Source organism: Bradyrhizobium sp. BR14999, assembly GCF_056106085.1.
Genome location: NZ_CM148536.1, coordinates 1,016,310 through 1,240,846 on the forward strand (window position 1 = coordinate 1,016,310; position 224,537 = coordinate 1,240,846).

A 224,537-nucleotide genomic window follows, 5' to 3' on the forward strand; every position below is an offset into this window, starting at 1 on the left:
TCGATGCCGGTAACCTCGTGAGAGGTGAGAAGCCGCCAGTGCAGCGGCTCTACCCCGGTTTCGGCATTGATCTCGCGCACATCGACCACCGCCAATGGCAAGCTTTCCGGCAGATGGCGCAGGAACTTACTCTGTGGGCGGGCGAGCTCGATTGCGCCAAAGCGAAGTTCGAGGTGAGCCAGGCGGGCGGGCCGCGCGGCGCGCGCAGGCAATTGGATCGCACGCCGATCCACCGCGGCCATGGCATCGCTGACCTCATACAAGCCGCTGCGGTCGGCAAGCTTGCGATCATGCATGCTGCGCGCGATGACGTGGAAGTGTTGCTCGGCCGAGCTGGCATAAAGGGCAAAAATATCGCTCTCGCGGTCACCCAGCACCGTCACCGCTGTGGCCTTGGTGAGGAGCGGCTTGGCCGCCATGGCAGTGGATATCCAGCGCTGCGATTCCTTGTCCGATAACTCCCGATCGTCGTGCGAGGTCGTGCGGCGACCTGTGCGCGTCCATATCTGCCCGCTCAAAAGTCCAAGACAGTTGCCGTCATCGGCATCCACAGCCAGCAGCGGATGCAGCAGCACGCCGTGGTTATTGCCTTTGCCGATTTCTCCGAGCCCGCGCCGGCGTTGCGGTGTGGTGTTGAAGTGGATCTCGCTGGTGTCCTGGATGGCCAGCACGTGGCGGCCCTCTACCGCAGCGACCGTGCTTTCGCTCCAGCTTTCGATGATCCGCTCCACCGTCACCTTGTCATGGCCAAGAAAGCGGTTGAACCGCACTTCCAGCGCGCGGTTCCCCCTGGAGAGCTGCCGAAGGCAGACAGTTTTGCCCACAACCATGCGTTCGACGAACGCCGCCCCCCTTTATCGAGACGACGATCCCCGAACCGGCCCAGCGTCCAGTCAATCCGTGACAACATCGCGGCACCCCGTCCAAATCATGGAGTGCCGCAATACGAATCACACAGAACTCTGATTCTGGAATCCTCCCAGGCCGATCCGAGTCAATCCGCCGCACCAGATATGTGCATGCCCTAGGGCCTTCGCCGGGACGACAGTGGAGGAGATGTGGTGTTTCTCTTTCCGCGTCATTGCGAGCGCAGCGAAGCAATCCAGACTGTCACCGCGTCGACAGTCTGGATTGCTTCGTCGCAAGGGCTCCTCGCAATGACGGTGAGAGCCTACCGCTCCGCCCGTCCGATCACCGCCATCAGCTCCGCGATCTTCTCGCGCTGATCGGCCTTGTCGCCGCTGGCGATGGCGTGCTCGACGCAATGGGCGACGTGATCCTTCAGGATCTCCTCCTCGACCCGGCGCAGCGCGGCGCGCACCGCCGAGATCTGCGTGACGATGTCGATGCAGTAGCGGTCTTCCTCTACCATTTTCGAGAGGCCGCGAACCTGGCCCTCGATCCGGCCGAGACGTTTTCCGACAGATGCCTTGATGTCCTTGCGCATGCGGCCTATATACCCCTACCGGGTATAGGTTGCAAGGCCGGAGCATGGAAATGAATAACAGCGAACACGAGCATCATCACGACGCCACAGATGGACATCCGGGATGCGGTTGTTCCGCCAAGGCCACGCCCGCAGCGGCCAATCCGGCGTCCTCCTGCTGCGGCGGACACGGCGATCAGGCCGGCCACGCCCATCATCACACGCATGACCATGGCGATGCCGCGACGAAGGTTCTTGATCCCGTCTGCGGCATGACGGTCGATCCCGCGACGTCGAAGCACCACCTCACACATCACGGCGAGACCTTCCATTTCTGCTCGGCCGGCTGCCGCACCAAATTCGCCGCCGACCCCGCCAAGTATCTCGCCAAGGACAAGGCACCCGAGCCCGAGATGCCCGCGGGCACGATCTACACCTGCCCAATGCACCCCGAGATCCGCCAGGTCGGCCCCGGCACCTGCCCGATCTGCGGCATGGCGCTGGAGCCGGAAGTCGCGAGCCTCGAGACCGGGCCCAATCCGGAGCTTGCCGACATGACGCGGCGGTTCTGGATCGGCGGCGCGCTGGCGCTGCCGGCCGTGGTGCTGGAGATGGGCGGCCACCTCGCGGGCCCGCACAACTGGATCGACCAGACATTGTCGAACTGGATCCAGCTCGTCTTCGCCACGCCCGTGGTGCTGTGGGCCGGCTGGCCGTTCTTCGTCCGCGGCTGGCAGTCGCTGCTGACGCGCAACCTCAACATGTTCACGCTGATCGCGATGGGCACCGGCGTCGCCTATGTCTACAGCATCATCGGCACCGTCGCGCCGCAGATGTTCCCTGCCACCTTCCGTGGCCATGAGGGGGCGGTCGCCGTCTATTTCGAGGCGGCTGCCGTCATCACCGTGCTGGTTCTGCTCGGCCAGGTGCTGGAGCTGCGCGCCCGCGATGCGACCTCGGGCGCAATCAAGACGCTGCTCCAGCTCGCCCCGAAGACCGCGCGCCGCGTCGATGCCGATGGCAGCGAGCATGAAGTCGAGATCGATACGCTGCATGCCGGCGACCGCTTGCGCGTTCGTCCCGGCGAGAAGGTGCCGGTCGACGGCGTGATCCTCGAAGGCCGTTCCTCGCTCGATGAATCGCTGGTCACGGGCGAATCCATGCCGGTCACCAAGGAGAGCGGAGCCAAGGTGATCGCCGGCACGCTCAACCAGTCCGGCAGCTTCATCATGCGCGCCGACAAGGTGGGACGCGAGACGCTGCTGTCGCAGATCGTGCAGATGGTCGCCGACGCGCAGCGCTCGCGCGCGCCGATCCAGCGGCTGGCCGATCAGGTCGCCGGCTGGTTCGTGCCGGCGGTGATCGTCGTCGCCATCGCCGCCTTTGCGGCCTGGTCGTGGTTCGGACCGGAGCCGCGGCTCGCCTTCGGCCTCGTCGCTGCGGTCAGCGTACTGATCATCGCCTGCCCCTGTGCGCTCGGACTTGCGACCCCGATGTCGATCATGGTCGGTGTCGGCCGCGGCGCACAAGCGGGCGTGCTGATCAAGAACGCCGAGGCGCTGGAACGGATGGAGAAGATCGACACGCTGGTGGTCGACAAGACCGGCACGCTGACCGAGGGCAAGCCCAAGGTGGTGGCGATCGTGCCGGCTGCCGGCTTTGCCGAGGATGACGTCCTTCGCCTCGCCGCCAGCGTCGAGCGTGCCAGCGAGCATCCCCTGGCCGATGCGATCGTGCGCGCGGCAAAGGAGAAGCAGCTCACTCTTGGCCAAGTCGAGCATTTTGACTCGCCGACCGGCAAGGGCGCGACCGGCAAGGTCGACGGCAAGACCATCGTACTCGGCAATGCCAGATATCTGACGTCGATCGGCATCGACACCAAGCTGCTCGACGCCGAAGCCGAGCGGCTGCGCGGCGACGGCGCCACCGTGATCAACATGGCCGTGGACGGCCGGCTTGCCGGCCTGTTCGCGATCGCCGATCCGGTCAAGGCCTCGACCCCGGAGGCGCTGAAGGCCCTCGCGGCCGAAGGCATCAAAGTCATCATGCTGACCGGCGACAACCGCACGACGGCGCAAGCGGTGGCGCGCCGGCTCGGCATCGCCGAAGTCGAGGCCGAGGTGTTGCCGGACCAGAAGAGCGCGGTGGTGACCAGGCTGCAAAAGGCCGGCCGCAGCGTCGCGATGGCCGGCGACGGCGTCAACGACGCGCCGGCGCTGGCGGCGGCCGAAGTCGGCATCGCCATGGGCACGGGCACCGATGTGGCGATGGAGAGCGCCGGCGTGACCCTGCTCAAGGGCGATCTCGTCGGCATCGTGCGGGCGCGAAAGCTGTCCCAGGCGACGATGAGCAATATCCGCCAAAACCTGTTCTTCGCCTTCATCTACAACGCCGCCGGCATCCCGATCGCGGCCGGCATCCTCTACCCGGCCTTCGGCGTGCTGCTGTCGCCGATCATCGCCGCGGCGGCGATGGCGCTGTCCTCGGTGAGCGTGGTCGGCAACGCGTTGCGCTTGCGCGCGACGCGACTGTGATGGTGTACTCCCTCTCCCCGTTCTTACGGGGAGAGGGTTGGGGTGAGGGGCATCTCCACACAGGCGGTAACAACTGCATTCGCGGAATGCTCCCCCTCACCCGTAATTCAAGCTACGCTTGAATTACGACCTCTCCCCGCAGGCGGGGCGAGGTAAGAAGGCGCCGCGCGAGGGAGCATCTGATGCAGCGAATTACGATCACGATCGAGGATGATCTGCTGGCGGAGATCGACGCGGCGGCGGAAGCGCGCGGCTATCAGAACCGCAGCGAGATCATCCGCGATCTCGCCCGCGCCGGCCTGCAACAGAGCAGCGAGGACACAGCGCAGACCGGCCCCTGCGTCGCCGGCCTCGTCTATGTCTACGACCACGCCGCGCGCGATCTCTCAAAACGCCTGGTGCAGGAATTCCACGGCCATCACGACCTCGCGCTCGCGACCCTGCACGTCCATCTCGACGACAACAATTGCATGGAGATGACCGCGCTGCGCGGCGCGGCCTCCGAGGTCAAGCATTTCGCCGATCACATCATCGCCGAACGCGGCGTGCGCTACGGCCGCGTGGTGATGATTCCGACCGGCGAGGGCAAGCACGTGAAGGCGCGGAAGCACGGGCACCGGCACGAGTAGGAAATCAAGCTGCGCAGGTGGTGCGGATCCCTCTCCCCTTGTGGGAGAGGGTGGCTCGCCGCAAAAGCGGCGAGACGGGTGAGGGGTCTCTCTCCGCGCGTCCAACTCTCATTTGAGATTTCGGAGACAACCCCTCATCCGGCGCTTCGCGCCACCTTCTCCCACAAGGGGAGAAGGCAAAGAAGCCGCCCTTGCCGAAGCCGCATCGGGTGTCTACCTCTCGCGGGTGGTTTCGGGAGAGGGTGCCCCATGCTGGATGCCGCCGTGAAGGCGTTGTCGCAAATGATCTCGCCGCCGATGCGCTCGATCCTGTGGCGATCGATCGGGCTGGCGCTGGTGCTGATCACCGTGCTGGCGATCGGCCTGCAGCGGCTCCTCAGCTGGTTTGCAACCTCTGGCGAGGTCTGGCTGGAGGGCCTGCTCGGGCCGGGCTGGCACTCATCGCTCGAGGTCCTCTCGTGGATCGTCTCGATCGCGGCCGGCCTCGGCGTCGTGTTCGGCGGCATCTTCCTGATGCCCGCCATCACCTCGCTGGTGGCGAGCCTGTTCGTCGACGACGTCGCCGACATCGTCGAGCGTGAGCACTATCCCGCCGAACGGCCCGGTGTCGCGCTGCCGTTCAGCCAGGCAATCCTCGAGGGCGTCAAGACCGCATTGCTGACGATCCTGGTCTATCTCGCCGCTCTGCCGCTGGTGCTATTCGCCGGCGCCGGCTTCCTGATCTTCTTCATCGCCGCCGCCTGGCTGCTCGGCCGGGAATATTTCGAGCTCGCGGCCATGCGCTTCCGCCCGCCAGAGGAAGCCAAGGCAATGCGGCGCGACAACGCCGCGATCATCTTCACTGCCGGCCTCTTCATCGCCGCCTTCGTCTCGATTCCGATCGTGAATCTGGCGACGCCGATCTTCGGCATGGCCTTCATGGTCCACATGCACAAGCGGCTGTCCGGCTCGCGGCCCGAGCTGATCGAGCCGGCGCGGCAGATGCGGTGACGCGCCCGACGCGGCACTGTCTCAGACCGTCTTCTCCGGCCATCGGCAGAGATCATTGATCAGGCAGACCTCGCAGCGCGGCTTGCGCGCGAGGCAAGTATAGCGGCCGTGCAGGATCAGCCAGTGATGGGCGTGCCGCATGAACTCGGCCGGGATCACCTTTTCGAGACCGAGCTCGACCTCGAGCGGTGTCTTGCCCGGCGCAAGCCCGGTGCGGTTGCCAACGCGGAAGACATGCGTGTCGACCGCCATGGTGTGCTCGCCAAAGGCCATGTTGAGCACGACGTTCGCAGTCTTGCGCCCGGCGCCGGGCAGCGACTCGATCCCGGCGCGCGTGCGCGGCACCTCGCCGCCGAACTCGCTGAGCACTTTTGCCGATAGCGCAATGACGTTCTTGGCCTTGGTGCGATAGAGGCCGATGCTCTTGATGTACTCGCGCAGGCGCTCCTCGCCGAGATCGAGCATCTTCTGCGGGGTGTCGGCCACCTCGAACAATGCGCGCGTCGCCTTGTTGACGCCGGCGTCGGTCGCCTGCGCCGACAGCACCACGGCGACCAGCAGCGTGAACGGATTGATGTGCTCAAGCTCGCCCTTCGGCTCCGGATTGGCCTTGCGGAAACGGCTGAAGGCCTCGTGAATTTCGGCGGGCGTCCAGGGTTTTGCGGCTTTGCGCGACTTTTTCGCGGGCGGTTTCGACTTTGCCGCGGCCGGTTTTGCCTTCTTCTTCACGGCCGCTTTGCGCGGAGCCGGCTTGCGGGTGATTTTCGCCATGATCGGGATATACTGAGGGACGATGAGCACAGGCAACGAAATTGAGCACAAGGACTCCGAAGATCAGCGCGAAGTGCAGATCTTCTCCGCGCTGCTGACGCCACACCGTTCGCTGAACCGCACCGGCTTCCTCGCCGTGATGCTGTTCCTGAGCGTTGTCAGCTTCGTCACGGGCCTTGCCTTCCTGATGATGGGGGCCTGGCCGGTATTGGGCTTCTTCGGGCTCGACGTTCTCGTGATCTGGTGGGCCTTCAAGGCCAATTTCCGCGCCGCACGGGCCAGCGAGGAGATCGTGGTCACTCCTTCCGAATTGCGCGTGCGCCGCGTCAGTGATCGCGGCCAGGTCGTCGAATGGACGTTCAATCCGCTCTGGGTCCGGCTCGACATGGAAATCGACGAGGATTTTGGCATCGAGCATCTCTATCTGATCTCGCGCGGGCACCAGATCCAGATCGCCCGCTTCCTGGGACCGGACGAAAAATCAAGCTTTTACAAAGGCTTGGTTGAGGCGCTGAACGCCGCCAAGCGCGGCCCGACCTACAATCCGATCACCTGATTTCAGATCAGAAATCGGGTGGTTTCATACCCTTCCCTCTCCTACATTTCCGGTCATGATGACACTCGCCATACATGACCAGCGCCTGGCCAAGCCGGGCCCCCAGAACGCCGCGCTGCGCGACTATGATTCCGTGCGCCGGGCGATCGCGTTCATCTCGGAAAACTGGCGCGCGCAGCCAACCATCGAGGCGATGGCGGATGCGGCCGGCGTCACGCCCGATGAGCTGCACCATCTGTTCCGCCGCTGGGCCTCGATCACACCGAAGGCTTTCATGCAGGCGCTCACCCTCGACCACGCCAAGGGGCTGCTCAGGGACTCCGCGAGCATCCTCGATGCGGCGCTCGACTCCGGTCTGTCGGGCCCCGGCCGGCTGCACGATCTCTTCGTCACCCATGAAGCGATGTCGCCGGGCGAATGGAAGAATGGCGGCGCGGGATTGACGCTGCGCTACGGCTTCCATCCCTCGCCGTTCGGCACCGCGATCGTGATCGCGACCGACCGCGGCCTGTCGGGCCTCGCCTTCGCCGATCACGGTGAGGAGAAGGTCGCGCTCGCCGACATGACGCGGCGCTGGCCGAAGGCCACTTATGTGGAAGATCACGACGGCACCGCGCCGCTCGCAGCGCGCATCTTCGACCCCAAGCTGTGGCGGCCGGATCAGCCGCTGCGCGTGGTCCTGATCGGCACCGATTTCGAGGTGCGGGTATGGGAGACGCTGCTGAAGATCCCGATGGGCCGCGCGGTGTCCTATTCCGACATCGCCTGCAACATCAACAGCCCGAAGGCCTCGCGCGCCGTCGGCGCTGCGGTCGGCAAGAACCCGGTCTCGTTCGTGGTCCCCTGCCACCGCGCCCTCGGCAAGAGCGGCACGCTCACCGGCTACCACTGGGGCATCACCCGCAAGCAGGCGATGCTGGGCTGGGAAGCGGGGCGGGTGGGGATGCAGTAGATCGCCGTCCCGGCGAAGCTGCCGTAGGGTGGACAAAGCGAAGCGTGCCCACCATGCATCAGCGATTGCGGAAGAATGGTGGGCACGGCGCTGTGCGCCTTTGCCCACCCTACGGGATCGTCATTACCCGGCCAGATCCAACTTCGAGGCCACGGTCGAATCCGCATTGAGGCGATAGATGATCGGCACACCGGTCGCCAGCTCGCGTTTCAAGATGCCTTCGGGCGAGAGCTTTTCCAGCACCATGATGAGCGCGCGCAAGGAGTTGCCGTGGGCGGCGACCAGCGTGCGCTTGCCGTTGAGGACGGCGGGCAGGATCTCCTGCACGTAGTAGGGCAGCGCCCGTGCCAGCGTATCCTTCAGGCTTTCGCCACCGGGCGGCGGCACGTCGTAGGAGCGGCGCCAGATCAGCACCTGGTCCTCGCCCCACTTCTTGCGGGCGTCGTCCTTGTTGAGGCCGGAGAGATCGCCATAGTCGCGCTCGTTCAGCGCGAGGTTCTTCGCGGTCGGCAGGCCTTCCTGCCCGAGCTCGCCGAGGATGAGATCCAGCGTGTGCTGCGCGCGCGTCAAGACCGAGGTGTAGGCGACGTCGAACACGAGACCCTGTGCCTTCAGCTTGCGGCCGGCTTCCTTGGCTTCGCTCACGCCGAGCTCGGTGAGGTCAGGATCCTTCCACCCCGTGAACAGGTTCTTCAGATTCCATTCGCTCTGGCCATGCCGCACGAGCACGAGAAGACGTTCGCTCATCAACTGCTTTCCATCTAGTTTATTGCTCTGAGCATGACCTTGTCGGAAAACCGCTTCGCACTTTGCGCTAACGCGGCCCTTCGGGTCCGGATCATGCTCTGGTTCAGATGTCGGACAGGCCGAGCACGTCGGCCATGGAGTAATGCCCCGGCGCTTTGCCGTGCGCCCACAGCGCCGCCTTGAGCGCGCCATGGGCGAACAGCATGCGGTCCTCGGCGTGATGCGACAGCGTCAGGCGTTCGAACTGGCCGAGGAAGCTGACACTGTGATCGCCGGCCACGGTGCCGCCGCGCAAGGAGGCAAAGCCGATGTCGCCGGGCCGGCGTGCGCCGGTGATGCCGTCGCGGCCGCGCGCGGAGTGTTCGTCGAGCTGAATGCCGCGCCCGCTAGCTGCTGCCTGGCCCAGCATCAGCGCGGTGCCCGAGGGCGCGTCGACCTTCATGCGATGATGGGTCTCGACGATCTCGATATCAAAACTCTGGTCGAGCGCCTTGGCGACGCGCTTGACCACGGCGGCAAGCAGGTTGACGCCCAGACTCATATTGCCGGATTGCACCACGACGGCCCGGTTGGTCACGCTCTTGATCACGGCGTTATCGGAGGCCGACAGCCCGGTGGTGCCGATGACATGGACGAGGCCGCGCTGGGCGGCGATCGCGACATTGGCGATAGTCGCCGCCGGCACGGTGAAATCGAGGATGCCATCGGCATCCTTGGACATCGCCCAGAGGTCGGCGGAGAGCGTGATGCCGTTGGCCGGCAGGCCTGCGAGCACGCCGGCATCCTTGCCGAGCAAGTCCGAGCCCGGCGCCTCCAGCGCGCCGGCCAGCACCGCGCCTTTGCTCTCGGCAATCGCCCGCGTCAGCGCACGGCCCATCCGGCCGCCAGCCCCAGCAACAATCAAGCGCATGTCGGACATGGTGTGATCCTCTCTGGGGCCGTTGTAGCGGGGGGAGGCAGTTCCGGCAACCGAGGCCACGAGCGCGCGGCGTGCTCCCACCCTCCCCTGGAGGGGCAGGGTCGGCACGCGATCGAGCAAAGCGAGATTGCGTGACGGGGGGGTGACGGTCTCTCCGCAACCAACCGTGCCCGAGCGGAGAGATCACCCCACCCCGCTGCGCCAGCCGCTTCGCGACATGCTCAGCGACCCTCCCCCTCCAGGGGAGGGTAAGACGAGATCGTGCCTCAGCCGTCCGACGGCTGCGGGCCGTCATAGCCCTCGATGATGATGAGCTCGGCGATGGAGTGCGGCTGGCGCACCTTGATGTTGGCCTGGTATTCCGGCGAGTTGTAGCAGGCGAGCGCGGTCTCGTAGTCTGGGAATTCGATCACGACGTTGCGGTTGCGGCTGGCGCCTTCGACGGTGGTGAACTTGCCACCGCGAACGACGAAGCGACCAGCCCATTTCTTGAAGATTGGACCGTTGGCGACGGCATAGGGCTTGTAGCCCTCGTCATTGCTCACATCGACGCGCCCGATCCAGTAGCCTTTTGCCATTGTTCTTCTCTCCCTGGTTGTTGCTCAGCCGAGCGCCTGCGCGATCTCGGCCTGGATGGCGTCGGCCGCGGCCCTGGGGTCGGCGGCTTCGAGGATCGGACGTCCGACGACGAGATAGTCGGCACCTGCGGCGATCGCACGCCCCGGCGTCATGATCCGCTTCTGGTCGCCACTCGGCGCGCCCGCCGGCCGGATGCCTGGCGTGACGAGGCTCATCTGGTGACCGACGATCTTTCGCAGGGCGCCCACTTCCTCGGGCGAGGACACGAGACCATCGACACCGAGCACCTGCGCCTGTTGGGCGCGGGCCTCGACCAGCTCGGAGACGCCGAGCCGATATCCGGCCGCGTGCAGATCGTCGTCGTTGTAGGAGGTCAGCACGGTGACCGCGAGAATCTTCAAGCCCGAGCCGCCACGTCCCTCGACGGCCGCCATCATGGTCTGCGGATAAGCGTGGACGGTGAGGAAAGTCGCCCCCAACTTGGCGACACTCTCGACACCGCGCATCACCGTGTTGCCGATGTCGTGCATCTTGAGATCGGCAAATACCTTCTTGCCCTTGTCGGCGAGCTTGCCGATCAGCGGGAGGCCGCCGGCATAGGCGAGTTGGTAGCCGATCTTGTAGAAGGTGACGCTGTCGCCAAGCTTTGCGACCATCGCCTCGGCAGCCTCCGGGCTCGACAGGTCGAGCGGGACGATCAGGCGGTCTTTCGGGGCGATCTCGGCTGGCGTCATGTCACCTCACATCATGCGTTGGGAAATGTCGATCAACTGCCGCACCAACTCCTTCAACGCGGCGATATCGCCCTCGTTCTTCAGCCTGTCCATATCGTCATAGGCCTGATCGGCAAAGGCAAGCGTGAGCTGGCTGGCAATCACATGGGCGTGGCAGGAGGTCAGGATCAGCCGCAACGCCTGCAGCGCACGGGCCGCGCCCAGCCGGCTCTGCGAGGCGCCGGCGAGCGCGAAGACGCGGTTGCGGAACACGTCGCCGCGCGCCTCGTGCAGATCGTGCACGAGGCTGACCCAGTCGATCGCGTTCTTCAGTAGCGGCGGCACCGATGCATTGTATTCGGGCGTGACGATCAGCACGCCGTGATGCGCGCCGATCATGCGCTTGAGATTGATAGCGTGCTTGGGCACGCCGGATTTGGCCTGGAGATCGCCGTCATAGATCGGCAGCGGAAAATCAGCGAGCGAGATGCGGGTGACGTCGACGCCGGCCTGGTCGAATTCATAGGCTGCGAGCGCCGCCAGCTTCGCATTATGCGAGCCGGTGCGCAGCGAGCCGGGAATGACCAGGATCTTGGGAGCTGACATCCGGGCGGCGAACTCCGTTCACCTCTCCCGCTTGCGGGGGAGGTCGACGCGCGAAGCGCGGCGGGAGGGGGCTTTCTCGACTGGGGGATCCCACCGTAGAGACACCCCCACCCCAGCCCTCCCCCGCAAGCGGGAGAGGGAGCGCACCGCGTTTGTGGCGACAGGTTAGTCCTTGCGATACACCCAGACGCGGGCCGGCGGAAGGTTCATCCAGATCCGTTCCGAGGCCTCTGTGGACACGCCGGGCAGCGATTTCGGGATCGGCGGCACCACCGCATAGGTGAACTGGATGAACGGCGCGCCGGGCGCCAGCGCCGTGAAGGCATCGCGGATGAGCCGCAGCCGCGTCAGCATCGGTTTTGTGACGAGCGGCAGGCCGGAGACGACCGCGGAAGCCGGCGCGCTCAAGACATTCCAGAGCGTGTCGCGCAGGCGATAGGCATCACCCTGCACCACCTTGGCTTGCGGGTAGCGGTCGCGCAGCAGGGCGCAGAAGCCGGGATTGTATTCCACAAGGACGAGACGCTTCTGGTCGATGCCACGCTCGATCAGAGCCGAGGTGATGGCGCCGGTGCCGGGCCCGAGCTCGACCACCGGAGCGTCGGAATCGATATCGACGTAATGGGCCATGGTCCGGGCCAGCAGCTTGCCCGACGGCATCACCGCGCCCATGTGCAGCGGCTTTTCGATCCAAGATCTGAGAAAGCGCACCTCGTCATCAAGACGAGGCTTCTTCAACGCACGCGCGGACGATGGCAATGGCATGTCAGGACCGGACGGGACCGCGGGACGCGGCGTGTCAGAAAATGGTCATAAAGACGTATAGGCCGAAGGCGGCACGGTCAAGACACGTCAACTCGCCCGGTTGCCGAAGAAATCCTTGACCTTGGCGAAGAATCCCTCGGATTCCGGCTGGGTGTTGCCGGAGGAGAGCTTTTCGAACTCGGCCAGCAATTCCTGCTGCTTCTTGGTGAGGTTCTGCGGGGTCTCGACCACGACCTGGACGTACATGTCGCCCATCTGACGCGAGCGCAGCACCGGCATGCCCTTTGATGCAATGCGGAACCGGCGGCCCGACTGGGTTCCGGCGGGCACCTTCACCTTGGCCTTGCTCTTCTCGATCGTCGGCACCTCGAATTCGCCGCCGAGGGCGGCCGTCACCATCGAGATCGGCACGCGGCAATGCAGATCGGCGCCGTCGCGCTGGAAGAACTGGTGCTGGGCCAGCGACAGGAAGATGTAAAGGTCGCCGGGCGGGCCGCCGCGGACCCCGGCCTCGCCCTCGCCGGCGAGCCTGATCCTCGTGCCGTCCTCGACCCCTTGCGGAATGTTGACTGACAACGTGCGCTCGCGGGTGACCCGGCCCTGGCCCGAGCAGGACGGGCAGGCATCCTCGATCATCTGGCCGCGGCCCTGACAGCCGGGACAGGTGCGCTCGAGCGTGAAGAAGCCCTGCGACTGCCGCACGCGGCCGGCGCCGCCGCAGGCCGAGCAGGTCTTCGGCTTGGTGCCGGCCTTGGCGCCGATGCCCGAGCAGGCCTCGCAGGTGACCGAGACCGGAATCTCGATCTGCGCGGTCTTGCCGCCAAAGGCTTCCTCGAGCGTGATCTCCATGTTGTAGCGCAGGTCGGCGCCACGTTCGCGGCCGCCGCGGCTGCGCTGTCCGGCCATGCCGAACAGGTCTTCGAAAATGTCGGAGAAGGAGGAGGCGAAGCCCGCGCCGAAACCGGCACCGCCGCCGCCGAAGCCGCCGCCCTGCTCGAACGCGGCGTGGCCGTAACGGTCGTAGGCGGCGCGCTTGTCCTTGTCCTTGAGGATCTCGTAGGCCTCGTTGATTTCCTTGAACTTGACCTCGCTGGTTTCATCCCCGGGATTGCGGTCGGGATGGAATTTCATCGCCAGCTTGCGGAACGACGATTTCAGCTTGGATTCGTCGGCGTCGCGTTCGACTTCGAGGGTCTCGTAGTAGCAGCGCTTGGTGGACGTGGACATGTCGGACTCGGTCTATCCAATCGCGAATCAAGTCGGGGCGAAACGACGCCGCTGCGCAACGACATAGGCAGCCTTGATATAGGCGGCCTTGCGCGTCGCGGCAGAGGGCAGCGTAGCAACATTGAGCATAACGGCTGGGAATTGATTGATCGTAACGGGCATCTGTCTCGCCCGTCCCGACACGTTGGCCTCCCCCGCGAGGGAGGAGGCCTTTAGCGCGTCTGGGGTCCAAGCCGTCCGCATCGTCACCCTCTTGGGGTTTAAGCGGACTTCTTGTTGTTCTTGTCGTCGTCGACCTCGGTGAATTCCGCGTCGACGACGTCGTCCTTGGCCGCATCCTTCTTGGCGTCGGCCTCGGCCTGCTGCTTGTACATGGCCTCGCCGAGCTTCATCGACGCCTGGGCCAGCGTTTGGGTCTTGGCCTTGATCGCCTCGGCATCGTCGCCCTTCAGCGCTTCCTTGAGGTCGCTGACGGCATCCTCGATGGCGCGGCGCTCGCTCTCGGCGACCTTCGAACCGTGCTCGGCCAGCGCCTTCTCGGTCGAATGCACCAGGCCATCCGCCTCGTTCTTGGCGGTCACGGCCTCGCGGCGCTTCTTGTCCGCCTCGGCATTGGCCTCGGCGTCCTTGACCATCTTCTCGATGTCGGCTTCCGACAGGCCGCCCGAGGCCTGGATGCGGATCTGCTGCTCCTTACCGGTGGCCTTGTCCTTGGCCGAGACGTTGACGATGCCGTTGGCGTCGATGTCGAAGGTCACCTCGATCTGCGGCATGCCGCGCGGGGCCGGCGGAATGCCCATCAGGTCGAACTGGCCGAGCATCTTGTTGTCGGCCGCCATTTCACGCTCGCCCTGGAAGACGCGAATGGTGACGGCGTTCTGGTTGTCCTCGGCGGTCGAGAACACCTGGCTCTTCTTGGTCGGGATCGTGGTGTTGCGGTCGATGATGCGGGTGAACACGCCACCCAGCGTCTCGATGCCCAGCGACAGCGGGGTCACGTCGAGCAGCAGCACGTCCTTGACGTCGCCCTGGAGCACGCCGGCCTGGATCGCGGCGCCGATCGCCACGACTTCGTCCGGGTTGACGCCCTTGTGCGGCTCCTTGCCGAACAGCTGCTTCACGACTTCCTGGACCTTCGGCATGCGCGACATGCCGCCGACCAGCACGACTTCGCCGATCTCACCGGCGGTGACGCCGGCATCCTTCAGCGCCTTGCGGCAGGGTTCGACCGTTTTCTGGATGAGGTCGTCGACCAGCGCCTCGAACTTGGCGCGGGTGAGCTTCATCGTCAGATGCTTCGGCCCGGTCTGGTCCGCGGTGATGAAGGGCAGGTTGATCTCGGTCTGCGTCGTCGAGGACAGCTCGATCTTGGCCTTTTCAGCGGCTTCCTTCAGGCGCTGCAAGGCGAGCTTGTCGTTGCGCAGGTTGATGCCCTGCTCCTTCTGGAACTCGTCGGCGAGATAGCCGACCAGGCGCATGTCGAAATCTTCGCCGCCGAGGAAGGTGTCGCCGTTGGTCGACTTCACCTCGAACACGCCGTCGCCGATTTCGAGAATGGAGATATCGAAGGTGCCGCCGCCGAGGTCGTACACCGCGATGGTGCCGGCCTTGGTCTTGTCGAGGCCATAGGCAAGCGCGGCCGCGGTCGGCTCGTTGATGATGCGCAGCACTTCGAGGCCCGCGATCTTGCCGGCGTCCTTGGTCGCTTGGCGCTGGGCGTCGTTGAAGTAGGCGGGAACGGTGATGACGGCCTGGTCGACCTTCTGGCCGAGATGGGCTTCCGCGGTCTCCTTCATCTTCTGCAAGATGAACGCCGAGACCTGCGAGGGCGAGTAGGTCTGGCCGTCGGCCTCGACCCAGGCGTCGCCGTTGGAAGCCTTCACGATCTTGTACGGAACGAGCTTCTTGTCCTTCTCGACCATCGGGTCGTCGTAGCGGCGGCCAATGAGGCGCTTCACTGCGAAGAAGGTGCGCTCGGGATTGGTGACGGCCTGGCGCTTGGCCGGCTGGCCGACGAGGCGCTCGCCGTCATCCGTGACGGCGACGATCGAAGGCGTCGTCCGCATGCCTTCGGAATTCTCGATGACTTTGGCGTTCTTGCCATCCATTACGGCGACGCACGAGTTCGTGGTGCCGAGGTCGATCCCAATGACCTTTCCCATGGTCCTGATATCCTTCTTTTTGCGGCAGGTTGGCTGGGCCCAGAAGGCACCCGACCGAAACCCCCTAAGATCAAACATCCGCGATATTGCGATGATTGAGGCTCATATAGGAGGGGGGGAGGGGCCCGCAAGGACCGAACGCAAGTTTCGGCCGCGAAAACATCGGGTTTTGGAAGATCATATCCGGGCTCAACCACCCTTGCGGGTGAGGAAATATTAACAGGTTCAGGCCTCGGCAAGCCCCCGCTATGGCAGTCCGCCCCACCCTGTTGCGGCAAGGCCAAACCCGCTAAAAGGCGGTCCGGCCGGCAACCGCAGCGCAGCTGCTCCGCGCGACAAAGCGGCCCAATGGCCGACCATCGAACGGCCTCAATGTGAACCAATCAGAGTGCCCATGAAGCTGATCCGCCCCCTCGTCGCGCTCATCCTCCTCGTCGCCTCGGCGCTTCCGACCCTTGCTGCCGACGCCGTTTACCCGCCTGGCCTGCGCCTCGGCATGGTGCCGCTGATCGGGCTGAGCACGGCCAAGTCCTTTCCGGGCTTCGAGAGCGAGGACGGCAGCGTCAAGGTGCTGATTACCGAGCTGCCGCCTGCGGCCTATGGCGAGGTCGTGAGCGCCTTCAATTCCAATCCGGCCGGTGCGAACGGCGTCAAGCAGGACAAGATCGAGACCCCCGCGGGCCTTGCCTATTTCACCACCGAAAGCGGCAAGGCCGGCGACACTCCGGTGAGGCGTTATTCGATGATCGTGCCGGGCGCAGGCTTCTCCGGCTATGTCGCGGTGCAGATCCCGGAGAATGCGACCAAGATCTACACCGATGAAGCGGTGCGCCAGATGTTTGCGAGCGCCACCACCCGCAAGCAGGTCTCGGCCGAAGAGCAGATCGCGCTGATGCCGTTCAAGATCACCGAGCTCGCCGACTTCAAGGACATCCGCACGCTGGCGCCGGGCTCGAGCATCATCCTGGCCGACGGCAACGAGAGCGCAGGCTATGAGTCGAAGCCGTTCATGATCCTCGGCCTGATCGGCGCCACCCCGCAGCAGGCCGACGACCGCGCCCGCTTTGCGCAGGAGGCGGCGCTCCAGATTCCCGGCGTGCGCGAGTCGCGCGTCACCATGTCCGAGCCGATCCGCATCAACGGCCAGCAGGGTTTCGAGACCCGGATCGACGGCGTCAGCGGCAAGGACAAGACGCCGGTGACCGTGGTGCAGTGGATCCGCTTCTCGACCGGCGGCGCCTCGCTGCGCATCATCGCCAGCGCCCCGCGCGACCAGTGGCAAGCCGCCTTCACCCGCTTCCGCGCCGTGCGCGACGGCATCCAGCCGAAGGGTTAGTCGCATCCACAAACTGGATGCGCTCCCTCCCCCGCTCGCGGGGGAGGGTTGGGGAGAGGGTATCTCCGCAAGGGGACATTCCCGACGTGGAGAGAGCCCTCACCCGCCGCGCTCTGTGAGCGCAGCGACCTCTCCCGCAAGCGGGAGGGGTTAAGCGAACCCGCCGACCAAGCCCAACCACTCACCAATGTCGGCTGCATTTTCGGGCTTCTGTTCGTATGCGAACGGAACTAGGCTTTCTTCCCGTGGATCATCCTGGAGGGGAGACGAACGATGCTGGATCGGCGACACATGTTGGCGACGCTTGCGACCACGGCGCTCGCGGGCCTCGCTCCAACCGCGCTGTTTGCGGCCGCGTCAATCAAGCCGGACGAGGCCTCCGCGCTGCTCGTGATCGACGTGCAGAACTGCTTCCTGCCCGGCGGCAGCCTTGCGGTGAAGGAAGGCGAGCAGGTGGTGCCTGTCATCAACAAGATCGCGAAAGCGTTTGCGAACGTGGTGATGACGCAGGACTGGCATACGCCCGGCCACATCTCGTTCGCGTCGGTGCATTCCGGCAAGAAGCCGTTCGAGACCGTCGATCTTCGCTACGGCAAGCAGGTGCTGTGGCCGGACCATTGCGTGCAGGGCACCGAAGGTGCCGCGCTGTCGAAGGACCTTGCGATCCCGCACGCCGAACTCATCATCCGCAAGGGTTTTCACAGGGACGTCGACAGCTATTCGGCCTTCCTCGAAGCCGACGGCAAGACCTCGACGGGCCTTGCCGGCTATCTGAAGGGCCGCAAGATCAAGCGCGTCTTCGTCGCTGGCCTCGCGACCGATTTCTGCGTCGCCTGGACGGCGCTCGATGCGCGCAAGGCGGGCTTCGAGGTCTATGTGGTGGAGGACGCCTGCCGCGGCATCGACACGCAGGGCTCGCTGGCAAAGGCCTGGGCCGATATGGCCAAGGCCGGCGTGAAGCGGATTCAATCTGCGGATATCGCGGTGAGTGCGTAAGAGTTTCGCACCGTCATTCCGGGGCGATGCGAAGCGTCGAACCCGGAATGACGGCGAAGCCGTGAGACTCAGTTCGCCGCGCCGCTCGACTCATTGTTGTTGTTGGCCGCGGGCGCAGCCTTCGCGCCGCCCTTGGCGACACCGACCAGGGCGGGACGCAGCACACGCTCGCCGATGGTGTAGCCGGCCTGCACGACTTGCACCACGGTGCCCGACGGCACCGACGCATCCGGGACCTCGAACATCGCCTGCTGGAAATTCGGGTCGAACTTCTGGCCCTGCGGATCGAACTTCTTCACGCCATGCTTTTCCAGCGCGTTGAGCAGCGAGCGCTCGGTGAGCTCGACGCCCTCGATCAGCGAGGTCAGGCCGGGATCGGCCGCCGCACGGGCCTCGGCCGGAACGGCATCGAGCGCGCGCTGGAGGTTGTCGGCGATCTCCAGCACGTCGCGGGCAAAGCCGGTGATGCCGTAGAGGCGGGCGTCGGCGACCTCCTTGGTGGTGCGCTTGCGCAAGTTCTCCATCTCGGCCAGCGTCCGCAGCATGCGGTCGCGCGCCTCGGCGGATTCCTTCTGCAACGTCTCGACCGAGCCCGGCTCGGGATCGTCGGGCATGATGTAGGGCTTCGAGACCACGGGCTCGCCGGTGGGCGCGGTCGTGTCTTCGGGTTGCCGGTCTTGATCGGTCATCGGCTCTATTCTCGAACTCGTCTCAGGGGATTGTTGGCCCGGATATCGTGCCTAAGCTTACGAAAATCAAGCGCCTGTGATCGGAGGAAACGCCGGTCAGCCCCCCAAAAGGCGACTGACGATGCGGGCGGCGTAGTCCACGGTCGGGATCACGCGGGCATAATTCAGTCGCGTCGGGCCGATCACGCCGAGCACGCCGACAATATGGCCGGCGGCATCCCGATAGGGCGAGATGATGGTGGAGGAACCCGACAGTGAGAACAGCTTGTTCTCGCTTCCGATGAAAATTCGCACGCCTTCGGCGGTCTCGGCCCGGCCGAGCAGGTCGATGACGCCACGCTTGGTCTCGAGATCGTCGAACAACAGGCGCACCCGCTCCAAATCCTCCAGCGCGTGCAGATCTTCCAGCAGATTGGCGTGACCGCGGACGATGAGCTGGCGGTCCTCGTTCTCCCCGCCGGACCAGCTTGCGATGCCAGCCGAGATCACCTTTTGCGTCAGCTGATCGAGCTCGGCGCGGGCCTCGCCGAGTGCGGTCTCCAGCTCGAGCCGCGCCTCGGCCAGCGTGCGGCCGCGGATCCGCGCATTGAGGAAATTACCGGCTTCGGTGAGCGCCGAGGAGGGAACTCCGGGCGGCAGCGTCAGGACGCGGTTTTCGACTTGGCCATCCTCGCCGACCAGGATCACCAGCGCCTTCTCCGGTTCCAGGCGGACGAATTCGATGTGCTTGAGCCGCGCATTGGATTTCGGCGTCAGCACGACTGCGGCGGCACGGGTCAGCCCCGACAGCCGCATCAAGGCCTGGTCCAGCGCCGCCTCGACCGATTGCGCCTCGCCGACGGAAGAGAGCTGGCTCTGAATGGATTGCCGTTCGGCCTCGTTGAGGTCGCCGACCTGCATCAAGGCATCGACGAAGAAGCGCAGACCGAGTTCCGTCGGCAGCCGGCCAGCGGAGGTATGGGGCGCATAGATCAGGCCGAGCTGTTCCAGATCGGCCATGACGTTGCGCACGGAGGCCGGCGACAGCGGCATCGCGATCAGGCGCGAGATGTTGCGCGAGCCCACCGGCTCGCCGGTCGCGAGGTAGCTTTCGACAATTTGACGAAAGATGTCGCGGGAACGCTCGTTGAGCTGGGCGAGGCCTGCGCGCGGCGCGATCAGATGGATCGGATCGTGATGGGCCACAGACGGTAACTCCTCTCAGATACTCATAATTTGTCCATCCCGGGCGCTTCTGACAAGCGTGGCGTTTACAGGCTCGAAATCAGGGGGTGAAAAAACCTTGCCGCCCACCCTCGCCCCTCCTACAAGCACCGCGAACAGCCTTTTCCCGTGAGTTTTGGAGGATTTCCCATGCGGCCAAGCCGCCGTGCGCCCGACGAATTGCGCCCCGTGACGCTGGAGCGCGGCGTGGTCAAATATGCGGAAGGCTCGTGCCTGGTGAAATTCGGCGACACCCATGTGCTGGTCACCGCCACGCTGGAAGACCGCCTGCCGCCGTGGCTGAAGGGCCAGGGCCGCGGCTGGGTCACCGCCGAATACGGGATGCTGCCGCGCGCAACCTCCGAACGCACCCGCCGCGAGGCCTCCGCCGGCAAGCAGAGCGGCCGCACCGTCGAGATCCAGCGCCTGATCGGCCGCTCGCTTCGCACCATCGTCGACCTCGAAGCGCTCGGTGAGCGCCAGATCACGGTCGATTGCGACGTGCTCCAGGCCGACGGCGGCACCCGCACGGCCTCGATCACCGGCGCTTGGGTCGCGCTCGCCGATTGCATCAACTGGATGAAGGCGCGCAACATGATCAAGACCAACGTGCTGCGCGACAACGTCGCCGCGATCTCCTGCGGCATCTACAATAGCACGCCGGTGCTCGATCTCGACTACGCCGAGGATTCGGAAGCCGAGACCGACGCCAATTTCGTCATGACCGGCGATGGCCGCCTCATCGAAGTGCAGGGCACCGCGGAACGCGAGCCGTTCACCGAAACCGAGTTCCTGGCGCTGATGGCGCTGGCGCGCAAGGGCGTCGCGCGTCTGGTAGACTTGCAGAAACTGGCTGTGGCGTAGTCAATAGGCCATGCACCGCCGAATCACGGACAAGCTCGTCATCGCCACCCACAATCCCGGCAAGCTCGCCGAGATGCGGGAGCTGCTTGCACCGTACGGCATCGAGGCGGTGTCGGCCGGTGAGCTCGACCTGGGCGAGCCCGAAGAGACCGGCAACGATTTCCGCAGCAATGCCGCGATCAAGGCGATCGCGGCGGCGCGGGCGTCCAAGCTCCCGTCCTTCGCCGATGATTCCGGCATCGTGGTCGACGCGCTCGACGGCGCGCCCGGCATTTTCTCCGCGCGCTGGGCCGGGCCAAACAAAGACTTCGCAGTGGCGATGGCGCAGATCGAGCGCCTGCTCCAGGAGCGCGGCGCGACGATTCCGGCGAAGCGCACCGCGCATTTCGTCTCCGCGCTCTGCGTCGCCTGGCCCGACGATCATCTCGAAGAGGTCGAGGCGCGGGTCGACGGCACGCTGGTCTGGCCGCCGCGCGGTACTGCCGGCTTCGGCTACGATCCGATGTTCCTGCCCGATGGCCACAGCCGCACCTTCGGCGAGATGGAGAGTATCGAGAAGCACGGCCTGCCGCCGCTCGGCCTCGGCCTCTCGCACCGCGCCCGCGCCTTCGTGAAACTGGCGGAGATCTGCCTTGAGCCGCGCTAAGGAAGCCTTCGGCGTCTACGTGCACTGGCCGTTCTGCCTGTCGAAATGCCCCTATTGCGACTTCAACAGCCATGTCCGCCACGCACCAATCGACGAAGCGCGCTTCGCCTCGGCCTTCGCCCGCGAGATCGCAGCGACCGCCGAGCGCGCGCCCGGCCGCGAGGTCACCTCGATCTTCCTCGGCGGCGGCACGCCGTCATTGATGCAGCCCGCAACCGTCGGCGCAGTGCTCGATGCGATCGGCAAGCACTGGCATGTTGCTGACGATGTCGAGGTGACGCTGGAGGCAAACCCGACCAGCGTCGAGGCCACACGCTTCGCCGGCTATCGCGCCGCCGGCGTCAACCGCGTCTCGCTCGGCGTGCAGGCGCTCGACGATGCCTCGTTGAAGGCACTCGGCCGCATGCACAGTGCGCGCGAGGCCCTCGATGCCGTCGCCATCGCGCGCCGCTCGTTCGACCGTTATTCGTTCGACCTGATCTACGCCCGTCCTGACCAGACGCCGGCGATGTGGGCCGAGGAGCTGCGTCTCGCGATCGATGAAGCGGCCGAGCATCTGTCGCTCTATCAATTGACGATCGAGCAAGGCACGCCGTTCTTTGGCCTGCACCAGGCCGGCAAATTGAAGACGCCGGACGAAGCCGTCGCGCGTGCGCTTTACGACGTCACGCAGGAAACCTGCGACAAGCTCGGCCTGCCCGCCTACGAGATCTCCAACCACGCGCGGCGCGGCGCCGAGTGCCGGCACAATCTGGTCTATTGGCGCGGCGAGGAATATGCCGGCATCGGCCCCGGCGCCCATGGCCGGCTCGACATCGACGGCGTGCGCCATGCCACCGCCACCGAGAAGCGCCCCGAAGCCTGGCTGATGCGGGTCGAGACCAACGGCGACGGTGTCGTCACCGACGAGCTCCTCAACAGCGAGGAACGCGCCGACGAATTCTTGCTGATGGGATTGCGTCTCGCCGAAGGCATCGACCCCGAGCGTTACAGAGCACTCTCCGGCCGCCCGCTCGACCCCGGCCGCATTGCGCTGCTCCGCGAGGAAGGCGCGATCACGGTCGACGCGACGGGCCGCCTGCGCGTGACCAGCAGCGGTTTTCCGGTGCTGGATGCTGTGGTCGCGGATTTGGCGGCGTAACGAGATGCCGTAGGGTGGGCAAAGCGAAGCGTGCCCACCACACTCATGCGATCTTGCGGAGAGATGGTGGGCACGGCGCGAAGCGCGCCTTTGCCCACCCTACGGCATCTCGTTACGCCCCAAAACTCTTCGGCGAGCCCGCGACCGCAACGCCGCCTCCCTGCGTCACCTTCATCACCGCAAGCCCGCGCTCGTTGGTGCCATCCGCGCGGAAGCGGAACAGGCCGTCGATGCCGGCAAAGCCCGAGGGGTTGGTGAGCACATCAGGTGAGAAGCGCGTGGTGCCTTGCGTGCGCGCGAGCGCGGCGACGAGGGCGACGGCATCGTAGGCGAGCGTCGCGGTGCGTATCGGGTCGGCGCCGTATTTGGTGCGGTAGCGGCCGGAGAAGGCGCGGAAGCCGGCCGGGTCCGGCGCGGCATAGAGGCCGCCTTGCAACGCAGCGCTGGTATAGACGCGCGGATTGTCCCACAGGCCGGTGCCGAGCAGCTGGATGTTACGCAAATTGGCGCCCGCCGCAGTCATCGCATCCGCGACTGAGACGACGGCATCGCCGTCATCGGCAATGAACAGCGCGTCCGCGCTGCCGAGTTGCTGCGCCACGGTCCGCGCCGGGGTGGCGCGATCGGCGCCGTATTTCTCGAAGGCGACGATGCGCCCGCCGCGCCGCGGCACCGCCGCCTTCACGGCGGCTTCGACGACGTTGCCATAGGCATTGTCGGGCACGAGCACGGCGACCGAGCGCTTTCCGATGCTGGCGGAATATTCGACGATGCGGTTGACGTCGGACTCCGGCAGGAAGCTGAGCAGATAGACGCCGCGGCCGGCGATGCTGGAATCGGTCGAGAACGCGATCACCGAAATGCCGCGCGTGCGCGCGACCTGCGCCACCGCAGGCACCGACTGCGCGAACAGCGGTCCCAGGATGATCTCGGCGCCCTCATCGACCGCCTGCTGAGCACCCGCTTGCGCGCCTTGCGGGCTGCCATTGTCGTCCTTGATCAGGAGCTGGATGTTCGGGTTCTGGAACTCGGCCAGCGCCATCTCCGCGGCGTTGCGCATGGATTGCGCCGCGAGGCCCGCATTGCCGGCGGCCGAAAGCGGTAGGATCACGGCGACCTTCACCCCGCCGGTGCCCGCGGTCGCGGCCTGTTGCGGCGGGCCAGCCGGCTGAGCCGGGGGCGCCGAGCTGGAAAACGGGTTGGAGAACTGGCTGAGACTTTGCTGCACGCCGGCACAGGCCGACAGCAAGGGCGCGCCGAGCAGAAGGCCGAGCGCACTCCGCCGGGTCGCCGCCGACGATCGGGGCCCGGGAGCGGAAAGACTCCTCCAAAGAGGAAGATCTGGGATGACGCGGGCCCACCATGGCAACTTCTCTTCCGACCGGCCGTCGGCAGCCGGTCACTCTTTCCACGACACAAGCCGGGGATTCAGGCATATTGTCGACGAATAGTTAACCAAAACAAAAGGATAATAGCCACTTCACCCGGCCGCCTTCCCGTCCTGGCCAACTGCTCACGCACTCACGCAGCATCAAGGCGGCGTTTCGGTCGCGAATATGGCGCGAGGACCCTCACTCCCTCGCAACGCGATCCCGGATCGATCACATTCCCGTCCGCCCTCACCTCGGCACGATCTTTTTCGAAGAGCCGGTTCCCAGCCCTGCGGATCGTGCCTAAGTTGACTTCATTATGCGCGCAAAGCCGGCCCCGATAAATACGCCTGAAGCTCAAGATGCCGCCTCGCGCGGCTTCTCCATCGACGCCCATCGGCTTACGGCGCCGAAGGCGGCGCCGGGCCTTCATCTGGTGGCGACGCCCATCGGTAATCTCGGCGACATCACGCTGCGGGCGCTTCAGACACTCGCCGGCGTCGACGTCATCGCCTGCGAGGACACCCGCATCACCCGGCGCCTGACCGAGCGCTACGCCATCGCCGCACAACTCAAGCCCTACCACGAGCACAACGCGGAAGCCGCACGCCCAAAAATCCTGGAGGCGCTTGCGGCAGGCGGCTCGGTCGCGCTGGTCTCCGACGCCGGCACGCCGCTGATCTCCGATCCCGGCTTCAAGCTGGTGCGCGAGGTCTGCGCCGCCGGTCATGCGGTGTATGCGCTGCCCGGCCCGTCGTCGGTGCTGGCGGCGCTGTCCGTCGCCGCGCTTCCGACCGACCGCTTCTTCTTCGAAGGCTTTTTGCCGGCGAAATCGGCCGCGCGGCGGTCGCGCCTTGCCGAGCTCGCCCGCATCGACGCGACACTGGTGATGTTCGAATCGGGCAATCGGATGCAGGCCACATTGACCGATCTCGCCGAGATCATGGGTGAGCGAGAGGCCGCGGTCTGCCGCGAGCTGACGAAGTTGCACGAGGAGGTCAGGCGCGCGCCCCTCGCCGAGTTCGCGCGGCAAGCCGACGCGCCGGAGACGCGCGGTGAATTCGTTCTGGTGATCGGTCCGCCTGCAGCAAACGCCGACGTGCTGGCACCGGATGCGCTCGACGGTCTCTTGCGCGAGCAGCTGGCCGCGCACAGCGTCAAGGATGCCGTGGCGCATGCGGTCGCACTCTCGGGCCGGCCGCGCCGCGAGGTCTATGCCCGCGCGCTCGAGCTCGCAAAAGACTTGCACAAGGATTTGCGGGGCGGCGATGGCGAAGACTGAGGTCCCGGCGGAACCGAAAGTCCCCTCGCCCGAGCGCATCGCCGCGTTCCGCACCGGCATCTCGGCCGAGAGCCGCGCCGCCGCCTTTCTCATGGCCAAGGGCTACCGCATCCTCGCCAAGCGTTATCGCACCCCGCACGGCGAGATCGACATCGTGGCGCGCCGCCGCAATCTGATCGCCTTCGTCGAGGTCAAGGCGCGGGCGACGCTGGATGATGCCGCCTTCGCGGTGACGCCGCGCCAGCAGCAGCGCATCATCGATGCCGCACAAGGCTGGCTCGTGGCGCATCCCGAGCATGCCGAATTCGAATTGCGATTCGACGCCATGCTGATTGCGCCGCGATCACTTCCGCGCCATGTGTTGGCGGCATTCGACGCCTCGACCTGAAAGGCAGACCATGAAACTGAACGTCGCCGTCCAGATGGACCCCATCGCCCGCATCAACATCAAGGGCGATTCCACCTTTGCACTGCTCCTGGAGGCGCAGAAGCGCGGCCACGGCCTGTCCTATTACACGCCGGACAAGCTCTCGATGGTCGGCGACGAGCTCGTCGCTCCGGTTCAGCTCCTCACCGTGCGCGACGAGCCCGGCGACCATTTCACCCTCGGGGAGCCGAAGCGCGAGGCGCTCAACGGCTTTGACGTGGTGCTGCTGCGCCAGGACCCGCCGTTCGACCTCGCCTACATCACTTCGACGCATTTCCTGGAGCGGATCCATCCGAAGACGCTGGTCGTCAACGATCCCGCCTCGGTGCGGAACGCGCCGGAAAAGCTGTTCGTGATGAACTTTCCGCAGCTGATGCCGCCGACCCTGATCTCGCGCGACCTCGACGAGATCAACGCCTTTCGCGACAAGCATGGTGCCGTCGTCATGAAGCCGCTGCACGGCCATGGCGGCGCCGCGGTGTTCCGCGTGATGCCGCAGGACATGAATTTCGGCTCGCTGTTCGACATGTTCTCGGTGACGTTCAAAGAGGCGTGGGTGATCCAGCAGTTCATCCCCGAGGTGAAGCACGGCGACAAGCGCATCATCCTCGTCAACGGCGAGTTCGCCGGTGCGGTGAACCGCGTGCCGGCCGCGGACGACCTCCGCTCCAACATGGTGCGCGGCGGCGCGGCGCAGGAGACCGAGCTGACCCCGCGCGAGCGCGAGATCTGCGCCACCGTCGGCCCGGCGCTGCGCGAGCGCGGCCTTCTGTTCGTCGGCCTCGACGTCATCAACGGCAACCTCACCGAGATCAACGTCACCTCGCCGACCGGCATCCGCGCCATTACGCGGCTCGGCGGCCCTGATGTTGCGGCGAAGATCTGGGACGCGATCGAGCAGAAGCGGAAGAAGTAGCATTCTGCAATGATTTGGCTGGGGAGTGCGCGATCTCTCCTCAACGTCGTCCCGGCGAAGGCCCTAGGGCATGCACATATCTCTGAGGCTCCATCCTGCTGCGACGGCGTGGAAGTATTCGAGGCCGTTCTTGAAGGTGATCGGGCCCGGCGGCTTGGACGATGGGTAGCCGTCCCAGCCGCCGAGGCGACCAATGATCCAGGCGGCCCAAGCGAGGCTATCGGGCGGATGTGGGTTCTTTAATCGCTTGCTCCCGGCTTCGAGTTGACGGTTGAGGGCGGTGAGCACGTTAATTTGGCCGTTGTCGAAGGCAGCGAGAATGGGTTGGCGACTGCCATTGCGGGCCTGCAGAAGTTGGATTGTGATGACGGCCGCCTTAGCGGCAATCGCGACCAGCTTGAGAAGGCGATCGGCGGTTCCGATCTGGCTGTCTTCGAGCTTGAAGCCTTGTGTCTTCAGGATGCGGAAGAACTGCTCGATGATCCAGCGTTGCTTGTACCATTGGACGATGCGCCAGGCGTCCTCGATGCCGGTAACCTCGTGAGAGGTGAGAAGCCGCCAGTGCAGCGGCTCTACCCCGGTTTCGGCATTGATCTCGCGCACATCGACCACCGCCAATGGCAAGCTTTCCGGCAGATGGCGCAGGAACTTACTCTGTGGGCGGGCGAGCTCGATTGCGCCAAAGCGAAGTTCGAGGTGAGCCAGGCGGGCGGGCCGCGCGGCGCGCGCAGGCAATTGGATCGCACGCCGATCCACCGCGGCCATGGCATCGCTGACCTCATACAAGCCGCTGCGGTCGGCAAGCTTGCGATCATGCATGCTGCGCGCGATGACGTGGAAGTGTTGCTCGGCCGAGCTGGCATAAAGGGCAAAAATATCGCTCTCGCGGTCACCCAGCACCGTCACCGCTGTGGCCTTGGTGAGGAGCGGCTTGGCCGCCATGGCAGTGGATATCCAGCGCTGCGATTCCTTGTCCGATAACTCCCGATCGTCGTGCGAGGTCGTGCGGCGACCTGTGCGCGTCCATATCTGCCCGCTCAAAAGTCCAAGACAGTTGCCGTCATCGGCATCCACAGCCAGCAGCGGATGCAGCAGCACGCCGTGGTTATTGCCTTTGCCGATTTCTCCGAGCCCGCGCCGGCGTTGCGGTGTGGTGTTGAAGTGGATCTCGCTGGTGTCCTGGATGGCCAGCACGTGGCGGCCCTCTACCGCAGCGACCGTGCTTTCGCTCCAGCTTTCGATGATCCGCTCCACCGTCACCTTGTCATGGCCAAGAAAGCGGTTGAACCGCACTTCCAGCGCGCGGTTCCCCCTGGAGAGCTGCCGAAGGCAGACAGTTTTGCCCACAACCATGCGTTCGACGAACGCCGCCCCCCTTTATCGAGACGACGATCCCCGAACCGGCCCAGCGTCCAGTCAATCCGTGACAACATCGCGGCACCCCGTCCAAATCATGGAGTGCCGCAATACGAATCACACAGAACTCTGATTCTGGAATCCTCCCAGGCCGATCCGAGTCAATCCGCCGCACCAGATATGTGCATGCCCTAGGGCGAAGGCCGGGACCCATACCGCGGAATCTATCTGTGGAGTTGGATGGTAGTACCGGCCACCATTTCCTCGCCAAACTCCTCCCTGGGAGTATGGGTCCCGGCCTTCGCCGGGACGACACCTTTGGTGTTGCGCGGTGCTTCCATCTCATTGGCAGGCCGCTCTGACCCCGCCCATCACTAACCACCCATTCACCATGACGCCGCGCGCTGCATCTGCACGCGTCTCACGCGCTACGTGAATCTACGGGGCCGCTGGCCGACCGAATAACGCTGCGTTCACCATCTGCCGAAAACCCGCAGCGTGATCGGCCATCACGTTCGACCTCGCAACACCCCTTATACTTTTACTCCCTACTCATCGACGCGGGGGAACCCGCCACGTGCGGTTCGAGTGCCCCGCGTAAGAGTAGAAGCGTATGAATACCGCACGCATTGTCGTTCTCGTCATCGCACTGGGCGCCGGCGGCGTCGCTGCGTATCTGGCGAGCAGCTATCAGAGTGCGCCCGCGCCCGTTCTGCCCGTCGCCGAGAAGCTGCCGACGGTCGAGGTTCTGGTCGCGAAGAACGACATTGGGCTCGGCCAGGCCGTGAAGCCCGAGGACCTGCTATGGCAAGCCTGGCCGGCGGCGACCGCGAGCAACGCCTTCATCCGCCGCGACAGTAGGCCCGAGGCGCAGACCCAGATCGCCGGCTCGATCGCGCGCGTGCCGTTGATGCAGGGCGAGCCGATCCGCGAGCAGAACTGGTCAGGGCCGAAGGCTCCGGCTTCATGGCTGCGATCCTGCCCTCCGGCATGCGGGCCGTCTCCACCGAAATTTCAGCCGAGACCGGCGCCGGCGGCTTCATCCTGCCGAACGACCGCGTCGACATCGTGCTGACCCGCCGCCTGAAGAATCCCGAGACCAACGGACCGACCGGCGGCAATGACCTGATCGTGTCCGAGGTCATCCTGACCAACATCCGCGTGCTCGCGATCGACCAGGCGCCGAAGGAAAAGGACGGCCAGACCGCCGTGATCGGCAAGACCGTCACGCTCGAGCTCAAGCCTGACCAGGTCGCCACGCTGTCGGCTGCGCGCCAGGGCGGCACGCTCCAGCTCGCGCTGCGGAGCATCGTCGATGCCAACGCAGTCGATGGCACGCCCGAGGACCAGGCGGTCAAGCGCCCCGCCGGCGTGAATGTAATTCGTTACGGCGTGCAGGCGCGGCAACTGACGTCACAGAAGTGATGATGGGGATAGCATGAACTACGGGGATGATCGGACGGGCGTGCGCATTCGGGGGAAGCGCGCGCGCTCGTTCTTGGCGGGGACGATGCTGATGCTGGGGCTGCTCGCAGCCCCCGACCGGCTCAGTGCCGCGGACGCGCCGGTCGGCGACCAGACACCGATGCAAGCGCCTGATCTCGGTGTGTCGCCAGTCGCGACGATCGCGCCGGCACGGACACGCTTCCTGTCACTCGGCGTCGGCAAGTCCGTCGTCATCGACCTGCCGCGCGAGGTCAAGGACGTGCTGGTGGCCGATCCCAAGATCGCCAACGCGGTGATCCGCTCGGCGCAGCGCGCCTATATCATCGGCGGCCAGGTCGGCCAGACCAACGTGGTGTTCTTCACCGCCGACGGCCAGCAGGTCGCCTCCTACGACATCGCGGTGAAGCGCGACCTCAACGGCATGCGCGCCGCGCTGCGCCAGTCGCTGCCGGGCGTGCAGATCGAAGGCGTCGGCGACAGCGTGATGCTGACCGGCTCGGTCTCGAGCCCGGTCGAGGCCCAGCAGGCCGGCGACGTCGCCGCCAAGCTCGTCGGCGGCAGCGACAAGGTCGTCAACAACATCGTCGTGCGCGGCCGCGACCAGGTGATGCTCAAGGTCGTCGTCGGCGAAGTCCGCCGCGATATCGTCAAGCAGCTGGGCGTCGATCTCAGCGCCAGCCTGAACGCCGGCACCGCGGTGGTGAACTTCAACAACTCCAATCCGTTCTCGGTCTCTGGTGGACCGATCGTCGCCAACAACGGGCTCGGCGTCGCCGGCCTCGCCAAGGGCGTCGCCACCGTCAGCGCCACGATGCGCGCAATGGAAAGCGCTGGCGTCATGCGCACCCTGGCCGAGCCGAGCCTGACCGCGATCTCGGGCGAATCTGCAACCTTCATCGCCGGCGGCGAATTCCCGATTCCGGCGGGCTATTCCTGCGATCCGGTCACCCACGTCTGTACCACCCAGGTCACCTACAAGAAGTTCGGCATCTCCTTGAATTTCACCCCGGTCGTGCTCAGCGAAGGCCGCATCAGCCTGCGCGTCATGACCGAGGTCTCGGAGCTGTCGAATACGAACGCGATCACGCTGACGCAGGCGGTGTCCTCGACCTCGAGCAACTCCATCACGATCCCCTCGGTTCAGACCCGCCGCGCCGAAACGACGCTGGAAATTCCCTCGGGCGGCTCGATGGCGATGGCCGGCCTGATCCAGCAGCACACCAAGCAGGCGATCAACGGCCTGCCCGGCGTCGACCAGGTGCCGATCATCGGCGCGCTGTTCCGCAGCCAGGACTTCGTCAACAACGAGACCGAGCTGATGGTGATCGTGACGCCCTATGTGGTGCGCGCCGTCGCCCAGAAGGAATTGTCGCGGCCCGACGACGGTTTCGCGCCGGCCTCCGACGCGCAGACGGCGCTGCTCGGCCGCATGAACCGCCTTTATGGCATCGCGCGCCGCGTCGATCCGATCAACGGCACGCCCGGCGATTTCGGTTTCATCATCGACTGACGACGAGCGGACGGCCTGGGGAACGGGGCAAGAAACTGGGCAGGAAACGGGGCAAGAGGGGATCAAGCGATGGCGATGACGAGGACGATAGCCGACCGACGCCGCCACTTCAGCGTCGCGCTGGCGCTGACGGGACTGTCCGTCATGCTGGGCGCGTGCAACACCACCGGTGAAATCGTCACTCAGACAGTGCCGACCGACTATCGCCAGCGCCACCCGATCGCGGTGCAGGAGGGCAAGCGCTCGATCGTGATCTTCGTCGGCAAGGCGCGCGGCGGCCTCTCGGCCGCGCAGCACGCGGATGTCGCCGGCATTGCCCGGGACTGGGTGCGCGAAGGCACCGGCTCCGTCGTCGTCGACGTGCCCACCGACACCGCGAATTCGCGCGCGGCGGCGGCGACCTATCAGGAAATCCGCTCCGTGCTCACATCCGGCGGCGTGCCCTCGCGCGCCATCGTCCAGCATCCCTATCGTCCCGAGGATCCTGGCCTCTTGCCGACGATCCGGCTGAGCTATTCCAAAATCAGCGCGGTGGCCGGACCTTGCGGATTGTGGCCGGAAGACGTTGGTCCGAACATCCTCGACCCCGGCTACAACGAGAACCGGCCGTATTTCAATCTGGGCTGCGCCAGCCAGCGCAACCTCGCCGCCATGATCGACAACCCCGCCGACCTCGAACAGCCGCGCGCCGAGACGCCCGCCTACACCGCTCGGCGCGACATCGCCTTCGACCGCTATCGCAAGGGCTCGCCCACTGCGACCGCCTATCCCGAGGCCGACAAGGCCAAACTCAGCGACACCGGCAAATGATTGGCATCCACGACGAAGACGCGGACGATCCGCGGCACCCCGACGAACACATTGCGCCGGTTCCCCGCATCTCGGTGCAGGCCTTTTGCGAGACCGAGCAGACGCTCGCCGCGGTGACAGCGGCGGGGGAGGATCGCCGGCTCGCCAAGGCGCATCTCACTGCCAGGGACGGTGGCCTTGCTGCGGCGATCGAAGTCTATGAATCGATGCCGACGCCGAACGTGATCGTGATCGAATCCGATGGCACGCGCGACATCCTGGAGGGGCTCGACGACCTCGCCGGCGTCTGCGATCCCGGCACCCGCGTCGTCGTGATCGGCAATCCCAACGACACTGCGCCCTATCGCGAGCTGGTCCGTCGCGGCGTCAACGATTACGTGGTCGGACCGGTCGAAACCCTCGACGTGGTCCGCTCGATCTGCAGCCTGTTCTCGGCGTCGGAAGCCATCATCACCGGCCGTGTCATCGCGGTGGTCGGCGCCAAGGGCGGCGTCGGCGCGTCCACCGTCGCGCACAACGTGGCCTGGACCATCGCCCGCGATCTCGCGCTCGATTCCGTCGTGATCGATCTCGACCTCGCCTTCGGCACCGCGAGCCTCGACTACAATCAGGATCCGGTGCAGGGCATTGCCAACGCGGTGCTGTCGCAGGACCGGCCGGACACGGCGCTGATGGAGCGCCTGCTCGCCAAATGCACCGAGCGCCTCAGCCTGCTGGCCGCGCCCGCGACGCTCGACCGGGTCTATGATTTCGGCGCCGAAGCCTTCGACGCGGTGTTCGACACGCTGCGCATGACCACGCCCTGCATCGTGCTCGATGTTCCCCACCAATGGTCGGGCTGGACCCGGCGCGCGCTGGTCAACGCCGACGACATCGTGATCGTGGCCGAGCCCGATCTCGCCAATCTGCGCAACACCAAGAACATGCTGAGCGTGCTCAAGGCGGCGCGGCCGAACGACCGGCCGCCGCTGTACTGCCTCAACCAGGTCGGCATGCACAAGCGCGCGGAGATCGAGGTCAAAGCCTTCGCCAAGACCATGGAGAGCCAGCCGCTCGCCGTGATCCCGTTCGATTCGAAGCTGTTCTCGACCGCCGCCAACAACGGCCAGATGATCGCGGAGGTCTCCAAGAGTCATCGCACCACCCTTCTGTTCCAGAGCATGGCGAACCGCCTTGCCGGCCGCGGCGAGGTGAAGAAGCCAAAGCGTTCGCTGCTCGGGCCGCTGCTGAAAAAGCTGAAGGGCAGGTCGGGCCGCGGATCCGCCCCGCATCGCAAGGCGTCGTAAGGCTAGAAGCGTCTTCGAGCGAACTGGCTACCGGTTCGCGTCAAGACAACGCGTCAAAACGAGAATCTACCAAGAGCGCGGGCTATCTGTCCGCCCGCTGCTGCTTCTTCGCCAGCAATTGCCGCAGCGCCGTGACCTTTGCCGCCGCCTGATCCGGCGGCAGATCGGCCTTCACGATGGCCTCGGCCTCGGCCTGCTTTCCTTCCAGCCCCAGCACGAGCGCGAGATTGGCGCGCACGCGCGGGTCAGTGGGATTGCGCTCGTGCGCGCGGCGCATCGTTTCCTCCGCCCGCGGCAGATTGTTCTGGAGCATGTAGGACAGGCCGAGATTGGACAAAACCTGCGGCTCGTCGGGCACGATCTTCAAGGCGGTCGCGTAATATTGCTGCGCCTCCTCATTGCGGCCGAGCTGATCGAGTGCCGCGCCCTGCGCCGACAGGATGCGCCAGTCCGGATCCTCGGGCGTATGCGCACGGCCGAGAACGTCGAAGGCCTGCTGGAAATTACCGTTGTCGGCGAGCGCGCGGCCATAGCCGGCGAGCAATGCCTTGTTGCTGGGATGGGCGAGCACGGCCTGCTCCATCACCGCGACGGCCTGCGCCCGCTGGCCGCTCTCGCGCAACGCCTTGCCGTAGGCGAGCGCAACGCTGGGATCGCCGGGCTTGGCGCGATAGCGCTCACGCAAGGCGTCGATGTCCGGCTTGGCGTCGACATTGACGGCGGCTTCAGATCTGACGCCGAGCGCGCCGGTCACATCCTCGATGCCATTGGTCTGGCAGCCGCCGAGGACGAGCACCATGAACGCGGGAAGCAGGAATTTCGCCGAAGGAAAGGCGGCGGACGGACGCTTGGGCATACTCTGATCACTCGGCGACTGATCAGAGATGCTTACCCATTAACGCTAAAGCCCCGTTAAGGAGGCGCGTCCATTGAGGCCTAATCGACGAACTCCGCGCCGAACTCGCAGCCGATGCGCCAGCGCAGGCGGCATTGGCGGGAATAATCGGGCGCGAAGATGATGGTGAATTGCGGCGGCACTTCGAGGAATTCCGCCACCACTTTCACGCCACCATCCGAAATATCCGTGATCGTGCAGTCGCGCGGCAGCGAGCCCGCGCCAAAATGGATCTTGGCCAGCCGGCTGCACACCCGGCGTTCGCTTCTCCGGCGATTTGCAAGCATTTGAATTCTTCACCCGTTAGATCACGGCCCATCCCGCAGCCCCAGGAGTAGCGGACATTCGTTGGAATGTGCTGAGAAGAGCCGCTCGCATTCGAGGCGTAGTGTCCGCGTCACGTTTATGATTGGTTAGGGCTGGCGTGGCTCTCGGGCGTGTTCCCGTATTGTTCTTGCGAAAGGCGCCAGGCTCTGCTACCCCTAATTGCGCGAGAGGCAGGCTGGTTCGAGCATGGTTCAGCGGGTTTCTACCGTCGCCTTTGAGGGGATCGAGGCCCGTGCGGTCGACGTGCAGGTGCAGGTCGCCCCGGGCCTGCCGGCCTTCGCAATGGTATGGACTATTAACCTACATTGGATCAGTGGGGCTGATGTGCTCGGATATTGGTGCCTTCTGCGGTAGGTGCCGGACGTCGCGCAAGGTAGCGTCCAAGCTCGTGGATCCGAACTTGCGGCGGGTACCTAACCTAGATCGCAGTCCCAGCACATCAGGTCCAAGAAGGGGATGGAGCCCTAGCCCCATCCCCAAATTTTGACCGTGGCGTTTGCCTACTCCTCGTCGAGTTCGTCTGGTCCTGCTGCCTTCCCAATCAAGTAGACCAGATCGAGACCAGGCTCCCGAACCTCGCAAACGGCAAGCTCGTTCGAAATGCTGGCAAAAGCGTCTCGAGCCACTCTGTCGATCGAATCTATGGGCAGGTGCAACGGAGCCTCGAGCAATATTGAGTAGCTTTGCATTAGGTTCGGCTGTGGCTCAAGCCGGACACCACTTCGTCATCGGCTTCAAGGCAGCGGCCGCTACCCTCTTGTTCTTCCATGCGGCAGAAAGTCGCAGGCTCTTCGTCTGGGACTCCTCGTGTGCCCTGCTCATGATCACGAGGGACATGATTAGGTCACCCAGATCAGTCTTCCCAGCTCGGTAGACCCGATTATCCGCGAGGGTAACGAGGTTGATCCCGGCCTGAATGATGCTGAGGAAGAGCGACTGTGCGGCGAGGACCTGCTCCCTGCTCAGGCGGTCGAGAGATTCGACGATCAGGTACGAACCCGGCTGAACGCGTCGGGACCGAACCGCCTCAAGAAACTGACCGAGAGCACCTTCCCGAACGTTTGCTCCCTTGAATGCGGAGACGCCGATGTCCTCAAGCTCACCGCCTTCGGCAAACTCAAGTCCGTTCGCCTCGGCATATGCCCGGGACGCTTCCAGCTGCCTCTTACGACCGTGCCCCTTTAGTTGCAGGTCAGTCGAGATTCTCAGGTACGAATAAGCTAATGGTTTCAATGTCTTGGTCGTTGTCAAAAAATTCGGCAACGACGGTCGATATCAGACTTGGGTTAATAGTCAACACCTTTGCCATCGTCGGCCTGCCGGACAAGGCGGTGTCGGAGGCGCGCGAGCGGGTCCGTTCGGCCCTGATCGCCTCGGGGCTGGCGCTGCCGGCGCGGCGGATTATCGTCAATCTGGCGCCGGCCGACCTCCCCAAGGAGGGCAGCCATTACGATCTGCCGATCGCGCTCGGGCTGATGGCGGCGATCGGCGCGATCCCGCCGGATGCGCTGACGGGTTTCACGGTTCTGGGCGAGCTCGGCCTCGACGGGTCGATCGCGCCGGTCGCAGGCGTCCTGCCCGCCGCGATCGGCGCCAATGGACGCGAGGAGGGCCTGATCTGCCCCGCCGCCTGCGGCTCGGAGGCGGCCTGGGCGAGCCCGGACATCCAGATCATCGCCGCACAATCGCTCATTCAGATCGCCAACCATTTCAAGGGCACGCAGGTGCTGTCGCGGCCCTCACCGAAGGTGCATGAAGCCGCCGCCTCGTCCCTCGACCTGCGCGATATCAAAGGCCAGGAGAGCGCCAAGCGGGCTCTGGAGATCGCGGCCGCCGGCGGACATCACCTCTTAAAATGATGGCCTTTTGATCCGACAATTGCTGCAAGTCGCGTTGATGGGACAGGCAGAATTGTAAGATGTTCAGAGACTTACGTAGTAGTAAAAGTCAGGTATGGGATAACTGGTATAACTTTTACTATTCCCGCCATCTTTTACTGGTGGCCTGGGTCCGATTGACGAAGGGGCATGATCGGCCGATGGCTTCTTGCAACCTGATGGCGTCGTGGCGGGGTGATGCCAATATTTCGAGTTCGTTAAATCCCGGAAACCGCCCCTTAAGGCTCGCCACGACTTTCCGGACCGCCTTGGTTGGTGGCGTCGTATTCCTCGTGAACGGTGCGTTGGCCTTGGCCGCGTTCGTGACGTCACTGACTTTGACCGGTTCGCCAACAGCAAGAAAGCCTGTCTCGCTCAGCGCCGCCGCAAATTCCTTGGCTGTCATGTCCTGATAAGCAGCGAAACCTGCCAAGCCCCTGTTGAATGCTCGGCACACGTCGCGTTTTAGCCGCCTGATGTCGCCGTTCTGGCTCTTCATGTACCGCTGCAAGCCAGGGGTAAGCGACGAGACCATGTCAAAGAAATCGGCGAATTCGGTGAAATCGCCGGTCGTTTTCAGACAGATCTTGTTCTTCAGGTAGAAATCGTTCCACACCGACCTCACCTGCTTGAATTCTGAGACGGATTGCCAAGGTTCCGTGCTGAAGACCAAATGCGGCTTTGGGCCAGTCGACATTGGCTTCACGCCATCGACCTCAGTCATCCCTGTTGCATACGGCTTCCGCTTGAAATCATACTCCATGCTGATGTGCTTCTTAGACCCCTTCTTCACGAGATCCGCGTTGAAGAGAAGCATTTCGCGGATGCTGGTGAAATACTCCAACTCGATCTTGTGCTCAGCACTACGACGAAAGAATAGCTCGGTGATGTAGTCGTTCTGCTCGTGAGTTTCCGTGCAATGGACTGGCGCCTTTATGCCCGCTTTGGCCAGCACGTATCGTTTGTCGGGATCAACCGACTCATCACCCGGCTTGATCGTCGCTTGGCCGCGCGTCCGCCAACCCAACACTTGGCGAATACTATGCTTGTCGGAAAGAACCTCCGGATCGCCTTTGATGGCATCGCGCGCTTCCGAGAATCGCTTAGAGATAGGACCGCTCTTGGCGATCTCCATCTCCTCCTCACTCGCATTCGTGATAAAGCCGTCGGTCGTTACGCTAAACACCATTTTATCAGCTGGAATTCGGTTCATGATCTCTCCTACGACAGCTCGAACGAATGACGTGATGTACGCCGCATAAAATGGATTGCTGATCGCGCTCTCGCCAATCCGTTCGCCGCGTCGCTTGCGTAAACTGAAGACGCGTTTATCCCGCAACCCCTGGGCCGTCTTGCCGTAGCAAGAATTGGTCAGCTCCTTCCAGAAGGCGTTCTCGATCCTTGTCGGCGCCTCGTCGCGCTTTCGAATTGTTTCCCTCACAAAATCAAAGAAGACTTTGTCCGTCTGATCTTCAGGTACCGCAACGCCGTGCTTCAACGTCAATTCGCAACCAAGTTGGCCTGCCAACTCGATCTCTGGACGTGCACAATAACTGCGACCAGTTAGTGGAAAGATGATTCCGTTCTGGCTTCGAACCGGCAATGTCGGATAGCGCGTACCATCAGGAAACTTGAAATCTACGCAAACGAAGGCGGTGTCGTTGTCGCGAAGATCGCTGAGCGAAGCCAACGGACGGATTGCCCGCCAGTCAAGCCGACCGATCGTAGCCATCGCCGTGGGGTATGCGCCTGTCAGGTCGTAGTCACGCCAATCGTCCTCGAAGCTCGGCCCAAACCAGAGCTGCTCGTTACGCCCGCCGTGATAGCACTCCGTCGCAAAATCGACGAACCAGCTCAGTTCCTCAAGATAGGGCCTGTGTTTCCATTTCCTGAATTCCTGCTTCTTCTCGTCCCAAACTACCTCTTCGATCCTCTCCTTGCCGACCATTTCGTCCGGATTGATCGGCCGTTCGCGCTCCTGCCACCCTTTGACGAGCAGCTTCATTCCGATATTTGACAGCGCGCTTGGTACGAAGGTTTCCCCCGTGACATCCTGGTATAGCTTAGTCAGTCGCAGGAGGTATTTTGCGCTGATCTCGGCATCGATGAGCGCATACTCGCGGAAAAGCTCCCAATCCGTATTGCGAAGCACCTTCATGTTCTTCTTAAGCGCGAGCTCTTCATCATCGTCGTCGGAGAGGCGTGTTTTCTCGCGTTCGATCAGCCGTCCGATCTCCGCCAAGCTCTTGCGACCTGCTGGAGCCAGGAGGATCGTGTCGCGCACATACACGCTGACTTCGGCAACATCTTCGTCCTTGTCACCGAAGGAAATCTTCAATCGGATCGGCGCCGACGCTGAGATTAAGGAATTTCGAACGTTCTCGAACCGCCAAAGGAGTTTTGGGCGATCCTGAAACGCTGGGAGGTCGGCCCTGTTATAATGCGCGACCATGACGATCGTCTTTGGAATTCGTTGACCCCTGTGCGCACCGAGGGCCATTGCATAGATGATGAAGTCCGTGAATGCTATTCGTTCGCCATCGTCGGGGATCGCGATGCCATTCCATTCGAATCCGTTGCTGTTGATCGCGTGAAATTGGTACGAGAGGAGTTCATACTTCGCCGTCCCAGCCTCGATTTCATCCTGGGTGAACGTCTCTTTCGGCGACTGGTATTCCGTATCAAATCCGAGAACCAGGAATTCCTCTGATCGCTTCACGTCCTCTTTGATGTACGAGCGGGCGAAAGAATATTCGAGCTTCCTGCCTCTTGGCTTGTTGCGAAGCTTCACGACGTTTCGTGCCTCAAGATAGGCTTCGCGGTTGAATGTCGTTTTCTCCGCCTCGACCTCTACCGGCTCGATCTCCTCCTGCTCAAGCTCGATAAAGTCTTCGTTGTCCATAGCACCCGCCCACAATTTCCGGCGAGTGTAGGGATTCCGTCGCCTGCTTGCCTCTGCTAAACGATGCTACCCACAGAGGAGTTATGCATGTCGTTCGAGGAGCGCTTCAAGAAGGATGTTCTGGCGAGACTGGATCGTGCGGAGGCTATGATTCCAGGCTACGAGTTCACCGCCATGCGCGACCTAATCGAAAAGCAAGGTGCAGTGATCACGGCGAAGCGAGTCCTCGACATCAATCATGTCGAGCAGCTTCAATCCGGTTTGGAGAAGCTGGCGCAGCACGACTTGTTGGACTGCTCGATTGAACAAGCCGCTATTGACCATGAATCGACTGGAGCGTTTACGTTAGAAGAAATTGACGTTGCGAAGACTCGGCTCATGATCATGCGTCGAAAGACGAAGAAGAAGAACTAGGTGGCGCAGCAGCTAGTTGACACTTTAGTCCGTCGCTGTTCAGAAAGAATAGAGGGTAAACTTCGTCATCGCTGAATGCTGCCGCCGTAGCGGTTGACCGAAGCAAGCTCCAGTATCAAGATTGATGCGGTTGGCTCGCGCATCCGGTGCTCCGGTGGCTGTCGGCGTGTGTCCATGCACGACGAGAGCACCATGCCAAGCGTCTGAAGACAAGAAGGGCTCGCGAATCCAAACCATGTCGTGTTCGGATTGAGCCTCAAGTGGCACGGCGGGTCGCACGCCAGCATGAACGAAGAACCTACCGCTTTCTTGCACACAGAATGGCAACGATCCGAGCCATTTTAGGTGATCCGGTGGTAAGTCCGAAGGATCTCTCACCCCGTAAGCGTCCAGAGTCGCCTCTCCGCCGTTCGCCCACCACTGCATCAACTCGGTATCGGAGCGCATGCGATCTGCCGCCAGCAAAAGCATGTCGTCGTGGTTTCCGCGCAGGCAACGAAGCCTTAACTGCCCCCTGCTCTGTTCACGCATGAGGTATTCAATCACTTCGTGGGAAGCAGGTCCTCGATCGACATAGTCGCCCAGGAGAATGAATTCGCTCTCAACCTTCTCCGCGCTTCTCCGGCAAAGGCCAATGAGAATCCTGAGCTCGTCAAAGCAACCGTGGATGTCGCCTATCGCGAAAGTGAGACGTCTTAGCATTCTGCCCTCCGATCGTCTCTGCAAGTGGGCATGACCGGGCTAACCCGCCAGATCAAAATATTTCTTCGGAATATTCCATAACGTGTAAATTTCTCGGGCCCTGAATTGAATATAGAAGATTGGACAGCGAGGTTTGAGCAGGAATGAGATTGCGAATTCATCGGGGCACCCGCGAAATTGGTGGCACATGCGTCGAACTTGAGTACGAGCAAAAACGCATCCTGTTGGACCTCGGTCTGCCGCTGAGCGTGCCAGACCTCGAAGGGGCGAAGCTTCCCGAAGTAGATGGACTGGAAACCGGCTCCGCTGACCTTCTGGCGATAGTGCTATCCCACGGCCACCGCGATCATTGGGGTCTTGTGCCGAAGGCTCACCGCGGTGTTCCGCTCGTTATGGGCGCTGCTACTGAGGCCGTGATGAGCGCTGCCGCCAAATTCGTGCCAGATGGCGTCGCCTTGAAGGCCTCGTACCATCTTGTTTCGGGCCAGCCTTTGGAGATCGGCCCATTCAAGATTGTGCCTCATCTTGTGGACCATTCGGGCTTTGACGCATACGCCCTTGATGTCGAGGCTGGCGGGAAACGATTATTCTATTCGGGCGACCTTCGCGCGCACGGGCGCAAAGGAGCTCTGTTCGAGCGTCTGGTCCAAAACCCACCCAGGGCAATCGACGTGATGCTGATGGAGGGCTCAAGCCTCGGCAGGCTTGCAAACGATCAGCGATTTCCGAACGAAGAGGACCTTGAGCAGCAATTTCTCGATCGATTCAACCAGACTAGCGGCATAGCTCTGGTCGCTTGCTCCGCTCAAAATATCGATCGAGTGGTGACGGTCTATCGGGCAGCAAAGCGAGCAGGCCGCACGTTACTGATTGATGCTTACGCTGCCGAAGTCCTGGCAGCGACCGGCTATACCACCATTCCGAAAGCCGAAAGAGGCTGGTCGAACATCGCCGTTTACATACCGCAGGCACAACGGATCCATCTCGTCAGGAACGGCGTGGCTACTTTGGTCGACAAGTATCGGAACTTCCGTTTGTGGCCCGAGCATCTTAAGGATCGTGCGGCTCAAATGGTGATGCTGTTTCGCGGCTGGATGATGCGGGACCTTGAGCGTGCTGACGCACTTTCCGGTGCACGAGTGATCTGGTCGCAGTGGGAGGGCTATTTGGCTGACGGTGCTGGAGCAAAGCTGAAGGATGAGTGCGGAAAGCGCGGAATTCCTTTCGAGACTATCCACACTTCGGGTCATGCGAGTGTGCCGGACCTAAAGAGACTAGCCGCGTCGGTCGGGCCAAGCCGGCTGATTCCAATCCATACTTTTGGACGGGACGCTTTTCCAACTTTGTTTGATAACGTTGTACTTGCCGATGACGGTGAGTGGATCGATCTCTGAAGAATGGAAGCAAAAAAGCTGATGAGCGTTTTGACCGTCCAACTTGAAACGCTTCTCGAGAATGCGAAGCGTGCTAAATCTGAAGAATTCCAAAATGCGATCCATGATTACCAAGACGTGTTCGATCGGCACTCCTTTCGATTACGACCGTCCGTTAGTTCGATAAGCCTTGTTAGCTGCGCGAACTGGACACCTCAGCTCGGATTTTCGAACATGACAAGCGGCTCTGCACTGCGGACCACGCTCGCTGCTTTGAAGGATGGGTCGGTGAGGATGAAGGCTCCTGATCGTCCTACACCAGAGAAGTCCGTGCAGTCATGGCTGATAGCACAGGCTATGAACAACGGAGGGCGGGTTCCCTCGATCGAACGAGCTACAGATGATGGTCACTCCTATTGGTTCGTTTCAGACGAGATTGCACTCACTACCTCCGAGGGCAATGAAGACTGTAAGCCAAAGAGAGTGGTCGCCGATTTGCTCATGATCCGCACTGACGATAACGGCACCAGTGAGCTTGTTAATGTCGAACTGAAGTCCCAACGAACCACCGAGACTCACGACCAAACTCAAACGTTCTGGCAATTCATGGGGCCAGGCCAGATGACGCTGTGGCGAGAATTGGTTGACGTTATGCTTGGAGGTCCCGATCGAACTTGGAAGACCGACGGCGAGAGCAGGGGAATAGTAATATGGCCGGCTGCAGCCAATCCCTCAAAGGCCACCGCTCAACTCACCGCTAGATACAAGGCCGACCGCATCGACACGATCTGCTACTCGGGTCCGTACTATGATTTTGGTCCGGAGCCGCTGAGTTAGTCCACCCAAGCAGAAAAAGAATTGCAGACGGTGATAAGATCACGACAATTCTGTCACTTCTTCTCGGGAAATTCCCTTGTGAAGGTCGCCGAACCGAGATTTGAGTTGTTGGGCCCAAATGCCGTGACAGTGATTTGATACGAATGGCTGCCGCTCGGAGGACTTGGCGGCGAATAGTTGTTCAGCGCTCCACAAGCGACCGTAGCCTGCCCCTTGTACGGCACCGTTCCGCCACCATGATTGTAGCTGGGGACCTGAAGATCGACCATATGGATTTGTAGTGTGGCCGTCCCTTTTGGTACACCGCTCAACGTGAACACCGGAGAGCTGAGACCGCACCATCGAAAGCTCATCGAGAATGCCGATGCATTCGCAGTACTCAGAGCCAAGATGGCCATTGCATAGACAATCAGGCGAACACGCATCCCACTATTCCTCGACCTTTTACGGGATCATCAGAATTGATTCGCCGCCTGCGTGCAACTACGCAACTCATGGCCTCAGCGCTGGTGCCCGAGACCGATTCCGAGCGAAAGTGCCTTCTGCCTCAACGATCCTTCGCTACGCTTCATCAACTTAGAGAGCTTTGATACCGGCGTACGGGATTTGGAATGCGCTTTGAGCAGTTTGATATCCGCCGCGAATAAGCTTTTCGAGATATCTTTACGCTCTTTGCCTTCTTAGCCATTTGCGGCCTCCATTATTATGAAGGCGTTTCGTTAGCATCGTTGGATTTTATTTCAAGCTCAGCGGCTATCAACTCTCGCTAACTCATGGTTGGCTCGACTTAACGATCAGCTTGCTGTCTGCGACTTCGCCTTCGGCACTCTGCGCATTTGCTTCCATTGGAGTACAGTTAGCTATTAAAGCGCCTCCACATGAGACGCTCTTTGCACTTCAGCGAACGATCGGTTGCCTGAGAGGAGACTTCACTCAGCAATCAATTGGCAATTGGTCCAATCTATAGAATCGAACAGCGACCGCTTCTGGCGCCGCTTGAGGAGGTAATCTGTCCAGCCTTCGTCCGGCTGGTCTTGGATATCGACCTGGCGATACCCGAAGTCTGTCTTCGTCCATTCGTCACGCACGACGGCATCAAACTGGCTGAATGAACAGTGGTAAGGACGGTCTATGATACAGTGATAGTGCAGCCGGTGATCGGCGCTCGTTTCCAGCACTACGATCATCAGCAGGTACTTGCCATACCGCTTGGCCGCACTCCCGAGTAACGAGTGCTCAAGTCTGTTGCGGAAATGCCTGAAATTCTCCGATGCGACTATGTCATCTACCGGACGTGCGCCATGTCGCTTCTTCATCGTAAGCGTCACTGCGGCGGGCGCTACAAACGGCATCGCATTTATTAGTCGAGCCAATTGCTCTCGACATGCCTGCTCGGGTGGCATCATCGATATCGGATCGGTTGCCAACGACGAGCCCTGCGAAGCCGACACAGCGTGCGAAGAAGGAAGTGGCGAGCCTTGTCACTAAGGATCAGGACAGCACTGGCTGGGCCGGTTAACAACATTTTCTGCTCGCCAACCGATGTGAGGCCAGCAAGTCTGATCCGATACTTGCCCTTCGTGCGACGCGCATAGAGAGACTTGCGCAGGTCCATCAGCTCGGCGAAATCGGCTGGCTCGTTCTGCTTCAACCATTCGAGAACGTCGGTTGGAAAGCCATTCCGGTATCGATCGCGATATTCTGGCTTGCGCTTGAAAGTCGCCTCGGAGGCGGAAGATGAAGAATTGGAAAGGGGCTCTGAGTCCCAGAGAGGTGGCGCTATTGTCATGAAGGAAATATCTCCGTTTTCGTTGTGAATAGGGATTGCAGACCGACAATCGATGTCAGTCCCAACGGAGATATTTACAGTTCGAGCAGTACTGGGCGCGAAGGTCTGGGAGAAATAAACTCGATCTCGTCGGATCGCCAATCAGAGCCTAGCTTTGAAGCTCGCCGATAAGCCTTAGCATCTTGAGCAAAGTCTGCTTGGAATCACCGAGCTTCTTGGCAAGGATCAGATCGCTTCGCCCAGACATCCGCAATACGGCCTCGAGAACTTCGTCCGAAGTACGAACGAGATCCACGAGATGCCGGCCGGTCGGACCGTTCTTGGCCGAAAACCAATTCTTGACGGCCCGCTCGTTGGCTTTAGTGAGCGCCACCACGGTCTTAACGGCGGCGTGGGTATCGCCGAATTCTTTGTGAAGAGCTTGCGCTATAGCCCGCGTAAACTCGGCGCTGCCGATCTCGTTCACTTGGAGCGGATAAGAGTTTACTGGAACAGGCTGAATCTTTCGGTCCTTTTTTGGAGGCGACATTCCAGCTCTCCCTTGGGTACGCTTTAGTATCCCGATGCTCAACCTGAATTTGGGTTGATCAATGACCGAGTAGTTCTTCCGTGCGACGTGCAAGACAAGCAAACGCCGAAGAGCCAGCCAACGACCCGACACGGGCTGCGCAATACGTGCGCATGTCCACGGACCATCAGAAGTATTCGACCGAGAACCAGAAAGATGCGATTGCGGCCTATGCCTCACGCCACAATCTCACAATCGTTCGAACCTACGAGGATGCGGGACGGAGCGGACTGCGCATCGAAGGTCGCGATGCTCTCAAGCAACTTATTGACGACGTTAGGCAACGTCGGGCGGACTACAGCGTCGTAATCGTCTACGACGTGAGCCGCTGGGGACGATTCCCGGACGCGGACGAGAGCGCTTACTACGAGTACACATGCAAGGAGGCAGGCATCAGGGTTCAGTATTGCGCCGAGCAGTTCGAAAATGACGGAAGCCTGTCGTCCACCATCATCAAGAGCATGAAGCGGGCCATGGCGGGCGAGTATAGCCGTGAGCTCTCGGCCAAGGTTTTCGCCGGCCAATGCCGTCTAATCGGTCTCGGCTTTAGGCAAGGCGGCTCCCCGGGTTACGGGCTACGGCGTCAGTTGATCGACGAACATCGCGTTCCCAAAGCCGATCTTTCGCGCGGCGAATACAAGAGCCTGCAGACCGATCGGGTCATCTTGAAACCCGGCCCGCCCCACGAAGTAAGTGTGGTGCAACGCGTATACCGCTGCTTCGTCCTTCAGCTTAAAACGGAAACCGAGATTGCGGCCATGCTGAATGCGGAAGGCATCGCCAATGAGTTCGGTCGTCCCTGGACGCGAGGAACGATCCACCAGTTACTCACGAACGAGAAATACGTTGGAAACAACGTCTACAATCGGGTTTCATTTAAGCTGAAACAGAAGCGGGTCATAAACCCGCCAGAGATGTGGATTCGCGCCGATCGCGTCTTCAATGCGGTGATCGATATCGACTTCTTCCTTGCCGCCAAACGAATTATCGAGGAGCGCAGCAAGCGGCTGACCGATGAAGAAATGTTGGAGCGGCTGACGGCGCTGCTGAGACAGGAAGGACACCTTTCAGGCCTCGTGATCGACGAGGTCGACGAGATGCCCTCAAGCTCCGTGTATCGAACGCGATTTGGAAGCCTCGTTCGAGCCTATCAGCTTGTCGGCTACGATCCCGGCCGCGATTACCGGTATATCGAGACGAACCGGGCGCTGCGAACGATGTTTCCGGGAGTGCTTGAGAAAACACTAGCTGGGATAAGGGAAGGCGGCGGGACTGTCGAATTCGATGAACTGACGGATATTTTGACGATCAATGGCGAGTTTACGGCTTCGATTGTCATCGCGCGTTGCCTGCATACTCAGGCTGGGTTTCTACGCTGGAAGCTGAGGCTCGATACTAGCCTGCGCCCTGATATCACGATTGCCATCCGCATGGATGGACAGAACACCGGAATTCTCGACTACTACCTTCTCCCCAGTATCGACATTTCAAAGGATCGGCTGAGGCTCGCTGAAGAGAACGGAATCTATCTGGATGCGTATCGTTTCGACGATCTCGATATGTTTTTCGGCCTCAGCGCACGAAACGAGCTAGGGGTTGCCGCATGACTGACGAAACCGCTCCCGAAATCGTTAAGGTTCCTGTTGCCGACATTAAGGTCATCAATCCGCGATCTCGCAACAAGCGGATATTCGGTGAGCTTGTGACAAGTATTGCTCATCTTGGTCTCAAAAAGCCCATCACCGTCAGTCGCCGCAACGGTCATGGATATGACCTTGTCTGCGGTCAGGGGCGATTGGAAGCTTTTATCGCGCTCGGCCAAAAGGAAATACCGGCGATTGTTGTCGAGGCCTCCGTAGAGGACTGCTTCGTTATGAGCTTAGTAGAGAACCTCGCGCGGCGGCATCATTCTTCGCTGGAGCTGGTCTCGGAGATTGGAAATCTCAAGAAGCGCGGCTATTCGAACGCGCAGATCGCTCTCAAAGTCGATTTCAGCACCGAATATGTCTATGCGATCTGCTGTCTGTTGGACAACGGAGAACAACGGCTATTGGCCGCGGTGGATAAGGGACTTATTCCTCACACAATCGCTATGGAGATTGCGAAAGCAAAGGACGGCGACGTTCAAAAAGCCCTGGCGGAGGCGTATGAAGCCAACGCCATTCCAGGCAATCAGGTACTAGCGATCCGGAAAATAATCGAACAGCGCAACCTGCTCGGCAAGGCGAAACACCCGACAGGTCCACGGCAGCAAGCGAAACGCGTAACATCAGGCGCGCTTGTGCGAGCTTTCAGGAAAGAGGCCGATCGGCAGAGATTACTCGTTAAGAAGGCCGGTCTTGCTCAAGGCCGCCTGCTGTTCGTCGTCAATGCCCTGCGAATGTTGATGGGAGAGGTCCCGTTCCTCCAGTTGCTGCGGGCGGAGGAGCTGCATACACTTCCCCGTCCCATCGCTGAGCGGCTCCATAGCACGGGAGGCTAGAGCCATGGAAAATGCCGAGGTTAAGATCGCTTTTGAGGAAGACATTGTCGTCGTCCCGTTTGAATCGATTTTGCCGCTCAAGCAGGTATCCGACGAGGCGAAGAAGCTTGTCCGATATAAGCGGGTCGCCCAGTCAATTGCCGAGATTGGATTGATAGAGCCCTTGGTTGTCTCACAACAACCCGACCAGAATGGAAAATACCTGCTGCTGGACGGTCATTGGCGTCGTGCGGCGCTTCTAGATCGCGGCGAAACGAGCGCCCGCTGCATCTTGGCCCATGACGATGAAACGTTCACCTACAACAAGCGCGTCAACCATCTTGCGACGATCCAGGAATATTTCATGATCGTGCGTGCGCTCGCGCGTGGCGTGTCGGAAGAGAAGCTTGCGAAGGCGCTGGACGTCAATATCGGTCACATCAAGCGGCGGCGAACCATGCTTGACGGTATAAGCCCGGAGGCGGTCGAAATGCTAAAAGACAAGATGGTCAGCACAGTGACTTTCGACGTGCTCCGCAGGATGGGTTCGATGCGTCAGGTCGAGGTCGCCGAGTTGATGCTGTCGGCCTCGAATTTCACTGTTGGGTATGCGCGAGCTCTTTTAGCTGCGACCAAACAGAGCGATTTGGCTAAGCCTGAACGAGTAAAAAAGATCGATGGTATGACGACCGAGCAGATTGCCCGCATGGAGCGCGAAATGAGCGTGCTTCAACAGGACTTTAAGGCGGTCGAAAGCTCATACGGTGAGGACGTTCTGCATCTTGTGATTGCCTGCGGATACATCTCCAAGCTACTCGGCAACAAGAAGGTGGAGCGCTATCTCGACCAAAACCATCCGGAGATTCTTGAGGAGTTTAGGTCAATCGTGTCTGTAACCTCGCTGGAAAAGCCGGTACCGGATGCCATGGCTGGTTAAGGACCGCAATTCATGAAAAGCTGCGCTCCTGCGGGCCATGCAGTCTCGGGCAAGTCTTGAGGGGTAAAGTTCGACGGAGAGAACGTGACAACTGGACAGGTCCGCCACTCGCGACGTTAACAACGAAAGCCACCACTGCACGAGGATGCAAACATCCATCAAGCGTAAGAGCGGCTCTAATGTAGATGGAGCCCGGCGTCGTTGCGACACTCGTACAAGATGCCAAGGGCTCGCCGCGCAGATCTCCCGATCTGGAACACACCGCTAATCTCTCATTCTAAAAGCTAAGGAGCGCCCAAGCACGCGTTTGCTCATATTTTTGGCTTAAAGCTGGTTTGCCCGTTGCCCAAGTGCCGAATTCAGAGGACGGCGGCTCCATCGACAACGAGGAGCCCATCATGGCACGAGCGACTATCTCTCTGGTTTCCGTACAGAAGCCGACCGCTAACACTCCGGTCCTTCAACGGCGCAACAAGCTTACGTCCAGCATCGATCAGCAGATCACGAAGATCGGGCTCTTTCGCGAGGGAAAGCGGATCTCTCGGGAGCAGTTCTGGGTCGACGCGAATGGCGGAATCTTCTTCCAGCTTCGTTACGGAAAGCAGCCTTTGGAGCTGGAGAAGGGGAAGAGTACCCTCAAGGCCGTCGGCACCGCAAATGCTGCATGGGATGATTTGGTCGAACAGTTGGAGCAGATCAAAACGCTCGCGGTTGCCGGCGGCCTGGACGACGCCTTGTCCTCCTGCGCAAGCGCGGTCAAGGCCAACTTCAGGGCGAAGGATAAGAAGGCGGGCAAGAATTAGCGCCGCTGTTGGCCATCTTCGGATTTTGGTCAGACCCTCCTTCGGTTAATTCCGAGGAGGGTTTACCACGCGGCGGTCTGGACTAGAAACGATCTCGCCTGAACGTCGACAACCGCCCTTAGACCCTCTTAGCGCCCCTACGGGGCGGACGCTCAAGGAAGTCGGCTGGCTCGGCCTGGAGCACCTTTGAGATCTTCACGAGAACCTCCAGGCCTACCCAGGTGGACCCCTTCTCCAGCTTGCTGATGTAGGTTCGGTTGACGTCGGCCTCATAGGCAAGCGTCTCCTGCGAGAAGCCTCGCTCTCGTCGAATCCTCCGCAGGTTAACTGCAACCACTTGGCGCCAGTCCATGGGCCAAAATGATCAGTCTGTCGCTTATTGACCCACCGCTTTAAATCGACAAAATGGAAGCTTTAAACGAGGAATTGTCGGATGGTTCGAGGGGTCTGGAGGCGCGAGAACAAACCGGGTGTTGAGTTCGACCAGGCATGGAAGTGGCTTTTGCTTCCCGGCGTCGTCGCTCAGTGGTTTCTCTACACGTTTCCCACTGGCAACTTTTCAAAGGTCGTTACGGACACGCGCGTCGCCCGAAGCCCCCTGATGACCTACGTCATCAGCGGCATCTTCTACCTTCTTACGCTGCCACTTTTCGTCTTGTTTCTTTTGGCCAAAGTATTTGCCCGGTGACGCATGGCCAAGAAGCCGCCACAGGAGCCGCTGGGCTGTACGATCGCTACCATCGTTGTGGTGGGCCTCGCATACTCACTGCCGTACCTTTTCACCCTCAGCGTCTACGCTTTCCCGCTCTTTCTTGGATTTCTCTTGTTGTTTGCGCGCTGGAGCGGACCGCCAGCCCCGGAGCATATAGACGAGGCGCAAATCGGCGCTGCCTTGCGCGATCTTGAAATCACGAGGAAATCGCTGCTCGATGAAATAACTTGGTTAAGAGATCGAGGCGTCAGGGAAGGTGTGCGATACCTCAAAGTAGAGGATCGCTTTGAGATGAGATCTCGCAGAGGGCAGGAATTAAACCAAGCGCTGGCGAACGCGACGGCAGCTCTGGCCGATGTCGTTACTCGAATTGAGGTGGCGCAACATCCTCAACGTCGAACCGATCATGCTTGGCGGTTGTCGATGCGATCTTGGAGACGGGGAAGAGCGTATCGTCTCTCGTTTATCGCTGCGCTATTGAGCGTTGCTTCCTCCGCTGTGTTCCTTGAAATCTACGTCTATCAAGGCCTTGGCGCTGACTTGCTTGTATGGAATCCGCTTCCCAATTTTATTGGTCGTTCCGTCGAAATGGCGACTGTTTTCGGATGGGTGCTTGGCTTGGCGACGTTCTCGGCCACTCGACGTAGCAACCGACTGGCCGCTGAGCGTGAAAACGGTGCTTCGGAACGTCACGCTGACGTGTTGGATGATACTATCGGACCACAATCAGGCGATGGCGGTGAGAGTAATGAAGAGATCGACGACCCCTATTTGATCTTGAACGTCTCGCCGCAGGCGACGATACCTGAGATAAAAGCGGCCTATCGGCTCGCAATCGTCAAGTGCCATCCCGACACAGTGGCAGACCGCAGCAAATCAATCCGCGAGGCTGCTGAGGCAGAGGCTCAACGCGTGAACGCAGCATACGACGCTATCCGGAACGAACAGGGCTTCAATTAGTGCGTTGTGGCTAGGGAACGTTGTCTCGCGCTCCTCCAATGCTGTGTGGCCAATTGAGCGCCAACCCTCTCGCGTAGCCAAGTGGCGGAGGGCACGGTTTGGCAACACTAACGGGTGGACGAACAGGCTTTAGACAATGGGTGGACGATCAGAATGATCGAGTTAGGGGCCAGCGCTGCTGACACATATTTGCAGCGGACTACAAGCTGACGCCATTGTTGGGGCAGGTGAGTAGAGCCGATCCGGGGAACGTAAAGAATCCGGGGCGCCTAGTCGAGCCTCGATCGAGCCTCGAACGGACCGTAAGCCCTTCTCTTCCAAACTTAGCTAAAGCGTGGTTCAATCGCGATACAACCGTATCGCGGGAATAAGCCATGGCTCGCGCTCTTTCAGTCAGTCTAATGGTTGTCGGCTTTGTCTTAGTCTGGTTGAAGCCGGCGCCGGCAGCCGAGTACGTTGGACGCATTGGGGACATGCGCGTGCAAGTATCCGCTGTTTCAACTAACAGCAAGCTTTCCGGATATTTGTGTCTTGAAACCGAATTGCTGTCCTTACGAAAACGCGTACTAAAATTGGAAGGCGAAACTTCCGCTAATTCAATGCGGGCCGTTCTGTCGAGCGAATCCAAGAAAATCGGTGAGATACGCGGACGAATCGAGCGCGACGGTTGGTCTGGAACCGCTGTGATAGACGGCAAGACGCGCCGGCTGAGCATTTCGAGCACGGAGGGTCACGGTATCGAAGAAAGTACGCACGAGTTCGAAGAGACCGATATCTATTCTGGGCTAATACGCGCTCGAGCATTTGCAGATCGATATGAAGAAGCCATCGGTTTGCTTAAGAGCCTTCACAGCATATCAGATATCAGGATTGATTCTACGGCCAAGCAGGACGTTGCATTCTTGTACGACACGTTCATCGACGAATGCACCCGACGCACAAAGGAATTCATTCCATTGGAATTGGCGGTAGATCAAGCTTCGGTACGAGATGTCTACGACGCTCTAACATCATCTCCTTTTTTCCGAGGGGTGCAAACCGTGCCTGCACCACAGGGACAACTAACCATTCCATTGGCGCTCCTTGGCGATAGGCAGATGTCAGAGTCTGAGACCGCGAAGGTCGCCCCGTTGCTTGTTCATGCCTATTTCAAGAAATTCTTGCCGTCTGGCACTTGCCCATTGCACAAGACCGAAAATATCCTTGCAGAACTGGCCGCAATTCCCGATTCGAACGACCACGTAACCATTCACGAGTCCTCGACAGGTCGGCAATATTGGCAACGATTCACAGTTAGCGGACGAAGTCGTTACTTGCTTCTTCATCAGACGGATCACTGGGAGCGGTATCAACTCGATGTCATGGTGCGTCCGTCCGACAGAAAAGGATCGGGCTATGAAGTTCACTTGTCTGTTCAAGGCTCGGAAATCGCCCCGCATGACGGAATCGATGAACCACCATCGGCCCTGTTTCGTGTCATTGAAGGCACGCAAGCTCGCGACGAAGACAAGCCAGGAGAAATCGAACGTAGCATTGCGGGTTGCTTAGCCAAGTTTGTTTCAGGGGCCTGTCCCGAGGAACGTTTAGCTTGGAAGAGTAGTAGATATTGCGAATATGCGAGCGCTTACACAGAACGCGGTATCGAGAAAAGGTATCATAACGATTCCAAGGGGGCGATTGCCGACTTTAGCGAGGCGATACGGTTAGAGCCAAACTACGTACAGGCATACTCCAATCGTGCAGAACTATGGCAGGAGATGGGTAAGGATGATCTGGCGCTTGCCGACTACAACACATCGATCAAGATCAATCCGAAGGATGCCTCAAGCTACAAGATGCGCGGGACCATTCTTGGCTCAAGAGGTGACACAATTGGAGCGACTGCAGATTTCACCGAAATGCTCAGACTCGATCCAGCAAATGACGAAGCCTATCGATTGCGCGCCGGTGCAAAAGCTGCAGCTGGCGATTTTGATGGAAGCATAGCCGATTACAACGAAGCTCTTCGGATTCGACCTGATTCCCCTTGGACTCTGACTTCTCGTGGACTTGTGGAGTTTGCTAAAGGCGACCAAGACCAATCCTTGAAGACCTTCTCTGAAGCCATAAAGCTATTTAACCGGATCAAGTCATTAACTGGTACTTCCGCTTATCTTGCGCGGGGCAGACTCTATTTCTATCGGGAGGCATTTTCGAACGCACTGGCGGACTTTGAACAAGCAGGCAAGCTCGCGCCTTCCAATGCCTATATTGCGCTTTGGTCAGAAATCGTAAGAAGACGCATCAAGAGTCCGAGCCGCCTCTTGGATTACAAGAAAAGGTTGAACATGGCGGCGTGGCCAGCTCCAGTTGTTCAAATGTTTATGGGCGAACTGACTTCAGACTCTCTATTCGCCGCGGCAGACGATCCTGATCCCTCGAAGAAAGCCGAGCAGCTTTGCGAAGCCAATTTCTACAGCGGGGAACTAGCGTTTGTCGGAGGCCGACAGGCAGATGCGGAACGCTATTGGCAAAGTGCCGTCTACTCATGTCCAAAGGACTTGGTCGCATTCGAAGCCGCTAAAATGGAGCTCAAGGCTCACGGGGTAGCTCGATAGTTCGTTCATTCCGATGTTTGAGGGGACAATGACGTTCGTTCCTAACTCCGCCGCCTTGAGCGGCTTCGCTTTGAGTTTATTCCTGTTCGTCTCCTCGATGCAGGTGCGGGCCGCGGAGTTTTCCGGCACGCTGGGAAGTACTCCGGTCGAGGCACGCTTAACGTGGGTAAAAGATCGAGTGTCCGGCTTCTTGTGCGTGGGTTCGCGATCTTCGCTACCCATTGTTCTATACAAAGTGCAAGGCGGGGGCCCCGATTCTGGCCTTCGTGCTGATCTTATGTCTGGCGACGATACCGTCGGCACGCTTTCGGCTACGGTCCAGGAAGACGGAACGAAACGAGTCTTACACGGCAGCGCCTCGATTCGACAGCAGACCAATGTAATCGAACTGACCAATGATAAGGACGACAGCACGAGGTATCACGGAAACACCTTCAATACGGGTGGCGATGCTGGAATAGAGCCCGATACACTGAAGGTCGCAATCGCTGTAGGAGATTTCGAAAAAGCGATTCAGTTCATAAATCAGCTGAAGACGGTATCGAAGATCTACACGAACCCAAATTTGTTTCTCTATGACAATAAGCTCGACGAATGCGCACGGCACGTTAAGGAATTCGTTGAGGTTTGGCTTACTGTGGACGAGTTCAAGCTTAAAGAGACATATGAAAGACTGACAAAGTCAAAGCTATTTTCTGCCGTGTCCACCGAAGGCCGCCCCGCAGGGCCGGATTCAGTAGAAGTTCCTGTCCCGCGCACCATCTTCGGAAAAGAAGGGCCGACGGATGTCCGCATCGCTAATTTTCTCGATATGATCGTCGAAAGATACTTTCGACATTTGCGGGACACTCCTAATGCTTGCAAAAGAAGCGATGGCAAGAACGTGTTCGCTGCATTTCAATCACTGAAGGCCAGTACGCCTGATAACGTGGTAATAAGCCCACTCGAGACGAACAAATTCTATGTCCGTCGCTTTAGTATAAGCGGTTTGAGCCGCAACCTTGTATTTGGCCTCGCTGATCATTGGGAGCGCTACAAGATCGAATTAAAGTTATATCCTGCCTATCTGGACCCGAATACTTTCAATCTTGAGGTGACCCTAAACACAGGGGAAATGGCTCCATTCCAAGAATCAGCCAATCCTCCATCAGAGCGATACAAGCCGATCGACGATGCTCGTCTATCTGAGTTTGTACAGAAGTTTACGGCTTGCCTCTCAAGATACGTCACGGGATCATGTCCCGATTTGGGAGGAATGTGGGACGTCAATCCATATTGCGGAGGCGACAATCGATGACAGGTGTTCGTCAAAGCCTAGTTCGTGCCACTGCAGGCTGGATGTTACTGCTAACTCATTTGATTGCAATTTCTCTCGCACCCTTTTTGCTGATCGACTTTTCTGATGCAATGGACGTAATTCTCATTATGTGTCCCCTGACCGGAGCGTTCGTCCTGATCGTGGTTCAGCACTACGCGGAGCAGTTTGAAGTCTCTTCTGCAAAAGCGACGTTTCTGAATACTAACGCAGCAGTCATGACCGTTTTCTTGTGCGTCGTATTAGGGTTGGCGGTGATCGGTGTTCAGTATCTTTATTGGGCCGGAAGAATCCCTAGCATTGAGACGCTGAAGCGAGCTGTTGGCCTAATCGATACCGTTATTGGTGGTTACACAGCGATACTAATCAAGCGTCTATTTGGCGGAGCAGTAGAAAAATAGTTTTCACCATCAAGCACCGTCAAACATAATCGCTGGTTTATGTTTTAAGCCCGTGCTTCTCCGCCCGTCCAAGCCTGCTCTGCCGACCGCGCGCCGCGAGATGGAGCGAGTCGTCGGCAGGCAAGTTCATGATAGGCAGTCTTTTGTAATCAGCCCCTTCATTCCTTTTTCCGTCGGCGGAATACCTGGGCCGACGATCGATTTGCCATCTGACTCCGCGGCCGCCAGGTTCTGGTTGAGTTCGAGTAACGTGCTTAGCACGTCGGCCTTTTTCGTCATCCCATAGGCGGCTCGCACCGCTTCATCGAGCTTTGCCTGGGCATTCTTGAGCGGATGAGAGCCCGGTCCTTCGAGAGCGCGGTAAAGCTCTCGCAGTGAGACCTTGTGTTCTTTCTTGAGCTTGGTTCGTAGGGCTCGCAACTCCACCGCTCGCTTGGCAACGAGTTTTACATCCCCGAGCTTCGGCTTTTGAGGCCACGGAAAACTGTCGTAAACAGTGTCGGACGTGTATCGGAAGTCTGCCTTGAGGGTCGAGCAGCGATTAACGAACCATTCCCAATGAACGCTCGATTGAAGAATGCCAAACGAGTAGTCATCTTCCAACGCAAAAACGTTCAGAGCGGCGTTCGGGTGAATAGTCGTGGATATGAACTCAAAAATTGGGCGGTGAGTCACCTGCGAGCAAACGATGTAGCGAGATAGGGGAGCTATCGCCTTCATCAGCTCCTCCCTTGGATACGACATCAACCACCACTTTTTCAAAAAGTTAGCGTGGTGCCGATTGACCTTCGCTTCCGGATTGGCCTCTCTCGCCTCTTCGTTTCGCTCCTCTTCTTCCTTTGCCGCTTTTTGGCGATCAGGCAGCACGGTCTTCTTTACGCGATCAAACGGCTCTTTGTATTGTTGCGCCTTGAGTAGATCGCGTGGGTGAAAGTCAATCACATATCGATACTTTAGTTTCCCAACCGCACCAAGAAGGTCGTCGGCTATTAAGAAGGGGAAGATCACCTCTTTGTTGATCTTCCGCTTGCTGAGCATCTCGACTGCCTGTTCCGGGTCGAGCAGGAATCCCTTGTGTCCGTGCGTTTGCCCCTGATAGCACCCGCCGCGTTCAGCGTTCGCCTTCAGTCGCTCTGCCTGACTTACATCCGTAGAGAAAGAGAGCGCCGTGTTGATCGTGTCCAGGTCCTTATGGTCCCATCCCCCATCCGGATCGTTCCCCTCCTGGATATAGAGACGTTTCTTTCCCGACTTTGTGCCTTTGATCCAATTCACCACCGACACATGGACAACGGCGTCTCCAGACCATGGCATCGTGGAAACGGCTTCAGTAATCGTACCGCCGGTTTTCGCGATGTAATCTAGCCCGCTGATCCTGGAGTAATTTTGGCGGATTGTATTGGTGCCGACCAAACCTGCTCGCTGGCCAGGCTCCAGCAACTCGTGCGCCTTGCGGAACCAATAAACGCAATAGTCAGAGCGTCCATCGACTCCCGGAAAACGGGCCCGGATGTCATTGAGATAGGCCCGTCCGAACTCTTGCTGCGCCTTGTTTTTGCTTTGATAAGGAGGATTGCCGACGATGGCGTCGACCTTTGGCCATGGCGACGTGAGAGCGTCCCTACACAAGATATTGTCGTCGAGATTGTCGAGTGGAAGCGCGTCCTCATCCGCGAGCGGTAGATCAATCTGATCGCGCTCAAGTACTTCCGCTGCTTCATCAACAGCGAGTTTTTTCGCCAACATCAGTGTGACCTTGGCAAGCTCCACGCCAAACGAATCTCGGTCAATGCCGTAGAACTGCTTGGGGCTGATAAGCGACGTCGCTTGTGAATTCTTCTGGACCTTCTTCCAGCTGAACTCTTTATCGAGCCTCGCCATCAGGCGAATCTCTAGGCGAACCAGTTCTCGGTATGCCATGTAGAGGAAGTTACCGCTGCCGCACGCTGGGTCGAGCACTTTGAACGCCAAAAGTGCCTTCCGCAGATCAAGAAGCTCGGTCATTGTTTTGGCGGCGTCGATGCGTTCGCGCCACGGTCTCTCAATCGTTGGCCCAATGATCCGCTGAATATCCGCCTCATGCGTGTAGTGAGCGCCCCAAGCGTGGCGTTCATCCTTGTCCATGCTTTGTTGGAAGATCGTTCCGAAGATGGCCGGGTTTATCTTCGCCCAGTTTTGCCAGGCCGCGCCTTTCTCCTCTTCTCCCAACAGCTCAAGCTCCCCTTTGGTGAGCTCAATGGGAGCAATAGTCGCGAAGAGACCACCGTTAAAGTAAGGGACGCCTTTGTAGCGTCCGCCTGCGGCCGGCTTGGGATTGTTCATTTGCTGGAACAGGCCACTAAACACGTCGTAGGAGTTCTGGTGATGATGCAGGCAGTCATTCACCAGACGCAGCACAGTTCCTGATGGCATCATGTCGATGTCCTCCGCAAACATCGCCACGACGGATTGCAAAACGAAGCGCTGAGCTGCTTCTCGCGGAACGCCGCGCCCAGTAAGCGACCGAAACAGCTGCGCTACTCTGGCTGCCGCGGCTCGAGACACGACTTCACGATCGTTGCCGAACAGGGGCGCAGGGTTGCTCGGCAGCAGGAAGTTGAGGGCGGTGTAGCGCGTCGGAAGCTCGGCGAGCCCTACGACATCGACAGGCTCGTTGAGCTGCTTGTCGAAGTCATAGACCCAAAACTCTTGAAAATTGCAGAGAACGACGTAACGGGGCCGATTAGGAACCGCATTTTCCCAATAATTGAACGCCTGCTTATAGTGGAAGTGGAGCTTCTCGCCGGCCCGCTTCATTTCCAGCAAAAGGCGCGGCTTCCATACGAGGTCGGCGAAGTTGACCCCTTTGCCCGAGGCCTTCTTGATACGTTCCTCCAGGGTAGCTCCTGCCTCCTTGTACCCCTCGTGCCCGAACGCTTTGAACAACCGGTCGCAGAAGACCTGGGCTTCGCCCTTTTCATCACCCGCGAGGGTGTTGGCATAAGCCACAAACTTTTCGAGTTCTTTGACAAGATCGCTCAAGTACACCCCCTTCAATCCTCACATCGATTGCAAAATCAGGGGTTGCAGACAAGATAGGAATGTCGAAATCTGCACAATTCCTTGGCCTTATCTCCAGGTAGCGCGGGCTTATTCCGACGCCGAGACCCAAACACCGTCCCTCTCGTTCACCGCGCCCCCAAAGATCCTAAGCACCCGATGCTGTCCGGACCGCCTCCTTAGGACGAGGATCAACGGTGAGCGAATCCGTAACAGTAATGCTACTGGCTGTTGTCTTGATCGTGCGTTTCGTTGATGGCGCCGCCCACCGTCTTTGTTTTGGGCACCTCGTGACGAAATTCATTGCATACTTCCGAGTTTCCACTGAACGGCAGGGAAAGTCAGGCCTCGGTCTGGCTGCTCAGCATCGCAAGATTTCCGACTTCGTTGCGGGAGCAGGAACGTTGATCGCGGACTTCTGCGACGTCCAGTCAGGCAAAGACGATTCACGGGCCGAGTTGCAAAAGGCTATTCAGCTGGCAAAGCGCGAGAACGCCAAGATCGTCATCGCACGTCTCGACCGCTTCTCCCGTCGCGTCAGCTTCATCGCGAGCATCCTTGAGCAGGGCATCGGCTTGGTCTGCGCTGAGATGCCCAACGCTACGGATTTTCAGCTTCACATCTTTGCTGCGCTTGCGCAAGAAGAGCGCCGGCTGATCTCCGAACGAACGAGGGCGGCTTTGGCTGAGGCGAAACGTCGAGGCAAAATTCTCGGATCAAATGGAAGGAATTTGGCCGCAAAGAATCGCAAGGCCGCTGACGAATTTGCATCCCAACTCAGGGAGAAACTGGATGCGGATCTATTGCGGCGATCATACAGCGAGATTGCACGGCACCTGAACGATGCGGGAATCACGACGACGACCGGGCGAAGATTCTTCCCACAAACTGTCAAGAACTACCTACTTCGCCCTTAGGTTTCTGAGCCACGGTCCAGGGCTTATCCTTCCTTCCCGACAACCGGACCTGCTCCCGAGCGACCATCCCCGCAGCCACTCTTGCCACCATCACTGATGTTTTAGCAGCTTGATCCTAAGAAAACGGCCCGTGCGTGATTCTGGCATTAACGGCAGGACACCACTTCGCAAAAGCAGCCGCCATAATCTCTTTGACTCTACCCACATTCGCGTTTGTATCTTCATCGGTCTTGAACTGCATGAGTACTGCGTCATGCATGGGTAGGAGAATGGCGTCAGGACCGAAGGTTGATGCCAAATTGATGAGGGCCGTTTTGAATATCAAAGATGCGGTCCCCTGTACCCGTTGGCTAGTGGCCCAACGGCGCTCGCGGGAGTTTAATGCCGACCCCGAACTGCTCCGCTTGCGTCGATTTCCCATTGGAGTCGAAATGCGGCCATCCTTCAACAAGAGTAGTTCGAGCGCAGACTTAAATTCGTTCAAGCGCTTAAATCGACTGAAGAATGTAGTCACCTTGAACTCTATCGCTAATCTATCCGCAGCGCTTGAGTCGTCACCTGCTAGCAACTTGGCAATGCCGTGCTCATTCATGCCGTAGCTGAAAGCGAGAAAGATCTTCTTGCATTGATCCCTATGATCGGCATTGCCGTACAATGCCATGCTGAACGCGGCATAGATATCGCCGTCGTTGTACATTTGGATAAGCTCATCATCGTTGGCTAATGATGCCATTATTCCGGGCTCAAACTGTGAATAATCGAAGTACACTAGATGGCGTCCCTGATCGGCGGAGAACACCTTCCGATATCGTCTTCGCAATTCCTGCAAGTAGGGATCAGACACCAAAATTCGGGAGCTTATAGTCCCAAACGAATGGAAAGTAGGAAACGTCCGGCCATGCGAATTTGTTAATCGGGTGAGAATGTCTACGTCCCGAGACGCATCCATGAGATTTGTAAAAGCCTTCGCAAATTTGGAAACATCCGCCGAAATTCTTAGCTGATCTCGAAGTGCGTATCCTTTGACGACTTCTTGAAGCACGCTCGATTCTGCTAGTGGCAAATGGCGTGAAACATTCCAATAATTTAGCCCTGTCGGGCTAATCCCCAGCTGGTCAGCAACATCTCGATAAGCTTCATACTTTTCGTTTGACGCACTCTTTAGGCTTCCCTCCACTGCGCTCGCATCAATGCTCACTCCCTTAAACTGACGGGCATGGAAAATTCTGGCGACGGGAATCTCTACCTGAAAAAATCTGTCTGATTCATTCGCTTCCTCAAGTTCAGTCTTCAACTGAGACCATAGGCTCGCTGTTGCATTAGCGAATGCAGAAAAGAGCTCAAATTCGTTTGGAGATTCTGGAATTTCACGCGACTCGTGCATCGCACGTATGGCTAGCCAGTTGCTTTCGTCATTAAAGGCCGTTCTGATGCGCCGCCAGAAATTCCATTTTGGCTCTCCGCCGTCCGCACGAGACAATCCGGTAAGAAGACGGATTGCCTCGCTCATGTCGATCATCTTGGGCGGAAGCTGAGCGCCGTTCCTTCGCAGATCGTCAATTAACGTTGCTGCTTCATAAGTTATGATTTCGTCCTGAATGTTGCCTACCTGTTCCGCGCGAATATAATCGGCACCTTCCGCGCTGGCCCGGAAATAACGCGAGCCCCCAACACCAAACGGATCAGGCTTGTACAAAAGAAAGACGTCACCCATCGTAGTCACGCTCCAAGTCAACAAATCGAGCTATGGAAAGCGGCTCCAATTGCGATACGTAAAGCCCGGCTCGATTAAGTGCACGATACGCTCCCTTCAAATCCGTGCGGAGATGGGGTCTGACATGAGTGTCGATACTGGGACCACCAGCCGAGGTCGGACGAAAGTGAAGCTCTTGCACTGCGATTACAGCACTTCGTTGACCTAGGAACGTATTCAAATTCTTAAAGTGCTCCGCTATGCGGGCTCTGTCGGAAGTATCCCCTAGGGCGCCTAGGTAAATTGTTGCCCCGGCCCTCGTCGGATCATCTTCTCGTTCTGAAACTAGCAGCCGAGCGTAATCAAGCGCGGCGACTGTTTTAAAACCCTTCTGCGTCAGAAGAATCCACAGGAGGTAGTTCTTCCAATTGTAAAACGACCGAGAGCTGTCAGTTAAATGGTTGAAGACGGTCTGAAGGTCAGCTTGGCTCAAATCTACAGCGCGTAAATATTTGCAAATCTGGTCCGTTGCGACCGGCGCATCATCTAGGCCCGCTAGCACAAGTGGGGTGAGGTCCTCGAAATACTTTGCCGGAACATGAAATTCGCTGCAACGAGCCAATGTTTCGAGCCGATTGATGCAAAAGCGAAATTCTCTACTGTCATAGCCACCTGATTTCAGAACGCTGAGAGCTAACTCCTTCAAGGGAACGAACGAGCGTGAAATTTCCTTAAGCGACTTAGATTGCCACGCCGCATTTATCCTTTTCATTTCCACATTTCCCGACGCCAGACATTTTTGGATTCCCTCTTCGTCGGCTGAATAGACAAAATGCGTTTTACCGGAATTGACTACCTGACCAATCGGTCGCAGCGCTAAAATAAGGTCTTTCAAAGCCCGCCGAGCTGATGGAATGTCGCCACAGACGATTTTGATGTCGTCCATGTATCGGAAATAGTCATACCCCTTCTCAATCATAATGCGATCAACGCTACACATGTAGACGTTCGCCAAGAACGATGAAGCATCTCGGTTTTGGGGTAAGCCCTTATCTTTGGAGAAAGTCCACGCAGACAGATAGTTGAATAGATGACTGACATGCGCGCGGACTTTGGCCTTCTCGTCTCCCGAAATCTTCAGTTCAGGAATCAGACTGAGCATCACCTCTTTTAGCTTCGGGACATTGATATTCTCGAAGTAATTCGCCAGGTCGGTCGACAGCAGAACAGTTTGCGGCTTCAATGCAGATTTCACGCAGCCCAAAAAGTCATTCCAGGCAGAAATACCGTTGCGAAACGTATATCTTTTGGAGTCTCGAGTGTCATCGTCATTCGCGGTGCTCGTGCTGGTTCGGTGACTGAAAACTCGCCAAGACAGAATGTCATCATAGACCGGGAGTAGGTACGACGCGAGCGCGTGATACACGGTTCGGTCCGACATACTCGTCTCTAGTGCGTACCGCAGCGTAAAATTGGCCTTGGGTATGTTTAGCAACAACGCCTGCGACGGAACGTAGGCGCCGTGATTTCTATCAAAGTTCTCTGTGATAATCTTGGATAGTAGTCCCTCTTCAATGAAATCGGTAAAGCCAATCGGATCGGGAAACCAATCATCGCGAAAGTCGTTTTTCAGCTTCCGAACGACGATCTCCTCATCAAATGAAATTTCACCCAGAGAAATGACCATGTAAGCCTGAGGCGAATTTGCTGAGTTGCAGTCAATCTATCCTGCTACCCGACTCAGTTGGAGGTCAAGCCCCTACAAATGAGCCCGTCGGACTAAGATCGTGTCGGACGAGGCTCCCACCGAATCCGCTGAAGTTGCTGCGGCGCATGTCCATTTGACTGGACCATCTTTGGGCCGAGTGTGATCGTCTCAGCAGATTCAGAAACTCAAGGACATTGTCGGTCAGACCAAGACGGACTTTATCCGAACCCGATAGCGGGACTTTTCCGTTGGGGGAATGTAAGTTCTCTCAGTGACCTGTTTGGAAATCTTTATTTCCCAGGCGTGGATTGCCCAGCTTGCGATCGAACGCCCCCATCAGCCGGAACCTCTCTAAGGCTCCGAGCGTCTAAAGAGGTCAACGAGTTTCTACGAAGCAACGTGCGAGCTTCTCCATCATCTCGTTGGTTTGGTTCAAGGGAATACGCAGTTTTACCGAGCCACGCTCGGTTAGTTTCAGCGACGGGCTCTCCAAAAATGCGCGCGACAATGCAGCATCAAAAGGGGCGACAACGCCGGGGGATCCTCGATATCCGTAGGGACTTAGCTCGCCCCTCCTCCAGTTTCCGAGAACAAGCTCCACATCTTGAACGGAAGGTTCGGCGTCCAGACTTCCATCAAATAGCCGTCTTGCAGCTTCAACAACGATAGACAGCTGGTCCGCTTTCGTACCACCGATGAAAATGCTGGAGGCGTCTTCATAATTGTACACCGCGACGCACCCCACGCCATATCGAGCGGTAAGAATCTTCCAAACTCCGGCTGCGTCGAACGGCCGATCGGGCTCGACGAGTGCTCGCTTAACCGTGGGAGGGTTGCTGGTGGCCGAACTCGTCGAATTGGTTGGGCCAGCGGATTTCGTCTGCTGCTCTTTGGGCTCCGAAGCGCATCGCGTGAACTGTGAGCTTGGATACCTACCTTCCCTCATCTCGATCGTATCGGGCCCAAGCACCCGAAGCTTGTATGATCGACGCTTTAACCTCGGTCGGCCGCCTTCTTCACCATCATCATAGTAGCTATCAACCACTTGGAATTCATCTTGTCCAAGTTTTCGCAAGGATAGGTTGTTGACCGTCTCCTCTTGGAGATAACCCCCATTAAACTCGGTCTTTTTCGAGCCCCCAAAGACAATAATATTGCCTCTCGGTGCTTTAGGGTTCTTGACGTACGACGCGCACGATGCAGTTACATCAATCGCCGAAGGATCGTGAGCGTTAGCCCACACTCCAGAAATTGGGTAATCGGCTGCTTGGAGGTTGGATGCTGATCCCAACGCAAAAATTGCTATCAAAAGCCCTTTCGCCCGCATTCACCGCCCCGCTGAATCACACATATTGTGTTAGCTATACCACTCTGACTGATTGCATGAAGGTCCGATTGAATATCGCTATCAGATCCGAGCCTGCTCCTCTACTTTCCGTCCAGAGCTGGTTCGTCGGCCGGTAATTGGACGAGGACGCCATCAGCGGAAAGCACGTCGAAAACCGGTGCCTTCCCGCTGACCTTCTGGACGAGCTTTGCCGGGGCTTCAGGATCGACGAACAGTGTCATGCCTTGACCATCTCGGAAGACCACCTCAAAGCGCTGAGTGTCAGGGTCCACGGTCAGGCGCAGCTCGCTGATCAAAGATTGCAGCCTCGATGCAATCTGAGCCGCTTTCGTCCATAAAAGACTTGCAAAAGCCGGCTAGGACCTGAGCACGAAATGAAGCATCGACGTTGCGGGCCGGCGTTACAAGTGCCGCTCGATGGCGAACACGGTTTGACTCGCCTGAATTGAATCTCTGTTAGAGACTACACAGAGAGACGCTAGGTCATTCGTCACTCTACTCAAAAAATGACGATGTATCGACCTGCACATCTTCGATCGTCACTTTGTTAGCAGTTCGGTCAAATGATCCGATAATGCGCACTGGAAAGGAGTCAGGCATCGAAGCCGCATCTCGCTTGCCGCCATAATTCAGGGTGACATAGGCAGTTCCTACGGCCTCAAATTTTCCAGCGGGAGTGTTGAAAATTCCATCCGGGTTTGCTTCCAAACCTTCGAGTACTGTTTGCGAGGACAGTTCATCGAGAGCATCCCACCAAGGTGAGGACGCCAGATCAAACTTCTCGATGGCGCCGAGAATTGCGCTTGCTTCGCGAGGGTCCTCAATCGGCTGAAGATTCGTGGGAAAAACCTTCGGATTCTTCATCTAACTGCACCCAGACCAATGCCGGCGGCGTACTGCCAGGCGAGCCGTGACCCTACTCCATCCAAGCCACTCATAATCCTTTGCGGCTCGATACCCAGATAGAAAAGGCGCTGCTGGAAGTACCTCCGCAAGTCGCCCGGCACATCAAAGATATGCTTTGTCGGTTGCAGGGGTTCCTCCCAAGCTATCGATGGAGTTGGGTGGCAACTGAAGAGGCCCCCTTGAGTAACTATGCGAGTGGCTACAGACCGCGGCAGAACAAATCCAACCTCCTGACGGGCGAATGGATCTTCATCGGTTGCCGGATTCACGATAGCGCTCGACCGAACCCTGAACGCGACAATCCGGGCGCTTACTGATTCAAGCGAGGGAACTGCCTTGAACGGCTTTGCTCTGGAGCCTGCTTTTCTGACATCCAATGCCATTGGATTCGATGTGGTGGCAAAATAAGCAGCCACAAGCGGGTTAGTTGACCAATCCAGGAGCCGCGTGGGGAGTCCATGATGCTGAGCGAGCGCCATTTTGTCCCATGCACTCATCTGCGTAAGGTCGAGGAATTCCGTCGCTCTCCGTTCGAAAATCTCCAGGATTGTTCGCTCTTTCGCCAAATCGTAGTGCCCACGTCCAATACCAGGCATCAAACCGAAGCGGGTGTCGCCTAGGCCACGGAAGACCCAGCTAGAGTCCGCATGGATGTCTAGCCAGGCAAGAAATCTCTTCCAATGACGTGCTCGCCTCGTTGCTCGGGCACGGACGGCCTCCTGCGACGATTTCCCGCCGGACGTCTTTTTTGATCGGAGTTGCAGAGTACTTCCCCCATGCCGACTACTCAAACAGAGTCCTATATTACCTCAAGATTGCGATCAGACGAAATCGCAGAGTATTGGCTCGTTTGATTGGCGTGCGCCGTGGCTTCTGTCGGGCCATTCCCCTAGCCCCTGCAGGACAATTTTCGATGGGCGAACTTAAGATCTCTGAGTGACCTTTTTGGGAATCTTTATTTCCCATCCAGGGCTGGTTCGTCGGCCGGCAGTGGAATGACTGTGCCATCGTCGGAAATCAGCTCAAAAACTGGCGCTGTCCCACTGACCTTCTGAACGAACTTTGTCGGATTCTCTGGATCGACAAACAGCGTCATCGCATGCCCATCGTGGAATGCGACCTCAAAGCGCTGATTGTCCGAGAACACCGTCAGACGAAGCTCCTTGATCAAGGATTGGAGCTTCGAAGCAATCTGCGCTCGGAGTTTGTAGACGTCGCCGCCCCTGTTCGTTCGCACACGTTCGATTAACCGTGCGACTTGGTCAGGATGCTTGTAGTACGTCAATTCGGTCTGTTCGAGGACTGCGATTTGATTGCGAAGCTGCTTCACGAGTGCCTTCGCTTCAGCCAGCTCCTGTTCGCGCTTTTTGATCCTATCAGCCAGAAGCTCGCTGTCGAAATCGACCATCTTCTGGACAAGATCAAGCAAACGGCGAAGCTCCTCCTCAAGAAGCTTGATCCTCCCTTCCGTCGCATCAAGCTGCGAAGCTAATTCGGTCTTCTTGCTGGCGTGCTCAGTTGACGAGATCAATGAAGCCAAGTCGAGCTTCTCCACGAAGCGCAAGAACATTGTCTCGAACTGGTCGTACCGCCAACGGCCCGTCATTTCGCAGCCGAGATTTCGGACGGCATTCGAGCACACGAGGTAAGCCTGTCCCTTGGGAGGTTGGCCCTTGTTTTGATAGTGCATCGGCGACTTGCAGTAGTCACAAACCGCCAGTTTCGAGAATAGATTGGTGAAGTGCTTGCCCTTCGGTCCGCCGCTACCCTTCTTTCCGTTGTCGGGCTTGGTCTTGCGCGTAAGTCGATCGCGCTGCGCGGTATCAAAGAGTTGCTGTGAAATTACACGGGGGAAGTAGTTCCGGATTGGCTCGCCGTCGGGCGTCCGCTTGCCTCCTTCCATACGATTGGGCTGGAACGTCCCAATTGCCGCGGTGCCGCTCAAAATCTTGTTGACCGTCGAGTTTTGCCAACCCCCTCTGCCGGTAAAGGTCGGGACACCTTCTTCGTTCAAGCGGCGAACGATCGTGAACGTACCCATGCCGGATGCAGCCTCATCGAAAATCCGGCGGACCACGGCTGCACGGTCCTCGACCACCTCAAAGCCCATCCGGTCCGGGGTAAGGCGCAGCCAGCTCGGACACCGTGCCGTCAGCTTCTTTTGACCGATGACAGCCCGTTTTGCCTTCCAGGCCTGGGACAAACGATCGCTCTTGCGGGCCAATTCCTCATTCGCTCGGCTCATCTTGGCAATCGAGATAATCAGGTCTTCGAAGCTGATTTTGCCCTTGAAGACGCGTTCATCATCGAGGGTGACCAAGATCAAGCCTGCTTCAACGATCTCCATGAACGGTTTCAGAGCGACCATCGGCTCTTGGCGGCTCATGCGGTCGAATGATTCGACGAGCAAGTATGAGCCCTTGGCTATCTTCCCTCCGCGAACTGCCTCCAGGAATCGGCCGAACGCTCCGGACGCGAGATTTTTGCCCTTGTAGGCGGATACCCCGATGTCATGGAGATCGACGTCCTCGACCAGCTCAAGGGCGTGAATTTCGGCGTACTTCCGAGAGACCTCACGCTGACGGCGAAGACTGTCGCCCTTCAGCTGGAGGTCTGTGGACATTCTGACGTATGAGAAGGCCTTCGGCCGGTCCGGTGGCGGGGTTATAACCATCCATTTTCATTAACATTTCTTCATTTAATTGTCCACCACATCCTTAAGTGATGTCCTTTTGATCTCAAATTAATTGGCCACCTGGTCTTGATGATCGGCGCGCCCGGCGCGGGCAAATCGATGCTGGCGGCGCGCCTGCCCTCGATCCTGCCGCCGTTGTCGCCGAGCGAATTGCTCGAAGTCTCCATGATCGCGTCCGTCGCCGGCGAGATCGAGGGCGGCGCGCTGACCGCGCGGCGGCCGTTCCGCTCGCCGCATCATTCCGCCAGCATGGCCGCGCTCACCGGTGGCGGTATGCGCGCCAAGCCCGGCGAGATCTCGCTGGCGCATCAGGGCGTGCTGTTCCTCGACGAGCTGCCGGAGTTCGATCCGCGCGTGCTGGATTCGCTGCGCCAGCCCTTGGAGAATGGCGAGGTCGCGGTGTCGCGCGCCAATCACCGCGTCACCTACCCTGCCCGCTTCATGCTGGTGGCCGCAATGAATCCCTGCCGCTGCGGCAATGCGTTCGAGCCCGGCTATGCCTGCAAGCGCGGTCGCATCGACCGCTGCACCGGCGACTACCAGGCGCGCATCTCCGGTCCCCTGATGGATCGCATCGATCTGCGCATCGAGGTGCCGGCGGTGACGGCCGCCGATCTGATCCTGCCGCCGCCGGCGGAAGGCTCCGCCGAGGTCGCCGCGCGCGTCGCAGCCGCACGCGACATCCAGCTCGCGCGTTATGCGGAGGCCGGCCTGCCCCACGTCCGCACCAATGCCGAGGCGCCGGCCTCGGTCCTGGAAGAGATCGCAAAGCCCGACGCGCAAGGCCAGAAGCTATTGCGCGACGCCGCCGAGACCATGCGGCTGTCGGCGCGCGGCTATCATCGCGTGCTGCGGGTCGCGCGCACGCTGGCCGATCTCGACAACGCCGACAAGATCGGCCGCTTGCACCTCGCCGAGGCCCTGTCCTACCGCGCACTCGCGGAGGATGTGCGGCAGTTGGCCTGATCATTCCGCGCATCAACCCGGCGGTAACGAGTTTCCTTTACGCTCTGCAAACCATAAGGCCCAACGAGTTCTCCAAAGGGCCCGGCGAGTAGAGTGTCATGTTGCGTTTCAAGATCCTGGCCTCGGTTGTCCCCCTGTTGGCAGCGGCGGTGTTCGCCCGCGCCGAGATCGGATCGGTCTCGCATCCCTGCATCGCCCTGGGCGAGACCTCGGTCGAGCTCACAACTCTATTCTGGACCGCCGGCGTGCACGTCGCCTTCACCGAGGATCCCGCGCAGGCCACGGTGCGGGTTCAGGTCACCGACGATGCGGACGCCGCCGATTTCGCGGTCGTGGACGACGGCCTCGGTTCGGAATCGGAAACCTGCCAGGCCACTCCGTCGACGCGTCTGGTCTCGATCGCAGCGCAGCCCGTCGATGGCGCTCAGGTGATCTATCTCTCTACCGAAGGGCCGGCCGATTACCGCATCTATGTGCGCTCGAAGACGTTCTCGCAGCGCGAGGCAGCGGCACTGATCGTCGGCGCCCGCGGCGGCCACCGCCAGCTCCAGGCCGCCTCGCTCTAAAGCGCGATGATATCAGGATCGCGCTTTAGCCTTTTGTTTGAGCATGATCTTTTCGGAAAACCGCTACACACTTTTCCGGATCATGCTCTGAAGCATTAACGCCTCGTCAACCCTGTTTGGAGGCGGCGCCGAAGCCTCAAACTGTTCGCAAGGTCGAGGCGACATCGTCGCACACGGCGAGCGCGGGGTTTCGGACAAGAGTCGGGGTCGGTGGTGATGGGTCGGACGTTCCGGATCAAGGTGCATATGCGCCGCTTCAGGCGACAGCATCCCCGTATCACTTTCGCGATCCGCTCCTTCATGATCTTCTCGGCGACGTTCGGTGCCGCCTATGGTTTCGTCTCCGGCAGCCGATCCGAGAATTCCGGCTACGATCCGAATGCGTTCGCGATCGGCGCGAGCTTCCTGTTCGCCCTCGCCTGTCTCGGCCTTGCGACGCTGAGCATGCGGCTGCGCTTCGTCAACAAGCGACTGCGTACGCTCGCCGCCCACAACGAGGCGCTGATCGACCGCAATTGGGAGCTGAAGGAAGCCGAAGAGCGCGCCCGCAGCCTGTTCGAACAGCAGGGCGACCTGATCGTGCTGCGCGACACAAACGGCCGCATCACCTTTGCCAATGACGCCTATTGCGCGCTGGCCGGACAGACGCGGAGCGCGCTGGTCGGCACCCGCTTCGATTTCGACGTGCTGGAGCAGGGCGACAGCGCGCGCGAGAGCAGCGGCACACGCGTTCACGACCAGAAGATCGCAACCCCGCTCGGCGCGCGCTGGATCGCCTGGCGCGAGGGCTATGTCCGCCGCGATGCCGGACAGCCCGCCGAATTGCAGAGCGTCGGACGTGACGTCACCGACCGCACCGAGACCGAACGCGCTTTGTCCGACGCGCGCGACCAGGCCGATGCCGCCAACCGCGCGAAATCGCGCTTCCTCGCGATGGCCTCGCACGAGATCCGCACGCCCCTCAACGGCATCATCGGCATGGGCGGCCTTCTGCTCGATACCACGCTGACGCCGGAGCAGGCGACTTATGCCAAGGCGGTGAAAACCTCCGGCGAAGCCTTGATGACGCTGATCGAGGAGCTGCTCGATTATTCCAAGATCGAAGCCGGCAAGCTCGATCTCGAGCAACGTCCCTTCGCCTTGTCCACGCTGATCGAGGAGATCACCGAGCTTCTGGCGCCGCGGGCACAGGCAAAAACTCTCGAGATCGCATCCTATGTCGACGAGCGCCTGCCGCTCGAGGTGGTGGGCGACGCCGCGCGGCTGCGTCAGGTGCTGCTCAATCTTGCGGGCAACGCCATCAAGTTCACCGCGAGCGGAGGCGTCGCGCTGATCGTCGAGCCCGGCATCTGGCCGCACGAGATCAGCTTCCTGGTCCGCGACACCGGCATTGGCATCGCGCCGGAAGCGCAGTCGCGCATCTTTCGGGAGTTCGAGCAGGCGGACGAGCGCGTCGCGCGCACCTATGGCGGCACCGGGCTCGGCCTTTCCATCAGCGAGCGCATCGTCAAGCGCATGGGCGGCCGGATCACGCTCACGAGCGAGCCGGGCAAGGGCTCGACCTTCGAGGTCGCGGTGCCGCTTGCCCCGTCACAAGCCGGCGCCGGACAGACGGCATTCCCCAGCCCCGATCTCGCCGGCAAGTCGCTACTCCTCGTCGCCGAGGGCATCGAGGCTTCGCTGATCGCGCGGCGCCTGGAACGCTGGGGCGGCCAGACCTGCATGGTTGCGGATGCGGCGGTCGCCGAGGCGCTGCTGCCGGAGCGTTCATGGCACGCCATGCTGGTCGATCGCGCGATCGGTCCTGCCGCTGCCGACCATCTCGGCGAAGCGGCGCGGGCGCATGCGATGCAGCGGCTCGTGCTGCTGACGTCGAGCTCGCGCCACGAGAAATTCTCCCCGGCCCTCACCGGATTCCTGGTGAAGCCGCTGCGCGCGGCCTCGCTCGCCGCACGCCTCGCGCTGACGCCGGAGGTCGCCTCGCCCGATCTCGCGCCGGAGCCGGTGGCAGAATCCACCAGCGCAACGCAGGCGAGGGGCTTCTCGATTCTCGTTGCCGAGGACAACGAGATCAACGCATTGTTGATGCGCTCGCTGCTCACGAAACTCGGCCATCGCGTCGTCATCGCCGTCCATGGCGAGGCGGCGCTGGAATCCTGGCTCGCCGCTTCATCGGCCGGCACGCCCTATGACCTCGTGCTGATGGACATCCAGATGCCGCAGCTCGACGGCATCGAGACGACAAAACGTATCCGCGCACATGAGGCAGCCACGGGTCGCCAGCACACGCCGATCCTGGCACTCACCGCCAATACGCTGGTCGAGGACCGCTACGCCTGTTTCGAGGCAGGCATGAACGGATTCCTGATCAAGCCGCTCGACCGGGAGAAGCTGGACGAGGCGCTGGCCGGGCTGGCCGCGTCCCGGCACCTGGCAGTCTGATCGCGAATCTCATGGGAACCTGAGCCCGGCCGGCGCCAGCTATGGTGCGGGACAGGTCGGGAGCCGAGCATGCCCCGTGCCGTCCGGCGAGACGATCGTTCCTTCATGAGCAGTAAAACGCGGCGCAGCGAGCTTATCAGGCGGCGTTTGGGTGCCTTTGAATATGGTGTCCGTCTTTATCGCGCGCTTACAATGTGGGCACACGAAGAGATGCGCGATGATCGGGGTCGGCTCGTCCGCGAGCAGTTCGGAGCGGAACCACTTCATCTCGATATGACAGTCCGGGCAGATCGGCGCTTCAAGCTGCTCTGCTGCGCTTCTGAGACGATCAACCATGCTGCCTCCCAGCCGTTTTTGAAGGCATAGCGGAATACCGATTGTCGGTCAGCAACAAAAGACACTCAGCCCGGACCAGCCAGGGACCCATGTTCACCGGCGCGATTACAGCCGTCTGAGCGCCACGCTCTCCACCGTGTGGTCGGCGCCCTTTTTCAGGATCAGCGTCGCGCGGGGGCGGGTCGGCAAAATGTTGTCCTCGAGATTGGCAAGGTTGGTGCGTTCCCAGATCGCGATCGCAGTGGCGGTCGCTTCCTCGTCCGACAACAGGGCGTAGCGGTTGAAGTAGGATTTTGGATTGGTGAAGGCGGTGTCGCGCAGCGCCAGGAAGCGCTTGATGTACCATTGCCGCAGCGCCGCCTCGTCGGCGTCGATATAGACCGAGAAGTCGAAGAAGTCGGAGACCACAGGCACCGCCTTGCCGTCACGCGGCAGCTTTCCGGTCTGCAGCACGTTGACGCCTTCGACGATCAGAATGTCGGGCCGATCGATCTCGGCCCACTCGTTTGGCACAATGTCGTAGGTCAAATGCGAATAGACCGGCGCGCGGACGTGACGACGGCCGGACTTGATGTCGGAGAGGAAGCTGAGCAGCAGCGGCAGGTCATAGCTGTCCGGAAAACCCTTCTTCTGCATGATGCCCTGCCGCTCGAGCACCGCGTTGGGATACAGAAATCCGTCGGTCGTGATCAGTTCGACCTTCGGCCGCGGCGACCAGCGCGCCAACAGCGCCTGAAGCACGCGGGCCGTGGTGGATTTTCCGACGGCGACCGAGCCGGCGACGCCGATGATGTAGGGCACTTTTCGGTCGCGGATATTGAGGAACTGGCGCTCGGCGTAATACAGGCGCTGCATGGCGTCGACATAGATCGACAACAGGCGCGACAGCGGCAGGTAGATGTCCTCGACCTCCTGCAAGTCCAGGCGATCGTGCAGCGAGCGCAGCCGGTCGAACTCGCCCGGCTCCAGCGTCATCGGCGTGTCGTCGCGCAGCCTGGACCACTGCTCACGCGTATAGACGCGGTACGGATTATACTGCTGCTCGGGTGCGCGGATATCCATGACGCGATCTTTCCACCTCGGCTAGTTGCCGCTCTTGCGCGACGCCTTTTCTTCCAACCCTGACATCGACGTCCGCTTGTCCAGCGCGGCCTCGACCTCCTCCAGCTTTACGCCGCGAGCCTTGAGCAGCACAAGGAAATGGTAGAGCAGGTCGGCGCTTTCGGCGATCAGATGCGCGCGATCGTTTTCGACTGCTGCGATTACGGTTTCGACTGCTTCCTCGCCGAACTTCTTGGCGCAATGCTCGGCGCCCTTGTCCAGAAGTTTGCGGGTATAGGAGGCCTCGCCACCGGATGCCGCGCGGGCATCGATGGTCTCGGCCAGATCGTGGATCGTGAAACGCGGCATGCAGACTACTCGGAAAACGCGATCCGGCCGAACGAGCCGGTCTCTACCGGCTCGTGTACCACTTTTATGAACGGGAGTCGTCAGGCATCGAGGCGCATGGGCAGTCCGCAGCGGGCCATGTGCTCCTTGGCTTCGCGGATGGTGAATTCCCCGAAGTGGAAGATCGAGGCGGCCAGCACGGCGGTTGCGTGCCCGTCGCGGATACCGTCGACGAGGTGGTCGAGATTGCCGACGCCGCCGGAGGCGATCACCGGGACGGAGACGCTGTCGGCGATCGCCCGGGTCAGCGGAATGTCAAAACCCTGCCGGGTGCCGTCGCGGTCCATCGAGGTGAGCAGGATTTCACCGGCGCCGAGCGAGACCACTTCCTGGGCATATTCGATGGCGTCGATGCCGGTCGAATTGCGTCCGCCATGGGTGAAGATCTCCCAGCGGTCGCCGCCCGGACGCTTGACGCGTTTGGCGTCGATCGCCACCACCACACACTGCTCGCCGAACTTTTCGGCGGCTTCCTTGACGAACTCGCGCCGCGACACCGCGGCGCTGTTGATCGAGACCTTGTCGGCGCCGGCGCGCAGCAGCGTCTTGATGTCGTTGACCTCACGCACGCCGCCGCCGACGGTGACGGGCATGAAGCAGGCTTCCGCCGTGCGCCGGACCACGTCAAGCATGATGCCGCGGTTCTCATGGGTCGCGGTGATGTCGAGGAAGGTGAGCTCGTCGGCCCCGGCGGCATCATAGGCGATCGCGGCTTCGACAGGGTCGCCGGCATCGCGCAAATCGACGAAGTTGACGCCCTTGACGACCCTTCCGTCCTTGACGTCGAGGCAGGGGATCACGCGCACCTTGAACATTGGATGTCTCCTAGTACGCGTTGCGGATCAGGGTGAGGGCGGCGGCGGGATCGAGCCGGCCGTCGTAGAGCGCGCGGCCGGCGATCGCGCCAGCGAGCTTCTTGGCGCGCGGCGTCAGCATCGCCTTGACGTCCTCGATCGAGGCGAGGCCGCCTGAGGCGATCACGGGAATGGAGATCGCGTCCGCCAGCGCAATGGTCGCGTCTAAGTTCAGGCCCTTGAGCAGCCCGTCGCGCGCGATGTCGGTGAAGATGATGGCGGCAACGCCGGCATCCTCGAAACGCTTTGCGATCTCCAGCACCGTGACCTGCGAGGTCTCGGCCCAGCCTTCGACCGCGACCTTGCCGTCGCGGGCATCGAGACCGACCGCGACGCGGCCGGGGAATTTCTTCGCCGCAGCCTTCACCAGCTGGGGATCGCGCACCGCGGCGGTGCCGATGATGACGCGGGTGATGCCCTTGTCGAGCCAGGCTTCGACGGTCGCGAGATCGCGAATGCCGCCGCCGAGCTGCACCGGGATCCTGATCGTCTTCAGCATCGCCTCGACGGCCTCGGCATTCACCGGCTTGCCGGCAAAGGCACCGTCGAGGTCGACGACATGGAGATACTCAAAACCCTGCTCGGCAAAGCTCTGCGCTTGCGCCGCGGGATCGAGGTTGAACACGGTCGCGCGCGCCATGTCGCCTTGCTCGAGGCGCACGCATTGGCCGTTCTTGAGGTCGATCGCGGGGAAGAGGATCACGGTTTCCATCGCAAAAAGTTCGAGATCAGGGCCAGGCCGAAACGCTGGCTCTTCTCGGGGTGAAATTGCGTGCCGATCGCGGTGTCCTTCGCGACGATCGCGGTGACAGGGCCGCCGTAATCGGCGCGCGCCAGCACGTCCGCCTCGTTGGCGGGATTAAGGTGATAGGAGTGCACGAAATAGGCGTGCTGGCCCTTAGGGCCAAGCGGCAGCTTGTTCAGCACCGGATGCTCGCGCAAAACCTCCAGCGTATTCCAGCCCATGTGCGGGATCTTCAGGTTCTCGTCGCGCGGCGTGATCTTCTCGACATCGCCGCCGATCCAATTCAGGCCGTCCGTCGTGACATGCTCCTTGCCGCGGCTTGCCATCAACTGCATGCCGACGCAGATGCCGAAGAAGGGCCGCGCCTTGACGCGCACCGCTTCGGTGATCGCCTCGACCATGCCGTTGACGGCATCAAGTCCGCGCCGGCAATCGGCAAAGGCGCCGACGCCCGGCAGCACCAGACGGTCGGCGCTGTAGGCCTGGTCCGGATCGCTGGTAACGAACACCTTTTGAGGGTTGTCCAGGCTGCGCGCGGCGCGCTCGAAGGCTTTCGCGGCGGAATGCAGGTTGCCGGAACCGTAATCGATGATGGCGACGCTCATCTTGACCCTCCCGGTTCTGGAAACAACCCAATGATGCCGCCCGCCGGCAATGGCGGCGGGTTCGAGAATTGCTGACCCGGTACGCTGCGGGTCGGCGGCGGGCCGCCGCGATCGACGGCCCATTGATCGTTGACGATGCCGTGCTGCTTCTGGCTCCAGCGCTCGAAGAAGCGGTGCTCGGCGGTGTCCTCTTTGTCGGCAATCACGACGTCGAGCTGCCGCCACCTGCCGCGTGAAAGAGTCCAGCGGCGCAGGCTCGAGGCCTCAAAGCCCATCAGCAGGGCGACAATGAGATTCGCGTAGAAGATCGACGAGCGCCCGAGACCGAGGCTGGACAGCCCCGCATTGAACGCGGCCATAAAGATCAGCCAGCCGATCAGCGCCAGCCACAGCCGATTCCACAGCAGCCAGACCGGGCCGAAGATCATCGCCCAGAAGTGGAAGCCGTCGCGCACGAAGACGAACTTGTCGGTGGCACGCAGATCGGCTCCGGCAGGAGAGGGAGCATGAACCGTGTAGACAGGCATGGTGATGCCCCGTTCTCTGAATTCAGTGATACCGGAGGCGGCGCCCGCCGCCGGACCGAGACGTCAGCCGCCGAGCGAGCCCTTGGTGGACGGGATTTCGCCCACAGCCTTCGGATCGATCGCGACCGCAGTGCGCAGCGCCCGCGCCAGACCCTTGAAGCAGGACTCGGCGATATGGTGGCTGTTATCGCCATATAGGGTCTCGACGTGAAGAGTCACGCCGGCGTTGATGGCGAAGGCCTGGAACCACTCGCGCACCAGCTCGGTGTCGAACTCGCCGATCTTGTCGCGGGGGAAGTCGGCCTTGAACACCAGGAACGGGCGACCCGAGATGTCGATGACCACGCGCGACAGCGTCTCGTCCATGGGCATGTGCACGCCGGCGTAGCGGGTGATGCCCGCCATGTTACCGAGCGCCTGCTTGACCGCCTGGCCGAGCGCAATGCCGGTGTCTTCGGTGGTATGGTGATGATCAATGTGCAGGTCGCCCACCGCCTTGACCGTGAGGTCGATGCGGGAATGGCGGGCGAGGAGATCGAGCATATGGTCGAAAAAGCCGATGCCGGTCGCGATATTGGCCACGCCGGTGCCATCGAGGTTCACAGTGACCTCGATGTCGGTCTCCTTGGTCTTGCGCTTGATCGTCGCGGTGCGCATCAAAACTAGCTTTCATCCTAGTTCGGGGCCGAAAACGCCGGTCTTTTAACAGCCAAATGACGCCTTCGCTACTGCGGGAACGGGTAGCCGGGCCTCTACTTCTGCCTATGGTGAGCGAATTAGGCCCGGAGCGGCCCGTTGTGCGCCGGTTGTCCGCCTGTTGTCCGCTGGTTGTCCCTTCGGCCCCGACCGCCTAAATCAGGCCCGACAACGAGGGTCATTCATGCAGGTTTCCCAGAACAGCTCGCCGGGCTGGCACGGCACCACGATTTTGACGGTCCGCAAGGGCGGCAAGGTGGTCGTCGGCGGCGACGGCCAGGTCTCGATCGGCCAGACCGTGATCAAGTCCAACGCCAAGAAGGTCCGCAAGCTCGGCAAGGGCGACGTCATCGGCGGCTTTGCCGGCGCCACCGCCGACGCCTTCACGCTCTTTGAGCGGCTGGAGAGCAAGCTCGAGCAATATCCGGGGCAGCTGACCCGCGCAGCGGTCGAACTGGCCAAGGACTGGCGCACCGACCGCTATCTGCGGCGGCTGGAGGCCATGATGATCGTGGCCGACAAGGACGTCTCGCTGGTCCTGACCGGCACCGGGGACGTGCTTGAGCCCGAGGCCGGCGTGATGGCGATCGGCTCCGGCGGCAATTATGCGCTCGCCGCGGCCCGCGCCCTGCTCGATACCGACAAGGACGCCGAGACCATCGTCCGCCGCTCCCTCGACATCGCCGCCGACATCTGCGTCTACACCAACCGGAATGTGACCATCGAGAGCCTGGCGACAGGGTAGGGCCTGCGGCTGAGCTCCGGACTGGCTGCAACCTCTCCCGCTTGCGGGAGAGGTCGCGCCGAGGGCGCGGGTGAGGGCTCTCTCCTCGTCGGGACTATCCCATTGCGGAAACACCCTCTCCCCAACCCTCTCTCGCAAGCGGGAGAGGGGGCGCAGCATCGCCGCGGCCAGCTAATGGCCATAACCTACATCTTCCGCCCGATGACCGCGGCCGATTTGCCGCTGATCCGGCGGTGGCTGGCCGAGACCCATGTGCGGGAATGGTGGGGCGATCCCGATGAGCAGCTTGCGCTGGTCAGCGGCGACCTCGCTGAACCCGCAATGGACCAGTTCATCGTGTTGGCCGGCAACAGGCCCTTCGGCTATCTTCAATGCTACCGCCTGACCGCCTGGAATACGGGATCCGGGCCGCAACCGGAGGGCACGCGTGGAATCGACCAGTTCATCGGCGAAAGCGACATGATCGCGTGCGGCCATGGCTCGGCGTTCATTCGCCAGTTCGTCGAGGCGCAGCTGCGGAACGGGGTGCCGCGGATCGTCACCGATCCTGATCCGCTCAACGCGCGCGCGATACGCGCCTACGAGAAGGCGGGCTTCGTCCGCGACCGCATGGTCGAGACGCCGGATGGACCGGCGGTGTTGATGGTGCGTGAATCGTGACGCTGACGAGCACGCAGCAGAGCAAGGTCGCGGTACCGCCGCTCGCCTGGGTCGGCATCGCGCTGCTGCTGCTGGCGCTGCAGGCCTCGATCCTGTTCGCGATGGGACGCGTGCCGATCTGCACCTGCGGCACGATCAAGCTGTGGCATGGCGTGGTGAACAGCTCGGAGAATTCCCAGCAGATCGCCGACTGGTACAGCTTCTCGCACGTCCTGCACGGCTTTCTGTTCTACGGTTTGAGCTGGCTGCTGTTCGCGCGACTGCCCGCGCTGCCTTTGTCATGGCCGGCGCGGCTGATCATCGCCATGCTGATCGAAGGCACCTGGGAGATCGTCGAGAACTCGCCGTTCATCATCGAACGCTACCGCGCCGGTACGATCTCGCTGGACTATTACGGCGACAGCATCGTCAACTCGGTCTCGGACACGGTCTTCATGGTGCTGGGGTTCCTCGTTGCCCGTGTGCTGCCGGTGTCAGTAACCATTCTGGTCGGGCTCGCCTTCGAAATCATGCTGGCGCTCCACATTCGCGACAATCTGACACTCAATATCCTGATGCTGATCCATCCGGTGGACGCCGTGAAGCAATGGCAATCCGGTCCGCCGATCATCTGATGGCCGAAAAAAGCGGCTTGTCCCAGGGCGCATCTGACCCTAGCTAAGGTGCCATGACAGACTTCTCCCCCCGCGAAATCGTTTCCGAACTCGACCGTTTCATCGTCGGCCAGGCCGATGCCAAGCGCGCCGTCTCGATCGCGCTGCGCAACCGCTGGCGGCGGCAGCAGCTCGAAGGCTCCTTGCGCGAGGAGGTGCTGCCGAAAAACATCCTGATGATCGGCCCCACCGGCGTCGGCAAGACCGAGATCGCGCGACGGCTCGCCAAGCTCGCAAATGCACCGTTCCTGAAGGTGGAAGCCACCAAGTTCACCGAGGTCGGCTATGTCGGCCGCGATGTCGAGCAGATCGTGCGCGATCTCGTCGAGGTCGCGATCGTCCAGGTGCGTGAACGCAAGCGCAAGGACGTGCAGGCGCGGGCGCAGCTAGCGGCCGAGGAGCGTGTGCTCGATGCGCTGGTCGGCGCCAATGCCTCTTCCGCAACCCGCGAATCCTTCCGCAAGAAGCTGCGCGCCGGCGAGCTCAACGACAAGGAAATCGAGATCGAGACGCAGTCGTCCGGCGGTGGCATGCCGATGTTCGAGATCCCGGGCATGCCGGGCGCGCAGATGGGTGCGATCTCGATCGGCGACATCTTCGGCAAGCTGGGCGGCCGCAGCAAGACGCGGCGGCTGACCGTCGAGGGCTCGCACGAGATCCTCGTCAACGAGGAATCCGACAAGCTCTTGGACACCGAGCAGCTCACGCTGGAGGCGATCAGCGCGGTCGAGAACAACGGCATCGTGTTCCTGGACGAGATCGACAAGATCTGTGCCCGCGACGGCCGCGTCGGCGGCGATGTCTCGCGCGAGGGCGTGCAGCGCGATCTCTTGCCGCTGATCGAGGGCACCTCGGTCTCGACCAAGCACGGCGCGGTCAAGACCGACCACATCCTGTTCATCGCCTCCGGCGCCTTCCACGTCGCAAAGCCGTCCGACCTGCTGCCGGAATTGCAGGGGCGCCTGCCGATCCGCGTCGAATTGCAGGCACTGACCCGCGACGACATGCGCCGCATCCTGACCGAGCCCGAAGCCTCGCTGATCAAGCAATATGTCGCCTTGATGCAGACTGAGGGCGTGACGCTCGACATCACCGATGGCGCGGTCGATGCGCTGGCAGACGTCGCCGTGGCCGTCAATTCCGCCGTCGAGAACATCGGCGCGCGGCGGCTCCAGACCGTGATGGAGCGGGTGCTGGACGAGATCTCCTTCACCGCCCCCGACCGCAATGGCGAGACGGTCCGGGTCGATGCCGACTACGTGCAGAAGCACGTTGGCGACCTCGCCAAGAATGCCGATCTGAGCCGGTTTATTTTGTAATTTTGCCCCGGCGCTGTATCTATTCCGCCGTCGTCCTGGCGAAAGCCAGGACCCATTACCCCCGGCGGTCCTTGTTGAAACAGATGGCGACTCCGATCTCGGCTCAAACGACCTTCTGTGGTTATGGGTCCCGGATCAGCGCTCGCTATGCTCGCTTGTCCGGGACGACGGCTGAGTTGGCCGCCAATGCGCAGGTGCGGCGTGCCCGCTAGCCTCCGGCAAAACCCCTGGCGCCTGCTGCTCGCGATCAACGCCGCCGTCCTCGTCGGTGTCTTCGTCCACAAGATTCAGCTGCCGCCTTACGTCCCCTATATCCATCTCATCGTCGACTACCATTTCGGCTTCATCAAGCGCGCGCTGATCGGGGCGGTCGTCGCGCTGTTCACGGCGAAGGTGCCGGTATGGCTGGTGTTCGCGCTCGGCGGCGTGACGTGGCTGGCGACGCTGGGGCTGTACGCAAGGCTGTTCCAGAAGACGTTCGGCTTCACCGCGAAGACGCTGCCACTGTTCGTCTTCACCGCGGGCTCGCCGTTCTTCCTCAAGAACTTCATGCATACGCTCGGCCATTTCGACATCTATGGCTGCGCGCTGGCGATCGTCCTCTTGCTGATGCCGGCGGGCTCGCTGCTCTTCGTGGCGACGGCTGCGTCGTTCTCGATCGTGCTCGTGTTGATCCATCACATCCATCTCTTGATGTATGTGCCGACGATCATCACCATCGTCGTGATCAGGCATTACCTGGCTTGCGGCTGCAATCGCACCAACATCACGTTCGGTGTCGCCGCTTTTGCCATCGTCTCCGCGCTGTTCTTCGCGGCGCAGTTTCTGGGAACGATGCCGATCCCGGAAGCGGATTTCGTCGCGTATCTCAAGAGCCGGATGGCCGATCCATCCCGCACCGATCTGCTGCAGTTCAGCTACATCTGGTATCAGCCGCTGGCGAAGGAGGTTGCCGACACCTGGGGCCGGCTGCCGCACAACATCCTCGGCGTGCCCGTGTTTGCGCTACTGATCTGGCTGCACACGCCGTTGTGGCGCTATCTTGCGAGCCTGATCGACGCGCTTGCGAAGGATATGCACCGGCGCCTCGTCCTCACGGCGTTGATCGGCATCAGCCTCGCCTATCTCGTGATGTTCGCGATGGTGTTCGACTATTCGCGCTGGATCTCGAACTGGGCGGTCTGCATGTTCCTGATCCTGCATGCGGTGAAGATGCTTCCCGCCACACACGAGACGCCGCCGATTCCGGCCGAGGATCGGAAGACGAACACCTTCGGCCTGATCATCACGCTGATCCCGCGCGTCGGAATCATCCGGCCGTTTTAGGCAGTGTGCTCCCTCTCCCGCTTGCGGGAGAGGTTGCAGCGAGTCCGCGGTTAATGCCTCGCCCGCCGAATCCGCACATATAGCGCACCTTCGCCGCCGTGCCCGATATGGGCCTCCTCGAAGCCGACGACGAAGGCGCGGAATTCCGGCAGGCTGAGCCATTCCGGAACCTGGCGGCGCAGCACGCCGCTTTCGCCGCCGCTGCGGCCCTTGCCCGTGATGACCAGGACGAAGGTCAGGCCGTCGTGCTGGGCGCGGTGCAGGAAGCCGGTCAACGCACGATGGGCGCGCGTCTGGGTCATGCCATGCAGGTCGAGCCGCGCTTCGATCTCGCTGCGCCCGCGCGACAGCTTTGCGCGCTCGCGCTTGCCGATCGGCGCCAATGGCGGGACGGACGGTTTTGCGACGCGCGGCACCGGCGCAGCGGCGACCGGCCTTGCGGTCGGCGCGGGTCTTGCGGACGGGATCGTCGGTGATGGCTCACCGCGCGGCGCGGCCGGCGCCTTCGTCACGCGAGACTTCCTCAGCGGCTTGACCTGTTTCGCAACATTGTCCCACAGTGCGCGCTCCTCCTCGCTCAGCGCACGGCGGCGCGGTGAAGTACGCGGCTCCAGCACGGGCGGACGGGATGATCGCTTCATTGCTGCGGGTGGGGACGACGATTCACGCGCTTGCGCTGTTCGCGGTCGGGCTTGATGTTGGGACGCGGCTCCGGCAGCGGCACCGGGCTCGCCACCGCAACGGTGGCGTCCTTGGCTTGTGGCACGGCAGGCGAGGGCGCGCCAGCCTTGGTTGATTCAGCAGCTTGCGCCGACGACGCCGCGTTCTTCGGATCCTTCGCCGGGTCGGTCTGCGGAAACAGCTTTGCGATCTTCTCCGAGGGACGCGGGTCCGGCACCGGTAGCCTCGCGCCGCGCGCGCTGGGATCGAGGCCCTTCGGCACCAGCATCACGAAATGCATGGGATGGCGCAGCCGCCCGGAGACGCGGCCGGCGTCCGCGCCCGCGCCGAAATAAAGATCGGCGCGCGCAGGTCCGATGATGGCCGAGCCGGTGTCCTGCGCGATCATCAGCCGGTGGAACGGTGTCTTGGCGCGTTCGGAATCGATCGGCAACTCGCCCTCGATGAAGAATGGCGTGCCGTAGACGTGCAGCGACTTGTCGACCGCGATCGAGCGGCCGGCCGTCAGCGGAATGCCCTGCGCGCCCACCGCCTCCTCCTTGTCGGAGAGATTGACCTCGCGGAAGAAGATGTAGGCGCGGTTCTGGCGGCGCAGCTCCTTGGCGCCGTCGGGATTCTGCGTCATCCATTCCCTGATCTTCTGCATCGACATCTCTTCCTTCGGAATGATGCCGCGCTCGATCAGAATGCGACCTACCGCCGTGTAGGGATAGCCGTTATAGGCGTCGTAATTGAGCCGGACCGTGCCGCCGTCGTCGAACTTGATCCGCGCCGAGCCCTGGATCTGCGCGAACAAGAGATCGGTGGGGTCCTTGAGCCAGGCGATCTCCAGCCCGCGGCCGGCGATCTTGCCGTCCTCGATCTCGCCGCGATCGTAATAGGGCACCAGCTTGCGGCGGCCGATCTTGCGATAGACCGGGCCCTTGTTGGGCAGGCTGACCGAGTCCTGCTTGTAGCCGCGCACGAACAGGTTGGACGGCCGGCGATAGACCGGAACGTTGTAGACGTCGGTCTGGGTCCGCGATCCCTCGAGCACCGGCTCGTAATAGCCGGTGACGAAGCCGTCGGGCTCGCCGAGGCGCGAGATGCGCAAGGGCGCAAAATTCTGCTCGAAGAAGGTTTTGGCTTTGGCGTCGTCGGTGAGCGCGAGCGATTTGGCGGCCCGGCAGGGCTCGCTCAGCGAGGCGCCAAGTGCTTTGGACTCAGCTTTGGATTCGGCCTTCGGCTCGGATACGCCGGTCTGCGCGTTGATCGACCGGCAGCTCGCACGGAACGTCTTGTAGGCGGCGAGATGATTGTCCTCGCTCCAGCCCTTCACGTCCGCCCAGGCCAGCGGCAGATATTGCGCGCCGGAAATCTCGAACGGCAGGGGAAGCTGCGGATAGGGCAAGGCCCGCGGCGGGGCGGCAGGCAATGTCGGAGGATGATGGTGGTGGCTGCGGTAGTGGCGCCGCGCCGCCTCAGCGCCGAGCGAAAACGACGACAGCACGACGACACCTGCGCAAAGCGCCGTCGCGCTGTTCTTCAAGAATATCTTAATTCGCGCTTCCGGTGCCAACCAGCTTCCAGTTCGGATCGCGAGAGGAGGTGTCGCGGGCGAAAGTCCAGATGTCGGTGATGTCGGCGACCGTGTCGGCGCTGCCGTCGACGATGTTGCCGGCCTTGTCGCGGGTGACCGAGATCATCTGCGAGACGAAGCGCACGGTGAGCTGAGCGGTGCGGTCGCGCAGCTCGGCGCCGACGAGCTCAGCCTTGTCGATCGAGACGAAACGCGTCTCGGTCTTCTGCTCGTTCTTCTCGCGCTCCTTGATTGCGGCATCGAAGCTCTCATAGACCTCCGACGACAACAGGTCGCGCAGCGCGCGGCGGTCGCCATTGGCGAAGGCCAGCACGATCATCTCATAGGCGCCACGGGCACCCGAGATGAAATGGCGCGGGTCGAAAGTGGAATCCTTGTCGACGATGGCGTCGAGACCTTGCGCGAGCGGGGTGCCCGGCTCGGCCAGGCCCTTCCAGCGGTCGGCGGGCGGGGCCGGCTCGGCCGTCGGCGCCAGCGGGGCCTGGTCGATCACCTTGCCCGGCATGGTCACGACGTTCTTGTCCTGGGCACCCTGGAGCGCATTGCGGTCGAACGGCGGCCGTTCGCTGCCGGTGCGCTGTCCCAGCACGCTGCGCAGCCGCAGAAAGATAAAGACCGCCAGCGCCAGGAAAATGATAGTGTAGATGTCCACGTCGTATTCGCTTTCTGGTCTTTGCTTTGGGTCTTCGATTTGAGGTCGTCGCCGGGAAAATCAATCCGGCCAGTAGACCGTTCCATACCGAAACGGCAAGTCTACATCACCATTTAGGTCCGCGCGTCTGGTCCCTGGGATGTAGGCACGAAATCTTGCCCGGCCAATGGCGCCTTTTGGCACAGCGCTGAGTGTAGCGCGTTTTATGCTTAAGGGGAAACCCGATCGTGCCCGGAAATCGCGCTTGTTCAATCGTTTAGGGCGCAATTTCGCGCAAAAGACCGGGGTGAAGGGCACAGGTGCGGGCGCGGCTCCGATATCTCACCCGGGGTCGTTCGTCCTTGTGGAATGAGGCGGCCCTATGTTAGCCAACCGCCGCGAAATTCAGCCCAAATCGGGTAAGGAGAGACTTTCATGACCAACGGTAACGGCACCCCTCCCGAGGCGGCCCAGGCTCCCCAGCTCAACGTGCTGGCGCAATATACCAAGGACCTCTCGTTCGAAAATCCGAACGCGCCGAGCTCGCTCCAGCAGCAGAGCCAGCCGCCCCAGATCAACATCCAGATCAACGTCAGCGCCAACAACCTCAGCGAACAGGAGTTCGAGGTGACGTTGTCGGTCGAGGGCAAGGCCGAGGCGGCGAGCAAGGTGATGTTCTCGTTCGAGCTCGCCTATGCCGGCGTGTTCCGGATCGCCAATGTGCCGAAGGAGAATTTGCATCCGCTGGTCATGATCGAGTGCCCGCGCCTGCTGTTCCCGTTCGCGCGCGAGATCATCGCGACCGCCGTCCGCGACGGCGGGTTCCCGCCGCTGATGCTGGATCCGGTCGACTTCGTCGGTCTCTATCGTCAGAACATGGAGCGGCAAATGGCCGCTCAGGGCCAAGCCGGTCAGGCCTAACCGGCCGCCACGGCAGCTGGAGCGGGCAGGTACTCGTTCCAGATCGCCTTGTCGCCAAACGTTGCGATGAAGGCCCGGTGGGCCTCGCGTTCGGCATCGGAAACCCGCGGCGCAAGCGGCACCAGGCGCTGTCGCCGCGGCGCTTCGCCGGTCGCACTGACGCGAATCTCCTCGGTATCCGAGGCCAGCAGCAACTGCGACTGCCGCGCCCCGACCAGATCGACATAGACCTCGGCCAGGAGCTCGGCGTCGAGCAACGCGCCGTGCTTGGTGCGGTGTGAATTGTCGATCGCATACCGCGAGCAGAGATCGTCGAGCCGGTTCGACACGCCGGGATGCTTGCGCCGCGCCAGCAGCAGCGTATCGACCAGCCGCTCGCGCGGGATCGCCGCGCGCTTGATCCGATCGAGCTCGGCATTGATGAAGCTGATGTCGAACGAGGCGTTGTGGATCACCAGCGGCGCATCGCCGATGAATTCCAGAAACTCGTCGACGACCTCGTGGAACAGCGGCTTGGTCGACAGGAATTCGGCCGATAGCCCGTGCACTGCGAAGGCCTCCGCGGGCATGTCCCTTTCGGGGTTCATGTAGCGGTGGAAGGTTTGTCCGGTCGGCATGCGGTTAAATATCTCGACACAGCCGATTTCGACCAGGCGATCGCCGCGGAGCGGATCGAGGCCGGTGGTTTCGGTATCGAGAACGATTTCGCGCATGATTGAGATGGCCGTGCAAAAATCGGCGAATCAGGCTCGCCGCTGCGGCATCTTAACGACCTCGGCCAGGATGTGCTTGATTTGAGCACGCACCGGGTCCAGCCCGTTTGAGGTATCCACCACGAAATCGGCGCGCTTGCGCTTTTCGGCGTCGGGCATCTGCTTGGCGATGATGGCGTCGAGCTTTGCCTCGTCCATCGTGCCGCGCGCCAGCACCCGCGCGCGCTGAAGTTCCGGCGAGGTCGAGACCACGACCACGGCGTCGACCCGTTTCTCGCCGCCGGTTTCGAACAGGAGGGGAATGTCCAGGACCACGACGGGGACCTTGGCCGCTTCGGCCTCGGCGAAGAATTTTTTGCGGGACTCGCCCAGCATTGGATGGACGATCTGCTCGAGCTGCTTGATCGCGGCGGGATCGTGCACGACGCGCGCGGACAGTTTGGAGCGGTCGACCTTGCCGTTGATGGTCGTGCCGGGGAAGGCAGCCTCGATCGCGGGAGCCGCTTCGCCCTCATACAAGTGATGAACAGCGGAATCGGCGTCGTAGACGGGAACACCAGCCTCCGCGAACAATTTCGCGGTGGTGGATTTGCCCATCCCGATCGAGCCGGTCAGTCCCAGGATCCGCATCAGCGCCCAGCCATGTCTGTCGTTCACACCGCAACTAGCCGCTCGCGGCGCAGGAACGCAAGCAGCGGCAGCAGCGGCAGGCCGAGAATGGTGAAATGGTCGCCCTCGATGCGCTCGAACAGATGAATACCCAGCCCTTCGAGCTGATAAGCGCCGACACTGGTCGTGACGGCGTCACCGGCGGCATCGAGATAGGCTGAAAGCTGGGCCTCGGTCATTTGCCGCATGGTCATGCGGGCTACCGAAACATCCTCGAAAACAATCTTTCCATCATGCGCTACCGCCACCGCTGAATTCAGCTCGTGGCTGTTGCCGGCGAGATCGCGCAACTGCGCCATCGCCTCGGGACGACCGGCGGGCTTGTTGAAGAGGCGCTCGCCAAGAGCCAGGGTCTGGTCGGCGCCGATCACATAGCTTCCGGGATGAAGAGCCGAGACTGCCTTGGCTTTCTCACATGCCAGCAGCAGAGCAATTTCGCGCGGGTTTGAACGTTTCGACGCAGCCTGAAGGCCGCGCTCGTCGATGTCAGCCGTCACGCTCTCGAATTCGAAGCCAGCATTCGCCAGCAGCATTTTCCGCGCGCTGCTTTGCGAGGCCAGGATCAACGGAGATGTGCCGCGCCACAGACCCATCGCGAGAACTATTCCGAGGGCCGGTTGCGCTGGCGATCGGTGTAGAGCTTCATGATCGCCGCGGCGGTTTCCTCGATCGAGCGTCTTGTGACATCGAGCAGCGGCCAATCATGCTTGGCGCTGAGCTTGCGCGCGAACGCGACCTCCTCGGTGACCGATTGCTTGTCGGTGTAGGTGTCGCTGCCGGACTCGGCTCCCATAGAGAGCAGGCGATTCTGACGGATCTGGATCAGCCGTTCCGGCGTCGCATGCAGGCTGACGACCAGCGGCCGCGTCAGCGTTTCCAATTGCGAGGGCACCGGAATGCCCGGAACCAGCGGCACGTTGGCGGTGCGGATGCCGCGATTGGCGAGATAGATCGACGTCGGCGTCTTCGAGGTGCGGGACACACCCACCAGCACCACGTCGGCCTCGTCGAGACCTTCGACATGCTGGCCGTCGTCGTGGATCATGGTGTAGTTCAGCGCATCGATGCGCTTGAAATATTCCGCATTGAGCACGTGCTGGGCGCCGACGCGACCCGTGGTCGCAGCGCCGAGATACGCTTCAAACAGCTGCATCACCGGGCCGATGATGGACAGGCTCGGAACGTTGATCTCCTTGCACTTGTTCTCGAGCCTGAAGACCAGATCCTTCTCCAGCAGCGTGAACAGCACGATTCCCGGCGCCTCCTCGATCTCGTCGAGCACGCGATCGAGCTGCTTCTGGCTGCGCACCAGCGGATAGACATGCTCGACCGGCGTCACGTTGGCATATTGAGCCGCGACCGCGCGCGCCACGGTGATGAGCGTCTCGCCCGTGGAGTCGGAGACCAGGTGCAGATGGAAATAGTTGTTCGAGGTCGGCACAAAAACTCTTTGAATTTTGGTGGGGCAGTTTGTGGATTTCTGTGGAGCTTAACCTCTCGGAAAGGGATGTGCGACACCAGGGACGGGACAACGGCCAATTTTCTTCACACCGCTGCCTGTCAGAACAAGTTTGCCGGCCGTCCGGCGCGGAAACAGGATTGCGCGGACAACCCTCTTGATAAGCTGCCGACAAGCGGGCGCAAGCCCCTGAGCTCGGGTCACTTATTTCGACGGCCCAGATCGGCACAGGATATGTTGATGGATGTGAACAAGCGCGCGTGAAGCGGCGGACCGAATTGTGTGAGTCCAATCCACGGTCACAAAGACTCAAACCTTAAGATTCTAAAATTTTTAGGTTTAGAAGAGCCGAGCACGCGGATATGTGTGTGCGCCCAAATCTATGAATGAATTCTTACCGGACACCTTCCATCCACTGTTCGGTGAGCAGAAAGCGGTTTCGAGCAGAATGGATCCCGGTTCGCGTCGGCAAAGCGGGTCGAAAACAAGAATGGAAGGCTGCCGGCATGTATGAGTGGATCAAGGCGCTGCACGTGATCGCCGTCATCTCCTGGATGGCGGGCATGCTCTATCTGCCGCGGCTGTTCGTCTATCACTCCGAGGCCGAAATCGGATCGAAGCAGTCGGAAACATTCAAGGTCATGGAGCGCCGGCTGCTCAAGGCGATCATCAATCCTGCCATGATGGTCACCTGGCTCGCCGGGCTCTATCTCGCCTGGTCCGGCCATTGGTTCAGCTCCGGCTGGTTGCACGTAAAACTGGCACTGGTCCTGGCAATGTCCGCGGTCCACGGCTTTTTTTCCCGCTGGCTGAAGGATTTCGCCGCCGACCGGCGCCCGCGGACCCAGAAATTCTATCGAATTATCAATGAGGTGCCGACCGTCCTGATGATTTTCATCGTGATCATGGTGATCGTGAAGCCGTTCTAGGCAAGGCGCGCGACGAATCGCTCAGCGCTTCGGCTTGCGGAGCAGGAAGCGATTTTCTATATTATCGATATCCCACCCAACGCAGGCGGATGTGGTTGTGTCCGAGCTTTCCAGAGGCCGGACACCGCATCAGGTTTGAAGCCTCACCGGCACTCACCTTGCCAGACCTGCGGACCTTACCTGCACCTGCTCGCGTCCGCATTTCAGAGCCACCTCGCACCCCCTTCCAAGGTTACCCCACAGGACCACCCCAATGCGGGAAATTAAACTCCAGGACCTCAAGTCGAAAACCCCGGCCGAGCTCGTCTCGTTCGCGGAAGAGAAAGGGGTCGAGAACGCCAGCACCCTGCGCAAGCAGGAGCTGCTGTTCGCCATCCTAAAGCAGCTCTCGATTCAGGAAACCGACATCGTCGGTGAGGGCGTTGTCGAGGTGCTCTCCGACGGCTTCGGCTTTCTTCGCTCGCCCGATGCGAATTACTTGCCAGGCCCTGACGACATCTATGTTTCGCCCTCGCAGATCCGCCGTTTTGGCTTGCGCACCGGCGACACCATCGAGGGCCATATTCGCAGCCCGAAAGAGGGCGAGCGCTATTTCGCGTTGCTGAAGGTCAACACGCTCAATTTCGAGGATCCGGAAAAGGCCAAGCACAAGGTCAATTTCGACAACCTCACGCCGCTGTTTCCGAATCAGCGCTTCCGCATGGAGATCGACGATCCCACGCGCAAGGATCTCTCCGCACGTGTGATCGACATCGTCGCGCCCATCGGCAAGGGTCAGCGCGCGCTGATCGTCGCGCCGCCGCGCACCGGTAAGACCGTGCTGATGCAGAACATCGCGCATTCGATCACCGCGAATCACCCGGACTGCTATCTGATCGTGCTCCTGATCGACGAGCGTCCGGAAGAAGTCACGGACATGCAGCGTTCGGTGAAGGGCGAGGTGGTGTCCTCGACCTTCGACGAGCCGGCGGTGCGCCACGTTCAGGTCGCCGAGATGGTGATCGAGAAGGCCAAGCGCCTGGTCGAGCATGGCCGCGACGTCGTGATCCTGCTCGATTCGATCACCCGACTGGGGCGCGCCTACAACACCGTGGTGCCGTCATCCGGCAAGGTGCTGACCGGCGGTGTCGACGCCAACGCGCTGCAGCGCCCGAAGCGCTTCTTCGGTGCCGCCCGCAACATCGAGGAGGGCGGCTCGCTGACAATCATCGCGACCGCGCTGGTCGATACCGGCAGCCGCATGGACGAAGTCATCTTCGAAGAGTTCAAGGGCACCGGTAACTCGGAGTTGATCCTGGACCGCAAGGTCTCGGACAAGCGCACCTTCCCGGCGATCGACATCTCGCGCTCCGGCACCCGCAAGGAGGAGCTCATCACCGATCCGCAGGTGCTCAAGAAAATGTACGTGCTCCGCCGCATCCTCAACCCGATGGGCACCATGGATGCGATCGACTTCCTGCTCGACAAGCTGCGCTCGACCAAGAGCAATTCGGAGTTCTTCGACTCGATGAATACTTGAATGCAGTGCAGCGAAAAGTGGAGGGCGCCTTCGGGCGCCCTTTTTCATTGTGCAGCTTTGCTGCGGCGAATTGCAGCAGATTAGCGGCCCTCTCGCTCGACCCCGATTTTCGGTTAAGCCTTTGACAGAATACAATAAGATTGAATCTGGTTGAGCCTGCTGGGCCTGAGCGGCTGGATCCTGCAGCAAAATTGCCGCAGTTTTATTGCATCGCAATATAATCCTTTGCTGCGGGACTTGGCGCAGCAAAACTAGGCCACTTGGCGTTCGAAATGGTGGATTTGCCTTTTCTTCCGCAGCCGGACAAATAGGCCATGCATCCGCAAGACCAGACCATCTTTGCGCTGTCGTCCGGCCGTCCGCCGAGCGCGATTGCGATGGTGCGCGTCTCCGGGCCGCAGGCCGGCGTGGTGTTGACGACGCTGACGGGTACGCTGCCTGCGCCGCGGCAGGCCAGCCGCCGATTGCTCCGTGACGGTATGGGCCAACCGATCGACGACGCAGTCGTGCTCTGGTTTCCGGGACCGGCAAGCGCGACCGGCGAGGACGTCGCCGAATTCCACGTCCATGGCGGACGTGCGGTGCTCTCGGCGCTTCTCGCATCTATTTCTGATATACCGAATGCGCGGGCGGCCGAGCCTGGTGAGTTCACGCGGCGCGCGTTCGAGAACGGCAAGCTCGACCTCACCGAGGCCGAGGGCCTCGACGATCTCATCCACGCCGACACCGACCGCCAGCGGCGTCAGGCGCTGCGCCAATTGCAAGGCCTGCTCGGCCATCGCGCGCGCGATTGGCGTGAGCGCATCATCGAGGCTTCTGCCCTGATCGAAGCCGGCATCGATTTCTCGGACGAGGGCGATGTGCCTGCCGAGCTCCTGGCGCCGGCCATCAAGGCGATCCGAGCGCTGCATGGTGAAATTGCGGAAGTCCTTGCGGCACAGGGACAAGCTGAACGTCTGCGCGATGGCCTAGTGGTTGCGATCGCCGGCGAGCCGAATGTCGGCAAGTCGACGCTGATGAATCAACTCGCCCGCCGCGAGGTCGCGATCGTCTCGCCGCACGCCGGCACCACACGCGATGTGATCGAGGTGCAGCTCGATCTCGACGGATACCCCGTGACGGTGATCGACACCGCCGGCATTCGCGAGACCGATGACCCGGTCGAGCAAGAGGGCGTGCGCCGGGCACGGGCTAGGGCCGAAGACGCAGATCTCGTACTGTGGCTGGTGGAGGGATCGCAGGCCATCGATCCCGACGCGGCGCGGTCGCTGTGGAAGGCCGGCGAAGGCGATCGGACCGGTGGCTCGATCTGGATCGTGCGCAACAAGATCGATCTCGGTGGGGTGGGGGAAGCCGGGCGGCGCAGCGAGTTCGATATCTCGGCGAGCCGGGGCGATGGCATTCCTCAGCTGGTCGACGCGATGGTGACATTTGCCTCTGAATTCTTTGGGACCAGCGAGGGCGCATTGGTGACCCGGGCGCGCCAACGCGACCTGTTGCGCCAAGCGGCAGACAGCTTGCGCCGAAGCTTGGAGCTTGTAGAAGAGGGCGAAGAACTCGCCGCCGAGGAACTACGGGCCGCCGCCTATGCCCTGGGTCGGCTGCTGGGCCGGGTGGATGTCGAAGACGTCCTTGGGGCCATCTTCCAGAAATTCTGTATCGGAAAGTAGTGCTAGTTCTTCATTGTAGGACTAGCGCTTGTTCCATTTCTTGCGTTTCACGTGAAACGGCGGGGACCGTTTATTCCACGTGAAACAGGTTTCGGCCTTAGCCCTCTTCAATTAAGCCCGAAGACAATGACGGCCGGGAGCCGGAAAAACCTAGCGCTCAATCTCGCCAATGCTTCGATCCCCGGGCATTTAAACAGGGAGCAAGAGCAACGCCCCGCCCGTCATTGCGAGCGCAGCGAAGCAATCCAGCGTCTCTCCGCGGAGGCAGACTGGATTGCTTCGTCGCAAGGGCTCCTCGCAATGACGGCTTTGCAATCCCCAACCCCATCGAAGCGCTCTCGTTTCACGTGAAACAACTGTCGTTCAACGCCCTTTCTACTGTGCATGGGGTTGTTTTCACGAAATCGCTTTCGCCTTCCCGCCCCCACCGTTTCACGTGAAACATCCGCCCTCGCCAGTTTCCGCTTCCGGCTTCTCCGCCTCTGAGCTAGAAGTCCGCTCATGCGAACAGAGCGAGAGAGTTTCGACGTCATCGTCATTGGCGGCGGTCACGCCGGCTGTGAAGCCGCGGCTGCTGCTGCGCGGATGAGTGCAACGACAGCTCTGGTGACGCACCGTTTCTCCACCGTCGGCGCCATGTCCTGCAACCCCGCCATTGGCGGCCTCGGCAAGGGCCATCTGGTCCGCGAAGTCGATGCTCTCGATGGTCTGATGGGCCGGGTCAGCGACGCCGGCGGCATCCAATTTCGCGTCCTCAATCGCCGCAAGGGTCCGGCTGTCCGTGGTCCTCGCGCTCAGGCCGACCGGAAGCTCTATGCGGCCGCGATGCAGGCCGCGATCAGGGAAACCGAGGGTCTTTCCGTCATCGAGGGTGAGGCTGACGAGCTGATCGTGGTGGAAGGCCGGGTCACCGGTCTGCGCCTGGCTGATGGCCGGCAGCTTCGGGCAGGGGCGATTGTCGTCACCACCGGCACCTTCCTGCGCGGTCTGATCCATCTCGGCGAGAAGAATTGGCCCGCCGGTCGCGTCGGGGAGGCACCGGCGATGGGGCTTTCCGGCTCCTTTGAGCGCGCTGGCTTTACCCTCGGGCGGCTGAAGACGGGGACTCCGCCCCGTCTGGACGGCACCACGATCGATTGGTCGGCGGTGGAAATGCAGCCCGGAGACGAACCACCGGAGCCGTTCTCAGTGATGACGGAGCGGATCACGACCCCGCAGATCCAGTGCGGGATCACCCGGACCACCTCGGCGACCCATGAGGTGATCCGCGCCAATGTCCATCGCTCCCCGATGTACTCCGGCCAGATCAAGAGCTCCGGTCCGCGCTATTGTCCGTCGATCGAGGACAAGATCGTCCGCTTCGGCGACCGTGATGGCCATCAGATCTTCCTGGAGCCGGAAGGGCTCGACGACACGACCGTCTATCCCAACGGCATCTCGACCTCGCTCCCCGAAGAGGTCCAGCTCGCGATCCTCGCCAGCATTCCGGGCCTGGAGCGGGTGAAGATGGTCCGTCCGGGCTATGCCATCGAATACGACCACATCGATCCCCGCGAACTCGATCCGACCCTCCAGACCAAGCGTTTGCGCGGTCTGTTCCTGGCAGGGCAGATCAACGGCACTACCGGATACGAAGAGGCCGCCGGGCAGGGCATCGTGGCCGGGTTGAACGCCGCGCTCTCGGCGAGCGGGGCCGCGCTGATCGTGTTCGACCGGGCGGATGGCTATCTCGGTGTGATGATCGACGACCTCGTCACGCGCGGGATTAGCGAGCCCTATCGGATGTTCACCTCCCGGGCCGAATACCGGCTGACGCTGCGGGCCGACAACGCCGACCAGCGTCTGACCGAGAAGGGCATCGCCTTGGGGTGTGTCGGCACTGCCAGGATGCAGCACCATCGCGCCAAGATGGATGCCCTGAACGCAGCCCGGACGCTCTCGAAGTCGCTCGCGATTACCCCGAACGAGGCGATCAAGCACGGACTGTCCCTGAACCGCGATGGCCAGCGCCGGTCCGCCTTCGAGCTGATGGCGTATCCAGATATTGGCTGGAGCCAGGTCCGCGCGATCTGGCCGGAGCTGTCGGCGATCGACCCTGTCATCGCCACCCACCTCGAGATCGACGCCAAATACGACGTCTATCTGGAGCGACAGAGCGCTGATGTCGAAGCCTTCCGGCGCGACGAGGGGATGGTGTTGGCTGAGGTCGACTACCAGCAGGTCCCCGGTCTCTCCAATGAGGTGCGGGCCAAGCTGGAAAAGGCCCGGCCGTTCACGGTCGGCCAGGCCGGCCGGATCGATGGGATGACGCCGGCGGCGCTTGGCATTCTCGCTGCCTATCTGCGGCGCGAGGCACGGAAGACCTCAAAGGCGATCGCATAGGCGTTTCACGTGAAACAGCGCGGGCCGAGAGGCGGCAGATCGTCATCAAGAAAATCCGCGGCGGGTGAGGGCGCCGGTGGTCGACCCGAACCGAGGCCGACCAGACCGAAGGTCGACAAGGCCAGCGCCACAGATCAATCACTGGACGCGGTCATCGCTGCCGACAAGATCGCGGCGCTCGAGCTCGCGCCCGTTTCACATGAAACGGAAGACCGGCTCGATCGCTACATCGCCTTGCTCCGGGAGTGGCAGGCCAAGACCAACCTGGTGGCGCCCTCGACGCTGCCCCATCTTTGGACCCGGCACATCGCCGACTCGCTTCAGCTCGTTGATCTCGCGCCGGCGGCAAAACGCTGGGCCGATCTTGGCAGCGGCGGTGGCTTTCCGGGCGTCGTGCTCGCCTGCGCCATGGCCGGGACGCCGGATGCCCGCGTCCATCTCGTCGAGCGAATCGCCAAGAAGGCCGCATTCCTGCGCGAGGCGATTCGCGTCACCACATCTCCGGGGCTCGTACATCTCGCTGAGATCGGGGATAATGTGGATAGAATCACCGGCCCCGTCGATTGCGTCACCGCGCGCGCGTTGGCTCCGTTACATCAACTTATCGGCTTTGCGGAGCCGCTGATGCGCCAGGGCGCAAAGGCGTTGTTTCTCAAGGGTCAAGATGTAGAGGCTGAATTGACCGAAGCCGCTAAATATTGGAATATTCAGACTCAGCTCCATCCAAGCCGCACCGGTGACGGGTGGATCGTGGAACTGACGTCCGTCGAACGGCGCGGGTGAGGCGTTCAGGGGCCTGAGTGGGGGAATTTGCGATGAGCGTGATTGACGAGCCGCAGCAAGAACAGGACGCCCAAGAGACCAATGAGGTGCCGCATGGCCACCCGCGCATCCTGGCGCTGGCGAATCAGAAGGGCGGCGTGGGAAAAACAACCACAGCGATCAACCTCGGCACGGCGCTCGCGGCGATCGGTGAACGTGTCCTGATCGTCGATCTCGACCCGCAGGGCAACGCCTCGACCGGCCTCGGCATCGATCGTCGCAACCGTTCCTGCTCCACGTATGACGTGCTGGTCGGCGAAGCCGCCTTGCGCGAGGCGGTGGTCTCGACCGCGGTGCCCCGGCTGCACATCGCGCCCTCGACCATGGACCTCTCCGGCCTCGAGCTCGAGCTCGGCACCACGCCCGGCCGCGCCTTCAAGCTGCGCGACGCCATCGGCGCGCTCAACAACAACGTCTCGCCGGACGCCGACTACACCTATGTGCTGATCGACTGCCCGCCCTCGCTCAACCTGCTCACGGTGAATGCGATGGCGGCGTCCGATGCGATCCTGGTGCCGTTGCAATGCGAGTTCTTCGCGCTCGAAGGTCTGTCGCAATTGCTGCAGACGGTCGAGCAGGTGCGCTCGACGCTCAATCCGAACCTGTCGATCCACGGCATCGTGCTGACCATGTTCGACTCGCGCAACAACCTCTCGAACCAGGTCGTTGCCGACGTCCGCCAGTTCATGGGCGAGAAAGTCTACAAGACCATGATCCCGCGCAACGTGCGCATCTCGGAAGCGCCGTCCTACGGCAAGCCGGTGCTGGTCTACGATCTCAAATGCGTCGGCAGCGAAGCTTACTTGCGGCTCGCCACCGAAGTGATCCAGCGCGAGCGCGAGCTGCGCATGACGCATTGACGCTGCCGTAAGGTGGGCAAAGCGAAGCGTGCCCACCAAAACCATTCGATTGAAAGATGGTGGGCACGGCGCGAAGACGCGCCTTTGCCCACCCTACGATCGAGAGTCTGAAATTCAGTTCTGGAGTGCTGCACCGTGAATCCAAGGGAGCTGGCGATGGCCGACGAAGCGCGTTCGCGACTGGGCCGAGGTCTTGCGAGTCTGATCGGTGATGTCGGCGGCGAGGCTCAGCATGTCGATCGTCCGCGCGCGCAGCGCAAGGTGCCGATCGAATTCATCAAGGCCAATCCGCGCAACCCGCGCCGTACCTTTTCAGAGGCCGAGCTCAAGGAGCTCTCCGACTCCATCAAGCAGCATGGCGTGATCCAGCCGATCGTGGTGCGACCGGTGAAGGGCGCACAGGACCGCTATGAGATCATCGCCGGCGAACGGCGCTGGCGCGCCTCGCAAATGGCTGGCCTGCACGAGGTGCCGATCGTGCCGGTCGACATCAGCGATAGCGATGCGCTGGAGTTCGCGATCGTCGAGAATGTGCAGCGCGAAGACCTCAACCCGATGGAAGAGGCGCAGGGCTATCACGCGCTCGCCAACGAGTTCAAACGCAGCCAGGACGACATCGCAAGAGTCGTTGGCAAGAGCCGCAGCCACGTCGCCAACATGATGCGGCTGACGAAGCTGCCGGCCGAGGTGCAGGCCTTCATCGCGACCGGCGAACTGACGGCCGGCCATGCCCGCGCGCTGATCGGCGTGCCCGATCCGCTCGCGGCCGCCAAGCGCATCGTCGAGGAGGGCCTCAATGTCCGTCAGGCCGAGGCGCTCGCGCACGAGGAGGGCGTGCCCGAGCGCAAGCCGCAGAAGGCGCGCGCTGGGACGAAGGAAAAGGACCCTGATACGATCGATCTCGAAAAGCGCGTCAGCGACGCACTCGGGCTCAAGGTCACCGTCAATCACCGCGATCCCGGCGGCTCCGTGCAGATCAACTATCGCAACCTCGATCAGCTCGACGAGGTGATGAAGCGGCTGGCGAAGGGCGGGATTTAATCGCCCTCGCTGTCGTCCCGGCGCAGGCCGGGACCCATACCGCGTGATCTATCGATAGGATATCAAGGCCAATACCGCCCACCAAATTACTCGCGGTGGCAATGGGTCCTGGCCTTCGCCAGGACGATGCTGGAAAGGCAGCAGCCGTTTCTCTCCACCGTCATTGCGAGCGAAGCGAAGCAATCCAGAATCTTTCCGCGGAAGGATTCTGGATTGCTTCGTCGCAAGTGCTCCTCGCAATGACGGTGCTGAGAGAGCTGCGCTTGCAATGACGTGGTGAGAGCCGCACTCACCCCCGCCGCTTCGCATTCGCGGCGATCGCCATCAGCGTGCGCTGGGCGATGGCGGCGGCGAGGGTGGATTGTTTGCGGGTCTCGAGCGCGGCCGTCGCGAGCTGCTCGATGATGGCGGCAAGCCGGACCGGGCTGAAATTGCGCAGCGCTGTTTCGACCGCGGGCTTTCGCGAGAAGTGCAGCCGTGGAAAGCCGCCGTCGAGCACGGCGGAGGCGGGCGTGCCGTCGGCAATCGCGAGCGCCGATTTGTGCAGCCACGCGGCCTGACGCTGCGCGGCGGAGATGATCACACCGGGATAGGTGCCGGCGATCATGGCCTTGGCGAATTCGGTCTCGACGATGTCGGGCCGGCCGGCGAAGGCGCCGTCGACGATGGGATCGAGCTTCAGCTCGGAGGCGTCGGCGACCACGGACATCACGTCATCCAACGTGATCTCGCCTTTGCCATGGGCATAGAGGGTGAGCTTGCGCAGCTCGTTGCGCGAGGCCTGACGGTCGCCGCCGAGGAACGACATCAGCGCGGCCCGGGCATCCTGCGCGATGCGCAAATTGGCGGTGCGGAGCTCGTCCTCCATCAGCTTGGCGAGGTCGCGCTCGGTGTCGGGGTAGCAGCCGATTGCGACCGCCGTCTTGGCGCGCTCACAGGCTTTGCGCAGCGGCGATTCCGGACGCAGCTCGCCGGCCTCGATCACGATGCGGCAATCTTTCACGCTCATCTCGGCCAGGGTGTCGATGCCGCTGGCAAAGCTGCGCGAGCCGGCGCGGACGCGGATGGCGCGGCGGCCGCCGAACAGCGGCACGGTCATGGCCTCGTCGACGAGGCGCGACGGCTCGGCGGAGAGCTCGTCGCCATCGAGCCTCACGAGTGAGAATGGATCGTTGGGATCGTCGACGGCGGATGCGATCAGCGCATCGGCGCGCTCGCGCACGAGGCCCGCATCAGGACCGTAGAGCAGGATGATCGGACGGCCCGCATCGGGGCGGGCGAGGAAGGCATCGATCTCTTTTCCGCGCAGCGCGACCATGGCCTAGATCGTCATTCCGGAGCGCGCGTAGCGCGAACTACGGTGCACAATTGCGCACCAGAGAAACCAGAGGTTGGGAACCGAGATTCCGGGTTCTCGCTTCGCGAGCCCCGGAATGACTGGAATGAATCAGGTGCCCGCGGTGAAGAACGAGGCGAGCCGGGTCGTGATGTTCTCGGCTATCTCGTTGGCGGCACGATCCTCGGCGTCGCGATAGGCCCGGTTGCGCGCGAAGCGCTGGTAGGAGCCGGGCATGTCGTAGGACACACGCGAGAAGGTGGTGCCGGTCATCACCGATTTGCCGGTGACGACCTCGATCAGATTGTACTGGGCGTCGATGCCGTAATTCTCGCTGGTCGGCAGTCCGGTCGCGGCGCTGACGATCAGCGAGGAGCGGGTGGATGTGAAGCGGATCTCCAGGCGGTGCGTCGGTGGCATGCCTGTCGCCGTGCCGTAGAGCTTGAAGGCCAGAGCATTGCGGACCTCGACGCCAACGCGCGCCTCGCGCGAGGCGTTCGGCTTGGCGATCGGCGGCAGCTCGACCCCCATCAGCTTCTCGCGCAGGCCGGGAGTCCCGTCGTTACGCTCGGCATACATCGGCTGGAAGCAGCCGGCCGTCAGAGCCGCCAGGGCGGCGACCGCCAGCAAGCGGGCTGCGATGCGGATCCTAGCCGACAACATTCACGATCCTCTTGGGGACGATGATCACCTTGCGGACGGGCTTGCCGTCCAGGGCCAGCTTTACCGCATCGAGGGCCAAAACGGCAGCCTCGATTTCCGGATTCTGGGCCACTGTTGCAACCGTGACCTCACCCCGCTTCTTGCCGTTGACCTGGACCACCAGGGTCACGCTGTCTTCAACCAGCAAATCGCGTTCGATTTGGGGCCAATTGGCCTCTGAAACCAGCCCGCTCTGGCCCAAAGCCTGCCAGCACTCCTCGGCCAGATGCGGCATCATCGGGGAGAACAGCTGGACCAGGATCTGGCCGGCCTCCCGGATCGCCCAGGCGAGGTCCGGGGCGGGCTGGCCGGGGCGCTGGAGCACCTCGGACAGGGCATTGGCGAATTCGCGGATATGGGCGAGGCAGACGTTGAAGTGCAGCCGCTCGATGCCGGTCGTGACCTTGTCCAGGGCGCCATGGGCGGCCTTGCGCAAGGCGGTCGCATCCGTCCCGAACGAAGCCGGCCGGGCCGCCGGCGCCTCCTTGCCGAGTTCCTTTGCATCGTTCACCAGCCGCCATAGCCGCTGCACGAAGCGCGATGCGCCCTGGACGCGCTCGTCGCTCCAGATCACGTCGCGGTCGGGCGGGGAGTCCGACAGCATGAACCAGCGTGCGACGTCGGCACCATAGGTCTCGATGATGTCGTCGGGATCGACCGTGTTCTTCTTCGACTTCGACATCTTCTCGATCGGGCCGATCCGGATGTCTTCGCCGGTCGCGAGCAGCGTGGCGCGGCGACCATTGCCGCCGACCTCGACCTTGACCTCGGCCGGCTGCACATAGGTGCCGTCGGCCTTCTGGTAGGTCTCGTGCACCACCATGCCCTGGGTGAACTGGCCGGCGAACGGCTCGTCCAGCGCAATGTGCCCGGTCGCCTTCATCGCGCGGGTGAAGAAGCGCGCGTAGAGCAAATGCAGGATCGCATGCTCGACACCGCCAATATACCAATCGACCGGCATCAGCCGATCGACCACCGACCGCGTGGTCGGCGCCTTCTCGTTCCAGGGATCGGTGAAGCGCGCAAAGTACCAGGACGAATCCACGAAGGTGTCCATGGTGTCGGTTTCGCGGCTAGCCTTGCCGCCGCATTTCGGGCAGGCGACGTGCTTCCAGGTCGGGTGATGATCGAGCGCGTTGCCCGGCCGATCGAAGGTCGCATCGTCCGGCAGCGTCACCGGCAAATCGGCATCCGGCACCGGCACCACATCGCATTTCGGGCAATGAATGACGGGAATCGGGCAGCCCCAATAGCGCTGGCGCGAAATGCCCCAGTCGCGCAGGCGGAAATTGACCTGCCGCTCGCCGACCGCCGCATTGCCGCGCAGCTCGCCTTCCAGCCGCTTCGCCACCTCTTCCTTGGCCTGATCGATCGTCATGCCGTCGAGGAAGCGCGAATTGATGATGCGGCCGTCACCGTCATAGGCGGTGTCGGTGATGACGAATGTCTTCGGATCCTGCCCTTCGGGGCAGACCACCGGCGTGTTGCCGAGATTGTACTTGTTGACGAAGTCGAGGTCGCGCTGGTCATGCGCCGGGCAGCCGAAGATCGCGCCGGTGCCATATTCCATCAGCACGAAATTGGCGACATAGACCGGCAGCTTCCAGGAGGGATCGAACGGGTGCACCGCGCGGATGCCGGTGTCAAAGCCCTGCTTCTCCGCGGTGTCGATGACCTCCTGCGCGGTGCCGATCTTCTTGATCTCGGTGATGAACTCCGCAAGCTCAGGGTTCTTCGCGGCGGCCGCCTGCGCCAACGGATGATCCGCCGAGATCGCCATGAACTTCGCGCCGAACAGCGTGTCGGGCCGTGTCGTGAAAATCTTCAGCTCGTTCTCGCCGGCCGGCGTCGTTGCCGCATCCAGCGCGAAGCGGATCAACAGGCCTTCGGAGCGGCCGATCCAGTTGCGCTGCATCAGCCGCACCTTGTCGGGCCAGCGGTCGAGCCCATCCAGCGCGGACAGCAGCTCCTGCGAGTACTTCGTGATCTTGAAGACCCACTGGTTCATCTCGCGCTGCTCGACGACAGCGCCGGAACGCCAGCCGCGGCCGTCGATCACCTGCTCGTTGGCGAGCACGGTCATGTCGACGGGATCCCAGTTCACCTTGCGCTTCTCGCGCTCGGCAAGCCCTCCGCGCAGGAAGTCCAGAAACATCTTCTGCTGGTGCTTGTAGTAGGAGGGATCGCAGGTCGCGATCTCTCTGGACCAGTCCAGCGACAGCCCGATCGAGCGGAGCTGCTTCTTCATCGCGGCGATGTTGTCGTAGGTCCAGGCTTTCGGCGCGACCTTGCGTTCGATCGCGGCGTTCTCGGCCGGCAGGCCGAAGGCGTCCCAGCCCATCGGATGCAGCACGTTGAACCCCTTGGCGCGCTTGAAGCGGGCCAGCACGTCGCCGAGCGTGTAATTGCGGACATGGCCGATATGGATGCGCCCGGACGGGTAGGGGAACATCTCGAGGACGTAGTATTTCGGCCGCGAATCGTCGTTTCGGGAGACGAAGATCGCCTGTTCGTCCCAGAGGCGTTGCCAGCGCGGTTCGGCGTCGCGGGCGTTGTAGCGTTCGGAGGTCATGGAATCGTTGGCTTTTCGTGGTTCGGCCGGCTTAAAGACGGCGGACTAGGCCATAGAAGTCCGCAAGGGGTCAATGGGTTGCCGCAATCTGGGGAACCTTCCGAGCTGCTCCGCAAAAATACCGAGGCCGCCGTTGGGGTGTGATTAAGGGGTCGATGCGAAGTTGCGCCCGCCAAGGACCCCCAATACTTGCGATGGATTCCAGCTTCGACGATCCCGATTACGACTATGCCGCGTCCATTGCCGGACGGGCGATGCGGAGCATGGCCGAGCAGCGGATTGCGCCGACCCCGGCCAATTTTGCCGTCTGGTTCCAATATCTCGCCGGCAGCCAAGACGATCTGCGCGACGCGATCGATCTCCTGATCGACCACAACCGTCCTTTCGACAGCAGAACCAATCAGGATCTGTTCGAGACCTACATCGCGCCGCAGGTCAGTGCCATCGTCGTCCGCACCTCCGAGCGGCTGCATGCCCTCATGGGTGCGGCAAAGGAGTTTCTGACGACGGCCATCGCCGACAACCATTCGCAGATGCAGGCGATCAGCGAGGTCGCGGACCAAGGCAAGGCCGGCGTCGATCCGAAGGCACTGGTCGCCCAGCTCATGAACGAGCTGGCCCGCGCCGCCACCCGCGCGACGCGGCTCGAGGCAGGCTTTGCGGAAAAGACCCGCGAGCTCGACGTGATCCGTGATTCGCTGTCGAGGTCCGAGCAGCGCGCCCGGACCGACACCTTAACGGGGCTGGCGAATCGGCGGGCGCTCGACGAATTCCTGCGCAAGGCGCAGGCGACCGCGGAATGGGGCGAGCCGCTCAGCGTGCTCTTGCTCGACATCGACCACTTCAAGACCTTCAACGACAATTTCGGCCATGGCATCGGCGACCAAGTGTTGCGCCTGATCGCCAAGGTGTTGCGCGAGAAGGTCCGCGAGCAGGATCTGCCCGCCCGCTATGGCGGCGAGGAGCTGATCGCGGTGCTGCCGGATGCCGACCTTGCCGCCTCTGCCGAGACCGCCGAGCGCATCAGGCGCGCGATCGCCGAATGCAGGATCACGCGTCGTTCGACAGGTGAGATCCTGCCCAATATCAGCGTGTCGATCGGTGTCGCGCAATACCGGACCGGCGAAGCGATCACCGATCTCATCGAGCGCTGTGACCGCGCGCTCTATCTCGCCAAGGGCGGCGGCCGCAATCGCGTGGTGACCGAGATCGAGCTCGAGCGCGCCGGAGCTGCGGGCTAGAGCATTATCGGTTCTGATTGAGTCAGAACCGAAGCTCTAGATTCTTGTTTTGACGCGTTTTCTTCACGCGAACCGGTATCCACTTCGCTCGAAAACGCTCTAGCCGTTAGCCGCCATCATCATGTCAGTCGCGCCGGTCTCGATCGCCTGCACGCCGTGCTCGACGACGTTGTTGCGGCCGCGATGCTTGGCGGCATAGAGCGCGGCGTCGGCGGCTTCGATGAGATCACCGGGGCGCAGTGTCTCGTTTGGCTTCGTCGCAGCAACGCCGATCGAGACGGTGACGATCATATGCGCGGAGGTGATGTGCGGCAGGCAGAGTTTCAGCACGGCCGCGCGCACCAATTCGCCGATTTCGACGGCGCGGGGCACGTCGGTGTTCGGCAGCAGCAGGCAGAATTCCTCGCCGCCATAGCGTGCCGCAAAGCCCATCGTGTCGGCGGCAATGCCGGACAGCGATTCGCCGAGCCGGGTCAGGCAGGAATCGCCTTCGAGATGGCCATAGGTATCGTTGAAGAGCTTGAAGTGGTCGACGTCGATCATCAGAAGCGCGAGCTCGCTGCCATATTGCTGCGCGCGCATCCATTCGAAATCGAGCCGGCTCTGGAAGCCGCGGCGGTTGGCGAGGCCGGACAGCATGTCGATCGAGGCCATCACCGTCAGGCGGTCGTTGCTGGCGATCAGCTCGCGCTCGCGCTGGCTCAATTGCGCGGCCATCGCGTTGAACGCGCGGGCCAGCGGCACGAACTCGGCGGGCAGGCGACTGCGCGCCGCCCGTGCCGACAGATCGCCTTCGCCGAGACGCTTGGCCATGTCGGCCAGCATCTCGATCGGCTTGATCACCAGTTTCTCGGCGGCGATCAGCGCGCCGAGCAGGACGAACACGACGACGAAGGCGAATTGGAGATAGGCAGTGCGGATGTCGCGGCTCACGGCCGCAGACACCTTGTCCTCGTCGATGCTGGCGATCAGGCGGGCGTTGGTGCCAGCGATGCGGATGTAGCTGACGGCGCGGCGGGAGCCGTCGGCAGCAAGAAAGGACAGCGAACCTTCGTCCTGGTCCGACCGCAGTGCCCTGTCGGCGATCGCCGACATCAGCGGCATGTTGTCGAGGGGACGGCCGACCGCGCTGTGCTGGTCGGCCGGCGCGGCCAGCACGGTGCCGGCGCTGTCGACCAGCACGGCGGTAATGCCGGCGCGGCCGCCGAGATTGCTCATGACCTTCGACATCCAGTCGAGATTGACGGTGGCGAGCACGACGGCATCCGGTACGCCGCTGAACGCGGACACCGGATAAACCGCCATGACGGTCGGCGTCGGCGCGGGCCGGGACAGGATGAAGTCGCTCAACACGAAGCGGCCGGTTTGCTGCGCCTGCAGGAAGTAAGGCCGGTCACTGAGGTCGAGGCCGACATACATGTTGTTGGTGGCGCACTGGATGCGACCGTCCTGGCCGGCGATCAGAAGCGTGCGGATCCAGGGCAGGCTCGACGGCAGGCTCGCGCGCAGCACGTCGCAGCTCTTGCTGATGCCGCCGGCGGACGCCCGGATGAAGGCCTCCGATTTCAGGATGGTCTCGACCGACGAGATCACTTCGCGCTGCGCATCGGCGCTGTGCCTTGCGACGGTGGTGAATTCGGCCGCGGCCTGCGCGATCTGTCGCGCGCGCGTGCCTTCGAGCGAACGGATGCGCTCGAGCATCAAGGGGGCCACCAGAATCACCGCGAGCAACGCCAGCCGCGCCCGGATTCCGAGAACCTGCTTGAGTTTCGCTCGTTTGCGGTTGAGACTGACGCTTGCCATTTCGCTACCCACCCCATGGGCCAAGGTAAAGCGAAGGGTTCAAAAACTCTTTCTTGAACTCGGTAAAATTGGACTTACCTCGGTTACGACCACAACCAATCGACGTCATGACAGAAGCCAATGCCACGCCGGTAACCGGCCATTCACCAAACGCGCTCGCCGCAGTCGAAGCCGAAATTGCACGCGCCTGCAAGGATGCGCAGCGTGATCGCGCCTCCGTGACGTTGATCGCGGTGTCCAAGACTTTCGCCGCGGATGCGATTACCCCGGTCATCGCCGCCGGACAGCGCGTATTCGGCGAGAATCGGGTGCAGGAGGCCAAAGCCAAGTGGCCTGCGTTAACGTCTGTTTACTCCGACATCGCGCTGCATCTGATCGGCCCGCTGCAATCCAACAAGGCGAAAGAGGCGGTCGCGCTGTTCGATGCCATCCATTCGGTCGACCGTCCGAGCATTTGCCAAGCGTTAGCCAAGGAAATCGAATCCCAGAACAAGCACCCTCAGCTCTTCGTCCAGATCAACACCGGCGAAGAGCCGCAGAAGGCCGGCGTCGCGCCCGGCGAGGCCGATGCCTTCCTCGCGAGCTGCCGCGACACCTATGGGCTGACGATTTCCGGCCTGATGTGCATCCCGCCCGTCGACGAACCGCCGGCGGCGCACTTTGCTCTCACGGCCAAGATCGCGGCTCGCAATGGATTGAAGAACCTGTCGATGGGTATGAGCGCGGATTTTGCGACCGCGATCATGCTCGGCGCCACCCATGTCCGCGTGGGGAGCGCGATCTTCGGGCACAGGTGAGAGCCGTTAGCGAGGAACGCACCCAGCAACCGTCATCGATTTCGTCATTGCGAACGAAGCGAAGCAATCCAGAATCTTTCCGCGGAGGGATTCTGGGTTGCTTCGTCGCATCAGCGCAAAATTGCTTCGCAATTTTGTCGCGAGCTCCTCGCAATGACAGCGGAGCGTGTGCGCCTACACAAACCCCACCGACACCTTCCCCAACCCACCGAAATCCACCGCAAAATGATCGCCGGCCTTAATCGGCAGCGGCGGATGGCATGTGCCTGTGGTCACCACCTCCCCTGCCCGCAAGGTGATGCCGAGCCCGCGCAGCTCGTTGGCGAGCCAGGCGAGGGCCGCGCGGGGATCGCCGAGCACGTTCTTGCCGTGGCCATTATAGCGCTGGCCACGTAGCGTGATTTGTGGCCGCTCCTCGACGAGATCCAGCGCGCGCCAATCCGCAGTCGTCGGCGCGCCCAGCACGAACAGATGCGCACAGGCATTGTCGGCGATGAGCTGCGCCTCGCCGGCGCTGGCGAAATCGGTAAAGCGCGAATCGGGAATTTCGATTGCGGGATGGAAGGTGCCTACGGCGGCGAGGACCTCGTCGACAGTGTACGGCACCGCGCGCGGCGGTAGATCGCGCCCCATGCGGAAGGCGAATTCCGGCTCGCCGACGCGCATCTCGTTGCCCTTCATCGACGCGGTGCCGCCATCGGCGATTACGCTGTCGCTCATGATGCGGCCGGCCAGCGGTCCCGTGACGTTGATGTGCTTCTGTCCGGACTCGCTCGTTGCCGCGATCTTCCAGCCGAATAATTTTCCGCTCGATTGCGTTTCGAGCGCAGCCTGGATGGCATAGCCATCAGCGCGGCTCTGCGGCCGCAATCGGACATCCAGCGCGTCAAGCTTGGTGCCGTCGCGCCAATGCTTCACCAGGACTTGCGATGCGGCGGCGATCTGATCCTTGTCGAGCATCCGTCCTCACCCGATGATGATTCTTGTTCTTGGCCCCAGTCGTCGCAGCAATTGCAGCATCGCAGATTTCGTCATGGAGACGCAGCCTGCGGTCGGGCCGAAATTGTCGCGGGCGAGGTGCAAGAACACCGCGCTGCCGCGGCCGGCGATCCGCGGCCTGGTGTTGTGGTCGATCTCGATGATGAAATCGTAGAGGTGGTCGGCGCGCTTGAGCCGGTCCCCGCCCTGCCCCTCGCCGAGCCGGATACCTTGGTTGTAATGACGGTCTTTGGGGTCCTCGCACCAGGCGTCCTCGCCGCTGATGATCCGGGCCGGCAAGAACGTCTGCGGGCGGCTGTGCCGGTCGCCCCGCCACCACAACCGCCTGGGACGGAAGCTGCCGCGCGGGGTGCCGCCGTCGCCCTCGCGCTTGTTGGCGAGAATGCCGCCTCGCCCCAGCGCCACCGGTATCGTCAGTGCTCCGGCCGTCAGCCAGCCCCGGCGCGGATTACCGGCAGCAGGTTTAACACGGATCGCGGACAGCGGCCCGGCCCTTCGATTCTGGGTGTAACTAGCTGACGCAGCTTTGTTTTTCATGTGAACACGCGATGTCGAATTCATTACAGGACATTCATCAAAACGCCCTGCTATTCTGGGTTAGAGTGGTTCTGGCTTGTGAATCGGTAACAGCCCACTACTTCAACACGAACAACAATAACAACGGCGACCCTAACTTTCCCTCGCGGCTGGGTGCGGCATGGATGCGCGCCGAGCCGGACCCAAAAGGATGACCCCCCATGGCCAATGCCCGCAAGATCCTGATCGTGGATGACGATACCGATCTGCGCGATACGTTGGTGGAGCAATTATCGCTGCACGAAGAATTCGAAGCGTCCGCCGTCGATACCGGCGCCAAGGGCGCGAGCGCCGCAAAGGCCAATGCTCCCGATCTCGTTCTGATGGATGTCGGCCTGCCCGACACCGACGGCCGCGAGGTGGTCCGCTCCCTGCGCAAGGGCGGCTTCAAGGCCCCGATCATCATGCTGACCGGCCACGACACCGATTCCGACACGATTTTGGGGCTGGAATCCGGCGCCAACGACTATGTGGCAAAGCCCTTCCGCTTCGCCGTGCTGCTCGCCCGCATCCGCGCCCAGCTCCGCCAGCACGAGGCCAGCGAGGACGCGGTGTTCTCGGTCGGCCCCTACTCCTTCCGCCCGGGCTCGAAGATGCTGACTGCGGCGAACGCGCGCAAGGTCCGCCTCACCGAGAAGGAGACCGCCATCCTCCGTTTCCTTTACCGGGCCGGCCAGATGCCGGTCTCGCGCGAGACCCTGCTCCAGGAGGTCTGGGGCTATAATTCCGGCGTTACCACCCACACGTTGGAAACCCACATCTACCGCCTTCGCCAGAAGATCGAGAAGGATGCCGCCAACCCGGAAATCCTGGTCACGGAAGCCGGTGGCTACAAGCTGGTGCCGTGATACGCTTCGGGGGCCCGCGAATCGTTTGAGATCGCGCGCCTTTGAGCCTCGGACCTGAATGTCAATCGACGACGATGTAGCGCTTCTCGAGCGAGTCCCGACACTGCGCCTGTTGGGAGACGCATCGTTGCGCATGCTGGCGATCGGCTCCGAGCAGCGGAACTTCGTCCGCGGCGACGTCCTGTTCAATCTCGGCGACGAGGCCGATGCCGGCTTCGTGGTCCAGCGCGGCGCCTTCCGGGTCGAGGACGGCGCCGGCGCCGAAATGATCGCCAGTCCCGGCGCGCTGATCGGCGAGCTCGCGCTGGTGGTGCCGATGAAGCGGCCGTCGAGCGCGGTTGCGCTGGAGCACGCCTCCGTCATCCGCATCGCGCGCAGCCTGTTCCAGCGCGTGCTCGAAAGCGACCCCGCCGCCGCGGTTCGCCTGCGCGACGAATTCGCGGTGCGCTCCAGCCAGATCGCCAGCGATATCCTGATGGCCGGTGCGAAGCTGACGAGCTGAGCTGTCGTAGCCCGGATGGAGCGAAGCGTAATCCGGGACAGCCTTTCCGTATGCAAGAACCCCGGATTGCGCTGCGCTCCATCCAGGCTACGGGCTTCCCGAGAGGCTACACCTCCAGCGTCACCGTCACCGGGACGTGGTCCGACGGCCGCTCCCAGCTCCGGGCATCGCGAAGAATCTTGAAATCACTGACGGTATCCTTCAGCGCGCGCGAGACCCAGATATGGTCGAGCCTGCGGCCGCGATCGCCGACGGTCCAGTCGGCGGAGCGGTAGCTCCACCATGTATAGACTTTCTCCGACATCGGAATGCGCTCGCGCGCGACGTCGATCCATTCGCCGGCCGCCAGCGCTGCCTTCAGCTTCTCGGTTTCGACAGGCGTGTGCGACACCACCTTCAGCAGCTGCTTGTGCGACCATACGTCGTTCTCGTGCGGGGCGACGTTGAGATCGCCAACCAGGATGTGACGGTCCTCGCCGCGCGGATGCAGCGGTTCGCAGGCCTTCATCTCGTCGAGAAAGCGGAGCTTATGATCGAACTTCTCGTTCAGGGCGGGATCGGGAATGTCGCCGCCGGCGGGCACGTAGAAATTATGCAGCACCAGCGGCTTTGCGATGTTGGCCTTCTCGCCGAACGATACCGAGATGTGGCGCGAATCGATCTTGTCGCAGAAGGTGCGGATGTCCTTCGACTCGAACGGGATCTTCGAGACGATGGCGACGCCGTGATAGCCTTTCTGTCCGTTCAGCGCGACGTGCTCATAGCCGAGCCGCTTGAAGCGCTTCAACGGAAAGGCGTCATCGATGCATTTTGTCTCCTGCAGGCACAGCACGTCCGGCCGCGCGCTCTTGAGGAATTTCGCGACCAGATCGATGCGCAGCCGCACCGAATTGATGTTCCAGGTTGTCAGGGAGAGACGCATGAGGGATGCGTCTTAGCAAGCTCTCGTAGGGTGGGCAAAGGCGCAAAGCGCCGTGCCCACCGTCTTTTCGGGTGCGAGATGTGAGGATCTGGGCGTGCTTTCGTAGGGTGGGCAAAGCGACTTGTCCGCCGTAGCTCGAAGAGCGAAGGCGGAAGCGTGCCCACGTGTCGATCGCGAGGAGGAAAGATGGTGGGCACGGCGCAAACGCGCCTTTGCCCACCCTACGGCAGCGGAGCGCTCAACCCGGCGATGGGCCGTAATTGGTGAAATCGATCTTGAACATGCCCGGATCGAGTTTCTTGCTCGAATCCAGATTGTAAACCGCGATCGTGGTGTCGTAGCCCTGCGGGTCGGTGACGGTCCACTGCTTCAACTGGCCGTCCTTGGCGCCGAACATCAAGAGGAGGCGGCTGGTGCCGACCAGCGCCTGCTTCTCCTCGATGGTGACGCTGGTGAAGACGTCGTCGGCCGAGACGTTGACGACGTTGGTGTCCTTCATCAGGTCGATGCGATCGGACAGCAGGAAACGCAGCGGCGTCTGCGACAGCGGATAAATGTCCTGGGTCGCGAGCTTGCGATCACGCACCACCAGCGAGGATCCATCGGCGACGATGTCGATCGGGCTCGGCGCGTCATATTCGAAGCGCACCTTGCCCGGTTTCTGGATGTAGAAATCGCCCTGCGTCTTGCTGCCGTCGGGGCCGACCTGGACGAAATTCCCGACCAGGGTCTGGAGCGAGGAGAGATAGGCGCTGATCTTGGCGGCCTGCGCCTTCTGGTTGGCATCGAAGGTCTGGAAGATACTGCTCGGTACGTTGCGGCGCGGATCCGGGATGACCGGATTCGGCGGCGCCTGCGTCGCACCGGTGACGGCGGGCCCTCCCCCCGCCGCACCGCCATCGCGGCCCTTCGGCGCTGGCTTCGGCACGGGCACGGTCTGCGCGAACGATGTAGCGGTCACCATCGCGGCGGTGACGAGAAGCACGCCGGCCACGCGCGCGCTTCGCGCAGCGATGGTGGCAGCGAATCGAATGTCCGGATGTCTGATCAACGCGTCGTCCTAACGTGGCTGGGCGCCTTTTAGCGTGATTTCGGGCAAAAGCAGATATCGATTTTGCGTGAAATGATGTGTTGAGGCTCCTCGCCTCACATATGGCTGTCTTCTTCCTCGACCAGAATCTCGCGCTTGCCGGCGTGGTTGGCGGGCCCGACGATGCCTTCCAGTTCCATGCGCTCCATCAGCGATGCGGCGCGGTTATAGCCGATTTGCAGGCGGCGCTGGATGTAGCTGGTTGAAGCCTTGCGGTCGCGTTTGACGATGGCAACGGCCTGCGCGAACAAATCGCCGCCGCCGTCGGCACCCATGCCTGTCGCGTCGAACACCGCGCCGTCCTCGTCCTCGGTGGGCTCTTCGGCCGTGACCGCTTCGAGATATTCGGGCTGGCCCTGCGTCTTGAGGTGACGCACCACCTTCTCGACCTCCTCGTCGGAGGCAAAAGGTCCGTGCACGCGGCTGATGCGGCCGCCGCCGGCCATGTAGAGCATGTCGCCCTGGCCGAGCAGCTGCTCGGCGCCCATCTCGCCGAGAATGGTGCGACTGTCGATCTTGGACGTCACCTGGAAGGCGATGCGGGTCGGGAAGTTCGCCTTGATGGTGCCGGTGATGACGTCGACCGACGGCCGCTGCGTGGCGAGGATCACGTGCAGGCCGGCTGCGCGCGCCATCTGCGCCAGACGCTGCACCGCGCCTTCGATGTCCTTGCCGGCGACCATCATCAGGTCCGCCATTTCGTCGACGATGATGACGATGTAGGGCAGCGGGTCGAGCGAGAGCTTCTCTTCCTCGTAGATCGCCTTGCCGGTCTCCTTGTCGAAGCCGGTATGCACCGTGCGCGTCGGCTCCTCGCCCTTGGCCTTCAGTTCGAGCAGTCGCGTGTTGTAGCCGTCGATGTTGCGCACACCGAGCTTGGCCATGTTCTTGTAGCGCTCTTCCATCTCGCGCACGGCCCATTTCAGCGCGACCACCGCCTTCTTCGGATCGGTCACAACAGGCGTGAGCAGATGGGGGATGCCGTCATAGACGGAGAGTTCGAGCATCTTCGGATCGACCATGATCAGCCGGCACTGGTCGGGGCGCAGCCGATAGACCAGGCTGAGGATCATGGTGTTGATGGCGACCGATTTGCCGGAGCCCGTGGTGCCGGCGATCAGCATGTGCGGCGTGCGCGCGAGGTCGATGATCACGGGGTCGCCGCCGATGGTCTTGCCGAGGCAGAGCGGCAGCTTTGCCACCGTGTCGGTCGCCTCTTTCGCCACCAGCAGTTCGCGCAGGTAAACTTTTTCGCGATGCGCGTTCGGCAGCTCGATGCCGATCGCGTTGCGGCCGGGCACGACGGCGACGCGTGCCGACAGCGCGCTCATCGAGCGAGCGATGTCGTCGGCAAGCCCGATCACGCGCGACGACTTGATGCCGGGCGCCGGCTCCAGCTCGTACAGCGTGACCACGGGACCCGGATTGGCCTTCACGATCTCGCCGCGCACGCCGAAATCCTGGAGCACGCCTTCGAGCGAACGGGAATTGGTCTCCAGCTCGGCCTTGCTGAGCGGCTGGCGGTCGCCGGCCTTTGGTGCGGCCAGCATGGAGACGGACGGAAGATCGAACTTGTCGGAGGATTTCTTCGCAGAACTCTTCGGCGCGGCCTTCTTGCGCGGCGCGCGCGCGGCAGGCTCCTCCTCTTCCTCTTCCTCCTCCTCTTCTTCGTACTCGTCCTCGTGCTCCTCGTCTTCGGACTGCGGTGAGATCGAGGGCGCGGCGCGTCCGCCGCCGAGATTGGGCTCCTGACGGCTGAACTGAGCGGCCTTGGTCTTCGGCCCGCTCGAGACCAGCGAGCGGTAAGCGGCACCGAAGAGCCAGATCAGTCGCGCTTTGGTGCTCATCAAGGCGTGGAACAGCCAGCCCAGCGACACCGAACCGCGATCGCTCTCCTCGTCTTCGTCGAGCGGTTTGTCGTCATCCTCGATCTCCGCGAGCTCGTCGTCATGCTCGCGTGCGCCGAGACCGCAGGCGATCAGGAATGTCACGGCCATCGCGGCGAACAGGATCGTGCCCAGCACAATGCGATAGATCGTGCCGGCAGGCCCGAAGATCACGGCGGGCGCGCGCACCAGGGCATCGCCGACGACACCGCCGAGGCCGGTCGGCAGCGGCCAGGCGCCGCCATGTGGCCAGCAGCTGACAAAGCCCGCGGCGATCACCGTGCAGAGAATCCATGAGCCGAGCCGCAGCGCTTCGCGGTCGAACGGGCGATGCGTCATCATGCGCCAGCCCCAGACCGCGACGGTCAGGACCAGCATGATCGCGCCAAGGCCGAGGATCTGCATCGAGAGGTCGGCACCGATCGCACCGGCATAGCCGAGGATGTTGCGGATCGGCCGTGAGGTGGCGTGGCTGAGGCTGGGATCCTGCACCGACCAGGTCATCAGCGCCGCCGAGGCGACGCCCGCCAGCGCGATCAGGCCGAGGCCGGTCAGCTCGCGCAGGCGTCGCGCCAGCCCCTCTCGGATCGAGGGCGGCAGATGGCCGACCAGTGGAATGACACGTTCGATTGCCGACATGCTCATGGGCCCCGCCTAACCCAGAGTCTCGACCAGGCGGTGCAGCGCTTGCGCCGTGGTCTCGCCATCCTGCACCAGCGCGAGGCGAATATAGCCCGCGCCGGGATTGAAGCCGTCAGGCTGGAGCCGCGCCAGATAGCTGCCGGGCACCACGCGCACGCCTGCTTCCTTGAAGAGTCTCAGCGTCACCGACACGTCGTCGCCGAGCGCGGACGTGTTGAGCCAGACGCAGAAGCCGGCATCGGGCCGGCGATAGCCGTAACGATTGCCGATGATCTGGTCGGCGAGATCGAACTTGATCCGGTAGAGCCTGCGGTTCTCCTCGACATGCGCCTCGTCGCCGTAAGCAACGGTCGCGACATGCTGGAGCGGTACCGGCACCTGCGGCGCGGCGATGTTGCGCAGCTCGAGGAAGATGCCGATGAATTTCTTGTCGCCGGCGGCGAAGCCGACGCGCAGGCCGGGCAGGTTGGAGCGCTTCGACAGCGACTGGAACGCAACCACGCGGGTGAAATCGGGGCCGGCGCATTCGAGCGCGCTGCCCGGTGCCTCGCGGGTGTAGATCTCGGAATAGCACTCGTCGCTGAGGATCACGAAGCCGTAGCGGTCGGCGAGCTGCTTCAACCGCTTGAAATAATCGGGCTTGGCGACCGAGCCTTGCGGATTGGCGGGCGAGGCCAGATAGAACGCCACGGTGCGCGCCAGCGTCGCTTCGTCGATGGCGTCGAGATCGGGCAGGAAGCCGTTTTCGACGGTGGTCGGCAGATAGACCGGCTCGCAGGCCGCGGCGCGAGCGCCGGCGCCATAGACCGGATAGAACGGGTTCGGCATCAGGATGGCAGGCTTGCCGGGGCGCGGGCCGACATAGCGCGCCGCCGCGAGCGCGGCGAGGAACAGCCCCTCGCGGCTGCCATTGAGGACGAGAATCTCGTTCTCGGGGTCGAGCGGCCGCGGCAGCTTGAAGCGCGATGACAGCCAGGCGCCCGCCGCGTTGCGGAAGGGGTCGGTGCCCTTGTTCGCCGGGTAACGGCCGAACTCGGCGATGTGCTTGGCCAGCACCGGGCCCACGAAGTCAGGCACGGGATGCTGGGGCTCGCCGACTGCAAGCGTAATCAAGGGCTTACCCGGTTGATGCGGGCCCAAGAGCTCGTTCAGCCGGACGAAGGGCGAGCGTTCGCTGTCGGAGCTTCCACTGGCCTGCGGCGCACGGGATGAAGCGGTCATGACCATTCTGGGCGCCAGCACTCTTGGAACAGCCGGTCGCACCAAGGCGCCGGCGGGAAGCGGTTCAGTTCACCATAGATAGGGCGAGGTTAAGACGCGATTAACCATCGGCCGCCGCCCCCGTCCAGAGCGGGAATAATGAGGCCGGATAACAACGGGATGCATGACTACAGGGCGGGGCTGGTTCTTCCACCTCTCCCGCTTGCGGGAGAGGTCGCGCCGAAGGCGCGGGTGAGGGTTCTCTCCAAATAGGGACTGTCCCGATGTTGAGACATCCTCTCCCATGGCCGATGCTTCGGCGTTCCTCGTAAGAAAGGCGGCCATAGGCCGCCTCTGCCTCGTCATTGCGGCTTCAGCGCCCCGGCAGCTTCTCGAATGCCGGCATACCTGACGGGACCGCGTGAAACTCCTGCTTGTCGCAGGTGTAGATCGCCATCTGCGGATGGAACTGGCCGGGCTCGTCCAGCGTGCCGACCTTTACGACCGCGGCCGGCAGGCCTGGAACCTTGGTCACCAGATGGGTACCGCATTCGGCGCAGAATTCGCGCGTGACGGCGCGTGCGAGGTCCTTGCGCGTGAACTGCTTGGGTTGGCCGCTGATGTAGCTGAAGCCGGCCGCCGGCATTGCGATGAAGGTGTTGGGCGCGCCGCCGGTGATGTACTGGCATTCGCGGCAATGACACTGGGCCTGCATCATCGGATCACCTTCGGCCTTGTAGCGCACTGCGCCGCAATAGCATCCGCCTTCCAAACGCATGACGACCTCCCGATTGTTGTTCTTGAGGTCGATATTTCTGCGCCGGCGGTGCGCAATGGCAATGTTTTTCTTCGACCCTCCGACCAAAAGAAAGGGGCTCCAGCTTGCGCTGGAGCCCCTCAACGGTCGGGGCATTGCCGGGTATGTGCCCAAACCGTAGGTCTGGCCGCGATCCCCGAGGAGATCGCGGCCGGGAGGAGAGTTACATATTGTAAGCGCGCTCGGTGTGCTCGGTGATGTCGAGGCCTTCACGCTCGCTCTCGACATTGGTGCGAAGGCCAACGATCACATCGACGACCTTGTAGAGGATCGCCGAACCGATGCCCGACCACACCAGCGTGGTGCAGACGCCCCAGAGCTGGGCGATCATCTGCGTGGCGAAGTCGTAATCGGCAACCTTGGGCGGGATCGCGGTGTAGTCCATGATGCCGGCACCACCGAGCGCCGGGTTGACCAGGATGCCGGTGCCGAGCGCGCCGACGATGCCGCCGATGCAGTGCACGCCGAACACGTCGAGAGAGTCGTCATAGCCCAGCGCGTTCTTCACGACGGTGCAGAAGAACAGGCAGACCACGCCGACCACGAGGCCGAGGACGATCGCACCCATGACGCCGGAGAAGCCGGCGGCAGGCGTGACGGCCACGAGACCTGCGACAGCGCCGGAGATGACGCCGAGCACCGACGGATGGCCCTTGATGATCCACTCCGCGAACATCCACGACAGCGCGGCGGCAGCGGTGGCGACGAAGGAGTTGGTCATGGCGAGCGCAGCGCCGCCGTTGGCTTCCAGGTTGGAGCCGGCGTTGAAGCCGAACCAGCCGACCCAGAGCAGCGAGGCGCCGATCATCGACATGGTCAGCGAGTGCGGAGCCATCAGCTCCTTGCCGTAGCCGACGCGCTTGCCGATCAGGAGAGCGCCGACGAGACCCGCGATACCGGCGTTGATATGCACCACGGTGCCGCCCGCGAAGTCGATGGCGCCCTTCTTGAAGATCCAGCCGGCGTCGGCGTTGATCTCGTCGAGCTTGGCCTGCGCCGCGGTCTTGGCTGCCGCATCACCCGCCGCAGCGAGCGCCTTGGCCGCATCCTGGATCATGTCCGGGCCGGGCCAGTACCAGACCATGTGCGCGATCGGGAAGTAGATCAGCGTGACCCAGAGCGGGATGAACAGAGCGATCGCCGAGAACTTCATGCGCTCGGCAAAGGCGCCGACGATGAGGGCGGGCGTGATCGCCGCGAAGGTCATCTGGAAGCACACGTAGATGAGCTCCGAGATGTTGGCGTCGACTGAGAAGGTCGCCGCCTTCGAATCGGTGGTGACGCCCATCATGAAGGCCTTCGAGAAGCCGCCGATGAAGTCGGAGCCGCCGGTGAAGGCGAGGCTGTAGCCGTACACGGCCCAGATCACGGTGACGACGCAGACGGTGTAGAACACCTGCATCAGGACCGAGAGCATGTTCTTGGAACGGACGAGACCGCCGTAGAACAGTGCGAGGCCGGGGATCGTCATCAGCAGCACCAGCACTGTCGATGTCAGCATCCAGGCGTTGTCTCCCTTGTTGACCGTTGGCTCGGCATAGGCTGCGGTCGCAGCGAACAGGCCGACTGCGAGAGCCGCCAGTCCCGCGCCATAGGGACGCTTAAACGTCATTGTATTCACTCCTGATTGGATAAAGGTTGAGCGCGAAATCAAAGGGCCGCGGCGTCGGCCTCGCCGGTGCGGATGCGCACCGCATGGTCGAGGTTGATGACGAAGATCTTGCCGTCGCCGATCTGGCCGGTTTTCGCGGCGGACGTGATGGCGTCGATGGTCTTGTCGACCTGGTCGGAGGCGACAGCGACCTCGATCTTGATCTTGGGCAGGAAGCTCACGGCATATTCGGCGCCGCGGTAGATTTCCGTATGGCCCTTCTGGCGGCCATATCCCTTGACTTCCGTCACCGTGAGACCGTGAACGCCGATGGCGGTCAGGGCGTCACGGACTTCTTCCAGCTTGAATGGCTTGATAATCGCCATAACGATTTTCATGGGTCCTATCCCCGCTTGGCCCGGTCCGGACATGGCCGGGCGTTCTCGACTGGTTCGCCACGAGGGAGAAGTTCACTACGCGGGCTCAGCCGAGACCCGTAGAATCAAATGCCGTGCCAGATCAGGCGCGTTGCCTAACGGATTATGAAAACGCGTGTTTTCGCGTCTAACGCGCATTGCCGTGCGGTGCGATATTACGTCGCGCTCAAAACGTGGTCACGCCTGCTCAAAACGCAGGCAGGACAGGCTGCCGACACAATGTTGCCCATGTGCCGGGCAGTCAAAAGGTATTTTGATACGGGAGGGGACTTGAGAAATATAGAGACCACTGCGCCCGCTGCTTACGGGATACGCTCATCGCGGCGGTCGCGGGTCGAGCAGACGAGCACTCGCCGAGGGGATCCCGCTGAGGGCCGCTGTCGCGCCATCAGATGGCGTCGCGCTCAGCAAAAACCCGGTCGACCAATCCCCATTCGACTCCCTGCTGCGCGGTCATGAAGTGGTCGCGGTCCAGGGTCCGTTCCACCTCCTCTTCAGTCCGTCCGCAATGCTGCGCATAGAGCCTGATGATGCGCCGCTTGGTTTCCTGCATTTCGTTGGCGTGGATCAGGATGTCTGACGCCTGGCCTTGGAAGCCGCCGAGCGGCTGATGCACGTGAAGGCTCGCATTGGGCAGCGCGGCGCGGTGACCGGGTTCGCCGGCCATCAGCAGGAACGAACCCATGGAGCGCGCAGTGCCCATGCACAGCGTATGAACCGGCGCCTTGATGAACTGCATTGTGTCGTACATCGCGAGCCCGCTGGTAACCACGCCGCCATAGGAATTGATGTAGAGATTGATCGGCCGGCTCGGATTCTCCGCCTCCAGGAATAGCAGCTGCGCGCAAACCAGCCCGGACATCGCATCATTGACCTCGCCGTTGAGGAAGATGATGCGTTCGCGCAGCAGCCGCGAGTAGATGTCGAAGGATCGTTCACCGCGAGCGGATTGTTCGACGACCATAGGGACGAGCTGAAGCATGTCGCGCATCGGCGACCTCCATGTCTGCAGGTGATGACGTCGTGTTGTTGCTAGGCCGCCGCGCGCATCAGGCAGCAATTGCTATTGGCCGGCTGCGGCAGCCTTGTTCGCTCGTCGCAGGCTTGCTGGATAATGCGAAAGCGGGTGCCGCCGTCTTCGTTCGGCTCGATCCGGAAGATGACGTGGCTCTCGCGAAATGGCGGTTTGGAATCGCGAAGCCGGTAGCGCACCTCTTCACCTGCGATCGTTGATTCCGGCTCGGCGCCGGCAAGGTCGCAATCCGGCAGCCAGCGCTCGCGCAATGCAGGAATGGTCACGGCGCGCCAGACTTTTGCCGGCGGTGCATCGAAATCATATTCGAGCACGAGGGCTTCGTCGGGACGATCAGGCTTGACGGTGTCGCTCATTGATCCATGTCCTTCAGGAGGTCAGCGAGTGCTTCCATGCGCTTCGGCCAATAGGCGCGGTAGCGCGCAAGCCATGCCCCGATGGCGACAATTCCGTCCGGGTCGACTTCGTAATTCACAAAGCGGCCCTGCCGCTGTTCGCGCACGAGGCCTGCCGCGCGCAGCACCGAAAGATGCTGCGACATCGCAGGTTGGCTGATCTCCAATCCGTCGCGCAAGGCGCTGGCATTCAGGCTTCCGCCAGCGAGCTTTTCAAAGACCTTGCGGCGCGTCGGGTCGGCCAGCGCCTTGAAGATGTCGGCTTCGATCATAACAACACATAAGCATGTACTTATGTGTTGCACAAGCCCCTGTTACTGAAGCGCCTCGCCATGCTGCGAGATGTCGAGCCCCTCGAGTTCGTGCTCACGGGATACGCGCAAGGGCACGAACAGGCCGACCAGCTTGAGCAGGACGAAGCTCACCCCTGCCGACCACACGAAGGTGACGGCGACGCCATAGAGCTGGATCAACACTTGCTGCGGGTGGCCCTCGATCAGGCCGGCGGTGCCGCCGATGGCGCTGGTTGCGAACACGCCGCCGAGCAGGGTGCCGGTCAGGCCGCCGACGCCGTGGACGCCGAACACGTCGAGCGAATCGTCATAGTTAAAGCGGTGCTTCAGCCATGTGCAGGCCCAGTAGCAAACCGCACCGGCAATGATGCCGATGACGATGCCATGCCAGGGCGCCACGAACCCGGAGGCCGGTGTGATGGTGCCGAGGCCTGCGACCGCGCCGGAGATCATGCCGAGCACCGAGGGCTTGCGCCGCGTCGACCATTCGATCGCGCCCCATGTCAGGGCGCCGGCGCAAGCGGCGAGATGCGTTGCAATGATCGCCATCACCGCGCGCGAATTGGCCGCGCCGGCCGAGCCGCCGTTGAAGCCGAACCAGCCGACCCACAACAGGCCGGTGCCCATCACCGCGAGCGAGAGATCGAACGGCGAAAGATTCTCGGTGCCGTAGCCGTGACGGCGCCCCATCACCTTCGCGGCGACGAGGCCGCCGGTGCCGGCGGACAAATGCACCACGAGGCCGCCGGCGAAATCCAAAACGCCCGTGCTGGCGAGGAAACCGCCGCCCCACACCCAATGCGCCAGCGGAATGTAGACGAAGATGAACCAGGCGACGGAGAACAAGAGATAGGCGGAGAACCGCATGCGATCGGCGACCGAGCCTGCGACCAGCGCCACCGTGATGATCGCAAACGTCATCTGGTACAGCATGAACAGCGATTCCGGGATCGTCTTGGCCGCCGGGTTGACGCTGTCCATGGTCATGCCCGCGAGGAACCAGCGGTCGAGCGTGCCGATCCACGGGCCGTCGCCGACGAAGCACAGCGAATAGCCGAACGCGACCCAGAGAATCGAAATCAGCGTCACCGCGGCGAGGCTCTGCGCCATGGTGGCAAGCACGTTCTTCTTGCGCACCATGCCGGAGTAGAACAGCGCAAGTCCGGGGATCGTCATCATCAGCACCAGCGCGGTGGCGACGATCATCCAGGCAGTGTCGGCGGTGTTGATCTCGGCGCCCGCGGCGTACGCGGGCGAGGCAATAAATCCGATCAGCGCAGCCATAGCAGCTGCGCGGCGCAAATATCCCGCCATGTCGTTCCCCCCGGCATTAACTGACGTCGCACGCTGTGGCGTCGTTGCCCGGTGCAATCGAAGAAGACGTATTAGATTAGATCAGAGCGCGTCGCTGTCGGTTTCGCCGGTGCGGATACGCAGCGCGTGGTCGATCGGCGTGACGAAGATCTTGCCGTCGCCGATCTGGCCGGTGCGCGCGGTCGCGGTGATCACGCTGACCGCCTTGTCGGCAACGTCGGACGCGACCGCGATCTCGATGCGTAGCTTGGGCAGGAAGTTCACGACATATTCGGCGCCGCGATAAATCTCGGTGTGGCCCTTCTGGCGGCCATAGCCCTTCACCTCGGTCACGGTCATGCCGTGGACGCCGATCGCCGTCAGGGCCTGGCGGACCTCATCGAGCTTGAAGGGTTTGATGATCGCGACGACGAGTTTCATGGCAGGCCTATTCCCCGGGATGCGCCGCGCCGTATGTCCCCGGCGCTGCGTCAATCTGGCATCTTTCCGGGCAAATGGCACAAAAAAGTTGCAGATTGAAGCGGAAAAACAGTTTGGCCATGTGAACGGCCGCCTCTGTACAGGGCAGCCGTCCATCCTTCACAATGCATTTTCGGCATGGATCGGGTGAACCTGCCGGTCCCGGGCGGTACATAAGTATTTTGGGGGGACGCTACATGGCGAGTTGGTTCTACGCATCCGAGGGCAAGCAGCAGGGGCCCTTTCCGGAGGGGCAATTTCGCGATCTCATCGCCCAAGGCGTCGTGCGCCCGGACACGCTGGTCTGGACCGAAGGCATGGCCGGCTGGCAGAAGGCCGCCGAAATCCCCGGCTTGATCGGAGGCGGCGGCGCGCCGCCGATGATGCCGGCCGGCGGCCCGCCGATGATGGGTGCCGGTGCGTATGCCAGCGCCAGCGCCGGCGGCTATGGTGGCGTAGGTGGAGGATCGCTGGCGGTCGATTTTGGCATCCTCGAGTTCACCTGGCGCAGCATCGTCTTGCTGATCGGAATGATCTTCGTCCTGCCGGCGCCGTGGGTGTTCGTCTGGTACACGCAATGGATCGTGTCCTGCGTGAAGGTCCCGGGTCGTCCGAATCTCAGCTTCACCGGCAATGCGATGACGTTGGTGCCCTGGTATTTCGGCTTCATCGTCCTGGCGATCGCCATCTCCTTCATCGGAAGCCAGCTGCTCAGCAACCTGCTGTTCATCGTGCAGATCGTCCTCTACTGGCTGCTGATCAAATGGATGGTCGCGAACCTCGCCTCCAACGGGCAGCCGCTGGGCCTGAGCTTCACCGGCTCGATCTGGGCCTATATCGGCTGGAGCCTGCTGTTCGCGATCTCGATCATCACCATCATCGGCTGGGCCTGGGTCGCCGCGGCGCAGATGCGCTGGTTCTGCCGCAGCGTCGAAGGCACACGGCGCGAAATCGTGTTCAAGGGCAGCGGACTTGAGATCTTGTGGCGCGGAATCGTGGCCGCGATCCTGTGCAGCTTCATCATCCCGATCCCGTGGGTGTATCGCTGGATCATGAATTGGTTTGCGTCGCAGACCGAACTCGCTCCGCGCGGCTCGCTCTAAGCGATCACGCCCTCCGCTCGCGCACGGAGCCTTCCTGCGCGACGGAGGCGACCAGCGTGCCGTCGGGCTTGAAGATCGAGCCGCGGGTCAAGCCGCGGCCGCCTTGTGCGCTCGGCGAATCCTGGGCGTAGAGCAGCCATTCGTCGGCGCGGAACGGGCGGTGAAACCACATGGCATGGTCGAGGCTCGCCGGCATCATGCGCTTGTCGAACAGCGTGCGTCCATAGCGGGCCATGATCGCGTCCAGCAGCGAGAAGTCCGAGGCGTAGGCGAGCGCGCACATGTGCAGCGCCGGATCGTCCGGCAGCTTCGCGGCGGTCTTGATCCAGACGTGAATGCGGCCGTCGTCGATCTTCTGGCCGAAATAACGACCGAGCTCGACCGGGCGCAGCTCGATCGGACGATCGGATTCGTAGTAGCGGCGGATGAACTCCGGCATCTCCTTGAACATCGGCTGCTTCGCCACCTCCTCCGCCGTGAGCTTTTCCGGTGGCGGGACGTCCGGCATCTTGTCCTGATGGTCGAACGCGCTCTCCTCCTCGGCGTGGAACGACACCATGATCGAGAAGATCGCATTGCCGTGCTGGATCGCGGTGACGCGGCGCGTCGAATAGCTCTTGCCGTCGCGCAGGCGCTCGACCTGGTAGATGATCGGGATCTGCGGGTCGCCCGGCAGGATGAAATAGCAATGCAGCGAATGCGGCAGCCGGCCCTCGACGGTGCGGCAGGCCGCCACCATCGCCTGCCCGATCACCTGGCCGCCGAACACCCGCTGCCAGCTCGTCTTTGGGCTGTTGCCGCGGAACAGGTTCACCTCGAGCTGTTCGAGGTCGAGGATCGAAATGAGGTCGATCAGGCTTTTGGACATGCGTGAGCTTTCTTGCCGTCATTTCCGGATTGAAGCTCCGGAATGACATTCGGGCCGTTCCGCCCTTGTTTCACCGCACTGTTTCGCCCACCTCAAGTCTGCTAGCAAGTCCAGGAATTGGCCGGGAAAGTCGGGTATGTCGGTACAGGGTAGCATTGTCATTGGCGGCGGCGCGTTTGCAGGGCTGGCGCTGGCGCTGGCGCTGCGCCAGGGGCTCGGGCCCGAGATTCCCGTCATCGTCGCCGATCCCACGCTCAGCATGCGTCCGAGCCGCGACCCGCGCGCCACCGCGATCGTGGCCGCCTGCCGCCGCCTGTTCGAGGCGATCGACGCCTGGGACGATGTCCGGGGCGAGGCGCAGCCGATCCTGGATATGGTCGTCACCGATTCCAAGCTGGAGGACGCTACGCGCCCGGTGTTCCTGAATTTCGCCGGCGATGTCGCGCCGGGCGAGCCCTTCGCCCATATGGTCGAGAACCGCCGCCTGATCGATGCGCTGGTGGGGCGCGCCGAGGCCGAGGGCATCGATCTCCGCGCCACCACTGTCGCGTCCTACGACGCGCGTTCCGAGGGCATCGACGTGACGCTCGGCGATGGCAGCGTGATCGCGGCGAGCCTGCTGGTCGCCGCCGATGGCGCCAGATCCAAGCTGCGTGAGCGCGCCGGCATCGCCACCCACGGCTGGGAGTACGATCAGTCCGGCATCGTCGTTACCGTCGGCCACGAGCGCGATCACGAGGGCCGCGCCGAAGAGCACTTTCTGCCCGCCGGCCCATTCGCGATTCTGCCGCTATCCGGTAAGCGGTCGTCGCTGGTGTGGACCGAGCGCCGCAGCGAGGCCGCGCGCATCATCGCGCTCAGTGACGAGGAGTTCCACGCTGAACTCGAGCAGCGCTTTGGCTTGCATCTCGGCGAGGTCAAGGCGCTCGACAAGCCGCGCGCATTCCCACTGTCCTATTTCGTCGCGCGCTCCTTCATCGCCGAGCGCCTGGCGCTGGTCGGCGATGCCGCCCATGTCATCCATCCGATCGCGGGCCAGGGCCTCAACATGGGACTGAAGGATGTCGCCGCGCTGGCCGAGGTCGTCGTCGATGCCGCACGGCTCGGCATGGATCTCGGCGGCGCCGACGTGCTGGACCGTTACCAGCGCTGGCGCCGGTTCGACACCATGGCGATGGGCGTTGCCACCAACTCGCTGAACTTCCTGTTCTCCAACCAGTCGACGCTGCTGCGCACGGTGCGCGACATCGGCCTCGGCCTCGTCGACCGCGCTCCGCCGCTGAAGAATCTCTTCATCCGCCAGGCGGCTGGTTTGACTGGTGAAGTGCCGCGCTTGTTGAAGGGCGAGGCGCTGTAGGCAGACGTTTCAAGAGCGCTCGCGCCCCGCTCTCTCCTCGTCGTCCCGGACAAGCGCGCTCTCAAGCGCGCGCAGATCCGGGACCCATACGCCGCAGCAATCGTTTTGCGAAGGCTCGGGGTTACCAGCATCGCGCCAAACCTCTCCCTGTGGTTATGGGTCCCGGCTTTCGCCGGGACGACAGGGTGTGGCGTGGGCATCGCTCCAAAGGACGAACGGGCTACAAAACGTCAATCGATCTTGCGCGCCTCTTCCGGCAGCATGATCGGGATGCCGTCGCGGATCGGATAAGCGAGCTTGGCGCTGCGCGAGATCAGCTCCTGCCGCGCGGCGTCGAACTCCAGCGGGCCCTTGGTCAGCGGGCAGACCAGAATCTCCAGCAGTTTCGGATCGACGCTGGCTTCGGGACGTTCGGTGGGCGCGTTCATTGATGGTCTCCGGCAGTCGGCTGCCTCTAGCACAGAAATTCGCATCCGCCCATCGCGGCTGCCAAAGCGTTTTCCAGCGAAGTGGGTACCGGTTCGCGGAACGAAAACGCGTCAAAATAAGAATCTACGCGGAGACCATCGTTAAGACCTCGTCGAGCAGGGCCTGGAGCCGTGCTGCCGGCACCGGCGTGCCCGACAGGGCAAAGCCGAGAAATGTCCAGTACAGGATCTGGGCCCGGGCCTGCGCGGTTGCCGGGGTGAGCCCGCGTTTTTCCAGCAGCCCTTCGATATAGTCGAGCCTGCGGTGGTCGATCGCGCGCACTGCCCCTTGCGCCGCCGCATCGAAGGCCGCCCAATTGCGTACCGCGCGTTCGAGGTCGAGCCGCGCGCCGAACGACCTGCGCAGCAACGCCTTCAATGGCTCGTCGCTGGCGGCCTCGACGTCGGCAATGATCTGCTCCGCCGCGATCTCGCGCCAGCGCTTCAGCACGGCGGCCTGGAATGCTGCGAGATCGGCGAAATGCCAATAGAAGCTGCCGCGCGACACGCCCATGGCCTTGGCGAGCGGATCGGCTTTCAGCGCCGTAAAACCGCTTCTGGCGAGCGCCTTGAGCCCCCCCTTGATCCAGTCGTCGGCGGAGAGCTGTTCGGTCATGTCGGGTTCCCAGGGTCTGACCATACACTAGTGTATTGACGGGCGGCAGGCCAGCGCCTACCTTTCCATACAGTGTTGTATGGACGAAATAGGCGAGAGTCCGCCGATGCGTGATCTGCTGCTGCAATGTGCCGGCGCCGCCGGAATCGTGGTCGCCCTGATCCATGGCGTGCTGGGCGAAACCAAGGTGTTCGCCAAAGCGACCATCGCCCCGGAAAGCCTGCGCACGCTGATCCGGTTGGTCTGGCAGGCCGGTACGGTAGCCTGGATCGGCGGCGGCGTGCTCCTGCTTGCGGCACCAATGTTGGGATCGGACAGCGCGCGGCACTGGATCGTGGCGACGATCGTCGCCGTCTACGGCTTTGCGGCCGTCGCCAACGCCTGGTGGTCGCGCGGCCGCGGCTTTGGCTGGAAGGCTCTCGCCACCGTGGTCGCGCTGGCGGTCGCCGGATACTGAACCTGCCGATGCAGGCCAAAGGAGAAACACGATGACCGATCGTGTCCGTCTGACCATCGACGATGCCGTGGCCCATGTTCGGCTGAACCGTCCGGACAAGATGAATGCGCTCGACCCCGCGATGTTCAAGGCGGTCATCGAGGTCGGCACGCAGCTTGGTGCGCGCAAGGACATCCGCGCCGTCGTTCTCTCCGGCGAAGGGCGCGCATTCTGCGCAGGCCTCGATCTGGACCGCCTTCTCGCCACGGCGAAGGGCGAACCGTTGCTCCCGTCCGTGGACCTGACGCGGCGAACCCACGGCATCGCGAACTATGCCCAGCGCCTCGTCTGGCTCTGGCGCGAGCTGCCGGTGCCCGTGGTTGCAGCGGTGCACGGCGTTGCCTTCGGCGGCGGCTTCCAGCTCGCGCTCGGTGCCGACATGCGCTATCTCGCACCCGATACGAAGCTCGCGGTCATCGAGACGAAATGGGGGCTGGTGCCTGATATGTGCGGCACGCAATTGATGCGTCATCTCGCGCGCGAGGATGTGGTGCGTGAGCTGACCTATACCGGGCGCGTTTTTTCGGCCGACGAAGCGCTTGCCTATGGCTTTGCGACGCGACTCGTCGATGACCCCGTGGCCGCCGCGCTGGTAACGGCGCGTGACATTGCGGGCCGCAGCCCCGGTGCGATCCGTGCCGCCAAGCGACTGCTCAACCTGTCCGCAACTTGCGACGCGGCGGTCGGTCTCGCCGCGGAGACCGCCGAACAGGCGGCGTTGCTCGGCTCCGTCAATCATGTCGAAGCGGTCAGGAGCAATCTCGAACATCGCGCACCGAGACGGAGCCTCGCATGGCGCTGACACTCGTCACCGGAGGCACAGGTCATCTCGGCAGGGATATCGTCGATCGCCTGGTTCGCGACGGACGTCGCGTCCGGGTGTTTGCGCGATCGCCGGGCATGCGATCGGGCGTCGAGTGGGCTGCAGGCGATCTCGCCACAGGCGCAGGGTTGCGGGAAGCGCTGCATGACGTCGATACGGTCATCAATGCGGCGACCTGTTCGCCGATCGCGCGGCGCGGCGGCATTCGTCCGATCGATTTCTTCAGATCGCCCTCCGCCGTGGACGTCGAGGGAACGGAGCGGCTGCTGTCGCTCTGCGGGGACGCCGAGGTGCAGCACGTCCTGCATGTCTCGATCGTCGGTCTCGACCAGGCGACCCTGCCCTACGCGCGGGTCAAGCTCGCCGGCGAACGGCTGGTGCGTGCGTCAGCTCTGTCCTGGTCCATCGTTCGCGCGATGCCGTTCTATTACCTGCTCGACAGGTTGCTCTCGAGCCTCGCCTGGCTTCCGGTGTGGCCGGTGCCAACGACGCTGTTCAATCCTGTCGATACGTCGGATGTCGCCGATCACGTTCTGACTTGCGCGTTCGACGGGCAGCGCGGCGTGCGTGCGGAGATCGGCGGCCCCGAAGATCTCGATCTCGTTGCGTTCGCCCGCCAATACCAGGATGCAAGGAGACTGCATCGGAAAATCCTGCCGATCGGCCTGTCCGAGGCGAAGGCGCGTGGCATGGGCTTTGTCGTCAGCCAGGGTGTGCGCGGACGTCTCCGCTGGACGGACTGGCTGCAGCGCAACGATCCGGGAATGCGGAGCGCGGCCTAGCGCAACTGGCGAGGCCAGCAGTTCATCCGGCCCGTGAGGCGTAAGGCCGCAGCGGCGCTTCAAATGCGCGCGCCGCATACGGAGAGCGCTGATCTTTTGACGACCGTTAGAATGAATCTAAGATTGGTCACCCCCGAACCGGATTGACTTCACCTTCACCTTTGCTTCCTTCGGCTGCGCTTCGCGCTGAGCACACAGCGCACAGAGAAGGAGACGTTCGTGAAGGTCATTCGTGTTGTTGCCATTGCGCTGACGATCGGGATTGGTATGGGATCGGCGGCCATGGCCGACGGTTTCAAGGACTGCACCAAGCTCGACAAGGCGTCGTGGAAGCCGGCCAGCGAAGCCGAAGCCAAGGCCAAGGCGCTGGGCTACGAGGTGCGGCGCTCCAAGATCGAAGGCTCGTGCTATGAGGTCTACGGCGTCAAGGAAGGCAAGCTCTACGAGCTGTTCTACAGCCCCGAAGACCTCAGCCTGAAGCACACGATTGCCAAGTAAGCTGAGCAAGTAAACTGCGGCAAGTGAGCCCCAAAGCGAAACGGGCTTGATGGAAGAAGCGGCGCGACAAACGCGCGGGGCGTCCGACAGGACCCCCGCGAATCGAATCGTTTCGCGGACGGTCGCGGTCTGGGATCTCCCGCTGCGCCTCTGGCACTGGCTTCTTGCGATCTCAGTTCTGATGGCGTGGTTCACGCCGACCGTCTATCACGGCCTTCACCGCATCGTCGGCTATGCGGTCATCGGCCTCCTCGTCTTTCGTCTGCTCTGGGGCTTGATGGGAAGCCGCTATTCGCGCTTCCGGATGGTCGGCGTCAGGCTGCGCGCCGCACCACACTATCTCTGGAATCTGCGCCGCGGCATCACGGGTCGCTATATCGGGCTCAACCCCGCCGGCACCTTGATGCTGGTGGCGCTGCTGGTCTCGCTGGCGGTGTCGACGATCACGGGCGCGATGTCGGTGACCGTCACCTTTTTCGGCGTCTGGTGGGTCGAGGATACCCACCACTATTCGTCGGACGCGGTCATCGTCCTGGTCGTGCTGCACGTGCTCGGCGTGCTGCTGATGGGGATTCTCCAGCGCGAGAACCTGATCCGCGCGATGTTCACCGGACGCAAGCACATTCGCAATCGCCTCTAGGATTACGTTGCCGGTCGTTGCAAGCGTTGTTCCCTCAGCTTGGGCGCGATTGCGGTAAGACATGCGCAATGCGCGGCAAAATCGAATTGCGCCCGAAGCATTAACGCGTTGGTAAGCATGCAATCAGGCGTTGCACAAAATTAACGCGAACGACGTTTAGCCCGACCACCATCGACACTATTGGCGATGGAGCGATATTGGATGTTCCGCGTTTTGTCTTGCCTTACCGTCGAGCATGATTTCCGGCTCGTCGTGCTTGCTGGCCTGGTCTGCTTCGTCGCGAGCATTGTTGCAGTCAGTATCTTCCATCGTGCGATCGCGGCGCGCGCAAGAACGCGGCTGATCTGGATCGCGATTGCCGGCGCCGCCATCGGATACGGAATCTGGGCGACGCATTTCGTCGCCATGCTCGCCTACGAGCCCGGCGTTACGACCGGCTACGGAATCGTGCTGACGGCACTTTCGCTTGCGACGGCAATGCTTCTGACCTCGGGGGGCTTCGGCGTTGCGGTCGGCGATTCCGGCCGGTGGCGCGCGGCGGCCGGCGGCGTCATCATCGGCGGCGGCATTGCCAGCATGCATTATCTCGGAATGTGGGCACTCGAAGTGCCGGGTCGCGTCGCCTGGTCGCTGGACCTCGTCTTCGTCTCGATCATTCTGGGCATGTGCCTCGGCTATGCCGCCCTGGCCGTCGCGATCAGGTATCAGAACTACCGGGGTACGCTCGCAGCGGCGGTCCTGCTGACACTCGCCATCGTATCGCACCACTTCACGGCCATGGGCGCCGTGCAGATCACGCCGGATCCAACGCGTGCGACGGGCGCCCTGTCGCTTTCTCCGGCTGTGCTCGCGCTTGCTATCGCCGGTGTGGCGCTATCTGTGCTGGGCATGAGCCTGATCGGCGTGCTGGCCGATCGTCGCCTGGCAAGCAGAACCGCCAAGTTCGAGGAGATCATCAGCCAGCTTTCGGACGCCCGGCAGCAGCTCGAAGACTCGCAGCAGGAACTACAGGACCAGACGGTCCGGCTGGACACGGCGATCAACCACATGGTCGAGGGCCTTTGCATGTTCGATGCCGAAAAGCGGCTTGTCGTCTGCAACGAGCGTTATGCCCGACTGTATCGGTTGCCGCCGGAACTGCTGCGGACGGGGACATTGCACACCGACATCATCAGGCATCGTATTGTGAAGGGAATCCTCAAGGGCGATTCCAGCGAGGGTGCTGCCGAGCAATTCATCTCGAAATTGGCGGCCCTGCCGTTCGATGCAGTCTCGAGCAGGATCGACGAGTTTGCGGATGGTCGGCTGATCCGCGTGACGCGGCAGCCGATGGCCGGTGGCGGATGGGTGGCCACGCATCTCGATGTGACCGAGCAACGCCGGTCCGAGGCCAAGATCACACATATGGCGCAGCACGACGCGCTGACCGATCTGCCAAATCGCGTGCTGCTCAGGGAACGGATGGAGCATGCCATTGCGGTTACGCGCAACGGCGGCCTCGATCTGGCCGTGCTCATGCTCGACCTCGATCGCTTCAAGGAAGTCAACGACACGCTTGGACATCCGGCGGGCGATTCCCTGCTGCGCGCCGTCGCTGCGCGTCTGCGCGAATGCACCACGGAAACCGCGTTGATTGCCCGACTGGGCGGCGACGAGTTCGCGGTGATCGACTACGTGACCAACCCGGCCCTGGAGGCCGCCGCTCTTGCCGAGAACATCAGAAAGGCGCTTTGCGAACCCTTCGATCTCGGCGATCACCGGGTCACGGTGGGCACCAGCATCGGCATTGCCATCGCGCCGCGCGATGGCAATGATTCCGACGTGATCATGAAGAGTGCGGATCTCGCGCTCTACTCGGCCAAGAGTGGCGGACGTGGTGCATTCCGTTTCTTCGAGCCGGAGCTCGACGAGCTCATGCATGCGCGACGCAATCTGGAGCGCGACATGCGGGATGCGCTTGCCGGCCGTCAATTCGAGCTTCACTACCAGCCGTTCGTCAGCACTGCCACCGGCAAGACCATCGGCTTCGAGGCCTTGCTACGTTGGCATCACCCGCAGCGAGGCCTGGTCCTGCCGAGCGAATTCATTCCGCTTGCGGAGGAAACCGGCTTGATCGTGCCGCTGGGAGAATGGGTCTTGCGGACCGCCTGCGCGGAAGCTGCCAAATGGCCTGCCTATGTCAGGATCGCAGTCAACCTGTCTCCCGCTCAATTCAGGAGCACGGAGCTTGTTCCGGTCGTTGTCGGCGCGCTGGCGAGTTCAGGAATTGCGCCGCACAGGCTCGAGCTCGAGGTCACCGAGACCGTGATCATGCATGACAGCGAAGCTGTTTTTGCAGTCCTCGCTCAGCTGCGCGAGCTCGGCGTGCGAATCGCCCTGGACGATTTCGGCACTGGTTATTCATCGCTGAGCTTTCTGCAAAGATTCCCGTTCGACAAGGTCAAGATCGACCGCAGTTTTGTGGGCGAACTATCCAGCGCGAGGGCAGAGGCGCACCATCTCGCGCGAGCAGTGGTTCGTTTCGCCGTCAGCCTCGGCAAGACGACGACCGCCGAAGGCGTCGAAACGAAGGCGCAGCTGGATATCCTCCGCGAAGAGGGGTGCGCCGAAACGCAAGGCTACTATTTCAGCCGGCCGATGCCTGCATCCGACGTCGCTACAATGCTGCGGGAAGGTTCCGGAGCGGCCATCCGCGCTGCGTGAGGATTCAGGCCGTCACTGCAGCGGTGGATCGCCGCTGGTGCGCTTCTTGGCGAGGTCCATCTCGGTGACCGCGATCAGGATCTCGGCGCGGGTCTTCAAGTCGGGCGCCTCTAGCATGGCCTGCTTCTCAGCGGGTCCATAGGGCGACATCATTGCCAGCGCGTTGACCAGCGCCTCGTTGGGGGCGCTCTCGACGCCCTCCCAATCGACCTTGAGGTTGTTGGCCTTCAGGAAGTCCGCCAGCACCGCCAGCAGCGCTTCGCGATCGACCTGGTCCTCGCCCATGCGCGCGGTGAAATCGTCGATGAAGGCGAAGAAATCCACCTTGCACTGCCGGTAGGCGGTCAGCACGTCGAGCTCCTCGACCACCTTGAAGCGCGAGACGCCGGTGAGCTCGAGGATGTAGCGGCCATCGCCGGATTCTGCGAGCTGGGTGATGCGGCCGACGCAGCCGACGCGGAATAGCGCCGGCTTGTCGGAATCCTTCGGCGAGTGCGCCACATCGGGCTGGATCATGCCGATCAGACGATGGCCGTCGCGGAAGGCATCGTCGACCATCGAAAGGTAACGCGGCTCGAAGATGTTCAGCGGCATCTGGCCGCGGGGCAGCAGCAGCGCGCCCGGCAGCGGAAATACCGGAATGATCTCCGGAAGGTCGGCGGGCCCGCGATATTCGATGTTGATCGGCATCTGCCCGGTCCCCCTGGCGTTGCCAGCACGTCCTACGAAAACAGGATCGTCGACAAACGCTTGCGTCCCTCGACGGTTGCATCATCCGTGCCGCCCCAGGCCTCGAAGAACTGCACCAGCTGCTTGCGGGCGCCGTCGTCGTTCCACTTGCGGTCGCGCTTGATGATCTCGAGCAACTGCTCGGTGGCGGCCGCGCGGTTGCCTTGCGCGTTGAGCGCGGTGGCGAGATCGAATCGTGCCTGATGATCGAGCGGGTTTGCGGCGACTTTCTGTTCCAGCTCGGCCACCGGCCCCAGCGCTTCCGCCTGCTCGGCGAGGTCGATCGTGGTCTGCACGGCTTTCACAGCGGGATCGTTGCGCTTGGATTCCGGCACCATGGCCAGCGTCTGCTTGGCCTGCTCCATCGCGCCGGACACCGCGTAACACTTCGCAAGGCCCGCAAGCGCCGCGATGTTGGTCGAATCATGCTGGAGCGCCTCGGCATAGATCTGCGCGGCCGCAGCCGTGTCGCCCTCGGCGAGCACGGCCTCGGCCTCCTGCACGATCTCGGCGACGTTGACCTCGCCCGGCGCGGTCATGCCCTTGGTCAGCTTTTCGATGAAGGCGTTGAGCTGGCTCTCCGGTACCGCGCCCATGAAGCCGTCGGCCGGCTGGCCGTTGACGAAGGCGATCACGGCCGGGATCGACTGGATGCCCATCTGGCCCGGAATCGCCGGGTGCTGGTCGATGTTCATCTTGACCAGCTTGACCTTACCCTTGGCCGCCTTGACCGCCTTTTCCAGGACCGGGGTGAGCTGCTTGCACGGGCCGCACCACTCCGCCCAGAAATCGATCAGCACCGGCTGGCGCTTCGATTCCTCGATGACGTCCTTCACGAAGGTCTGGGTGGTGGTGTCCTTGATCAGATCGGCGGCGGCCGGGCCCGCCGCTCCGTTACCCTGGTCGATGATCGTCACGGGATCCCCTCGTCATGTCTGGAATGGCGGCTGTTTAGCACGTCGTCGATGTAGATGCGCGTCGTCGGCTCCTAAATTGGGCCGGGACGGCCGAATTTCAATCCATTGCGGCCGATTCGCCGGTTCCGGGGCAGTTTCGGGCGATTTGGTCGCATTCAGGGTCCATATGGGGCCTCCGATTGCGAATCTATGCCGCCGGTAGCTGTTGCATTCCCCTCCCGCTTTTGGCATACGACAGCCGTTGCCGGCGCGTCACGCGACCGACACAGGATGCGGGTGTAGCTCAGTGGTAGAGCACGACCTTGCCAAGGTCGGGGTCGAGGGTTCGAGCCCCTTCGCCCGCTCCAATTTTTCCCAGAGCATCCAGCCAAACCGGGTCGGGCCGTGGTTTTCCACGCCACTGGCGGCTGTATGGGGTCTCACATGACAATTCTGGTCACGGGCAGCGCAGGTCACCTCGGGGAGGCCATCCTGCGGACACTCCGGGCGCGCCGCTCACCTGCGCGCGGGATCGATCTGAAGCCATCGCCCTTCACCGATGCCGTCGGCTCGATCGTCGACCCAGGCTTCGTCCGGCGCCAGATGGCGGGCGTCACCACGGTGATCCACACTGCGACGCTGCACAAGCCGCATGTGGCGACCCACGGCAAGCAGGATTTCGTCGACACCAACGTCACCGGCACGCTCAATCTGCTCGAGGCGGCCGCGGCCGCCGGCGTGAAGAGTTTTGTCTTCACCAGCACCACCAGCGCGTTCGGCTCGCAGCTCAGGCCGGAGGCGGGACAGGCTGTCGTCTGGGTCAGCGAGGACCTGCCGCCGGTGCCGAAGAACATCTACGGCACGACCAAGCTGATGGCCGAGAACCTCTGCGAGCTGTTCTTTCGCGAGCGTACCCTGCCGGTCGTCATCTTGCGGACCTCGCGCTTCTTTCCGGAAGCCGATGACGATCCGGCGATGCGGTTGGCTTACACAACCGAGAACGCGCAGGCCAACGAGCTGCTCTATCGCCGGCTGGATATCGCGGATGCGGTGAGCGCCCACCTGCTCGCCGCCGAGCGCGCGCCCAGAATTGGGTATGCCCGCTACATCGTCTCGGCCACGAGCCCGTTCGAGCAACGCCATCTCGCCGCGCTCGCGCGCGATGCCGCCAATGTCGTGCGCGAGCTCTATCCGGAATGTGTGCAGCTGTATGCGGCGCGCGGCTGGCGCCTCTTCCCTGAGATCGATCGCGTCTATGTCAACGAACGCGCGCGGCGCGAGCTGGGCTGGCGGCCCGAATTCGACTTCGCGCATGTGCTGCGCAGCCTGCATGGTGACCGCGATTTTCGCAGCGCGCTGGCGCGCGAGATCGGGTCGAAAGGCTATCATGACACGGTGTTCGACGACGGACCCTATCCCGTCGTCTCGTAAGCGTCGCGATTGCTATTTTGCTCGACGCTTCAAATGTCTGTCCGGTGTCACCGAGAACAACCCGGCCTGAGCCGTTCTACTGTGCATGGGGTTGTTTTCGCATTTTTTGTTGATCCCACCCCTCGAGCCGCCTGCAAACGATCCGCGCGCCAACTTGATTCCGCGCTGCAGCGAGAGCGTTGTCGCCGCGCCGTTCGCTGCGCATTGACGTTCCGTCTCAATTTTCTCGGAGCGCAATCGCGGTGCACGCGGCGCGCTTCTCACCGTTCGCAGATGTGCTAACCTTTTTGCGTCTGTCGTCCTGACCGACCCAAAACTTCGCCTCTCGACTAGCAAAATAAAATAACGTGCAGCCCTGACGGCTGCCTTAGGGGAGTGACGCGATGAAATTCCATAAATCCGTCTTTCAATCCGTTCTGGCGCTTGCAGCGGTTGCCCTTCTCGCGGGGACCAGCGCTGGCAATGCGCAACAGCAGGACAAGAACCGGGCGCTGAAGAAATACGAATCCGGCACCAAGGAGTTCTGGACCCATCCGCCAGACGACTGGTTCCTCGGCGACGAGACCGAGGCGCAGAAGGGCCTCGCACCGCCCTCAGGTCCGCCGACCGGCGCGTCGGAGGCCGAGCTCGCGGCGATGATGAAGAAGATCAAGCTGCCGCCGGGCTTCAAGATCGAGGTCTACGCGCCCGGCGTGCTCGCCGCGCGGCAAATGGCCTGGGGCGACAAGGGCACGCTGTTCGTCGGCTCGTTCGGCCTCGGCAACGTCTATGCCATCAAGGACAACAACGGAAAGAAGGAGGTCAAGACCGTCCTCAAGGGGCTGAACATGCCCACCGGTCTCGCCTTCAAGGATGGCGCGCTCTACGTCATCGCCGTCGACAAGCTGATCCGCTACGACGACGCCGAAGCCAATCTCGACAAGCTCGGCGACGGCAAGGTCGTCTACGACGACATGCCGTCCTATGCCGCGCATGGCTGGAAATACATCTCGGTCGACAAGGATGGCTGGTTCTTCCTGCCGTTCGGGCCGCCCTTCAATATCGGCATGCCGCCGACCAGCGTCGCGCAGATCCGGCGCGTCGATCCCAAGACCGGCAATGCCGAGATCTGGGCGCTCGGCGTCCGCAACTCCGTCGGCGGCGACGTCGATCCGCGCACCGGCAAGTACTGGTTCACCGAGAATGCCCGCGACTGGATCAGCGACGATCTGCCGTCAGACAAGCTGAACATGATCAACAAGATCGGCGAGCATTTCGGCTATCCCTATTGCCACCAGGGCAATCTGCCCGACGACAAGTTCGCGATGGGCCACAAGTGCTCGGAGTTCACGCCGCCGGTGCTGAATCTCGGCGCGCATGTCGCTCCGCTCGGCATGAAGTTCTATACCGGCGACCAATTCCCCGCCGAGTACAAGAACAACATCCTGATCGCCGAGCACGGCTCCTGGAATCGCCACAAGTATCAGGGCGCGCGCATCGTGCGCGTGATCGTCGGGCCCGACGGCAAGAACCCCAAGCAGGAGATCTTCGCCTCCGGCTGGCTCGAGGGTGACCAGGGCTATCTCGGCCGTCCCGCCGACATCATTCTCGCCAAGGACGGCTCGATCCTCGTCGCCGACGACTGGGCCGGTGCGATCTACCGCATCAGTTACATCAAGAAGTAGCGCGACGTAACGGGAAGGCTGCGACCGGGCGACGGTCGCAGCCTCTTTCATTCTCAAAGTCCCATGCCGTCGTTCCGGATTGCGCGCGACTTGCGCGCAAGTCCGGAACCCATACCCACGAGCGGGGGTTATGGATTATCCGATGCGCAATTGCGCATCATAGCTCGTGCCCCAGAATGACGAACTTGACAGATCGGAATTCCCATCATGCGCCGGAAGTTCATCTCGCACGCAATCAGCGCGGTTGCGCTCCTGACGCTCGGCGCCCTTTCCGTAAGCGCCGCCGATGATTCCGCGATCAAGGAGAAGGCGGCTGCCTGCGCCGGCTGCCACGGCGAGAACGGCATCTCGCAGACCGAGAACATTCCCTCGCTGGCCGGTCAGCCCGATCAATTCCTGCAATGGCAGCTGGTGTTCTTCCGCGCCGGCTCGCGCAAGAACGAGCAGATGCAGCCGATCGTCGAGGAGATCAACAACGAGGACATCCGCAATTTCGGCGCCTATTTCTCGCAGCTGGCGCCGCCGAAGGGACCGGAGGACGGGAATCCGGACCTGTCGAAAAAGGGGGCGCAGGTGGCTGCCGGCCGCCGCTGCGCCTCATGCCATACGGACAGCTATGCTGGTACCAAGGCTGTGGCGCGGCTCGCGGGTCAACGCGAGGAATATCTGGTCAAGGCGCTGCACGACTATAAAGCGGGCCAGCGCGTCGGCGGCGGCGTCGCCGCCATGGCCGATGTCGCCTATCACATGAGCGATGAGGAAATCACCGCCGTCTCGCACTATCTGGCGTATTTCAAATAGCGCTGGGCGTCGCCGCAATCTCCACTGTCGTCCCGGACAAGCGCGCCTCAAGCGCGCGTAGATCCGGGACCCATAACCACAGGATTGTATTTGGCGAAGACTCGTGGTGACCAGCCTGCCCACAATCACGTCCTGTGGTTATGGGTCCCGGATCTGCGCTCCGCTTCGCTGCGCTTGTCCGGGACGACAGCTGAGAGTGTAGCTGCTGCCCCTACCCCGCCAGCTGCTTCTCATACGCCTTCAGATGCGTATAGGCGATGCGCAGCTTCGGCACCGGCACCTTGGCAGCATCGCCGCGTGCGATGAGATCGCCGATGACGTGATCGGCTTCGACCGGCAGGCCCGCCTTGATGTCGCGGAACATGGATGCCGTCATCGGCGAGCCCTCGGTGGTCAAATTGCCCTTCACGCGTTCGAAGAATGGTCCGCCCGGTGCGTAGCCCGACGCAGAGGCGATCGCGCTGGTCTCGTCCAACATGCCGAGCAGAAAGTCCCTGCCGCCCGGGGCGGCGAGGATGTTGCCGACGGAGGTGCGCATCAGGCTGGTGGATGCCGCGAGCGTCGAGAGGAACACCCACTTCTCCCACATGTCCTGCATGATGTTCTGGCTGGCGGAGGCGCCATTGATGCCGCTCCTGAAGGCCTCGTCGATCGCCTTGACGCGGTCCGACAGCTTGCCGTCGCGCTCGCCGTAATTGATCGATTGCATCGGCTGCAGCTGCACCACCTCGCGCTTCTCGTTCAGCGTCGCGGCGATGGCGCAGAGCCCGCCCAGCACCCGCCCGGCGCCGAATTTCTGGTCGAGGACGTCGAGATGCTTCATGCCGTTGAGCATGGGGATGATCGCGGTGTTCGGCCCGACGGCGGCCGCGAACGACTTGATGGCGTCGTCGAGGTCGAACGCCTTGCAACTGAGCAGCACGACGTCGAATTTTTCCGCGAGCTTGTCCGCTTGCACGGTCGGCGGGTCCTTCAGCGTCACATCGCCATTCGGGCTCTTGATAACGAGGCCGGCGCTCGCGAGCTCGCTGGCGCGGCGCGGCCGGACTAGGAAGGTGACGTCGCGGCCGGCCTGCAACAGCCTGCCACCAAAATAGCCGCCGATGGCGCCGGCGCCGACCACGAGGATACGCATGAGGATTGTCCTTGTTGTTTCTTCTTTGCCGTCGTCCTGACGAACGCCAGGACGACGCGAGGAGCTTGCCAGCTTTCAAAGCAATACGGAAATCACTTCCCCAGCACCATCTCCTCGACCTCGCGCAGCTGCTCCTTGCCGAAGAACATCTCGTTGCCGACGAAGAAGGTCGGCGAGCCGAACGCGCCGCGCGCCACCGCCTCCTCGGTGTTTTTGATCAGTCTGCCTTTCACCTCGGGTTCCTGCGCGCGGGCGAACAGCTTTTGCGCATCGAGGCCGGATGACGCCAGCGCCTTCGCGGCGATCTCGGGATCGTCCATCTTCTTCGGCTCGCGCCACATGTGGTGGAACGCCGCCTCGACATAGGCCTCGAACACACCCTCGAGCTGCGCCGCGATCGCCGCACGCATCAGGCTCAGCGTGTTGACAGGGAAGAACGGATTCATGACGTAGGGCTGCACCTTGAAGCGCTTGATGAAGCGCTCGGTCTCGATCGCGTGGAATTCGCGCTTGTTCTTGATGCCGGCGAGCGTCTCGGCCGGCGACTTGTTGTTGGTCGCCTTGAAGATGCCGCCGAGCAGGATCGGCACATATTCGAACTTGACGCCGATGCGTTGCTCGATCGCCGGGATCGCCAGATGGCTGAGATAGGCGTTCGGGCTGCCGAAATCGAACAGGAATTGCGGGGCTGTGCGGGTCAAATTCGATCTCCTTGGCGGCGATTTTCATCCATTTTGGCGTAGGCTGCGCCACAGGTCCACCGTTTAATGATGATCATAATACCTTGATGATTCCGTCAGATCAGACGCCGGATCGTTTGCTTGCGCCACACCACGAGGTAATAGCCCATCTGCAAAACGAGCATGGCGCAGAACACGATCGGATAGGCGGCCCATACGCCCTTAACGCCGATCGTGCGGCTCAGGATCACTGCAGACGGCAACTCGATCGCGACAATGGCGAAGATCGCCAGCAGCATCGGCGTCAAGGCGACGCCGGCGGCGCGCATGGCGCCGGAAAACACCGTGGCGAGGCCAAACGGCACCGAGCTCCACAAGGCGATGTAAAGCAGTTCCTTCGCCAGATCGAGCACGGCGCCGTCGGTGATGAAGATGCCGAGCACGGCGCGCGGTACGAGATAGATCAGCGCCACCAGCCCGCCGGTCAGCACGAGGTTGAACGCAAGGCCGGTGCGCACGATGCCGTCGAGCCGCGCCCTGTCGCCGCCGCCGATCGCCTGCGCACCGAGGATCGAGACCGCGATCGAAATCGACATCGCCGTGAACTGGGTGTAGCCCATCACCTGATTGACGGCGCCGTACGCGGCCGTGGCGTTTGAGCCGAAGCCGTTGACGAGCCCAAGCAGCACCAGCTCGGCAATCGCCATCACCACCATGCCAATCGCGCTCGGCAGTCCAATGCCGAGGATTTTTCCGAGCACGGCGCCGTTGAGCCGCAGATGACGCAGCAGTGCAGCGTCCGGTGCCAGCGCGTGCTTGTTCCGGAGCAGATAGACGGCCAGCACGATCAGCGTCAGCGCGTTGGCAATCGCAGCTGACCATGCCGGACTGGTGATGCCCGCCGCCGGCAATCCGAAGGCGCCGCGGATCAGCAGCGGCGTCAGGATCAGGGCGATCGCGGTCGACAGCGCCAGCGCGAGGAGCGGCGTCACGGTGTCGCCGACGCCGCGGATCATCGCCGTCATCAGCAGGAAGACGAAGCCAAGCGGCATGGTCAGCAGCATGATGCGGGCATAGGCGCTGGCCTGGTCGAGGATATCAGGGGGCGTCGCGAGCATGACCATCAATTGCCGGCTGAAGATCCCGCCAGCGAGTGCAACCGTTGCCGAAAGCGTTAGGCCGATCGCGAGCGTCGTGCCGACGACGAGCTTGATCCGGCCGTGCTCGCCCGCGCCAAAGGCTTGGCCGATCAGCACGGTGGCGCCGGTGCTGAGTCCCATGACGAAGGCGAACAGGAAGAACATCACCGGGAAGAAGGCCGAGACCGCGGCGAGCGCGTCGATGCCGATCATCTGGCCGAGATAGACGTTGCTGACGGTGCCGAACAGCGATTGCAGCGCGTTGCTCAGCATCAAGGGTGCGAGGAAGCGAAGAAACGTCGTCCAGAGAGGCGCGGGTGCGGACATGGATTTGTCTTTCATCAGGGCGTGCGAAGCCGTTGCCGCGCGATGCGCGGCTCGGCCGTTGATGGAGGTGAATGCTGCGCGCGCCTTAAGCGCGGTCGCTGTAGGCGAGCTTGACGATGTGATCGCGGATGTCAGTGGGCCAGTCGGCGATCAGCCCGGTGAAGCGCCGCTGGTCATCCGCGAACAGCGCGCGCGAGGCTTCCTCGAACTGCGGCAGGTTGCCGGCCATGGTCGACATGAAGTGATAGGCCGCATCGCGCGCCTTCCGCTCGCGGTCCTTGTCGCCGCTGGCGCGTCTGGCCTCGTCGACCAGCTTGCGCAGCGCGACCGAGGCGCCGCCGGCTTGCGCGTTGAGCCACTCCCAGTGCCGCGGCAGCAAAGTCACCTCGCGCGCGACCACGCCGAGCTTGGGACGGCCGCGGCCGCGCGGCTCGCTCGGCGATTCGGTCACTTCGGTTGACGGTGGCGGCGGCATGAGCTTGGTCAGCCGCGCCAGCACCTCGTGATCCTCGCCGCGCAGGTCGAAGTCGATCGACCGGCCCGTCCCGTCGTCGAAAATGATGATCGGCTGGTCCGGCTGCGACCCCGCCCGCTTGACCGCGAGTGCGACGTCGCCCGCCGCTCCCGAGGCCAGCCGGTGCTGGCCGATGAAGGCTGTGAAGGTGGCTTGCATTGGAATCATTGCCAGATTGATCGCGTCGGCAATTTTAATACCCGGGTAAATTACTGGCGTCAATATACCCGGGTGAAAATATCCGCGCCGATGGCTCGACATTGTGTCCCCAGGCTGGCACCAACGGCGCGACCGACCAAGCCAAGCTGGGGACCCGCGCGATGCTGACCGTTCACCACCTCAACAATTCCCGCTCGCAGCGCGTGCTGTGGCTGCTCGAGGAGTTGGGCGTGCCCTACGAGATCGTGCGCTATCAGCGCCAGCCGGATATGCGCGCGCCGAAGGAGCTGCGCGCCATCCATCCGCTCGGCAAGTCGCCGGTCATCACCGACAACGGCAACACCATCGCCGAGTCTGGCGCGATCATCGAGTATCTCATCGCCACCTACGGCAATGGCCGGCTGATCCCGCCGCTGAACACGCCGGAACGTCTGCGATACACCTATTGGCTGCACTATGCGGAAGGGTCGGCGATGCAGCCGCTGCTCTTGAAGCTGCTGTTCACGCTGATGCCGAAGCGCGCGCCGGCGCTGCTCCGCCCGCTGGTGCGCAAGGTCTGCAACCAGGCGCTGACCGCGCTGGTCAATCCGCAGCTCAAGCAGCACATGGATTACTGGGAAGGCGAGCTCGGCAAGAGCGAGTGGTTCGCGGGCAGCGAATTCACCGCCGCCGACATCCAGATGAGCTTTCCGCTGGAAGCAGCCCAAGCGCGCGGCGGGCTGGAGCAGGGCCACCCCAAGGCGATGGCGTTCCTGGAGCGCATCCACGAGCGGCCAGCGTATGCGCGCGCGCTCGAAAAGGGCGGGCCGTATCAGGTCGGGCGGTAAGGTACTTTCAGCGAGATCCCGGGTTCGGCTCTGCGAGCCGCCCAGCCCGCGCTGCCGCGCCATGCAAACGACGTGGTTACTGGCCCGCAGCTTCCGCACCGCGGGTGCGTGGGTCTGGCGCGCCGAGCGGCCCGTTCGCCGTGACCAGAATCGAATTAGCCGATGTCTGTCCCATCGGCTCGACGGTGAGATGGCCCATCGCCTTCAGCTCGGACAGGACATCGCTGGGAAAGCCGCTCTCGACGCGCACCTCATCCGGTAGCCATTGGTGATGCAGCCGCGGTGTAGCAACGGCAGCAGCCACGTCCATCTTGTAGTCGAGGACGTTCACGATCACCTGGAGCACGGTCGAGATGATGCGGCTGCCACCAGGCGAACCCGTCACCAGCACCGGCTTGCCGCCTCGCAGCACGATGGTCGGCGACATCGAGGACAGCGGGCGTTTTCCAGGCCCAGGCAGATTGGCCTCGAAGCCGACGAGGCCATAGGCATTGGAAGCGCCCACCGCCGCGGTGAAGTCGTCGAGCTCGTTGTTGAGCAGCACGCCGGTGCCGTCGGCAACGAGACCGACGCCATAGCTGAAGTTCAGCGTATAGGTGTTGCTGACGGCGTTGCCGCGGCCGTCGACGACGGAAAAGTGCGTGGTGTTGCTGCCTTCGCGCGGCGCGGCAGCAGCGGAAACGAGCTCTTTCGAAGGCGTGGCGCGATCGGCGGAGATCCCCGCGCGCAGCTTGGCGGCGTAGTCCTTCGCGATCAGCGTCTCGATCGGTGCGTTGACGAAGGCGGGATCGCCGAGATAGCGCGCCCGGTCCGCATAGGCGCGCTTCATGGCCTCGATCAGCAGATGCAGCGATGCCGGCGATCCCTGCTTGAGATCGGCGAGCTGAAAGCCTTCGAGGATGTTGAGCGTCTCCACCAGCACCACGCCGCCGGATGAGGGCAGCGGCATCGAGACGATATCGTAGCCGCGATAGGTGCCGCGCACCGGCGCACGGATCACCGCCTGATAGGCTTTCAGGTCGGCAGGCGTCATGATGCCGCCGGCTTCAGAGACGGCTTTGGCCAGCTTTTCCGCAACTGGCCCCTCATAGAAGCCGCGCGGCCCCTGTGCGGCGACGGCCGACAGCGTTGCGGCGAGATCGGCTTGCACCAGCCTGTCGCCCTCGCCAAGCGGCGCGCCGTCGGGACGCGAGAAGACTTTGGCCGAGGAAGGCCAGCGCGCCAGCCGCCGGTGCCAACTCGGCAGCGTATCGGCCATGTCGTCGCTGACGACAAAGCCGTCGCGGGCGAGTGCGATCGCCGGCTCGAGCAGTTGCGCCAGCGTGAACTGGCCGGAGCCGTATTTTTCCAATGCGAGCGTGAGACCTGCGACGGTGCCGGGCACGCCGACGCCGAGCGCGGAATCGCGTGACTTCGTCGCGTCAGGCTTGCCGTCCGGTCCGAGGAAGATCTGCGGCGTGGTCGCAGCTGGCGCGGTCTCGCGATAGTCGATCGTGATGTCTTCATTGCGATCGGCGGAATGGATCACCATGAAGCCGCCACCGCCGATATTGCCGGCGCGCGGATAGGTCACGGCCATCGCAAAGCCGGTCGCGACCGCGGCATCGACGGCATTGCCGCCACGTCGCAGGATGTCGGCACCGACCTGCGCCGAGATCTTCTCCTGCGCCACCACCATGCCGTGCTCGGCAGCGACGGCACGCACGGTGTCGCGCGCGGGCGGGACATAGCCCCGCCGCGCATCCTGGGCAGTCGCGGGGGCGAGACCGAGCGCCAAAGTGGCTATGACGGCGAAAAATGCCCGCCGCGTCGAATATGTCGACATCATCAAAATTTCCGTCGTGCCCCCGGGCCAGTTCACACGCGTCACGGTAATGCTATACGGTTTGCCCCGAGAGAGGCAAAACTGTTCGTGATGAGGACTGCGTGATGACGACGATTGCCCCGGATGTGCGCATGGCCGGCGTGCCGCGGACCTATCCGCCGCGCGCCGCCGTCGTCAGCTGGATCTTCTTCGATTGGGCCGCGCAGCCTTATTTCACGCTGATCACGACCTTCGTGTTCGCGCCTTATTTCGCGACCGGCATTGCGCCAAATCCCGCCACCGGCCAATCGCTGTGGGGCTTTGCGATGGCGGCCGCGGGTCTTGCGATCGCGTTGTTGTCGCCTGTGCTCGGGGCGATCGCGGATGCTTCGGGCCGCAGGAAACCATGGATTGCAGGTTTCGGCACTGTGCTGGTGTTGGCGTCCTGCACGCTGTGGATAGGCAAGCCAGGCGATTACGCCATCATTCCGCCGCTGCTCACCGCCGTCGCGCTCGCCAGCGTCGGTGCGGAATTCGCCACCGTCTTCAACAACGCGATGATGCCGACCCTGGTGCCGCCGGAGCGCATCGGGCGGCTGTCCGGCACCGGCTGGGCAACAGGTTACATTGGCGGCATCGTCAGCCTGATCATCGTGCTCGGCCTGCTCGCCGCCAATCCCGAGACCGGCCGCACGCTGCTCGGCTTCACGCCGCTATTCGGGCTCGATCCCGTCACTCATCAGGGCGACCGTGCCGCCGGGCCGTTGACCGGGCTTTGGTTCATCATCTTCGTGACGCCAATGTTCCTGTTCACGCCGGATTATCCCGCGAAGCTTCCGGTGCGCGAGGCGCTGCGCGAAGGATTGTCGGAGCTGAAGCAATCGATCAAGAGTCTGCCGCACCAGAAATCTCTTGCGGCGTTCCTGCTCGCCAACATGATCTATACCGATGGTCTGGTGTCGCTGTTTGCGTTCGGCGGCATCTATGCCGCCGGCACCTTCGGCTGGCACACGATTCAGATCGGCACGTTCGGCATCATGCTCGCGATCGCCGGTGCGTTCGGCGCATGGTTTGGCGGCAAGCTCGACGATCATCTCGGGCCGAAGCGCGTGATCGCCGGCAGCCTGCTGATCCTGCTGCTGTCGGTGGCGGCGATCTTGCTGGTCGACAAGGACAGTGTGTTGTTCGTCAAGGTCGCGCCGCCCGAGCCGGGCGCGGCGCTGTTCTCGAGCGCCGCGGAGCGAGCCTATCTGGTGCTGGGCTGTCTCATCGGCGCCGCCGGCGGCCCGCTGCAAGCCGCTTCACGCACGCTGCTGATCCGTCTCGCGCCGAAGGATCGCATCGCGCAGTACTTCGGCCTGTTCGCATTGACCGGGAAGGTGACGTCCTTCATCGGCCCGCTGTTGATCGGCATGATCACCGCCGCGACGGCGAGCCAGAAAGCCGGCATGGCCGTGCTGGTGGTGTTCTTCGTCGCGGGGTTGGGATTGTTGATGCGGGTGAGGAAGTAGCCGCAGCTCGCCGTCATTCCGGGGCGCGCGGGGCGCGAGCCCGGAATCTATCGTGCAGCGTGTCATGCGGAGAAATGGATTCCGGGCTCGCGCCAAGTGGCGCGCCCCGGAATGACGGCGACCTCAGTGCCTGAAGTGCCGCGTTCCCGTGAACACCATGGCGATGCCGTGCTCGTCGGCGGCCTTGATGACCTCGTCGTCTCGCATCGAGCCGCCGGGTTGCACCACGGCGGTGGCGCCGGCCTCGATGCAGGCGAGCATGCCGTCGGCGAACGGGAAGAAGGCGTCCGACGCGACCACCGAGCCCTTGGTGAGCGGCTCGGCGAGCTTGAGCTCACTCGCCGCGTCCTGGGCCTTGCGCGCCGCAATCCGCGCTGAATCCACCCGGCTCATCTGGCCCGCGCCGATGCCGACAGTGGCGAGATCCTTGGCGTAGATGATGGTGTTGGACTTGACGTGCTTGGCCACACGGAACGCGAATTTCAGGTCGCGCATCTCGGCCTCGGTCGGCGCACGCTTGGTCACGACCTTGAACGTCATGTCGTCGACCACGGCGTTGTCGCGGCTCTGCACCAGAAGACCGCCCGCCACCGTCTTGGCGGTCAGGCCCGGTGCCCGCGGATCGGGCAGGCTGCCGGCCAGCAGCAGGCGTAGATTCTTGCGGGCGCCGATGATGGAGATCGCCTCTTCGCTGGCGTCGGGGGCGATAATCACCTCGGTGAAGATTTTCGTGATCTCGCGCGCAGTGTCGGCGTCGAGCGGTCGGTTCATCGCGATGATGCCGCCGAACGCCGAGGTGGAATCGCAGGCCAGCGCCTTGCGATAGGCGTCGACGAGGTTCGCGCCCTCCGCGACGCCGCAGGGATTGGCGTGCTTGACGATGACGCAGGCCGCGGTGCGCTTGGCGTCGAACTCGCCGATGCATTCATAGGCCGCGTCGGTGTCGTTGATGTTGTTGTAGGAGAGCTCCTTGCCCTGCAGCTGCCGCGCCGTCGAGACGCCCGGGCGCTTGTCGGGCGTTGCGTAGAACGCGGCAGTCTGGTGCGGGTTCTCGCCATAGCGCAGCGACTGGATCAGCCTGCCGCCGAAGGCGCGGAAGTCGGGCGCGCCGATCTCGAGCTGACGGTTGAACCAGTTCGAGATCGCGGCATCATAGGCCGCAGTGCGGGCATAGGCCTTTGCGGCAAGGCGGCGGCGCAGCTTCAATGTAGTCGCGCCGTTGTTGGCGGCGAGCTCGTCGAGCACGGCCTTGTAGTCGTCGGCCTCGACCACGACGGCGACGTCATCATGGTTCTTGGCGGCGGCGCGGATCATCGCGGGGCCGCCGATGTCGATGTTCTCGATGCAATCCTCGAAGCCGGCACCCTTGTCGACCGTCGCTTCGAATGGATAGAGATTGACGACGAGGAGATCGATCGGAGCGATGCCGTGGGTCTTCATCGCCGACGCGTGCTCGGCGTTGTCGCGGATCGCGAGCAGGCCGCCATGCACCTTCGGATGCAACGTCTTGACCCGGCCGTCCATCATCTCGGGGAAGCCGGTCAGCTCGGAGACGTCCTTCACCTTGAGGCCGGCAGCGGCGATCGCCTTGGCGGTGCCGCCGGTCGAGACCAGCTCGACATTGTGTGCCGCAAGCGCCTTTGCGAACTCGATCAGGCCGGTCTTGTCGGAAACGGAGAGCAGGGCGCGGGTGACGCGGCGGGGATGGTCAGTCATGAGCAAGATCCTCTGTCTTAAGGAGTGTCTATGCCCAGGCGCGCGGCAGGTGTATCTCGCGCTTCCCGATGGTGCTCCATCCAAGGTCGCCAGTCGCGCGAGCGCGTGCTGGTTAGCAGTTTTCGACGCCCTTCACAACGATCAGATAGGGCTGAAATACGGGCATCTATAGCGGTAGTTCCGGCTCCCGCCGCGCATTTCTCCGTGCATTGGTCACCGCCGGCGAGGCGGTGGAACGCACAAAGCTCCAGCGGATCGAGGGGGCCTGCCGCGCATCCTGCCGGATCACGATCTGAGCGGTGCGGCGCGGCCCCTCATTGCCGGCCAGGAACACGCTGTCCTCGAGGTCGACCTTGTCGTCCAATGCTTCAAAGGTCCAGACGTCGCGGTTCGGCAGCACCAGCATGACGCCGCGGGCATCCGACAGGCGGCTCGCCTTCACCGCCGGATGCAGATGGAAGCGCAGCGCGAAATCGGCATCCGCGCCCTTGAAGCGTCCGCCCTGCGGCGGCGACAGCGTGTCCTCGCCGTCGATGCGCGCGCCGTCATTGGCGATCATCAGCACACGGCGGTGGATCGCGCCGAATTTAGAGAGATAGCCGTCATGCGAGGTCGTCAGCAGCGTGCCGTTCGGCACGATTTCGCGATAGCTCTCGACCTCCACCGGGCCGCTTGTCACGGGCGCGCCGTGCAGCAGCCGCTTCATCGCCGACATCTCCACGAACTGGCATGAGGAGGTGTCATGATAGGCCAGTGTCGAATGTGCCACCGTGCCGCGGGCGAACGGCCGCCAATTGTCGCGGCCCGTGGTCGGCATGCCGCAATTGGTGACGATGCGGCTGATGCCGGAGGACAGTTCGAACGAGAGGCAGCCGGCATGGGCGTCGTGGCTGACGCCGGCCGGCGGCGGCGGGCCGGTGTCGATGATCAGCGTGGTCTGGCCGGCATCGAGACGCTGGAAGCCGGTATGCGGCATGTTCGCCATCGGTGCGCCGTGGGTGTCATCATAGGCGAGCAGCGTGGCGAGCAGGTCGGACGGTGTCGCGCTCATGCCGTTGAACAGCGCGAAATTGCCGTCACCGTGACGGAAGAAGCGCAGCATCGGCATCATACGGTCGATCGCGTTGAGCAGCGCCGGCGGCGGCGCGATGTTGCGCGCCGCGAAGGTCTGCCGCAGCGGCAACAGGTCGATCAGGAGGTCGATCAGGGCGCCCGGGTTGCGGGAGATGTGTCCACCATCGGGCAGGATCTGCCGCTGCAATTCGTCGGAGAGCTTTTTCGAAGTGCTGCGGATATGGCGCGCCTGATTGGCAAGGCACAGCGCCGCGTAGCATAGTGCGATCAGCACCTGGAGCTTCGGCACCCCGTCGGGAATGTCGAGCATGGTGTAGCGCAGCAAGCGGATCTCGCGTGCGAGGGCGCGCAAGTAGCGGCGGTAGAACTTGTTGTCGGTGTCATTGAGCACCAGCGGCGCCTGCGACAACAGCGAGATCACGCGCCGTGCCAGCACGTCGGCGCGCCGCGCGACCGGACGGCGCTTGTTGGCGGGGTTCGAGATCCAGTCCTCGACCAGCGCACGCGCATTCGCGCGCGTCAGCGCGGTGTCGGCGGCGCGCAAGTGCCGCAGCCAGCCGAAGCCGAGCAGCGCGACCTCCCAATCCTCTGACGGCGGTTCGAGATCGAAGATCGAGCGGCCGTGGCAATTGACGATCTTGCCGGCGAAGACGAAGCGGCCGGCATAGATCTCAGCGGCGCGGGTCGCATCCGCGGTGCGCAGGTCATGCGGCGCGATGATCAGCCGGTCGGTGCGACTGGGCCAGACCCGCGACACCGCCACGGGCCCGCCGCTCGCGCGCGCGAGCATGTTCCGGGCGAAGCGGTTCATCACCAGCGTCGAGATACGTCTGCGTTGAGCGACCGACACGCCTTGCCTTGAAGGGGAGAGGAGGATTCCGACGAATCCTTATTAATCCCAAAATCGGACGGCTGACACCACCTTGAACGGCGCGAATCAGCATCGAGGTTGCAAAATCCGGTGCAAAATCAGGATTTAACGAGCCGGGCTGCGTAAAATCCGTCGAGCCCGCCGAGCTTGGGATCGGCGTTCGGCAGATGGCTCGGCAGGGTGCGCAGATCGCCTTCCGCGGTAAGGATTTCGTCGAGACCTGCGACCTCCGACGCCTCGATCGGAACGCGGCGAAGCGCGGGCTCTGCGGCCAGCAGCGCGGCGATGGCCTGCTCGCCCTCTTCGGGTTCCAACGAACAGGTGCAGTAGATCAGCGTCCCGCCGGATTTGAGCAGTGACAGCGATTTGCGCAGCAGCCGCTGCTGGAGCGCGGTCAGGGCGGTGATGTCGGATTCCTGCCGGAGCCATGCCACATCGGGATGACGGCGGATCGTGCCAGTCGAGGTGCAGGGCGCATCGATCAAGATGCCGTCGAAGGCCTCGGTGGGGCCGGCCCATTCCACGGCGTCAGCGACGACGGTCTCGGCCTGCAGCGACAACCGCCCGAGGTTTTCGCGCAGTCGCGCCACGCGGGCGGGTGAGCGGTCGATGGCCGTGACATGGGCGCCGGCAAGTGCCAGCTGCGCGGTCTTGCCGCCCGGGGCGGCGCAGAGATCGGCGATGGACTTGCCCTTGATGTCGCCGAACAGCCGGGCCGGCAGCGCAGCGGCGGCGTCCTGCACCCACCATTGTCCCTCGGCAAAGCCTGGCAGCATGGTCACCGAGCCATGCAGCAGCATCCGCACCGTCCCGGTCGGCAGCGTTTCGCCATGCAGGCGGCTTGCCCATTGCGCGGCATCCGACTTCACGGTCAGATCGAGCGACGGTTCGTGGCCGAGCGCGAGCGCCATGTCTCTCGCGGTCGCCTCGCCATAATGTGCGCTCCAGCGCGCGAGCAGCCAGGGCGGCAGATCCAGCGATTGCGTGGCAACTTCCTCGACCAGGGCCTTGCCCTCGCGCGCGCAGCGGCGCAGCACGGCATTGACGAGGCCGGCATACCGCGCGGCGCGCCGGTCGGATTGCACGAGGCGAACGGAGAGATCGACGGCAGCGTGGTCGGGTACATCCATCCAGAGGATCTGCGCGGCGCCGATCAACAGCGCGCTCTGCGCGCGAGGCGCATCGGAGGGAATGCCCTTGTCGAGCAGCCGGGACAGCACATGGCCGAGCGTGCCGAGCCGGCGCAGCACGGTGGCGACCAGGCGCCGCATCAGCGCGCGGTCGCGGTCGGCCAGCGTCTTCAGTCCGGGATGGGCGCCGCCGCCGTCGAGTTGGTCGTCAAGCGTGCGGTGCTTGTGCAGAACGCCGTCGACGATGTCGGCGGCAATCCGCCGCGCCGCAAGACCGGGCACTTCGGACGGAGGAACGAAACGTTGAGATGGCATGCGGAAGCAAGGTTCTGAGCGAGCGGCAGTTCCGCCGCGATGGGCGCATGCCTTAACCAACTCATCTGTGGCACGCGAATATGCCAAATGTAAGAATCGCTTCCGGCTTTTTCAGCCCTTTAGGCCCGATTTCAGGAATGCGTTATTGGACGTCGCGCTGCGGGCCGTCCTGCGCTAATAAGCCGGACCATGAGTGACCAGCCTCCCGTTCCCGATCGCAAGCCGCTGCCGCCCGCAGCCCAGCGTGCGCTGGCTGAAGCCGAGGCGCGGCGGCAGGCCGCGGCAGCCGAAGCCGAAGCGCGGCCTAGGGAGCTTCAGGGACCGAAGGGACCCGAGCCCACCCGCTATGGCGATTGGGAAAGAAAGGGCATCGCCTCCGACTTCTGAGGCTTGCTGCACGGTCGCTAGAGATAGTGATTGTCTCTGAGATAGCGGATGATGCGTTCGCAGGCCGCCTCGCTGGACAGTTCCGAGGTGTCGATGCTGATCTCCGGCGCTTGCGGTGCCTCGTAGGGATCATCGATCCCGGTGAAGCCTGTCAGCTCGCCCGCGCGCGCCTTGCGATAGAGGCCCTTGGGGTCGCGACGCTCGCATTCGGCAAGCGGGGTCGCGACATGGATTTCGATGAACTCGCTCGTCTCGACCCGCTGCCGCGCCAGTGCGCGCTCGCTGCGGAACGGCGAAATCAGCGCGACCAGCGCGATCATGCCGGCATCGACGAACAGCGCCGCGATCTCCGCGACACGCCGGACGTTTTCCATTCTCTCCGCGCTGGAGAAGCCGAGATCGCGATTGATGCCGTGGCGGAGATTGTCGCCGTCGAGCAGCGCGGCGTGGCGTCCGAGCGCGGCAAGGCGCCGGTCGACGAGATCTGCGATCGTCGATTTGCCGGCTCCACTGAAGCCCGTGAACCAGAGCACGCAGGGCCGCTGCTGCTTGAGCCGCGCACGCACCGACTTGTCGACTGCGAGTCGATGGCGGTGAATGTTGGTTGCGCGGCTCAGCGAGAGATCGATCATCCCGGCGGCAGCCGTGCGATGGCTGATCGGATCGATGAGGATGAAGCTGCCCATGTCGCGGTCGTCGCGATAGGCCTCGAATACCAGCGGGCGGTCGAGGCGGAGATGGACGTGACCGATCTGGTTGGCATCGAGCGTCGTGGCGCTTTCCTGCGCCATGGTGTCGATGGCGATGCGGTGCTCGAGCGACGTGATCACCGCGCCCGTCGAAGCCGTGCCGCATTTGAGCACGTAGCGCCGGCCCGCGACCATGGTCTGGTCATCGAACCAGACGAGATGGGCCGCCAATTGGTCCGAGATCTGTGCTGTGGACCCCGCCGTCAGCACGTCACCGCGACTGACGTCGATCTCGTCCGTCAATGTGAGCGTCACCGATTCGCCCGCCGCAGCCCGATCACGCTCGCCGCCGGGCGTGAGAATGCGCGCGACCTGGGTTTGACGGCCCGAGGGCTGCACGGTAACGGCGTCGCCTGCCCGGATCGTTCCGCTGGCGATTCGGCCGCAGAAGCCGCGAAAATCCGCATGTGGCCGGTTGACCCATTGCACCGGCAGCCGGAACGGCCGCTGCGAGACGTCGCCGGACACGTCGACCGATTCCAGATAGGCCGTGACGGTTGGCCCGGTGTACCAGGGCATCCGCGTGCTCGCGGCGACGATGTTGTCGCCGTCGGGCGCCACCACCGGGATGCATTGCACCTGGAAAATGCCGAGCTGCCCGGCCAGCGTCAGATATTCGGCGGTGATGGCCGCGAAGCGGCCGCCGTCGAATCCGATCAGATCCATCTTGTTCACGGCGAGGACGACGTGGCGGACGCCGAGCAGCGACAGGATGTGGCTGTGACGTCGCGTCTGCGTGATCACGCCCCTGCGGGCGTCGACCAATACCACGGCGAGATCGGCATTGGAGGCGCCGGTCGCCATGTTGCGGGTATATTGCGCATGTCCCGGCGTGTCGGCGACGATGAAGCGGCGCAACGGCGTGGCGAAGAACCGGTAGGCGACGTCGATCGTGATGCCCTGCTCGCGCTCGGCCTGCAAGCCGTCGACCAGCAGCGCGAAATCGAGATCGCCGCCGGTCGTGCCAACGGTCCGGCTCTCGGAGGCGAGCGCGTCGAGCTGGTCGTCGAGCAGCGTCTTGGAATCATAGAGCAGGCGGCCGACCAGCGTGCTCTTGCCGTCATCGACGCTGCCGCAGGTGACGAAGCGCAGCGTCGGGCGGTCGTGCTGGTCCAGCCGCGGCGCATCGGAGGCGGCGATCGCGGGGGCCTCGTGATAGGACATCAGAAGTAGCCTTCCGCTTTCTTGCGCTCCATCGATGCGGGACTGTCCCGGTCGATCATGCGTCCCTGCCGCTCGGAGGTGCGCGAGGCCATCATCTCCCGAACGATCTCCGGCAGGGTCGCCGCCGTCGAGGTGGTCGCGCCGGTGAGGGGATAGCAGCCGAGCGTGCGAAACCTGACGGAGCGCCAGCGCGGCTCCTCGTACGGACGCAGCGGCATCCGTTCGTCATCCACCATGATCAGCGCACCGTCGCGCTCGACCACCGGACGCGGCGCCGCCAGATAGAGCGGAACGATCGGGATGTCCTCGAGCAGGATGTAGTCCCAGACGTCGAGCTCGGTCCAGTTCGACAGCGGAAACACCCGCATGCTTTCGTCGGGCGCGAGCATCGTGTTGTACAGGCTCCACAGCTCCGGCCGCTGGTTCTTCGGGTCCCAGCGATGCGCCGCACTGCGATGCGAGAAGATGCGCTCCTTGGCGCGCGACTTCTCCTCGTCGCGCCGCGCTCCTCCGATCGCGGCGTCGAAACCGTGGAGGTCCAGCGCCTGTCGCAACGCCTGCGTCTTCATGACGTCGGTGTAACGGGCCGACCCGTGGGTGAAGGGGTCAATGCCCTGGCTCAATCCGTCATTGTTGGTGTGGACGATCAGATCGAGGCCGAGCTCGCGCGCGCGCATATCGCGAAATGCGATCATCTCCCGGAACTTCCACGTCGTGTCGACATGCAGCATGGGAAACGGCGGCTTGCCGGGATGAAACGCCTTCATCGCCAGATGCAGCAGCACCGAAGAGTCTTTCCCGATCGAATACAGCATGACCGGCTTGCGGAACTCGGCCGCCGTCTCCCGCAGGATGTGGATGCTTTCCGCCTCCAGGCGTCGAAGATGGCTGGCGGTCGCGCGGGTCGGCTTGTCGTCAACCGTTCCAGGGAGGGCTGGCTCGGCGGTCGCGGGAACGTCGAGCATGGTGATCACGCGGCCGTAGCGAGCCATTCGCCGAACAGGCGCGCCGACGTTGCTGCATTCAGGTCGAGATCGCGAACGCATGCCGCAACCGAGGCACGATAGGCATCGTTGACGCCGCAGCGCTCCAAGACGTCCAGCTGGGCCTGGCTCAGCGAGGTCGTTACGCGGCGCTGGTAGCGATAGGCGCTATCCGAGGTGTGCAGATTGGGCACCTTGTAGATCGCCGCTTCGCTCGGGAAGATGACGCGCGCGTTGTTTGCCTGCTCTTGTCCCGGCTCCCGCCATGAGGTCACGGCATTTTCGGTAAAGCTGCCCGAAATGCCGAGGCGGTCGAACAGGACTCGAACCGACGATACCGCCTCCTTGCTCACCTCGTAGACGTAATGCGTGACCGGAACGCCCTGTTGCCTGGCGTAGCCAGCGACCCGGACTGCGCTGAGTGCGGCGACGACATAGTGCGCCAGCAGCGTACTTTCAGGAGCGCGCGAGATCAGCTTCTCGAGCCAGGACGCCAGCGCGCTGGCCGGCTCGCGGTCGAGCGCGATGAGGTGCAGCCGGTGCCGCGGGTAGCCTGCGTCGATCAGCAGCTTGAGCGGATTGAACAGGCTCTCGGCGAGCACGTAGGGCCCGATCGTCTCCTTGCTGAAGATATTCGGCTCATCGGCCGCCGACGGCACGATCCACGGTGTCAGGGCCTCGCCGACGAGCGAATCGCGCAGCATGGCCTTCAGCGGTTGATAATACGAGGGCATCCCGGTCATGCCGAACAAATTGCTCAGGGCCGTCGATCCGACCCGCGCCTTGCCGCATGCAAAATAAAGCATGGGAAAATCCTGCGCCGGGCGATGCCGGAAGCTCTCGGCAAGACATTCCGTCACTTCGCGCATCAGCGTTTCGAGCGCGACGGTCCGGGTCTGGAATCCATCCACCGGCGAAAGCAGCGTGGTGTCGAGGGAACTATGTTGCTGGCGCACCAGATCGGCGATTCGTTCGAGCGAATCGTGTGAAGTCATGTCGATGTTCATGTTGGGGGACTCGCTGAACAGGTTCCGCAAGCGAGTTGCTTACGGCTTCATGTTCAACCTATCGTTGCTCATGGTGCCGGTCAAACCCGGGAAATCCCGGGGGTGTCATGAATGTCCGGCGAGCACAGAAACTGTGCTCGCCGCTTCGTTGCCGATCTAGGCGGCGCGCACAGTATTGAGGAATTTCTCGACCTCGGCCTTCAACAGACCGCTTTCGTTGGACAGCGAGCGCGCCGATGCGAGCACCTGTCCAGATGCCGCGCCGGTGGCGCTTGCACCGTGACTGACCTGCGCGATCTTGTCGGCGACCTCGACCGTGCCCTTGGCGGCTTCGCTGACGTTGCGTGCGATCTCCGACGTCGCGGCTCCCTGCTCCTCGATGGTCGCGGCGATGGTGGTCGAGATGTCCGAGATCCTGGCGATGGTCGCGCCGATCTCCTTGATCGCGCCGACGGAATCTTCCGTCGCGGCCTGCATGCCGGCGATCTGCGTGCCTATTTCCTCGGTCGCTCTCGCGGTCTGGGCGGCGAGCGCCTTGACCTCGCTCGCCACCACGGCGAATCCGCGGCCGGATTCACCGGCGCGTGCCGCTTCGATCGTGGCGTTCAGCGCCAGGAGGTTGGTCTGTTCGGCAATCGCAGTGATCAGCTTGACGACGTCGCCGATCCGGCCCGCTGCCTTGAGCAGTTCATTGATGCGAATGTCGGTGCGCTCGGCCTGCTTCACCGCCTCGCCGGCGATGCGGCTGGAATCGTGGACCTGACGGCTGATCTCGACCACCGACGTGCTCATTTCTTCGGCGGCCGACGCCACGGCGCCGACATTGGTGGATGCCTCCTCGGAGGCTGCTGCCACCATTCCGGAGAGCTGCTGGGTCTCCTCCGCGGTGCCCGACAACGTGCCGGCGGCGGATTCGAGCTGCTGGGAAGCGGCCGACACCGAATTGATGATGCCGCCGACTGCCGCTTCGAACGCGCCGGCGAGCCGGATCATCTCTTCCTTGCGCTGCGCGGCCACAGCGGCTTCCTGCTGCTTCTGCTCGGCTTCCATCTGCTCGATGCGGATCAGGTTGTCCTTGAAGGTCTGCGCCGCGCGGGCGTTGTCGCCCACTTCGTCGCCGCGGGCCGTATAGGGAATTTCGACGGCCTTGCTGCCGCCGGCGAGTTGCAGGAGCACATCGCCGATGCGCCGGATCGGACGGGCGATGCTCGACACCGAAAAGACCGCGGAGCCGATCAGCATCAGCATCACGAAGACGCCGACGATCACCGCGAAGTTGGCGACACGATCAAGTTCGACCAGCAATTCGCCTTTGCGCCGCGCCGCGAATTCATTGGCGACGCCCACCAGGTCATCGACGCGTTTGCCGACTTCCTTAGCCGCCGGGCGCATATGCTCTGCAAGAATGCCCGCCCTTGCTGTTTCCGCTGCGGACTTGGCGCCGCCGGCGGGGGCATTGATGACGGCCCTCTGCGCCGCCGCCAGCTCGACGGCACTGGCAAGATAAGTATCCACGAACTTCCTCGCCTCGCGATAGGCATCCTGCGTGACCTTTCGCGTCGCCCGCTCCCTTGCGGCGTCGATTTCCGTACCGGCCTCGGTTGCATGGCTGCGGAGAGTTTCGAGGAGCTTGTCGACCTCACCGACCGACGGCGCGGAACCGAGCTCGAGGGCGGCGAGCTGCGCGCGCGCCATCGCCGTCTGTGCCGCCTGCGCATTGCCTTTGTTGAGGTAGTTGATGATGACCAGCCGGTTGGACTCCGCGATCGACTGGTTGCCGAGCATCTGGTTGGTCAGGATACCGCCGACCAGCAGAACGTTGATGCCCGTGATGATGCCGAGCTTTGTTCCAATGCGAAGCTTGAATAATCCCACCGCTCTCTCCTCAATTCCGTCCCGCATCAGGTATGCGCAACCAAAGATTGAGATTTTGGTAATATTCACCGATGGCCGTAGAAGTACGGCCGATGCGCCGCAGGCCCGTCCGGCAGAACCATGAAGTGGCGGTATCTCGGGATGCAGACCGCGCGCGATGCGACCACGCAGGCGCTAAACGGAATGTGAAGATCGCTCTCCGTGCAACTACAGGCAGTAACCGCTAGAAAGCTTGGAACGCGGCTTGCCGGTTCTGCCGACTCAGCTCTAGCGTGAGACAATGCGTTCCCGCGATCGTCTCAATCCGTATCGGTCATCCTTCAGCGGCTCTCCGTTCCATCGCCGATTCTCCGGACTGTTGCCCTGGATGTTCGTGGTCGGCGTCGTGACGGCTGTCGTGCTTGCCTTCCGGCACGGCACGAACTGGCCCGTCCCGCATGGGGCCGACGGCCAGTCGCAGGCGACCGACATCGTCCTCGAGCAGGCCGGAGATGCCGGCGCTCGCCAGCCGATCGAAGTCATCCGCACCATCGACGGCGACACCTTTCTGGCGCGCGTGCATCCGCGCAACGGCGGTCATCTCGTCGTGCGGGTTCGCCTGCGCGGCATCGATGCACCTGAACTGAAAGCATCCTGCCAGGATGAGCTGAACAAGGCTGAAGCCGCCACCGACGCGCTGCGCAATCTGCTCGGCCAGGGGGACGTGACGATCTCCAATCTCGGGCCCGACAAATACGGACGCATTCTCGCTGACGTCGCGACCCGGCGCACCGCCAACGTCTCGGCCACGCTGCTCGCAGGCGGTTACGTGCGCAGTTACAATGGCGGCCATCGCGACGGCTGGTGTGCGCGCAGCTGGCGTTTTTGGTAATAAAAAAGCCGCGTCCCTAGACGCGGCTTCTCGCAATCCTCTCCCGATCTCCTCGATCAGCGCGTCACGACCACCGTCGTGCCCACGGAGACGCGGCCATAGAGATCGGTGATGTCGTCGTTGAGCATGCGGATGCAGCCATAGGAGACGAAGCCGCCGATCGAGGCCGGCACGTTGGTGCCGTGGATCGCATATTCGCCGCCGGCCAAGGTCATCGCCGCGACGCCCATCGGGTTGCGCGGCGAGCCGCCCGGAATGACGTCGGGAATACTGGGCTTGTCGCGCTTCACCTCGGCAGGCGGTGCCCAGGCTGGATTGAGATACTTGCCGTCGATCTTCGTCGTGCCGGCCCATTGCTTGCCGGCCTTGCCGACGCCAACCGGATAGCGCACAGCGTGGCCGTTATCGAGGATGAGATAGAGCCGCCGCTCGCTGGTTTTGACCACGATGGTGCCCGGCGAATAGTCGGCCAGGTGCGTCCCGACCATTTCCGGCCGCGCCTCGGCCGCCGTCGACATCAAAACCCCAGCCCCGATGGTGGCGGCCAGCACCACCGCAATCCTCATCGACATCGATGCTTCCCCTTGCCCCAAACGGATCGTCCAGAAATTTACGCAGAACCCGGCAATCGCGGCTTGCCCAGATATTCTTAACCGCGCTCGTTAACCGGATGGTTTCCACGCGCGGCCGCCAAGGGCCAGCCGGCACGGGAACAAAGGAAATGTTCGAAATAAAGTAAATGACCTGAAAACAACACTCGGCGGGAAAGACGCGCAGGTCCCGGGGCGCACCCTGACGAATGCGTGAGGATGTGAACGCCTATTATTTCAGGAGGCGTTGGCGAACCCGCAGCGCAGCTTGGTCTCGTGTCCCGGACAAGGCGCGGCGCGCAGCTCCGCGACGCTGAGCCGGGACCCAGTTCTGGTGCGGAGAGATGGGCCCCGGCTCTGCAGCGCACCGCTGAAGAGCGCGCTGCGCTGCGTCCAGGGCACGGAGCCGCTTCTTACACCGACTTCCGGTTCTGCCGGTTCTTGACGAGGTCGTCGACCACGGCCGGATCGGCCAGTGTCGAGGTGTCGCCTAAGCTGCCCGGCTCGTCCTCGGCGATCTTGCGCAGGATGCGGCGCATGATTTTGCCGGAGCGGGTTTTGGGCAGGCTAGGGGCGAACTGGATCTGGTCGGGCGAGGCGATCGGGCCGATCTCCTTGCGCACCCAGGTGATGAGTTCCTTGCGCAGGTCCTCGGTCGGCTGGACGCCCGCCATCAGGGTGACATAGGCGTAGATGCCCTGGCCCTTGATGTCGTGCGGGAAGCCGACCACGGCCGCCTCCGACACCTTCTCGTGCGCGACCAACGCGCTCTCGACTTCAGCGGTGCCCATGCGATGGCCGGAAACGTTGATGACGTCGTCGACGCGGCCGGTGATCCAGTAATAGCCGTCGGCGTCGCGCCGGCAGCCATCGCCGGTGAAGTATTTGCCCTTGTAGGTCGAGAAGTAGGTCTGCTCGAACCGGGCGTGGTCGCCATAGACCGTACGCATCATGCCCGGCCATGACCGCGTGAGACAGAGGTTGCCCGTCGTCTCGCCTTCGAGCGTCTTGCCGTCGGCATCGACGATCTCCGGCACCACGCCGAAGAACGGCAGCGTCGCCGAACCCGGCTTGAGCTTGATCGCGCCCGGCAGCGGCGTGATCAAGATGCCGCCAGTCTCGGTCTGCCACCAGGTGTCGACGATCGGGCAGCGGTCGTCGCCGACGACGCGGTGATACCACTCCCAGGCTTCCGGATTGATGGGCTCGCCGACCGAGCCGAGCAGGCGCAGCGAGGCGCGCGAGGTCTTCTTCACCGGCTCGTCGCCGCCCTGCATCAGCGCGCGGATCGCGGTCGGCGCGGTGTAGAAGGTGTTGACCTTGTGTTTGTCGATGACGTTCCAGAACCTGGAATTGTCGGGGTAGTTCGGCACGCCTTCGAACATCAGCGTGGTCGCGCCGTTACAGAGCGGTCCGTAGAGAATGTAACTGTGGCCGGTGACCCAGCCGACGTCGGCGGTGCACCAGTAGACGTCGCCGTCGTGATAGTCGAACACGTATTGATGCGTCATCGCGGCATAGACGAGATAGCCGGCGGAGGTGTGCAGCACGCCCTTGGGCTGGCCGGTCGAGCCCGAGGTGTAGAGGATGAATAGCGGATCCTCGGCGTGCATGTGCTCGGCCGGGCACTCCGTCGTCACCATCTTGGCGGCGTCGTGGTACCAGAGGTCGCGCGTCGGGTTCATGTCGATCTTGCCGCCGGTGCGCTTGACCACGACGACCCAGTCGACGCCGTCCGCTTTGGCGAGCGCCGCGTCGACATTGGCCTTCAGCGGCACCTTCTTGCCGCCGCGCAAGCCCTCGTCCGCAGTGATGATCACCTTGGATTGGCAGTCGTTGATGCGCTGGGCGAGGCTGTCGGGGGAGAAGCCCGCGAATACCACGGAGTGGATCGCGCCGATCCGCGCGCAGGCCATCATCGCATAAGCCGCTTCCGGAATCATCGGCAGGTAGATGGTGACGCGGTCGCCCTTCTTGACGTTGCGGGTGCGCAGGATGTTGGCCATCCGGCAGACCTCGTCGTGCAGCTCCTTGTAGGTGATGTGCCGGGACTGCGAGGGATCGTCGCCTTCCCAGATGATCGCGGTCTGATTGGCGCGCTTGGCCAAATGCCGGTCGATGCAATTGTGGGCGACGTTGAGGACGCCGTCCTCGAACCATTTGATCGAGATGTTGCCGGGCGTGAACGAGACGTTCTCGATTTTCGTCGGCGCCTTCATCCAGTCGATGCGCTTGGCCTGCTCCGCCCAGAAACCGTTCGGGTCCGAGATCGAGCGCGCGTACATGTCCTTGTACTTGGCCTGGTCGACCCAGGCGCGCTTTGCCCACTCTGCCGGTACGTCGTAGATCTTCTCGGACATGCTTTCCCTCCACATACGGCAGGCCGAACGCTAGCGACTGGCGAGCCGACTTGATCATTGAATGATTATGCGTCGGGCTAACCGGACCCGACAAGGAGCACAAGCTGGACCTTCGGCGGGCCGCCGGCCATGCGGAGGATCAAGCCCGCTCGGGCGACTGTCGCAGATCTGAAACAAGCCGGCGACCGGCTTTCGGGCCTTTACCCAACTCTCCGGAACAGGCCTGGAGGTATTTAGAAACCTTTCCTCACTGATTCGGGACTCGCATTACGGTTCGGAACACCCTAAATGGCCAACCCGGGATCCCAACGAGGCTCCTGGAACAAAAATCAGAATAATCGCATTGATCGATAACAGGCAGGGTTAAGGCATAAGACTATGATGGATCAGCAGAATCTCGGCGCGATGCGGCCTGCTTCCGCCGATCCTGCGGCCGTTGCCCTCGCCAAAGCCCTCGGACAATGGCCGAAACCGGCCGGTTTCAGGCGTCTCAGCCCCAAAAAGACCTTCGACACGACGTCGGCGGCGACGGTCGAGGCGCTCGCCAGGGGACTGGGCCTGCGGCTCGGCGATCAGAACGAACTGACCATTCGGCGCATCAAGCGCGGCAAGGGCTATTCCTTCGTCCGCCCGAATGGTGCGCATATTCGCGACGCCCGCACCATCCGCCGGCTGCACGCCATGGCGGTGCCGCCGGCCTATCGCGAGGTGCGCTACTCCGCCGATCCGAGCTCGCATCTCCAGGCCGTGGGACGCGATGCCGCGGGCCGGCTGCAATATCGCTATCACGCCGACTGGGAGAAAGTCCGCGAGCACCGCAAGGCGCATCGCCTGGAGAAGCTCGTCGGCGCGCTGCCAAAAATCCGGCGCAAGGTCTCGGCGTTCCTGTCGGGCGACGAGCCGACGCGTGAATTCGCACTCTCGGCTGTCATCGAACTGATCGCCCGCACCGCGATCCGCCCCGGCAACGAATCCTATGCCCGTCTCAACGGCACTCGCGGCGCCACCACGCTGCTCAAGTCCAACGTCACGCTGGAAGATGATTGCTTCGTGCTGACCTTCAAGGCGAAGGGCGGCAAGGCGGTGCGGAAAGAGTGCGACGCGGCCAAGCTGGTGCGCGCCATCGGCATTTTGCAGGGCGTCCCGGGTAAGCGCATGTTCCAGTATCGCGACGCCTACGGCATCGTGCGCGCGGTCAATACCACGCAGGTGAATGCGTTTCTGCGCGAGATCGCCGGCATCAAGATCTCGCTGAAGGATTTTCGCACGCTGATGGCATCCGCCGTCGTCGTGGAATCCTTGTCACGGATCACGCCGGCGACCAGCCAGCACGGCCGCAAGAAGCAGGTGCTGGACGCGATCCGCGCCGCCGCCGACCAGCTCTCCAACACGCCGGCGATTTGCCGCAAGAGCTACGTCCACGATACCATCGTCACCGCCTTCGAGGATGGCATCCTCGAACGCTTCGCCGCGACCATGAAGGGTCAGCGCTCGCAGGCGAGGCGCGAGCAGCTTCTGGCCCAGGTGGTGGCGACCGCGGCGGTTTAGCGTCGCGCTCCCGTAGGGTGGGCAAAGCGGAGCGTGCCCACCATTTCTGCTGCGGTGTTGGGATAGATGGTGGGCGCGGCGCAAGTGCGCCTTTGCCCACCCTACAGTCCCTACGACTTCTCGGACACGCCTTTGTCGGGACCGGGATCGTTGCCAGCCGCTGCGATCGTGAGCCGTTCCAGATAATGCGCCCAGCCCTTTGCATGCGCGGCTGCCTGCTCTTCCGTCGGCAGCCCGCTATGGGTCATCCGCATCAAAGTGCCGCCGTCGTGCTCAATCAGGTCGATCTCAATCAGGCTCGAGCCGGGCGGCACCTCCTGTCCGCCCTCCCAGCCGAACGTGTAGGCGAGACGATGCACCGGCACGACCTCGCGGAAGGCGCCGCGGGCGACGCCACCGCGCGGGCCGACGCCCTTCAGCAGATAGAGCCCGCCGGGATGCGGCTCCGTGGTCGCGTCGGAACCCATCCAGCTCAAAATCTTCTCAGGGTCGGTCAGATAGGCGAAAACAGTGGCGCGTGGGGCGGCGATCTGGGTCTCGCGTCGCACTATGAACGGTTCGGTCATCGGCGATCATTCCTGGGCTGACACTCGGACATGGCGGCGCCAGAGCGGTCCGTCAAGGATTGCCCGTGACAAAGACGGCGTGCCTTCGTCATGATCGCGCCATGCAGCTCTCTCCGACGCTCGCCTGGCTTGTCGATGCCGCCTCAGACAGTCCCGGGGCGGACCGCCTGCTTGCGGAACTCGGCGCCCATCTGGTTGCTGATGGCGTGCCGCTTGCGGCTGGCGCCCTGACGCTGGAGGTGCCGCACCCGCTGATCGCGAAGCGAACCTGGTTGTGGCGTGCCGACAGCGGTCGGGTGATCGAAGCGCTCGGCTTTGCCCCGGGCGGGCTGGCACCGGACCCGCCCAACGATGCCGGCCGCCGCTGGCTGCGCGACATCGCGGGCGGTGAGGTGCATGAAGACATCGTCGGACGAGTCGATGGGCCGTTGCTCGGCTGGATCGGGCCGCGTCCGTTCACGGCCGAGGAGATCGAGCAGCTGCGCCAAGCTGCACGTTTTGCCGCGACGCCGCTCGCCGTGCTCGCCGCGCGCGCCACGCTGCGGGCGACGCTGGACGCCTATCTCGGCAAGCGCAGTGCGGAGCGGGTGCTGGCGGCGCCGCTGCGACGCGATCTCGGCGAGACCATTCAGGCCGCATTGCTCTATGCCGATTTGCGCAACTTCACCAGCTTGTCGGAGACCAGTCCGCCGGCTGGTGTCATCGCGGCGCTCGATGCATGGTTCGACAGGATCGCCGGCGCCGTTCACGCCTTCGGCGGCGAGGTGCTGAAATTCATCGGCGACGGCGTGCTCGCGATCTTTCCCGTGATCGAGGCGTCGCCGCGCCGCGCCTGCGATGCCGCTCTGCGCGCGGCAGGCGCGGCCGAAGCCGGGATGGTGTATCTCAACGCGGAGCGCCGCGGCCAGGGCTTGCCGCCGCTCGCGTTCGGTGCCGCACTTCATCTCGGCGAGATGCTCTGGGGCAATATCGGCGCTGCCAACCGGCTCGATTTCACGGCGATCGGTCCCGCCGTCAATCTCGCCAGTCGGCTCGAAGGGCTATGCAAGCCGTTGGGGCGGACCGTGCTCGTGTCGGGCGCGCTCGCCGCAGAGACGGATACGCCCCTCATCGCGCTCGGATCGCATTCGCTGCGCGGCATTGCCGCGCCATGCGAGGTCTTTGCGCTGCCGGAGACGCAAGCGCGGACATCGTAGCCCGCATCAGCGCAGCGATATGCGGGCTGCAGCGCTCCCGGATATCGCTTCGCTCATCCGGGCTACAGCCCCTGCTCCTAAACCCCACCCATCTTGCAGACGAGCTTCCACTCCTCCGCCGTCACCGGCTGCACCGACAGGCGCGAATATTTCACCAGCGCCATGTCTGCGAGCTTCTTCTCGGCCTTGATCGCGGCCATCGTCACCGGTGTCTTTAGCGGCTTGTCGGCCTTGATGTCGACGCAGACGAATTTCTCCGTCTTGTCGGTCGGGTCCGGATAGGCCTCCTTGATGATCTCCGCGATGCCGACGATCTCCTTGCCCTCGTTGGAATGATAGAAGAACGCCTTGTCGCCCTTCTTCATGGCAACGAGGTTCTGGCGTGCGGTGAAGTTGCGCACGCCGGTCCAGGCCTCGCCCTTGGCGCCCTTCGCCACCTGCTGGTCCCAGGACCACACCGACGGTTCGGATTTCACCAGCCAGTACGCCATGTTCATTCCTCTGCCTTGAAGGGGCGTGTCAACAGCCCCGAGATCGCGGCGTCAATCGTGCTCCGGCCGCTCAGGATCGAAGCGACCGCTTCTGATACCGGCATCTCGATGTTTTGCGAAGCCGCAAGCTCGATCAGCACCGGCGCGGTGGACTCGCCCTCGGCGAGCTTGCCCGCGGGCGGGTTCTCGCCGCGGCCCAGCGCGAGGCCCAGCGCGAAATTGCGTGATTGCGGACTCGAGCAGGTCAGAATGAGATCACCGAGCCCGGACAGGCCCGTGAGCGTCTCGCTGCGCGCACCAAGCGCGCGACCAAGGCGAGTGAGCTCGGCGAAGCCGCGGGTCGTGAGCGCGGCCTGGGCCGAGGCGCCGAGCTTGCGCCCGACCGCGATGCCGATCGCGATCGCCAGCACGTTCTTGGCCGCGCCGCCGATCTCGACACCTCGGATATCGGTGGAATGATAGGGACGGAATGTCGCCGAGCCCAGCGCCTGCACCAGGCTGCTGGCCAGCGCTTCTTCCTTCGCGGCCAGCGTCACAGCGGTCGGCAGGCCGCGCGCGACGTCGTCGGCAAAGCTCGGGCCGGACAGGATCGCCGGCTGCGCGCTCGGTGCGGCTTCGGCGATCACCTCGGTCATGAATTTGTGGGTGCCGTGCTCGATGCCCTTGGCGCAGGCGACGACGGGGACCGGCCTTGCAATGCGCGAGGCCAGCAGGTTGACCGCGCCGCGCAAGTGCTGCGCGGGCGCTGCGATCAGCAGCATGTCGGCACGCGCGGCGAGCGCCAGATCGCTCGTCACGACAATCTCCGGAGCGATCCGTACGCCGGGCAGCCGCGGATTGTCGCGCGTCGCGGCAATCCGCGTCGCGTGTTCGGCATTGCGCGCCCACAGCGTCACATTCCGCCCTGCCCGCGCCGCCACGGTTGCCAGCGCCGTGCCCCAGGCGCCTGCTCCGATCACGGTGACGGAGTCGAACGCGGTCATTACTAGAATCCCGCCCGCGTGTTGCCGTAGCCGGCCGGTGCCGTCGCGTTGGCGTCGAGCAACCAGCGTGCGCGGGGCTGCGCTTCCATCGTGTCTGTCATGCCGAGCGCGAGGCGCTCGGCGCCGGCCCAGGCGATCATCGCGCCGTTGTCGGTGCAGAGCGCGGGCGGCGGCATGATCAGCTGGGTCCCGGCTTGCTGCGCGACATCGAGCAGGGCGCCGCGGATGGCCTGATTGGCGGCAACGCCGCCGGCGGCCACGAGTGCGCGTGGCGCGCCGAACTGCTCGCGGAAAAGTCTTAGGCCGACGCTCAGCCGGTCCGCCGTCGAATCCAGCACGGCGGCTTGAAAGCTCGCGCAGAGGTCGCTGATGTCCTGCGGCGTGAGCTCGGCGATGCGGCTTGCTTCGTTGCGGACCGCCGTCTTCAAGCCCGACAGCGAGAAATTGGCATCGGGACGCCCCTGCATCGGGCGCGGGAAGGCGAAGCGCATCGCATCGCCGCTTGCCGCCGCGCGCTCGACCTGCGGACCGCCGGGATAGGGCAGGCCCAGCATCTTCGCGACCTTGTCGAAGGCCTCGCCAATGGCGTCGTCGACCGTGGTGCCGAGCCGCACATACTGGCCGACGCCAGTGACCGCGACGATCTGGGTATGTCCGCCCGAGGCGAGGAACAGGCAATAGGGGAATTCGATCCCGTCGGTGAGACGCGGCGTCAGCGCATGCGCCTCAAGATGATTCACCGCGATCAGTGGGGTGTCGTGCACCATCGCGATCGCCTTGGCGGTGGTGAGCCCGACGATGACGCCGCCGATCAGCCCCGGCCCCGCCGCCGCGGCGACACCGCCCAGCTGGGCGAAGCCGACGCCGGCCTCGCTCATGGCGCGGTCGATGATGCCGTCGAGCAGATCGACATGGGCGCGGGCGGCGATCTCCGGCACCACGCCGCCGAAGCGTGCGTGCTCCTCGACCTGCGACCGCACGATGTTGGACAGGATCTTGCCGCTGCCGTCAGGCGCACGCTCGATCACGGCCGCGGCGGTTTCGTCGCAGGTGGTTTCGATGCCCAATACCAGCATTGGCGAATTGTTATCCAATTTGCGCCCTTGCGCTCATCCGTAAAGCAGAGTTCTGGTACGTCCGGTAGCATTCCGGGGATGGCTTGCGCAATCGTCACGCACGGCCGTCCTCGTAAATGCGCCACCGCCACGTGGTTCGGGAACACCAGCGATGTCCATTCTTGTCACACGACCGCATCCCGACAATGAGGCGACGGCGGAGAGTTTGCGCGCGCGGGGGCATGTGGTGCTGCTTGCGCCGGTGCTCAAGTTCGAGCCGGTCGCCTTTCATGACGAGAGCGAGACGAACTATAACGGCGTCATCGTTACATCGGCCAATGCAATCCGTGGCGTCACAGCGCAATTGCGGGACCTTGGTTTGTTGGAGCTGCCGCTGTTTGCGGTCGGCGAGCACACGGCTACTGCGGCGCGCGACGCCGGCTTTGCCGAGGTGATCGTCGCCGGTGGCGACGCTGCGGCCTTGCGCAACAAGGTGGTGCAGAGCGCGCGCGACAAGGTGCTGAAGAAAAAGAGCACGCTGCTTTACCTCGCGGGTGCGGATCTGTCGCGTGACCTCGGCAACGAGCTCGGCGCCGAAGGATTCAATGTGGTCACGCAGACCACCTATCGCATGGCTCCGGTCAAGTTGCTGCCACGCGAAGTTTGCGACGGCTTTGCCGCCCATGGGATCGAGGCGGTGCTGCACTATTCGCGGCGCAGCGCGCGGGCGTTTCTGGACGCGGCGCGGGACGAAGGTGTCGAAATCTCGGCACTGGCGATACCGCAATGCTGCCTGTCCGAGACGGTTGCAGGCGTGCTGCGCGAAGCTGGCGCGTCGCAGGTTCTGGTGGCGGCGACGCCGGACGAAAATGCCTTATTCGACACCTTGGAGCGTGCTTTGCGCACCCGTTTGGCGTAAGAGGTCGGGCCGAATCCGACGCAATCGGATCCGAAGGATCTGTGCAAGGTATGGATGTGAGGAACCGTCACGATGGTCGATGACAAGCCTGAAGACGCAGGATTGGCCCCCGACAGCGGTCGTGCCAAGCGCACCCCGCCCACCATCGACCTCGAGGCGACCGAAGTCTCGACCCAGCCGCAGCAGGCGGCGGGCGAGCCCGAGGCTCAGGCGGCGCCGGAGCGCGCCGAGACCGAGTCGTCACAATCCGAGCAGGTCAAGTCCGAACATGCTGATGCTGAGCCGGAGCGTGATAAGGGGCCGGCCGCCGTTGCATCCGCGCCCGTCTCTCCGCCGATTTCACCCTGGGTCGTTGCTCCGCTCTCCGGCGCTGTCGCAGCGGCAGTCGTGATCGCGGTCGGCTGGATGCTGGGCTGGCCCGCCGTGCAGGCGCCGCCTGCCGCACCGCAAGTCACGAGTGCGACGATCGATGCGCTCAGCGGCCGCGTTGCCGCGGTCGAAGCCAAGGCTGGCAAGCCCGTGGCCGATCCGGCGATGGCGGCGCGGATCGACGCACTGGAGAAGTCCGCCAGCAGCCTGCGCGGCGACATCGCCAATTTGCGCGCGCAGTCCGACAAGGCGGCGAGTGCACTGAACGACGTGAAATCCGCTTCAGGTGCTGCCGCGCCCGATCTTAGCGCTCTCAACGACCGCATCGCGCAGCTCGAGCGCGCCGGCAGGACCGAACGGGCCGAGCTGGCGCAGCAGGGCGAGAAGATCGCCGACGCCAAGACGGTGGACGACAAGCCGCTGCGCCATGTCGTGGCGGCGGCCCTGCTCGACGTCGCCGTTCGCCATGGCGATCCCTATCAACAGCAACTGGCCGCGGCGCGGTCACTGGCGGCGAAACCCGAAATGCTGAAGCCGCTCGACAACTTTGCATCGTCAGGCATCCCGACGCCGGTCGCGCTGAGCCGCGAGCTTCTCAACATCGTGCCGAAACTGTCGCCGCCGGCGGAAACCCAGACCGGCGGCAGCGGTATCGTCGACCGCCTCCAGGCCGGCGCATCGAAGCTCGTCCGCATCGAACGCACCGACGGCGTCGGCAATGATCGCGGTGCGATCGTGACGCGCGTCACCGCGGCGGCGCTACGCAACGATTTCGCGGAGGCACGTCGCGAGCTGAAGTCGCTGCCGGAGGCCGATCGCACCGCGGCGCAAGCCTGGCTCGACAAGGCCGATGCCCGCGACGCCGCGCTCGCCGCGTCCCGCAAATTCGCCGACGATGCCATGGCGGATCTCGCCAAATCTGATCCGGTCAAGCCTGTTCAATAAGGTTCGCGCAACAATCAGCGCGTATAGAGATCACCATGCTTCGCATCGTCCTCTTTCTCATTCTGATCGCGCTGGCGGCGGCCGGCGGAGCCTGGGTTGCCGATCAGCCCGGCGATTTGGTCCTGACCTGGGGCGGTCTCCGTGCCACGACGACGTTTCCCGGGTTCGTGCTCGGGCTCGGCATCTTCGCAGCCGCGATCGTGCTGGTCTGGAGCATCCTGACCATGATCTGGCGCACGCCGGGGCGTCTGCGCCGCCGTCGTCATGAGAAGCGCCATGCCCGCGGCCGCCACGCCATCACCCACGGCCTGCTCGCGATCGGTCATGGCGACACCGCGCTCGCCCGTCGGCATGCGGAAGCGGCGCGGCGGCATGCGCCGAACGATCCGCTCGCGCTGCTCTTGCACGCGCAGTCGGCGCAGCTCGAAGGCAATCGCGATGAAGCGCAGCGCGTCTTCCGCGCCATGGCCGAGCGTGATGACACGCGGCTGCTCGGCCTGCGCGGCCTGTTCATCGAGGCGCAGCGCGCCGACGATGCGGTCGGCGCCGTGATGATCGCCGAGGAAGCCATCAAATTGTCGCCGTCCTCGACCTGGGCCTCGCAGGCGGTGCTCGGCTTCCGCTGCGCGCGCGGCGACTGGAGCGGCGCGCTCGCGATCCTCGATTCGAATCTGTCAGCTGGCCTGATCGACAAGCAGACCTATCGCCGGCAGCGTGGCGTACTGCTCACCGCGCGCGCGCTGGAATTGGAGACCATGGACCGCGACGTCGCGCGCGAGAGCGTGATGGAGGCGGTCAAGCTCGCACCGACTCTCGTGCCGGCCGCGGTGCTCGCCGCGAAATTCGAGAGCGAGGCGCATCAGGTGCGCCGTGCCATGAAGCTGGTCGAGGCCGCCTGGCTCGCCAATCCGCATCCCGATCTCGCGGATGCCTATGCCCATGTGAAGCTCGGCGATTCCGCGCGGCAGCGCTTGCAGCGGGTCGAGACGCTCGCGGCCAAGACGCCTGCCGACAACCCCGGCCATGTCGAGGGCCAGCTCGCGATCGCGCGCGCTGCGATCGATGCCTCCGAGTTCGCCCGCGCGCGCGAGGCGCTCGCGCCTTACGTCAACGATCCGACCCAGCGCGTCGCGCTGCTGATGGCCGAGATCGAACGCACCGAGCATGGCGACGGCGGCCGTGCCCGCGCCTGGACCTTGCGCGCGGTGCGGGCCCGCCACGATCCGGCCTGGACTGCAGACGGCTATGTCAGCGACCGCTGGCGTCCGGTCTCCCCGGTCACCGGCCGTCTCGATGCGTTCCAGTGGCAGACACCGGTCGCGAGCCTTCCTTCCGACAAGGGCGCCACGATCGAATCCTCGGCCTTCGAGGAGGCCATGCTGGCGGCCCCACCGCCGAAGCGGGTGACGGCGGCGGCCAGCGAAGCTCCGGTGGAACCGCCGGTGGCGGCCCCAGTGCCGGCGCCGGCCGCCCAGGACAATTCGCCCCCTCAGGCCAAGGAACCTGCCAAGGAAGCTGTCAAGGAAGAGCCGACCGTCACCCCCGCCGAGCCGACTGATCCCGCCCCCGCGCCCGTCGAATCATCGCCGCCGGCGGCAACGCCGGTGTTCCGGAGCCGGGCCGACCTCGGCAAACCCGGACCGGCCCCCATCCCTGCCGTGATCCCGATCGTCCGCGCGCCTGACGATCCCGGGATCGACGACGAGGGCCCGAGCGATGAATTTACGGAACAAATCGGCACGCCGAAGGCCCAGGCCGGCGGCTGGCGCGGATTCTGGTCCCGCTGGGGCGCGTGAGACGCATTTCAAACGCCGCTTGTCCTTGCCAATTCGGGCCATGCCCGATATCAGGGGCGCGCGTATCGGGGCCGGCATCGTCCTGGCTCCGGCAGGGTTCGCCGCAATAGCTCAGTCGGTAGAGCACGTCATTCGTAATGACGGGGTCGGGGGTTCGAATCCCTCTTGCGGCACCAGCGCCTCAGTTCATCCGATCTCCGCAAGCCCGGCGTTTTGACCAGCACATCCAGCCTGCTTGAGCACACGGTTCAAGACTGCACGGCAGCCTGCGTGATCATGATCACGTAACCTCAGGCGCGCTTCCCGTAACGTCCAGCCACGCCAACACGGGGAGACTTCATATGCGCAAGATCATTCTGGTTGCCGCCATGCTCCTGGCTTCCGCGCCGGCCCAAGCAGGCGGGTCCCGTAGTCTGTCGCTGGCCGCAGCAGGCGAGCAGACCTCCGCGCCGCAAACCACGACGTCGGCGACCGCCACCGCGACGACGCAGCTGAGCGAAGTCGCGCCAACCACGGAGGCTCCGAAATATTCCGATCGTCCGCCGGCAGTGTCGCTTTCTGCGCCGGCTGCGGCGACCGCTCCGGCCGTGACGACGCCCACGACGACCTCTGTGCCGGTCACGACGACCAAGCCTGCCACCAAGACGACGGCAAGGGCGGACAAGCCGAAGCACAAGCGCAGCTGGACCGAACGCCGCATCATCAGCGAGCTGCACCGTCACGGCATCTACTGGTAAGCCGCTCGCCCAAAGCAAATGGCCGGGCGAAGGCCCGGCCATGCGCATATTGAAGCGGTGGTCGCGGTTATTGCGAAACCGTCTGCACCACGCTTCCGATCGGACGTGCGCTCGAGGTCGGCACCTTCAGGTCCTTCAGCAACGCCTCGTCATATTCCGGCAGCGTCTGGAAGCTCGTCTTGGCCTTCATCTGCACCACCTTGTAACCGCCGGCCTTGAGCCGCGCGAGCAGGGCCGGCAAGGCTTCGCCGGTGTGCTTCTGGAAATCGTGCATCAGGATGATGCCCTTGCCGAGCTTGTCCAGCCTGGTCATCACGGTCTCGACGATCTTCTCCGGCGTGGCGCCCTTCCTGAAGTCGAAGGAGTCGATGTCGGTCGAGAACATCGCGACGTTGCGGGTGCCGAAATAGGTCACCATCGCCGGATTGTGCTGAAGCTGTGGGAAGCGGAAGAACGGCGCCGGGTTGGTGCCGAGCGCGAATCTCACTGCGCTGAAGCCCTTCTCGACCTCGTCCTTGACCTGTTGCTCGGTCATCTTCTTGCTGTTCAGGTTGACATGCGACCAGGTGTGCGTGCCGACCGTGTGGCCCTGGGCCAGCACCTGGCGCAGGATCTCCGGATGATAGGTCGCGTGCTTGCCGACCGAGAAGAACAGGCCTTTCGTGCATTCATCCGCGAGCGCCTTCAGCACCGCGGGCGTGTTGACCGGCCACGGACCGTCGTCGAAGGTCAGCACGACCTCCTTCTCGGTGAGAAAGTCGAACTGCTTGAAGTGCTCGAAGCCGAAGCCGGGACCCCCTGTGGTGTCGATCTCGACCACCCGGGCAACGCCCAGCGCGTTCGGATTGGCGCAGGCCTGTTTCTGCTGCACCAGCATGGCGGCGGCGGGCGCAGGTGCCGGAGCAGCTGCCGCCGGCTTGGCCGCGATCGCCGCGGTGGTCTCGACGTCATCCTTGGCGGCGAGCTTCGCTGGTGCCGGCAATGGATCGGCGGCACGGGCGGCAACTGTCTTGGGGGCGCCCTGATCGGCGCGCGCGGAATAATAAAACCAACCGCCGGCGGCAATCACGACCGCCGCAACTACACTGGCCAGCATCAGGCCCAACGCATTACGCATCGCTATTCTTTCCAATTACGCAACCAAACCGGCGGAATTTCCCGCGCGACGAGCCATTAATGCGAAGGAACAGTTAACGTGACACCAACGCGACAGCGGTTACGGAGGAATTTCAGCGAGGTGCGCCAAAGTGACTGAGGTCACAGAGGCTGTGTCTGCCGTGACTGTCATCACAGTGGAAACCGTTTTGCCGGAGCATCGTAGTTCTCATCAACAACGGGCGCCGTTCCGACGGCACCAATGGGAGCTTCAAATGACCAAGTCTTCTTCTGCCAAGTCTCTTTCTGGCAAATCTCTTTCTACCAAGTCCCTGACGACCAAGATCCGCGACACCAGCCTGGCCCTGAGCTTTACCGCCATCGTGTCGATTGTCTCGACGACCTCGAGCTTCGCCTTCACGGCCGAGGCGCAGCAGATGTGCACCGGCGATGCATTCCGCCTCTGCTCGGCGGACATCCCCAACATCCCGAAGATCACGGCGTGCATGATTAAGCATCGTTCTGACCTAAGCGCCGGCTGCCGCGCGGTGATGGACAAGGACCTCGCCAAGGGCGCCTCGCGCAAGGTCGCTGACGCGCAGGACAAGCAGTAAGCAACGCGGCGATCGTTGCGTCCCTTAGCTCCCCTCGCGACTGCGCCCCGGCGTTAAGCCGGGACCATGCGGCGGCACGTTGCAGCCAATCAACAAAGCCGTTGCGGCCTCGGGATCATCGCACTAGCTTCGCCCGCACATTTCTTCCGGGTAAGAGGCATTGCGCGATGACCAGATTTCTTTTCATTATTCCCTTGCTGCTGTGCGCATCGAGCGCGTTCGCGCAGCAGCAGCCCGGCCACGATGCCTGCGCGCGTGATGTCAGCCGCTTCTGCCGGCCCGTGATGAACAATGGCGATGGCGCCGTGCTCGCCTGCCTGAAGCAGAACCGCACCCGGCTGAGCAAAGGCTGCGACAAGGTGCTGACGGATCACGGGCAGTAGTGGTTTTCGTAGCCCGGATGGAGCGGAGCGTAATCCGGGGTTCTGTTTCCGCGGTGAGACCGTCCCGGATTGCGCTTCGCTCCATCCGGGCTACAGGTTGACAGACTTACGTGCTGCTCCCCGCTGCAGTCGCGACCACCGGCAGCACCTCGCTATTGGCGCGGTCCGGCGTATCCTCTTTCCAGCGCACTGAGCCGAACGGACGTTCAAGCATGCGCCTGATCCGCACTGGTTCGGGACCGATGTGGAAATCGATCGCCTGCTGATGCAGCGCGCGTTCGGATTGGGTCGAGCGGTTGCGCTGGCGTAGATAGTCGAGCCAGGTCGGACAATGATAGCGCTCGGTCCATAATTCCGGATCGGCGATGTCGCGCGCGATCGACCAGCCATAGGCACCATTGCGTTGCCTGGAGAGCTGCACGTCCTGCATCACATTGTGGAAGGCGCGGGCATTCTCCTGGCTCACCCGGTATTCGATCTCGACCACCAGTGGCCCACTGCGGCCCGTCAGCGACAGCTTCACCTCGGGATCGGCCAGCACCTCGGCATCCTCGTTGCGCGCGCCGACGCGCGGCATCGCCAGCCAGATGCCGAGCAGCGGCGAGATCAGCATCAGGCCGGCCGCGACCAGGAGCGCGACCTCGACCCCGGCATAGTCGGTGAGATGGCCCCAACCCCAGGCGCCGATCGCGATGCCGCCCGAAATCGAGGCCTGGAACGCCGCAAGCGAGCGACCGGCGACCCAGCGCGGCGCCGAGAGCTGCACGCCGATATTGAACAGCGCCACCGCGGCCATCCAGACCGCACCGGCCAGCACCAGCGCGGTCGCGGTCAGCACCGGCTCCGTGCTCAAGGCGAGGGCGGCCATCGCGAGCGCCATCGAGATGGTGCAGGCGCGGATCGCCGCCTCGCCGCTCATGCGCTTGCGCAATTCATGGATGTTGAGCGCGCCGACCACCGCGCCCATGCCGAAGGCGCCGAGCATGATGCCGTAGGTCTGCGCGCCGCCATGCAAGAGGTCGCGCGCGACCAGCGGCATCAGCGCCATCACGGCGCCGCCGATCAGGCCCATCACCAGCGTGCGCAGCAGCACGATCTTGATCGGCGGCGAGTTGGTGATGTAGCGGAAGCCGGAGACCATGGCGCGGTTGAGCTTTTCCCGCGGCAGGCGCGAGGGCTCGGTACTGCGTCGCCACAGCAGCAGCACCACCAGCAACGGCAGATAGAGGACCGCGTTGCAGGCAAACGCGGCGACTGCGCCGGCCGCGGCGACGATGACGCCGCCGACCGCAGGACCGAAGCTGCGCGCGATGTTGTAGCTGATGCCGTTCAGCGCCACCGCGGACGGCAGCGCATCGGGCGGCACCTGCTCGCTGACCGAGGACTGCCAGGCAGGTCCGAACAATGCATTGCCGCTGCCGACGACGAAGCAGAACGCCAGCAGCGTTTCCGGCGTGATCAGCTTGAGCCCGGCCAGGATCGTGAGCGCGGTGGCGCCGGTCAGCGCGATCGACAGTGAGACCAGGGTGACGATGCGGCGGTCATACATGTCGGCGATGGCGCCGGCCGGCATCGAAATCAGCATGATCGGCAACATCAGCGCGGTCTGCACCAGCGCCACCTTGTCGGCCGAGGCCGCCATCTGCGTCATCGCCCAGGCGGCACCGACGCCCTGGATCAGGAGGCCGAGATTGGAGAGCAGGCTGGCGAGCCAGATGCGCCGGAATACGGTGTACCGCAGGGGTGCGGTGATGCCCTCGGCGGCAATTCTCTGGCGGTTCGTCTGCTCGGTCATATCCCCTTCCATATCGGGTGTCAGAAGTGGTCGTGGTGATTCCGGCCAATTCAGTGATGCCTGCGAAAGTCCTTCGCTGTCCAGTGGTTAGGTCGGTATAAGCGGTGCAAAGAGGCATTTGCCGGGGGAGGGAACAGATGAAGCTGTCGCGACGGACGATCCTGCAAGCAGTAGGCAGCTTGCCTTTCGCAGTTGCGAGCTTGCGGGCAGGCGCGATGGCGCAAACCGCACCTGCCGCCACGCCAAGCACTGAGCTGCCGCCGATCCTGTTCGTCCACGGCAATGGCGACTACGACGCGCTCTGGATCACGACCTTGTGGCGGATGGAATCCAACGGCGTCGCGCGCGATCGCATGGCGGCGATCAACTTCACTGATCCGCTGGCGCGGAGCGACGACAAGGTCGAGCAGGCGAACCGGTCCTCGACCGAGGACCAGCGCCGCGAGCTCACGGCCGCCATCGCTGACTTGAAGCGCCGTACCGGCGCGTCCCGCGTGGCGCTGGTCGGCAGCTCGCGCGGCGGCTATGCCATCCGCAACGTCATCAAAAATGGCGGTGCCGGGGATGTCAGTCACGCCATCTTGTGCGGCACGCCCAATCACGGCGTGTTTGCGACCGACGATACGCCCAACAACGAGTTCAACGGCCGCGGCGCATTCCTGCGCGGCTTGAACGAGGGCGAGAGCGAGGTGACGCCGGGCACAGCTTTTCTCACCTTGCGCAGTGACGGCCTGGACAAATATGCCCAAGCCGACGGGCGTTTCATCGGAAAGCCCGGCGTCCCGACCGGTGTTACCGCCGAAGGGCCGGAGCTGAAGGGCGCCACCAACCTCGTGCTTGGTGCGCTCGATCATCGAGAGGTTGCGTTTCATCCGCGCGCTTTTCGGGAGATCTACAAGTTCATCGCCGGCCGCGAGCCCACGCGCATCGCGATTGTGCCGGAGCCAACCGTGAAATTGAGCGGTTTGGTCACGGGCACGCCGGGCGGCGTATCGACCAACCGTCCGGTGGCGGGCGCAACCGTCGATGTCTTCCGCGTCGATCCTGATACCGGTGAGCGCAAGGGCGGCGCGCTGCACAGCGCAAAGACCGGTGCCGACGGCCGCTGGGGACCGGCGCAGGTCGATCCGGCCTGGTCGCTCGAATTCGTCCTGGTCTCGCCCGACGCGCCGACGACGCACATCTACCGCTCGTCATTCCCGCGCTCGTCCGACGTCGTGCACCTGCGTCCCGCGCGTCCGCTCGGGCCGGCTGACAAGGACGCAGGAGCTGTCGTGATCATGTCGCGGCCGCGCGGCTATTTCGGCCTGCCGCGGGACGTGGTGCTGCTCGACGGCAAGGAGCCGGCCGACGTCAAACCGGGCGTGCCCACGGATGCGGCAGCAACCCTGCGGCTTCCGGCGAGCGAGATCGGACGTAACATCGTGGCCCAATTTGGCGAAGAACGGATTGTGGCACGCGCCTGGCCCGCCGCCGAGAACAGGATTGCGATCGCCGAGCTGACTTACTAGCTATTGACCTGCGTCACTTCTGCGGGAGCGAGCCATGAACATCGCAAGCCTGCGTCGGCCCCTCATCCCTCCGACCCCGCCGCGTGCGCCGGATGACATGTCGTTCTTTGGCAAGCTCGCGGTGATCCGCCAGAACATGATCGCGACCTGGGGACAGCGTGCCTATGAGGAAGACGTCCTCCCGGGCCGCTTTTTTTTCCGCAACAGTTTCATCCTCAACCAGCCGGACGCGATCCGGCACGTCCTGCTCAGCAATTACGAGAACTATACGCGCACGCCGGCGGGCATCCGCATGCTGCGCCCCGTGCTCGGTGACGGCCTCCTGATTGCGGAAGGTCATTCCTGGACGTTTCAGCGCCGCACGCTCGCGCCGGCCTTTACGCCGCGCGCCACCGCAAATCTCGTCCCGCACATGACGGCGGTGCTCGACGAGACCATCACAAAGCTCGATACGCGAGTAGGCGAGCCGGTCGATCTGCGCGAGGTCATGCAGCGCATGACGCTCGAGATCGCCGGACGCACGATGTTCTCGTTCGGCATGGACCGGCATGGCGCGACCTTGCGCAATTTCATCATGGAATATGCCGCACGGCTGGGACGAGCTTATTTCCTCGACATGGTGCTGCCCGTGTCCTGGCCGAGCCCGATGGATTTTGCACGGGCGCGGTTTCGCAAGCGCTGGACCGAATTCGTTGCCATGCTGATCGCCCAACGGCGCGCGGCCGGCAAGAAGGACGGCGCGCCACCGCGCGACCTGTTCGACCTCATGGACGAGGCGCGGGATCCTGAAACGGGCAAGGGCTTTTCCGACGAACAGCTCGTCGACGAGGTCGCGACCATGATCCTGGCAGGTCACGAGACCACAGCGACGGCGCTGTTCTGGGCGCTCTATCTGCTGTCGCTCGATCCTGACACGCAGGAGGAGGTCGCCACTGAGACCCGCGGCGAACATCTCGACAGCATCGCCGACATCGATCGGCAGAAGTTCACCCGTGCCGTGATCGAGGAGACGATGCGGCTCTATCCGCCCGCCTTCCTGGTCGCGCGTGCCGCGCGCGATAAGGACAACGCGGCCGGCATCGAGATCGGCAAGGGCGATATCATCATGATCGCGCCGTGGCTTTTGCACCGGCACGAGAAACTGTGGGATCAGCCGAACGCGTTCATTCCAAAGCGCTTCATGTCGGCGGAGCCCGATCGCTTCGCATATCTGCCGTTCGGCGCGGGGCCACGCGTCTGTATCGGCGCGCCGTTTGCGCAAGCCGAATCGGTGCTGGCGCTGGCCCGGCTGATCGGTGCGTTCCGCGTCGAGCTTGCCGATACCGTTCCCGTGATCCCGCATGGCGTCGTCACGACCCAGCCGGACCACTCACCCATGTTCCGCATCACCCGTCGGTAACGGACCCTCGTCTGGCCGATGGCGTGATCCAGCTTAGACAGAGCCCCGCCATGAGCGACATCCAGGCCCAGTTTTCCGTTCTGAAGCAGACCGCCGATGCAAAGGTGGTCGATGCGATTGCGCGCCTCATCGAGGACGGCGAGGATCACGAGCTCAACCGCGTCAATGTCCTCGATTTCTCCAGGCATCACGGCCTCGACGAAGAGCGCGTCATCTCGGCTTTCCTGCATTCGGCCAGGCTCGGTCTGTTCGATCTCGGCTGGAACGTGCTGTGTCCGGGCTGCGGCGGCGTGCTGGGCGCTCACTCGACGCTGAAGGCGCTCAAGCCCGACGACTATCACTGCGCGCTCTGCGCCTGCGGCTACAAGGCGTCCGTCGACGACCAGGTCGAGGTCTCTTTCACCGTGAATCCGCGCGTCCGGCGCATCGCGGCGCACGATCCCGATACGCTTCCGGTGTGGGAGTATTTCAAGCAGGTGTTCTGGAGCTCCGGCGTCGACTTCAACAAGGAATCGTTTGCGACGCTGGCCAACGAGGTGACGCTGGATACGATGGAGCTGCCGGCCGGCGAGAAGGCGACGATGTCGCTGCAATTGCCGAGCGATTTCGTCATCATCTTCGAGCCGGTGACGCACGCCGCTCATTTCATCGATGTCCAGGGCGAGCCGACCAAGGACCGTCAGCAGCTCGCCATCATGTACAACAAGGTGCAGGCCCCGACGGGAACGACGACCATGCGGCCGGGTCCGCTGCGGCTATCGCTGGAAAACCAGGCCGGTGTGCGCGTGCTGCCGTCGGTGTTCATCGCGGCCGAGGCGCTTCATCATCTCATCGGCAAGCGTAAGCCGTTCCTCACCGCCAAGCGGATGCTGTCGAACCAGACCTTCCGCGACGTCTTCAAGGCGGACAATCTCAGTCTCGACCAGCGGCTCCAGATCACCTCGCTGACGTTCCTGTTCACCGACCTGAAGGGATCGACCGCGCTTTATGAGCGGGTCGGCGATCTCGCCGCCTTCGATCTCGTGCGCGCGCATTTCCACGCGCTGCTCGAGATCATCTCATCCGAGAAGGGCGCGGTGGTGAAAACGATCGGCGATGCCGTGATGGCGACCTTCGTCCGTCCCGAGCACGCCATCGTCGCGGGCCTGCGGATGCGGGCGGCGATGGACGAACTCAACAAGCGGCGCGGCGCCAACGATCTCATTCTCAAGATCGGCATCCATGAAGGTCCATGTCTTGCGGTGATGCTGAACGAGCGCCAGGATTATTTCGGCCAGACCGTCAACATCGCCTCGCGCGTGCAAAGCCTGTCGACCGCGCAGGAAATTCACATCACCGGCCCGGTGCTTGATGTGCCGGCGGTTGCTGAAATCCTTCAGCAGCGCGAGATCAAGCCGATCCAGAAGCAGGCCGCGCTGCGCGGCATCGCCGACAAGATGGTGGTGTATGAGATACCGTGAGGACATTCACTGTCGTCCCGGCGAAGGCCGGGACCCATACCGCGTGACCTCTCGGTTGCGAATGGACACAGTAAAAAACGACCAATCTTCACCGAACTACACCCTGTGGTTATGGGTCCCGGCCTCCGCCGGGACGACCCCTGAGGGGTGCTTCAAATCACGACAACAGATTGCCGAAACGTAATGCAGCGCGCGGAACTGACGTACATTGCGCCGGTTGAGTTTGCTGCTCATATAGTGCTGGTAACAGCCGCCTCTCGCGGCTTCATCGATCTCGGTAGGACTTTATGCTCGACGGCCTGCGCCAATTCATCGCCGACATTGTTACTCCCCATGACCAGGACCGCGCATTTGGCGACAGCGACTATCGGCTGGCGGCCACGGCGCTGCTGATTCACGTGATCTCGCTGGACGGCCAGCCGAGCCCAGCCGAGCAGCGCAAGCTGCACAGCCTGATCGAAAGCCATTTTGGGCTCGATCGCGGCACTGCGGATCGGCTGATCGCCGACGCCACCCAGGTCGAGGGCGAGGCGGTCGATCTCTATCATTTCACCAGCGTCATCATGCGCTCGCTCGACGAGGAGGGTCGCAAACGCATCGTGCAGATGATGTGGGAGCTGGTCTATGCCGACGGTCAGGTCAGCGAATTCGAAGACAACGTCGTCTGGCGCGCCTCCGACCTGCTCGGGATATCGCAGCGCGACCGGATCGACCTGAAGCACGCCGTCGCGGACCGTGTCGGCGGCCAAGTCAAGGACAGCGCTGTCGGCGGCTGACGGCTTTCGACACGACTGATCGCGGCCTACCCGGGCACATGACGAAACTTTAATTTATCCGCCGCCTGCGCTGAATCCGCCTGCAAATCAACGGTTTTTCAGCGCGGCCTGTCGTTCTGCTCAAGCGGCCATGCTGGCGGCGCAGCTTGCATGTCGCGCGCGGCCTGTGCTCTCGTTCCGCCATTGCGGGGCCAAAAACTTGAATTCAAGAGTCTTCGATCGTGACTGAGCGGGTGACGCTGATCACCGGTGCCTCGGCGGGCATCGGCACGGAGCTGGCGCGTGTGTTTGCTGCCAATGGGCATCGCCTCGCATTGACGGCGCGCCGGACGGATCGGCTGGAGGCGCTCGCGAACGAGCTTGCCGCCAACGGCGGCAAGAAGCCGATCGTGATCGCCTGCGATCTCGAGCAAGCGGATGCCGGCAAGACCATCGCGGCAGCACTTGCCGCCGAAGGCGTCGAGCTCGATCATCTCGTCAACAATGCCGGCTTCGGCGTGTTCGGTGATGCGATCGAGCGCGATCGCGTTGAGCAGCTCGGCATCGTCGATGTCAACGTCCGGGCCCTGACGGACCTGTCGCTGCGCTTTGCCGATCAGCTCATCAGGAACAAGGGCGGTCTTCTCAATGTTGGATCGGTCGCCGGCTTCCTGCCTGGCCCCGGCATGGCCGTCTACTACGCCTCCAAGGCCTATGTGATTTCGTTCACCGAAGCCTTGCGGGCGGAGCTCGCGCCGCGCGGCGTTCGCGTCACCGTACTTTGCCCGGGTCCGGTGCCCACCGAATTCCAGGCGCGCGCCGGCGTCGGCTCCCAACATGATACCGCCGTTCTCAACGTCTCCGCCGCCGAAGTTGCACGCGATGCATATCGTGGCCTGATGGCCAACAAACGGGCAGTGCTGCCTGGTCTGGGCATCAAGATTGTGCCGTTGGCGCTGCGTTTCTTCCCGCGCGGCTTCATCCTGGCCGCTACCAGCCGGTTTCAGAGGCGCCGGCACTAGAGAAAACTTTGAAGCACCGTAGTGGCCCGGAGCTTGCTTCAGTCGGGTGTGTGTGCGCGAACTCACACGATGTTAACCATCGCTTAGCTATGCTGGCGGTCTGAACCGATAGCACTCGCAGAGGCCATGTCGTTCCGGACGGACAGGTTTGGTGGCGCAGAATTGGTGCCCTTCCGAAGGAGGACGCCGGGCGCGGCCGCCTCCGCCTCCGCCTCCGAAGCCCGGTTGCCGGTTCTGATCGTCATGCATCAGGAATCCTCGACGCCCGGCCGCGTCGGCAATGCGCTGCGCGCGCTCGGCCATCGCCTCGACATTCGCCGTCCCCGCTTCGGCGATCCCCTGCCCGAGACGCTCGATCGGCATGCCGGCGCCGTGTTCTTCGGCGGCCCGATGAGCGCCAATGATTCCGACGACTACATCCGCCGCGAGATCGACTGGATCGAAATTCCGCTCCGTGAGCAGCGTCCGTTCCTTGGCATCTGCCTCGGCGCGCAGATGCTCGCGATGCAGCTGGGGGCCCGCGTCGCGCCGCATGCGGATGCGCTGACCCAGATCGGCTATTACCCGATCAGGCCGACCGCTGCGGGCCACGCGCTCTGCCCGGAGTGGCCTGCGCAGGTCTATCATTGGCATCGCGAGGGATTTGAGCTGCCGGTCGGTGCCGAGCTGCTCGCGGAAGGTGATGATTTTCCGGTGCAGGCGTTCCGAGTCGGCAACGCCTTCGGTGTGCAGTTTCATCCAGACGTGACCTACGCGATGATGCATTGCTGGACCACGCGCGGCTATGACGGCTTCAGCGCGCCCGGAGCGCGGCAGCGGCATCACCATTTCGCGGATCGTGCCGTCTACGACCTCGCGGAGCGCGCCTGGCTCGATCACTTCATAAATGGCTGGCTGGCGCGCCGGCCGGTGCTGGCGCAAGCCGCCGAGTGAATCGCGCCTCCGCGCAAGCCCTTGCCTCATCCCTTTATATGCTAGGCTCGTTCGCAACGCGCGCACGCGAGATTGCGCCGGCAAGCAAAGGGAGAGCGCCATGGCCTATGAACACATTCTCTATGAGGTGAGCGACAGGATCGCGACCATCACGCTCAATCGCCCGGACCGCATGAATGCGTGGACGCCGACGATGGAGCGCGACGTGCGTCACGCGATGGAAGCCTCAAGCGCCGACGACAATGTCCGCGTCATCGTGCTCACCGGCGCGGGCCGCGCCTTCTGCGCCGGCGCCGACATGGATGCGCTGAAAGGGCTCGATCCCGATGACGTCAGGCGCGCATCGAACCTGCCGCCGTTCGACATGAACCGCCGGCCGGATTGGCAGACGCGCTACGGCTTCTATCCGTCGATCGCAAAGCCCGTCATCGCCATGCTCAACGGCGCGACCGCCGGTATCGGCCTAGTCCACGCGCTCTATTGCGACCTGCGCTTTGCCGCCGACAATACGGTGTTCACGACCGCCTTCGCGCGGCGCGGCCTGATCGCCGAGCACGGCATCAGCTGGATGTTGCCGCGCATCGTCGGCCATGCCCATGCGCTGGATCTGTTGCTCTCGGCGAGGCGCGTGTCGAGCGACGAAGCGTTGCGGATCGGGCTGGTGAACCGGCTCTACTCGCCGGAAAAACTCCGCGAGGAGACCTATGCCTATGCGCGCGATCTCGCCGATTTCGTCTCACCGAGCGCGATGGCCGTGATCAAGCGGCAGCTTTACGAGGTGCCGTTCCAGACCCTGGCGGAGGCGACGATCGAGGCCAACCGCGAGATGATGGTGGCGCTGAACGGCAGCGATTTCCGGGAGGGCGTGGCGAGTTTTATGGAGAAGCGGCCGCCGAGGTTTACGGGGAGGTAGGGGACTCGAACCGTCCGTCTTCGCCCTGCGGGCTTCGCCGGACACCACGCTTCGCCCTTCGGGCTTCGCGCGGCTGCGCCACGCGTAGCCCGAAGGGCGAAGCGTGGTGGAGCCAGGCGGGATCGAACCGCCGACCTCGTCATTGCGAACGACGCGCTCTCCCAGCTGAGCTATGGCCCCTTTGCTGGCCGCTCTGGTGAACGCGGCCGACAACCGGGCGCCATTTAAGTCCCCGCCAAGGTCAAGTCAAGGACGGGTATAACCCGGTTTTGGCCATCCGGGCGCCGACTTCCCTTGTTTGGGTCGGGGGGAACCGATATCAAGCGAACGCCGTCAATCCCGACCGGAGCCAGAGTTCTCAAAAGCCATGCGTGCCGTTCTCGACATCGTCATCATCGTGCTCGATCTCTACGTCTGGCTGCTGATCGCGGCCGCGATCCTGTCCTGGCTGATCGCCTTCAACGTGGTGAACACCCGCAACCAGTTCGTCTCGGCGGTGGCGGAGTTCCTGTACCGGATCACCGAGCCCCTGCTGGCACCGATTCGCAATTTCCTGCCCAGTCTCGGCGGCCTCGACATCTCGCCGATCATCCTGATTCTGCTGATCATGTTCATCGAGCGGGTGATCCTGTACTACATCTACCCGAACGTGATCTAAGCGGGCTGGAGCGCCTTGGTTGCCAAAGAACCCTGGCGCATCTCTGCCGCAGGCGTCAGCATCGCGCTGCGGGTGACGCCGCGCGGCGGCCGCGACGACATCGACGGGATCGAGCAGCTCTCCGACGGCCGCAGCGTGCTCAAGGTGCGGGTACGCGCCATTGCCGATGGTGGCGAGGCCAACAAGGCTGTCTTGGTCCTGCTGGCGAAATCGCTTGGCGTGCCCAAGGCCAGCGTAAAATTGCTATCGGGAGCTACCTCGCGGTTGAAGCAGATCGCGGTCGACGGCGACCCGGTGCGGCTCGGAGAAGCCCTGCGCCAGCTCGTGTCGGCTAAATCGAAAGACTGAGGGAACTGACATGACCGCCAAAATCATCGATGGAAAAGTCATTGCCGCGGAGCTTCGCGGCCGCGTCGCCGAGGAGGTCGCCCGCGTCAAGCGCGAGCACAATCTGGTCCCCGGCCTCGCGGTGGTGCTGGTCGGCAACGACCCCGCCAGCGAGGTCTATGTCCGCTCCAAGCACACCCAGACGCAAGGCGCCGGCATGGCCTCGTTCGAGCACAAGCTGCCCGCCGACGTCTCGCAAGCGGATCTCCTGGCGCTCGTCGCAAAGCTCAACCGCGATCCGGCCGTGCACGGCATTCTGGTGCAACTGCCGCTGCCGAAGGGGCTGAACACCGAGGCCGTCATCAACGCCATCGATCCCGCCAAGGATGTCGATGGCCTGCATCCGAGCAATGCCGGCCGGCTCGCCGGTGGTTTTGAGGCGCTGTCGCCCTGCACGCCGCTCGGCTGCATCATCCTGACCAAAAGCGTGCACGCTTCGCTCGAAGGCATGAACGCCATCGTCATCGGCCGCTCCAACCTGGTCGGCCGTCCGCTGGTGCAATTGCTGCTGAACGAGAACACAACGGTCACGATCGCGCATTCGCGCTCGCGCGACCTGCCCGGCCTCGTGAAGCGCGCCGACCTCGTTTACGCCGCGGTCGGCAAGCCGGAGATGGTGCGCGGCGACTGGCTGAAGCCGGGCGCGACCGTGATCGACGTCGGCATCAACCGCATCCCCAAAGAAGACGGCAAGGCGCGCCTCGTCGGCGACGTCGCCTATCAGGAAGCGATTGGGGTTGCCGGTGCGATCACGCCGGTGCCGGGCGGCGTCGGCCAGATGACGGTCGCCTGCCTGCTGGTGAACACGCTGCGCGCCGCCTGCGCGATCGCAGGGCTGCCGAAGCCGGCGGTGTAGTTTTTCTTCACCTCTCCCCGCTTGCGGGGACAGGTCGGAATTCGCGCGAAGCGCGGATTCCGGGTGAGGGGGACTCTCCGCGGGTCCAACTCTGACCGTCTTTGTGGAGGTAGCCCCTCACCTCAACCCTCTCCCCGTAAGAACGCTAGGGCATGCACATATCTCTGAGGCTCCATCCTGCTGCGACGGCGTGGAAGTATTCGAGGCCGTTCTTGAAGGTGATCGGGCCCGGCGGCTTGGACGATGGGTAGCCGTCCCAGCCGCCGAGGCGACCAATGATCCAGGCGGCCCAAGCGAGGCTATCGGGCGGATGTGGGTTCTTTAATCGCTTGCTCCCGGCTTCGAGTTGACGGTTGAGGGCGGTGAGCACGTTAATTTGGCCGTTGTCGAAGGCAGCGAGAATGGGTTGGCGACTGCCATTGCGGGCCTGCAGAAGTTGGATTGTGATGACGGCCGCCTTAGCGGCAATCGCGACCAGCTTGAGAAGGCGATCGGCGGTTCCGATCTGGCTGTCTTCGAGCTTGAAGCCTTGTGTCTTCAGGATGCGGAAGAACTGCTCGATGATCCAGCGTTGCTTGTACCATTGGACGATGCGCCAGGCGTCCTCGATGCCGGTAACCTCGTGAGAGGTGAGAAGCCGCCAGTGCAGCGGCTCTACCCCGGTTTCGGCATTGATCTCGCGCACATCGACCACCGCCAATGGCAAGCTTTCCGGCAGATGGCGCAGGAACTTACTCTGTGGGCGGGCGAGCTCGATTGCGCCAAAGCGAAGTTCGAGGTGAGCCAGGCGGGCGGGCCGCGCGGCGCGCGCAGGCAATTGGATCGCACGCCGATCCACCGCGGCCATGGCATCGCTGACCTCATACAAGCCGCTGCGGTCGGCAAGCTTGCGATCATGCATGCTGCGCGCGATGACGTGGAAGTGTTGCTCGGCCGAGCTGGCATAAAGGGCAAAAATATCGCTCTCGCGGTCACCCAGCACCGTCACCGCTGTGGCCTTGGTGAGGAGCGGCTTGGCCGCCATGGCAGTGGATATCCAGCGCTGCGATTCCTTGTCCGATAACTCCCGATCGTCGTGCGAGGTCGTGCGGCGACCTGTGCGCGTCCATATCTGCCCGCTCAAAAGTCCAAGACAGTTGCCGTCATCGGCATCCACAGCCAGCAGCGGATGCAGCAGCACGCCGTGGTTATTGCCTTTGCCGATTTCTCCGAGCCCGCGCCGGCGTTGCGGTGTGGTGTTGAAGTGGATCTCGCTGGTGTCCTGGATGGCCAGCACGTGGCGGCCCTCTACCGCAGCGACCGTGCTTTCGCTCCAGCTTTCGATGATCCGCTCCACCGTCACCTTGTCATGGCCAAGAAAGCGGTTGAACCGCACTTCCAGCGCGCGGTTCCCCCTGGAGAGCTGCCGAAGGCAGACAGTTTTGCCCACAACCATGCGTTCGACGAACGCCGCCCCCCTTTATCGAGACGACGATCCCCGAACCGGCCCAGCGTCCAGTCAATCCGTGACAACATCGCGGCACCCCGTCCAAATCATGGAGTGCCGCAATACGAATCACACAGAACTCTGATTCTGGAATCCTCCCAGGCCGATCCGAGTCAATCCGCCGCACCAGATATGTGCATGCCCTAGCGTAAGAACGGGGCGAGGGAGCACACCTTATTGTCCGGGATACCGAAGACTCAGGCCTTCTTTTTCTTCTCGCGATCCATGCCTTCGAGGATCAGCTTGTGCGCGTCCTCCGGGCCGCCCCAGCGCAGGATCTTCACCCACTTGCCCTTCTCGAGATCCTTGTAGTGCTCGAAGAAGTGCTGGATCTGCTGGAGCGTGATGTCCGGCAGGTCGGAATAGCTCTTCACCTTGTCGTAGCGCTGCGTCAGCTTCGATGACGGCACCGCCAAGATCTTCTCGTCGCCGCCGGCTTCGTCTTCCATGAACAGCACGCCGACCGGGCGCACGCTCATGACGGCACCGGGAATGATGGCGCGGGTGTTGATGATCAGGACGTCGCAGGGATCGCCGTCATCCGACAGCGTGTGCGGGATGAAGCCGTAGTTCCCGGGGTAACGCATCGGCGTGTAGAGGAAGCGATCGACGACGAGCGTGCCGGCCTCCTTGTCCATCTCGTATTTGATCGGTTCGCCGCCCACGGGGACTTCGATGATGACATTGACGTCGTGGGGTACGTTCTTCCCGATCGAGACCGCATCGATACGCATTCAAGGCTCCGTTGTTGCCGAGGTGAAATCGCGCCCGGCAGCGATTTTGGCGCTGTCATACGCGGGCTTGGCCCGCTGATCCATCGCGTTTTTGTGAAATAATGAATCCGGCGATCACCGACGCAAAAGGCGGGCGGTATCAACGGATGGAAAACGCTGCCGATGCAGGTTTCAGCAGCTCAATTGGTCCAAGCGAAGGCAACCTTGTCGAGCGACTTCGGCCCGAACCGCTCCGAGGAGCGCGCCACCATGCGGCCGCCCAGGGCACGGTAGAACTCGGTGGCCGGATCGTTGTCCGAGAGCGCCCACACCACCATGCTCTTCAGGCCGCTCTGCATCAGGTCGCGGCGGGCGGCGGCGAACAGGCGGCGGCCAAAGCCGAGGCCCTGGAATTCCGGCCGCAGATAGAGCTCATAGATCTCGCCGTCGAAATGCAGGCTGCGGGCGCGGTTGCGGCCGTAATTGGCGTAGCCCGCGATCTTGTCGCCGAACACCAGCACGCTGACGCGGCTGCCCTTGCGAATCGCGCTGTCCCACCACTGTGGACCGCGGCGGTTGATCAGCTTTTCCAGCTCCGCGCCGGGGATGATGCCCTGATAGGCCGAGCGCCAGGCTTCGTCATGGGTCGACGCCACCGCAGTTGCATCTGCGGCTTTGGCCGGCCGGACCTCGATCAGGGTTGTGCTCATGGAGGCGATCAAATCAAGTCGCCGCGCCGGCGGCAAGACCTATCGTTAATTATCGGTTAACGTGTGGACTTTCTGCATCAGTATTTCAAGCCCGTTGTCCCGAAAGAGGACACGCCGGCGTCTCGAATGGCAGTGGCCTGCCATGTGTCGGTGCAAAACTCGCTGCGGCAATGAATGAATGGTAATGGCAGCGCAGAAAGTCTGCCCGGAGTGATTCGTTCCTATTAGTGTGGCCATCGCTGTTCGCGTCCGCCTCCTTTGGCAATTCATGCGGCTCCTCGTCACTCCTGCGCTTTTGTCTTTGCTGGCCGTGCTGGCTGCGTCACCTCTGTGCGCTCAGGTCACGTTTGGCCCATTGGGAGAGGAGGGCGAACCGTTTCGCCGGCAAGAGTGGCGCGTGCCATCGCCGGATACCGGCATGGCCGCGCATGCGCTGCTGTTTCGCCCCCTCGGTGCCGGCCCGTTCCGGCTCGCGGTCATCGCCCACGCCTCGACGCAGAATGGCTTGCGTCGCGCGCAAATGCCGCGGCCGGAATATCGCGCGCTCATGGCGTATCTCGTCGCGCGCGGCTTTGCCGTGCTGGTGCCGGAACGGCTCGGCCATGGCGCGACCGGTGGCCGCTATGTCGAAGACCAGGGTGGCTGCGACGAGGCGGATTACGCACGATCGGCCGGCGCAACGGCCGACCAAATCTCGCTCGCGCTGGACTATTTGCGAAAGCAGGAATTTATCCGCAAAGACGCCGCGATCGTGCTCGGCCATTCCGCCGGCGGCTGGGGCGCGCTGGCGCTCGCCAATGCCGATCCGAAGGCGATCTCCGCCATCATTGCATTCGCACCGGGGCGCGGCGGCCATGCCAATGACGAGCCGAACAGGGTCTGCGCGCCGCACACGCTGCTTGCGGCCGCAGCCGAGTTCGGCAAGGCCGCGCGCATTCCCGTCACGTGGCTCGTTGCGGCCAATGACAGTTACTTCGCGCCCGCGTTTTCGCAAAACCTGGTCGATGCGTTTCGCGGCACTGGCGGCAAAGCCGACTTCCGCACCCTGCCGGCCGTCGGCAGCGAGGGTCATTGGATGATCGAAACCGAGGCCGGCGTCAAAGCCGCAAGCGGTGGTCTCGCGCGTGCGCTGAACCAGCTCAAGCCAATGGCGACCAAGAAGCCATGACGCTGTATTTCCCGGTCAAATTCCTGCATGTGCTCGGCGCCATCGTCATCCTCGGCACTGGAACCGGCATCGCCTTCTTCATGCTGATGGCGCATCGCACGCAGGACGTGGCATTCATCGCGCGCACTGCCGCTGTGGTCGTGATCGCGGATGCGATCTTCACGCTGTCGGCCGTGATCCTGCAGCCGGTCACGGGCGGCCTGCTGATGATGCTCTCGGCGACGTCGCTCACCGAGCGCTGGTTGCTGACTTCGCTCGCGCTGTATGCCGTCGCAGGCCTGTTCTGGGTCCCCGTCGTCTTCATGCAGATCGAGATGCGCGACCTCGCGCGCAAGGCGGCCGAACAGTGCAACGCGCTTCCGGAGCGCTATTTCGTTCTGTTCCGTCGCTGGTTCGCATTCGGTTTCCCCGGCTTCGGCGCGACGATGCTGATCCTCTGGCTGATGATCGCAAAACCGTAGTGAGAGGCGCAATGAGTAAGCGAACCATCTTGCTGTTCGGCGCCTCCGGCCTGATCGGCCGCTTCGTCACCGACGATCTGCGCGCGCGTGGCTTTCGCGTTGTCGGCGTGGCACGCAACCTGTCGCCGGCGCAGCAGATGAGCGCGCTGGACATCGAGCTGCCGATCCTCATCCTGGATGCGGCTGCGCTGGCGCGTCTCCTCAGCGAGCATGCCGTCGATGTCGTCGTGAACTGCCTCGGCGTGCTCCAGGACGGGCCCGGCAGCGACACAAATGCCGTGCATCGTGATTTCGTCGCGCGCCTGCTTCAGGCAATTGGCGCTGGCGGCCGTGCGATCCGTCTGGTGCACATCTCGATCCCCGGGATGGTGGAGGCGGATCGCACCGCCTTCGCAACGACCAAACGCGACGCCGAACGTTTGATCGCGACCTCCGGCATTCCCCATGCCATCCTGCGGCCGGGCTTCGTGGTTGCGCCGTCAGCCTATGGCGGCAGCGCCATGCTGCGTGCGCTTGCCGCTTTTCCGCTCGACCTGCCGGACAAGGAAATGGCGACGCTCTTCCAGCCCGTCGCGGTCGAGGACATCGCCGCCACCATCGCCTGGCTCGCCGCGCGTGATATCGACGACGCCTCCGTGAAAGCCGTGAGCTGGGACCTGATGCAGGCAGAGCCGGTGACGATGGCCGGCGTCATCAAGCAGTTTCGCCACGCGTTCGGCACGGCCACCTGGCAACTCATCGCGATGCCGTCATCCCTGCTAGATCTCGGCGCCAAAGTCGGCGATTTAGCCTGTCATCTCGGCTGGATGCCGCCGCTGCGTTCCACCGCCATTGCCGAGCTGCGCCGTGGCGTGACCGGCGATCCCTCGGCGTGGATCGCAGCCACGGGCATCGCACCAAAGACATTGGCTGAGACGATCGGTCGCCATCCGGCAAGTATCCAGGACAAATGGTTCGCGCGGCTGTTCCTGGCCAAGGCGCTGATCTTCGTAAGCCTTGCTGTGTTCTGGCTCGTCTCTGGTTTCATCGCACTGTTCGTGTCCTATCGTGGCGCCGCCGACATCCTGACCGCGCATGACTTTCCGCCAGCGCTGGTCGATCCCATCACCATCGGCACCAGCCTGATGGATATGAGCATCGGCGTGCTGATCGCCTTCCGCCGCACCGCGGCGATCGGACTCGCTGCCGGCATCATCGCCTCGCTGGGCTACATGGTGGGTGCAGCCATCCTCACGCCCGATCTCTGGATCGAGCCATTAGGTGCTTTGGTGAAGACCGGGCCGGCGATCGTGCTGATGCTGGTGGCTCTCCTGACGCTGGATAATCGCTGATGAGCAAATGGCCCGACGACGACGTGATCCTTTATGACGGCGTCTGCATCTTCTGCTCGCGCTGGGTCCGCTTCGTGGCGACCCGCGACAAAGCAAGGCGGTTCCGTTTCACGCCGATCCAATCGGACTACGGGACCCGGCTCGCGCATACGTTCGGCATCGATCCAGATGATCCCGATACCAACGCCGTAGTCCACGGCGGCGAGGTGTTCATGAAGTCGGACGCCGCGCTGACCGTGTTGTCGCTGCTCCCCGGCTGGGGCTGGGTGCGCGCGTTGTTCGCCGTGCCGAGGCTGTTAAGGGACCCCGTCTACAGCCTTGTCGCACGCAACCGCTATCGCATCTTCGGCAAGTATGACACCTGCTTCGTGCCCGATGCCGATTTGCGGGCGCGGGTGATTGAGTGAGTCGTCAGTTCAATTGGATGGCGGCACCGCACATTCGGTGTCGTCCCGGCGAAGGCCGGGACCCATAACCACAGGAAGAGGTTTGGCGAAGACTGGCAGTTAAGGTGCCAGCCCGCGGTACAAATACCGAAGATCACCGATGGATCACGCGGTATGGGTCCCGGCCTCCGCCGGGACGACCCCTAGTTAGCGCTTCCCCGGCGCCGCCAGCACTTCGTTAGTCGCGCGCTCCCCGCTGTCCCGCGCTCCATGCGCCGTCGTGAAGAAATTCGGCGACGTCGCTTCTCCCGCGAAGAACAACCGTCCGTCCACTGGCTCCGCGAGCACAGCACGATCTCCCGCGTGCCCCGGCAGCGCATGCGAATAGGAGCCCCTCGCGAAGGGATCGCGCGCCCAGCGCGATTCATACAGCGGCCTCAGCTTGCGCCTGATGTCGTTGCCGAGAAGGCCCGCGATCTCGTCGATGCTCTGCGCGGCAATGGCGCCTTCGCCCGCGTCTTCCAGCTCGCGCGCAAAGCTGCCACCGAAGAAGCCTTCGATGCAGGGCTGGCCGAACGGACGGATGTGGTAGGTGCCCATCTTGGTGCGCATGGTGGCGCCGCGCAGATTACCTTCGGTCGGGAAGGCTTCGGCGCCATCGAGCGCCAGCGTCACCTTGTCGTCGACGCCGAGCGGCAGGCCGGCGGCGGCATCGACCTTGGCCGGCAACGGTGGTGAAAAGCGAATCGTCTCATTGGCGATCAGATTGGTCGGGACGGTGACGATCACCTTGTCCGCGGTCAGCGTGCCCCGCGATGTTTCGAGCCGGATGCGCTGACCAGAATGATCGACCAACGTGACGTTGCAGCTCAGGGCCACCGTGACAGGCGCGCCATAGGCTGCGATCAGCGTGCCATAGCCGCGGCGGACGCGCCAGTTGAGGTCACTGTCCTCATAGGCGTCCCAGTCCAGCGTCGACATGTCCTTCAATTCGCAGCCATTGACGTAGGTCGAGACCGCGTCGATCATCGGATTCCAGCGGTTGCCCGGCTCGAGGCTCAGGCTCGCGGGTTCGTCCTTGCCCTTTTGCGCGGCCTGCCAGAGGCGCTCATAGAACGCCTCCGTCGCGCGCATGAAATCGTCGCGCTCGGTTTGCGGAAAGGCGTTGCCGAAGGCGCGCTCGCGCCAGGGAGGCAGGGCCGTGTTGAGCTCGAATCCGAGCTGCTTCGCGATCGGAGCGAAGGAGTTCTTGTCGGCCGAGTGCAGCCAGCCGCAGCCGACGTCGAAGATCACCTCGGGCGAGGCCTGCACCGTCCAGGCGCGGCCACCGAGCCGGTCACGCGCCTCCAGCACGACCACGGAAAGGCCGGAGCCCGCCAGCGCGTGCGCGGCACCGAGGCCGGCGGCACCGGCGCCGATGATCGCGACGTCGACGAAGGAGGGAAGGGGGGTCATAGGCGGGCTCTAGCACGTCTGTGATACGCGCTAAAGCCATCACAAACCGAGCTGTCATCGCCCGCGCAGGCGGGCGATCCAGTATTCCAGAGAAGCTAGTGATTTGCGGAGAAGCCGCGGCGTACTGGATTCCCCCGCCTTCGCGGAGAATGACAGTTTCGTAGGGTGGGCAAAGGCGCATAGCGCCGTGCCCACCATCGCTCGCCAGTCGCAGTAGAAGTGGTGGGCACGCTTCGCTTTGCCCACCCTACGGCACTACGGCTGCGGTGTCCTTACGCCACCGCTTCCTTGGCCTTCTCCGCGCGCTTGCGCTCGTTCGGGTCGAGGTGCTTCTTGCGCAGGCGGATCGACTTCGGCGTGACCTCGACGAGCTCGTCGTCCTCGATATAGGCGAGCGCCTTTTCCAAGGTCATGCGGATCGGCGGGGTCAGGCGCACCGCTTCGTCCTTGGACGTCGTGCGGATGTTGGTGAGCTGCTTGCCCTTGAGCACGTTGATCTCGAGATCGTTGTCGCGGGTGTGCTCGCCGACGATCATGCCGCGATAGACCTTCCAGCCCGGCTCGATCATCATCGGGCCGCGGTCTTCCAGCTTGAACATGGCGTAGGCCACGGCGTCGCCCTGGTCGTTGGAGATCAGGACGCCGTTGCGGCGGCCCTGGATCTCGCCCTTGTAGGGCGCATAGCCGTGGAACAGGCGGTTCATGATCGCGGTGCCGCGGGTGTCGGTCAGAAGTTCGCCCTGATAGCCGATCAGGCCGCGGGTCGGCGCGTAGAACACCAGGCGCTGGCGGTTGCCGCCCGACGGCTTCATCTCGATCAACTCAGCCTTGCGCTCGCTCATCTTCTGCACGACGACGCCGGAATGCTCCTCGTCGACGTCGATCACGACCTCCTCGATCGGCTCCATGGTGGCGCCGGTCGCTTCATCCTTCTGGAACACGACGCGCGGGCGCGACACCGAGAGCTCAAAGCCCTCGCGGCGCATGGTCTCGATCAGGATCGCAAGCTGCAATTCGCCGCGGCCCGACACTTCCATGGCGTCCTTGTCGGCGGCTTCGACGACGCGCAGCGCGACATTGCCCTCCGCTTCGCGCAAGAGACGGTCGCGGATCATGCGGCTCGTCACCTTGTCGCCTTCGGTGCCGGCGAGCGGAGAGTTGTTGACGATGAAGGACATCGACACGGTCGGCGGATCGATCGGCTGTGCCGGCAGCGGCACTTCCACGGTCGGATCGCAGAATGTGTCGGCAACGGTGCCCTTGGTCAGGCCCGCAATCGCGACGATGTCGCCGGCTTCGGCTTCATCGAGCGGGGTACGCTCCAGGCCACGGAACGCCAGGATCTTGGTGATGCGCCCGGATTCGACCAGCTTGCCGTCGGCGTTGAGCACCTTGACCTGCTGGTTCGGCTTCAGCACGCCGGAAGAAATGCGGCCGGTGATGATGCGGCCGAGATAGGGGTTGGCCTCCAGGATGGTGCCGATCATCTTGAACGGACCTTCCTCGACCTTCGGCGGCGCGACGTGGCGCAGGATCAGATCGAACAGCGGCTCCATGCCCTTGTCCTTCGGACCCTCGGGGCTCTCGGCCATCCAGCCCTGCTTGGCCGAGCCGTAGAGGATCGGGAAGTCGAGCTGCTCCTCGCTGGCATCTAACGCCGCGAACAGGTCGAACACCTCGTTGATGACTTCGGTCGGACGCGCGTCGGGACGGTCGACCTTGTTGATGACGACGATCGGCTTCAGGCCGACCTTGAGCGCCTTGGAGACCACGAACTTGGTCTGCGGCAGCGGGCCTTCGGCGGCGTCCACCAGCACCAGCGCGCCGTCCACCATGTTCAGGATGCGTTCGACCTCACCGCCGAAATCGGCGTGGCCGGGGGTGTCGACGATGTTGACCCGGGTGTCCTTCCACTGCACCGAGGCCGCCTTGGCCAGGATGGTGATGCCGCGCTCGCGCTCCAGATCGTTGGAGTCCATGGCGCGCTCGGTCACTTTCTGGTTCTCGCGGAACGTGCCGGACTGCTGCAGGAGGCGGTCGACCAGGGTCGTCTTGCCGTGGTCGACGTGGGCGATGATGGCGACGTTGCGGAGGTTCATGAGTGAGCTTCTTTGCGTTCGAACAATGGGTTAAGCGCGATCTCGCCGGTCGGACCGGGACCTCTTCTCGAAACAACGCTGGAAGACTGGAAACGGGCGCTCGCCGCCCAAAAAGGAAGCCCGGCCATATCAGACCGGGCGCCCTACGCGTTGCGGCGCAATATATGCAAAAAACGCCAAAAAACAATGTGTTCTTTGGCCGTTGGTTGACTGAATTTTGTCCGGGAATCTCCGGGGGTTAGGGCTGGGTTCCGGGATGGGCGGGAGCCTTTCGCCCCTTGATGGCCGCCCAGATCAGGACGACGCCTCCGATGCCGACGACCAGTCCCAGGAAGACCAGCGGCGCGATGTCCGAGTCGATCTTGCCCCCGTCGATCACCGAAGCTCCGCCGAAGAGCAGGGCGCAGAGACCCGGAAGCAGCAGGATCACCCCCGAAATCACCAAGAACGCGGTGAGGCAGCCGCTGCGTGGTTCAACGGGCGTCGGGACGGGCGGCAGAACCGGTGGTGGCGTATCGCTCATCGTGGTGCCTCCTCGCCCTGCCTTGCCTCGCGATAAGTCTGCCCTTCGAGCGCGGCGCGGATACGGCCGATTGCGCCGTTGCGGTAGAACAGATTGTAGGTGTCGAACGGAATGATCGCCCCCTGCTCCGTCACGAAATGGATGCAGCTGCGCTTGACGTTGCCGACGCAGAAATTGAAACGGTCGAGGAATTGCACGATGGTGACGCGGAAGACGTTCTCGTAAGAGAGCCCTTGCGGCACCTCGAAGCTCGGCAGGCAGCACAAGAGTTCGCAGACCCGCTCGTTGGTGTTCAGCGGCCCCGAGGACAGCGAGAACAGATCGACGAATTTCTCCCGCAGCACCGGATATTTCTCCGGGCTGATCGTGTTGGGCATCACGGCGACGAGCTGCTCCTGCTGTAACAGCGAGGTCAGCGGCAGCACCTTCTCGCCGTTGCGGAGGCCATAGCCGATCGAGATGCTCTCAGGGTTGCAGGGCAACGGGATCATGTCCTTGTCGCCGAACACGCCGGTCTCAATCACGCGCTTGCGTATCTCCGACAGCATGATGCGATCGGTGTTCTTGTCGAAATCCTCGTTGCGGCCGGCGTCTTGCACCGGCTGCAGCGTGACGCCACGCACGCATCTCCAGGTGAGCGCATGGCGGACGATGTCGCCGATCTCGGCGTCGTTGACGCCGCGCTTGATGGTCGCGACCAGCGTGGTCGAGACGCCGTAATGCTCGAGATTCTCCAGCGCCTGCTGGCGGATTTTGCGCAGGTCCGCGCCGCGCAGATTGATCAGCGCATCGCGCTGCAGTGAATCGAACTGGAGATAGACCTCCAGCCCGCGCTTGTTCTCGGCGAGCCGCGCCACGAAATCCTTTTCGCGGGCAATGCGCAGGCCGTTGGTGTTGATCATGACGTGGCGGATCGGGCGGGCACGGACGGCGTCCAGGATTTCGAAGAAATCCGGATGCAGCGTCGGCTCGCCGCCGGAAATCTGCACCAGGTCGGGCTCGCCTTCGCTCGCGACCAGCGCGTCCAGCATCTTCTCGACCGTCGCGAGCGGCGTGAATTTCGTCCGCGCGGGCGAGGAGTCGGCGAAGCACACCGGGCAGGTGAGATTGCAGTGCTCTGTGATCTCGATCAGCGCCAGGCAGGAATGCTGCTCGTGGTCGGCGCACAGGCCGCAATCGTAGGGGCAGCCGAATTCCGTGCGCTGCTGGAATTGCAGCGGCCGATCGCCGGGCTTGATGAAATCCTTGCACAGGCGCCAATAGGCCGCGTCCGTCGACACCAGCGTCGACTGGACGCCGTGCTGCTTGCAGCGTTTTTCGTACCAGACCTCGTTGCCGAGAATCTGGATCTTGGTCGGCACCAAATCCAGGCAGGTCTCGCAGAGAGACTGAGTCTGGCCCCAGAAGATATAGGGACGCGACTTACGCAACGGCGCGTTCATGCAGGGATCTCGCTTTGGGCGCCGTCGCCAGCATGAATGCGGCGTAGAGCAGAATGGATAGCGACAGCAGGTGAAACAGCGTGAAGGGGCCGATCAGCGTGCCATAGGGCTTGAGGAATTCCCACAGGAAGCGCTGCGCTCCGTAATAGATGAGGACGAGGTAGAAACCATTGGTGACCACAAAGCCGTTTCGGTTCAAGACCGCCAGCACATAGAGAAGCGCGAACACGCCCATGGCGGCGCACTCATAGAGCTGCACCGGGTGCCGAAGGATGCCATCGCCGAAATCATGCCCGAAGGGCAGCCCCGTCGGCGTGCCGTAAGTGAAATCGTCGAGTCCCGCGAAGTAGCAGCCGAGCCGCCCGACCGCGATCCCGAGCGCCAGCGGCAAGGCAAAACGGGCGCCGGTTCGTACAGCGATGCCCGCGGACCATTTGTAGAGCTCGATCGCCACGATGCCGCCGGCGAGCGCTCCCTCGACCGAGCGCGCAATGCCGCTCTGGCCCGACAGCCACAGATTGACTGACCCGAACAAATAGGCACCGAGGCCCGCACCGAACACCAGCGCGGCGATGTAGGGCAGCGCGAAGGATTGCGCCGGAAATTCCAGGCGCCGTCGCGACAGCCAGTAGACGGCAGCTGTCGCCGCCAGCCACGCCGCGATGTCAAAGACGGTGTGAAGGAAAGCCCCGCTCATGCAGGGGAGAGCATAGCACGATCACGTTCAAAATAGTGCGCCGCGCATTTTCGTGCCCTCTCCCTACGGAGAGCTGGACCGAGTCCTGAGCGCGCATCGACTCAACCGAATTCATCCTGCTCTAGCCATCAGGCCAACTTCGGGTCGAGCGTGATCGACCACAGCGCGACGTCGGCGCGGTCGCGCAGTGTCACCGTCATCTGGCCGGAAGCGCCGTCGATCTTGACGTGACCGAAGAACTGCATGCCGGCTGACGGCGGCAGATTCTGGTTGTCCTTGCCCGGTGCCTTGACGAAGCGCACCTCCGGCCCAAAGGTGTTGTCGAGCGCGTTCGGACCGAACGTGCCCGCGTGCAGCGGACCCGAGACGAATTCCCAGAACGGCTCGAAATCCTGGAATTGCGCCTTGTTCGGATCGTAATAATGCGCGGCGGCGTAGTGCACGTCCGCGGTCAGCCACACCGTGTTGCTGATCGGCGCCATCTTGATGAAGCGCAGGATGTCGGCGATCTCGAGCTCGCGGCCGCGCACCGGACCGTCGCCTTGCGCGATTGCCTCCGAGCCACCCTTTGGTGTGTCCGATACGATCAGGCTGAGCGGCATGTCGGAGGCGATCACCTTCCAGGTCGCACGCGAATTCAAAAGACTGCGCTTGAGCCAGGCGATCTGGTCGGGTCCGAGGAAGTAGCTGGCCGGTCCGTAAGTGGTCTCGAGATTGGCGCCGTTCGGGCCGCGATAACTGCGCTCGTCGAGCACGAACACGTCGAGATGCGGGCCGTAAGCGATCTGGCGATAGACCCGGCCCGGCTCATTGATGCTCTCGCGCATCGGATACATCTCGTGGAAGGCGCGACCCGCGCGGGCCGCGAGCAGCGCGATGTTGCGCTCCTTGTAGGTCGCCGGTAGCTCCTTCGAGAGCGACCAGTTGTTGGTCACCTCGTGGTCATCCCACTGCACGAAGATCGGTACCTCGGCATTGAAGGCGCGGAGATTGTCGTCGGTCAGATTGTATTTGTGCGCGGCGCGGAGCTCGTCCAGCGTTTCCGCGACCTTGGTCTTTTCGGGGATAGTGACGTTCTTCCAGATCTTGCCGTCGGTGAGCTTCACCTCGGATTGGATCGGACTGTCGGCGTAGATCGTATCGCCCGAGTGCAGGAAGAAATCCGGACGGTGCTTGCGCATCGCGCCGAAAGTGAACATGCCGCCGTCTTCGGGGTTGATGCCCCAGCCTTGGCCGGCGACATCGCCACCCCAGACGAAACTGACGTCGCGGCGGTCGGCGGGCGCGGTGCGGAAGCGGCCGGTCACCGGCTCGCCCTCGACCGCGCTGTGCGAGAGATCGCGGAAGCGGACGCGATAAAAGATGTCCTGTCCGCCCGGCAGGTTCTCGATCAGCATTTTTGCGGTGAAGTCGCTCTCGGGCAGCGCCGCGATCGGCGGCAGCGTGCGGGCATCCCTGAACGACTCCGTCGTCGCCACCTCGACCAGCATCTGCGCCGGTCGGTCGGTGCGCGCCCAGACCACGCCGCCGTCGACGGTGACGTCGCCCGATTGCACGCCGTGGGTGACCGCAGGTCGGTCGGCCGCGCGCGACAGGTAAGGCATCGCGACCGCGCCAAGCGCGCCGGCGCTGGTCGTGAGGAAACGGCGGCGGGAGAATTTGATGTTCATGGGGAGATGATTTCGAAGCTGGGGTCGCGGGAAGGCTCGTCATTCCGGAGCGTGCCATCAGGCGCGAATCCATTTCCCGTCGCGGATGCGGCGCGATGGATTCCGGGCTCACGCGTTGCGCGCCCCGGAACGACGGTGAACGTATATTGAGACAATGTGACGCAGCAATAACGCGCAGGCGCTACGCGTTGCCGGCGGCTCTGAACTGCGCGCCCGCGCGTTGCAGGTTCTGCGGCAGGCTGAACAGCACCGCCTTGCGGTCGGCAACGGCGGCGTGGAACTGGTCGAGTGCGATGTTGAACGCGGTGAGCGCAGCCTCCTCGATCGCGCCGTGATCGAAGCAGCGCAGCGTGTCGCGCAAAATCTCGTCGGCCTCGGTTTGCATCTGATCGAGCTCTTCGGTGGTCTCGCTCTTGCGTGCGGCGGCGATCATGTCGAGCAGGCGGTCGCGCAGATGGCTGTTGTTGTCGCGCTCGTCCTTCTTCAGATAGCCCGCAAACCAGGCGCCGATCGAGCCCATGGCGGAGAGCGCCATCAGGCTCCACCAGATGTAATCGCTGTATTTGTCGAGAAAGGTTTTTTCCTCGCCGTCGACGAAGGCGGCGGCGCCGGGATGCACGGGGATCACCGCATCCTTGTCGGTGTCGGGCGTCTCGATCTTCGCTGCCAGCGGGAATTCCGCCACCAGTTGCTGGCGCACGGCGAAGAGCTGGCGCGTGAACGCCGCGATGGTGGTTTCTGACACACCTTTGCGCGCCACGATGTGGTGCGCGAAGCTGATCGTCTTGACCTCTTCGTCCGGACGATCGGGTGAGCCGCCGTAAGTGCCTGCGGGAATCTCCGAGGATTCGTAGACCGGATGGTTCTGCGCGATCGCGTCGGCGGAATCGATGGCGAGGAAGGTCGGCGTGCCGCCCTCCCTGACCGATGCCGCGATCGCGTCCCCCGTGATCTTGCTGTTGACGGGACCGGCCGCGAGATAGATGTCGGCCTTCTGCGCCTTGATCGCCTCGGCAACCTCGTTGGCCGGGAATTGCACGATCTCGACCTTGGCGGGATCGACGCCATATTGCTGGAGGATCACCTTGAGCAGGTTGACATTGGCCTGGGTGCGGCCGATGACGCCGATGCGATGGCCGGCGAGCTGTGCGATCTTGGTGATCTTCGCGCCCTTCTTCTTGCCCTTGCCCGGGACGGACCACAGCACCACGACGTTCTTGCGCAGCGTCGCGACCGCCTGTGCGTTCTTCGGCACATCGAGGTCGCCGCGCACGATGGCAAGATCGACCTTGCCTTCCGCGAGGGCATTGGCGCTGGCGGTGGCGCCGTCGGTCTGGATCGGGCGTAGCCGCACCTGGCTCTTGTTCTGCGTGAAAGCCTGGGTCAGCGCCTGCACGACCTTGACGTCATCGCTGTTGGCGGGACCAACCGCGATCTTCAGCGTCACCGGCCGCATCGCGAAGTAATAGCCGCCTGCGAGCGCACCGACGATCGCAAGCACGAGCGCCAGAGACACGAGCGCGGTCTTCCGCGCCGCGGATCGCGGCGAAGGCGGAGAGGGCGTTTCGGCCAGGTTCAATCCCCCGGTCATCGATCTCCCAAACAGGCGCTTCAGGCTCAGTTTCATCTTGGCCGGCGATTTACGCCGGCAATTGTAGCAAATTTCTTGTCCGGAGGGGTTACATCTCCGTCATGGTTAGCGGATCGACGAAATCTCCCATGAACCGGGCCGCCGGCACGGTGTTAGGGTAAAGTTCCCCTGAATGACGGAGGCGATCATGGCAGAGCGGCTATCGACGGAGGCGCGCAAGCAGGCGCTCGGCGGAATAACGGGCTGGGGCGAGATTTCCGGCCGCGACGCCATCGGGAAGACCTTTGTCTTCAAGGATTTCAACCAGGCCTTCGGCTTCATGACCCGCGCGGCGCTGGTCGCCGAGAAGATGGATCACCATCCCGAATGGCGCAACGTCTACAAGACGGTGGAGGTGGTGCTGTCGACCCATGACGCCGGCGGCGTCACCGCGCGCGATATCGAGCTGGCCAAGGCGATGAATGCCATCGCCGGCTGACAGCTAGCTGACACTTGGCTGACGTCTTGCAGGCCGCAGCCTCATCCCCATCTTGTGATCAGCAGGTGATGTGGCGATCCGCCGCTCCGCCTGAACGGGGAGTTTTCGAGCATGGCTGCCGAACACAGCGTCGGCTTCGAGCCCGCCGATCGGCTCGCGCAAGACCGGGAGGGCGTTCGCCGCCGCTTCTGGCGCAAGCTGAAGCGCGTCGCCGCGCAACTGCCGTTCGCCGAAGACCTGCTTGCCGCCTATTACTGCGCGTTCGATCGGCAGACGCCGCGCCATGTTCAGGCCTCGCTGCTCGGGGCGATCGCCTATTTCATTCTGCCGTTTGACTTCGTCGCTGATGTGATGCCGATCCTCGGTTTCGCCGATGACGCCGCCGTGCTCGCCACCGCCATCCGCATGGTCGCCGGCCACATCACGAACGAGCACCGCGACGCCGCCCGTGCCGCACTGAGGCGCGGGGGTGATGAGGCGGAGGCGGAAGTAGAGGTGGCGCAATAGCTTTCGCCATGCATTCCGCTGTCATTCCCCGCGACCCGGCTACGCCAAGGCTTCGCCGGGGTTGAGGTCCAGGGGCGCCGAAGCTTTAGCGAAGGCGGCAGGCGGGGAATCCAGTACGCCGCGGCCTTTAGGTTCAATCACTGCTGTTTCGGAGTACTGGATCGCCCGGTCAAGCCGGGCGATGACAGCGAATGTGCGGAGACGAGACGCGTCCTTTACTTCTTCTCGACCCCCGCCTGCGCCCGCGCGTTCGCCGCGTCCCATGCCTGGAATTGCTTGAACAGCGCTTCCTTGTCCGCATCGGATACCTGCGCGGCCGCCGGACTCTGCTTCAGAAACGCTTCGAAGCGCTGGCGCGTCACCGGTTCGACGCCGTGCTTGTCGAGCCATTGCTGCGCCACCGGCAATCTGTTCCAGCCCGACAGCGGCGCCGCGAGCGAGACCTCCTTCCACTTGGGATGGAAGGGCGGGTTCTGCAGCGTCGGAAATTTCGTGAAGAACGCGTCCACGAACAACGCAAGCTTGCGATAGCGCTCGGTGTTGGGCGCCCAATTATACGCTGCAAGCACCGCAGGAACTGCAATGGTGTCCACGCTGTCGCCCTCCTTGATCAGGTTCGGATAGTCCTTGGCGGTCAGCGTTGCCGGCAGATAGTCGCTCTGGAGCGGCTTTGCATAGTCGACCTTCGCGAGATGGAAGCGGCCGTCATTGCCGAAGGTCGAGACCGACTTGTACGGCTTGCCGCCGACCACGATGACGGCGTCGATCTCGCCGGCCTTCAGCTTCTCCATCGCGATGCGCTGCTCGACATAGACGAATTTCGCCTTGATCCCGAGCCGCTCGAACACGGTGAGCGCCGTGACGAAGGTACCGCCGTTCGGCAGGTCCACGCTCACCGTCTTGCCTTCGAGGTCTTTGAGCGTCGCGACCGATCTCGGCGCGATTACCTGCATCTCCTCATTGTAGAGCTTCGTGACGTAGGTGAACTGCTTCTTGATGTCCTTGGCAAAACCCTTGCGCTCGAGATAGTCGAGCGTGTCGGCGCGCACGATGCCGAGATCGACACCTTGCAGGAACAGGATGTCGGCGACGCTCTGCACCGAGCCGCGGCCGACGATCGGCAGCACGCGGATCTTGTTGCCGTCGTCGAGCACGGAAGCGAGGTCGGCGCCGAATTGCACATAGGTGCCGCCGATCGTGCCGGTGATCAGCGTGACCGTGTTGGCGTTCAACGCCTGCTTGGTCGAGGTCGAGCCGAACTGGAAGATGGCCTTCAGGCCGTCCGAGACCTTGGCCGGATCGTACTCAGTCTGGTCGGCGCGTGCCGCAAAGGCACAGATCGTCATGATGGCGGCAAGCGCCATTCCCAAAGCGTTACGCATGATGTCCTCTAAAAATTAAATTACTAGTTCTGAAGCTGGACAAGGCGCTGCCGCGCCTCCGTCGATCCGAGTGCCGCGGCCTTCTGGTACCACTCGCGCGCGGCGGTCGCGTCGGCGGCGATGCGCCGCGCGTCGCTGGTGCCCAGCACGGCCGGGTCATAGGTTTGCGCCAGCAGGAACGCCGCCGTGGCATCCTGTGCATTGGCCGCGCGTTCGAGCAGCAGGCGGGCTGCAGAAATGTCGCCAACCCCCAACAGGCTCTTCGCGCGCGTCATCAGCCCGGCCAGCGTGTCGGCGTCGAGCGTCTTGGCGGGCAGAGGAGGCGCAGGCGGCGGCGCCACCGGCGCGGGCTGAGGCACAGGCGTCTGGGCTTGCAGCGCGGTCTGATAGGCGGTCGCGATCGCTTCGCGGCTCGGCGTTGACGGTGCAGGGAGATCCTGCGCGTCAGCGCTCGCCAGCCTTGCGTCGGTCACGTGCGCCGGATCGTTGCGCGGGCTCTGGGGTACGGCCAGCGCGTTGGCCGAGGCCACCACCTGCTCCAGCGCGACACCCACTGAGCCACCGGCATCGAAGATGCCGCGAAGATCGGACTGAAACAGCGCAGCCAGAATTGCCAGGGTGGATGTCACGAGAGCCGTTGCCAGAACGCCCGCAAGAACACGCGGGACAATTCTGACCCGGGGACGCAATTCCAGCGGGGTATATTCGTCCGGGTCCGGGGCACCGAGCGGATCGGACAGGAACAGTGGTATTGGATCGTCCGGTGACAGATCGAGCCGTGCGGCGCGCGCACGGATGTAGGACGCGGTGGACGGATGTGATGCGGCTTGATCGGAATCGAATGCCCTCGATTCCCTGGACGGACGAAAGGCCGTCGTCTCCATGGTGATGCTCCCCAAGACTGACACGACGCGGGGCATACCGGTTTCAGTTTTTTTGTTGTTGTCCAGGAGCGCCCAGCAAACTGGAACCGGTAAATCGCAGTTTGAATCAGTCCAAAAAGCGACGGCGATTGGGGCGAATCGGGAAAAATTTGGGTTTGATTCGGGCGAGGTTGCGGAATGCACCGCAATTTTGCCAGCGGTGGTTGAGGAGACCTTACCAAGTGGCGGTGTGCGAGCGGAGTGCCATCAACTCAGCTGTCATGCCCAAGCGTGACCGTTGCATCCAGTACGCTGCGGCCTGTCGATCAATCGCAATCGTCTCGGAGTGCTGGATCGCCCGGCTCAAGCCGGGCGAGGACGGTTGAGTGTGTTGAAACAGCCTCGTGATGACACGGTCATCACGGATGCAGAATCACCTTCCCCATCGCCTGACGCCCTGCGAGCACCTTCAACGCGTCCGCGGTCTGGGCCAGCGGGAAGGTACGGTCGACATGCGATGAGATCTTGCCTTCCGCCGTCCACTTCACGAGCTTCTCCAGATTGGCACGGTTCTTGGCCGGGTTGAGCCGGGTCCAGGCGCCCCAGAACACGCCGCGGATGTCGCAACCCTTCAGCAGTGCGAGGTTCAGCGGCATCTTCGGAATGTCGCCGGCGGCAAAGCCGATCACGAGGAAGCGGCCTTCCCAGGCGATCGAGCGCAGCGCCTGCTCGGCATAGGCGCCGCCCACGGGATCGAAGATGATGTCGACGCCTTTGCCATCGGTGAGCTTGCGCAAGCCTTCCTTCAAATCTTCCTTGGCGTAGTTGAGCGTCAGCTCTGCGCCGTGCGCCCTGGCGAATTCGAGCTTCTCGTCCGACGAAGCGCAGGCGATCACCTTCAGGCCCATCAGCTTGCCGAGCTCGCAGGCAGCAAGGCCGGTGCCGCCGGCTGCGCCCAGCACCGCGAGCGTCTCGCCCGGCTTCGGGCTCGCGCGATCCTCCAGCGCATGCAGCGCAGTGCCGTAGATGATGATGATGCCGGCCGCGCGATCATAGTCGAGATTGTCGGGGATCTTCACGATCGATGCCGCCGGCAGTGCGATCTTCTCGCGTGCGCCGTTGTGGCCGCAGGAGGCGACGACGCGATCGCCAACCTTCAGGTCAGTGACGCCAGCGCCGATGCTCTCGATCACGCCGGCGACCTCGGCGGCCGGCGAGAACGGGAACGGCGGCTTGATCTGATACTTGCCCTGGATCATCAGGATATCGAAGAAGTTCAGCGCCGCCGCCTTGATCGCGATCACGGCTTCGCCGGGCCCTGCCACCGGATCCGGCACGTCAGCCAGAACGAGATCGTCGGGCTGGCAATATTGCGAGCAGAGGATGGCTTTCATGGCGGCACCTGGGGCGTTTCGAGTGGAATTATAATTGGCCCGGTTTTGCCGGATTTGGGCGCGGGCGACAATCCGGATTCTTTGCCAAAGCGACGCGCCGGCCTATCCTCACGTCATTGCGAGCGCAGCGAAGCAATCCAGAGTCCGTGCGGCGGAAATAGTCTGGATTGTTTCGCGGCGCTCGCAATGACGGAGCGAGAAGGAAAGAGGATTCAAACGATGTTTGAAACAAGCCTGCTCAAGAACAAGCGCATCCTCGTCACCGGCGGCGGCTCGGGCCTCGGCGCTGCGATGGGCCGTCGCTTCCTCGCGCTCGGCGCCGAGCTCGTGATTTGCGGTCGCAAGCTCGATCGGCTCGAGGCGACGGCGAGTGAGATGCGCGCACAGACCGGCGGCAAGGTTACGACCATCGCCTGCGATATCCGCGAGGGTGCCGCCGTCGACAATATGATGGACACCATCTGGCGCGAGGCGCCGCTCGATATCCTCGTCAACAACGCCGCCGCGACCTTCATCGCGCAGAGCGAGCATCTCTCCTTCCGCGCGGCGGACGCGATCCTCGCGCCCACGCTGCACGGCGCGATGTATTGCACGCTCGCCGCCGGCAGGCGCTGGATCGAGAGCAAGCATGGCGGCGTCGTGCTCTCGATCCTCTCGACCTCCACCATCACCGGCCGCGCCTTCACCGTGCCGTCGGCGATGGCGAAGTCGGCGGTGCTGGCGATGACCAAAAGTCTCGCCGTGGAATGGGGCCCGAAGGGCATCCGCACCGTCGCCATCGCGCCCGGACCGTTCCCGACCGCCGGCGCATCGGGGCAGCTCCGCCCCGAGGGCCCCGACGAAGGCTGGACCGCGCGCAACCCCCTCGGCCGCACCGGCGAGCACGGCGAACTTGCCGATCTCGCCAGCTTCCTGGTCTCGGACCGTGCCGGCTATATCAATGGCGAGATGGTGGTGATCGACGGCGGCGCGCATTTGCGCAGTTCCGGCGCCGAGGCTCTGCTCGGCTGGAGCGAGGCGCAATGGGCTGCGCAGCGCGCCGCGCGATCCAGGGCCTAGTGCTGACAAACCCGCTAACTGCCTTCCCAAATTGGACTTTCCCGGTTATCCCTGCCCGGGGACAAAACGCGGCCGGGCCATCTTCCAGTCACAATATTGAGGGAACCACTCCAGCATGTGGCGGGTGCTATCTTTCGTTTTGATGATCGGCATGATGACGTGCGGGATCGCCGATCTTGCGCGGGCGCAGACGGCGCAACCGGCGCCGAAGGCGACACCGAAGCCGGCCGCGCCGGCGGCCAGTACGACCGCCAACACCCACGCAAAGACGGCTGCAAAGCCCGAGAGCAAACCGGCCGCCCCGACCGCGGCGGTTGCGGGCGGCGCGGAGCCGACCCTGATCGGCCAGTTCGGCACCTGGGGCGCCTATTCGGCGACGCCCAACGGCAAGAAGGTCTGCTTCGCGCTGGCCAAGCCCTCGTCGTCGAAGACCAATCCGCCGAACCGGCCGCGCGATCCCGCCTATGCGTTCGTGTCGACCCGGCCGGCGGAGAAGGTCAATAACGAAGTCTCGGTCATGATCGGCTATGCGCTGAAACCGGGCTCGGAATCGACGGTCGAGGTCGGCGGCGCTGCTTTCGCCATGTATACGCAGGGCGACGGCCTCTGGATCAAGAACGCGGCCGAGGAGGAGCGGATGGTCGAAGCCATGCGCAAATCCGCCGATCTCGTGGTCAAGGGCGTCTCGGCCAAGGGCACCGAGACGACCGACACGTTTTCGCTGAAGGGCCTCGCCCAGGCGCTCGATAAGATCGCCCAGGACTGCAGGCGGTAAGCCGGCGGCGTAAAGGCTGCGGGCGATAAGGTCGCAATCGGCTGTTCCGGTTGCTATATAGGGGTTATCCCAAAGGTGCTGCCGCCATGGCCGGGCTTGTCCCGGCCATCCACGCGCTGGCTCCGGGCGGGAAAGAACGTGGATGCCCGGGACAAGCCCGGCCATGACGAGACAGCAGCAATCTCAGGCAACCGATGACCGAGCCGCACAACGCAACATTGGTGGAGAAGACTCCGCTCGAAACCTATGTGCCGCCGGCAAAACCGTCGCTGATCGGCCTGTCGCGCACCGAGCTTGCCGATCGCCTCGGCGAGATCGGCGTCGCGCCGGCACAGCGCAAGATGCGCGTGCAGCAGCTGTGGCACTGGCTCTATTTTCGCGGCGCCCAGAGCTTTGACGAGATGACCTCGATCTCGAAAGGCATTCGCGCCGAGCTCGCGCAGCATTTCACCGTCGACCGCCCCGAGGTCGTGGCCGAACAGATCTCCAATGACGGCACCCGCAAATGGCTGCTGCGGCTGCCGAGCGGCGACAATGTCGAGAAGGCGCACGAGGTCGAGTGCGTTTACATCCCAGAGACCGATCGCGGCACGCTCTGCGTCTCCTCGCAGGTCGGCTGCACCCTGAACTGCGCCTTCTGCCACACCGGCACGCAGCGCCTCGTGCGCAACCTCACCGCCGGCGAGATCGTGGGACAGGTGATGGTCGCGCGGGATCGCCTGAATGATTGGGCCGATCGCGAGGACGGCACGCGCCGCGTCACCAACATCGTGATGATGGGCATGGGCGAGCCGCTCTACAATTTCGACGCGGTGCGCGATGCGCTGCTGATCGTCGGCGACAATGAAGGCATCGGCATCTCCCGCCGCCGCATCACGCTGTCGACCTCGGGCGTGGTGCCGAACATCGTGCGCGCCGGCGAGGAGATCGGCGTCATGCTGGCGATCTCGCTGCACGCGGTGCGCGACGAGCTGCGCAACGAGCTCGTGCCGCTCAACCGCAAATATCCGATCAAGGAGCTGCTGCAGGCCTGCCGCGATTATCCCGGTGCCTCGAACGCGCGCCGCATCACCTTCGAATATGTGATGCTCAAAGGCGTCAACGATTCACTCGATGACGCGAAGCTGCTGGTGAAGCTGCTCAAGGGCATTCCGGCCAAGATCAATCTGATCCCGTTCAATCCTTGGCCCGGCACGGCCTATGAGTGCTCGGATTGGGATCAGATCGAAAAATTCTCCGAATACATCTTCAATGCCGGCTATTCCTCGCCGGTGCGCACCCCGCGCGGCCGCGACATTCTCGCCGCCTGCGGCCAGCTCAAGTCGGAGACGGAAAAGCTCTCGGCGCGCGAGCGCCAGGCACTGCGCGCCATGGCGATGACGGACTAGCGGATCATGCTCGCGCTCTCGCATCCTCGTCATTGCGAGGAGCGTAGCGACGAAGCAATCCAGACTGTCTCCGCGGACGCATCTCTGGATTGCTTCGCTTCGCTCGCAATGACGGTCACGATGGCTTTCCGCGCATGTCCCTGATCGGCCGCCTCGTCGTCATCTTCATCGGCTTCCTCGCCGCCTGTTTCGTTGGCGGCATGATCGTCGTCGTCGCGCTGCTATTTCCGGAATTCGCCGATCTCGGCGCCGGTCCCGTCGATCAGGGCACGATCGACATCCTGCTCGGCTTCGGCTTCATCTTCGTCTCGGGCTTTGCCTTGGTGCCGGCGGCGGTGATCGTCGCGATCACCGAAGCGCTCTACATCCGCAGCGCGCTCGCTTACGCCGTCGGCGGCGGCCTCGTCGGACTCGCCTGCTATCTCGGCCTCGTTCCCTTTCATGCCGACACGTTGCAGTTCGAGGGCATCGTGCGGCGGCATCTGGAGATCATGACCGGCGCCGGCATCGTCGCCGGCGTGGTCTACTGGTTGATCGCCGGCCGCAACGCCGGCGCCTGGCGCGATCCGCCGCCCCCGCGCCGGCCGCCCCCGCCGCTGCCGTCGAATTCAAGGCCTGGTGCGCGGTAGCGAATGGGTTGCCCTGCTGAGACGCGACGGAAAGCGCCGCACACTCGGTGTCGTCCCGGCGTAGGCCCTAGGGCATGCACATATCTCTGAGGCTCCATCCTGCTGCGACGGCGTGGAAGTATTCGAGGCCGTTCTTGAAGGTGATCGGGCCCGGCGGCTTGGACGATGGGTAGCCGTCCCAGCCGCCGAGGCGACCAATGATCCAGGCGGCCCAAGCGAGGCTATCGGGCGGATGTGGGTTCTTTAATCGCTTGCTCCCGGCTTCGAGTTGACGGTTGAGGGCGGTGAGCACGTTAATTTGGCCGTTGTCGAAGGCAGCGAGAATGGGTTGGCGACTGCCATTGCGGGCCTGCAGAAGTTGGATTGTGATGACGGCCGCCTTAGCGGCAATCGCGACCAGCTTGAGAAGGCGATCGGCGGTTCCGATCTGGCTGTCTTCGAGCTTGAAGCCTTGTGTCTTCAGGATGCGGAAGAACTGCTCGATGATCCAGCGTTGCTTGTACCATTGGACGATGCGCCAGGCGTCCTCGATGCCGGTAACCTCGTGAGAGGTGAGAAGCCGCCAGTGCAGCGGCTCTACCCCGGTTTCGGCATTGATCTCGCGCACATCGACCACCGCCAATGGCAAGCTTTCCGGCAGATGGCGCAGGAACTTACTCTGTGGGCGGGCGAGCTCGATTGCGCCAAAGCGAAGTTCGAGGTGAGCCAGGCGGGCGGGCCGCGCGGCGCGCGCAGGCAATTGGATCGCACGCCGATCCACCGCGGCCATGGCATCGCTGACCTCATACAAGCCGCTGCGGTCGGCAAGCTTGCGATCATGCATGCTGCGCGCGATGACGTGGAAGTGTTGCTCGGCCGAGCTGGCATAAAGGGCAAAAATATCGCTCTCGCGGTCACCCAGCACCGTCACCGCTGTGGCCTTGGTGAGGAGCGGCTTGGCCGCCATGGCAGTGGATATCCAGCGCTGCGATTCCTTGTCCGATAACTCCCGATCGTCGTGCGAGGTCGTGCGGCGACCTGTGCGCGTCCATATCTGCCCGCTCAAAAGTCCAAGACAGTTGCCGTCATCGGCATCCACAGCCAGCAGCGGATGCAGCAGCACGCCGTGGTTATTGCCTTTGCCGATTTCTCCGAGCCCGCGCCGGCGTTGCGGTGTGGTGTTGAAGTGGATCTCGCTGGTGTCCTGGATGGCCAGCACGTGGCGGCCCTCTACCGCAGCGACCGTGCTTTCGCTCCAGCTTTCGATGATCCGCTCCACCGTCACCTTGTCATGGCCAAGAAAGCGGTTGAACCGCACTTCCAGCGCGCGGTTCCCCCTGGAGAGCTGCCGAAGGCAGACAGTTTTGCCCACAACCATGCGTTCGACGAACGCCGCCCCCCTTTATCGAGACGACGATCCCCGAACCGGCCCAGCGTCCAGTCAATCCGTGACAACATCGCGGCACCCCGTCCAAATCATGGAGTGCCGCAATACGAATCACACAGAACTCTGATTCTGGAATCCTCCCAGGCCGATCCGAGTCAATCCGCCGCACCAGATATGTGCATGCCCTAGGGCGTAGGCCGGGACCCATACCGCGAGGTCCATCCATGGAGGCTCGGTAGCGGTACCGGGCGACGAGTCTTCGCCAAACTTCTCCCTGTGGTTATGGGTCCCGGCCTTCGCCGGGACGACACCGTGGAGGCATAGCGCTCGGACAAAATCGTGCTCGCTTGCGGCCCCGACTCCGGGGTTTTCATCCTCGCCCCACTCCGCTAAACCGCGCGCCATGAACCGGACTGGACTCTTCATCGCCCTGGCGCTGTGGCTCGTGATCGGCCTCGTCTTCGGCCTCTATCCCGAGCTCGATCTCAAGCTCGCCTCGCTGTTCTTTGATCCCCAGACCAAGACCTTCCCGCTCAAGCTGAACGGCTGGGCCAGCTTCGCGCGTGACGCGGCGATGTGGGTCGCCTGGGCCTTCGCATTGCCGTCACTCGTCGCGCTCGTGGTCAAAATGGTCCGGCCCGACCGGCCGCTGATGGTGTCGGGGCGCGCGATCATTTTCCTGCTGGTGACGCTGACCATGTCGGCCGGCATTCTGACCAACCTGACCTTCAAGACTTATTGGGGACGTCCGCGTCCGGTGGTGGTGACGCAATTTGCCGGCGACCAGCAGTTCGTGCCGTGGTGGGATCCGCGCGGCGGCTGCGTGCGCAACTGCTCGTTCTTCTCGGGCGAGGGCGCGACCGCATTCTGGACCCTGGCGCCGGCCGCGCTAGCCCCGCCGGCTTGGCGGCCGCTCGCCTATGCCGGAGCGGTTATCTTCGGCGTTGTGACCAGCGGGCTGCGTATGGCCTTCGGCGGACATTTCTTCACCGATGTGGCGATTGCCGGGCTCGTCAGTTTCGTGGTGATCTGGTTTGCCTACGCGCTGATTTACCGCTGGCCGCGGACGCGGTTTTCGGACGAGGCGGTCGACGCCGCGCTGACCCGGCTGAACTGGCCCGCCTACCAGCTCCGCCAGCGCCTGTTCGGCCGCAAGACGGGTCCCGAGCCGTCGATTTGAGTCATGATTTGAGCCATTAAATGGGTGCCGAGGCGTGCGAAATTTGATATTCGCGCGGTCGAGTTCGCCCTGACATCAGCCCCTTGTGACCCGATTGGAAGCGCCATGACCACGATCCTGAAAAGCCTGCCCAAGGGAGAGAAAGTCGGCATCGCTTTTTCGGGCGGGCTCGACACCAGCGCGGCGCTGCTCTGGATGAAGCAGAAGGGCGCGCGCTGCTACGCCTACACCGCCAACCTCGGCCAGCCGGATGAGGCCGACTACAACGAGATCCCGCGCAAGGCGCAGGAATTCGGTGCCGAGAAGGCCCGGCTCGTCGATTGCCGCACGCAGCTCGTCCACGAAGGCATCGCCGCGATCCAGTCGGGCGCCTTCCACATCTCCACCGGCGGCATCACCTATTTCAACACCACCCCGCTCGGCCGCGCCGTCACCGGCACGATGCTGGTCGCGGCGATGAAGGAAGACGGCGTCAACATCTGGGGCGACGGCTCGACCTTCAAGGGCAACGACATCGAGCGCTTCTACCGCTACGGCCTGCTCACCAATCCCGGTCTGAAGATCTACAAGCCCTGGCTCGACCAGCAGTTCATCGACGAGCTCGGCGGCCGCGCCGAGATGTCGGCGTTCATGACGGCTCAAGGCTTCGCCTACAAGATGAGCGCCGAGAAGGCGTATTCGACCGACAGCAATCTGCTCGGCGCCACGCACGAAGCCAAGGATCTCGAGAGCCTCGACAGCGGCATCAAGATCGTCAACCCGATCATGGGCGTGCCGTTCTGGCGCGACGACTGTGCCGTCAAGGCCGAGAAAGTCGTGGTGCGTTTCGAGGAAGGCCAGCCGGTTGCGCTCAATGGCCAGACCTTCTCTGATCCCGTTGCGCTGTTCCTCGAAGCCAATGCGATCGGCGGGCGCCACGGCCTCGGCATGAGCGATCAGATCGAGAACCGCATCATCGAAGCGAAGAGCCGCGGCATCTATGAGGCGCCCGGCATGGCGCTGCTGCACATCGCCTATGAGCGCCTCGTCACCGGCATCCACAACGAGGACACCATCGAGCAGTACCGCATCAGCGGCATGCGCCTCGGCCGTTTGCTGTATCAGGGCCGCTGGTTCGACTCGCAGGCCCTGATGCTACGCGAGACCGCGCAGCGCTGGGTCGCGCGCGCCGTCACCGGCGAGGTCACGCTGGAGCTGCGACGCGGCAACGACTATTCGATCCTCAACACGGAAAGCCCCAACCTCACCTATGCGCCGGAGCGGCTCAGCATGGAAAAGGTCGAGGACGCCGCCTTCACGCCAGCCGACCGCATCGGCCAGCTCACCATGCGCAATCTCGACATCGCCGACACGCGCACCAAGCTGAAGCTCTACAGCGACACCGGCCTGCTCTCGGGCAGCGAAGGCTCGCAGATCTTCCGGCTCGAGAGCGACAAGGGCTGAGATTCTCGTAGCCTGGATGGAGTGCAGCGAAATCCAGGAATCTTGCCGCTCGTCGAGAACCCCGGATTACGCTGCGCTCCATCCAGGCTTCGATCTATCCCGGGAGGCGGTTGCTTCATTCGTCATTGCGAGCCAACGGGTCCGCGCGAAGCGCGGCCCGATGACAGGCTCCGCGAAGCAATCCAGACTTCATCCGCGGCGGCATTCTGGATTGCTTCGTCGCAAGAGCTCCTCGCAATGACAGAAACAAAAATGGCCGGGATCGCTCCCGGCCATTTGCTTTGTGGTCCCGTCTCAGCGCGGCGGCGCGGTGCCGGGCGGGGGCGGCGGCAGCGAGGCCTGGCCGCCATTGAGCAGCGGCGTGATGCGGCGGATGGTGACGCGCCGGTTGATCAGGCTCGGCCCCTGCGTCTGCTCCTTCAGGTACTGCTCGCCGTAACCCTGCGACGTCAGGTTCTCCGCGGGTACGTTGAACTGCTGCGTCAGCAATTCGGCCGCAGACTGCGCACGGCGGTCCGACAGCGACAGATTGTCGACGTCGTTGCCGACCGCGTCGGTGTGTCCCTCGATCAGGAACACCTCGCGCGGGTTGCGCTGGATCGCCTGGTTGAGGCCGTCGGCGATCACCTGCAGCCGGGCCGCCTGGTCCGGCGGGATGGTCCACGATCCCGTCTCGAAGTTGATCGTGTTGACGTCGATGCTCGGCATCTGCATGCGAACATTGGGGCTGTAGCGGATCTCGTCGAGCGAGTAACGCCGTTCGATCCGCTGCACCGGCGGTGCCTGCATGGTCGCGTAGATCACGTCCGGCGACGCCTCCTCGGCATCGACGATGTAGCGATCATAGGGAATGTTCACGACCGGCGGCGGCACGTCGACATAGAAGCCGCCGACCGCGCGCGGATCGCGGTAGCTGTTGTCGATGATGACGATCTCGCGCCCGCCGGGGTCCCTGCGGATTCGCCGCAGCAGCGAACCGTCTGCACCGACCACAGTGATCACCTCGCTGCCGTCGGGACGGACCACGACAGTGCGGGTCTCGCCGCCGACAGTGTCGGTGCGGATGTCGCGGGCGCCGTAGCGGAAGCGATAGAGATCGTTGCCGCGGACATAGGCCTGCCCACCCGGATCGCGGATGATGATGCGGTCCGGCTCGGTGTAGACCGTGCGGCCACCTTCGATGACCTCGCGCCGCTGGTTGTGGAGGTCGGCGATGGTGGCGCCGATCACCGCGCCGGCCACCACGCCTGCACCAACCGCGAGCGGCGTCAGGTCACGCTGCGGCGGACGCGGCGGTGGCGGCAAGGGTGCTGCGACCGTCGGCGCGGCCCGGAAGGCCGGCGCAACCGTGGGTGGAGCGTACTGCGCCCGGTTCGGCGGCGGCGCTGCGGCCGGCGTGCCGGGCACGACGGTCGGTGCTGCTGCGCCGGCTGGAGCCGGAGGCCGAGGCGGGAGGCCGCCGGCCTGGGGCGGCGCAGCCGGAGTTCCGGCAGCGGGCGCGCCCGCAGGCGGCGTCCCACCCTGAGGGCCAGGGGTCGGCGTCGCGCCCGGGGTTGCGCCGGGAGCAGGCGTCGGTGCCGCACCGGGACGTCCGGGCGGCGGCGTCGGCGTGCCGCCACCTGGTGCCGGCGTGGCCGTTGGAGCCGGCGACGGTGATCCTGCAGCCGGAGGCGTGCCGGGACGTCCGCCGGGCGGCGGCGCGCCTGGGCGGCCCGGCGGCGGAGCCGCGGGCGTGCCGCCGGGCGCCGGGGTCGCAGTCGGCGCGGGAGTCGGTGTCGGTGTGGTCGCCGGGGCAGGTGCGCCCGGGCGAGCCGTGGGCGCTGCTGCCGGTGCAGGGGGCGTCGCCGTGGGCGCAGGCCGTCCCGCGGGACCCGCTGCAGGTGGCGGCGGCGTCGGAGTCGGGCGAGCCGCAGGCGGCGGTGGCGTGGGCGCGTGCTGCTGCGGAGCCGCGGCCGGCGGCGGCGAAGGCTGCTTCGCGGCAGGCGGCGGGGGTGGTGGCGGCGTGGGAGACGGACGCGCTGCAGGCGGTGCCGGAGGAGGCGGTGTCGGCGCATGCTGCTGCGGCGCCGCGGCCGGCGGCGGTGCAGGCTGCTTCGGTGCGGCAGGCGGCGGGGGTGGTGGCGGCGGAGCCGGACGGGCCGCAGGTGGAGGCGACGGCGGTGGCGGCGTTGCCGGGCGCGGCGGTGCGGCCGCCGGCGGAGGCGCGGCGGGCGGATGGGGCGGTGCAGCCGCAGGCGGCGGTGTGGCCGGGCGCGCGGGCGGCGCGGCCGCAGGCGGTCCCTTCGGCGGCTGCTTCGGTTTTCCGTCAGGGCCCGTCTCTTGTGGCTGGGCCTGTGCGACGACGAGCGGCGGCGCACTTTGCGCATGCGATGCGGAGCTTGCGAATTGCATCGCGGTCAGAGCCGTCGTTGCAAGCAGCACGAAACGAAGGTTGGTCATGGTGGTGAACTTCCCCGGGAAGGTTCTTTGACGAAGTGTTGGGATGAACAGCTACGCGTTAGGCCGGAATGTGGCGGGCCAAGCAGTCGCGGCCCGATTTATTTCTGCACGCAAATCACCTCACTATGACGACGTTCATTGCGCATTCAGACGCAGGTTGCAATCGCCCCACATATGATCGCTCGCCTCATGTGTGATCCCGCGGCGAAGGTGCGTCCGTCGCAGGATTGGGCGTGAGCGGTCCGTTCGGTCCGCGTCGTGGAATCTCTTCGGGAACGTGCGGCGGCAATTCATCCGGCCGCGGTGTTTCGCCAGGCTCGTGCATCGGCGGCGTGATGTCGGGTTGCGGATTGCCCGGTGGAATTCCAGGAGGCGGCTCGGTCGGAGTCCCCGGTGTTGTCGGCGGAATCTCTGGCGGCTCGATCGGCATCGGCACCTTCGTGAATCAATTGTCCAGAGGACGATAACGATGATGCCGTGCCGATGTTCCCTTTTCGCGTGGTGTGGAACGCGGCTTATTCCGGTGCGTGACAGACCGCCTCGATGTTGTGCCCGTCGGGATCGAGCACGAACGCTCCGTAGTAGTTCGCATGATAATGCGGGCGGATGCCGGGCGGGCCGTTGTCGCGTCCGCCCGCCGCGATCGCCGCCTTGTAGAATGCGTCCACCGTGGCGCGGTCCTTGGCGTGAATGGCGACGTGCACCGGCTTATTCATCGCGCCTTCGCCGCCGATCCAGAAATCGGGCTTGCCGTCGGCGCCAAAGCCTGCGGCCGCGGCGTGCCCGGTCTGCTCTGCCGTCACTTCCATGATCAGGCTGTAGCCGAGCGGCGCCAGCGCCTTGGCGTAGAACGCCTTGGCGCGCTCATAGTCGGAGACGGAGAAACCCATGTGATCAATCATCGCAACCTCCGCTGTTCCTCCCTGTCAGCGCGACAGGAACGTATTGCTCCGCGTCTTGCGCGCGATGGCAAAGCCGCGCGCAAGCATGTCGGCAATACAATCCTGCTGCCATTCGTTTTGTGACAGGTGCTCGATGACGACCGCGCGCGGCCACAGCGATTTCGGCGCGTCGCGGAAGAAGCCGATCAGCACGCGGTCCTCAAAACCCTCGACGTCGATCTTGAGCGAATCGACTTGCGTGACGCCGGCTTCGTCGAGAATGCGCGTCAGCCGCAGTGACGGGACCTTGATGGCCTCGGCGCTCACGGCGCCGGTGACGACGTGGGTAGCACCGAGATTGCCGCCGCCGCTTTCGATCATCAGCTCGCCGTCGCTGTCGCCTGCCGCGGCCTGCACCAGGCGCACCTGCGTCGCTTTCGATGCGGCGTGATTGAACGCGAGTCGCGCAAATGTCGTCGGATGCGGTTCGATCGCAACGACCTTGCCTTTGGTGCCGACCTGCCGCGCCATCACCAGCGCAAACGTGCCGACATTGGCGCCGACGTCGACGAACGTGCCGCCCGCCGGGGTGTGCTGACGCAGGAAATCGAGCTCGTCGAGATTGTAGTCGGGATTGAACAGTGCACCGCGCTCGGTCGCACTGCCCTGGTGATAGAAGCGGAACGAGGCGCCCTGATACTGCACGTCGACCGGACCGCCGCGCAGCAGGTTGACCAGTCGCGACATCCAGGGCCGGAATGCGCCGCGCTTCAGCCCAGACTGTCGGGCGAGGCGAATGAGCGCGGCCTGCGCCGCATTCGGCGCAAACGCGCCGAACGGCGCGGACGAAGGGGCGTTGTCGGTCAAGCCAGAAGGTCCTCGTTGCAGGCGGCGCATGCATAGCCGGTTTTGATGAGGACTCCAACGGCGGGTTGTAGCCTGGATGGAGCGTAGCGTAATCCAGGATTCTCGCGTCTGGGGGACCTGTCCCGGATTGCGCTGCGCTCCATCCGGGCTACGGCCCTCACGCCGCCTTCTTCGGCGAGGCCATGCGCTGGCGCAGGATGCGGCCGAGCAGCTTGCGCTTGCCTTTGCGCGGGATCAGGTCGACGTCGCTGACGAGCTTGGCGCCGCTCTTGCGGCGCTCCAGCACGATCTTGCGGCTGTGGAAGGCCTCGAGCTCGGCGCGATGCGCGACGCTGACGATGGTCGCCTTCGGCAGCTCGTCGGTGACCATCTTCATCATCTTGTCCTGGCTCTTCTCGTCGAGCGCGGATGTGGCCTCGTCGAGCACGACGATGTCGGGGCTGTGCAGCAACAGCCGCGCAAAGGCGAGGCGCTGCTTCTCGCCGCCTGATAGCGTCTGGTCCCACGGCGCCTCCTCCTCAATCTTCTCCTTGAGGTGAGCGAGACCGACCTTGCGCAGGACCTGGCCGATCTCCTCGATCGTCCAGTCGTCGGCGGCGCCGGGATAGGCGACCGCGCGGCGCAGCGATCCCGAGGGCACGTAGGGCCGCTGCGGCAGCATGAACAGCCGCCGGTCGGGATGGAAATTGACGCTGCCGCCGCCCCACGGCCAGAGGCCGGCGATGGCGCGCACCAGCGTGCTCTTGCCGGTGCCGGATTCGCCCGCGACCAGAAGCCGCTCGCCCGGTTCGATCACCACTTCGGTCTCGCCGACCACCGCGGTGCCGTCGTCGAGCGTGACGGAAAGGTCTTTCAACTCCAGCATGGCGTCATTGCTGGTCTCGCCGCGCTGGATGCGGCCAAGGCCATCGCCCTGCTCGGCGCGCTCGAGGCCGTCGAGCGACATCATCAACGAGGCGATGCGGCGCGCGCAGGCGTTCCAGTCGGCAAGCCGCGGATAATTGTCGACCAGCCAGCCGAACGCGCTCTGCACGATGGTGAAGGCGGAGGCCGCCTGCATCACCTGTCCCAGCGTCATGCTGCCGTCGAGGAATTTTGGCGCACAGAGCAGGAGAGGGACCACGGGCGCAACGAGGCTGGAGCCCTGCGAGACAAGCGTCGTGCGCATGTGTTGTCCGGCCAGGCGCGCCCATTGCCGAAGTACGCTGGTGAAATTGCGGTCGATGCCATCGCGTTCCTCCTCTTCGCCGCCGAGCAGCGCGATGCTCTCGCCGTGCTCGCGCACGCGCGTCAGCGTGTAGCGGAAATCGGCTTCGGCCTGGTTCTTGTCTTCGGAGATCTGCACGAAGCGGCGGCCGATCACCACGATCGAGCTGGACGCGATCGCGGCGTAGAGGATCGCGGCGATCACCAGGAATCCGGGAATGGTGATGCTTGAGCCGCCGAGCGTGACGGTGAGCGCGCCGCCGATGGTCCAGAGCACGATGATGAAGGTCACGGCCGATAGCAGCGCCGACGTCACGCCGGCGAGGAAATCGACCGGCGAGTCGGTCGCAATGCGTAAGTCCTCGGCGATGCGGTATTCGGGATTATTGTGGTCGCCGCCGACGAGGTTGAGCTGATAATAGCGGCCGTTGGCGAGCCAGCGTGTCAGCACGCTTGCCGTGAGCCAAGCGCGCCAGCGCCGCTGAATGCTCATGCGCGCGAACACCTGCGCGACGCCGAGCGCGATGCTGCCGATCGCAAGTGGGAAGAACATTGCGCTGAGATGGAAGACACTCGTCGCATCGCGCTGCTCGATGGCGTCGAAGATGGCGCGATTCCAGACGTTGATGCCGTACTGGAAGCCGACGGTCAGGATGATCAGCACGCCGAGGCCGATCGAGAGCGGCCAGGCCAGGCGGTCGCCGTTACGGCCCCAGAAGTCGCGCGCGCTGATCCAGAAGCGCGTCAGCAGATAATCTTTGCGGACCTGTTCGGCTTCCTCGGGTGATAGTTCGGGGTCGGGTTCGAGCAGCTCGGGAGGCGGCGGCGGTGCCACTTCATCGCCGTTCTCGCCTTTGATCTCTCCAATGGGCGGCTTCTCGCCCTGTTCGCGCTTCACCGCGGGCTTGTGCATGGGCGGACAACGCGAAGGAAATCAACCGGTTCCCTTCGGTTCCCAGCCGAATCATTCGGCGGCGCCATCCCGCACACGCCGCAGCCGTGCGGCCCGGTGCAGAATGCGCGACAGCTCTTCGATCGAATAGGGCTTCTGCACGAGATCGAAGCCGGCAGCGCCATCCTGCGACAGGGCCTGGCTGTAGCCCGTGGTCAGCACCACCGGCACGCCGATGCCGCGGTCGCGGACCGCCTGCGCCAGATCGAGCCCGGTCATCCCGGGCATCACCACGTCCGAGAACACGACGTCGAAACGATTGGCGTCCACGATGAGCTCAGCAAGTGCATCGGTCGCATTGTCGACCAGCGTGATGCTGTAGCCGAGCTCGGTGAGGCCGTCGGCGGCAAAATTGGCGAGCTCGATGTTGTCCTCGACCACCAGCACCGACATGCCACTGCCGGCCACCGCCGGCGCCGTGTTCGGCGCCAGCCGCTGCGACCGCAGGTCCGGCGGCACGCGCGGCAGATAGAGCGAGAAGGTGCTGCCTTGCCCCACCTCGCTCGCGACCGTCACCTCGCCGCCGGATTGCCGAGCGAAGCCGAACACCTGGGACAGACCGAGACCGGTGCCGTGGCCGACTTGCTTGGTGGTGAAGAACGGCTCGAAGATGCGCCCGAGTCGCGCCGCAGGAATGCCGATCCCGGTGTCGCTGACGGTGACGCGGACGAAGCCATGGTTGCCGGAGACCGGGGCCGGCGTGTCCGGAATGGTCGTCGCGGCCTCGACCTCGAAGATGATCCTGCCCTTGCCCTGCATGGCATCGCGCGCGTTGGTCGCCATGTTGATCAGTGCGGTCTCGAACTGGCCGGCATCGGCATTGACGAGACAGGGCTCGGCCGGCAGCCGTGTGACGATCTCGATGGCGGGCCCGAGCAGCGTTGCCAGCATGTCGTGCAGCGACTGCATGCGCTGGCCGACGTCGAACACCTCTGGCTTCAGGGTCTGGCGCCGCGCAAAGGCGAGCAGCTGCGAGGTCAGCTTGGCGGCGCGTGCGACTGCGTCCGCGATGGCCGTGATGTAGCGCTGCCGCCGCTCCTCCGTCAGTTGCGGGCGATTCAGCAGGTCGACCGAGGCGCGGATCACCGTCAGCAGATTGTTGAAGTCGTGCGCGACGCCGCCGGTGAGCTGCCCGAGCGCCTCCAGGCGCTGGCTGTGCTTGAGCGCGTCCTCGGCTTCGCGCCGCGCTGCGGCCTCGGCCTGAAGATGCTGGGTGCGGCGGAATGCGAAGGCGAGCAGCAGGAACAGCAGCGCGGTGGCGGGAATGCCGAACACCAGATGCTGGCCCATGGTGGCGAACCAGCGTGCCCGGATCGCCGAGGTTTCGAGCCCGGCGCTGACATAGATCGGATATTCGGCAACGCGCCGGTAGCCAATGCGGCGCTCGATCCCGTCCGATGGCCAGGCGATGGTCATCAGGCCACGCTCGGGCTGGCCGGCAATCTGCTGGCCAACCGGGCCGCCCGGGTCGAGCCGCAGGTCGTGGTTGAGCCGTGGGAAATGCGCGAGCACGGCGCCGTCGGCACGCCCCATTGCGAAGAAGCTGCCGGGATCGGAGCCGATCCTGGCATAGAAGCTTTCGAAATATTCCGGCAGGACGGAGGCCTGGATCACACCGATGAAGTTGCCGTCGTCGGAATCGCGGCGGCGACTGACGCTGAAGAAGCGCGCGCCCTGATAGGGCGGGCGTGGCGTCAGCGGCATGCCGATGAACGTGCCGATGCTCTGGTCGATGTGGGAATAGAAGTAATCGCGGTCCGTAAAGCTCAGCGCCGGTGGCGGCGAGGCGAGGCTGTTGACCAGCGCTTTTCCGTCCGCATCGAAGATCCAGGCCGATTTGAGCTGCGGCAGCGAATCGGTCAGCCGCTTCAGGCGACGGTGCAAAGCCGGCTCGCGCGCGCGGATGGTATCGTCGGAAAGGCTGCGCACGACCTCGTTGAGCTCGGCAAGGCTGCGATCGATGGTCTCGAACACCTTCAGCGCATGCTCATGCGCGACGTCGAGGGTGCGCTCGATCTCGCGGTCGGCAATGTCATTCGTCGATGTGTAGGAGATCGTGGCCGCAATGACGAATAGCGCAATCGGCAGCGCCAGGGATGCCGCCATCATCCACTGCAACAGCCTCAGCGAGTTGCGTTGCGCCCTCTGCACAGTCGCTCCGGTCCCTGGCGCGAGCTTAACTGAATCTCGCGCAGGGAAGGAAGCAGCTTATGCGAAAACCGCTGGTTGTGGACCTAAAACTTGCGCGCGCAGCGGGTTGGAGAAAATTCTGCTCAAATTGACTGCGATCGCAGAATACCCCGGCCGGCCGTGTCCCCCCACAACATAGTTCTTCTATTTTTGCTGAAAAGGTGAAGAACTTCGGCGCGGTTTAAAATGGGGGCCGGGCCAAAGTTCTTTCACATCCTCCCCAAGGGTCGATTCGAGCCTACAAAATTGTTCTTTCAGACCGTCCATCGCGCGCAACGTTTTGCATTGGGTCGGCGGTCCCGACGGGCCGACCAATGTGCCCCGGGGCCAGCGCTCGCCGCGCTGCACCGTCCGATAGATCAACATTCGCCCTCGATCCGCGCGAAATGAAAAGCCCCGCCGTCGCTGGCGGAACTTTCTGTGTTTCTTAGGGGACCTACTTTGCCCCGACCAGGGACCAACTTTGCCCACGGCTGCTACACAGAGGCGGTGTTCACAAACTTCGACTAGGCTTTTCAGGAATCCTTGTTTTTCGGCGGTTTTCGCGTATCCCCGGCATCGGGAAAGAGAGTCCCCGCTCTCTCCGCCACGAACCTACTCGGAGAGATTTTCCGAGAGCGGATACAGCCGTTTGTGGGTTTATCAACCAAATTGCTAGGCCATCGGAAGCGACCTGATTTCGTCATTCCTCGCCGCGCATACCACGGCGACGCTCAAGCATGACGCGTGAGATAACACCGGGAAATATTCTCAGGGTTGTACAAGAGGTATTTACCACCCAAGAATCATGCCCTTCCTCCGCGCAAAACGCCTGCAGTCTACTTCTCGGATGTGATTGAAAGGGCTGGCGAACGCGTTCTACCCAGCGCGCTCCTGCTTCGAGGTTTACTCCTCGCACAGTGCCCCGTGACGTTGACAGCCTGATCGTCAAATACCTAAACTCATCCCCAACTACTCGACCAGGGGCAAGTATCTGGTGTGGGTCAAGGTCCTGAATATCTAGTGGACGCGGTCCCGGATTTCGAGAGACAGCACAGAGCTGTCCTCGTTACCGATGTTGTTGGCTATACCCGACTCATGGAGGCCGACGAAGTCGGAACCCACGCACGATATCGACGACTTCGCGTGGGTGTGATTGATCCGACAATCGTCTCTCATCGGGGTGAGCTGATAAAGAATACTGGAGACGGTTTTGTCGCTGTGTTTGAGAGTCCGCGTGATGCGATCAGATGCACGACCGAACTTCAGCAACAGATTGGCAATCTAGAGGGCAGCCAACCGCCCGAGCGTCGAATAACATTTCGCACCGGAGTCAGTTGGGAACCGGTCATCTTCGATATGGATGATGTCTACGGGCACGGCGTTAATATGGCGGCGCGTCTTCAGTCCGTCGCATCTCCCGGCGGCATCGTAGTTTCATCTTCGCTACTTGGCGCGCTGGGAGACGTACGTGGCCTGCAACTCGATGACCTTGGCGAGCTTCGGCTAAAAAATCTATCGCGACCGATACACGCCTTTGCCTTCATTCTGCCAGGAGTAGATCGCGGCGCAACGGTAGGACTTTCAGGCACGTCCGCGGGGTGGGCCAAATTGCCTTCCATCGCGGTCCTGCCATTCAAGAACTTTTCATCGGAGCCTCAGGACGCGTATTTTGCCGAGGGCTTTGCAGATGACATTATCAGCTCGCTAAGCAACATCCCGGAGCTCCTGGTTGTGTCTCGCGGGTCAACGATGGCGTTCCGTCAGCGAACCATTGATCCCATCGAGATCGGCGAGAGGCTTGGTGTCCAGTATTTCGCTGCCGGATCAGTACGCCGGATGAACTCCAGCGTGCGGCTTTCGGTTGAGCTTGTGGATGTCTCAACCGCTTGCGTCTTATGGAGCGAGAAGTACGATCTAGGAATTGAAGAGGTCTTCAGCGCCCAAGATGATATCGCGATCAACATTATGGGAAAGATCGCCAATCATGTCCGCCGCGCAGAAGTTAAGCGGGCACTTCGGAAGGCGCCCCACAGTTTAAACGCCTATGATTATTTGCTCCGGGCATTGGATGCTCTCTACAAACTGGACTTTGCCAACTTCTCGCGTGCGCGGACTCTGTTGGAGAAAGCTCGAACGGAAGACGATTCATATGCCGCTCCCTACGCGTTTGGCGCCCACTGGCACATGTTTAATATCGCTGAGGGCTGGTCCTCTGATGCCGACGCAGATGCAGCCGAAGTCATCCGGCTCTCGGAGTGCGCCATCGAGAGAGACCCCTCCAATTCACTTGCTTTAGCGATACAGGGTCACGGCAGAGGCATGTTCTTTCGTGATTATGATAGCGCTATAGATTTGGTTGAGCGGGCGATCGTTGTGTCGCCGAGCAACTCCTGGGCATGGATATTCAGCAGTGGGCCATTTGGCTTCATCGGCGAGACAGAATCGGCGATTGCCCGTGCCGAGCGAGCAATTCGTCTATCACCGATTGATCAGCAGGCTTTCTTCAATTATTGTCTTCTTGGCCAAAACCATTATTTGAACGGTAATTACAATGATGCTGTTCGATGGAGCCGGAAGGCGTTGAGCCTCAATCCACGTTTCGGCAACGCCGCCCGGGTTCTGGCGAGTAGCTTGGTTGCAATCGGTCGGGTCGATGATGCGCTCCGCATTGGGAAGCACCATGCCCGCATTTTGCCGAGCTTTCGAGTCTCTGACTACGAACGGCGATGTCCATTCAAACAACCTCAGGCATCGCTATATGTTGATCGCTTGCGAGCAGCTGGCATACCTACGTAACCATTAGAAGACTGTTTTCGCTCGAAGTAGAGGAGAACGTCATGCCCTTTACACCCCTTATACTTTCCGGAGGTGGATCCGGGGGAGGTTCTGGTGGGGGATCTGGCGGTGGCTCGGGAGGTGGAGGGTATGTTGGAGGTGGGTCGCCTCCAATGCCTTTCCCGATCTCGAAGCCGCTCATCCCCCTTCGAACGCAAGATTTGAATTACGAAGTCAAGTTCCCACTGATAGCGTGGCGACCAGACTTTTTTGCTCAGATCGCGCTTGCCGAGTTTTGCCAGACTGACTGGCAAACCATTCCCGTCGCCGATCCGCCAACCGCGCATGCCGACATATTCTCTGAGATTGACTACCTGCAGGGTCCGGCGATGGACAGGCGCGCGGACCTAGCGGCAGAGATCACTGATCAGGATGTCAGGCTCGTTGCCTACTTCGCCCAGACCTTGATGCTCTCGCCGTCGGCGCACCCCAATGCGATCAGGGTCCTTGAGATAGCCAACCAGGTTGGTCTCCTCGTGGCAATGTTCTTCAAGTTCAGATTCCGAAGGGGCCGACCGCAACAGGTTTGGCCAGGTCTCGTTCCTCTGGTGCCATCGCCCTGGCACCCATCCTATCCGAGTGGTCATTCCCTCCAGAGCCATCTGATCGCGCTGGCCTTGGGAGAGGTTGCCCCGAAAGCGAAGGAAGCTCTTCTGGCATTGGCCAAACGCATCGGTACGAATCGTGAGGTTGCGGGAGTTCACTTCCCGACTGACACCATTGCGGGCCGAGACATCGCTTATTCCATATTTCCTCGCCTGGAAAGATGCAGCACTTTTCGCCGTGCGGTTGACGATGCGATTGCCGAGCGTACCGCTGCGGAGGGCCCATATTGATCAAATAGGCGAGGAGCGATCTGGGCAAGCGGGCGATTAAACGTGCCGTCAATATCAATCTGAGGATGGTCGCAGACTCATGACGAGAATTGAAAGCGCGCTCCCGGCGTCGGTTGTCCTGACCTCGCTAATTCCGCTCAATGCCGACCACAGGTTGGATGCGGTATCACCGGCGGAGTCGGAGCAGCCAGCATTGATCCCCAATTTCACTATGCAATGCCAATGTCACTCCAATTGGTGTTGGGCCGCTGTTGCTACGAGTGTCTCGGCCTATTACGACCCAGGAAGCGAATTCACCCAGTGCAAATTGGCAAACATTGAGCTCCATCGTAACGATTGCTGCGATGTTCCTTGTCATACCGACGATGTGGAATTCAACGTGCTGAACACGCTGGCGTCCCCGCTCAATCGAGTCGGCTGTCTTCTCGAGATGAGGCAGAATCAGCGGGCAACTC

Annotated in this window: 207 protein-coding genes, 3 tRNA genes, 5 pseudogenes and 1 riboswitch (2 of these 216 cut by a window edge); of the genes and pseudogenes, 102 read left to right on the plus strand and 113 right to left on the minus strand. The window is 63.0% G+C overall.

Annotated elements, in window-relative coordinates:
* Both ACR9YP_RS04750 and ACR9YP_RS04755 read right to left on the minus strand, forming a co-directional pair.
* On the minus strand, positions 1-830 hold the 5' portion of the coding sequence (locus tag ACR9YP_RS04750) for an IS4 family transposase (protein ID WP_438103448.1). The gene continues 460 nt to the left of window position 1, outside the view; 830 of the gene's 1,290 nt are visible here — the first part of the coding sequence; the start codon lies at positions 828-830; the stop codon falls past the left edge of the window.
* Positions 831-1,171: 341 nt separating this feature from the next.
* Positions 1,172-1,447: a metal-sensitive transcriptional regulator gene (locus ACR9YP_RS04755; RefSeq protein ID WP_024338640.1), complete on the minus strand. Its 276-nt coding sequence runs from the start codon at positions 1,445-1,447 to the stop codon at positions 1,172-1,174.
* A gap of 50 nt (positions 1,448-1,497) precedes the next feature.
* Between ACR9YP_RS04755 and ACR9YP_RS04760 the strand changes: the two genes are divergently transcribed.
* From ACR9YP_RS04760 to ACR9YP_RS04770, 3 genes are all read left to right on the plus strand, one after another.
* Positions 1,498-3,960 carry a heavy metal translocating P-type ATPase gene (locus ACR9YP_RS04760; protein ID WP_438103760.1) on the plus strand — a complete coding sequence of 821 codons (2,463 nt, stop codon included), beginning with the start codon at positions 1,498-1,500 and terminating at the stop codon, positions 3,958-3,960.
* 182 nt (positions 3,961-4,142) lie between these two features.
* Positions 4,143-4,589 carry a nickel-responsive transcriptional regulator NikR gene (gene nikR / locus ACR9YP_RS04765; RefSeq protein ID WP_438103758.1) on the plus strand — a complete coding sequence of 149 codons (447 nt, stop codon included), beginning with the start codon at positions 4,143-4,145 and terminating at the stop codon, positions 4,587-4,589.
* Positions 4,590-4,838: 249 nt separating this feature from the next.
* Complete coding sequence (locus tag ACR9YP_RS04770; RefSeq protein WP_438103756.1) at positions 4,839-5,579, plus strand: sulfate transporter family protein; 741 nt, start codon at positions 4,839-4,841, stop codon at positions 5,577-5,579.
* A 21-nt stretch (positions 5,580-5,600) separates the two neighbouring features.
* On the opposite strand, the gene nth is transcribed toward ACR9YP_RS04770, so the two are convergent.
* Positions 5,601-6,350: an endonuclease III gene (nth, locus tag ACR9YP_RS04775; RefSeq protein ID WP_474219103.1), complete on the minus strand. Its 750-nt coding sequence runs from the start codon at positions 6,348-6,350 to the stop codon at positions 5,601-5,603.
* 22 nt (positions 6,351-6,372) lie between these two features.
* Here nth and ACR9YP_RS04780 point away from each other — a divergent pair, with 22 nt between their 5' ends.
* Positions 6,373-6,906: a DUF2244 domain-containing protein gene (locus ACR9YP_RS04780; RefSeq protein WP_438103755.1), complete on the plus strand. Its 534-nt coding sequence runs from the start codon at positions 6,373-6,375 to the stop codon at positions 6,904-6,906.
* A 55-nt stretch (positions 6,907-6,961) separates the two neighbouring features.
* A complete protein-coding gene (locus tag ACR9YP_RS04785; protein ID WP_474219104.1) occupies positions 6,962-7,858 on the plus strand; it encodes a methylated-DNA--[protein]-cysteine S-methyltransferase in 897 nt (298 codons plus the stop codon).
* A gap of 123 nt (positions 7,859-7,981) precedes the next feature.
* Here the strand turns inward: ACR9YP_RS04785 and ACR9YP_RS04790 are convergent, their stop codons facing one another.
* The 9 genes from ACR9YP_RS04790 to dnaK all read right to left on the minus strand — a co-directional run bounded on the left by ACR9YP_RS04790 (position 7,982) and on the right by dnaK (position 15,576).
* The gene (locus tag ACR9YP_RS04790) at positions 7,982-8,605 is read right to left on the minus strand and encodes a 2,3-bisphosphoglycerate-dependent phosphoglycerate mutase (RefSeq protein ID WP_128930471.1); all 624 of its coding nucleotides are present in this window, start codon (positions 8,603-8,605) and stop codon (positions 7,982-7,984) included.
* Between the two features lie 103 nt (positions 8,606-8,708).
* On the minus strand, positions 8,709-9,524 hold the full coding sequence (gene dapB / locus ACR9YP_RS04795; RefSeq protein ID WP_438103752.1) for a 4-hydroxy-tetrahydrodipicolinate reductase: 816 nt from the start codon (positions 9,522-9,524) through the stop codon (positions 8,709-8,711).
* A 266-nt stretch (positions 9,525-9,790) separates the two neighbouring features.
* Positions 9,791-10,102: a DUF1330 domain-containing protein gene (locus ACR9YP_RS04800; protein WP_438103750.1), complete on the minus strand. Its 312-nt coding sequence runs from the start codon at positions 10,100-10,102 to the stop codon at positions 9,791-9,793.
* Positions 10,103-10,126: 24 nt separating this feature from the next.
* Positions 10,127-10,837, minus strand: a complete 711-nt coding sequence (pyrF, locus tag ACR9YP_RS04805) for an orotidine-5'-phosphate decarboxylase (RefSeq protein WP_438103748.1) — start codon at positions 10,835-10,837, stop codon at positions 10,127-10,129.
* Positions 10,838-10,843: 6 nt separating this feature from the next.
* Positions 10,844-11,422, minus strand: coding sequence for an NADPH-dependent FMN reductase (locus tag ACR9YP_RS04810; RefSeq protein WP_438103746.1), 579 nt, complete (start codon positions 11,420-11,422; stop codon positions 10,844-10,846).
* Between the two features lie 165 nt (positions 11,423-11,587).
* Positions 11,588-12,187 (minus strand): class I SAM-dependent methyltransferase, encoded by a 600-nt coding sequence (locus ACR9YP_RS04815; protein WP_091882486.1) that lies wholly within the window; start codon positions 12,185-12,187, stop codon positions 11,588-11,590.
* An 87-nt stretch (positions 12,188-12,274) separates the two neighbouring features.
* Positions 12,275-13,414, minus strand: a complete 1,140-nt coding sequence (gene dnaJ / locus ACR9YP_RS04820; protein WP_370988995.1) for a molecular chaperone DnaJ — start codon at positions 13,412-13,414, stop codon at positions 12,275-12,277.
* Between the two features lie 27 nt (positions 13,415-13,441).
* Complete coding sequence (locus tag ACR9YP_RS04825) at positions 13,442-13,576, minus strand: hypothetical protein (RefSeq protein WP_370988996.1); 135 nt, start codon at positions 13,574-13,576, stop codon at positions 13,442-13,444.
* 98 nt (positions 13,577-13,674) lie between these two features.
* On the minus strand, positions 13,675-15,576 hold the full coding sequence (gene dnaK / locus ACR9YP_RS04830; RefSeq protein WP_025033017.1) for a molecular chaperone DnaK: 1,902 nt from the start codon (positions 15,574-15,576) through the stop codon (positions 13,675-13,677).
* Positions 15,577-15,970: 394 nt separating this feature from the next.
* Here dnaK and ACR9YP_RS04835 point away from each other — a divergent pair, with 394 nt between their 5' ends.
* Both ACR9YP_RS04835 and pncA read left to right on the plus strand, forming a co-directional pair.
* Complete coding sequence (locus ACR9YP_RS04835; protein ID WP_474219106.1) at positions 15,971-16,912, plus strand: hypothetical protein; 942 nt, start codon at positions 15,971-15,973, stop codon at positions 16,910-16,912.
* A 273-nt stretch (positions 16,913-17,185) separates the two neighbouring features.
* Complete coding sequence (gene pncA / locus ACR9YP_RS04840; RefSeq protein WP_438103743.1) at positions 17,186-17,908, plus strand: bifunctional nicotinamidase/pyrazinamidase; 723 nt, start codon at positions 17,186-17,188, stop codon at positions 17,906-17,908.
* A 68-nt stretch (positions 17,909-17,976) separates the two neighbouring features.
* Here pncA and grpE read toward each other — a convergent pair whose 3' ends face one another.
* Together grpE and hrcA are read right to left on the minus strand one after the other, a co-directional pair.
* Positions 17,977-18,597, minus strand: coding sequence for a nucleotide exchange factor GrpE (grpE, locus tag ACR9YP_RS04845; protein ID WP_474219107.1), 621 nt, complete (start codon positions 18,595-18,597; stop codon positions 17,977-17,979).
* Positions 18,598-18,693: 96 nt separating this feature from the next.
* Complete coding sequence (hrcA, locus tag ACR9YP_RS04850; RefSeq protein ID WP_091882505.1) at positions 18,694-19,782, minus strand: heat-inducible transcriptional repressor HrcA; 1,089 nt, start codon at positions 19,780-19,782, stop codon at positions 18,694-18,696.
* 168 nt (positions 19,783-19,950) lie between these two features.
* Here hrcA and rph point away from each other — a divergent pair, with 168 nt between their 5' ends.
* The 3 genes from rph to hemW are packed head-to-tail and all read left to right on the plus strand — an operon-like array spanning position 19,951 to position 22,451.
* Positions 19,951-20,664 (plus strand): ribonuclease PH, encoded by a 714-nt coding sequence (gene rph / locus ACR9YP_RS04855; RefSeq protein ID WP_474219108.1) that lies wholly within the window; start codon positions 19,951-19,953, stop codon positions 20,662-20,664.
* 10 nt (positions 20,665-20,674) lie between these two features.
* The gene (gene rdgB / locus ACR9YP_RS04860) at positions 20,675-21,310 is read left to right on the plus strand and encodes an RdgB/HAM1 family non-canonical purine NTP pyrophosphatase (RefSeq protein ID WP_438103739.1); all 636 of its coding nucleotides are present in this window, start codon (positions 20,675-20,677) and stop codon (positions 21,308-21,310) included.
* Entirely contained in the window at positions 21,297-22,451 is a 1,155-nt protein-coding gene (hemW, locus tag ACR9YP_RS04865) for a radical SAM family heme chaperone HemW (protein WP_438103737.1), read from the plus strand. The genes rdgB and hemW overlap by 14 nt, the downstream gene beginning before the upstream one ends.
* Before the next feature lie 112 nt (positions 22,452-22,563).
* On the opposite strand, the gene ACR9YP_RS04870 is transcribed toward hemW, so the two are convergent.
* Positions 22,564-23,799 (minus strand): penicillin-binding protein activator, encoded by a 1,236-nt coding sequence (locus ACR9YP_RS04870; protein ID WP_474220997.1) that lies wholly within the window; start codon positions 23,797-23,799, stop codon positions 22,564-22,566.
* A gap of 341 nt (positions 23,800-24,140) precedes the next feature.
* Here ACR9YP_RS04870 and rsmI point away from each other — a divergent pair, with 341 nt between their 5' ends.
* The 3 genes from rsmI to gshB are packed head-to-tail and all read left to right on the plus strand — an operon-like array spanning position 24,141 to position 26,446.
* Positions 24,141-25,103, plus strand: coding sequence for a 16S rRNA (cytidine(1402)-2'-O)-methyltransferase (gene rsmI, locus ACR9YP_RS04875; protein ID WP_438103735.1), 963 nt, complete (start codon positions 24,141-24,143; stop codon positions 25,101-25,103).
* A complete protein-coding gene (locus ACR9YP_RS04880) occupies positions 25,090-25,491 on the plus strand; it encodes a YraN family protein (protein ID WP_438103733.1) in 402 nt (133 codons plus the stop codon). Before rsmI ends, ACR9YP_RS04880 begins: the two co-directional genes overlap by 14 nt.
* Before the next feature lie 10 nt (positions 25,492-25,501).
* Positions 25,502-26,446 carry a glutathione synthase gene (gene gshB, locus ACR9YP_RS04885; RefSeq protein ID WP_091882526.1) on the plus strand — a complete coding sequence of 315 codons (945 nt, stop codon included), beginning with the start codon at positions 25,502-25,504 and terminating at the stop codon, positions 26,444-26,446.
* 63 nt (positions 26,447-26,509) lie between these two features.
* Here gshB and ACR9YP_RS04890 read toward each other — a convergent pair whose 3' ends face one another.
* A complete protein-coding gene (locus tag ACR9YP_RS04890) occupies positions 26,510-27,799 on the minus strand; it encodes an IS4 family transposase (RefSeq protein WP_438103448.1) in 1,290 nt (429 codons plus the stop codon).
* A gap of 616 nt (positions 27,800-28,415) precedes the next feature.
* Here ACR9YP_RS04890 and cpaB point away from each other — a divergent pair.
* From cpaB to ACR9YP_RS04910, 4 genes and pseudogenes are all read left to right on the plus strand, one after another.
* A pseudogene (gene cpaB / locus ACR9YP_RS04895) lies at positions 28,416-29,227 on the plus strand (Flp pilus assembly protein CpaB).
* A gap of 13 nt (positions 29,228-29,240) precedes the next feature.
* A complete protein-coding gene (locus ACR9YP_RS04900; RefSeq protein ID WP_091882534.1) occupies positions 29,241-30,758 on the plus strand; it encodes a type II and III secretion system protein family protein in 1,518 nt (505 codons plus the stop codon).
* Between the two features lie 75 nt (positions 30,759-30,833).
* Entirely contained in the window at positions 30,834-31,568 is a 735-nt protein-coding gene (locus ACR9YP_RS04905; RefSeq protein WP_438110473.1) for a CpaD family pilus assembly protein, read from the plus strand.
* Positions 31,565-32,854: a CpaE/TadZ family protein gene (locus ACR9YP_RS04910; RefSeq protein ID WP_091882540.1), complete on the plus strand. Its 1,290-nt coding sequence runs from the start codon at positions 31,565-31,567 to the stop codon at positions 32,852-32,854. Before ACR9YP_RS04905 ends, ACR9YP_RS04910 begins: the two co-directional genes overlap by 4 nt.
* Positions 32,855-32,936: 82 nt before the next feature.
* Here the strand turns inward: ACR9YP_RS04910 and ACR9YP_RS04915 are convergent, their stop codons facing one another.
* A complete protein-coding gene (locus tag ACR9YP_RS04915; RefSeq protein WP_438103731.1) occupies positions 32,937-33,710 on the minus strand; it encodes a tetratricopeptide repeat protein in 774 nt (257 codons plus the stop codon).
* A gap of 80 nt (positions 33,711-33,790) precedes the next feature.
* Entirely contained in the window at positions 33,791-34,036 is a 246-nt protein-coding gene (locus ACR9YP_RS04920) for a PilZ domain-containing protein (RefSeq protein ID WP_018644993.1), read from the minus strand.
* A gap of 226 nt (positions 34,037-34,262) precedes the next feature.
* Between ACR9YP_RS04920 and ACR9YP_RS04925 the strand changes: the two are divergent.
* Positions 34,263-34,364: pseudogene (locus tag ACR9YP_RS04925) on the plus strand (ATP-binding protein); the annotation flags it as partial.
* 417 nt (positions 34,365-34,781) lie between these two features.
* Here ACR9YP_RS04925 and ACR9YP_RS04930 read toward each other — a convergent pair.
* Positions 34,782-35,327 carry a recombinase family protein gene (locus ACR9YP_RS04930; protein WP_474219109.1) on the minus strand — a complete coding sequence of 182 codons (546 nt, stop codon included), beginning with the start codon at positions 35,325-35,327 and terminating at the stop codon, positions 34,782-34,784.
* 47 nt (positions 35,328-35,374) lie between these two features.
* Between ACR9YP_RS04930 and ACR9YP_RS04935 the strand changes: the two are divergent.
* A pseudogene (locus tag ACR9YP_RS04935) lies at positions 35,375-35,929 on the plus strand (magnesium chelatase domain-containing protein); the annotation flags it as partial.
* A gap of 124 nt (positions 35,930-36,053) precedes the next feature.
* Here the strand turns inward: ACR9YP_RS04935 and ACR9YP_RS04940 are convergent.
* Positions 36,054-38,855, minus strand: a complete 2,802-nt coding sequence (locus ACR9YP_RS04940; protein ID WP_474219110.1) for a DNA polymerase — start codon at positions 38,853-38,855, stop codon at positions 36,054-36,056.
* An 87-nt stretch (positions 38,856-38,942) separates the two neighbouring features.
* Between ACR9YP_RS04940 and ACR9YP_RS04945 the strand changes: the two genes are divergently transcribed.
* Positions 38,943-39,269 carry a hypothetical protein gene (locus tag ACR9YP_RS04945; protein WP_474219111.1) on the plus strand — a complete coding sequence of 109 codons (327 nt, stop codon included), beginning with the start codon at positions 38,943-38,945 and terminating at the stop codon, positions 39,267-39,269.
* Positions 39,270-39,308: 39 nt separating this feature from the next.
* Here the strand turns inward: ACR9YP_RS04945 and ACR9YP_RS04950 are convergent, their stop codons facing one another.
* Positions 39,309-39,971: a metallophosphoesterase family protein gene (locus ACR9YP_RS04950; protein ID WP_474219112.1), complete on the minus strand. Its 663-nt coding sequence runs from the start codon at positions 39,969-39,971 to the stop codon at positions 39,309-39,311.
* A 143-nt stretch (positions 39,972-40,114) separates the two neighbouring features.
* Between ACR9YP_RS04950 and ACR9YP_RS04955 the strand changes: the two genes are divergently transcribed.
* Complete coding sequence (locus tag ACR9YP_RS04955; protein WP_474219113.1) at positions 40,115-41,365, plus strand: MBL fold metallo-hydrolase; 1,251 nt, start codon at positions 40,115-40,117, stop codon at positions 41,363-41,365.
* A 3-nt stretch (positions 41,366-41,368) separates the two neighbouring features.
* The gene (locus tag ACR9YP_RS04960; RefSeq protein WP_474219114.1) at positions 41,369-42,181 is read left to right on the plus strand and encodes a hypothetical protein; all 813 of its coding nucleotides are present in this window, start codon (positions 41,369-41,371) and stop codon (positions 42,179-42,181) included.
* A 53-nt stretch (positions 42,182-42,234) separates the two neighbouring features.
* Here the strand turns inward: ACR9YP_RS04960 and ACR9YP_RS04965 are convergent, their stop codons facing one another.
* From ACR9YP_RS04965 to ACR9YP_RS04980, 4 genes and pseudogenes are all read right to left on the minus strand, one after another.
* Entirely contained in the window at positions 42,235-42,606 is a 372-nt protein-coding gene (locus ACR9YP_RS04965; RefSeq protein WP_474219115.1) for a phospholipid-binding protein, read from the minus strand.
* A 75-nt stretch (positions 42,607-42,681) separates the two neighbouring features.
* Positions 42,682-42,869, minus strand: a pseudogene (locus ACR9YP_RS04970) (hypothetical protein).
* Between the two features lie 241 nt (positions 42,870-43,110).
* On the minus strand, positions 43,111-43,608 hold the full coding sequence (locus ACR9YP_RS04975; protein ID WP_474219116.1) for a rolling circle replication-associated protein: 498 nt from the start codon (positions 43,606-43,608) through the stop codon (positions 43,111-43,113).
* Positions 43,609-44,118: 510 nt separating this feature from the next.
* A complete protein-coding gene (locus ACR9YP_RS04980) occupies positions 44,119-44,499 on the minus strand; it encodes a hypothetical protein (protein WP_474219117.1) in 381 nt (126 codons plus the stop codon).
* Positions 44,500-44,579: 80 nt separating this feature from the next.
* On the opposite strand from ACR9YP_RS04980, the gene ACR9YP_RS04985 reads away from it, so the two are divergent.
* The 4 genes from ACR9YP_RS04985 (at position 44,580) to ACR9YP_RS05000 (ending at position 48,739) form a co-directional block, all read left to right on the plus strand.
* Positions 44,580-46,145: a recombinase family protein gene (locus tag ACR9YP_RS04985; RefSeq protein ID WP_474219118.1), complete on the plus strand. Its 1,566-nt coding sequence runs from the start codon at positions 44,580-44,582 to the stop codon at positions 46,143-46,145.
* Complete coding sequence (locus ACR9YP_RS04990) at positions 46,142-47,020, plus strand: plasmid partitioning protein RepB C-terminal domain-containing protein (protein ID WP_474219119.1); 879 nt, start codon at positions 46,142-46,144, stop codon at positions 47,018-47,020. Before ACR9YP_RS04985 ends, ACR9YP_RS04990 begins: the two co-directional genes overlap by 4 nt.
* A 4-nt stretch (positions 47,021-47,024) precedes the next feature.
* The gene (locus ACR9YP_RS04995) at positions 47,025-47,936 is read left to right on the plus strand and encodes a plasmid partitioning protein RepB C-terminal domain-containing protein (protein ID WP_474219120.1); all 912 of its coding nucleotides are present in this window, start codon (positions 47,025-47,027) and stop codon (positions 47,934-47,936) included.
* A 398-nt stretch (positions 47,937-48,334) separates the two neighbouring features.
* On the plus strand, positions 48,335-48,739 hold the full coding sequence (locus tag ACR9YP_RS05000; protein ID WP_474219121.1) for a hypothetical protein: 405 nt from the start codon (positions 48,335-48,337) through the stop codon (positions 48,737-48,739).
* Positions 48,740-48,857: 118 nt separating this feature from the next.
* Here the strand turns inward: ACR9YP_RS05000 and ACR9YP_RS05005 are convergent, their stop codons facing one another.
* Positions 48,858-49,091, minus strand: coding sequence for a helix-turn-helix domain-containing protein (locus ACR9YP_RS05005; protein WP_474219122.1), 234 nt, complete (start codon positions 49,089-49,091; stop codon positions 48,858-48,860).
* 81 nt (positions 49,092-49,172) lie between these two features.
* Here ACR9YP_RS05005 and ACR9YP_RS05010 point away from each other — a divergent pair, with 81 nt between their 5' ends.
* The 5 genes from ACR9YP_RS05010 to ACR9YP_RS05030 all read left to right on the plus strand — a co-directional run bounded on the left by ACR9YP_RS05010 (position 49,173) and on the right by ACR9YP_RS05030 (position 54,724).
* A complete protein-coding gene (locus ACR9YP_RS05010; protein ID WP_474219123.1) occupies positions 49,173-49,427 on the plus strand; it encodes a hypothetical protein in 255 nt (84 codons plus the stop codon).
* Between the two features lie 3 nt (positions 49,428-49,430).
* Complete coding sequence (locus ACR9YP_RS05015; RefSeq protein WP_474219124.1) at positions 49,431-50,411, plus strand: J domain-containing protein; 981 nt, start codon at positions 49,431-49,433, stop codon at positions 50,409-50,411.
* Positions 50,412-50,785: 374 nt separating this feature from the next.
* Positions 50,786-53,008, plus strand: coding sequence for a tetratricopeptide repeat protein (locus tag ACR9YP_RS05020; RefSeq protein ID WP_474219125.1), 2,223 nt, complete (start codon positions 50,786-50,788; stop codon positions 53,006-53,008).
* 28 nt (positions 53,009-53,036) lie between these two features.
* A complete protein-coding gene (locus ACR9YP_RS05025; protein ID WP_474219126.1) occupies positions 53,037-54,305 on the plus strand; it encodes a hypothetical protein in 1,269 nt (422 codons plus the stop codon).
* The gene (locus tag ACR9YP_RS05030; protein WP_474219128.1) at positions 54,302-54,724 is read left to right on the plus strand and encodes a hypothetical protein; all 423 of its coding nucleotides are present in this window, start codon (positions 54,302-54,304) and stop codon (positions 54,722-54,724) included. The genes ACR9YP_RS05025 and ACR9YP_RS05030 overlap by 4 nt, the downstream gene beginning before the upstream one ends.
* A gap of 126 nt (positions 54,725-54,850) precedes the next feature.
* Here the strand turns inward: ACR9YP_RS05030 and ACR9YP_RS05035 are convergent, their stop codons facing one another.
* Positions 54,851-57,745 (minus strand): DNA methyltransferase, encoded by a 2,895-nt coding sequence (locus ACR9YP_RS05035; protein ID WP_474219129.1) that lies wholly within the window; start codon positions 57,743-57,745, stop codon positions 54,851-54,853.
* Positions 57,746-57,960: 215 nt separating this feature from the next.
* Here ACR9YP_RS05035 and ACR9YP_RS05040 point away from each other — a divergent pair, with 215 nt between their 5' ends.
* On the plus strand, positions 57,961-58,680 hold the full coding sequence (locus ACR9YP_RS05040; RefSeq protein WP_474219130.1) for a recombinase family protein: 720 nt from the start codon (positions 57,961-57,963) through the stop codon (positions 58,678-58,680).
* A 115-nt stretch (positions 58,681-58,795) separates the two neighbouring features.
* Here the strand turns inward: ACR9YP_RS05040 and ACR9YP_RS05045 are convergent, their stop codons facing one another.
* The 7 genes from ACR9YP_RS05045 to ACR9YP_RS05075 form a co-directional block, all read right to left on the minus strand.
* Positions 58,796-60,394 carry a DNA polymerase gene (locus ACR9YP_RS05045; RefSeq protein WP_474219131.1) on the minus strand — a complete coding sequence of 533 codons (1,599 nt, stop codon included), beginning with the start codon at positions 60,392-60,394 and terminating at the stop codon, positions 58,796-58,798.
* Complete coding sequence (locus tag ACR9YP_RS05050) at positions 60,387-62,060, minus strand: RNA-directed DNA polymerase (protein WP_474219132.1); 1,674 nt, start codon at positions 62,058-62,060, stop codon at positions 60,387-60,389. Before ACR9YP_RS05050 ends, ACR9YP_RS05045 begins: the two co-directional genes overlap by 8 nt.
* Positions 62,061-62,457: 397 nt before the next feature.
* Positions 62,458-63,408, minus strand: coding sequence for a hypothetical protein (locus ACR9YP_RS05055; protein ID WP_474219133.1), 951 nt, complete (start codon positions 63,406-63,408; stop codon positions 62,458-62,460).
* Between the two features lie 101 nt (positions 63,409-63,509).
* Entirely contained in the window at positions 63,510-63,725 is a 216-nt protein-coding gene (locus tag ACR9YP_RS05060; protein WP_474219134.1) for a hypothetical protein, read from the minus strand.
* Between the two features lie 199 nt (positions 63,726-63,924).
* Positions 63,925-64,293: a pPIWI-associating nuclease domain-containing protein gene (locus tag ACR9YP_RS05065; protein ID WP_474219135.1), complete on the minus strand. Its 369-nt coding sequence runs from the start codon at positions 64,291-64,293 to the stop codon at positions 63,925-63,927.
* Positions 64,290-65,126, minus strand: coding sequence for an FRG domain-containing protein (locus ACR9YP_RS05070; RefSeq protein WP_474219136.1), 837 nt, complete (start codon positions 65,124-65,126; stop codon positions 64,290-64,292). Before ACR9YP_RS05070 ends, ACR9YP_RS05065 begins: the two co-directional genes overlap by 4 nt.
* 164 nt (positions 65,127-65,290) lie before the next feature.
* Positions 65,291-66,958, minus strand: a complete 1,668-nt coding sequence (locus ACR9YP_RS05075) for a recombinase family protein (protein WP_474219137.1) — start codon at positions 66,956-66,958, stop codon at positions 65,291-65,293.
* A 126-nt stretch (positions 66,959-67,084) separates the two neighbouring features.
* Here ACR9YP_RS05075 and ACR9YP_RS05080 point away from each other — a divergent pair.
* From ACR9YP_RS05080 to ACR9YP_RS05090, 3 genes and pseudogenes are all read left to right on the plus strand, one after another.
* A pseudogene (locus tag ACR9YP_RS05080) lies at positions 67,085-67,996 on the plus strand (YifB family Mg chelatase-like AAA ATPase); the annotation flags it as partial.
* 98 nt (positions 67,997-68,094) lie between these two features.
* Positions 68,095-68,562 carry a hypothetical protein gene (locus tag ACR9YP_RS05085; protein ID WP_370989010.1) on the plus strand — a complete coding sequence of 156 codons (468 nt, stop codon included), beginning with the start codon at positions 68,095-68,097 and terminating at the stop codon, positions 68,560-68,562.
* A 216-nt stretch (positions 68,563-68,778) separates the two neighbouring features.
* A complete protein-coding gene (locus ACR9YP_RS05090; protein ID WP_474219138.1) occupies positions 68,779-71,004 on the plus strand; it encodes a PAS domain-containing hybrid sensor histidine kinase/response regulator in 2,226 nt (741 codons plus the stop codon).
* Positions 71,005-71,043: 39 nt separating this feature from the next.
* On the opposite strand, the gene ACR9YP_RS05095 is transcribed toward ACR9YP_RS05090, so the two are convergent.
* The 8 genes from ACR9YP_RS05095 to hisB all read right to left on the minus strand — a co-directional run bounded on the left by ACR9YP_RS05095 (position 71,044) and on the right by hisB (position 76,177).
* The gene (locus ACR9YP_RS05095) at positions 71,044-71,340 is read right to left on the minus strand and encodes a hypothetical protein (RefSeq protein WP_438103725.1); all 297 of its coding nucleotides are present in this window, start codon (positions 71,338-71,340) and stop codon (positions 71,044-71,046) included.
* Positions 71,341-71,445: 105 nt separating this feature from the next.
* The gene (gene coaA, locus ACR9YP_RS05100; RefSeq protein ID WP_091882557.1) at positions 71,446-72,402 is read right to left on the minus strand and encodes a type I pantothenate kinase; all 957 of its coding nucleotides are present in this window, start codon (positions 72,400-72,402) and stop codon (positions 71,446-71,448) included.
* Between the two features lie 21 nt (positions 72,403-72,423).
* Entirely contained in the window at positions 72,424-72,750 is a 327-nt protein-coding gene (locus tag ACR9YP_RS05105; protein WP_008539706.1) for a phosphoribosyl-ATP diphosphatase, read from the minus strand.
* Between the two features lie 80 nt (positions 72,751-72,830).
* A complete protein-coding gene (gene hisF, locus ACR9YP_RS05110) occupies positions 72,831-73,604 on the minus strand; it encodes an imidazole glycerol phosphate synthase subunit HisF (protein WP_091882560.1) in 774 nt (257 codons plus the stop codon).
* 10 nt (positions 73,605-73,614) lie between these two features.
* The gene (gene hisA, locus ACR9YP_RS05115; RefSeq protein ID WP_438103723.1) at positions 73,615-74,355 is read right to left on the minus strand and encodes a 1-(5-phosphoribosyl)-5-[(5-phosphoribosylamino)methylideneamino]imidazole-4-carboxamide isomerase; all 741 of its coding nucleotides are present in this window, start codon (positions 74,353-74,355) and stop codon (positions 73,615-73,617) included.
* Positions 74,343-74,993 carry an imidazole glycerol phosphate synthase subunit HisH gene (gene hisH, locus ACR9YP_RS05120; protein ID WP_091882563.1) on the minus strand — a complete coding sequence of 217 codons (651 nt, stop codon included), beginning with the start codon at positions 74,991-74,993 and terminating at the stop codon, positions 74,343-74,345. Before hisH ends, hisA begins: the two co-directional genes overlap by 13 nt.
* A complete protein-coding gene (locus ACR9YP_RS05125) occupies positions 74,990-75,520 on the minus strand; it encodes a DUF2628 domain-containing protein (protein ID WP_474219139.1) in 531 nt (176 codons plus the stop codon). The genes hisH and ACR9YP_RS05125 overlap by 4 nt, the downstream gene beginning before the upstream one ends.
* A gap of 63 nt (positions 75,521-75,583) precedes the next feature.
* Complete coding sequence (hisB, locus tag ACR9YP_RS05130; RefSeq protein WP_091882569.1) at positions 75,584-76,177, minus strand: imidazoleglycerol-phosphate dehydratase HisB; 594 nt, start codon at positions 76,175-76,177, stop codon at positions 75,584-75,586.
* A 223-nt stretch (positions 76,178-76,400) separates the two neighbouring features.
* Here hisB and hslV point away from each other — a divergent pair, with 223 nt between their 5' ends.
* From hslV to ACR9YP_RS05155, 5 genes are all read left to right on the plus strand, one after another.
* Complete coding sequence (gene hslV, locus ACR9YP_RS05135; RefSeq protein ID WP_091882572.1) at positions 76,401-76,961, plus strand: ATP-dependent protease subunit HslV; 561 nt, start codon at positions 76,401-76,403, stop codon at positions 76,959-76,961.
* A gap of 174 nt (positions 76,962-77,135) precedes the next feature.
* Complete coding sequence (locus ACR9YP_RS05140; protein WP_474219140.1) at positions 77,136-77,621, plus strand: GNAT family N-acetyltransferase; 486 nt, start codon at positions 77,136-77,138, stop codon at positions 77,619-77,621.
* Complete coding sequence (locus ACR9YP_RS05145) at positions 77,618-78,235, plus strand: DUF2585 domain-containing protein (RefSeq protein ID WP_474219141.1); 618 nt, start codon at positions 77,618-77,620, stop codon at positions 78,233-78,235. Before ACR9YP_RS05140 ends, ACR9YP_RS05145 begins: the two co-directional genes overlap by 4 nt.
* 53 nt (positions 78,236-78,288) lie before the next feature.
* A complete protein-coding gene (hslU, locus tag ACR9YP_RS05150) occupies positions 78,289-79,593 on the plus strand; it encodes an ATP-dependent protease ATPase subunit HslU (RefSeq protein ID WP_091882581.1) in 1,305 nt (434 codons plus the stop codon).
* Between the two features lie 186 nt (positions 79,594-79,779).
* Positions 79,780-80,919: a hypothetical protein gene (locus tag ACR9YP_RS05155; RefSeq protein WP_474219142.1), complete on the plus strand. Its 1,140-nt coding sequence runs from the start codon at positions 79,780-79,782 to the stop codon at positions 80,917-80,919.
* 50 nt (positions 80,920-80,969) lie between these two features.
* On the opposite strand, the gene ACR9YP_RS05160 is transcribed toward ACR9YP_RS05155, so the two are convergent.
* The 3 genes from ACR9YP_RS05160 to ACR9YP_RS05170 are packed head-to-tail and all read right to left on the minus strand — an operon-like array spanning position 80,970 to position 83,831.
* Positions 80,970-81,560, minus strand: coding sequence for a Smr/MutS family protein (locus ACR9YP_RS05160; RefSeq protein WP_438103713.1), 591 nt, complete (start codon positions 81,558-81,560; stop codon positions 80,970-80,972).
* On the minus strand, positions 81,557-83,158 hold the full coding sequence (gene mltA / locus ACR9YP_RS05165; protein ID WP_474219143.1) for a murein transglycosylase A: 1,602 nt from the start codon (positions 83,156-83,158) through the stop codon (positions 81,557-81,559). Before mltA ends, ACR9YP_RS05160 begins: the two co-directional genes overlap by 4 nt.
* Positions 83,136-83,831: a Tim44/TimA family putative adaptor protein gene (locus ACR9YP_RS05170; RefSeq protein WP_474219144.1), complete on the minus strand. Its 696-nt coding sequence runs from the start codon at positions 83,829-83,831 to the stop codon at positions 83,136-83,138. The genes mltA and ACR9YP_RS05170 overlap by 23 nt, the downstream gene beginning before the upstream one ends.
* Positions 83,832-84,245: 414 nt before the next feature.
* On the opposite strand from ACR9YP_RS05170, the gene secB reads away from it, so the two are divergent.
* Positions 84,246-84,731, plus strand: a complete 486-nt coding sequence (secB, locus tag ACR9YP_RS05175; RefSeq protein ID WP_091882589.1) for a protein-export chaperone SecB — start codon at positions 84,246-84,248, stop codon at positions 84,729-84,731.
* On the opposite strand, the gene dnaQ is transcribed toward secB, so the two are convergent.
* Genes dnaQ through ACR9YP_RS05195 form a run of 4 tightly spaced genes read right to left on the minus strand, consistent with a single transcriptional unit; the run spans position 84,728 to position 87,554 of the window.
* On the minus strand, positions 84,728-85,444 hold the full coding sequence (dnaQ, locus tag ACR9YP_RS05180; protein WP_091882592.1) for a DNA polymerase III subunit epsilon: 717 nt from the start codon (positions 85,442-85,444) through the stop codon (positions 84,728-84,730). The genes secB and dnaQ overlap by 4 nt on opposite strands.
* 30 nt (positions 85,445-85,474) lie before the next feature.
* Positions 85,475-86,074, minus strand: a complete 600-nt coding sequence (coaE, locus tag ACR9YP_RS05185; RefSeq protein WP_438110469.1) for a dephospho-CoA kinase — start codon at positions 86,072-86,074, stop codon at positions 85,475-85,477.
* Positions 86,075-86,097: 23 nt separating this feature from the next.
* On the minus strand, positions 86,098-86,706 hold the full coding sequence (locus ACR9YP_RS05190) for a Maf family nucleotide pyrophosphatase (protein ID WP_438103711.1): 609 nt from the start codon (positions 86,704-86,706) through the stop codon (positions 86,098-86,100).
* Positions 86,707-86,714: 8 nt separating this feature from the next.
* Positions 86,715-87,554 carry a pyruvate, water dikinase regulatory protein gene (locus ACR9YP_RS05195; RefSeq protein WP_091882598.1) on the minus strand — a complete coding sequence of 280 codons (840 nt, stop codon included), beginning with the start codon at positions 87,552-87,554 and terminating at the stop codon, positions 86,715-86,717.
* 524 nt (positions 87,555-88,078) lie between these two features.
* Here ACR9YP_RS05195 and hemJ point away from each other — a divergent pair.
* From hemJ to ACR9YP_RS05230, 7 genes are all read left to right on the plus strand, one after another.
* Entirely contained in the window at positions 88,079-88,501 is a 423-nt protein-coding gene (gene hemJ / locus ACR9YP_RS05200) for a protoporphyrinogen oxidase HemJ (protein ID WP_091882604.1), read from the plus strand.
* A 253-nt stretch (positions 88,502-88,754) separates the two neighbouring features.
* Complete coding sequence (rho, locus tag ACR9YP_RS05205) at positions 88,755-90,020, plus strand: transcription termination factor Rho (RefSeq protein WP_091882608.1); 1,266 nt, start codon at positions 88,755-88,757, stop codon at positions 90,018-90,020.
* A 314-nt stretch (positions 90,021-90,334) separates the two neighbouring features.
* A complete protein-coding gene (mnmE, locus tag ACR9YP_RS05210; RefSeq protein ID WP_438103708.1) occupies positions 90,335-91,690 on the plus strand; it encodes a tRNA uridine-5-carboxymethylaminomethyl(34) synthesis GTPase MnmE in 1,356 nt (451 codons plus the stop codon).
* Between the two features lie 501 nt (positions 91,691-92,191).
* The gene (mnmG, locus tag ACR9YP_RS05215) at positions 92,192-94,072 is read left to right on the plus strand and encodes a tRNA uridine-5-carboxymethylaminomethyl(34) synthesis enzyme MnmG (RefSeq protein ID WP_438103707.1); all 1,881 of its coding nucleotides are present in this window, start codon (positions 92,192-92,194) and stop codon (positions 94,070-94,072) included.
* 141 nt (positions 94,073-94,213) lie between these two features.
* Positions 94,214-94,855, plus strand: a complete 642-nt coding sequence (gene rsmG, locus ACR9YP_RS05220) for a 16S rRNA (guanine(527)-N(7))-methyltransferase RsmG (protein WP_474220998.1) — start codon at positions 94,214-94,216, stop codon at positions 94,853-94,855.
* Positions 94,856-94,887: 32 nt separating this feature from the next.
* Positions 94,888-95,754, plus strand: coding sequence for a ParA family protein (locus ACR9YP_RS05225; RefSeq protein WP_091882627.1), 867 nt, complete (start codon positions 94,888-94,890; stop codon positions 95,752-95,754).
* A gap of 156 nt (positions 95,755-95,910) precedes the next feature.
* On the plus strand, positions 95,911-96,795 hold the full coding sequence (locus tag ACR9YP_RS05230; RefSeq protein ID WP_438103705.1) for a ParB/RepB/Spo0J family partition protein: 885 nt from the start codon (positions 95,911-95,913) through the stop codon (positions 96,793-96,795).
* Positions 96,796-97,084: 289 nt separating this feature from the next.
* On the opposite strand, the gene holA is transcribed toward ACR9YP_RS05230, so the two are convergent.
* From holA to leuS, 3 genes are all read right to left on the minus strand, one after another.
* Positions 97,085-98,113, minus strand: a complete 1,029-nt coding sequence (holA, locus tag ACR9YP_RS05235) for a DNA polymerase III subunit delta (protein ID WP_438103703.1) — start codon at positions 98,111-98,113, stop codon at positions 97,085-97,087.
* Between the two features lie 129 nt (positions 98,114-98,242).
* Positions 98,243-98,794, minus strand: coding sequence for an LPS assembly lipoprotein LptE (gene lptE, locus ACR9YP_RS05240; RefSeq protein WP_091882635.1), 552 nt, complete (start codon positions 98,792-98,794; stop codon positions 98,243-98,245).
* On the minus strand, positions 98,781-101,405 hold the full coding sequence (gene leuS, locus ACR9YP_RS05245; protein ID WP_438103701.1) for a leucine--tRNA ligase: 2,625 nt from the start codon (positions 101,403-101,405) through the stop codon (positions 98,781-98,783). The genes lptE and leuS overlap by 14 nt, the downstream gene beginning before the upstream one ends.
* Positions 101,406-101,599: 194 nt before the next feature.
* On the opposite strand from leuS, the gene ACR9YP_RS05250 reads away from it, so the two are divergent.
* Complete coding sequence (locus ACR9YP_RS05250; RefSeq protein WP_438103700.1) at positions 101,600-102,646, plus strand: GGDEF domain-containing protein; 1,047 nt, start codon at positions 101,600-101,602, stop codon at positions 102,644-102,646.
* A 99-nt stretch (positions 102,647-102,745) separates the two neighbouring features.
* Here ACR9YP_RS05250 and ACR9YP_RS05255 read toward each other — a convergent pair whose 3' ends face one another.
* A complete protein-coding gene (locus ACR9YP_RS05255; RefSeq protein ID WP_438103698.1) occupies positions 102,746-104,449 on the minus strand; it encodes a diguanylate cyclase domain-containing protein in 1,704 nt (567 codons plus the stop codon).
* A gap of 107 nt (positions 104,450-104,556) precedes the next feature.
* Between ACR9YP_RS05255 and ACR9YP_RS05260 the strand changes: the two genes are divergently transcribed.
* Positions 104,557-105,246, plus strand: a complete 690-nt coding sequence (locus ACR9YP_RS05260; RefSeq protein ID WP_438103696.1) for a YggS family pyridoxal phosphate-dependent enzyme — start codon at positions 104,557-104,559, stop codon at positions 105,244-105,246.
* A gap of 174 nt (positions 105,247-105,420) precedes the next feature.
* Here ACR9YP_RS05260 and ACR9YP_RS05265 read toward each other — a convergent pair whose 3' ends face one another.
* Positions 105,421-106,206, minus strand: a complete 786-nt coding sequence (locus ACR9YP_RS05265; RefSeq protein ID WP_438103695.1) for a 2-keto-4-pentenoate hydratase — start codon at positions 106,204-106,206, stop codon at positions 105,421-105,423.
* A gap of 6 nt (positions 106,207-106,212) precedes the next feature.
* Positions 106,213-106,782 carry a L,D-transpeptidase family protein gene (locus tag ACR9YP_RS05270; RefSeq protein WP_438103694.1) on the minus strand — a complete coding sequence of 190 codons (570 nt, stop codon included), beginning with the start codon at positions 106,780-106,782 and terminating at the stop codon, positions 106,213-106,215.
* 200 nt (positions 106,783-106,982) lie between these two features.
* On the opposite strand from ACR9YP_RS05270, the gene ACR9YP_RS05275 reads away from it, so the two are divergent.
* Complete coding sequence (locus ACR9YP_RS05275; protein ID WP_007598630.1) at positions 106,983-107,669, plus strand: response regulator transcription factor; 687 nt, start codon at positions 106,983-106,985, stop codon at positions 107,667-107,669.
* A gap of 58 nt (positions 107,670-107,727) precedes the next feature.
* Entirely contained in the window at positions 107,728-108,171 is a 444-nt protein-coding gene (locus tag ACR9YP_RS05280) for a cyclic nucleotide-binding domain-containing protein (RefSeq protein WP_091882654.1), read from the plus strand.
* A gap of 106 nt (positions 108,172-108,277) precedes the next feature.
* Here the strand turns inward: ACR9YP_RS05280 and xth are convergent, their stop codons facing one another.
* The 12 genes from xth to ACR9YP_RS05340 all read right to left on the minus strand — a co-directional run bounded on the left by xth (position 108,278) and on the right by ACR9YP_RS05340 (position 120,211).
* Positions 108,278-109,093, minus strand: a complete 816-nt coding sequence (gene xth, locus ACR9YP_RS05285; protein ID WP_438103693.1) for an exodeoxyribonuclease III — start codon at positions 109,091-109,093, stop codon at positions 108,278-108,280.
* Between the two features lie 238 nt (positions 109,094-109,331).
* Positions 109,332-110,087 carry an outer membrane lipoprotein carrier protein LolA gene (locus ACR9YP_RS05290; RefSeq protein ID WP_091882660.1) on the minus strand — a complete coding sequence of 252 codons (756 nt, stop codon included), beginning with the start codon at positions 110,085-110,087 and terminating at the stop codon, positions 109,332-109,334.
* A gap of 152 nt (positions 110,088-110,239) precedes the next feature.
* On the minus strand, positions 110,240-112,714 hold the full coding sequence (locus ACR9YP_RS05295; RefSeq protein WP_438103692.1) for a DNA translocase FtsK: 2,475 nt from the start codon (positions 112,712-112,714) through the stop codon (positions 110,240-110,242).
* A gap of 9 nt (positions 112,715-112,723) precedes the next feature.
* Complete coding sequence (locus ACR9YP_RS05300) at positions 112,724-113,938, minus strand: aminotransferase class I/II-fold pyridoxal phosphate-dependent enzyme (protein WP_474219148.1); 1,215 nt, start codon at positions 113,936-113,938, stop codon at positions 112,724-112,726.
* Positions 113,939-114,284: 346 nt separating this feature from the next.
* Positions 114,285-114,689 (minus strand): GFA family protein, encoded by a 405-nt coding sequence (locus ACR9YP_RS05305; RefSeq protein WP_438103691.1) that lies wholly within the window; start codon positions 114,687-114,689, stop codon positions 114,285-114,287.
* Positions 114,690-114,891: 202 nt separating this feature from the next.
* The gene (locus ACR9YP_RS05310) at positions 114,892-116,340 is read right to left on the minus strand and encodes an ammonium transporter (protein WP_091882666.1); all 1,449 of its coding nucleotides are present in this window, start codon (positions 116,338-116,340) and stop codon (positions 114,892-114,894) included.
* Between the two features lie 38 nt (positions 116,341-116,378).
* Positions 116,379-116,717: a P-II family nitrogen regulator gene (locus tag ACR9YP_RS05315; RefSeq protein WP_008142813.1), complete on the minus strand. Its 339-nt coding sequence runs from the start codon at positions 116,715-116,717 to the stop codon at positions 116,379-116,381.
* A 427-nt stretch (positions 116,718-117,144) separates the two neighbouring features.
* Positions 117,145-117,747, minus strand: a complete 603-nt coding sequence (locus tag ACR9YP_RS05320) for an ATP-dependent Clp protease proteolytic subunit (RefSeq protein ID WP_370989097.1) — start codon at positions 117,745-117,747, stop codon at positions 117,145-117,147.
* 41 nt (positions 117,748-117,788) lie between these two features.
* Positions 117,789-118,145, minus strand: coding sequence for an SRPBCC family protein (locus ACR9YP_RS05325; protein WP_128944575.1), 357 nt, complete (start codon positions 118,143-118,145; stop codon positions 117,789-117,791).
* Positions 118,142-118,456 carry an ArsR/SmtB family transcription factor gene (locus tag ACR9YP_RS05330; RefSeq protein ID WP_018646000.1) on the minus strand — a complete coding sequence of 105 codons (315 nt, stop codon included), beginning with the start codon at positions 118,454-118,456 and terminating at the stop codon, positions 118,142-118,144. The genes ACR9YP_RS05325 and ACR9YP_RS05330 overlap by 4 nt, the downstream gene beginning before the upstream one ends.
* Before the next feature lie 42 nt (positions 118,457-118,498).
* On the minus strand, positions 118,499-119,791 hold the full coding sequence (locus ACR9YP_RS05335; RefSeq protein WP_438103689.1) for an ammonium transporter: 1,293 nt from the start codon (positions 119,789-119,791) through the stop codon (positions 118,499-118,501).
* A gap of 81 nt (positions 119,792-119,872) precedes the next feature.
* Positions 119,873-120,211 carry a P-II family nitrogen regulator gene (locus ACR9YP_RS05340; protein ID WP_028176997.1) on the minus strand — a complete coding sequence of 113 codons (339 nt, stop codon included), beginning with the start codon at positions 120,209-120,211 and terminating at the stop codon, positions 119,873-119,875.
* Between the two features lie 236 nt (positions 120,212-120,447).
* On the opposite strand from ACR9YP_RS05340, the gene ACR9YP_RS05345 reads away from it, so the two are divergent.
* Positions 120,448-121,353 (plus strand): DUF4339 domain-containing protein, encoded by a 906-nt coding sequence (locus ACR9YP_RS05345; protein ID WP_438103688.1) that lies wholly within the window; start codon positions 120,448-120,450, stop codon positions 121,351-121,353.
* 4 nt (positions 121,354-121,357) lie between these two features.
* Here the strand turns inward: ACR9YP_RS05345 and tesB are convergent, their stop codons facing one another.
* Positions 121,358-122,221 (minus strand): acyl-CoA thioesterase II, encoded by an 864-nt coding sequence (tesB, locus tag ACR9YP_RS05350; protein WP_438103687.1) that lies wholly within the window; start codon positions 122,219-122,221, stop codon positions 121,358-121,360.
* A 136-nt stretch (positions 122,222-122,357) separates the two neighbouring features.
* Between tesB and ACR9YP_RS05355 the strand changes: the two genes are divergently transcribed.
* Positions 122,358-123,578 carry a ubiquinone biosynthesis hydroxylase gene (locus tag ACR9YP_RS05355; RefSeq protein ID WP_438103686.1) on the plus strand — a complete coding sequence of 407 codons (1,221 nt, stop codon included), beginning with the start codon at positions 122,358-122,360 and terminating at the stop codon, positions 123,576-123,578.
* Between the two features lie 230 nt (positions 123,579-123,808).
* Here the strand turns inward: ACR9YP_RS05355 and ACR9YP_RS05360 are convergent, their stop codons facing one another.
* Together ACR9YP_RS05360 and ACR9YP_RS05365 are read right to left on the minus strand one after the other, a co-directional pair.
* On the minus strand, positions 123,809-124,006 hold the full coding sequence (locus tag ACR9YP_RS05360) for a Trm112 family protein (protein ID WP_028133418.1): 198 nt from the start codon (positions 124,004-124,006) through the stop codon (positions 123,809-123,811).
* Between the two features lie 124 nt (positions 124,007-124,130).
* Positions 124,131-124,661 carry a TetR/AcrR family transcriptional regulator gene (locus ACR9YP_RS05365; RefSeq protein ID WP_474219150.1) on the minus strand — a complete coding sequence of 177 codons (531 nt, stop codon included), beginning with the start codon at positions 124,659-124,661 and terminating at the stop codon, positions 124,131-124,133.
* A 106-nt stretch (positions 124,662-124,767) separates the two neighbouring features.
* Between ACR9YP_RS05365 and ACR9YP_RS05370 the strand changes: the two genes are divergently transcribed.
* The 6 genes from ACR9YP_RS05370 to ACR9YP_RS05395 all read left to right on the plus strand — a co-directional run bounded on the left by ACR9YP_RS05370 (position 124,768) and on the right by ACR9YP_RS05395 (position 130,603).
* A complete protein-coding gene (locus tag ACR9YP_RS05370) occupies positions 124,768-125,118 on the plus strand; it encodes a hypothetical protein (RefSeq protein WP_474219152.1) in 351 nt (116 codons plus the stop codon).
* A 31-nt stretch (positions 125,119-125,149) separates the two neighbouring features.
* Positions 125,150-125,959, plus strand: coding sequence for a crotonase/enoyl-CoA hydratase family protein (locus ACR9YP_RS05375; protein ID WP_474219153.1), 810 nt, complete (start codon positions 125,150-125,152; stop codon positions 125,957-125,959).
* Positions 125,950-126,762, plus strand: coding sequence for an SDR family oxidoreductase (locus ACR9YP_RS05380; RefSeq protein ID WP_438103683.1), 813 nt, complete (start codon positions 125,950-125,952; stop codon positions 126,760-126,762). The genes ACR9YP_RS05375 and ACR9YP_RS05380 overlap by 10 nt, the downstream gene beginning before the upstream one ends.
* Positions 126,763-126,981: 219 nt before the next feature.
* Positions 126,982-127,260, plus strand: a complete 279-nt coding sequence (locus tag ACR9YP_RS05385; protein ID WP_091882699.1) for a PepSY domain-containing protein — start codon at positions 126,982-126,984, stop codon at positions 127,258-127,260.
* Between the two features lie 49 nt (positions 127,261-127,309).
* Positions 127,310-127,900, plus strand: a complete 591-nt coding sequence (locus ACR9YP_RS05390) for a cytochrome b/b6 domain-containing protein (protein ID WP_370989098.1) — start codon at positions 127,310-127,312, stop codon at positions 127,898-127,900.
* A gap of 201 nt (positions 127,901-128,101) precedes the next feature.
* Positions 128,102-130,603: an EAL domain-containing protein gene (locus tag ACR9YP_RS05395; RefSeq protein WP_438103682.1), complete on the plus strand. Its 2,502-nt coding sequence runs from the start codon at positions 128,102-128,104 to the stop codon at positions 130,601-130,603.
* Between the two features lie 12 nt (positions 130,604-130,615).
* On the opposite strand, the gene ACR9YP_RS05400 is transcribed toward ACR9YP_RS05395, so the two are convergent.
* Positions 130,616-131,293: an LON peptidase substrate-binding domain-containing protein gene (locus ACR9YP_RS05400; protein WP_474219156.1), complete on the minus strand. Its 678-nt coding sequence runs from the start codon at positions 131,291-131,293 to the stop codon at positions 130,616-130,618.
* 32 nt (positions 131,294-131,325) lie between these two features.
* Complete coding sequence (gene trxA, locus ACR9YP_RS05405; protein ID WP_438103681.1) at positions 131,326-132,249, minus strand: thioredoxin; 924 nt, start codon at positions 132,247-132,249, stop codon at positions 131,326-131,328.
* Between the two features lie 272 nt (positions 132,250-132,521).
* Between trxA and ACR9YP_RS05410 the strand changes: the two genes are divergently transcribed.
* From ACR9YP_RS05410 to ACR9YP_RS05425, 4 genes are all read left to right on the plus strand, one after another.
* A tRNA-Gly gene (locus ACR9YP_RS05410) sits at positions 132,522-132,596 on the plus strand.
* A gap of 76 nt (positions 132,597-132,672) precedes the next feature.
* A complete protein-coding gene (locus tag ACR9YP_RS05415; protein ID WP_438103680.1) occupies positions 132,673-133,659 on the plus strand; it encodes an NAD-dependent epimerase/dehydratase family protein in 987 nt (328 codons plus the stop codon).
* A gap of 383 nt (positions 133,660-134,042) precedes the next feature.
* Entirely contained in the window at positions 134,043-135,323 is a 1,281-nt protein-coding gene (locus ACR9YP_RS05420; RefSeq protein ID WP_438103679.1) for a PQQ-dependent sugar dehydrogenase, read from the plus strand.
* 207 nt (positions 135,324-135,530) lie between these two features.
* Positions 135,531-136,124 (plus strand): c-type cytochrome, encoded by a 594-nt coding sequence (locus ACR9YP_RS05425; protein ID WP_438103678.1) that lies wholly within the window; start codon positions 135,531-135,533, stop codon positions 136,122-136,124.
* 211 nt (positions 136,125-136,335) lie between these two features.
* On the opposite strand, the gene panE is transcribed toward ACR9YP_RS05425, so the two are convergent.
* The 4 genes from panE to ACR9YP_RS05445 form a co-directional block, all read right to left on the minus strand.
* Entirely contained in the window at positions 136,336-137,259 is a 924-nt protein-coding gene (gene panE / locus ACR9YP_RS05430) for a 2-dehydropantoate 2-reductase (RefSeq protein WP_438103677.1), read from the minus strand.
* 92 nt (positions 137,260-137,351) lie between these two features.
* The gene (locus ACR9YP_RS05435; protein WP_438103676.1) at positions 137,352-137,960 is read right to left on the minus strand and encodes a 2-hydroxychromene-2-carboxylate isomerase; all 609 of its coding nucleotides are present in this window, start codon (positions 137,958-137,960) and stop codon (positions 137,352-137,354) included.
* A gap of 95 nt (positions 137,961-138,055) precedes the next feature.
* Complete coding sequence (locus ACR9YP_RS05440) at positions 138,056-139,405, minus strand: MATE family efflux transporter (RefSeq protein ID WP_438103675.1); 1,350 nt, start codon at positions 139,403-139,405, stop codon at positions 138,056-138,058.
* 85 nt (positions 139,406-139,490) lie between these two features.
* Positions 139,491-140,078: a DUF2239 family protein gene (locus ACR9YP_RS05445; protein WP_438103674.1), complete on the minus strand. Its 588-nt coding sequence runs from the start codon at positions 140,076-140,078 to the stop codon at positions 139,491-139,493.
* Between the two features lie 161 nt (positions 140,079-140,239).
* Between ACR9YP_RS05445 and ACR9YP_RS05450 the strand changes: the two genes are divergently transcribed.
* Complete coding sequence (locus ACR9YP_RS05450) at positions 140,240-140,905, plus strand: glutathione S-transferase family protein (protein ID WP_438103673.1); 666 nt, start codon at positions 140,240-140,242, stop codon at positions 140,903-140,905.
* A 76-nt stretch (positions 140,906-140,981) separates the two neighbouring features.
* On the opposite strand, the gene ggt is transcribed toward ACR9YP_RS05450, so the two are convergent.
* Positions 140,982-142,733 (minus strand): gamma-glutamyltransferase, encoded by a 1,752-nt coding sequence (gene ggt / locus ACR9YP_RS05455; RefSeq protein ID WP_438103672.1) that lies wholly within the window; start codon positions 142,731-142,733, stop codon positions 140,982-140,984.
* Between the two features lie 101 nt (positions 142,734-142,834).
* Here ggt and ACR9YP_RS05460 point away from each other — a divergent pair, with 101 nt between their 5' ends.
* The gene (locus ACR9YP_RS05460) at positions 142,835-144,220 is read left to right on the plus strand and encodes an MFS transporter (protein WP_438103671.1); all 1,386 of its coding nucleotides are present in this window, start codon (positions 142,835-142,837) and stop codon (positions 144,218-144,220) included.
* A gap of 123 nt (positions 144,221-144,343) precedes the next feature.
* On the opposite strand, the gene purH is transcribed toward ACR9YP_RS05460, so the two are convergent.
* The 3 genes from purH to ACR9YP_RS05475 form a co-directional block, all read right to left on the minus strand.
* Positions 144,344-145,936: a bifunctional phosphoribosylaminoimidazolecarboxamide formyltransferase/IMP cyclohydrolase gene (gene purH, locus ACR9YP_RS05465; protein WP_438103670.1), complete on the minus strand. Its 1,593-nt coding sequence runs from the start codon at positions 145,934-145,936 to the stop codon at positions 144,344-144,346.
* 25 nt (positions 145,937-145,961) lie between these two features.
* Positions 145,962-146,043: riboswitch (ZMP/ZTP riboswitch) on the minus strand.
* Positions 146,044-146,102: 59 nt separating this feature from the next.
* On the minus strand, positions 146,103-147,821 hold the full coding sequence (locus tag ACR9YP_RS05470; protein WP_474219161.1) for a heparinase II/III family protein: 1,719 nt from the start codon (positions 147,819-147,821) through the stop codon (positions 146,103-146,105).
* A 158-nt stretch (positions 147,822-147,979) separates the two neighbouring features.
* Entirely contained in the window at positions 147,980-149,326 is a 1,347-nt protein-coding gene (locus tag ACR9YP_RS05475; protein WP_474219163.1) for an RsmB/NOP family class I SAM-dependent RNA methyltransferase, read from the minus strand.
* A gap of 189 nt (positions 149,327-149,515) precedes the next feature.
* On the opposite strand from ACR9YP_RS05475, the gene ACR9YP_RS05480 reads away from it, so the two are divergent.
* Complete coding sequence (locus tag ACR9YP_RS05480; protein WP_438103669.1) at positions 149,516-149,713, plus strand: DUF1674 domain-containing protein; 198 nt, start codon at positions 149,516-149,518, stop codon at positions 149,711-149,713.
* A 17-nt stretch (positions 149,714-149,730) separates the two neighbouring features.
* On the opposite strand, the gene cysN is transcribed toward ACR9YP_RS05480, so the two are convergent.
* From cysN to ACR9YP_RS05500, 4 genes are all read right to left on the minus strand, one after another.
* Entirely contained in the window at positions 149,731-151,626 is a 1,896-nt protein-coding gene (gene cysN, locus ACR9YP_RS05485; RefSeq protein WP_474219164.1) for a sulfate adenylyltransferase subunit CysN, read from the minus strand.
* The gene (gene cysD / locus ACR9YP_RS05490) at positions 151,626-152,618 is read right to left on the minus strand and encodes a sulfate adenylyltransferase subunit CysD (protein WP_474219165.1); all 993 of its coding nucleotides are present in this window, start codon (positions 152,616-152,618) and stop codon (positions 151,626-151,628) included. Before cysD ends, cysN begins: the two co-directional genes overlap by 1 nt.
* Positions 152,597-153,616, minus strand: a complete 1,020-nt coding sequence (locus tag ACR9YP_RS05495; protein WP_474219166.1) for a sulfotransferase family protein — start codon at positions 153,614-153,616, stop codon at positions 152,597-152,599. Before ACR9YP_RS05495 ends, cysD begins: the two co-directional genes overlap by 22 nt.
* A 156-nt stretch (positions 153,617-153,772) precedes the next feature.
* Complete coding sequence (locus tag ACR9YP_RS05500; protein ID WP_474219168.1) at positions 153,773-155,518, minus strand: methyl-accepting chemotaxis protein; 1,746 nt, start codon at positions 155,516-155,518, stop codon at positions 153,773-153,775.
* A gap of 253 nt (positions 155,519-155,771) precedes the next feature.
* Here ACR9YP_RS05500 and ACR9YP_RS05505 point away from each other — a divergent pair, with 253 nt between their 5' ends.
* Positions 155,772-156,362 carry a thermonuclease family protein gene (locus ACR9YP_RS05505; protein WP_438103663.1) on the plus strand — a complete coding sequence of 197 codons (591 nt, stop codon included), beginning with the start codon at positions 155,772-155,774 and terminating at the stop codon, positions 156,360-156,362.
* Between the two features lie 56 nt (positions 156,363-156,418).
* Here ACR9YP_RS05505 and ACR9YP_RS05510 read toward each other — a convergent pair whose 3' ends face one another.
* Both ACR9YP_RS05510 and acs read right to left on the minus strand, forming a co-directional pair.
* Entirely contained in the window at positions 156,419-156,934 is a 516-nt protein-coding gene (locus ACR9YP_RS05510) for a L,D-transpeptidase (RefSeq protein WP_438103662.1), read from the minus strand.
* Between the two features lie 431 nt (positions 156,935-157,365).
* Positions 157,366-159,312, minus strand: a complete 1,947-nt coding sequence (gene acs, locus ACR9YP_RS05515; RefSeq protein ID WP_438103661.1) for an acetate--CoA ligase — start codon at positions 159,310-159,312, stop codon at positions 157,366-157,368.
* 378 nt (positions 159,313-159,690) lie between these two features.
* Here acs and ACR9YP_RS05520 point away from each other — a divergent pair, with 378 nt between their 5' ends.
* Positions 159,691-160,860 carry a DNA topoisomerase IB gene (locus ACR9YP_RS05520; RefSeq protein WP_474219169.1) on the plus strand — a complete coding sequence of 390 codons (1,170 nt, stop codon included), beginning with the start codon at positions 159,691-159,693 and terminating at the stop codon, positions 160,858-160,860.
* Between the two features lie 110 nt (positions 160,861-160,970).
* On the opposite strand, the gene ACR9YP_RS05525 is transcribed toward ACR9YP_RS05520, so the two are convergent.
* Positions 160,971-161,426, minus strand: coding sequence for an SRPBCC family protein (locus tag ACR9YP_RS05525; RefSeq protein WP_438103660.1), 456 nt, complete (start codon positions 161,424-161,426; stop codon positions 160,971-160,973).
* Positions 161,427-161,527: 101 nt separating this feature from the next.
* Between ACR9YP_RS05525 and ACR9YP_RS05530 the strand changes: the two genes are divergently transcribed.
* On the plus strand, positions 161,528-162,622 hold the full coding sequence (locus ACR9YP_RS05530; protein WP_438110463.1) for an adenylate/guanylate cyclase domain-containing protein: 1,095 nt from the start codon (positions 161,528-161,530) through the stop codon (positions 162,620-162,622).
* 77 nt (positions 162,623-162,699) lie between these two features.
* On the opposite strand, the gene ACR9YP_RS05535 is transcribed toward ACR9YP_RS05530, so the two are convergent.
* The 3 genes from ACR9YP_RS05535 to tsaD are packed head-to-tail and all read right to left on the minus strand — an operon-like array spanning position 162,700 to position 165,172.
* Positions 162,700-163,113, minus strand: a complete 414-nt coding sequence (locus ACR9YP_RS05535) for an EVE domain-containing protein (protein ID WP_438103659.1) — start codon at positions 163,111-163,113, stop codon at positions 162,700-162,702.
* A 2-nt stretch (positions 163,114-163,115) separates the two neighbouring features.
* A complete protein-coding gene (locus tag ACR9YP_RS05540; protein ID WP_438103658.1) occupies positions 163,116-164,096 on the minus strand; it encodes an NAD(P)H-dependent glycerol-3-phosphate dehydrogenase in 981 nt (326 codons plus the stop codon).
* A 2-nt stretch (positions 164,097-164,098) separates the two neighbouring features.
* Positions 164,099-165,172: a tRNA (adenosine(37)-N6)-threonylcarbamoyltransferase complex transferase subunit TsaD gene (gene tsaD / locus ACR9YP_RS05545; protein ID WP_438103657.1), complete on the minus strand. Its 1,074-nt coding sequence runs from the start codon at positions 165,170-165,172 to the stop codon at positions 164,099-164,101.
* 151 nt (positions 165,173-165,323) lie between these two features.
* Here tsaD and ACR9YP_RS05550 point away from each other — a divergent pair, with 151 nt between their 5' ends.
* The 5 genes from ACR9YP_RS05550 to ACR9YP_RS05570 all read left to right on the plus strand — a co-directional run bounded on the left by ACR9YP_RS05550 (position 165,324) and on the right by ACR9YP_RS05570 (position 169,917).
* Positions 165,324-166,070 carry a uroporphyrinogen-III synthase gene (locus tag ACR9YP_RS05550; RefSeq protein WP_438103656.1) on the plus strand — a complete coding sequence of 249 codons (747 nt, stop codon included), beginning with the start codon at positions 165,324-165,326 and terminating at the stop codon, positions 166,068-166,070.
* Between the two features lie 72 nt (positions 166,071-166,142).
* Positions 166,143-167,384, plus strand: a complete 1,242-nt coding sequence (locus tag ACR9YP_RS05555; RefSeq protein ID WP_438103655.1) for a COG4223 family protein — start codon at positions 166,143-166,145, stop codon at positions 167,382-167,384.
* Between the two features lie 35 nt (positions 167,385-167,419).
* Positions 167,420-169,180: a heme biosynthesis HemY N-terminal domain-containing protein gene (locus ACR9YP_RS05560; protein WP_474219171.1), complete on the plus strand. Its 1,761-nt coding sequence runs from the start codon at positions 167,420-167,422 to the stop codon at positions 169,178-169,180.
* A 100-nt stretch (positions 169,181-169,280) separates the two neighbouring features.
* Positions 169,281-169,356, plus strand: a tRNA-Thr gene (locus ACR9YP_RS05565).
* Positions 169,357-169,521: 165 nt separating this feature from the next.
* Positions 169,522-169,917 carry a hypothetical protein gene (locus tag ACR9YP_RS05570; RefSeq protein WP_438103654.1) on the plus strand — a complete coding sequence of 132 codons (396 nt, stop codon included), beginning with the start codon at positions 169,522-169,524 and terminating at the stop codon, positions 169,915-169,917.
* A 67-nt stretch (positions 169,918-169,984) separates the two neighbouring features.
* On the opposite strand, the gene ACR9YP_RS05575 is transcribed toward ACR9YP_RS05570, so the two are convergent.
* On the minus strand, positions 169,985-171,034 hold the full coding sequence (locus ACR9YP_RS05575; RefSeq protein WP_474219172.1) for a polysaccharide deacetylase family protein: 1,050 nt from the start codon (positions 171,032-171,034) through the stop codon (positions 169,985-169,987).
* A 253-nt stretch (positions 171,035-171,287) separates the two neighbouring features.
* Here ACR9YP_RS05575 and ACR9YP_RS05580 point away from each other — a divergent pair, with 253 nt between their 5' ends.
* Complete coding sequence (locus ACR9YP_RS05580; RefSeq protein ID WP_438110461.1) at positions 171,288-171,626, plus strand: hypothetical protein; 339 nt, start codon at positions 171,288-171,290, stop codon at positions 171,624-171,626.
* Positions 171,627-171,793: 167 nt separating this feature from the next.
* Positions 171,794-172,009, plus strand: coding sequence for a cysteine rich repeat-containing protein (locus ACR9YP_RS05585; RefSeq protein WP_438103653.1), 216 nt, complete (start codon positions 171,794-171,796; stop codon positions 172,007-172,009).
* Between the two features lie 106 nt (positions 172,010-172,115).
* On the opposite strand, the gene ACR9YP_RS05590 is transcribed toward ACR9YP_RS05585, so the two are convergent.
* Positions 172,116-173,804: an MFS transporter gene (locus ACR9YP_RS05590; protein ID WP_370989076.1), complete on the minus strand. Its 1,689-nt coding sequence runs from the start codon at positions 173,802-173,804 to the stop codon at positions 172,116-172,118.
* A 137-nt stretch (positions 173,805-173,941) separates the two neighbouring features.
* Between ACR9YP_RS05590 and ACR9YP_RS05595 the strand changes: the two genes are divergently transcribed.
* From ACR9YP_RS05595 to ACR9YP_RS05625, 7 genes are all read left to right on the plus strand, one after another.
* Positions 173,942-175,315 carry a hydrolase gene (locus ACR9YP_RS05595; protein WP_474219173.1) on the plus strand — a complete coding sequence of 458 codons (1,374 nt, stop codon included), beginning with the start codon at positions 173,942-173,944 and terminating at the stop codon, positions 175,313-175,315.
* Between the two features lie 34 nt (positions 175,316-175,349).
* The gene (locus tag ACR9YP_RS05600; RefSeq protein WP_438103651.1) at positions 175,350-176,714 is read left to right on the plus strand and encodes a cytochrome P450; all 1,365 of its coding nucleotides are present in this window, start codon (positions 175,350-175,352) and stop codon (positions 176,712-176,714) included.
* 50 nt (positions 176,715-176,764) lie between these two features.
* Positions 176,765-178,174: a DUF5939 domain-containing protein gene (locus ACR9YP_RS05605; RefSeq protein WP_474219174.1), complete on the plus strand. Its 1,410-nt coding sequence runs from the start codon at positions 176,765-176,767 to the stop codon at positions 178,172-178,174.
* Positions 178,175-178,461: 287 nt separating this feature from the next.
* On the plus strand, positions 178,462-178,950 hold the full coding sequence (locus ACR9YP_RS05610) for a tellurite resistance TerB family protein (protein ID WP_438103649.1): 489 nt from the start codon (positions 178,462-178,464) through the stop codon (positions 178,948-178,950).
* A 221-nt stretch (positions 178,951-179,171) separates the two neighbouring features.
* Positions 179,172-179,951 carry an SDR family NAD(P)-dependent oxidoreductase gene (locus tag ACR9YP_RS05615; protein ID WP_370989081.1) on the plus strand — a complete coding sequence of 260 codons (780 nt, stop codon included), beginning with the start codon at positions 179,172-179,174 and terminating at the stop codon, positions 179,949-179,951.
* A 126-nt stretch (positions 179,952-180,077) separates the two neighbouring features.
* On the plus strand, positions 180,078-180,884 hold the full coding sequence (locus ACR9YP_RS05620; RefSeq protein ID WP_438103648.1) for a glutamine amidotransferase: 807 nt from the start codon (positions 180,078-180,080) through the stop codon (positions 180,882-180,884).
* A gap of 100 nt (positions 180,885-180,984) precedes the next feature.
* Positions 180,985-181,797, plus strand: coding sequence for an enoyl-CoA hydratase (locus ACR9YP_RS05625; protein ID WP_438103647.1), 813 nt, complete (start codon positions 180,985-180,987; stop codon positions 181,795-181,797).
* 104 nt (positions 181,798-181,901) lie between these two features.
* On the opposite strand, the gene ACR9YP_RS05630 is transcribed toward ACR9YP_RS05625, so the two are convergent.
* Positions 181,902-181,977 (minus strand) — tRNA-Ala (locus ACR9YP_RS05630).
* Positions 181,978-182,164: 187 nt separating this feature from the next.
* Here ACR9YP_RS05630 and ACR9YP_RS05635 point away from each other — a divergent pair.
* From ACR9YP_RS05635 to folD, 3 genes are read left to right on the plus strand one after another with little or no spacing between them, the layout of a single operon-like run.
* Positions 182,165-182,455 (plus strand): YggT family protein, encoded by a 291-nt coding sequence (locus ACR9YP_RS05635; RefSeq protein WP_091882830.1) that lies wholly within the window; start codon positions 182,165-182,167, stop codon positions 182,453-182,455.
* Between the two features lie 15 nt (positions 182,456-182,470).
* The gene (locus tag ACR9YP_RS05640) at positions 182,471-182,803 is read left to right on the plus strand and encodes a DUF167 domain-containing protein (protein WP_370989085.1); all 333 of its coding nucleotides are present in this window, start codon (positions 182,471-182,473) and stop codon (positions 182,801-182,803) included.
* Between the two features lie 10 nt (positions 182,804-182,813).
* Positions 182,814-183,698, plus strand: coding sequence for a bifunctional methylenetetrahydrofolate dehydrogenase/methenyltetrahydrofolate cyclohydrolase FolD (gene folD / locus ACR9YP_RS05645; protein WP_438103646.1), 885 nt, complete (start codon positions 182,814-182,816; stop codon positions 183,696-183,698).
* A gap of 145 nt (positions 183,699-183,843) precedes the next feature.
* Here the strand turns inward: folD and ACR9YP_RS05650 are convergent, their stop codons facing one another.
* From ACR9YP_RS05650 to ACR9YP_RS05660, 3 genes are all read right to left on the minus strand, one after another.
* On the minus strand, positions 183,844-185,133 hold the full coding sequence (locus tag ACR9YP_RS05650; protein ID WP_438103448.1) for an IS4 family transposase: 1,290 nt from the start codon (positions 185,131-185,133) through the stop codon (positions 183,844-183,846).
* Positions 185,134-185,381: 248 nt separating this feature from the next.
* Entirely contained in the window at positions 185,382-185,918 is a 537-nt protein-coding gene (gene ppa, locus ACR9YP_RS05655; RefSeq protein WP_438103645.1) for an inorganic diphosphatase, read from the minus strand.
* 179 nt (positions 185,919-186,097) lie between these two features.
* Entirely contained in the window at positions 186,098-186,607 is a 510-nt protein-coding gene (locus tag ACR9YP_RS05660; protein ID WP_008136728.1) for a GNAT family N-acetyltransferase, read from the minus strand.
* A gap of 268 nt (positions 186,608-186,875) precedes the next feature.
* On the opposite strand from ACR9YP_RS05660, the gene ACR9YP_RS05665 reads away from it, so the two are divergent.
* Genes ACR9YP_RS05665 through ACR9YP_RS05680 form a run of 4 tightly spaced genes read left to right on the plus strand, consistent with a single transcriptional unit; the run spans position 186,876 to position 189,974 of the window.
* Positions 186,876-187,775 (plus strand): dienelactone hydrolase family protein, encoded by a 900-nt coding sequence (locus ACR9YP_RS05665; RefSeq protein ID WP_438103644.1) that lies wholly within the window; start codon positions 186,876-186,878, stop codon positions 187,773-187,775.
* The gene (locus ACR9YP_RS05670; RefSeq protein WP_438103643.1) at positions 187,772-188,236 is read left to right on the plus strand and encodes a DUF2269 family protein; all 465 of its coding nucleotides are present in this window, start codon (positions 187,772-187,774) and stop codon (positions 188,234-188,236) included. The genes ACR9YP_RS05665 and ACR9YP_RS05670 overlap by 4 nt, the downstream gene beginning before the upstream one ends.
* An 11-nt stretch (positions 188,237-188,247) precedes the next feature.
* A complete protein-coding gene (locus ACR9YP_RS05675) occupies positions 188,248-189,567 on the plus strand; it encodes an SDR family oxidoreductase (protein ID WP_474219176.1) in 1,320 nt (439 codons plus the stop codon).
* Positions 189,567-189,974 (plus strand): thiol-disulfide oxidoreductase DCC family protein, encoded by a 408-nt coding sequence (locus tag ACR9YP_RS05680; protein ID WP_438103641.1) that lies wholly within the window; start codon positions 189,567-189,569, stop codon positions 189,972-189,974. The genes ACR9YP_RS05675 and ACR9YP_RS05680 overlap by 1 nt, the downstream gene beginning before the upstream one ends.
* Before the next feature lie 186 nt (positions 189,975-190,160).
* On the opposite strand, the gene ACR9YP_RS05685 is transcribed toward ACR9YP_RS05680, so the two are convergent.
* The 7 genes from ACR9YP_RS05685 to ACR9YP_RS05715 all read right to left on the minus strand — a co-directional run bounded on the left by ACR9YP_RS05685 (position 190,161) and on the right by ACR9YP_RS05715 (position 199,466).
* Positions 190,161-191,408, minus strand: coding sequence for a flavin monoamine oxidase family protein (locus ACR9YP_RS05685; protein ID WP_438103640.1), 1,248 nt, complete (start codon positions 191,406-191,408; stop codon positions 190,161-190,163).
* A gap of 272 nt (positions 191,409-191,680) precedes the next feature.
* Complete coding sequence (gene typA, locus ACR9YP_RS05690) at positions 191,681-193,507, minus strand: translational GTPase TypA (RefSeq protein ID WP_130217145.1); 1,827 nt, start codon at positions 193,505-193,507, stop codon at positions 191,681-191,683.
* Between the two features lie 238 nt (positions 193,508-193,745).
* On the minus strand, positions 193,746-194,030 hold the full coding sequence (locus tag ACR9YP_RS05695) for a hypothetical protein (protein WP_438103639.1): 285 nt from the start codon (positions 194,028-194,030) through the stop codon (positions 193,746-193,748).
* A complete protein-coding gene (locus tag ACR9YP_RS05700) occupies positions 194,027-195,472 on the minus strand; it encodes a radical SAM protein (protein ID WP_474219177.1) in 1,446 nt (481 codons plus the stop codon). The genes ACR9YP_RS05695 and ACR9YP_RS05700 overlap by 4 nt, the downstream gene beginning before the upstream one ends.
* Positions 195,453-196,169 (minus strand): prolipoprotein diacylglyceryl transferase family protein, encoded by a 717-nt coding sequence (locus tag ACR9YP_RS05705; protein ID WP_438103637.1) that lies wholly within the window; start codon positions 196,167-196,169, stop codon positions 195,453-195,455. The genes ACR9YP_RS05700 and ACR9YP_RS05705 overlap by 20 nt, the downstream gene beginning before the upstream one ends.
* A 128-nt stretch (positions 196,170-196,297) precedes the next feature.
* On the minus strand, positions 196,298-197,839 hold the full coding sequence (locus ACR9YP_RS05710) for an alkaline phosphatase D family protein (RefSeq protein ID WP_474219178.1): 1,542 nt from the start codon (positions 197,837-197,839) through the stop codon (positions 196,298-196,300).
* A 181-nt stretch (positions 197,840-198,020) separates the two neighbouring features.
* Positions 198,021-199,466: a TAXI family TRAP transporter solute-binding subunit gene (locus tag ACR9YP_RS05715; protein ID WP_439359329.1), complete on the minus strand. Its 1,446-nt coding sequence runs from the start codon at positions 199,464-199,466 to the stop codon at positions 198,021-198,023.
* Positions 199,467-199,617: 151 nt separating this feature from the next.
* Here ACR9YP_RS05715 and ACR9YP_RS05720 point away from each other — a divergent pair, with 151 nt between their 5' ends.
* Positions 199,618-199,908, plus strand: coding sequence for a 4a-hydroxytetrahydrobiopterin dehydratase (locus ACR9YP_RS05720; RefSeq protein WP_438103634.1), 291 nt, complete (start codon positions 199,618-199,620; stop codon positions 199,906-199,908).
* A 111-nt stretch (positions 199,909-200,019) separates the two neighbouring features.
* Complete coding sequence (locus tag ACR9YP_RS05725; protein WP_438103633.1) at positions 200,020-200,415, plus strand: YkvA family protein; 396 nt, start codon at positions 200,020-200,022, stop codon at positions 200,413-200,415.
* A 215-nt stretch (positions 200,416-200,630) separates the two neighbouring features.
* Here the strand turns inward: ACR9YP_RS05725 and ACR9YP_RS05730 are convergent, their stop codons facing one another.
* From ACR9YP_RS05730 to ACR9YP_RS05740, 3 genes are all read right to left on the minus strand, one after another.
* The gene (locus ACR9YP_RS05730) at positions 200,631-201,797 is read right to left on the minus strand and encodes a TAXI family TRAP transporter solute-binding subunit (RefSeq protein ID WP_438103632.1); all 1,167 of its coding nucleotides are present in this window, start codon (positions 201,795-201,797) and stop codon (positions 200,631-200,633) included.
* Positions 201,798-201,820: 23 nt separating this feature from the next.
* Complete coding sequence (locus ACR9YP_RS05735) at positions 201,821-202,681, minus strand: hypothetical protein (protein WP_438103631.1); 861 nt, start codon at positions 202,679-202,681, stop codon at positions 201,821-201,823.
* A gap of 398 nt (positions 202,682-203,079) precedes the next feature.
* Positions 203,080-204,054: an NADPH:quinone oxidoreductase family protein gene (locus ACR9YP_RS05740; RefSeq protein ID WP_091882886.1), complete on the minus strand. Its 975-nt coding sequence runs from the start codon at positions 204,052-204,054 to the stop codon at positions 203,080-203,082.
* Between the two features lie 219 nt (positions 204,055-204,273).
* Here ACR9YP_RS05740 and ACR9YP_RS05745 point away from each other — a divergent pair, with 219 nt between their 5' ends.
* The 4 genes from ACR9YP_RS05745 to ACR9YP_RS05760 all read left to right on the plus strand — a co-directional run bounded on the left by ACR9YP_RS05745 (position 204,274) and on the right by ACR9YP_RS05760 (position 207,905).
* Positions 204,274-205,113: an SDR family oxidoreductase gene (locus tag ACR9YP_RS05745; protein WP_474219179.1), complete on the plus strand. Its 840-nt coding sequence runs from the start codon at positions 204,274-204,276 to the stop codon at positions 205,111-205,113.
* 115 nt (positions 205,114-205,228) lie between these two features.
* Positions 205,229-205,888, plus strand: coding sequence for an invasion associated locus B family protein (locus ACR9YP_RS05750; RefSeq protein WP_128944627.1), 660 nt, complete (start codon positions 205,229-205,231; stop codon positions 205,886-205,888).
* Positions 205,889-206,082: 194 nt separating this feature from the next.
* Positions 206,083-207,276: a dual-specificity RNA methyltransferase RlmN gene (gene rlmN, locus ACR9YP_RS05755; RefSeq protein ID WP_128944628.1), complete on the plus strand. Its 1,194-nt coding sequence runs from the start codon at positions 206,083-206,085 to the stop codon at positions 207,274-207,276.
* A 134-nt stretch (positions 207,277-207,410) separates the two neighbouring features.
* Complete coding sequence (locus ACR9YP_RS05760) at positions 207,411-207,905, plus strand: hypothetical protein (RefSeq protein WP_370991114.1); 495 nt, start codon at positions 207,411-207,413, stop codon at positions 207,903-207,905.
* Positions 207,906-207,972: 67 nt separating this feature from the next.
* Here the strand turns inward: ACR9YP_RS05760 and ACR9YP_RS05765 are convergent, their stop codons facing one another.
* Positions 207,973-209,262, minus strand: a complete 1,290-nt coding sequence (locus ACR9YP_RS05765) for an IS4 family transposase (protein WP_438103448.1) — start codon at positions 209,260-209,262, stop codon at positions 207,973-207,975.
* A 412-nt stretch (positions 209,263-209,674) separates the two neighbouring features.
* On the opposite strand from ACR9YP_RS05765, the gene ACR9YP_RS05770 reads away from it, so the two are divergent.
* Complete coding sequence (locus ACR9YP_RS05770; RefSeq protein WP_438103629.1) at positions 209,675-210,451, plus strand: phosphatase PAP2 family protein; 777 nt, start codon at positions 209,675-209,677, stop codon at positions 210,449-210,451.
* 105 nt (positions 210,452-210,556) lie between these two features.
* On the plus strand, positions 210,557-211,894 hold the full coding sequence (argG, locus tag ACR9YP_RS05775) for an argininosuccinate synthase (RefSeq protein ID WP_091882904.1): 1,338 nt from the start codon (positions 210,557-210,559) through the stop codon (positions 211,892-211,894).
* A 294-nt stretch (positions 211,895-212,188) separates the two neighbouring features.
* On the opposite strand, the gene ACR9YP_RS05780 is transcribed toward argG, so the two are convergent.
* The 6 genes from ACR9YP_RS05780 to ACR9YP_RS05805 form a co-directional block, all read right to left on the minus strand.
* A complete protein-coding gene (locus ACR9YP_RS05780) occupies positions 212,189-214,333 on the minus strand; it encodes an OmpA family protein (RefSeq protein WP_474219181.1) in 2,145 nt (714 codons plus the stop codon).
* Positions 214,334-214,520: 187 nt separating this feature from the next.
* A complete protein-coding gene (locus tag ACR9YP_RS05785) occupies positions 214,521-214,763 on the minus strand; it encodes a hypothetical protein (RefSeq protein ID WP_128930597.1) in 243 nt (80 codons plus the stop codon).
* An 85-nt stretch (positions 214,764-214,848) separates the two neighbouring features.
* Positions 214,849-215,235 carry a VOC family protein gene (locus ACR9YP_RS05790; protein WP_249759020.1) on the minus strand — a complete coding sequence of 129 codons (387 nt, stop codon included), beginning with the start codon at positions 215,233-215,235 and terminating at the stop codon, positions 214,849-214,851.
* Positions 215,236-215,259: 24 nt separating this feature from the next.
* Positions 215,260-216,081, minus strand: coding sequence for an FkbM family methyltransferase (locus tag ACR9YP_RS05795; RefSeq protein ID WP_474219182.1), 822 nt, complete (start codon positions 216,079-216,081; stop codon positions 215,260-215,262).
* 157 nt (positions 216,082-216,238) lie between these two features.
* A complete protein-coding gene (locus tag ACR9YP_RS05800; RefSeq protein WP_474219183.1) occupies positions 216,239-218,200 on the minus strand; it encodes an ABC transporter ATP-binding protein/permease in 1,962 nt (653 codons plus the stop codon).
* 51 nt (positions 218,201-218,251) lie between these two features.
* Positions 218,252-220,390, minus strand: a complete 2,139-nt coding sequence (locus ACR9YP_RS05805) for a hybrid sensor histidine kinase/response regulator (RefSeq protein ID WP_474219184.1) — start codon at positions 220,388-220,390, stop codon at positions 218,252-218,254.
* Positions 220,391-221,431: 1,041 nt separating this feature from the next.
* Between ACR9YP_RS05805 and ACR9YP_RS05810 the strand changes: the two genes are divergently transcribed.
* The 3 genes from ACR9YP_RS05810 to ACR9YP_RS05820 all read left to right on the plus strand — a co-directional run.
* On the plus strand, positions 221,432-223,207 hold the full coding sequence (locus ACR9YP_RS05810) for an adenylate/guanylate cyclase domain-containing protein (protein WP_474219185.1): 1,776 nt from the start codon (positions 221,432-221,434) through the stop codon (positions 223,205-223,207).
* Between the two features lie 152 nt (positions 223,208-223,359).
* Positions 223,360-224,082, plus strand: a complete 723-nt coding sequence (locus ACR9YP_RS05815) for a phosphatase PAP2 family protein (protein WP_474219186.1) — start codon at positions 223,360-223,362, stop codon at positions 224,080-224,082.
* Positions 224,083-224,293: 211 nt separating this feature from the next.
* Positions 224,294-224,537 carry the 5' portion of a papain-like cysteine protease family protein gene (locus ACR9YP_RS05820; RefSeq protein ID WP_474220999.1) on the plus strand. It continues 236 nt past the right edge of the window, so 244 of the gene's 480 nt are visible here — the first part of the coding sequence; it begins with the start codon at positions 224,294-224,296; its stop codon lies off the right edge, out of view.

Coding starts and splice junctions, on each gene's coding strand:
- ACR9YP_RS05010 (WP_474219123.1), top strand. CDS start 49,173: ATGGTTCGAGGGGTCTGGAGGCGCGAGAACAAACCGGGTGTTGAGTTC.
- rdgB (WP_438103739.1), top strand. CDS start 20,675: ATGCACCGCCGAATCACGGACAAGCTCGTCATCGCCACCCACAATCCC.
- ACR9YP_RS05730 (WP_438103632.1), bottom strand. CDS start 201,797: ATGCGTAACGCTTTGGGAATGGCGCTTGCCGCCATCATGACGATCTGT.
- ACR9YP_RS05460 (WP_438103671.1), top strand. CDS start 142,835: ATGACGACGATTGCCCCGGATGTGCGCATGGCCGGCGTGCCGCGGACC.
- ACR9YP_RS05370 (WP_474219152.1), top strand. CDS start 124,768: ATGCGTGATCTGCTGCTGCAATGTGCCGGCGCCGCCGGAATCGTGGTC.
- dnaK (WP_025033017.1), bottom strand. CDS start 15,576: ATGGGAAAGGTCATTGGGATCGACCTCGGCACCACGAACTCGTGCGTC.
- ACR9YP_RS05470 (WP_474219161.1), bottom strand. CDS start 147,821: ATGAACCGCTTCGCCCGGAACATGCTCGCGCGCGCGAGCGGCGGGCCC.
- ACR9YP_RS05760 (WP_370991114.1), top strand. CDS start 207,411: ATGTCCCTGATCGGCCGCCTCGTCGTCATCTTCATCGGCTTCCTCGCC.
- ACR9YP_RS05620 (WP_438103648.1), top strand. CDS start 180,078: ATGTCGTTCCGGACGGACAGGTTTGGTGGCGCAGAATTGGTGCCCTTC.
- ACR9YP_RS05575 (WP_474219172.1), bottom strand. CDS start 171,034: ATGCGTAATGCGTTGGGCCTGATGCTGGCCAGTGTAGTTGCGGCGGTC.
- ACR9YP_RS05140 (WP_474219140.1), top strand. CDS start 77,136: ATGGCCATAACCTACATCTTCCGCCCGATGACCGCGGCCGATTTGCCG.
- nth (WP_474219103.1), bottom strand. CDS start 6,350: ATGGCGAAAATCACCCGCAAGCCGGCTCCGCGCAAAGCGGCCGTGAAG.
- ACR9YP_RS05090 (WP_474219138.1), top strand. CDS start 68,779: ATGGGTCGGACGTTCCGGATCAAGGTGCATATGCGCCGCTTCAGGCGA.
- gshB (WP_091882526.1), top strand. CDS start 25,502: ATGAAACTGAACGTCGCCGTCCAGATGGACCCCATCGCCCGCATCAAC.
- pyrF (WP_438103748.1), bottom strand. CDS start 10,837: ATGACGCCAGCCGAGATCGCCCCGAAAGACCGCCTGATCGTCCCGCTC.
- coaE (WP_438110469.1), bottom strand. CDS start 86,074: ATGCGGATCCTGGGACTGACCGGCTCGATCGGGATGGGCAAATCCACC.
- acs (WP_438103661.1), bottom strand. CDS start 159,312: ATGTCCGAGAAGATCTACGACGTACCGGCAGAGTGGGCAAAGCGCGCC.
- ACR9YP_RS04910 (WP_091882540.1), top strand. CDS start 31,565: ATGATTGGCATCCACGACGAAGACGCGGACGATCCGCGGCACCCCGAC.
- ACR9YP_RS04825 (WP_370988996.1), bottom strand. CDS start 13,576: ATGCCCGTTACGATCAATCAATTCCCAGCCGTTATGCTCAATGTTGCT.
- ACR9YP_RS05800 (WP_474219183.1), bottom strand. CDS start 218,200: ATGCACAAGCCCGCGGTGAAGCGCGAACAGGGCGAGAAGCCGCCCATT.
- ACR9YP_RS05770 (WP_438103629.1), top strand. CDS start 209,675: ATGAACCGGACTGGACTCTTCATCGCCCTGGCGCTGTGGCTCGTGATC.
- hisB (WP_091882569.1), bottom strand. CDS start 76,177: ATGCGCACCGCGACGATCAAGCGCAAGACCAAGGAGACCGACATCGAG.
- ACR9YP_RS05765 (WP_438103448.1), bottom strand. CDS start 209,262: ATGGTTGTGGGCAAAACTGTCTGCCTTCGGCAGCTCTCCAGGGGGAAC.
- ACR9YP_RS05560 (WP_474219171.1), top strand. CDS start 167,420: ATGCTTCGCATCGTCCTCTTTCTCATTCTGATCGCGCTGGCGGCGGCC.
- ACR9YP_RS05330 (WP_018646000.1), bottom strand. CDS start 118,456: ATGATCGAAGCCGACATCTTCAAGGCGCTGGCCGACCCGACGCGCCGC.
- ACR9YP_RS05320 (WP_370989097.1), bottom strand. CDS start 117,747: ATGCGCGACATGCTTCAGCTCGTCCCTATGGTCGTCGAACAATCCGCT.
- ACR9YP_RS05675 (WP_474219176.1), top strand. CDS start 188,248: ATGAGTAAGCGAACCATCTTGCTGTTCGGCGCCTCCGGCCTGATCGGC.
- ACR9YP_RS05230 (WP_438103705.1), top strand. CDS start 95,911: ATGGCCGACGAAGCGCGTTCGCGACTGGGCCGAGGTCTTGCGAGTCTG.
- ACR9YP_RS05700 (WP_474219177.1), bottom strand. CDS start 195,472: ATGAACGCGCCGTTGCGTAAGTCGCGTCCCTATATCTTCTGGGGCCAG.
- ACR9YP_RS05340 (WP_028176997.1), bottom strand. CDS start 120,211: ATGAAACTCGTCGTCGCGATCATCAAACCCTTCAAGCTCGATGAGGTC.
- ACR9YP_RS05590 (WP_370989076.1), bottom strand. CDS start 173,804: ATGACCGAGCAGACGAACCGCCAGAGAATTGCCGCCGAGGGCATCACC.
- ACR9YP_RS04950 (WP_474219112.1), bottom strand. CDS start 39,971: ATGCTAAGACGTCTCACTTTCGCGATAGGCGACATCCACGGTTGCTTT.
- hisH (WP_091882563.1), bottom strand. CDS start 74,993: ATGAGCGTCGCCATCATCGATTACGGTTCCGGCAACCTGCATTCCGCC.
- ACR9YP_RS05325 (WP_128944575.1), bottom strand. CDS start 118,145: ATGAGCGACACCGTCAAGCCTGATCGTCCCGACGAAGCCCTCGTGCTC.
- xth (WP_438103693.1), bottom strand. CDS start 109,093: ATGCGTCTCTCCCTGACAACCTGGAACATCAATTCGGTGCGGCTGCGC.
- ACR9YP_RS04920 (WP_018644993.1), bottom strand. CDS start 34,036: ATGCTTGCAAATCGCCGGAGAAGCGAACGCCGGGTGTGCAGCCGGCTG.
- rph (WP_474219108.1), top strand. CDS start 19,951: ATGCGGCCAAGCCGCCGTGCGCCCGACGAATTGCGCCCCGTGACGCTG.
- tsaD (WP_438103657.1), bottom strand. CDS start 165,172: ATGCTGGTATTGGGCATCGAAACCACCTGCGACGAAACCGCCGCGGCC.
- ppa (WP_438103645.1), bottom strand. CDS start 185,918: ATGCGTATCGATGCGGTCTCGATCGGGAAGAACGTACCCCACGACGTC.
- hisA (WP_438103723.1), bottom strand. CDS start 74,355: ATGGAAACCGTGATCCTCTTCCCCGCGATCGACCTCAAGAACGGCCAA.
- hslU (WP_091882581.1), top strand. CDS start 78,289: ATGACAGACTTCTCCCCCCGCGAAATCGTTTCCGAACTCGACCGTTTC.
- ACR9YP_RS05610 (WP_438103649.1), top strand. CDS start 178,462: ATGCTCGACGGCCTGCGCCAATTCATCGCCGACATTGTTACTCCCCAT.
- rlmN (WP_128944628.1), top strand. CDS start 206,083: ATGACCGAGCCGCACAACGCAACATTGGTGGAGAAGACTCCGCTCGAA.
- ACR9YP_RS05105 (WP_008539706.1), bottom strand. CDS start 72,750: ATGCCGCGTTTCACGATCCACGATCTGGCCGAGACCATCGATGCCCGC.
- ACR9YP_RS05225 (WP_091882627.1), top strand. CDS start 94,888: ATGAGCGTGATTGACGAGCCGCAGCAAGAACAGGACGCCCAAGAGACC.
- ACR9YP_RS05365 (WP_474219150.1), bottom strand. CDS start 124,661: ATGACCGAACAGCTCTCCGCCGACGACTGGATCAAGGGGGGGCTCAAG.
- typA (WP_130217145.1), bottom strand. CDS start 193,507: ATGAACCTCCGCAACGTCGCCATCATCGCCCACGTCGACCACGGCAAG.
- ACR9YP_RS05015 (WP_474219124.1), top strand. CDS start 49,431: ATGGCCAAGAAGCCGCCACAGGAGCCGCTGGGCTGTACGATCGCTACC.
- ACR9YP_RS05510 (WP_438103662.1), bottom strand. CDS start 156,934: ATGTCGATGAGGATTGCGGTGGTGCTGGCCGCCACCATCGGGGCTGGG.
- ACR9YP_RS04815 (WP_091882486.1), bottom strand. CDS start 12,187: ATGCCATTGCCATCGTCCGCGCGTGCGTTGAAGAAGCCTCGTCTTGAT.
- ACR9YP_RS05270 (WP_438103694.1), bottom strand. CDS start 106,782: ATGAAAAACAAAGCTGCGTCAGCTAGTTACACCCAGAATCGAAGGGCC.
- ACR9YP_RS05815 (WP_474219186.1), top strand. CDS start 223,360: ATGCCTTTCCCGATCTCGAAGCCGCTCATCCCCCTTCGAACGCAAGAT.
- ACR9YP_RS05390 (WP_370989098.1), top strand. CDS start 127,310: ATGGAAGAAGCGGCGCGACAAACGCGCGGGGCGTCCGACAGGACCCCC.
- ACR9YP_RS05125 (WP_474219139.1), bottom strand. CDS start 75,520: ATGCCTGTCTACACGGTTCATGCTCCCTCTCCTGCCGGAGCCGATCTG.
- ACR9YP_RS05605 (WP_474219174.1), top strand. CDS start 176,765: ATGAGCGACATCCAGGCCCAGTTTTCCGTTCTGAAGCAGACCGCCGAT.
- ACR9YP_RS05530 (WP_438110463.1), top strand. CDS start 161,528: ATGCAGCTCTCTCCGACGCTCGCCTGGCTTGTCGATGCCGCCTCAGAC.
- hisF (WP_091882560.1), bottom strand. CDS start 73,604: ATGTTCAAGGTGCGCGTGATCCCCTGCCTCGACGTCAAGGACGGAAGG.
- ACR9YP_RS04785 (WP_474219104.1), top strand. CDS start 6,962: ATGATGACACTCGCCATACATGACCAGCGCCTGGCCAAGCCGGGCCCC.
- cysN (WP_474219164.1), bottom strand. CDS start 151,626: ATGTCCTATCACGAGGCCCCCGCGATCGCCGCCTCCGATGCGCCGCGG.
- ACR9YP_RS05715 (WP_439359329.1), bottom strand. CDS start 199,466: ATGAAACTGAGCCTGAAGCGCCTGTTTGGGAGATCGATGACCGGGGGA.
- dnaQ (WP_091882592.1), bottom strand. CDS start 85,444: ATGCGCGAAATCGTTCTCGATACCGAAACCACCGGCCTCGATCCGCTC.
- ACR9YP_RS05065 (WP_474219135.1), bottom strand. CDS start 64,293: ATGAAGAATCCGAAGGTTTTTCCCACGAATCTTCAGCCGATTGAGGAC.
- ACR9YP_RS05600 (WP_438103651.1), top strand. CDS start 175,350: ATGAACATCGCAAGCCTGCGTCGGCCCCTCATCCCTCCGACCCCGCCG.
- ACR9YP_RS04995 (WP_474219120.1), top strand. CDS start 47,025: ATGGAAAATGCCGAGGTTAAGATCGCTTTTGAGGAAGACATTGTCGTC.
- ACR9YP_RS05260 (WP_438103696.1), top strand. CDS start 104,557: ATGACAGAAGCCAATGCCACGCCGGTAACCGGCCATTCACCAAACGCG.
- ACR9YP_RS05495 (WP_474219166.1), bottom strand. CDS start 153,616: ATGAACATCGACATGACTTCACACGATTCGCTCGAACGAATCGCCGAT.
- leuS (WP_438103701.1), bottom strand. CDS start 101,405: ATGACCTCCGAACGCTACAACGCCCGCGACGCCGAACCGCGCTGGCAA.
- ACR9YP_RS05580 (WP_438110461.1), top strand. CDS start 171,288: ATGACCAAGTCTTCTTCTGCCAAGTCTCTTTCTGGCAAATCTCTTTCT.
- hemJ (WP_091882604.1), top strand. CDS start 88,079: ATGTATGAGTGGATCAAGGCGCTGCACGTGATCGCCGTCATCTCCTGG.
- secB (WP_091882589.1), top strand. CDS start 84,246: ATGACCAACGGTAACGGCACCCCTCCCGAGGCGGCCCAGGCTCCCCAG.
- ACR9YP_RS04760 (WP_438103760.1), top strand. CDS start 1,498: ATGAATAACAGCGAACACGAGCATCATCACGACGCCACAGATGGACAT.
- ACR9YP_RS04770 (WP_438103756.1), top strand. CDS start 4,839: ATGCTGGATGCCGCCGTGAAGGCGTTGTCGCAAATGATCTCGCCGCCG.
- pncA (WP_438103743.1), top strand. CDS start 17,186: ATGCTGGATCGGCGACACATGTTGGCGACGCTTGCGACCACGGCGCTC.
- ACR9YP_RS05710 (WP_474219178.1), bottom strand. CDS start 197,839: ATGAACATCAAATTCTCCCGCCGCCGTTTCCTCACGACCAGCGCCGGC.
- ACR9YP_RS05780 (WP_474219181.1), bottom strand. CDS start 214,333: ATGACCAACCTTCGTTTCGTGCTGCTTGCAACGACGGCTCTGACCGCG.
- ACR9YP_RS04915 (WP_438103731.1), bottom strand. CDS start 33,710: ATGCCCAAGCGTCCGTCCGCCGCCTTTCCTTCGGCGAAATTCCTGCTT.
- ACR9YP_RS05255 (WP_438103698.1), bottom strand. CDS start 104,449: ATGGCAAGCGTCAGTCTCAACCGCAAACGAGCGAAACTCAAGCAGGTT.
- ACR9YP_RS05740 (WP_091882886.1), bottom strand. CDS start 204,054: ATGAAAGCCATCCTCTGCTCGCAATATTGCCAGCCCGACGATCTCGTT.
- folD (WP_438103646.1), top strand. CDS start 182,814: ATGACCGCCAAAATCATCGATGGAAAAGTCATTGCCGCGGAGCTTCGC.
- ACR9YP_RS05720 (WP_438103634.1), top strand. CDS start 199,618: ATGGCAGAGCGGCTATCGACGGAGGCGCGCAAGCAGGCGCTCGGCGGA.
- ACR9YP_RS05500 (WP_474219168.1), bottom strand. CDS start 155,518: ATGCGGGACGGAATTGAGGAGAGAGCGGTGGGATTATTCAAGCTTCGC.
- ACR9YP_RS05315 (WP_008142813.1), bottom strand. CDS start 116,717: ATGAAAATCGTTATGGCGATTATCAAGCCATTCAAGCTGGAAGAAGTC.
- ACR9YP_RS05275 (WP_007598630.1), top strand. CDS start 106,983: ATGGCCAATGCCCGCAAGATCCTGATCGTGGATGACGATACCGATCTG.
- ACR9YP_RS05025 (WP_474219126.1), top strand. CDS start 53,037: ATGACGTTCGTTCCTAACTCCGCCGCCTTGAGCGGCTTCGCTTTGAGT.
- ACR9YP_RS05625 (WP_438103647.1), top strand. CDS start 180,985: ATGGCCTATGAACACATTCTCTATGAGGTGAGCGACAGGATCGCGACC.
- ACR9YP_RS05055 (WP_474219133.1), bottom strand. CDS start 63,408: ATGCGGGCGAAAGGGCTTTTGATAGCAATTTTTGCGTTGGGATCAGCA.
- rsmI (WP_438103735.1), top strand. CDS start 24,141: ATGCGCGCAAAGCCGGCCCCGATAAATACGCCTGAAGCTCAAGATGCC.
- ACR9YP_RS04880 (WP_438103733.1), top strand. CDS start 25,090: ATGGCGAAGACTGAGGTCCCGGCGGAACCGAAAGTCCCCTCGCCCGAG.
- ACR9YP_RS05000 (WP_474219121.1), top strand. CDS start 48,335: ATGGCACGAGCGACTATCTCTCTGGTTTCCGTACAGAAGCCGACCGCT.
- ACR9YP_RS04965 (WP_474219115.1), bottom strand. CDS start 42,606: ATGCGTGTTCGCCTGATTGTCTATGCAATGGCCATCTTGGCTCTGAGT.
- ACR9YP_RS05525 (WP_438103660.1), bottom strand. CDS start 161,426: ATGACCGAACCGTTCATAGTGCGACGCGAGACCCAGATCGCCGCCCCA.
- hslV (WP_091882572.1), top strand. CDS start 76,401: ATGCAGGTTTCCCAGAACAGCTCGCCGGGCTGGCACGGCACCACGATT.
- ACR9YP_RS05155 (WP_474219142.1), top strand. CDS start 79,780: ATGCGCAGGTGCGGCGTGCCCGCTAGCCTCCGGCAAAACCCCTGGCGC.
- ACR9YP_RS04780 (WP_438103755.1), top strand. CDS start 6,373: ATGAGCACAGGCAACGAAATTGAGCACAAGGACTCCGAAGATCAGCGC.
- ACR9YP_RS05665 (WP_438103644.1), top strand. CDS start 186,876: ATGCGGCTCCTCGTCACTCCTGCGCTTTTGTCTTTGCTGGCCGTGCTG.
- lptE (WP_091882635.1), bottom strand. CDS start 98,794: ATGTTGTCGGCTAGGATCCGCATCGCAGCCCGCTTGCTGGCGGTCGCC.
- ACR9YP_RS04890 (WP_438103448.1), bottom strand. CDS start 27,799: ATGGTTGTGGGCAAAACTGTCTGCCTTCGGCAGCTCTCCAGGGGGAAC.
- ACR9YP_RS05250 (WP_438103700.1), top strand. CDS start 101,600: ATGGATTCCAGCTTCGACGATCCCGATTACGACTATGCCGCGTCCATT.
- ACR9YP_RS04755 (WP_024338640.1), bottom strand. CDS start 1,447: ATGCGCAAGGACATCAAGGCATCTGTCGGAAAACGTCTCGGCCGGATC.
- ACR9YP_RS05680 (WP_438103641.1), top strand. CDS start 189,567: ATGAGCAAATGGCCCGACGACGACGTGATCCTTTATGACGGCGTCTGC.
- ACR9YP_RS05085 (WP_370989010.1), top strand. CDS start 68,095: ATGTTGCGTTTCAAGATCCTGGCCTCGGTTGTCCCCCTGTTGGCAGCG.
- ACR9YP_RS04940 (WP_474219110.1), bottom strand. CDS start 38,855: ATGGACAACGAAGACTTTATCGAGCTTGAGCAGGAGGAGATCGAGCCG.
- ACR9YP_RS05300 (WP_474219148.1), bottom strand. CDS start 113,938: ATGGTCATGACCGCTTCATCCCGTGCGCCGCAGGCCAGTGGAAGCTCC.
- ACR9YP_RS05555 (WP_438103655.1), top strand. CDS start 166,143: ATGGTCGATGACAAGCCTGAAGACGCAGGATTGGCCCCCGACAGCGGT.
- ACR9YP_RS05520 (WP_474219169.1), top strand. CDS start 159,691: ATGATGGATCAGCAGAATCTCGGCGCGATGCGGCCTGCTTCCGCCGAT.
- ACR9YP_RS05570 (WP_438103654.1), top strand. CDS start 169,522: ATGCGCAAGATCATTCTGGTTGCCGCCATGCTCCTGGCTTCCGCGCCG.
- ACR9YP_RS04900 (WP_091882534.1), top strand. CDS start 29,241: ATGAACTACGGGGATGATCGGACGGGCGTGCGCATTCGGGGGAAGCGC.
- ACR9YP_RS04955 (WP_474219113.1), top strand. CDS start 40,115: ATGAGATTGCGAATTCATCGGGGCACCCGCGAAATTGGTGGCACATGC.
- mnmG (WP_438103707.1), top strand. CDS start 92,192: ATGCGAACAGAGCGAGAGAGTTTCGACGTCATCGTCATTGGCGGCGGT.
- cysD (WP_474219165.1), bottom strand. CDS start 152,618: ATGGCTCGCTACGGCCGCGTGATCACCATGCTCGACGTTCCCGCGACC.
- tesB (WP_438103687.1), bottom strand. CDS start 122,221: ATGTCCAAAAGCCTGATCGACCTCATTTCGATCCTCGACCTCGAACAG.
- argG (WP_091882904.1), top strand. CDS start 210,557: ATGACCACGATCCTGAAAAGCCTGCCCAAGGGAGAGAAAGTCGGCATC.
- ACR9YP_RS04990 (WP_474219119.1), top strand. CDS start 46,142: ATGACTGACGAAACCGCTCCCGAAATCGTTAAGGTTCCTGTTGCCGAC.
- ACR9YP_RS05550 (WP_438103656.1), top strand. CDS start 165,324: ATGTCCATTCTTGTCACACGACCGCATCCCGACAATGAGGCGACGGCG.
- ACR9YP_RS04835 (WP_474219106.1), top strand. CDS start 15,971: ATGAAGCTGATCCGCCCCCTCGTCGCGCTCATCCTCCTCGTCGCCTCG.
- ACR9YP_RS05595 (WP_474219173.1), top strand. CDS start 173,942: ATGAAGCTGTCGCGACGGACGATCCTGCAAGCAGTAGGCAGCTTGCCT.
- ACR9YP_RS05785 (WP_128930597.1), bottom strand. CDS start 214,763: ATGCCGATCGAGCCGCCAGAGATTCCGCCGACAACACCGGGGACTCCG.
- rho (WP_091882608.1), top strand. CDS start 88,755: ATGCGGGAAATTAAACTCCAGGACCTCAAGTCGAAAACCCCGGCCGAG.
- mnmE (WP_438103708.1), top strand. CDS start 90,335: ATGCATCCGCAAGACCAGACCATCTTTGCGCTGTCGTCCGGCCGTCCG.
- ACR9YP_RS05635 (WP_091882830.1), top strand. CDS start 182,165: ATGCGTGCCGTTCTCGACATCGTCATCATCGTGCTCGATCTCTACGTC.
- nikR (WP_438103758.1), top strand. CDS start 4,143: ATGCAGCGAATTACGATCACGATCGAGGATGATCTGCTGGCGGAGATC.
- ACR9YP_RS04790 (WP_128930471.1), bottom strand. CDS start 8,605: ATGAGCGAACGTCTTCTCGTGCTCGTGCGGCATGGCCAGAGCGAATGG.
- ACR9YP_RS05095 (WP_438103725.1), bottom strand. CDS start 71,340: ATGGTTGATCGTCTCAGAAGCGCAGCAGAGCAGCTTGAAGCGCCGATC.
- ACR9YP_RS04960 (WP_474219114.1), top strand. CDS start 41,369: ATGGAAGCAAAAAAGCTGATGAGCGTTTTGACCGTCCAACTTGAAACG.
- ACR9YP_RS05480 (WP_438103669.1), top strand. CDS start 149,516: ATGAGTGACCAGCCTCCCGTTCCCGATCGCAAGCCGCTGCCGCCCGCA.
- ACR9YP_RS05335 (WP_438103689.1), bottom strand. CDS start 119,791: ATGGCGGGATATTTGCGCCGCGCAGCTGCTATGGCTGCGCTGATCGGA.
- ACR9YP_RS05695 (WP_438103639.1), bottom strand. CDS start 194,030: ATGAGCGATACGCCACCACCGGTTCTGCCGCCCGTCCCGACGCCCGTT.
- ACR9YP_RS05075 (WP_474219137.1), bottom strand. CDS start 66,958: ATGTCCACAGACCTCCAGCTGAAGGGCGACAGTCTTCGCCGTCAGCGT.
- ACR9YP_RS04800 (WP_438103750.1), bottom strand. CDS start 10,102: ATGGCAAAAGGCTACTGGATCGGGCGCGTCGATGTGAGCAATGACGAG.
- dapB (WP_438103752.1), bottom strand. CDS start 9,524: ATGTCCGACATGCGCTTGATTGTTGCTGGGGCTGGCGGCCGGATGGGC.
- ACR9YP_RS05190 (WP_438103711.1), bottom strand. CDS start 86,706: ATGGGTCTGTGGCGCGGCACATCTCCGTTGATCCTGGCCTCGCAAAGC.
- ACR9YP_RS04905 (WP_438110473.1), top strand. CDS start 30,834: ATGACGAGGACGATAGCCGACCGACGCCGCCACTTCAGCGTCGCGCTG.
- ACR9YP_RS05360 (WP_028133418.1), bottom strand. CDS start 124,006: ATGAACGCGCCCACCGAACGTCCCGAAGCCAGCGTCGATCCGAAACTG.
- ACR9YP_RS05345 (WP_438103688.1), top strand. CDS start 120,448: ATGGCGAGTTGGTTCTACGCATCCGAGGGCAAGCAGCAGGGGCCCTTT.
- ACR9YP_RS05685 (WP_438103640.1), bottom strand. CDS start 191,408: ATGACCCCCCTTCCCTCCTTCGTCGACGTCGCGATCATCGGCGCCGGT.
- ACR9YP_RS05440 (WP_438103675.1), bottom strand. CDS start 139,405: ATGTCCGCACCCGCGCCTCTCTGGACGACGTTTCTTCGCTTCCTCGCA.
- ACR9YP_RS05660 (WP_008136728.1), bottom strand. CDS start 186,607: ATGAGCACAACCCTGATCGAGGTCCGGCCGGCCAAAGCCGCAGATGCA.
- ACR9YP_RS05735 (WP_438103631.1), bottom strand. CDS start 202,681: ATGGAGACGACGGCCTTTCGTCCGTCCAGGGAATCGAGGGCATTCGAT.
- ACR9YP_RS05395 (WP_438103682.1), top strand. CDS start 128,102: ATGTTCCGCGTTTTGTCTTGCCTTACCGTCGAGCATGATTTCCGGCTC.
- ACR9YP_RS05450 (WP_438103673.1), top strand. CDS start 140,240: ATGCTGACCGTTCACCACCTCAACAATTCCCGCTCGCAGCGCGTGCTG.
- ACR9YP_RS05670 (WP_438103643.1), top strand. CDS start 187,772: ATGACGCTGTATTTCCCGGTCAAATTCCTGCATGTGCTCGGCGCCATC.
- ACR9YP_RS05355 (WP_438103686.1), top strand. CDS start 122,358: ATGTCGGTACAGGGTAGCATTGTCATTGGCGGCGGCGCGTTTGCAGGG.
- ACR9YP_RS05265 (WP_438103695.1), bottom strand. CDS start 106,206: ATGCTCGACAAGGATCAGATCGCCGCCGCATCGCAAGTCCTGGTGAAG.
- ACR9YP_RS05650 (WP_438103448.1), bottom strand. CDS start 185,133: ATGGTTGTGGGCAAAACTGTCTGCCTTCGGCAGCTCTCCAGGGGGAAC.
- ACR9YP_RS05310 (WP_091882666.1), bottom strand. CDS start 116,340: ATGACGTTTAAGCGTCCCTATGGCGCGGGACTGGCGGCTCTCGCAGTC.
- ACR9YP_RS04810 (WP_438103746.1), bottom strand. CDS start 11,422: ATGTCAGCTCCCAAGATCCTGGTCATTCCCGGCTCGCTGCGCACCGGC.
- coaA (WP_091882557.1), bottom strand. CDS start 72,402: ATGGATATCCGCGCACCCGAGCAGCAGTATAATCCGTACCGCGTCTAT.
- ACR9YP_RS05160 (WP_438103713.1), bottom strand. CDS start 81,560: ATGAAGCGATCATCCCGTCCGCCCGTGCTGGAGCCGCGTACTTCACCG.
- ACR9YP_RS05425 (WP_438103678.1), top strand. CDS start 135,531: ATGCGCCGGAAGTTCATCTCGCACGCAATCAGCGCGGTTGCGCTCCTG.
- holA (WP_438103703.1), bottom strand. CDS start 98,113: ATGGTCGCGCTGCGCGGAAAAGAGATCGATGCCTTCCTCGCCCGCCCC.
- ACR9YP_RS05020 (WP_474219125.1), top strand. CDS start 50,786: ATGGCTCGCGCTCTTTCAGTCAGTCTAATGGTTGTCGGCTTTGTCTTA.
- ACR9YP_RS05415 (WP_438103680.1), top strand. CDS start 132,673: ATGACAATTCTGGTCACGGGCAGCGCAGGTCACCTCGGGGAGGCCATC.
- ACR9YP_RS05050 (WP_474219132.1), bottom strand. CDS start 62,060: ATGGTCATTTCTCTGGGTGAAATTTCATTTGATGAGGAGATCGTCGTT.
- dnaJ (WP_370988995.1), bottom strand. CDS start 13,414: ATGTCCACGTCCACCAAGCGCTGCTACTACGAGACCCTCGAAGTCGAA.
- ACR9YP_RS05505 (WP_438103663.1), top strand. CDS start 155,772: ATGCGTTCCCGCGATCGTCTCAATCCGTATCGGTCATCCTTCAGCGGC.
- ACR9YP_RS05420 (WP_438103679.1), top strand. CDS start 134,043: ATGAAATTCCATAAATCCGTCTTTCAATCCGTTCTGGCGCTTGCAGCG.
- ACR9YP_RS05045 (WP_474219131.1), bottom strand. CDS start 60,394: ATGGGTGACGTCTTTCTTTTGTACAAGCCTGATCCGTTTGGTGTTGGG.
- panE (WP_438103677.1), bottom strand. CDS start 137,259: ATGCGTATCCTCGTGGTCGGCGCCGGCGCCATCGGCGGCTATTTTGGT.
- ACR9YP_RS05005 (WP_474219122.1), bottom strand. CDS start 49,091: ATGGACTGGCGCCAAGTGGTTGCAGTTAACCTGCGGAGGATTCGACGA.
- ACR9YP_RS04980 (WP_474219117.1), bottom strand. CDS start 44,499: ATGTCGCCTCCAAAAAAGGACCGAAAGATTCAGCCTGTTCCAGTAAAC.
- ACR9YP_RS04945 (WP_474219111.1), top strand. CDS start 38,943: ATGTCGTTCGAGGAGCGCTTCAAGAAGGATGTTCTGGCGAGACTGGAT.
- ACR9YP_RS05400 (WP_474219156.1), bottom strand. CDS start 131,293: ATGCCGATCAACATCGAATATCGCGGGCCCGCCGACCTTCCGGAGATC.
- ACR9YP_RS05535 (WP_438103659.1), bottom strand. CDS start 163,113: ATGGCGTACTGGCTGGTGAAATCCGAACCGTCGGTGTGGTCCTGGGAC.
- ACR9YP_RS05280 (WP_091882654.1), top strand. CDS start 107,728: ATGTCAATCGACGACGATGTAGCGCTTCTCGAGCGAGTCCCGACACTG.
- ACR9YP_RS05295 (WP_438103692.1), bottom strand. CDS start 112,714: ATGAGCATGTCGGCAATCGAACGTGTCATTCCACTGGTCGGCCATCTG.
- purH (WP_438103670.1), bottom strand. CDS start 145,936: ATGACTGACCATCCCCGCCGCGTCACCCGCGCCCTGCTCTCCGTTTCC.
- ACR9YP_RS05790 (WP_249759020.1), bottom strand. CDS start 215,235: ATGATTGATCACATGGGTTTCTCCGTCTCCGACTATGAGCGCGCCAAG.
- ACR9YP_RS05375 (WP_474219153.1), top strand. CDS start 125,150: ATGACCGATCGTGTCCGTCTGACCATCGACGATGCCGTGGCCCATGTT.
- ACR9YP_RS05585 (WP_438103653.1), top strand. CDS start 171,794: ATGACCAGATTTCTTTTCATTATTCCCTTGCTGCTGTGCGCATCGAGC.
- ACR9YP_RS05475 (WP_474219163.1), bottom strand. CDS start 149,326: ATGCCATCTCAACGTTTCGTTCCTCCGTCCGAAGTGCCCGGTCTTGCG.
- grpE (WP_474219107.1), bottom strand. CDS start 18,597: ATGACCGATCAAGACCGGCAACCCGAAGACACGACCGCGCCCACCGGC.
- ggt (WP_438103672.1), bottom strand. CDS start 142,733: ATGATGTCGACATATTCGACGCGGCGGGCATTTTTCGCCGTCATAGCC.
- ACR9YP_RS05305 (WP_438103691.1), bottom strand. CDS start 114,689: ATGCGTTTGGAAGGCGGATGCTATTGCGGCGCAGTGCGCTACAAGGCC.
- ACR9YP_RS05725 (WP_438103633.1), top strand. CDS start 200,020: ATGGCTGCCGAACACAGCGTCGGCTTCGAGCCCGCCGATCGGCTCGCG.
- ACR9YP_RS05745 (WP_474219179.1), top strand. CDS start 204,274: ATGTTTGAAACAAGCCTGCTCAAGAACAAGCGCATCCTCGTCACCGGC.
- ACR9YP_RS05445 (WP_438103674.1), bottom strand. CDS start 140,078: ATGCAAGCCACCTTCACAGCCTTCATCGGCCAGCACCGGCTGGCCTCG.
- ACR9YP_RS05540 (WP_438103658.1), bottom strand. CDS start 164,096: ATGACCGCGTTCGACTCCGTCACCGTGATCGGAGCAGGCGCCTGGGGC.
- ACR9YP_RS05750 (WP_128944627.1), top strand. CDS start 205,229: ATGTGGCGGGTGCTATCTTTCGTTTTGATGATCGGCATGATGACGTGC.
- ACR9YP_RS05030 (WP_474219128.1), top strand. CDS start 54,302: ATGACAGGTGTTCGTCAAAGCCTAGTTCGTGCCACTGCAGGCTGGATG.
- ACR9YP_RS05380 (WP_438103683.1), top strand. CDS start 125,950: ATGGCGCTGACACTCGTCACCGGAGGCACAGGTCATCTCGGCAGGGAT.
- ACR9YP_RS05705 (WP_438103637.1), bottom strand. CDS start 196,169: ATGAGCGGGGCTTTCCTTCACACCGTCTTTGACATCGCGGCGTGGCTG.